Origin of the sequence: Achromobacter sp. Root565 (assembly GCF_001427425.1) — a bacterium.
GTDB classification, from domain to species: Bacteria; Pseudomonadota; Gammaproteobacteria; order Burkholderiales; family Burkholderiaceae_B; genus Achromobacter; species Achromobacter spanius_D.
On the sequence record NZ_LMGO01000001.1, the window covers coordinates 3,493,568 to 3,719,008 of the forward strand.

General features: G+C 64.9%; 210 protein-coding genes, 2 tRNA genes and 1 riboswitch. Of the genes, 126 read left to right on the top strand and 86 right to left on the bottom strand.

The genetic code is table 11. The annotated features are described in order from the left end of the window. Positions 1 to 16: 16 nt before the first annotated feature. The 25 genes from ASD71_RS15490 to ASD71_RS15610 all read left to right on the top strand — a co-directional run bounded on the left by ASD71_RS15490 (position 17) and on the right by ASD71_RS15610 (position 18,957). Positions 17 to 994 (top strand): tripartite tricarboxylate transporter substrate binding protein, encoded by a 978-nt coding sequence (locus tag ASD71_RS15490; RefSeq protein WP_056565577.1) that lies wholly within the window; start codon positions 17 to 19, stop codon positions 992 to 994. Between the two features lie 18 nt (positions 995 to 1,012). Continuing rightward, on the top strand, positions 1,013 to 2,074 hold the full coding sequence (locus ASD71_RS15495) for a nitronate monooxygenase family protein (protein ID WP_056565579.1): 1,062 nt from the start codon (positions 1,013 to 1,015) through the stop codon (positions 2,072 to 2,074). Positions 2,075 to 2,449: 375 nt separating this feature from the next. Continuing rightward, positions 2,450 to 3,286 (top strand): ABC transporter ATP-binding protein, encoded by an 837-nt coding sequence (locus tag ASD71_RS15500; RefSeq protein WP_056565582.1) that lies wholly within the window; start codon positions 2,450 to 2,452, stop codon positions 3,284 to 3,286. Continuing rightward, complete coding sequence (gene mlaE / locus ASD71_RS15505; RefSeq protein WP_056565585.1) at positions 3,283 to 4,071, top strand: lipid asymmetry maintenance ABC transporter permease subunit MlaE; 789 nt, start codon at positions 3,283 to 3,285, stop codon at positions 4,069 to 4,071. Before ASD71_RS15500 ends, mlaE begins: the two co-directional genes overlap by 4 nt. Before the next feature lie 12 nt (positions 4,072 to 4,083). After that, a complete protein-coding gene (mlaD, locus tag ASD71_RS15510) occupies positions 4,084 to 4,584 on the top strand; it encodes an outer membrane lipid asymmetry maintenance protein MlaD (protein WP_056565588.1) in 501 nt (166 codons plus the stop codon). An 82-nt stretch (positions 4,585 to 4,666) separates the two neighbouring features. Further along, the gene (locus tag ASD71_RS15515; RefSeq protein WP_056565590.1) at positions 4,667 to 5,473 is read left to right on the top strand and encodes a VacJ family lipoprotein; all 807 of its coding nucleotides are present in this window, start codon (positions 4,667 to 4,669) and stop codon (positions 5,471 to 5,473) included. A 37-nt stretch (positions 5,474 to 5,510) separates the two neighbouring features. After that, positions 5,511 to 6,149: a phospholipid-binding protein MlaC gene (locus ASD71_RS15520; RefSeq protein WP_056565593.1), complete on the top strand. Its 639-nt coding sequence runs from the start codon at positions 5,511 to 5,513 to the stop codon at positions 6,147 to 6,149. Positions 6,150 to 6,322: 173 nt separating this feature from the next. Beyond that, positions 6,323 to 7,135, top strand: coding sequence for an ABC transporter ATP-binding protein (locus tag ASD71_RS15525; protein WP_056565596.1), 813 nt, complete (start codon positions 6,323 to 6,325; stop codon positions 7,133 to 7,135). Then, positions 7,132 to 7,944 carry an ABC transporter permease gene (locus tag ASD71_RS15530; RefSeq protein ID WP_056565599.1) on the top strand — a complete coding sequence of 271 codons (813 nt, stop codon included), beginning with the start codon at positions 7,132 to 7,134 and terminating at the stop codon, positions 7,942 to 7,944. Before ASD71_RS15525 ends, ASD71_RS15530 begins: the two co-directional genes overlap by 4 nt. A gap of 5 nt (positions 7,945 to 7,949) precedes the next feature. Further along, entirely contained in the window at positions 7,950 to 8,195 is a 246-nt protein-coding gene (locus ASD71_RS15535) for a BolA family protein (protein WP_056320382.1), read from the top strand. Further along, the gene (gene murA, locus ASD71_RS15540) at positions 8,195 to 9,466 is read left to right on the top strand and encodes a UDP-N-acetylglucosamine 1-carboxyvinyltransferase (RefSeq protein WP_056566966.1); all 1,272 of its coding nucleotides are present in this window, start codon (positions 8,195 to 8,197) and stop codon (positions 9,464 to 9,466) included. Before ASD71_RS15535 ends, murA begins: the two co-directional genes overlap by 1 nt. Continuing rightward, positions 9,463 to 10,137, top strand: coding sequence for an ATP phosphoribosyltransferase (gene hisG / locus ASD71_RS15545; protein ID WP_056565602.1), 675 nt, complete (start codon positions 9,463 to 9,465; stop codon positions 10,135 to 10,137). Before murA ends, hisG begins: the two co-directional genes overlap by 4 nt. A 61-nt stretch (positions 10,138 to 10,198) precedes the next feature. Continuing rightward, positions 10,199 to 11,503 carry a histidinol dehydrogenase gene (gene hisD, locus ASD71_RS15550; protein ID WP_056565605.1) on the top strand — a complete coding sequence of 435 codons (1,305 nt, stop codon included), beginning with the start codon at positions 10,199 to 10,201 and terminating at the stop codon, positions 11,501 to 11,503. Next, on the top strand, positions 11,500 to 12,606 hold the full coding sequence (gene hisC / locus ASD71_RS15555; protein ID WP_056565608.1) for a histidinol-phosphate transaminase: 1,107 nt from the start codon (positions 11,500 to 11,502) through the stop codon (positions 12,604 to 12,606). Before hisD ends, hisC begins: the two co-directional genes overlap by 4 nt. Before the next feature lies 1 nt (position 12,607). Beyond that, positions 12,608 to 13,195: an imidazoleglycerol-phosphate dehydratase HisB gene (hisB, locus tag ASD71_RS15560; protein WP_056565612.1), complete on the top strand. Its 588-nt coding sequence runs from the start codon at positions 12,608 to 12,610 to the stop codon at positions 13,193 to 13,195. A gap of 53 nt (positions 13,196 to 13,248) precedes the next feature. Then, complete coding sequence (gene hisH / locus ASD71_RS15565; protein ID WP_056565616.1) at positions 13,249 to 13,947, top strand: imidazole glycerol phosphate synthase subunit HisH; 699 nt, start codon at positions 13,249 to 13,251, stop codon at positions 13,945 to 13,947. A 56-nt stretch (positions 13,948 to 14,003) separates the two neighbouring features. Next, entirely contained in the window at positions 14,004 to 14,744 is a 741-nt protein-coding gene (hisA, locus tag ASD71_RS15570; protein WP_006224535.1) for a 1-(5-phosphoribosyl)-5-[(5-phosphoribosylamino)methylideneamino]imidazole-4-carboxamide isomerase, read from the top strand. Beyond that, positions 14,741 to 15,562, top strand: a complete 822-nt coding sequence (gene hisF / locus ASD71_RS15575) for an imidazole glycerol phosphate synthase subunit HisF (protein ID WP_056565619.1) — start codon at positions 14,741 to 14,743, stop codon at positions 15,560 to 15,562. The genes hisA and hisF overlap by 4 nt, the downstream gene beginning before the upstream one ends. Positions 15,563 to 15,564: 2 nt before the next feature. Further along, the gene (hisI, locus tag ASD71_RS15580; RefSeq protein WP_056565623.1) at positions 15,565 to 15,969 is read left to right on the top strand and encodes a phosphoribosyl-AMP cyclohydrolase; all 405 of its coding nucleotides are present in this window, start codon (positions 15,565 to 15,567) and stop codon (positions 15,967 to 15,969) included. After that, positions 15,966 to 16,316 carry a phosphoribosyl-ATP diphosphatase gene (locus ASD71_RS15585; protein ID WP_056565627.1) on the top strand — a complete coding sequence of 117 codons (351 nt, stop codon included), beginning with the start codon at positions 15,966 to 15,968 and terminating at the stop codon, positions 16,314 to 16,316. Before hisI ends, ASD71_RS15585 begins: the two co-directional genes overlap by 4 nt. Before the next feature lie 17 nt (positions 16,317 to 16,333). After that, entirely contained in the window at positions 16,334 to 16,702 is a 369-nt protein-coding gene (locus tag ASD71_RS15590) for a histidine triad nucleotide-binding protein (RefSeq protein WP_056565630.1), read from the top strand. 14 nt (positions 16,703 to 16,716) lie between these two features. Continuing rightward, complete coding sequence (gene tatA, locus ASD71_RS15595; protein WP_056320404.1) at positions 16,717 to 16,944, top strand: Sec-independent protein translocase subunit TatA; 228 nt, start codon at positions 16,717 to 16,719, stop codon at positions 16,942 to 16,944. A 75-nt stretch (positions 16,945 to 17,019) separates the two neighbouring features. Then, the gene (tatB, locus tag ASD71_RS15600) at positions 17,020 to 17,577 is read left to right on the top strand and encodes a Sec-independent protein translocase protein TatB (RefSeq protein WP_056565632.1); all 558 of its coding nucleotides are present in this window, start codon (positions 17,020 to 17,022) and stop codon (positions 17,575 to 17,577) included. Beyond that, the gene (gene tatC, locus ASD71_RS15605; RefSeq protein WP_056565635.1) at positions 17,574 to 18,365 is read left to right on the top strand and encodes a twin-arginine translocase subunit TatC; all 792 of its coding nucleotides are present in this window, start codon (positions 17,574 to 17,576) and stop codon (positions 18,363 to 18,365) included. The genes tatB and tatC overlap by 4 nt, the downstream gene beginning before the upstream one ends. Positions 18,366 to 18,474: 109 nt before the next feature. Beyond that, entirely contained in the window at positions 18,475 to 18,957 is a 483-nt protein-coding gene (locus ASD71_RS15610) for a helix-turn-helix domain-containing protein (RefSeq protein ID WP_056565638.1), read from the top strand. Here the strand turns inward: ASD71_RS15610 and ASD71_RS15615 are convergent. Next, positions 18,954 to 20,111, bottom strand: a complete 1,158-nt coding sequence (locus tag ASD71_RS15615; protein WP_056565640.1) for a trypsin-like peptidase domain-containing protein — start codon at positions 20,109 to 20,111, stop codon at positions 18,954 to 18,956. The two genes, ASD71_RS15610 and ASD71_RS15615, sit on opposite strands and share 4 nt — an antisense overlap. Before the next feature lie 19 nt (positions 20,112 to 20,130). Here ASD71_RS15615 and ASD71_RS15620 point away from each other — a divergent pair, with 19 nt between their 5' ends. Then, entirely contained in the window at positions 20,131 to 20,907 is a 777-nt protein-coding gene (locus tag ASD71_RS15620) for a Nif3-like dinuclear metal center hexameric protein (RefSeq protein WP_056565643.1), read from the top strand. A gap of 47 nt (positions 20,908 to 20,954) precedes the next feature. On the opposite strand, the gene mscL is transcribed toward ASD71_RS15620, so the two are convergent. Continuing rightward, positions 20,955 to 21,401 (bottom strand): large conductance mechanosensitive channel protein MscL, encoded by a 447-nt coding sequence (gene mscL / locus ASD71_RS15625; RefSeq protein ID WP_056565647.1) that lies wholly within the window; start codon positions 21,399 to 21,401, stop codon positions 20,955 to 20,957. A 138-nt stretch (positions 21,402 to 21,539) separates the two neighbouring features. Between mscL and petA the strand changes: the two genes are divergently transcribed. From petA to ASD71_RS15655, 6 genes are all read left to right on the top strand, one after another. Next, positions 21,540 to 22,181: a ubiquinol-cytochrome c reductase iron-sulfur subunit gene (gene petA, locus ASD71_RS15630; RefSeq protein ID WP_056565650.1), complete on the top strand. Its 642-nt coding sequence runs from the start codon at positions 21,540 to 21,542 to the stop codon at positions 22,179 to 22,181. Between the two features lie 71 nt (positions 22,182 to 22,252). After that, on the top strand, positions 22,253 to 23,641 hold the full coding sequence (locus tag ASD71_RS15635) for a cytochrome bc complex cytochrome b subunit (RefSeq protein ID WP_056565653.1): 1,389 nt from the start codon (positions 22,253 to 22,255) through the stop codon (positions 23,639 to 23,641). Positions 23,642 to 23,665: 24 nt separating this feature from the next. Then, complete coding sequence (locus tag ASD71_RS15640) at positions 23,666 to 24,517, top strand: cytochrome c1 (protein WP_056565656.1); 852 nt, start codon at positions 23,666 to 23,668, stop codon at positions 24,515 to 24,517. Positions 24,518 to 24,667: 150 nt separating this feature from the next. Next, positions 24,668 to 25,279 carry a glutathione S-transferase N-terminal domain-containing protein gene (locus ASD71_RS15645; RefSeq protein WP_006388039.1) on the top strand — a complete coding sequence of 204 codons (612 nt, stop codon included), beginning with the start codon at positions 24,668 to 24,670 and terminating at the stop codon, positions 25,277 to 25,279. Positions 25,280 to 25,292: 13 nt separating this feature from the next. After that, positions 25,293 to 25,745: a ClpXP protease specificity-enhancing factor gene (locus ASD71_RS15650; RefSeq protein WP_056565659.1), complete on the top strand. Its 453-nt coding sequence runs from the start codon at positions 25,293 to 25,295 to the stop codon at positions 25,743 to 25,745. Between the two features lie 68 nt (positions 25,746 to 25,813). Further along, positions 25,814 to 25,889: transfer RNA gene (locus ASD71_RS15655), tRNA-Thr, on the top strand. Between the two features lie 96 nt (positions 25,890 to 25,985). On the opposite strand, the gene ASD71_RS15660 is transcribed toward ASD71_RS15655, so the two are convergent. Continuing rightward, entirely contained in the window at positions 25,986 to 27,374 is a 1,389-nt protein-coding gene (locus ASD71_RS15660; RefSeq protein WP_056565662.1) for a GntP family permease, read from the bottom strand. 172 nt (positions 27,375 to 27,546) lie between these two features. Here ASD71_RS15660 and ASD71_RS15665 point away from each other — a divergent pair. The 4 genes from ASD71_RS15665 (at position 27,547) to ASD71_RS15680 (ending at position 30,496) form a co-directional block, all read left to right on the top strand. Next, a tRNA-Asn gene (locus ASD71_RS15665) sits at positions 27,547 to 27,622 on the top strand. A 138-nt stretch (positions 27,623 to 27,760) separates the two neighbouring features. Further along, entirely contained in the window at positions 27,761 to 28,672 is a 912-nt protein-coding gene (gcvA, locus tag ASD71_RS15670) for a transcriptional regulator GcvA (RefSeq protein ID WP_056565664.1), read from the top strand. A gap of 119 nt (positions 28,673 to 28,791) precedes the next feature. Beyond that, the gene (locus tag ASD71_RS15675; protein ID WP_056565666.1) at positions 28,792 to 29,265 is read left to right on the top strand and encodes a RidA family protein; all 474 of its coding nucleotides are present in this window, start codon (positions 28,792 to 28,794) and stop codon (positions 29,263 to 29,265) included. Positions 29,266 to 29,299: 34 nt separating this feature from the next. Continuing rightward, a complete protein-coding gene (locus tag ASD71_RS15680; protein WP_056565669.1) occupies positions 29,300 to 30,496 on the top strand; it encodes an aminotransferase class V-fold PLP-dependent enzyme in 1,197 nt (398 codons plus the stop codon). 59 nt (positions 30,497 to 30,555) lie between these two features. On the opposite strand, the gene ASD71_RS15685 is transcribed toward ASD71_RS15680, so the two are convergent. Beyond that, on the bottom strand, positions 30,556 to 31,464 hold the full coding sequence (locus ASD71_RS15685; RefSeq protein WP_056566969.1) for a DMT family transporter: 909 nt from the start codon (positions 31,462 to 31,464) through the stop codon (positions 30,556 to 30,558). Positions 31,465 to 31,635: 171 nt separating this feature from the next. Here ASD71_RS15685 and ASD71_RS15690 point away from each other — a divergent pair, with 171 nt between their 5' ends. The 8 genes from ASD71_RS15690 to ASD71_RS15725 all read left to right on the top strand — a co-directional run bounded on the left by ASD71_RS15690 (position 31,636) and on the right by ASD71_RS15725 (position 42,428). Further along, positions 31,636 to 32,526, top strand: coding sequence for a helix-turn-helix domain-containing protein (locus tag ASD71_RS15690; RefSeq protein WP_056565672.1), 891 nt, complete (start codon positions 31,636 to 31,638; stop codon positions 32,524 to 32,526). A gap of 107 nt (positions 32,527 to 32,633) precedes the next feature. After that, entirely contained in the window at positions 32,634 to 34,091 is a 1,458-nt protein-coding gene (locus tag ASD71_RS15695) for a DUF2868 domain-containing protein (protein ID WP_056565675.1), read from the top strand. Beyond that, a complete protein-coding gene (locus ASD71_RS15700; RefSeq protein ID WP_056565677.1) occupies positions 34,084 to 35,472 on the top strand; it encodes a GTPase/DUF3482 domain-containing protein in 1,389 nt (462 codons plus the stop codon). The genes ASD71_RS15695 and ASD71_RS15700 overlap by 8 nt, the downstream gene beginning before the upstream one ends. Before the next feature lie 260 nt (positions 35,473 to 35,732). After that, on the top strand, positions 35,733 to 37,340 hold the full coding sequence (locus ASD71_RS15705) for an ABC transporter substrate-binding protein (protein WP_056565680.1): 1,608 nt from the start codon (positions 35,733 to 35,735) through the stop codon (positions 37,338 to 37,340). A gap of 119 nt (positions 37,341 to 37,459) precedes the next feature. Beyond that, positions 37,460 to 38,431 carry an ABC transporter permease gene (locus tag ASD71_RS15710; protein ID WP_056565682.1) on the top strand — a complete coding sequence of 324 codons (972 nt, stop codon included), beginning with the start codon at positions 37,460 to 37,462 and terminating at the stop codon, positions 38,429 to 38,431. A gap of 99 nt (positions 38,432 to 38,530) precedes the next feature. After that, positions 38,531 to 39,457 (top strand): ABC transporter permease, encoded by a 927-nt coding sequence (locus ASD71_RS15715; RefSeq protein WP_056565684.1) that lies wholly within the window; start codon positions 38,531 to 38,533, stop codon positions 39,455 to 39,457. A 7-nt stretch (positions 39,458 to 39,464) separates the two neighbouring features. After that, positions 39,465 to 41,192, top strand: coding sequence for an ABC transporter ATP-binding protein (locus ASD71_RS15720; RefSeq protein WP_056565686.1), 1,728 nt, complete (start codon positions 39,465 to 39,467; stop codon positions 41,190 to 41,192). A 27-nt stretch (positions 41,193 to 41,219) separates the two neighbouring features. Beyond that, complete coding sequence (locus ASD71_RS15725) at positions 41,220 to 42,428, top strand: amidohydrolase family protein (protein ID WP_056565688.1); 1,209 nt, start codon at positions 41,220 to 41,222, stop codon at positions 42,426 to 42,428. A 3-nt stretch (positions 42,429 to 42,431) separates the two neighbouring features. Here ASD71_RS15725 and ASD71_RS15730 read toward each other — a convergent pair whose 3' ends face one another. After that, the gene (locus tag ASD71_RS15730) at positions 42,432 to 43,883 is read right to left on the bottom strand and encodes a YdgA family protein (RefSeq protein WP_056565690.1); all 1,452 of its coding nucleotides are present in this window, start codon (positions 43,881 to 43,883) and stop codon (positions 42,432 to 42,434) included. Positions 43,884 to 44,016: 133 nt separating this feature from the next. After that, positions 44,017 to 45,489 (bottom strand): YdgA family protein, encoded by a 1,473-nt coding sequence (locus ASD71_RS15735; RefSeq protein ID WP_056565693.1) that lies wholly within the window; start codon positions 45,487 to 45,489, stop codon positions 44,017 to 44,019. 304 nt (positions 45,490 to 45,793) lie between these two features. Here ASD71_RS15735 and ASD71_RS15740 point away from each other — a divergent pair, with 304 nt between their 5' ends. From ASD71_RS15740 to ASD71_RS15755, 4 genes are all read left to right on the top strand, one after another. Beyond that, the gene (locus ASD71_RS15740) at positions 45,794 to 47,332 is read left to right on the top strand and encodes a DEAD/DEAH box helicase (protein WP_056565695.1); all 1,539 of its coding nucleotides are present in this window, start codon (positions 45,794 to 45,796) and stop codon (positions 47,330 to 47,332) included. Positions 47,333 to 47,377: 45 nt separating this feature from the next. Then, positions 47,378 to 48,007 carry a LysE family translocator gene (locus tag ASD71_RS15745; protein WP_056565698.1) on the top strand — a complete coding sequence of 210 codons (630 nt, stop codon included), beginning with the start codon at positions 47,378 to 47,380 and terminating at the stop codon, positions 48,005 to 48,007. 110 nt (positions 48,008 to 48,117) lie between these two features. After that, positions 48,118 to 49,725, top strand: coding sequence for a peptide chain release factor 3 (locus ASD71_RS15750; protein ID WP_056565700.1), 1,608 nt, complete (start codon positions 48,118 to 48,120; stop codon positions 49,723 to 49,725). A 37-nt stretch (positions 49,726 to 49,762) separates the two neighbouring features. After that, a complete protein-coding gene (locus ASD71_RS15755) occupies positions 49,763 to 50,437 on the top strand; it encodes a hypothetical protein (protein WP_056565702.1) in 675 nt (224 codons plus the stop codon). 101 nt (positions 50,438 to 50,538) lie between these two features. Here the strand turns inward: ASD71_RS15755 and bfr are convergent, their stop codons facing one another. Both bfr and ASD71_RS15765 read right to left on the bottom strand, forming a co-directional pair. Further along, on the bottom strand, positions 50,539 to 51,015 hold the full coding sequence (gene bfr / locus ASD71_RS15760) for a bacterioferritin (protein WP_056327755.1): 477 nt from the start codon (positions 51,013 to 51,015) through the stop codon (positions 50,539 to 50,541). A gap of 376 nt (positions 51,016 to 51,391) precedes the next feature. After that, positions 51,392 to 52,303 carry a DMT family transporter gene (locus ASD71_RS15765; protein WP_056565704.1) on the bottom strand — a complete coding sequence of 304 codons (912 nt, stop codon included), beginning with the start codon at positions 52,301 to 52,303 and terminating at the stop codon, positions 51,392 to 51,394. A gap of 134 nt (positions 52,304 to 52,437) precedes the next feature. Here ASD71_RS15765 and ASD71_RS15770 point away from each other — a divergent pair, with 134 nt between their 5' ends. Next, the gene (locus ASD71_RS15770; RefSeq protein WP_056566972.1) at positions 52,438 to 53,301 is read left to right on the top strand and encodes a LysR substrate-binding domain-containing protein; all 864 of its coding nucleotides are present in this window, start codon (positions 52,438 to 52,440) and stop codon (positions 53,299 to 53,301) included. A 29-nt stretch (positions 53,302 to 53,330) separates the two neighbouring features. Here the strand turns inward: ASD71_RS15770 and ASD71_RS15775 are convergent, their stop codons facing one another. Then, entirely contained in the window at positions 53,331 to 53,609 is a 279-nt protein-coding gene (locus tag ASD71_RS15775) for a bacterioferritin-associated ferredoxin (RefSeq protein WP_056565706.1), read from the bottom strand. 121 nt (positions 53,610 to 53,730) lie between these two features. Next, positions 53,731 to 55,182, bottom strand: a complete 1,452-nt coding sequence (gene rpoN / locus ASD71_RS15780; protein ID WP_056565708.1) for an RNA polymerase factor sigma-54 — start codon at positions 55,180 to 55,182, stop codon at positions 53,731 to 53,733. Between rpoN and ASD71_RS15785 the strand changes: the two genes are divergently transcribed. Then, the gene (locus ASD71_RS15785) at positions 55,181 to 55,819 is read left to right on the top strand and encodes a hypothetical protein (RefSeq protein WP_056565711.1); all 639 of its coding nucleotides are present in this window, start codon (positions 55,181 to 55,183) and stop codon (positions 55,817 to 55,819) included. The genes rpoN and ASD71_RS15785 overlap by 2 nt on opposite strands. 445 nt (positions 55,820 to 56,264) lie before the next feature. Then, entirely contained in the window at positions 56,265 to 57,974 is a 1,710-nt protein-coding gene (gene leuA, locus ASD71_RS15790; RefSeq protein ID WP_056565713.1) for a 2-isopropylmalate synthase, read from the top strand. A gap of 254 nt (positions 57,975 to 58,228) precedes the next feature. Here the strand turns inward: leuA and ASD71_RS15795 are convergent, their stop codons facing one another. Beyond that, entirely contained in the window at positions 58,229 to 59,557 is a 1,329-nt protein-coding gene (locus ASD71_RS15795) for an amidase (protein ID WP_056565716.1), read from the bottom strand. Between the two features lie 319 nt (positions 59,558 to 59,876). Here ASD71_RS15795 and ASD71_RS15800 point away from each other — a divergent pair, with 319 nt between their 5' ends. From ASD71_RS15800 to ASD71_RS15825, 6 genes are all read left to right on the top strand, one after another. Then, on the top strand, positions 59,877 to 60,890 hold the full coding sequence (locus ASD71_RS15800; protein WP_056565719.1) for a LacI family DNA-binding transcriptional regulator: 1,014 nt from the start codon (positions 59,877 to 59,879) through the stop codon (positions 60,888 to 60,890). Between the two features lie 37 nt (positions 60,891 to 60,927). Further along, on the top strand, positions 60,928 to 61,725 hold the full coding sequence (locus ASD71_RS15805) for a phosphodiesterase (protein WP_056565723.1): 798 nt from the start codon (positions 60,928 to 60,930) through the stop codon (positions 61,723 to 61,725). Between the two features lie 115 nt (positions 61,726 to 61,840). Further along, the gene (locus ASD71_RS15810) at positions 61,841 to 62,896 is read left to right on the top strand and encodes an ABC transporter ATP-binding protein (protein WP_056565726.1); all 1,056 of its coding nucleotides are present in this window, start codon (positions 61,841 to 61,843) and stop codon (positions 62,894 to 62,896) included. A gap of 109 nt (positions 62,897 to 63,005) precedes the next feature. Then, a complete protein-coding gene (locus ASD71_RS15815; protein WP_056565729.1) occupies positions 63,006 to 64,301 on the top strand; it encodes an ABC transporter substrate-binding protein in 1,296 nt (431 codons plus the stop codon). Between the two features lie 16 nt (positions 64,302 to 64,317). Further along, positions 64,318 to 65,193 (top strand): carbohydrate ABC transporter permease, encoded by an 876-nt coding sequence (locus ASD71_RS15820; RefSeq protein WP_056565734.1) that lies wholly within the window; start codon positions 64,318 to 64,320, stop codon positions 65,191 to 65,193. Continuing rightward, entirely contained in the window at positions 65,190 to 65,990 is an 801-nt protein-coding gene (locus tag ASD71_RS15825; protein ID WP_056565737.1) for a carbohydrate ABC transporter permease, read from the top strand. The genes ASD71_RS15820 and ASD71_RS15825 overlap by 4 nt, the downstream gene beginning before the upstream one ends. A gap of 79 nt (positions 65,991 to 66,069) precedes the next feature. Here the strand turns inward: ASD71_RS15825 and ASD71_RS15830 are convergent, their stop codons facing one another. Both ASD71_RS15830 and ASD71_RS15835 read right to left on the bottom strand, forming a co-directional pair. Then, a complete protein-coding gene (locus tag ASD71_RS15830; RefSeq protein WP_056565739.1) occupies positions 66,070 to 66,387 on the bottom strand; it encodes a hypothetical protein in 318 nt (105 codons plus the stop codon). An 83-nt stretch (positions 66,388 to 66,470) separates the two neighbouring features. Continuing rightward, positions 66,471 to 66,818 carry a DUF1840 domain-containing protein gene (locus tag ASD71_RS15835; RefSeq protein WP_056565742.1) on the bottom strand — a complete coding sequence of 116 codons (348 nt, stop codon included), beginning with the start codon at positions 66,816 to 66,818 and terminating at the stop codon, positions 66,471 to 66,473. Between the two features lie 278 nt (positions 66,819 to 67,096). On the opposite strand from ASD71_RS15835, the gene argS reads away from it, so the two are divergent. The 3 genes from argS to ASD71_RS15850 all read left to right on the top strand — a co-directional run bounded on the left by argS (position 67,097) and on the right by ASD71_RS15850 (position 70,220). Then, positions 67,097 to 68,782 carry an arginine--tRNA ligase gene (gene argS, locus ASD71_RS15840; protein WP_056565745.1) on the top strand — a complete coding sequence of 562 codons (1,686 nt, stop codon included), beginning with the start codon at positions 67,097 to 67,099 and terminating at the stop codon, positions 68,780 to 68,782. 9 nt (positions 68,783 to 68,791) lie between these two features. Next, the gene (locus ASD71_RS15845; RefSeq protein ID WP_056565747.1) at positions 68,792 to 69,508 is read left to right on the top strand and encodes an SPOR domain-containing protein; all 717 of its coding nucleotides are present in this window, start codon (positions 68,792 to 68,794) and stop codon (positions 69,506 to 69,508) included. Between the two features lie 79 nt (positions 69,509 to 69,587). Further along, complete coding sequence (locus tag ASD71_RS15850) at positions 69,588 to 70,220, top strand: thiol:disulfide interchange protein DsbA/DsbL (protein ID WP_056565750.1); 633 nt, start codon at positions 69,588 to 69,590, stop codon at positions 70,218 to 70,220. Positions 70,221 to 70,347: 127 nt separating this feature from the next. Here ASD71_RS15850 and metC read toward each other — a convergent pair whose 3' ends face one another. Both metC and ASD71_RS15860 read right to left on the bottom strand, forming a co-directional pair. After that, positions 70,348 to 71,538, bottom strand: coding sequence for a cystathionine beta-lyase (metC, locus tag ASD71_RS15855; protein ID WP_056566974.1), 1,191 nt, complete (start codon positions 71,536 to 71,538; stop codon positions 70,348 to 70,350). Between the two features lie 58 nt (positions 71,539 to 71,596). Further along, positions 71,597 to 72,307 carry a nitroreductase gene (locus tag ASD71_RS15860; RefSeq protein WP_056565752.1) on the bottom strand — a complete coding sequence of 237 codons (711 nt, stop codon included), beginning with the start codon at positions 72,305 to 72,307 and terminating at the stop codon, positions 71,597 to 71,599. Between the two features lie 72 nt (positions 72,308 to 72,379). Between ASD71_RS15860 and ASD71_RS15865 the strand changes: the two genes are divergently transcribed. Then, positions 72,380 to 73,006, top strand: a complete 627-nt coding sequence (locus ASD71_RS15865) for a LysE family translocator (protein ID WP_056565755.1) — start codon at positions 72,380 to 72,382, stop codon at positions 73,004 to 73,006. Here ASD71_RS15865 and ASD71_RS15870 read toward each other — a convergent pair. Next, a complete protein-coding gene (locus ASD71_RS15870) occupies positions 73,003 to 74,076 on the bottom strand; it encodes an MBL fold metallo-hydrolase (protein WP_056565758.1) in 1,074 nt (357 codons plus the stop codon). The genes ASD71_RS15865 and ASD71_RS15870 overlap by 4 nt on opposite strands. 73 nt (positions 74,077 to 74,149) lie before the next feature. On the opposite strand from ASD71_RS15870, the gene ASD71_RS15875 reads away from it, so the two are divergent. Together ASD71_RS15875 and ASD71_RS15880 are read left to right on the top strand one after the other, a co-directional pair. Then, complete coding sequence (locus ASD71_RS15875) at positions 74,150 to 74,530, top strand: MerR family DNA-binding transcriptional regulator (RefSeq protein WP_056565761.1); 381 nt, start codon at positions 74,150 to 74,152, stop codon at positions 74,528 to 74,530. Positions 74,531 to 74,535: 5 nt separating this feature from the next. Then, complete coding sequence (locus tag ASD71_RS15880) at positions 74,536 to 74,868, top strand: YnfA family protein (RefSeq protein WP_056565764.1); 333 nt, start codon at positions 74,536 to 74,538, stop codon at positions 74,866 to 74,868. 93 nt (positions 74,869 to 74,961) lie between these two features. Here ASD71_RS15880 and ASD71_RS15885 read toward each other — a convergent pair whose 3' ends face one another. Together ASD71_RS15885 and ASD71_RS15890 are read right to left on the bottom strand one after the other, a co-directional pair. Next, positions 74,962 to 75,933 (bottom strand): tripartite tricarboxylate transporter substrate binding protein, encoded by a 972-nt coding sequence (locus ASD71_RS15885; protein WP_056565767.1) that lies wholly within the window; start codon positions 75,931 to 75,933, stop codon positions 74,962 to 74,964. A 58-nt stretch (positions 75,934 to 75,991) separates the two neighbouring features. After that, positions 75,992 to 77,167 (bottom strand): M20 aminoacylase family protein, encoded by a 1,176-nt coding sequence (locus ASD71_RS15890; RefSeq protein WP_082578974.1) that lies wholly within the window; start codon positions 77,165 to 77,167, stop codon positions 75,992 to 75,994. 248 nt (positions 77,168 to 77,415) lie between these two features. Here ASD71_RS15890 and ASD71_RS15895 point away from each other — a divergent pair, with 248 nt between their 5' ends. The 6 genes from ASD71_RS15895 (at position 77,416) to ASD71_RS15920 (ending at position 87,121) form a co-directional block, all read left to right on the top strand. Further along, positions 77,416 to 78,594, top strand: coding sequence for an isovaleryl-CoA dehydrogenase (locus ASD71_RS15895; RefSeq protein ID WP_056565773.1), 1,179 nt, complete (start codon positions 77,416 to 77,418; stop codon positions 78,592 to 78,594). A 21-nt stretch (positions 78,595 to 78,615) separates the two neighbouring features. Beyond that, positions 78,616 to 80,508: a bifunctional isocitrate dehydrogenase kinase/phosphatase gene (aceK, locus tag ASD71_RS15900; protein WP_056565776.1), complete on the top strand. Its 1,893-nt coding sequence runs from the start codon at positions 78,616 to 78,618 to the stop codon at positions 80,506 to 80,508. Between the two features lie 35 nt (positions 80,509 to 80,543). Next, the gene (locus tag ASD71_RS15905) at positions 80,544 to 81,725 is read left to right on the top strand and encodes an acetyl-CoA C-acetyltransferase (protein WP_056565778.1); all 1,182 of its coding nucleotides are present in this window, start codon (positions 80,544 to 80,546) and stop codon (positions 81,723 to 81,725) included. Between the two features lie 229 nt (positions 81,726 to 81,954). Beyond that, positions 81,955 to 83,562, top strand: coding sequence for a carboxyl transferase domain-containing protein (locus ASD71_RS15910; RefSeq protein ID WP_056565781.1), 1,608 nt, complete (start codon positions 81,955 to 81,957; stop codon positions 83,560 to 83,562). Positions 83,563 to 83,635: 73 nt separating this feature from the next. Further along, the gene (locus tag ASD71_RS15915) at positions 83,636 to 85,660 is read left to right on the top strand and encodes an acetyl/propionyl/methylcrotonyl-CoA carboxylase subunit alpha (RefSeq protein ID WP_056565784.1); all 2,025 of its coding nucleotides are present in this window, start codon (positions 83,636 to 83,638) and stop codon (positions 85,658 to 85,660) included. Positions 85,661 to 85,885: 225 nt separating this feature from the next. Next, positions 85,886 to 87,121, top strand: a complete 1,236-nt coding sequence (locus ASD71_RS15920; RefSeq protein WP_056565786.1) for an MFS transporter — start codon at positions 85,886 to 85,888, stop codon at positions 87,119 to 87,121. 3 nt (positions 87,122 to 87,124) lie between these two features. On the opposite strand, the gene ASD71_RS15925 is transcribed toward ASD71_RS15920, so the two are convergent. Beyond that, complete coding sequence (locus tag ASD71_RS15925; RefSeq protein WP_056565789.1) at positions 87,125 to 88,201, bottom strand: hypothetical protein; 1,077 nt, start codon at positions 88,199 to 88,201, stop codon at positions 87,125 to 87,127. A gap of 233 nt (positions 88,202 to 88,434) precedes the next feature. Here ASD71_RS15925 and ASD71_RS15930 point away from each other — a divergent pair, with 233 nt between their 5' ends. Together ASD71_RS15930 and ASD71_RS15935 are read left to right on the top strand one after the other, a co-directional pair. Beyond that, a complete protein-coding gene (locus tag ASD71_RS15930; RefSeq protein WP_056565791.1) occupies positions 88,435 to 88,809 on the top strand; it encodes a glutathione S-transferase N-terminal domain-containing protein in 375 nt (124 codons plus the stop codon). Between the two features lie 15 nt (positions 88,810 to 88,824). Then, complete coding sequence (locus ASD71_RS15935) at positions 88,825 to 89,247, top strand: hypothetical protein (protein ID WP_056566977.1); 423 nt, start codon at positions 88,825 to 88,827, stop codon at positions 89,245 to 89,247. 68 nt (positions 89,248 to 89,315) lie between these two features. Here ASD71_RS15935 and ASD71_RS15940 read toward each other — a convergent pair whose 3' ends face one another. Together ASD71_RS15940 and ASD71_RS15945 are read right to left on the bottom strand one after the other, a co-directional pair. Continuing rightward, positions 89,316 to 89,885, bottom strand: coding sequence for a cytochrome b (locus ASD71_RS15940; RefSeq protein ID WP_056565794.1), 570 nt, complete (start codon positions 89,883 to 89,885; stop codon positions 89,316 to 89,318). After that, positions 89,882 to 90,916, bottom strand: coding sequence for a catalase family peroxidase (locus ASD71_RS15945; protein WP_200949435.1), 1,035 nt, complete (start codon positions 90,914 to 90,916; stop codon positions 89,882 to 89,884). The genes ASD71_RS15940 and ASD71_RS15945 overlap by 4 nt, the downstream gene beginning before the upstream one ends. A gap of 388 nt (positions 90,917 to 91,304) precedes the next feature. On the opposite strand from ASD71_RS15945, the gene ASD71_RS15950 reads away from it, so the two are divergent. Together ASD71_RS15950 and ASD71_RS15955 are read left to right on the top strand one after the other, a co-directional pair. Then, positions 91,305 to 91,820, top strand: a complete 516-nt coding sequence (locus ASD71_RS15950; protein ID WP_056566980.1) for a sigma-70 family RNA polymerase sigma factor — start codon at positions 91,305 to 91,307, stop codon at positions 91,818 to 91,820. Next, positions 91,817 to 92,554, top strand: a complete 738-nt coding sequence (locus ASD71_RS15955; RefSeq protein ID WP_056565799.1) for an anti-sigma factor — start codon at positions 91,817 to 91,819, stop codon at positions 92,552 to 92,554. The genes ASD71_RS15950 and ASD71_RS15955 overlap by 4 nt, the downstream gene beginning before the upstream one ends. A gap of 99 nt (positions 92,555 to 92,653) precedes the next feature. On the opposite strand, the gene ASD71_RS15960 is transcribed toward ASD71_RS15955, so the two are convergent. Then, the gene (locus ASD71_RS15960) at positions 92,654 to 92,986 is read right to left on the bottom strand and encodes a hypothetical protein (protein WP_056565802.1); all 333 of its coding nucleotides are present in this window, start codon (positions 92,984 to 92,986) and stop codon (positions 92,654 to 92,656) included. A gap of 875 nt (positions 92,987 to 93,861) precedes the next feature. Between ASD71_RS15960 and ASD71_RS15965 the strand changes: the two genes are divergently transcribed. From ASD71_RS15965 to ASD71_RS15975, 3 genes are all read left to right on the top strand, one after another. After that, positions 93,862 to 94,935, top strand: a complete 1,074-nt coding sequence (locus ASD71_RS15965) for a ParA family protein (RefSeq protein ID WP_056565805.1) — start codon at positions 93,862 to 93,864, stop codon at positions 94,933 to 94,935. Positions 94,936 to 95,280: 345 nt separating this feature from the next. Continuing rightward, entirely contained in the window at positions 95,281 to 97,080 is a 1,800-nt protein-coding gene (locus tag ASD71_RS15970) for an ATP-dependent endonuclease (protein ID WP_056565808.1), read from the top strand. Next, positions 97,055 to 98,854: an ATP-dependent helicase gene (locus ASD71_RS15975; protein WP_056565812.1), complete on the top strand. Its 1,800-nt coding sequence runs from the start codon at positions 97,055 to 97,057 to the stop codon at positions 98,852 to 98,854. Before ASD71_RS15970 ends, ASD71_RS15975 begins: the two co-directional genes overlap by 26 nt. A gap of 256 nt (positions 98,855 to 99,110) precedes the next feature. Here the strand turns inward: ASD71_RS15975 and ASD71_RS15980 are convergent, their stop codons facing one another. From ASD71_RS15980 to ASD71_RS15995, 4 genes are all read right to left on the bottom strand, one after another. Then, positions 99,111 to 101,123: an ATP-binding protein gene (locus tag ASD71_RS15980; protein WP_056565816.1), complete on the bottom strand. Its 2,013-nt coding sequence runs from the start codon at positions 101,121 to 101,123 to the stop codon at positions 99,111 to 99,113. Between the two features lie 720 nt (positions 101,124 to 101,843). Continuing rightward, a complete protein-coding gene (locus ASD71_RS15985) occupies positions 101,844 to 102,461 on the bottom strand; it encodes a trans-aconitate 2-methyltransferase (protein ID WP_056565819.1) in 618 nt (205 codons plus the stop codon). A 51-nt stretch (positions 102,462 to 102,512) separates the two neighbouring features. After that, positions 102,513 to 102,839 carry a hypothetical protein gene (locus ASD71_RS15990; protein ID WP_056565822.1) on the bottom strand — a complete coding sequence of 109 codons (327 nt, stop codon included), beginning with the start codon at positions 102,837 to 102,839 and terminating at the stop codon, positions 102,513 to 102,515. Between the two features lie 122 nt (positions 102,840 to 102,961). Continuing rightward, positions 102,962 to 104,155, bottom strand: a complete 1,194-nt coding sequence (locus ASD71_RS15995; protein WP_056327713.1) for an acetylornithine transaminase — start codon at positions 104,153 to 104,155, stop codon at positions 102,962 to 102,964. Between the two features lie 228 nt (positions 104,156 to 104,383). Here ASD71_RS15995 and ASD71_RS16000 point away from each other — a divergent pair, with 228 nt between their 5' ends. From ASD71_RS16000 to ASD71_RS16030, 7 genes are all read left to right on the top strand, one after another. After that, positions 104,384 to 105,349, top strand: a complete 966-nt coding sequence (locus tag ASD71_RS16000) for a tripartite tricarboxylate transporter substrate binding protein (RefSeq protein WP_056565825.1) — start codon at positions 104,384 to 104,386, stop codon at positions 105,347 to 105,349. Between the two features lie 523 nt (positions 105,350 to 105,872). Then, positions 105,873 to 106,655 carry a transporter substrate-binding domain-containing protein gene (locus tag ASD71_RS16005; RefSeq protein WP_056565828.1) on the top strand — a complete coding sequence of 261 codons (783 nt, stop codon included), beginning with the start codon at positions 105,873 to 105,875 and terminating at the stop codon, positions 106,653 to 106,655. Between the two features lie 16 nt (positions 106,656 to 106,671). Continuing rightward, entirely contained in the window at positions 106,672 to 107,340 is a 669-nt protein-coding gene (locus ASD71_RS16010) for an amino acid ABC transporter permease (protein WP_056565831.1), read from the top strand. Further along, positions 107,337 to 107,993, top strand: a complete 657-nt coding sequence (locus tag ASD71_RS16015; RefSeq protein ID WP_056565834.1) for an amino acid ABC transporter permease — start codon at positions 107,337 to 107,339, stop codon at positions 107,991 to 107,993. Before ASD71_RS16010 ends, ASD71_RS16015 begins: the two co-directional genes overlap by 4 nt. Further along, positions 107,974 to 108,717, top strand: a complete 744-nt coding sequence (locus ASD71_RS16020) for an amino acid ABC transporter ATP-binding protein (RefSeq protein ID WP_056565836.1) — start codon at positions 107,974 to 107,976, stop codon at positions 108,715 to 108,717. The genes ASD71_RS16015 and ASD71_RS16020 overlap by 20 nt, the downstream gene beginning before the upstream one ends. 135 nt (positions 108,718 to 108,852) lie before the next feature. Beyond that, complete coding sequence (locus ASD71_RS16025) at positions 108,853 to 109,035, top strand: CsbD family protein (RefSeq protein WP_056565837.1); 183 nt, start codon at positions 108,853 to 108,855, stop codon at positions 109,033 to 109,035. A 59-nt stretch (positions 109,036 to 109,094) separates the two neighbouring features. Further along, complete coding sequence (locus ASD71_RS16030) at positions 109,095 to 109,223, top strand: entericidin A/B family lipoprotein (RefSeq protein WP_056565839.1); 129 nt, start codon at positions 109,095 to 109,097, stop codon at positions 109,221 to 109,223. A gap of 57 nt (positions 109,224 to 109,280) precedes the next feature. Here the strand turns inward: ASD71_RS16030 and ASD71_RS16035 are convergent, their stop codons facing one another. Further along, on the bottom strand, positions 109,281 to 110,420 hold the full coding sequence (locus ASD71_RS16035) for a DSD1 family PLP-dependent enzyme (RefSeq protein ID WP_056565842.1): 1,140 nt from the start codon (positions 110,418 to 110,420) through the stop codon (positions 109,281 to 109,283). A gap of 265 nt (positions 110,421 to 110,685) precedes the next feature. Here ASD71_RS16035 and ASD71_RS16040 point away from each other — a divergent pair, with 265 nt between their 5' ends. From ASD71_RS16040 to gluQRS, 4 genes are all read left to right on the top strand, one after another. Continuing rightward, positions 110,686 to 111,645, top strand: a complete 960-nt coding sequence (locus ASD71_RS16040) for a TAXI family TRAP transporter solute-binding subunit (protein WP_056565843.1) — start codon at positions 110,686 to 110,688, stop codon at positions 111,643 to 111,645. A 101-nt stretch (positions 111,646 to 111,746) separates the two neighbouring features. After that, a complete protein-coding gene (locus ASD71_RS16045) occupies positions 111,747 to 113,771 on the top strand; it encodes a TRAP transporter permease (protein WP_056565846.1) in 2,025 nt (674 codons plus the stop codon). A 240-nt stretch (positions 113,772 to 114,011) separates the two neighbouring features. Continuing rightward, a complete protein-coding gene (locus tag ASD71_RS16050; RefSeq protein ID WP_056565848.1) occupies positions 114,012 to 114,470 on the top strand; it encodes a DUF494 family protein in 459 nt (152 codons plus the stop codon). A 78-nt stretch (positions 114,471 to 114,548) separates the two neighbouring features. Then, positions 114,549 to 115,427 carry a tRNA glutamyl-Q(34) synthetase GluQRS gene (gluQRS, locus tag ASD71_RS16055; RefSeq protein ID WP_056565851.1) on the top strand — a complete coding sequence of 293 codons (879 nt, stop codon included), beginning with the start codon at positions 114,549 to 114,551 and terminating at the stop codon, positions 115,425 to 115,427. Between the two features lie 60 nt (positions 115,428 to 115,487). Here the strand turns inward: gluQRS and ASD71_RS16060 are convergent, their stop codons facing one another. Beyond that, a complete protein-coding gene (locus ASD71_RS16060; RefSeq protein ID WP_056565854.1) occupies positions 115,488 to 118,112 on the bottom strand; it encodes a GDYXXLXY domain-containing protein in 2,625 nt (874 codons plus the stop codon). Positions 118,113 to 118,174: 62 nt separating this feature from the next. Between ASD71_RS16060 and ASD71_RS16065 the strand changes: the two genes are divergently transcribed. From ASD71_RS16065 to ASD71_RS16085, 5 genes are all read left to right on the top strand, one after another. Next, complete coding sequence (locus ASD71_RS16065) at positions 118,175 to 120,826, top strand: DNA topoisomerase III (protein ID WP_056565856.1); 2,652 nt, start codon at positions 118,175 to 118,177, stop codon at positions 120,824 to 120,826. A gap of 118 nt (positions 120,827 to 120,944) precedes the next feature. Continuing rightward, positions 120,945 to 122,003: an ABC transporter substrate-binding protein gene (locus tag ASD71_RS16070; RefSeq protein ID WP_056565859.1), complete on the top strand. Its 1,059-nt coding sequence runs from the start codon at positions 120,945 to 120,947 to the stop codon at positions 122,001 to 122,003. Continuing rightward, positions 122,003 to 122,773 carry an ABC transporter ATP-binding protein gene (locus tag ASD71_RS16075; protein WP_056565862.1) on the top strand — a complete coding sequence of 257 codons (771 nt, stop codon included), beginning with the start codon at positions 122,003 to 122,005 and terminating at the stop codon, positions 122,771 to 122,773. Before ASD71_RS16070 ends, ASD71_RS16075 begins: the two co-directional genes overlap by 1 nt. A 13-nt stretch (positions 122,774 to 122,786) precedes the next feature. Then, positions 122,787 to 123,641: an ABC transporter permease gene (locus ASD71_RS16080; protein ID WP_056565864.1), complete on the top strand. Its 855-nt coding sequence runs from the start codon at positions 122,787 to 122,789 to the stop codon at positions 123,639 to 123,641. A gap of 13 nt (positions 123,642 to 123,654) precedes the next feature. Then, complete coding sequence (locus ASD71_RS16085) at positions 123,655 to 124,434, top strand: SDR family oxidoreductase (protein ID WP_056565867.1); 780 nt, start codon at positions 123,655 to 123,657, stop codon at positions 124,432 to 124,434. Between the two features lie 562 nt (positions 124,435 to 124,996). On the opposite strand, the gene ilvB is transcribed toward ASD71_RS16085, so the two are convergent. Further along, entirely contained in the window at positions 124,997 to 126,817 is a 1,821-nt protein-coding gene (ilvB, locus tag ASD71_RS16090; protein ID WP_156395157.1) for a biosynthetic-type acetolactate synthase large subunit, read from the bottom strand. A gap of 93 nt (positions 126,818 to 126,910) precedes the next feature. On the opposite strand from ilvB, the gene ASD71_RS16095 reads away from it, so the two are divergent. Further along, entirely contained in the window at positions 126,911 to 127,387 is a 477-nt protein-coding gene (locus ASD71_RS16095; RefSeq protein WP_056565870.1) for an Lrp/AsnC family transcriptional regulator, read from the top strand. A gap of 36 nt (positions 127,388 to 127,423) precedes the next feature. Here the strand turns inward: ASD71_RS16095 and ASD71_RS16100 are convergent, their stop codons facing one another. Continuing rightward, a complete protein-coding gene (locus ASD71_RS16100; RefSeq protein ID WP_056565873.1) occupies positions 127,424 to 128,344 on the bottom strand; it encodes a bestrophin family protein in 921 nt (306 codons plus the stop codon). Positions 128,345 to 128,451: 107 nt separating this feature from the next. On the opposite strand from ASD71_RS16100, the gene ASD71_RS16105 reads away from it, so the two are divergent. From ASD71_RS16105 to ASD71_RS16115, 3 genes are all read left to right on the top strand, one after another. Further along, positions 128,452 to 128,994: an SET domain-containing protein gene (locus ASD71_RS16105; protein WP_056565876.1), complete on the top strand. Its 543-nt coding sequence runs from the start codon at positions 128,452 to 128,454 to the stop codon at positions 128,992 to 128,994. Between the two features lie 110 nt (positions 128,995 to 129,104). Then, a riboswitch (FMN riboswitch) is annotated at positions 129,105 to 129,255 on the top strand. Positions 129,256 to 129,368: 113 nt separating this feature from the next. Beyond that, positions 129,369 to 130,088 (top strand): 3,4-dihydroxy-2-butanone-4-phosphate synthase, encoded by a 720-nt coding sequence (gene ribB, locus ASD71_RS16110; RefSeq protein WP_056565879.1) that lies wholly within the window; start codon positions 129,369 to 129,371, stop codon positions 130,086 to 130,088. Positions 130,089 to 130,294: 206 nt separating this feature from the next. Continuing rightward, positions 130,295 to 130,990 (top strand): TetR/AcrR family transcriptional regulator, encoded by a 696-nt coding sequence (locus ASD71_RS16115; protein ID WP_056565881.1) that lies wholly within the window; start codon positions 130,295 to 130,297, stop codon positions 130,988 to 130,990. 10 nt (positions 130,991 to 131,000) lie between these two features. On the opposite strand, the gene ASD71_RS16120 is transcribed toward ASD71_RS16115, so the two are convergent. The 6 genes from ASD71_RS16120 to ASD71_RS16145 form a co-directional block, all read right to left on the bottom strand. After that, entirely contained in the window at positions 131,001 to 131,507 is a 507-nt protein-coding gene (locus tag ASD71_RS16120; protein WP_056565885.1) for a nucleoside 2-deoxyribosyltransferase, read from the bottom strand. 5 nt (positions 131,508 to 131,512) lie between these two features. After that, entirely contained in the window at positions 131,513 to 132,082 is a 570-nt protein-coding gene (locus ASD71_RS16125) for a flavin reductase family protein (RefSeq protein WP_082578917.1), read from the bottom strand. Then, positions 132,083 to 132,541, bottom strand: a complete 459-nt coding sequence (locus ASD71_RS16130; RefSeq protein ID WP_056565888.1) for a nuclear transport factor 2 family protein — start codon at positions 132,539 to 132,541, stop codon at positions 132,083 to 132,085. Positions 132,542 to 132,604: 63 nt separating this feature from the next. Continuing rightward, the gene (locus tag ASD71_RS16135) at positions 132,605 to 133,216 is read right to left on the bottom strand and encodes an NAD(P)-dependent oxidoreductase (protein WP_056565891.1); all 612 of its coding nucleotides are present in this window, start codon (positions 133,214 to 133,216) and stop codon (positions 132,605 to 132,607) included. 259 nt (positions 133,217 to 133,475) lie between these two features. Continuing rightward, complete coding sequence (gene panE / locus ASD71_RS16140; protein ID WP_056565894.1) at positions 133,476 to 134,402, bottom strand: 2-dehydropantoate 2-reductase; 927 nt, start codon at positions 134,400 to 134,402, stop codon at positions 133,476 to 133,478. A 110-nt stretch (positions 134,403 to 134,512) separates the two neighbouring features. After that, entirely contained in the window at positions 134,513 to 135,427 is a 915-nt protein-coding gene (locus ASD71_RS16145; RefSeq protein ID WP_056565897.1) for a DedA family protein/thiosulfate sulfurtransferase GlpE, read from the bottom strand. Positions 135,428 to 135,884: 457 nt separating this feature from the next. On the opposite strand from ASD71_RS16145, the gene ASD71_RS16150 reads away from it, so the two are divergent. From ASD71_RS16150 to ASD71_RS16170, 5 genes are read left to right on the top strand one after another with little or no spacing between them, the layout of a single operon-like run. After that, positions 135,885 to 136,916, top strand: coding sequence for a BMP family protein (locus ASD71_RS16150; protein ID WP_082578918.1), 1,032 nt, complete (start codon positions 135,885 to 135,887; stop codon positions 136,914 to 136,916). Then, positions 136,913 to 138,442 (top strand): ABC transporter ATP-binding protein, encoded by a 1,530-nt coding sequence (locus tag ASD71_RS16155; protein WP_056565901.1) that lies wholly within the window; start codon positions 136,913 to 136,915, stop codon positions 138,440 to 138,442. The genes ASD71_RS16150 and ASD71_RS16155 overlap by 4 nt, the downstream gene beginning before the upstream one ends. 45 nt (positions 138,443 to 138,487) lie before the next feature. Next, a complete protein-coding gene (locus ASD71_RS16160; RefSeq protein ID WP_056565904.1) occupies positions 138,488 to 139,561 on the top strand; it encodes an ABC transporter permease in 1,074 nt (357 codons plus the stop codon). 10 nt (positions 139,562 to 139,571) lie between these two features. Next, a complete protein-coding gene (locus ASD71_RS16165; protein WP_056565907.1) occupies positions 139,572 to 140,522 on the top strand; it encodes an ABC transporter permease in 951 nt (316 codons plus the stop codon). Positions 140,523 to 140,537: 15 nt separating this feature from the next. Then, on the top strand, positions 140,538 to 141,818 hold the full coding sequence (locus ASD71_RS16170; RefSeq protein WP_056565910.1) for an amidohydrolase family protein: 1,281 nt from the start codon (positions 140,538 to 140,540) through the stop codon (positions 141,816 to 141,818). Here ASD71_RS16170 and ASD71_RS16175 read toward each other — a convergent pair. The 9 genes from ASD71_RS16175 to ASD71_RS16215 are packed head-to-tail and all read right to left on the bottom strand — an operon-like array spanning position 141,793 to position 150,051. Continuing rightward, positions 141,793 to 142,179, bottom strand: coding sequence for a RidA family protein (locus tag ASD71_RS16175; RefSeq protein ID WP_056565915.1), 387 nt, complete (start codon positions 142,177 to 142,179; stop codon positions 141,793 to 141,795). The two genes, ASD71_RS16170 and ASD71_RS16175, sit on opposite strands and share 26 nt — an antisense overlap. Further along, positions 142,176 to 143,339: an FAD-binding oxidoreductase gene (locus tag ASD71_RS16180; protein WP_056566993.1), complete on the bottom strand. Its 1,164-nt coding sequence runs from the start codon at positions 143,337 to 143,339 to the stop codon at positions 142,176 to 142,178. Before ASD71_RS16180 ends, ASD71_RS16175 begins: the two co-directional genes overlap by 4 nt. A gap of 12 nt (positions 143,340 to 143,351) precedes the next feature. Further along, the gene (locus tag ASD71_RS16185; protein WP_056565920.1) at positions 143,352 to 144,794 is read right to left on the bottom strand and encodes an NAD(P)/FAD-dependent oxidoreductase; all 1,443 of its coding nucleotides are present in this window, start codon (positions 144,792 to 144,794) and stop codon (positions 143,352 to 143,354) included. Further along, positions 144,791 to 145,099 carry a (2Fe-2S)-binding protein gene (locus ASD71_RS16190; RefSeq protein ID WP_056327675.1) on the bottom strand — a complete coding sequence of 103 codons (309 nt, stop codon included), beginning with the start codon at positions 145,097 to 145,099 and terminating at the stop codon, positions 144,791 to 144,793. The genes ASD71_RS16185 and ASD71_RS16190 overlap by 4 nt, the downstream gene beginning before the upstream one ends. Beyond that, on the bottom strand, positions 145,083 to 146,240 hold the full coding sequence (locus ASD71_RS16195; RefSeq protein WP_056565922.1) for an FAD-binding oxidoreductase: 1,158 nt from the start codon (positions 146,238 to 146,240) through the stop codon (positions 145,083 to 145,085). Before ASD71_RS16195 ends, ASD71_RS16190 begins: the two co-directional genes overlap by 17 nt. Next, entirely contained in the window at positions 146,240 to 147,040 is an 801-nt protein-coding gene (locus tag ASD71_RS16200; RefSeq protein ID WP_056565926.1) for an ABC transporter permease, read from the bottom strand. The genes ASD71_RS16195 and ASD71_RS16200 overlap by 1 nt, the downstream gene beginning before the upstream one ends. A gap of 1 nt (position 147,041) precedes the next feature. Further along, entirely contained in the window at positions 147,042 to 147,908 is an 867-nt protein-coding gene (locus ASD71_RS16205; RefSeq protein WP_056565928.1) for an ABC transporter permease, read from the bottom strand. Then, a complete protein-coding gene (locus ASD71_RS16210) occupies positions 147,905 to 148,972 on the bottom strand; it encodes an ABC transporter ATP-binding protein (protein WP_056565930.1) in 1,068 nt (355 codons plus the stop codon). The genes ASD71_RS16205 and ASD71_RS16210 overlap by 4 nt, the downstream gene beginning before the upstream one ends. Before the next feature lie 47 nt (positions 148,973 to 149,019). Then, the gene (locus ASD71_RS16215) at positions 149,020 to 150,051 is read right to left on the bottom strand and encodes an ABC transporter substrate-binding protein (protein WP_056565933.1); all 1,032 of its coding nucleotides are present in this window, start codon (positions 150,049 to 150,051) and stop codon (positions 149,020 to 149,022) included. A gap of 185 nt (positions 150,052 to 150,236) precedes the next feature. Here ASD71_RS16215 and ASD71_RS16220 point away from each other — a divergent pair, with 185 nt between their 5' ends. Continuing rightward, positions 150,237 to 151,040, top strand: coding sequence for a GntR family transcriptional regulator (locus ASD71_RS16220; RefSeq protein WP_056565936.1), 804 nt, complete (start codon positions 150,237 to 150,239; stop codon positions 151,038 to 151,040). Between the two features lie 13 nt (positions 151,041 to 151,053). On the opposite strand, the gene ASD71_RS16225 is transcribed toward ASD71_RS16220, so the two are convergent. The 3 genes from ASD71_RS16225 to ASD71_RS16235 are packed head-to-tail and all read right to left on the bottom strand — an operon-like array spanning position 151,054 to position 155,833. Next, a complete protein-coding gene (locus tag ASD71_RS16225) occupies positions 151,054 to 152,778 on the bottom strand; it encodes a hydantoinase B/oxoprolinase family protein (protein ID WP_056565939.1) in 1,725 nt (574 codons plus the stop codon). Beyond that, a complete protein-coding gene (locus ASD71_RS16230) occupies positions 152,771 to 154,828 on the bottom strand; it encodes a hydantoinase/oxoprolinase family protein (RefSeq protein WP_056565942.1) in 2,058 nt (685 codons plus the stop codon). Before ASD71_RS16230 ends, ASD71_RS16225 begins: the two co-directional genes overlap by 8 nt. 24 nt (positions 154,829 to 154,852) lie before the next feature. After that, a complete protein-coding gene (locus ASD71_RS16235; protein ID WP_056565945.1) occupies positions 154,853 to 155,833 on the bottom strand; it encodes a tripartite tricarboxylate transporter substrate binding protein in 981 nt (326 codons plus the stop codon). Between the two features lie 159 nt (positions 155,834 to 155,992). Between ASD71_RS16235 and ASD71_RS16240 the strand changes: the two genes are divergently transcribed. After that, complete coding sequence (locus tag ASD71_RS16240) at positions 155,993 to 156,889, top strand: LysR family transcriptional regulator (protein ID WP_175125851.1); 897 nt, start codon at positions 155,993 to 155,995, stop codon at positions 156,887 to 156,889. 10 nt (positions 156,890 to 156,899) lie between these two features. On the opposite strand, the gene ASD71_RS16245 is transcribed toward ASD71_RS16240, so the two are convergent. The 9 genes from ASD71_RS16245 to ASD71_RS16285 form a co-directional block, all read right to left on the bottom strand. Further along, complete coding sequence (locus ASD71_RS16245; protein ID WP_056565948.1) at positions 156,900 to 157,733, bottom strand: GyrI-like domain-containing protein; 834 nt, start codon at positions 157,731 to 157,733, stop codon at positions 156,900 to 156,902. A gap of 460 nt (positions 157,734 to 158,193) precedes the next feature. Next, the gene (locus ASD71_RS16250; protein WP_056565951.1) at positions 158,194 to 159,129 is read right to left on the bottom strand and encodes a glyoxylate/hydroxypyruvate reductase A; all 936 of its coding nucleotides are present in this window, start codon (positions 159,127 to 159,129) and stop codon (positions 158,194 to 158,196) included. Positions 159,130 to 159,250: 121 nt separating this feature from the next. Continuing rightward, positions 159,251 to 160,321, bottom strand: a complete 1,071-nt coding sequence (locus ASD71_RS16255; protein ID WP_056565954.1) for an ABC transporter substrate-binding protein — start codon at positions 160,319 to 160,321, stop codon at positions 159,251 to 159,253. Next, positions 160,318 to 161,490 (bottom strand): FAD-binding oxidoreductase, encoded by a 1,173-nt coding sequence (locus tag ASD71_RS16260; RefSeq protein WP_056565956.1) that lies wholly within the window; start codon positions 161,488 to 161,490, stop codon positions 160,318 to 160,320. Before ASD71_RS16260 ends, ASD71_RS16255 begins: the two co-directional genes overlap by 4 nt. Next, a complete protein-coding gene (locus ASD71_RS16265; RefSeq protein WP_056565959.1) occupies positions 161,487 to 162,872 on the bottom strand; it encodes an NAD(P)/FAD-dependent oxidoreductase in 1,386 nt (461 codons plus the stop codon). The genes ASD71_RS16260 and ASD71_RS16265 overlap by 4 nt, the downstream gene beginning before the upstream one ends. Next, positions 162,869 to 163,210 carry a (2Fe-2S)-binding protein gene (locus ASD71_RS16270; RefSeq protein ID WP_056565962.1) on the bottom strand — a complete coding sequence of 114 codons (342 nt, stop codon included), beginning with the start codon at positions 163,208 to 163,210 and terminating at the stop codon, positions 162,869 to 162,871. The genes ASD71_RS16265 and ASD71_RS16270 overlap by 4 nt, the downstream gene beginning before the upstream one ends. A gap of 37 nt (positions 163,211 to 163,247) precedes the next feature. Next, a complete protein-coding gene (locus ASD71_RS16275) occupies positions 163,248 to 164,042 on the bottom strand; it encodes an ABC transporter permease (RefSeq protein ID WP_056565965.1) in 795 nt (264 codons plus the stop codon). Between the two features lie 19 nt (positions 164,043 to 164,061). Continuing rightward, on the bottom strand, positions 164,062 to 164,952 hold the full coding sequence (locus ASD71_RS16280; protein WP_056565967.1) for an ABC transporter permease: 891 nt from the start codon (positions 164,950 to 164,952) through the stop codon (positions 164,062 to 164,064). A gap of 1 nt (position 164,953) precedes the next feature. Beyond that, on the bottom strand, positions 164,954 to 166,024 hold the full coding sequence (locus tag ASD71_RS16285) for an ABC transporter ATP-binding protein (RefSeq protein WP_056565969.1): 1,071 nt from the start codon (positions 166,022 to 166,024) through the stop codon (positions 164,954 to 164,956). A 210-nt stretch (positions 166,025 to 166,234) separates the two neighbouring features. Between ASD71_RS16285 and ASD71_RS16290 the strand changes: the two genes are divergently transcribed. After that, the gene (locus ASD71_RS16290) at positions 166,235 to 167,077 is read left to right on the top strand and encodes an IclR family transcriptional regulator (RefSeq protein WP_056565972.1); all 843 of its coding nucleotides are present in this window, start codon (positions 166,235 to 166,237) and stop codon (positions 167,075 to 167,077) included. 81 nt (positions 167,078 to 167,158) lie between these two features. On the opposite strand, the gene ASD71_RS16295 is transcribed toward ASD71_RS16290, so the two are convergent. Then, a complete protein-coding gene (locus ASD71_RS16295) occupies positions 167,159 to 168,322 on the bottom strand; it encodes an alpha-hydroxy acid oxidase (protein ID WP_056565975.1) in 1,164 nt (387 codons plus the stop codon). A gap of 125 nt (positions 168,323 to 168,447) precedes the next feature. Further along, positions 168,448 to 169,344, bottom strand: coding sequence for a phytanoyl-CoA dioxygenase family protein (locus tag ASD71_RS16300; protein ID WP_056565979.1), 897 nt, complete (start codon positions 169,342 to 169,344; stop codon positions 168,448 to 168,450). 164 nt (positions 169,345 to 169,508) lie between these two features. Between ASD71_RS16300 and ASD71_RS16305 the strand changes: the two genes are divergently transcribed. Next, the gene (locus ASD71_RS16305; RefSeq protein ID WP_056565981.1) at positions 169,509 to 169,805 is read left to right on the top strand and encodes an acylphosphatase; all 297 of its coding nucleotides are present in this window, start codon (positions 169,509 to 169,511) and stop codon (positions 169,803 to 169,805) included. 72 nt (positions 169,806 to 169,877) lie between these two features. On the opposite strand, the gene ASD71_RS16310 is transcribed toward ASD71_RS16305, so the two are convergent. From ASD71_RS16310 to ASD71_RS16335, 6 genes are all read right to left on the bottom strand, one after another. Beyond that, on the bottom strand, positions 169,878 to 170,786 hold the full coding sequence (locus tag ASD71_RS16310; protein WP_056566999.1) for an EamA family transporter: 909 nt from the start codon (positions 170,784 to 170,786) through the stop codon (positions 169,878 to 169,880). Between the two features lie 40 nt (positions 170,787 to 170,826). Beyond that, positions 170,827 to 171,885 carry a low specificity L-threonine aldolase gene (locus ASD71_RS16315; protein WP_056565984.1) on the bottom strand — a complete coding sequence of 353 codons (1,059 nt, stop codon included), beginning with the start codon at positions 171,883 to 171,885 and terminating at the stop codon, positions 170,827 to 170,829. A gap of 5 nt (positions 171,886 to 171,890) precedes the next feature. Continuing rightward, on the bottom strand, positions 171,891 to 172,625 hold the full coding sequence (locus tag ASD71_RS16320; RefSeq protein WP_056565987.1) for an amino acid ABC transporter ATP-binding protein: 735 nt from the start codon (positions 172,623 to 172,625) through the stop codon (positions 171,891 to 171,893). A 64-nt stretch (positions 172,626 to 172,689) separates the two neighbouring features. After that, the gene (locus tag ASD71_RS16325; RefSeq protein ID WP_056565990.1) at positions 172,690 to 173,379 is read right to left on the bottom strand and encodes an amino acid ABC transporter permease; all 690 of its coding nucleotides are present in this window, start codon (positions 173,377 to 173,379) and stop codon (positions 172,690 to 172,692) included. A gap of 1 nt (position 173,380) precedes the next feature. Further along, positions 173,381 to 174,145, bottom strand: coding sequence for an amino acid ABC transporter permease (locus ASD71_RS16330; protein WP_056567002.1), 765 nt, complete (start codon positions 174,143 to 174,145; stop codon positions 173,381 to 173,383). Between the two features lie 87 nt (positions 174,146 to 174,232). Further along, positions 174,233 to 175,144 (bottom strand): amino acid ABC transporter substrate-binding protein, encoded by a 912-nt coding sequence (locus tag ASD71_RS16335; RefSeq protein WP_056565993.1) that lies wholly within the window; start codon positions 175,142 to 175,144, stop codon positions 174,233 to 174,235. A gap of 171 nt (positions 175,145 to 175,315) precedes the next feature. Here ASD71_RS16335 and ASD71_RS16340 point away from each other — a divergent pair, with 171 nt between their 5' ends. Continuing rightward, positions 175,316 to 176,248, top strand: a complete 933-nt coding sequence (locus ASD71_RS16340) for a LysR substrate-binding domain-containing protein (protein ID WP_082578919.1) — start codon at positions 175,316 to 175,318, stop codon at positions 176,246 to 176,248. A gap of 614 nt (positions 176,249 to 176,862) precedes the next feature. On the opposite strand, the gene ASD71_RS16345 is transcribed toward ASD71_RS16340, so the two are convergent. The 9 genes from ASD71_RS16345 to dnaA form a co-directional block, all read right to left on the bottom strand. After that, entirely contained in the window at positions 176,863 to 178,791 is a 1,929-nt protein-coding gene (locus ASD71_RS16345) for a WG repeat-containing protein (protein WP_056565998.1), read from the bottom strand. A 201-nt stretch (positions 178,792 to 178,992) separates the two neighbouring features. Continuing rightward, a complete protein-coding gene (locus ASD71_RS16350) occupies positions 178,993 to 179,382 on the bottom strand; it encodes a hypothetical protein (protein ID WP_156395158.1) in 390 nt (129 codons plus the stop codon). Positions 179,383 to 179,697: 315 nt separating this feature from the next. Continuing rightward, positions 179,698 to 180,654, bottom strand: a complete 957-nt coding sequence (locus tag ASD71_RS16355; RefSeq protein ID WP_056566004.1) for a helix-turn-helix domain-containing protein — start codon at positions 180,652 to 180,654, stop codon at positions 179,698 to 179,700. Between the two features lie 93 nt (positions 180,655 to 180,747). Next, a complete protein-coding gene (locus ASD71_RS16360) occupies positions 180,748 to 181,335 on the bottom strand; it encodes a VOC family protein (RefSeq protein WP_056566007.1) in 588 nt (195 codons plus the stop codon). A gap of 14 nt (positions 181,336 to 181,349) precedes the next feature. After that, positions 181,350 to 181,724 (bottom strand): nuclear transport factor 2 family protein, encoded by a 375-nt coding sequence (locus tag ASD71_RS16365; protein WP_200949402.1) that lies wholly within the window; start codon positions 181,722 to 181,724, stop codon positions 181,350 to 181,352. Positions 181,725 to 181,835: 111 nt separating this feature from the next. After that, positions 181,836 to 182,585, bottom strand: coding sequence for an SDR family NAD(P)-dependent oxidoreductase (locus ASD71_RS16370; protein WP_056566010.1), 750 nt, complete (start codon positions 182,583 to 182,585; stop codon positions 181,836 to 181,838). Between the two features lie 314 nt (positions 182,586 to 182,899). After that, positions 182,900 to 185,347 carry a DNA topoisomerase (ATP-hydrolyzing) subunit B gene (gyrB, locus tag ASD71_RS16375; protein ID WP_056566013.1) on the bottom strand — a complete coding sequence of 816 codons (2,448 nt, stop codon included), beginning with the start codon at positions 185,345 to 185,347 and terminating at the stop codon, positions 182,900 to 182,902. Positions 185,348 to 185,445: 98 nt separating this feature from the next. After that, positions 185,446 to 186,555 carry a DNA polymerase III subunit beta gene (dnaN, locus tag ASD71_RS16380; protein WP_056567008.1) on the bottom strand — a complete coding sequence of 370 codons (1,110 nt, stop codon included), beginning with the start codon at positions 186,553 to 186,555 and terminating at the stop codon, positions 185,446 to 185,448. A 2-nt stretch (positions 186,556 to 186,557) separates the two neighbouring features. Continuing rightward, entirely contained in the window at positions 186,558 to 188,018 is a 1,461-nt protein-coding gene (gene dnaA / locus ASD71_RS16385; RefSeq protein WP_056566018.1) for a chromosomal replication initiator protein DnaA, read from the bottom strand. A 391-nt stretch (positions 188,019 to 188,409) separates the two neighbouring features. On the opposite strand from dnaA, the gene rpmH reads away from it, so the two are divergent. From rpmH to ASD71_RS16410, 5 genes are all read left to right on the top strand, one after another. Then, the gene (rpmH, locus tag ASD71_RS16390) at positions 188,410 to 188,544 is read left to right on the top strand and encodes a 50S ribosomal protein L34 (protein WP_006228069.1); all 135 of its coding nucleotides are present in this window, start codon (positions 188,410 to 188,412) and stop codon (positions 188,542 to 188,544) included. 107 nt (positions 188,545 to 188,651) lie between these two features. Then, a complete protein-coding gene (locus ASD71_RS16395) occupies positions 188,652 to 189,023 on the top strand; it encodes a ribonuclease P protein component (RefSeq protein WP_056566021.1) in 372 nt (123 codons plus the stop codon). Further along, positions 189,020 to 189,292 (top strand): membrane protein insertion efficiency factor YidD, encoded by a 273-nt coding sequence (yidD, locus tag ASD71_RS16400; RefSeq protein WP_056566024.1) that lies wholly within the window; start codon positions 189,020 to 189,022, stop codon positions 189,290 to 189,292. The genes ASD71_RS16395 and yidD overlap by 4 nt, the downstream gene beginning before the upstream one ends. A gap of 48 nt (positions 189,293 to 189,340) precedes the next feature. Beyond that, positions 189,341 to 191,017 (top strand): membrane protein insertase YidC, encoded by a 1,677-nt coding sequence (gene yidC, locus ASD71_RS16405; RefSeq protein ID WP_056566026.1) that lies wholly within the window; start codon positions 189,341 to 189,343, stop codon positions 191,015 to 191,017. 283 nt (positions 191,018 to 191,300) lie between these two features. After that, positions 191,301 to 192,746, top strand: coding sequence for a catalase (locus ASD71_RS16410; protein ID WP_056566029.1), 1,446 nt, complete (start codon positions 191,301 to 191,303; stop codon positions 192,744 to 192,746). Positions 192,747 to 192,882: 136 nt separating this feature from the next. On the opposite strand, the gene ASD71_RS16415 is transcribed toward ASD71_RS16410, so the two are convergent. The 10 genes from ASD71_RS16415 to ASD71_RS16460 all read right to left on the bottom strand — a co-directional run bounded on the left by ASD71_RS16415 (position 192,883) and on the right by ASD71_RS16460 (position 203,634). Beyond that, a complete protein-coding gene (locus tag ASD71_RS16415) occupies positions 192,883 to 193,761 on the bottom strand; it encodes an ABC transporter permease (protein WP_056566032.1) in 879 nt (292 codons plus the stop codon). 11 nt (positions 193,762 to 193,772) lie between these two features. Continuing rightward, complete coding sequence (locus ASD71_RS16420; protein WP_056566037.1) at positions 193,773 to 194,603, bottom strand: ABC transporter ATP-binding protein; 831 nt, start codon at positions 194,601 to 194,603, stop codon at positions 193,773 to 193,775. A 1-nt stretch (position 194,604) separates the two neighbouring features. Continuing rightward, entirely contained in the window at positions 194,605 to 195,648 is a 1,044-nt protein-coding gene (locus tag ASD71_RS16425; protein ID WP_056566039.1) for an ABC transporter substrate-binding protein, read from the bottom strand. 43 nt (positions 195,649 to 195,691) lie between these two features. Next, complete coding sequence (locus tag ASD71_RS16430; protein ID WP_056566043.1) at positions 195,692 to 196,600, bottom strand: TauD/TfdA family dioxygenase; 909 nt, start codon at positions 196,598 to 196,600, stop codon at positions 195,692 to 195,694. A gap of 178 nt (positions 196,601 to 196,778) precedes the next feature. After that, the gene (locus tag ASD71_RS16435; protein ID WP_056566046.1) at positions 196,779 to 197,978 is read right to left on the bottom strand and encodes a M20 aminoacylase family protein; all 1,200 of its coding nucleotides are present in this window, start codon (positions 197,976 to 197,978) and stop codon (positions 196,779 to 196,781) included. Between the two features lie 111 nt (positions 197,979 to 198,089). Further along, on the bottom strand, positions 198,090 to 199,118 hold the full coding sequence (locus ASD71_RS16440) for an ABC transporter ATP-binding protein (RefSeq protein ID WP_056567011.1): 1,029 nt from the start codon (positions 199,116 to 199,118) through the stop codon (positions 198,090 to 198,092). Next, the gene (locus tag ASD71_RS16445) at positions 199,115 to 200,125 is read right to left on the bottom strand and encodes an ABC transporter ATP-binding protein (RefSeq protein WP_056566049.1); all 1,011 of its coding nucleotides are present in this window, start codon (positions 200,123 to 200,125) and stop codon (positions 199,115 to 199,117) included. The genes ASD71_RS16440 and ASD71_RS16445 overlap by 4 nt, the downstream gene beginning before the upstream one ends. An 11-nt stretch (positions 200,126 to 200,136) precedes the next feature. Next, a complete protein-coding gene (locus tag ASD71_RS16450) occupies positions 200,137 to 201,057 on the bottom strand; it encodes an ABC transporter permease (protein ID WP_056566051.1) in 921 nt (306 codons plus the stop codon). Continuing rightward, entirely contained in the window at positions 201,054 to 202,028 is a 975-nt protein-coding gene (locus ASD71_RS16455; protein WP_056566054.1) for an ABC transporter permease, read from the bottom strand. Before ASD71_RS16455 ends, ASD71_RS16450 begins: the two co-directional genes overlap by 4 nt. Positions 202,029 to 202,047: 19 nt before the next feature. Continuing rightward, positions 202,048 to 203,634, bottom strand: coding sequence for an ABC transporter substrate-binding protein (locus ASD71_RS16460; RefSeq protein ID WP_056566056.1), 1,587 nt, complete (start codon positions 203,632 to 203,634; stop codon positions 202,048 to 202,050). A 115-nt stretch (positions 203,635 to 203,749) separates the two neighbouring features. Between ASD71_RS16460 and mnmE the strand changes: the two genes are divergently transcribed. The 7 genes from mnmE (at position 203,750) to ASD71_RS16495 (ending at position 213,833) form a co-directional block, all read left to right on the top strand. Continuing rightward, positions 203,750 to 205,102, top strand: coding sequence for a tRNA uridine-5-carboxymethylaminomethyl(34) synthesis GTPase MnmE (gene mnmE / locus ASD71_RS16465; protein WP_056567013.1), 1,353 nt, complete (start codon positions 203,750 to 203,752; stop codon positions 205,100 to 205,102). Between the two features lie 155 nt (positions 205,103 to 205,257). Next, positions 205,258 to 207,330, top strand: a complete 2,073-nt coding sequence (locus tag ASD71_RS16470) for a type VI secretion system Vgr family protein (protein WP_056566060.1) — start codon at positions 205,258 to 205,260, stop codon at positions 207,328 to 207,330. After that, positions 207,327 to 208,274, top strand: a complete 948-nt coding sequence (locus ASD71_RS16475; protein WP_056566062.1) for a hypothetical protein — start codon at positions 207,327 to 207,329, stop codon at positions 208,272 to 208,274. The genes ASD71_RS16470 and ASD71_RS16475 overlap by 4 nt, the downstream gene beginning before the upstream one ends. Beyond that, positions 208,271 to 211,543, top strand: coding sequence for a T6SS effector BTH_I2691 family protein (locus tag ASD71_RS16480; RefSeq protein WP_156395159.1), 3,273 nt, complete (start codon positions 208,271 to 208,273; stop codon positions 211,541 to 211,543). The genes ASD71_RS16475 and ASD71_RS16480 overlap by 4 nt, the downstream gene beginning before the upstream one ends. Then, on the top strand, positions 211,543 to 212,346 hold the full coding sequence (locus ASD71_RS28405; protein WP_235512149.1) for a DUF6708 domain-containing protein: 804 nt from the start codon (positions 211,543 to 211,545) through the stop codon (positions 212,344 to 212,346). Before ASD71_RS16480 ends, ASD71_RS28405 begins: the two co-directional genes overlap by 1 nt. Then, entirely contained in the window at positions 212,324 to 213,346 is a 1,023-nt protein-coding gene (locus tag ASD71_RS28250; protein ID WP_200949404.1) for a DUF6708 domain-containing protein, read from the top strand. The genes ASD71_RS28405 and ASD71_RS28250 overlap by 23 nt, the downstream gene beginning before the upstream one ends. Positions 213,347 to 213,362: 16 nt before the next feature. Beyond that, entirely contained in the window at positions 213,363 to 213,833 is a 471-nt protein-coding gene (locus ASD71_RS16495; RefSeq protein ID WP_056566068.1) for a GNAT family N-acetyltransferase, read from the top strand. A 60-nt stretch (positions 213,834 to 213,893) separates the two neighbouring features. Here ASD71_RS16495 and ASD71_RS16500 read toward each other — a convergent pair whose 3' ends face one another. Further along, complete coding sequence (locus ASD71_RS16500) at positions 213,894 to 215,273, bottom strand: ClcB-like voltage-gated chloride channel protein (RefSeq protein WP_056566072.1); 1,380 nt, start codon at positions 215,271 to 215,273, stop codon at positions 213,894 to 213,896. A 489-nt stretch (positions 215,274 to 215,762) separates the two neighbouring features. Here ASD71_RS16500 and ASD71_RS16505 point away from each other — a divergent pair, with 489 nt between their 5' ends. The 5 genes from ASD71_RS16505 (at position 215,763) to ASD71_RS16525 (ending at position 221,105) form a co-directional block, all read left to right on the top strand. Continuing rightward, positions 215,763 to 216,440: a response regulator gene (locus ASD71_RS16505; RefSeq protein ID WP_056566075.1), complete on the top strand. Its 678-nt coding sequence runs from the start codon at positions 215,763 to 215,765 to the stop codon at positions 216,438 to 216,440. Further along, positions 216,430 to 217,914 carry a sensor histidine kinase gene (locus ASD71_RS16510; RefSeq protein WP_369818956.1) on the top strand — a complete coding sequence of 495 codons (1,485 nt, stop codon included), beginning with the start codon at positions 216,430 to 216,432 and terminating at the stop codon, positions 217,912 to 217,914. The genes ASD71_RS16505 and ASD71_RS16510 overlap by 11 nt, the downstream gene beginning before the upstream one ends. Before the next feature lie 118 nt (positions 217,915 to 218,032). Further along, positions 218,033 to 219,031: a tripartite tricarboxylate transporter substrate binding protein gene (locus ASD71_RS16515; RefSeq protein WP_056566077.1), complete on the top strand. Its 999-nt coding sequence runs from the start codon at positions 218,033 to 218,035 to the stop codon at positions 219,029 to 219,031. Between the two features lie 113 nt (positions 219,032 to 219,144). Continuing rightward, on the top strand, positions 219,145 to 219,582 hold the full coding sequence (locus ASD71_RS16520; protein WP_056566080.1) for a tripartite tricarboxylate transporter TctB family protein: 438 nt from the start codon (positions 219,145 to 219,147) through the stop codon (positions 219,580 to 219,582). Beyond that, positions 219,579 to 221,105 carry a tripartite tricarboxylate transporter permease gene (locus tag ASD71_RS16525; protein WP_056566083.1) on the top strand — a complete coding sequence of 509 codons (1,527 nt, stop codon included), beginning with the start codon at positions 219,579 to 219,581 and terminating at the stop codon, positions 221,103 to 221,105. Before ASD71_RS16520 ends, ASD71_RS16525 begins: the two co-directional genes overlap by 4 nt. A gap of 156 nt (positions 221,106 to 221,261) precedes the next feature. Here ASD71_RS16525 and ASD71_RS16530 read toward each other — a convergent pair whose 3' ends face one another. After that, positions 221,262 to 222,428, bottom strand: a complete 1,167-nt coding sequence (locus ASD71_RS16530; RefSeq protein ID WP_056566086.1) for a pyridoxal phosphate-dependent aminotransferase — start codon at positions 222,426 to 222,428, stop codon at positions 221,262 to 221,264. A gap of 111 nt (positions 222,429 to 222,539) precedes the next feature. On the opposite strand from ASD71_RS16530, the gene ASD71_RS16535 reads away from it, so the two are divergent. The 3 genes from ASD71_RS16535 to ASD71_RS28035 all read left to right on the top strand — a co-directional run bounded on the left by ASD71_RS16535 (position 222,540) and on the right by ASD71_RS28035 (position 224,473). Continuing rightward, complete coding sequence (locus ASD71_RS16535) at positions 222,540 to 223,574, top strand: AbrB family transcriptional regulator (protein ID WP_056566089.1); 1,035 nt, start codon at positions 222,540 to 222,542, stop codon at positions 223,572 to 223,574. Positions 223,575 to 223,797: 223 nt separating this feature from the next. After that, positions 223,798 to 224,004 carry a cold-shock protein gene (locus tag ASD71_RS16540; RefSeq protein ID WP_056566091.1) on the top strand — a complete coding sequence of 69 codons (207 nt, stop codon included), beginning with the start codon at positions 223,798 to 223,800 and terminating at the stop codon, positions 224,002 to 224,004. Positions 224,005 to 224,296: 292 nt separating this feature from the next. Then, positions 224,297 to 224,473, top strand: a complete 177-nt coding sequence (locus ASD71_RS28035) for a hypothetical protein (protein ID WP_156395160.1) — start codon at positions 224,297 to 224,299, stop codon at positions 224,471 to 224,473. The last annotated feature ends 968 nt before the right edge of the window (positions 224,474 to 225,441 follow it).

Consider the following 225,441-nt stretch of genomic DNA (forward strand, 5'->3'; position numbering starts at 1 on the left):
AAGAGGAGTCCCCAGCATGAAAGCACTACGCCCCCTGATCGCCGCCCTGGCCGCCACCGCCGCCCTTGGCGGCGCTGCCCAAGCCCAGACCGGCGAGTGGCCCGCCAAGCCCGTCACCATGATCGTGCCCTACGCGCCGGGCGGCTTTGCCGACACCCGCGTGCGCCTGTTGGCGCGCAAGCTGGGCGAATCGCTGGGCCAGCCGGTCGTCGTCGAGAACAAGGCGGGCGCAGGCGGCGTGGTCGGCACCAATCTCATCGCCAAGGCGGCGCCGGACGGCTACACGATCGGCACGGGCAACCTGGCCCCGATGGCGGTCAATCCGTCGCTGATGAAGGAAATGCCCTACAACCCGCAAAAGGACCTGGCGCCGATCATCCTGATCGAGAACAGCCCGCTGGTCCTGAGCGTGAACAATGAATTGCCCGTCAAGACGCTGGCCGACCTGATCGCGCTGGCCAAGAAAGAACCGGGCAAGCTGACCTTCGGCTCTTCCGGCGTGGGCGGCGCGCATCACCTGTCGGGCGAGATGTTCCGCGAGCAGGCCAACATCGACATCGTGCACGTGCCCTACAAGGGCGGCAGCCTGGCCGCGACCGACCTCATGGGCGGCCACATCGCGATGATGTTCGAAATGGGCTATTCGGCGCTGCCCGCCATCCAGGGCAAGAAGATCCACCCGATTGCCGTTACGTCCGCCAAGCGCCTGGCCGTGCTGCCCGACGTGCCCACCATGGCCGAATCCGGCCTGCCGGGCTTCGAGTCCTACAACTGGCAGGGCATCGTGGCGCCGGCCGGCACACCCGCGCCGATCATCGCCAAGCTCAACGCCGAGTTCAACCGCATCCTGAAGGACCCGGATGTGCAGAAGGCCATTGCCGACACCGGCAGCCAGGCCGGCGGCGGCACGCCCGAGGAATTCGCCGCATTCATCAAGACCGAAAGCGACAAGTGGGCGCACGTCATCAAGGCTGGAAACATCCAGCTTCAATAACCTCCCAGGAGTTTTCCCATGGCTACCCCTTTGATTGAATTGCTCAAGCTGACCCATCCCATCATCCAGGCGCCCATGGCGGGCGGCGCCACCACGGTGGACATGGTGGCCGAGGCATCGAAGGCGGGCGCCCTGGGATCGCTCGGGGGGGCCTACATGACGCCCGAACAGATCGAAGCGGCCGCCGAAGCGATCCGCGCCCGCACGGATCGCCCGTTTGCCATCAACCTGTTCGCCTCCGTGCCGCACGAGCCCATGCAGGGCGATGCGAGCAGGATGCTGGCCCTGATGGCGCGGTACCACGAGCAACTAGGCCTACCCGCGCCCGAGGCCCCCGGCCCGCAGGCCGACCCGCTGCCGGGCCAGCTCGAGGCGGTGCTGCGCATCCGGCCCGCCGTTCTCAGCTTCACCTTCGGCCGCCTGCCGGCCGCGGTTTTGGCCCGCTGCCGCGAGCTGGGCATCCTGACCGTGGGCACGGCCACCACCGTCCGTGAGGCCCAGGCGCTGGAGCAGGACGGAGTCGACGCCATCGTCGCGCAGGGCGCGGAGGCGGGCGGCCACCGCGGCACCTTCCTCGATGCATTCGAGGCGTCGTTGATCGGCACGATGGCCCTGGTCCCGCAGGTGGCGGACGCCGTCTCGGTGCCGGTCATCGCGTCGGGCGGCATCATGGACGGGCGCGGCATCGCGGCCGCCCTGGCGCTGGGCGCTGACTTCGCGCAAATGGGGACGGCCTTTCTCACCACGGACGAGTCCGGCGCCAGCGACGCCTACAAGGCCGTCGTGTCCGCCTCCCGCGCCGAACAATCCCGGATCACCCGTGCCTTCTCCGGCCGCCCGGCGCGCGGCATCGCCAACGCCTTCATGCGGGACGCGGACGCTCTGGGCAGCGACATCCTGCCGTACCCCCTCCAGAATGCGCTGACGCGCCCCATGCGCACCGCCGGAGGCAAGAGCGGCAACATCAATGTCCTGTCCCTGTGGGCCGGCCAAGGCGCGCCGTTGGCACGCAGGGAGTCCACGGCGGAACTGATCCAGCGGCTGGCCCGGGAAACGGCGGCGGCGCAGGCGCGTCGCTGAGCGCTCGCGGCGGCTCGGCCCGGGAGAGGGTGTCTGACACCCGGGTGAGGGGCATGTGAGCTGGGACCGCGCTTCAAGGGTGTCAGACACCCATGGAGCAATGCCAACGCCTGCCAGCGCCAACGCGGGCACCGCCAGATTGTTCCTGAAGCCGAAAACACTGTTCCACGCGCGGTGGCTTCAATTGTGATTGCACAGCGTCGGGCTACAATGGCGCCTCGCCGCCGGGAGCGAACGCTTACGCTTGTCCCCGGCTCTGAGTAACAGGGCGCTTCCCGACGCAGCCTGTCTTGTCCGCGCCGGCCAGGTTCTCGGTCCCGCGTGTCGACACGACAGCAGGGCAAGCTCCGCCGCCGAAACTCCCTTTCGTTGCCCATGCCCGCTCAAACCAGCAGCACCCCGGAATTCGCCCTGCGCCTGGAAGGTGTGGCGCTTGGCTACGGTGATTTCACCGTCTTGCGCGATATTTCCATGGACGTCCGGGCCGGCCAAGTGGTGGCGGTCATGGGTGGCTCCGGGTCCGGCAAGACCACGCTGCTGCGCGCGGCCACCGGCCAGATCACCGCCCAGCAGGGCCGAGTCCTGGCGTTTGGCCAGGATATCGGCACGGCATCCCGCGCCGACGTGCAATCCCTGCGCAAGCGCATGGGCGTGCTGTTCCAGCAGGGCGCGCTGTTCACCGACCTGAACGTCTTCGAAAACGTGGCCTTTCCGCTGCGCGAGCACACGCGCATCGGCGAGGCCGAACTCACCGACCGGGTGCTCGACAAGCTGGACGCCGTCGGCCTGCGCGCCGCCGCCCACCTGAAGGTCTCCGAAATCTCCGGCGGCATGGCACGGCGCGTGGCGCTGGCCCGCGCGGTGGTGCTGGAGCCCGAACTCATCCTGTACGACGAACCCTTCGCCGGGCTGGACCCTATCTCGCTGGGCATCACCGCCCGCCTGATCCGCAGCCTTGCCGACCGGCTGGGCTGCGCCTCGGTGCTGATCACCCACGACGTGCAGGAATCGTTTGCCATCGCGGACCAGGTTTACCTGGTGGGCCGTGGCCAGCTGGCCGCCGCCGGCACCCCGCAAATGCTTGCCGCGTCGCCGGACCCCTACGTGCAGCAATTCCTCAAGGGCCAGCCCGACGGTCCGGTCGCGTTCCAGTATCCCGAAACGCCCGCCTTCCAGAAGTGGCTGTCGCAACAGAAAGGGCGCAAAGCATGAGCGCTTCCAATAACGCCATCGCCGGGCTGGGCCACTGGGTGCGCGCCCGCGTCGCCGGCATCGGCTACTTCACCCGATTCTTCTGCGCCATGCTGGCGCGCAGCGGCATCGCACTGTCGCGGCCGCGCCTGGTGTCGCAGCAGGTCCACTTCATCGGCAATTATTCGCTGCTGATCATTGCCGTTTCCGGCATGTTCGTGGGCTTCGTGCTGGGCCTGCAGGGCTACTACACGCTGAACCGCTACGGCTCCGAGGAGGCCCTGGGCCTGCTGGTGGCCCTGTCGCTGGTGCGCGAGCTGGGTCCCGTGGTCACCGCGCTGCTCTTCGCGGGCCGTGCGGGCACCTCGCTCACGGCCGAGATCGGCCTGATGAAAGCGGGCGAACAGCTATCGGCCATGGAAGTCATGGCCGTCGACCCGATACGCCGGGTGCTGGTGCCGCGCCTGTGGGGCGGCATCATCGCCATGCCCATCCTGGCGGCGGTGTTCTCCATGGTGGGCATCCTGGGCGGCTGGGTCGTGGGCGTGCTGCTCATCGGCGTGGACGCGGGCGCCTTCTGGTCGCAGATGCAAAACGGCGTCGATGTATGGAAAGACGTCGCCAACGGCGCCATCAAGAGCGTCGTCTTCGGCGTCACGGTGACGCTGGTGGCGCTTTATGAAGGCTGGCAGGCCAAGCCCACTCCCGAAGGCGTTGCCCGCGCCACCACGCGTACCGTGGTCGTGGGCTCCCTGGCGGTACTCGGGCTGGACTTCCTGCTCACCGCCTTGATGTTTGGAAATTGATACGGATCGATCATGTCACGCGAAAAAACCGACTTCTGGGTAGGCCTGTTTGTATTGCTCGGCGCGATCGCGCTTGGATTCCTGGCGTTGCGCGCCGGCAACTTGAGCACGTTTTCCTTTGCCCCGACCTATACCGTGACCGCCAACTTCGATAACGTAGGCGGCCTCAAGGTGCGCGCGCCGGTCAAGAGCGCCGGCGTGGTGGTGGGCCGGGTCACGGGCATTTCCTTCGACGACAAGACGTTCCAGGCGATCGTCTCGGTCGATCTGGAAACGGCCTACCAGTTCCCCAAGGACTCGTCGGCGTCCATTTTGACCTCCGGCCTGTTGGGCGAGCAATACCTGGGCCTCACCGCCGGCAGCGAAGAAGATAACTTTACCGACGGCGGAAAAATCCGCTATACACAAAGCGCCGTGGTCCTGGAGCAGCTGATCAGCCAGTTCCTGTACGGGTCGGCGGAAAAGCAAGGCACGACCGCCGCGCCGGAATCGGCCCCGAAGGCGCAGGATTAAAGGCGCGGCACCATCAAGCCGTTACAACGCTGCGTCTCGCCGTCGCGATAACAAAAGAATTGTTGATAGGGATACCCGGATCATGAATAAGAAAGCTATTTCCCGAATTGCCACCGTCGCAGCGGCGGGCGCGCTGATGGCCGGTTGCGCCGCCCCGAAGAATCCGGACCCGCGCGACCCCTGGGAAGGCTTCAACCGCGGCGTCTACCAGTTCAACGACACGGTCGACCGCGCGGTGTTCAAGCCGGTCGCGCAGGCCTACACGTTCGTGACGCCGCAGCCCGTTCGCAGCTGCATCCACAACATCTTCAGCAACGTCGGCGACCTCTGGTCCGGCACCAACAGCTTCCTGCAGGGCCGCGGCCACGACTTCGTCAACACGCTTGGCCGCTTCCTGTTCAACACGACCATGGGCGTGGGCGGCTGCTTCGACGTCGCCTCGGCCAATGGCGCACGCAAGATCCCCAACGACTTCGGCACCACGCTGGGCGTCTGGGGCTTCAGCCAGGGCCCGTACCTGGTGCTGCCGTTCTTCGGCGCCTCCAGCGTGCGCGACGGCGTCGGCCTGGTCGGCGACCTGTATGGCACCACCTACGGCTACATGGGCGTGGACTCGATCGACAACGTCCGCCTGCGCAATTCGCTGTGGGGCCTGCGCATCGTCGACACGCGCGCCAACCTGCTCGACACCACCGACACCATCGACCGCGTGGCGCTCGACCCGTACAGCTTCGTGCGCGACGCCTTCCTGCAACGCCGTGCCGCCATGGTGCTGGGCCACCGCGTCGATGACGAAGGCTCGCTGCCCAACTACGAAGACGACGGCGACGACACCCCCGCCGCGCCTGCGCCGGCCCCCGTGCCTGCGCCGCAACCCGCGAACAAGTAAGCTGAGGCCTTGCGCTTTCGGTACTGAAGGAGATTTGATGCGATTTTCCGTTCCCTCCCTGTTGCAGCGGCTGATGTTCGCGGGCCTGCTCGGCCTGTCCGCCGCCACGGCCGCGTCGGCCGCACAAGCCAAGCCGGATCCCAACGGCCCGCCCGAACAATTCGTGCTGGCTGCCGCCAACGAGGCCCTGGATGTCCTGAAGGCTGACGGCGCGGTCCGGGCCGGCAACACCGCCCGCATCAACCAGGTCGTCGACCAGCACATCCTGCCGTACGTCAACTTCCAGAAGACCACGCGCCTGGCCGCCGGCCGCTACTGGCGCCAGGCCTCCGAGCAGCAGAAAACCGCGTTGGCCGAAGCCTTCCGCGGCACGCTGATCCGCACGTACAGCGGCGCGCTGACCCGCGTCACGTCCAGCACCACCATCACCGGCCTGCCGTTCCGCGGCGATCCCAAGGCCGACGACGTGGTCGTGCGCACGCTGATCAGCCAGTCCAACAGCCAGCCGGTGGGCGTGGATTACCGCCTGGAAAAGACGCCGCAGGGCTGGAAGATCTACGACATGAACGTCGAAGGCATCTGGCTGATCGAGAACTACCGCAACCAGTTCGCCCAGCAGATCAACCAGAACGGCATCGACGGCCTGATCCAGGCGCTGAACCAGCGCAACAAGTAAGAATCCGCTCAGGCTCAGCTCGGCCCGGCGCGCCCCCTCGGGGGTATGCCGGGCCGATTATTTTGGGGACGCAACACCCGCCGGCCCCATCGCCACCGGGGCCATCCCCGGCTCCCGCCACATCGCGCTTATATAATGGTCAATTCGCTCTTTTCGGGCCATATCCCCCCGTCATGTCCGCCGTCAGCCTAGAAAACGTCTCCAAGATCTACTCGCCGCGCCAGCGCGGCTGGCAGAAGCTGCTCGGGCGCACGCCCCGTCCGGGCTTTCAGGCACTGGACAACGTCAGCCTGAATATCGAGCACGGCGAATTCTTCGGCCTGCTCGGCCCCAACGGCGCGGGCAAGACCACGCTCATTTCCATTCTGGCGGGCCTCGCGCATGCCACTGCGGGCCGCGCCACCGTCTGTGGGTACGACGTCGTGGCCGACTACAAGTCGGCGCGGCGTGCGCTGGGCGTCGTGCCGCAGGAATTGGTCTATGACCCGTTCTTCACCGTGCGCGAAACGTTGCGCATTCAGTCCGGGTATTTCGGCCTGCGCAAGAACGACGACTGGATCGACGAGATCCTGTTCAACCTGGGCCTGGCCGACAAAGCCAATTCCAACATGCGCGCGCTGTCGGGCGGCATGAAGCGCCGCGTGCTGGTGGCGCAGGCGCTGGTGCACCGGCCGCCTGTCATCGTGCTGGACGAGCCGACCGCGGGCGTGGACGTGGACCTGCGCCGCACGCTGTGGGAGTTCATCTCGCGGCTGAACCGGGCCGGTCACACCATCATGCTGACCACGCACTACCTCGAAGAAGCCGAGGCGCTGTGCAATCGCATCGCCATGCTCAAGGGCGGGCGCGTCGTGGCGCTGGACACCACCCAGGCCCTCCTGGCCCGCGTGGGCGGCGTGGACCTGGAAGACGCCTTCGTGCGCATCATGCACCAGGACGACGAGCCCGGCTCGCGCGCCCTGCAACCCGAAGAGATCTCATCATGACCCAGCCCGCCACGTCTGCCGGCCAGCCGCTGGTGCAGCCCCGCCTGGACGCGGGTTCCGGCTTTCCGACCCTGCTGCGCAAGGAATTGCTGCGCTTCTGGAAGGTCAGCTTCCAGACCATCGCCGCGCCCGTCATCACGGCGCTGCTGTACCTGCTGGTCTTTGCCCACGTGCTGGAAGGGCGCGTCACGGTGTACGGCACCGTGCCCTACACGTCGTTCCTGATCCCGGGGCTCATGATGATGAGCATGCTTCAGAACGCGTTCGCGAATCCGTCCTCGTCGCTCATCCAAAGCCGCATCACCGGCAACCTGGTCTTCATGCTTCTGCCGCCGCTGTCGCACCGCGACATCTTCGGCGCGTACGTGCTGGCCGCCATCGCGCGCGGTCTCGCGGTCGGCCTGTGCGTGTGGGCCGTGGCGCTGTTCTTCGTGCCACTGACGCCCGCGCATCCGCTGTGGGTGCTGGTCTTTGCCGTGATGGCGTGCGGCATCATGGGCACACTGGGGCTGGTCGCGGGCCTGTGGTCCGAGAAATTCGACCAGCTCGCGGCCTTTCAGAACTTCCTGATCATGCCGGCGACCTTCCTGTCCGGCGTGTTCTATTCCATCCATACGCTGCCGCCGTTCTGGCAAAGCGTCTCGCACTGGAACCCCATCTTCTACACCATCGACGGATTCCGCCACGGATTCTTCTCGGTGTCGGACGTCTCGCCCTGGCACAGCCTGGCGGTGGTGACGGCGGTGTTCCTCGCGCTCTCCGCTTACGCGCTGCGGCTTCTGTCCAGCGGCTACAAACTCAGGAACTGACGTCCATGCTTCCCACTCCCGCGCAAGTCCGCCAATACATCGCTGACGGCCTGCCCTGTGAACATCTCGACGTGCAGGGCGACGGTTCGCACTTTGACGCCGTCATCGTCAGCACCGCCTTCGAAGGCAAGCGCCTGATCCAGCGTCACCAGCTCGTCTACGCTGCGCTGGGCGACCGCATGAAGGCCGAGATTCACGCCCTGTCGATGCGCACTCTGACCCCGGCCGAATACCAGAAAGCGGGCGAATGATGGACAAGCTACGCATCACCGGCGGCGCGCGGCTGCACGGCGAGATCACGATCTCCGGCGCCAAGAACTCGGCGCTGCCGATCCTGTGCGCGGGCCTGCTGACTGCCGACACGCTGGTTCTGTCCAACGTGCCGCGCCTGAACGACACCGGCACCATGCTGCGTCTCCTGGCCCAAATGGGCGTGCGCGCCGAGCGTGCGGACGACGGCGTGGTCACGCTGCAGGCCGGCAACGTCGACAGCCTGGAAGCGCCTTACGACCTGGTCAAGACGATGCGCGCGTCGATCCTGGTGCTGGGCCCGCTGGTCGCACGCTTTGGCGAGGCCCGCGTCAGCCTGCCCGGCGGCTGCACCATCGGCCAGCGGCCGGTGGACCAGCACATCAAGGGCCTGGCCGCGCTGGGCGCTGAAATCAGCATCGAGCACGGCTTCGTCGTGGCGCGCGCCAAGCGCCTGAAGGGCGCCTCCATCCGCACCGACATGGTCACGGTCACCGGCACGGAAAACCTGCTGATGGCCGCCGTGCTGGCCGAAGGCCGCACCGTGCTGGAAAACGCCGCGCGCGAACCCGAAGTCGTGGACCTGGCCGAACTGCTCATCAAGATGGGCGCCCGCATCCAGGGCCACGGCACCGACCGCATCGTCATCGACGGCGTCGACCGCCTGCACGGCGCCGAGCACCGCGTCATTTCCGACCGCATCGAAGCGGGCACCTTCCTGTGCGCGGTGGGCGCAGCCGGCGGCGATATCCTGCTCAAGAACGCGGATGCCGGCATCCTGGGCGCCACGCTGGACAAGCTGGCCGAAGCGGGCCTGACCATCGAGACCGGCCCGGACTGGATCCGAGGCGCCATGGACAAGCGTCCCAAGGCCGTGGGCTTTCGCACACACGAATACCCGGGCTTTGCCACCGACATGCAGGCTCAGCTGATGGCGCTGAACGCCGTGGCCGACGGCACGTCGGTCATCGTCGAGACCATCTTCGAAAACCGCTACATGCACGTGCAGGAACTGCGCCGCATGGGCGCCCAGATCGACATCGACGGCCACACCGCCATCGTGCGCGGCGTGCCGCGCCTGTCGGGCGCCACGGTCATGGCGACCGACCTGCGCGCCTCGGCCAGCCTCGTCATCGCCGGCCTGGCCGCCGACGGCGACACGCTGGTTGACCGCATCTACCACCTGGATCGCGGCTACGACCAGATGGAAGTGAAACTGCGCGCCCTGGGCGCGAACATCCAACGAGTTACCGGCAAGGAACAGGCTCAATGAGCAATGCCTCCGTCACCCCCCTGACCCTGGCGCTGTCCAAGGGCCGCATCTTCGAAGAAACCATGCCGTTGCTGGCGGAAGCCGGCATCGACGTTCCGGAGAATCCGGAAAGCTCGCGCAAGCTCATCCTGCCCACCAGCGATCCCGGCCTGCGCCTGATCATCGTGCGCGCCTCCGACGTGCCCACCTACGTGCAGTACGGCGCGGCGGACCTGGGCATCGCCGGCAAGGACGTGCTGATCGAACACGCCAAGGAACAGCCCGGCGGCCTGTACCAGCCCATCGACCTGAACATCGCCAAATGCCGCCTGGCCGTGGCCGTGCGCAACGGCTTCGACTACGAGGCCGCGGTCCACCAGGGCGCGCGCCTGCGCGTGGCCACCAAGTACGTGCAGTCAGCCCGTGAACACTTCGCGGCCAAGGGTGTGTACGTGGACATCATCAAGCTGTATGGTTCGATGGAACTCGCGCCGCTGGTCGGCCTGGCCGACTGCATCGTCGACCTGGTGTCCACCGGCGGCACGCTGCGCGCCAACGACCTGGTCGCCGTGGAAGACGTCATGCCGATCTCGTCGCGCCTGATCGTCAACCAGGCCGCCCTGAAAACCCGCGGCGACCGCCTGCAACCGCTGCTGGACGCTTTCGCAAGAGCCGCCTCCCGCAACGTCTGATTCCCGCCCGCCGCGCCCGGCGCGGCGGCCGATACCGTTACCCGCTTTGCTCCATGACGCCATGGCCCTGATCAATCGTCTCGACTCCCGCGATCCCGGTTTCAAAACCGCCCTGTCCACGCTGCTGGCCTTCGAGGCCACCGAGGACGAATCCATCGACCGCGCCGCCGCCAGCATCCTGGCCGACGTGCGCGCCCGCGGCGATGCCGCGCTGGTGGAATACACGCAGCGGTTCGACCGCATGCCGGACGCGGCCGTCCATACGCTGGAGATCCCCAAGGCCGATTGGCATGCGGCCCTGGCCGCGCTGCCGGCCGCCCAGCGCAATGCGCTGGAAGCCGCCGCCGACCGCGTGCGCGCCTACCACGAGCGCCAGCGCGCCGAGACCTGGACCTACACCGAAGCCGACGGCACGCTGCTCGGCCAGCAGGTCACCCCGCTGGACCGCGTGGGCCTGTACGTGCCGGGCGGCAAGGCTGCTTATCCGTCGTCCGTGCTGATGAACGCCATCCCGGCCAAGGTCGCGGGCGTGCAGGAACTGGTCATGGTCACGCCCACGCCGGATGGCGTGCGCAATCCCATCGTGCTGGCCGCGGCCGCCATCAGCGGCGTGGACCGCGTGTTCGCCATCGGCGGCGCGCAGGCCGTGGGTGCGCTGGCGTATGGCACCGATACCGTGCCGGCCGTGGACAAGATCGTCGGCCCGGGCAACGCCTATGTTGCCGCCGCCAAGCGCCGCGTGTTCGGCGTGGTCGGTATCGACATGATCGCCGGCCCCAGCGAAATCCTGGTCATCTGCGACGGCAAGACGCCGGCCGACTGGATCGCCATGGACCTGTTCTCGCAGGCCGAGCACGACGAACTGGCGCAGTCCATCCTGCTCTGTCCCGACGCCGCCTTCATCGAGGAAGTCGAAGCGTCCATCGCCCGCCTGCTGCCCACGATGCCGCGCGCCGACATCCTGCGCGTCAGCCTGGCCAACCGCGGCGCGCTGATTCTGGTCCGCGACCTGGAAGAAGCCTGCCAGATCGCCAACGACATCGCCCCCGAGCATCTCGAGATCTCCACCGAGCAGCCCGAGGTCTGGACCGCCCGCATCCGTCACGCCGGCGCCATCTTCATGGGCCGCTTCAGCTCTGAAGCCCTGGGCGACTACTGCGCCGGCCCGAATCACGTGCTGCCCACCTCGCGCACGGCGCGCTTCTCGTCGCCGCTTGGCGTCTATGACTTCCAGAAGCGCTCCAGCCTGATCCAGGTTTCGCACGCCGGCGCCCAGACGCTGGGCCGCATCGCCGCCGAACTGGCGCTGGGCGAGGGCTTGCAGGCGCACGCCGCCAGCGCCCAGTACCGGATCGACAAGCCATGAGCGCAGCTCCGGCGGATGGCGTCGCCGGCCGCGTCAAAGGCACCGTCCGGGCGGACATTCGCGAGCTGGCGGCGTACCCCGTCGCCCATGCCGAAGGCTGCATCAAGCTGGACGCCATGGAATGCCCGTACGAGCTGCCCGAAGCCGTACGCGACGACATCGCGCGCGCCGTCCGCGACACGCCGCTGAACCGTTATCCGTCCGCCGACCTGTCCAAGCTTGAGGCCGCCGTCAAGACGGCCTTCGGCGTGCCGGACGCCGCGGACGTGCTGTTCGGCAACGGCTCGGACGAACTCATCCACCTGATGGTGCAGGCGTGCTGCAACTCGGGCGACGCGGTGCTGTCGCCGTGGCCGTCGTTCGTGTACTTCGACATGGCGGCCCGTTTCGATCACGCGCATTTCGTGGGCGTGCCGCTGACCGCGGACCTGAGCCTGGATCTGCCGGCCATGCTCGCCGCCATCCGCGAGCACCAGCCCAAGCTCGTGTTCCTGGCCACCCCCAACAATCCCACCGGCGGCCTGTGGTCGCCGGAAGACGTGAACGCCATCATCCAGGCCGCGCCCGGCCTGGTGGTGATCGACGAGGCCTACCAGCCGTTCGCGGACTACACCTGGATGCCCCAGGTGCTGGATGCGCCTAACGTCGTCGTCATGCGCACGGTGTCCAAGATTGGCCTGGCCGGCCTGCGCTTCGGCTACCTGGCCGGGCATCCCGCGTGGATCGCCGAGCTGAACAAGGTGCGCCCGCCCTACAACCTGAACGTGCTGACCCAGGCGACGCTGCTGGCCGTGCTGCGCCACAAGGCCGTGCTGGACGAACAGGCCGCCCGGCTGCGCGCGGACCGCGAACCGCTGGCCGCCGCGCTGGCGCAATTGCCCGGCGTCAGGGTATTCCCTTCCGCCGCAAATTTCATTCTCGCCCGCTTTTCCGGCAAGCTCGACGGCAACGCCGTGCATCTTGCCCTGAAAGCGCGCAAAATATTGATTCGCAACTTCTCCAATGCCCACCCGCTGCTGGCCGACTGCCTGCGCATTTCGGTGGGCACCCCGGCCGAGAACGCCGCCTTGCTATCCGCCCTGCAAGAGATCTTGAGTGCTTAATATGCGTACCGCAGAAATCACCCGCAACACCAACGAAACCCGCATCCGCGTGGCCATCAACCTCGATGGCACCGGCAAGCAGACGATCGACACGGGCGTGCCCTTCCTGGACCACATGCTGGACCAGATCGCGCGCCACGGCCTGATCGACCTGGACATCAAGGCCGAGGGCGACCTGCACATCGACGCGCATCACACGGTGGAAGACGTGGGCATCACGCTGGGCATGGCCATCGCCCAGGCGGCGGGCACCAAGGCGGGTCTGCGCCGCTACGGGCATGCCTACGTGCCGCTGGACGAAGCGCTGTCGCGCGTCGTGATCGACTTTTCCGGCCGTCCTGGCCTGGAATACCACATCCCGTTCACGCGCTCGCACATCGGCAGCTTCGACGTGGACCTCACGCGCGAATTCTTCCAGGGCCTGGTCAATCACGCGCTGATCACGATGCACATCGACAACCTGCGCGGATTCAACTCGCATCACCAGGCGGAAACCGTGTTCAAGGCCTGTGGCCGCGCGCTGCGCATGGCCCTCGAAGTCGACCCCCGCATGGGCGACGTCGTGCCTTCCACCAAGGGCGTGCTGTAACGCACTGCTGTAACGTACGCAATCCACTTTCGCACCGCACCAGGCAGACAGAAGTGACCACTATCGCCATCGTCGACTATGGAATGGGCAATTTCCATTCCGTCGCCCGCGCCCTGAAATACGCCGCGCCTGACGCCGACATCCGCATCTGCAACCAGCCCCAGGAAATCGCCGCAGCCGACCGCGTGGTCTTCCCGGGTCAAGGCGCCATGGCGGACTGCATGCGCACCCTGAACGAATCCGGCCTGCGCGACGCCGTCGTGCGCGCCGCTCGCGAGAAGCCCCTGCTGGGCGTCTGCGTGGGCGAACAGATGCTGTTCGACTCCAGCGAAGAAGGCGGCACCGCCTGCCTGGGCCTGTTCCCCGGCGTCGTGCGCCGCTTTTCCGGCCCCGGCTTTGCCGACCTGATTCCCGCCGACGACGAGGCCTGCCTCGCCGACGCGGGCGGCGCGGGCCTGGTCGACACCCGTCCTGAGCGCCTGAAGGTGCCGCACATGGGCTGGAACAAAGTCCGCCACACCCGCTCTCACCCGATCTGGGACGGCATTCCGGACGACTCGCACTTCTATTTCGTCCATAGTTATTACGCCGACCCGGCCGATCCGGGCCTGACGGTTGGTGAAACCGATTATGGCGTCGCCTTTACCTGCGCGGTGGCGGCAGCTAACATTTTCGCGGTGCAGTTCCACCCCGAAAAAAGTGCCGAGCACGGTTTGCGCCTGTATCGCAATTTTGTAGACTGGCAGCCCTAGGCCTCGAGCCGCGTGCGCCAGCCCTTTCAACCCCATCTTTTTACTCGCTGCCAACCATGCTGCTGATCCCCGCCATCGACCTCAAAGACGGGCGTTGCGTTCGCCTGCGCCAGGGTGACCTGGACGATGCAACGGTGTTCTCCGAAGACCCCGCCGCCATGGCCACCCGCTGGCTGGACCAGGGCGCCCGCCGCCTGCATCTGGTCGACCTGAACGGCGCCGTCGCCGGCAAGCCCAAGAATGAGGCGCCCATCAAGGCGATCCTGGACGCCGTCGGCGACGACATTCCCGTCCAGATCGGCGGAGGCATCCGCGACCTGGACACCATCGAACGCTACCTCGACGCCGGCATCTCGTACGTCATCATCGGCACCGCCGCGGTCAAGAACCCGGGCTTCCTGCAGGACGCCTGCGGCGCCTTCCCAGGCCAGATCATCGTCGGCCTGGACGCCCGCGACGGCAAGATCGCCACCGACGGCTGGAGCAAACTGACCCGCCACGACGTGCTGGATCTGGCCAAGAAGTTCGAAGACTACGGCTGCGAAGCCATCATCTACACCGACATCGGCCGCGACGGCATGCTGTCGGGCGTCAACGTCGAAGCCACGGTCCGCCTGGCCCAGCACGTGCGCATTCCCGTGTACGCGTCGGGCGGCATCGCCGGCATCCAGGACATCGAGGCGCTGTGCGCCGTCGAAGAAGAGGGTGTCGAAGGCGCCATCCTGGGCCGCAGCATCTACGAAGGCACGCTCGACTTCCAGGCCGCGCAGGCGCGCGCCGACGAATTGGCAAAATGACCACATCCAGCAGCACCCCCGGGGCCGGCGCGTCCGCGCAGAACGCGCTGACCCGCCGCATCATTCCCTGCCTTGACGTCACGGCCGGCCGCGTCGTCAAGGGCGTGAACTTCGTCAACCTGCTCGACGCGGGCGACCCCGTCGAGATCGCCCGCCGCTACAACGAGCAGGGCGCCGACGAACTCACCTTTCTGGACATCACCGCCACCAGCGATGGCCGCGACCTGATCCTGCCCATCATCGAGCAGGTGGCGTCGCAGGTCTTCATTCCGCTGACCGTGGGCGGCGGCGTGCGCCAGGTGTCCGACATCCAGCGCCTGCTCAATGCCGGCGCCGACAAGATCAGCATCAACAGCGCCGCGGTGGCCAATCCCGACCTGGTTCGCGCCGCGTCCGACTACCACGGCTCGCAATGCGTGGTCGTGGCTATCGACGCCCGTCGCGTGTCCGCGCCCGGCGAACCGGCCCGCTGGGAAGTCTTCACGCATGGCGGCCGCAAGGCCACCGGCCTGGACGCCGTGGCGTGGGCGCGCCGCATGGCCGCCTACGGCGCCGGCGAAATCCTGCTGACCAGCATGGACCGCGACGGCACCAAATCCGGCTTTGACCTGGAACTGACCCGCACCGTCTCGGACGCCGTGCCGGTGCCCGTCATTGCCTCGGGCGGCGTGGGCAACCTGCAGCATCTGGCCGACGGCGTCACCACCGGCCGCGCCAGCGCGGTGCTGGCCGCCAGCATCTTCCATTTTGGCCAGCATACCGTCGGCGAGTGCAAGCACTTCATGGCCGAACAGGGCATCGCCGTACGATTGGACTGATTATGAGCAACGAACCCACCTGGATGGCCGACGTCGTCTTCGACGAAAACGGCCTCATTCCCGCCATCGCCCAAGACGCCGAGAACGGCCAGATCATGATGGTGGCCTGGATGAACCGCGAATCGCTGGCCGAAACGGCCGCCACCGGCCGCGCCGTCTACTGGTCGCGCTCGCGCCAGCGTCTGTGGCGCAAGGGCGAAGAATCCGGCCACGTCCAGGAAGTGCACGAACTGCGCCTGGATTGCGACGGCGACGTGGTGCTCTTGAAAGTCCACCAGGAAGGTGGCATCGCCTGCCACACGGGCCGCGCAAGCTGCTTCTTCCGCCGCCTGGAAGGCCAGACCGATCAGGCGTCCTGGGTCACGGTGGATCCGGTGCTCAAAGACCCGGAACTCATCTACAAATGACCGATCAGACCCTGACCGCGGCCGACATCCTGGCCCGCATTGCAGACACCCTGGAAACCCGCCGTCCGCAGAACGGCGGCGATCCTTCCGCCTCCTACACGGCCAAGCTGCTGGCCAAGGGGCCGGACGCCTTCCTGAAGAAGATCGGGGAAGAAGCCACGGAACTGGTGATGGCCGCCAAGGATGGCGTCCCCGACCGCATCGTCAGCGAGACCGCCGATCTGTGGTTCCACTGCCTGGTGGCGCTGACGCATTTCAACCTGCGGCCCGAAGACGTGCTGGCCGAGCTGGCCCGCCGCGAAGGCCTCTCGGGCCTGGTGGAAAAGGCAAGCCGCCCGAAAGACTGACCACGGAAACCACACCCATGAGCGACAACTGCCTTTTCTGCAAGATCGCCGCTGGCGAAATCCCGTCCAAGAAGGTCTTCGAGGACCAGGACTTTGTTGCATTCCACGATATCAATCCCGCCGCGCCGGTACATTTACTGCTGATCCCCCGACGTCATGTCACATCCATGCAGGATATTACGGGCGAGGACGCAGATTGGTTGGGTAGAATGATGTCGTTGGCGCCGCGGCTTGCCGCCGAGAACGGTTGCCGTCCGGGCCCTGATGGCGGATTTCGCATCATGATCAATTCTGGCGTCGAAGGCGGCCAGGAAGTCCCGCACCTGCATTTCCACATCATCGGCGGCTCGCGTCCCTGGAAAGGGCGCGTGGCCCCCACTGCGTAATTCGGAGAATCATCATGGGTAGTTTCAGCATTTGGCATTGGTTGGTCGTCCTGGTCATCGTTGCGCTGATTTTCGGCACCAAGAAACTTCGCAACATCGGCGGCGATCTGGGCGGCGCGGTCAAGGGCTTCAAGGACGGCATGAAAGAAGCCAACAGCGACAAGCCCGCTGAACCGGTCACGCAGCAGCGCGTCGCCGGCGACACCATCGACGTGCAGGCCAAGGAAAAGTCCAACTCCTGAGCGCCAGCCAGTCTCCCTCCGGGCCAGCCCTGAACGGGCCGGCCCTTATTGCTTCAATTCCCAAGCGGCCGTCGAATGTTTGATGTCAGCCTCACTGAACTGATGGTGATCGGCGTCGTCGCCCTGATCGTCATCGGCCCCGAACGCCTGCCCAAGGTTGCCCGCACCGTCGGCCACCTGCTCGGGCGCGCGCAGCGTTACGTCAATGACGTCAAGTCCGATATCCAGCGCGAAATCGAACTCGACGAACTCCGCAAGTTCAAGACCGAAATGGAAGACGCGGCCCAGGGCGTGCAGCAATCGCTGAACGAGACCGGTGCCTCGCTGCAGGAACCCGTGCAGCAATTCCGCGCCGAACTCGACGAAGTGGCCCGCGAAGCCAGCGGCAAGGCCACGTCGGCCGTTGCGCAGGCGCCGGTGACTGCCCAGGTTGCTGACGCGTCCGACGAGCCCGCGCGCACGATCGCCCCCCCCAGCCAGAACCACAATCTGGATCTGGACCTGCCCGCCGCCGAGCCCGCACCGCGTCCGGCCGCCGCCCCTCAACAACCCGCCCCGGCGCCCAGCGCGCCCGCGGCTGACGTCGCCGCGCCCGCCGCCAAGCCCGTCTCGCCCTCTGGAACTCCGTCGTGACCCAGGACGCAACCCAAGAAGAAGGCCAGCAAGAGACCTTCATCTCCCACCTGGTCGAGCTGCGCACCCGCCTGCTGCGTGCCGTTGGCGCCGTGGTGGCCGTATTCATCGTGCTCTTCATTTATCCCGGCGCGTCGGCCATCTATGACGTGCTGGCCGCCCCCATGCTGGCCTCGCTGCCCGAAGGCACCCGCATGATCGCCACCGGCGTCATCACGCCCTTCATGGTGCCGGTCAAGGTCACGATGATGGCCGCGTTCATCGTGGCGCTGCCCGTGGTGCTGTACCAGGCATGGGCCTTCGTGGCCCCGGGGCTGTACCGGCACGAAAAGCGCCTGGCGCTGCCGCTCATCGTATCCAGCACGTTCCTCTTCATCGCGGGGATGGCGTTCTGCTATTTCGTGGTGTTCCGCACGGTGTTCCACTTCATCGCCACGTTCGCGCCGCAGTCCATCACCCCGGCGCCGGACATCGAGGCCTACCTGAGCTTCGTCATGACGATGTTCATGGCGTTCGGCATCACCTTCGAGGTGCCCGTGGCCGTGGTGCTGCTGGTGAAGATGGGCGTGGTCGAACTCTCCAAGCTGAAAGCCGCGCGCGGCTACGTGGTGGTGGGCGCGTTCATCATCGCGGCCGTGGTCACCCCGCCCGATGTCGTCAGCCAGTTCATGCTCGCGGTGCCGCTGTGCCTGCTCTATGAGGTCGGGCTCATCTGCGCCCGGATGGTCACACCGAAAGAGGGTGCGCCGGCAGACGACGCCGCCGACTCCCTGACCGAACGCCACTGAAGCCGGTTGGCCGCAACGCAACGGCAAGGCAGATAGCAACCCAGACGGTCCGCATAAAAGCGGACCGTTTTACCTTGTCGGCCCATGACTGCAGTCCTACATTGCAGTCATGTCGCTCTCCCAAAGACTGCGCGCCCTCATGCGGTGGCGCGGCATCCATAGCCAGAACCAGCTTGCGCGCCTGTCGGGCGTGCCGCAGTCCTGCATCCACCGCATCCTTACGCGCGAAGACCGCTACTCGCCGGCCCGCAACACGCTCGTGCGGCTGGCGCGCGCCCTCGGCACCAGCGTGCCGTGGCTGACGGACGGCGTGGTGCACGCCTCCTCGCCGAAGGCTGGGGCTGGCTCTGGAACTGGGTCTGAATCTGGTTCCGCGGCGGGCTTTGGCGCTGGGTCCGGCCCTGGGTCGGGAACCTCACCCGGCCTGCAGAACGCCGCGGCCGACGGCATGGATGGCTATTGCGCCGAAATCTGCGCGCGGCTGGCGCCGCAACCCGACAGCACCAAGCGCCTGATCCTGGCGTTGGTTCGCGAGCTCTCCAGCAAACCCGACACCGCCGCTGCCCGCGCGGCGGCGCGCAAATGCGCTTAGCGCGGCTTGCCCGGCCGCGTCCCCATCACAACGCCCAGTTCCGCCGGCTTGCCGCTGCGCAAGATGCCCAGCGTGGCCCGCTGGCCCGGCGGCACCTGCGCAATCTCCGACAGCAGGCCGGTCGTGTCCGCCACCCGCTTGCCATTGACCGACTGAACGATATCGCCCACCCGCAGGCCGCCGCGCGCGGCCGGACCGTCGCGCATCACCCCGGCAATGATCACGCCCGCCGCATCGCGCGGCAGCTCGAAGGCCCGCGCCAGTTCCGGCGTCATGTCCTGCGGCTCCACGCCCAGCCAGCCACGCTTGACCGCCCCGGTCTTGACGATGTCGTCCATGACCTTGCGGGCAATTTCAATCGGCGTCGCAAAGCCGATGCCCATCGATCCGCCGGATTCCGAATAGATGGCGGTGTTGATGCCCACCAGGTTGCCGTAGGCATCGACCAGCGCGCCGCCCGAATTGCCCGGATTGATCGCCGCGTCGGTCTGAATGAAGTTCTCGTAGGTGTTCAGGCCCAGGCCATTTCGGCCCAGCGCCGACACGATGCCCTGCGTGGTGGTCTGGCCCACCCCAAACGGATTGCCGATCGCCAGCACCACGTCGCCCACGCGCAAGCCCTTGTCGGACGCCAGCGTTGCGGCGGGCAAGTCGCGCAGCTTGGACAGCTTAAGCACCGCCAGATCGGTGTCCGGATCCGCCCCCACCACCTTGGCGGTATCGCGCCGCCCGTCGCGCAGCGCCACCTCGATCGCGTCCGCGGCCTGCACCACGTGGTAGTTGGTCAGCACGTAGCCGTCCGCATTCACGATCACGCCCGAGCCCAGGCTGGTCGACGCCTCGCGCCGGCTCACGCCCGGCACCTGCCCGAAAAGCTGGCGCAGCACCGGATCGTCGGGCAGCGGAATCAACGGCACGTTCACGTGCTTGGTCGTAAATACGTTCACCACCGAGGGCGCCGCCTTGGCCACGCCATCCGCGTACGACACCGCGCCCACGTCGCCGTTGGGCGCGCGTCCGGCCGCGGCGGTGGCCGGCGGGACCGTGCCGGGTCCGTTCACGCGCAGCAGGTCGGGCCGCAACGTCGTCACCACGAATAGAATAGCCAGGCAGACCGTGACGGCCTGAGCAAAGATCAGCCAATATCGGCGCATGTTTCTGATAGGACTAGCGATGAATAAAGTGGACTCCCGCGTCCTGGCCAACTGGCTGGACGACACCCTGCAGGCGGCCCGTTTCAAGGACTACTGTCCCAACGGGATGCAGGTGGAAGGCCGATCCGAGGTCGGACACATTATCACCGGTGTGACGGCCAGCGAAGCATTGCTGCGCGCTGCGGTCGACCGCGGCGCGGATGCCGTGCTGGTGCATCACGGCTGGATGTGGCGCAACGAAGACCGCCGCGTCATCGGCACCCGCCGCACACGCATGGCCCTGACGCTGAAGAACGACCTGAACCTCTTTGCCTACCACCTGCCGCTGGACGCGCACCCGACGCTGGGCAACAACGCGCAACTGGCGCGCGTGCTGGGACTGACGCCGGCGCGGCGCGACGACGGCGCGCCGCTGACCTGCGGGCAGGACGGGCTGATCTGGCTGGGCGAGGCCAGCGGTGTGCAGACGCTGGGCCAACTGGGCGACCGCGTAGCGCAGCGCCTGGGCCGCCAGCCGCTCGTCGTGGGCGACCCGGACCAACCGCTGGCGACAATCGCCTGGTGCACGGGCGGCGCGCAAGGCATGATGAGCGACGCCGTGGAGGCGGGCGCCGGCGTCTACATCACCGGCGAAGTGTCCGAATCCACCGTACACCTGGCGCGCGAAACCGGCGTGGGCTTCATCGCGGCCGGCCACCATGCCACCGAACGCTATGGCGTGCAGGCGCTGGGGCAGGCCGTGGCCGAGCAATTCGGCATCACGGTCGAATTCGTGGATATCGACAATCCGGCCTGAACCCGGCCTGGATAAAAGCAAAAGCGCCCCGAGGGGCGCTTTGTGGTTTACGGCCGCTTGAGCAGATCGCGGATTTCACGCAACAGGGCCACGTCTTCCGGCGTCTTGGCCGGCGCCGGCGCTTCCTCCTGCTTGTTGCGTGCCTTGTAGATGGCCTTGACCATCCAGAAGATCACAAGCGCCAGCAGGACGAAATTGATGATGATCGTGACGAAGTTGCCCCAGGCAAAGACGTTGGCGCCGGCCTTGGTCAGATCCGCATAGGTCATCGGGCCAGCATAGCCCTCGGGCATCGAGAGCACGAGGAACTTGTTCGAAAAATCGACCGATCCGCCAAGAATGAAATTGACGAGCGGCATGATGATGTCCCGAACCAGCGAGTCGACAATCCTGCCGAACGCCGCACCGATGATCACACCAACGGCCAAGTCGACCGCGTTGCCCTTGACCGCGAAATCTCGAAACTCTTTGACGAAACCAGTCGTTTTGCTCATAAATCCGCTCCATTCGTGATACGCCTGGGGTAGGCTGGCCTATAATACGCGGTTGCTATGTTGTTACATATTCCCGCGAACCCGATGCCGCAGAAGTGATGCTACTCGTAGAGCGGGCGCATCAACAAGGATAGGAAGATGAGTCAGGATACGCTGGTGCATGACGATGACGGTGCGGTTGATCCCAACCTGCCACCTGATCCTTCGCGACGTTTCTGGGTTACCACCGCCTGTGCTGTGGGCGGCGTAGCAGGTGTCGCAACGGCAGTGCCGCTTGTGAGCACGTTTTCCCCCTCCGAAAAAGCCCGCGCGGCAGGGGCGCCCGTTGAAGTGGATATCGGCGACATTCCCGTCGGTTCCATGAAAACGGTCGAATGGCGCGGCAAACCGGTCTGGATCATGCACCGCTCGCCCGAGCAGCTGGCCGGCCTGAAGGCACTGGATCCCCAGCTCGCCGACCCGCAATCCAAGCGCCCCGGCTTCACGCCTCCCTATGCCGAAAACGAAGCTCGCTCGCGCAAGCCCGAGATCTTCGTCTGCGTCGGCATCTGCACCCACCTGGGCTGCTCGCCCACCGCGCACTTCGAAACGGGTGGCGGCGGCGGTCTGGGCGCGGATTGGCAAGGCGGCTTCCTCTGTCCCTGCCACGGCTCCACGTTCGACCTGGCTGGCCGGGTCTTCAAGAACAAGCCCGCCCCCGATAATCTCGAAGTTCCGCCGTACCAGTACCTCACCGATACCCGCATCATCGTGGGCGTCGATGAAGACAACAAGGCCTGACGCTCGCGTCGCGCTTTTTTCCCGATCTACGTAAGTAAGAACAATACGCCACGTATAGAAGGAGCCGTTACATGGCTGGCGAGAAAACCGTCGAGACGACAGGCCTGTTGGGCTGGCTGGACCGGCGCTTTCCGGTGACATCCACCTGGAAAGCCCATCTGTCCGAGTATTACGCACCCAAGAATTTCAACTTCTGGTACTTCTTTGGCTCGCTGGCGCTACTGGTGCTGGTGTTGCAGATCGTGACCGGCATCTTCCTGGTCATGCACTACAAGCCGGACGCCGAGCGCGCGTTCCAATCCGTCGAATACATCATGCGCGAGGTCCCGTGGGGCTGGCTGGTGCGCTACATGCACTCGACCGGCGCGTCGATGTTCTTCGTCGTCGTCTACCTGCACATGCTGCGCGGCCTGCTTTACGGTTCCTACCGCAAGCCCCGCGAACTGGTGTGGATCTTCGGCGTCGCGATCTTCCTCTGTCTGATGGCCGAAGCATTCTTCGGCTACCTGCTGCCCTGGGGCCAGATGTCGTACTGGGGCGCCCAGGTGATCGTGAACCTGTTCGCGGCCATTCCGTTCATTGGTCCTGAACTGTCCATCTGGATCCGCGGCGACTACGTCGTGTCCGATGCCACGCTGAACCGCTTCTTCGCCTTCCACGTCATCGCCATTCCGCTGGTTCTGATCGGCCTGGTGGCGGCTCACCTGGTGGCTCTGCACGAAGTCGGCTCGAACAACCCGGACGGCATCGAAATCAAGCAAGGCCCGAAAGACAAGTACGGCCGCCCGAAAGACGGCATCCCATTCCATCCGTTCTACTCGGTGCATGACCTGGTGGGCGTGGCGGGCTTCCTGCTGGTGTTCGCGGCCATCGTGTTCTTCGCCCCGGAAATGGGCGGGTACTTCCTCGAGTTCAACAACTTCATTCCTGCTGACTCGCTGAAGACGCCTCCGCACATCGCGCCGGTCTGGTACTTCACGCCGTTCTACTCGATGCTGCGCGCCACCACGGATGAATTCACGTGGGTGCTGGCGGGCGCGTCGGTGCTGGGCGCCATCGTGCTGTTCGCCAAGAGCAACCTGAAGGGCTTCATGCGCATCGCCGTCCCCGGCATCCTGATCGTCGTCGCCGTGCTGCTGCGCGCCATCGACGCCAAGTTCTGGGGCGTGGTGGCCATGGGCGGCACGGTCGTCATCCTGTTCTTCCTGCCCTGGCTCGATCATTCGCCGGTCAAGTCGATCCGCTACCGCCCCACGTGGCACAAGTGGATCTACGGCATCTTCATGGTCAACTTCCTGGTGCTCGGCTACATCGGTACGCAGCCGCCCAGTCCGCCGTTGAACCTGACGTCGCAGATCGGCACGCTGCTGTACCTGGCCTTCTTCTTCCTGATGCCGGTATGGAGCCGCCTGGGCACGTTCAAGCAAGTGCCCGACCGCGTCACGTTCCACGCCCACTGAGCCAACGAGAATAACGGACTAACCATGATCAAGAAGCTGATTGGTGCCGTGGCCTTGATGCTCACGTGTACCGCAACCTTTGCCGCCGGAGGCGGGTTCCCGCTGGACAAGGCGCCTTACCGCGTCAACGACATGGCGTCGCTGCAAAACGGCGCCAAGCTGTTCGTCAACTACTGCCTGAACTGTCATAGCGCATCCTCGATGCGTTACAACAAGCTCCGGGATATCGGCCTGACCGACGAACAGATCAAGGAAAGCCTGCTTTTCTCCGGCGAAAAGATTGGCGACATGATGCACGTCGCCATGACGCCGAAGGACGCCAAGGCCTGGTTTGGCACGACGCCCCCGGACTTGTCCGTGATCGCCCGCGCCAAGTCCGTGAACGCCGGCCCCTCGGGCTCCGACTATCTGTACACCTACCTGCGCACGTTCTACCGCGACACGTCGCGCGCCACGGGCTGGAACAACCTGGTCTTCCCGTCGGTCGGCATGCCGCATGCCCTCTGGCAGGAACAGGGCCCGCGCGAGCTCACCACCGTTGCCGTTCACGAAGTCGAAGGCAAGGAAGGCGCGCCCAAAACGTGGGAACGCGTCACAACGGTGTACGATGCACAGGGTTTTGCCACGGTGAAGACCGAGCCGTTAGCCAATCACCATGGCCATGCCACCTTTGATGCCAAATTCAAGGCCGCCAACCCGGCCCAAATCGCAACATACGACAACGACGTCGCTGATCTGACCGCATTCATGTCCTGGATGGCCGAGCCCGTCCAGACACTGCGCGTCCGCATCGGCGTCGGCGTCATGTTGTTCCTGCTCCTGTTCTTCTTTGTTACGTGGCGCCTGAATGCCTCGTACTGGAAACACGTGCGCTAACCGTAACGCCCCGCCAGGTTCCCCAGCCACCCCGTCTATTGGGGACGGAAGAGGCGGATAGGGCTGTAAGCCTATCCTGCCTGGCAATTGGGGCCAGCGCCTGCTAGATTTAGGCGCTGGCCTTTCGTTTTTCATAAAGGACTTACCGCCATGATGGTGCTCTATTCCGGAACCACGTGTCCGTTTTCGCAACGCTGCCGTTTCGTGTTGTTCGAAAAGGGTATGGATTTCGAGATCCGCGACATCGACCTGTACAACAAGCCCGAAGACATCTCGGTGATGAACCCGTACGGTCAAGTGCCCATTCTGGTCGAACGCGACCTGGTTCTGTACGAGTCGAACATCATTAACGAGTACATCGACGAGCGCTTCCCGCACCCGCAGCTCATGCCCGCCGACCCGGTCATGCGCGCTCGCACGCGTCTGTTCCTGTACAACTTCGAGAAGGAACTGTTCGTTCACGTCTCGACGCTGGAAGACCGCAGCGCCAAGCCCGACGAAAAGAAGCTCGCCAACGCTCGCCAGAACATCCGCGACCGCCTGGCCCAGCTGGCCCCGATGCTGCTCAAGAACAAGTACATGCTGGGCGAGGAATTCTCCATGCTCGACGTGGCCGTCGCTCCGCTGCTCTGGCGCCTGGACCACTACGGCATCGAACTGCCCAAGAATGCGGCTCCGCTGCAAAAGTACGCCGAACGCATCTTCTCGCGCCCGGCCTACATCGAAGCGCTGACGCCTTCGGAAAAAGTGATGCGTCGTTAAGGCTGGCTGTGTAATGGGTGAAACTTCGACCAAACCGTATCTGATCCGCGCGTTGCACGAATGGTGCACCGATAACGGCTACACGCCGTACATCACCGTGCAGGTCGACGAGCACACCATGGTGCCCGTCGCCCACGTGCGCGACGGCCAGATCACGCTGAACGTGGGCACGCTGGCCACCAACCGTCTGGTGCTGGGCAATGAATTCATCGAATTCCAGGCCCGCTTCAGCGGCGTGACCGAAAACGTCTACGTCCCCGTCGGCGCCGTCAGCGCCATCTATGCGCGCGAAACCGGCGCCGGCATGGGCTTCGAGGTACAGCCCTACGAGCCGCCCGAGGCAGGCGCCCAAAGCGCCACGCCGAACCCCGCCGCCCCCGAGGGCTCGGATGCCAATCCCGCCCCCGGAGGCGACGATGGCGACGACGACGAACCCAAGCGCCCGCGCCTGACCATCGTCAAATAACGACCCCACGAGAGGGGCTGCATTTTTTTCATTACAATGCAGTCCCTGCGCGTGCCCCGGCACGCTTCGCCGGTGTAGCTCAGTTGGTAGAGCAGCTCACTTGTAATGAGAAGGTCGAGGGTTCGATTCCTTTCACCGGCACCAGAGAAATACCCAGCAAAAAGGCCGATTCCATGTGGATCGGCCTTTTTGTTTGTGGGGCGGCTCGTGCATGGCGCGCATCCGCTCCCGCTGTCTTTGTTACCCCAACGCCGGCAACAGATTAAACAGCAGCACCATCACCAGCCCCACCACCGACACGATCGACTGCACGACCGAAATCGTCTTCGTGGCTTCGCCCATCGTCATGCCGAACGATTCCTTCACCATCCAGAATCCGGCGTGGTTCGCGTAGTTGAAGAACAGCGAACCGCAACCGATGGAAAGGGCAAGCAGCGGCAAATTCAGGTTGGGGTCGGCACCCGCCAGCGGCGCCAGCAGCCCCGCAGCGCCCACGATGCCGACCGTGGCCGAGCCGGTGGAGACCGACAGCAGCATGGCGATCAGCCAGCCCAGGATCAGCGGCGGGAAGGCGAACTGGTGGGTCAGGTGCACGATGGCGTCTCCGACCTTGGCGTTCGTCAGGACCTGCTGGAAGGCGCCACCGCCGGCGATGATGAGCATGATGCCGGCGATCGGCTTCAAACTCTGGCCCAGCGCGCCGCGCAGCTTTTCCGGGTCGCCGCCGCGCATGAAAACCAGCGTCACGGCCGCGAACAGCACGCCCAGCAGCATGGCGACGACAGGGTTGCCCAGGAAGGCGGCCACGTGCGTCACGCTGGAGTCCTTGGGCAGCAGCATTTCGGCCACGGCATGAACCAGCATCAGCAGGGCGGGCAGCAGCGCCGCCAGCACGCCGAGCCCGACGCTGGGCGCATGCTGGCCAGCGGGGCTGTCGGTGGAGGCGGTGAACTGTTCAAGCAGAGCCTCGTCCGGCCGGGTCGTCATGCGCGGGGCGATGAAGGCGCCATACAGCGGGCCGCCAAAGATCATGGCCGGCAGGGCCGCGATGAAGCCGTAGATCATGGTCGGGCCGACCGTGGTCTTGAGCGTGGCGATGGCGGTCAGCGGGCCGGGATGCGGGGGCACCATGCCGTGCATGGCGGCCAGCGCCGAAATCACCGGCACGCCCACGTAGACATAGGCCGAGCCCTTGAACCGCGCCTGGCTTTCCAGCTTGCGCGCCACGCTGAAGATCAGCGGCAGCATCACCACCAGGCCCACTTCAAAGAACATGGGGATGCCGATGACGAACGCCACCAGCGTCATGGCCCAGGGAATCAGGCGCGGAGAGGTGTGGCGCAGGATTGCATTGGCCAGGCGCTCGGTGGTGCCGGAGTCCGCGAGGATCTTGCCCAGCATCGCGCCCAGTGCGATTACCACGCCCACGGCGCCCAGTGTCTTGCCGGCGCCGTCGGTCAGGCTTTTGACGATGGCGCCCGGGGCCATGCCCGTTGCAAAGCCGACGCCGATCGACACTATCAAGAGCGCCAGCAGCGGATGCATGCGTATCCGCGAGACGATCAGTGCGACCAGGACCAGAACGCTCACCAGGGCGGTGAGCAGCAATTGAATGTCGAACGAAGACATATGAGAACCCAGAAAAATCGAGAGAGGTCGCGAGCCCTCTGTGCGCCATGATACGGGATCGGGTTGACGGCAAGCTTGAAAAAAAGGGCCGGTTTCGGCTGCCGAAAGCCGCTTTTTCAGGCCGCTTTGCATTCTTCCGATTTTTTGTGCATAATTCGCCCCCTCTACCTGTTCCCCGATAGCTCAGTCGGTAGAGCGACGGACTGTTAATCCGCAGGTCGCTGGTTCGAGCCCAGCTCGGGGAGCCAAGAATTTGCAGTACCGCAGTACCCCTAAAAAAGCCCGCAACCTGTTTGCGGGCTTTTTGCATTGGGGCGCAAGTTGCCAACCTCCGCGCATCGCGTAGCATCACCCGCATCTTCCGCACCTTCCGTCCCTGCACACCGATGCGTTCCTCGCGATCCCTGCCGCCTCTGGTATCCCTGCGCGCCTTCGAGGCCGCCGCGCGGCGGCTGAGCTTTTCGCAGGCCGGAGAAGAGCTGTTCGTCACGCAGAGCGCGATCAGCCATCACATCCAGCGGCTGGAAAAGGAATTGGGCGTGGCGCTTTTTGAACGGCGCACGCGCGCCGTCGCGCTGACCGAGGCCGGCCAGGCCTACTACGCCCGCGTGCACGCGGCGTTCGAGCTGCTGCGCCAGGGCACCGAGGAACTGCGCGCGCCCGAGCCCGCGCGCCATACGCTGCGGATCGGATTGCTGGCCTCGTTCGCCACGCGCTGGCTTGCGACGCGCCTGCCCGCCTTTGCCGCCGCGCATCCCCATATCGATCTGCAATTGCAGCCCGACATCGCGCTGGCGGATGTTGCGGGCGGCGAGGTCGACGCCGCGATCCGCTATGGCCGCGGCGGCTGGCCCGGCGTGCGCAGCACATTGCTGATGACGGAACGCTTATCCGTCGTGTGCGCGCCCGCGCTCGTGGCGGGCCGAAAGCGGCCGAAGACGTCCGCCGACCTGCTGCGCCACCCGCTGCTGGTCTCCCACGCGCAGCAGCAGTTCGAGTGGGACGCGTGGGCGCACCGGTACGGACTGGATCTGGGCGCCGCCCGCACGGTACGGCTGCATGACTACAACATCGTCGTCGAGGCCGCCCTCGCGGGGCAGGGCCTGGCGATGGGCCGCGAAAAGCTGATCGCAGCGCACCTGGCGAGCGGGGCACTGGTTGAGGCGCTGCCCGGCGCGGTGCTGGAAGATCCGCGCATCGGCTGGTGGTTCGTCACGCCCCGCGGCGCATTCAGCGAGCCCGTTCAGGCGTTGCACCACTGGCTGGCACAGACCGCAGCCCAAAACACGGATGTCTGACACGTATTAGTTTTACTCATACGTACCGAGCAAGAATTGATTGGTCATGTCACGCCGCGCCCGATAGCATCAGGGCAGCGTCAAGACGCGCCTTCCCTTTCTTTCATAGGTGATTCGATATGACCCGCAGCATTTCCGCCCGCGTTGCCGAGCTTGGCCTGGTTCTGGAGGCCGCCGCCGCCCCGGCCGCGAACTACGTGCCCTTCGTTCAGGAGGGCAACCTGCTCTACATCTCCGGCCAGATCTCCCGCAAGGACGGCAAGGCGGCCTACCTGGGCCAATTGGGCCATCAGGTGTCGGACGCCGACGGCGTCGAGGCTGCGCGCGCCAGCGCGCTGGGCATCCTGTCGCAGATCGCCGCCGCCACCGGCGACCGCCTGGACCGCGTGGCGCGCGTCGTCAAGCTGGGCGTGTTCGTTGCCAGCGCGCCGGACTTCAATCGCCAGAGCGCCATCGCCAATGGCGCTTCGGACCTGATGGTCGAGGTGTTCGGCGACGCGGGACGCCATGCCCGCAGCGCCGTCGGCGTCGCCGCTTTGCCGCAAGGCGTGTCGGTGGAAGTCGAGGCCGTGATCGCGCTGACCCCGGCCTGATGACCGCCGCCTGATCGCAACAACAGGATTTGCCATGACCGCCCCCCTGACCCCGAGCGCCGTTCAGGCGTTGCGCGCCCTCACGCCCGGCGCGCAAAGCACGATGCACTTCAATCACGCCGGCGCGTCGCTGCCTTCAGAAGCCACGCTCCAGGCCATTCATGCGCATCTGAAGCGTGAAGCGGCGCAGGGGCCGATGGAGGCAGGCGTGACGGCGCGCGACCTGACCGAAGCGGCCCGTTCGCTGGCGGGGCAGTTACTGCACGCGCACGTGGACGAAATCGCCTTGACCGGCGGCAACTCGCCCGGTTGGGGCGCCGCGTTTGCGGCGCTGCCGCCATGGCAGCCCGGGGACCGCATTCTGGTCGGCCGCCACGAATGGGGCGGCAACCTGGCCGCCATGCGTCTGATTGCGCAGCGCGCGGGCGCGACGCTGGAGACCATTCCCTCGGACCACAGCGGCTGCGTGGACGCGCAAGCGCTGGAAGCCATGCTGGACGACCGGGTACGGCTGATCGCGCTGACCTGGCTGCCGGCCAACGGCGGCCTCATCAACCCGGCCGCAGCCATCGGACGGGTCGCGCGCAAGCACGGCATTCCGTATTTCGTGGACGGCGCGCAGGCGGTGGGACAGTTTCCGATCGACGTGCGCGAGATCGGCTGCGACGTGTTGAGCGGCGCCGGCCGCAAGGCGTTGCGCGGACCGCGCGGCACGGGGCTGCTGTACGTGCGGCGCGACTTCCTGGATCGGCTCACGCCCGCCTTCGTGGACACGCATTCCGCGCCGCTGGGCGCGGACGGCGAGCCCGTGTTGCGCGCCGACGCCGCGCGTCTGGAATCCGCGGAGAACTCGCTGGCGCTACGCTGCGGCCTTGCCAATGCCCTGCGCGAAGCGCTGGATGTGGGCCTGGACACTATCCGCGCCACCATCGACGCCAACGCCCAGACGCTGCGCGCCGAACTGTCGGCCATTCCCGGCGTGTCGGTGCTGGACCAGGGCCGCGACAAATCCGGGCTGGTCGCCTTCAACGTCGCCGGGCACGACGCGGCCGACGTGCAGCGTGCGCTGGCCGCGCAGGGCATCACCATCGGCAGCAACGGCGTGCCCTACACCCCGCTGGACATGCAGGCCCGTGGTCTGGACCGTGTCGCGCGCGCGTCGGTGAGCTATCTGACCAGCGCGAACGAAATCGATCGGCTGCTGGACGCCTTGCGCAAGCTGGCCGCATAGCGCGCGCGTAAACGCGGCGTCCACGTGCGACAGCCGCGCGGCGGCGAACAGGACCCGTGTTACGCGGTCTTGCCCGCCACGCCCGCACGCTTCGTAAAGGGCGACCATTTCGTGAACACGAGCAGGTTGCCCAGCATCACCAGCGCCAGGCCGGCGAACGCGTAGGGCGTCCAGCGGTAGCCTTCTACGATGGTCGAAATGCTGAGCGCAACGACCGGAAACAGCACCGTGCAATAAGCGGCCCGCGCCGGGCCCATGCGGCCGACCAGCGTCAGGTAGGCGGTAAAGCCCACGACCGATCCCAGCACGGCCAGATAGAGCAACGCGCCCACATAGACCGGCGAGGAATCGAAGCCGAACGGCAAGCCCGCCGCCACGCAGCCCGCCAGCAGGATCCCCGCGCCATACAGCATGCTGTACGCATTGCCCGTCAGCGGCCGGATGCCGGCGCGCTGCTGCAGGGACGACAACATGTTGCCCGTGGAAAAGCAGAGCGTGCCCAACAGCGCAAAGCCCAGCCCAAGCAGCGTCTCGTGGCTGGCCTCCTGGCCCGCCAGTTCCGGCCAGAACAGCAGCACCAGGCCGCAGAATCCCAGCGCGCCCGCCGCCATGACGCGTGGCGAGATGCGGGTGCCGAACCAGATCCGCGCATTGAGCGCGTTCCACAGCGTGGCGGCCGAAAACACCACCGACACCAAACCGCTGGGAATCCATTGCGTGGCCGAATAGAAGCACAGGAAATTCAAGCAGAACAGGCACAGGCCCTGTCCCACGCACAGCCAATGGCCGCGCCGGTCCAGCTTCTGCAGTTTGCGCGTGGCCAGCAGCGCCACAAACAGCAGCAGCCCCGCCAGCGCGAAGCGGTAGAAGATCGACACGGGGATGGCTACCACGCCAAGCTGCAGCTTGATGGCGATCCAGGTCGTGCCCCAGATCAGGACAGTGAGCAGATAAAGAAAGAGATTCATGATGCGATGAGCGCGGGCCATCCACGCGAAGATCAGATACGGACACCGGCAGCCACCTGACGCACCGGGCAGCCAGTGTGCGCCCCGATGCCACACCGCAATTGCCGGTTCTTGCGCTTTTGTCCGGATCGGGCGCGTCACGCGCGCGCGAACGCAGTAGCATTCCTTCCCATGGGCAACACCGCTACGGCCCCGGCCGATTTCTCCGTATTCCGCACGCTGTCGCGCTCGACCGCGACGCTGCAGCGCGCCGCGTCGCTGGGCGAGGGCATGGCGATCTCGCAATGGTCACGCACCGCCCGCGAAACCCTGGGCTACGAAACGCCCGGCCACCACACGCTGTCGCTGTACCTGCACGGCGGCGATCGGTCGTTTCGCGTAGGTCAGGACTCACTGCATGGCGGCGCGGGCAAGTTCTGCGTGCTGCCCGCCGAGCACCATTCTCGCTGGAGCATGAACGACAACGTACGGTTTCTGCACCTGTACATCGCGCCGCAGCGGCTGGCACGCGAAGCCGTCATGCGGCTGGACTGCGAACCGCGCACGCTTGAACTGCGCGACCGCACCTACATCCAGGACGACTCGCTGATCGACGTCTGCCGCCGGCTGCTGGGCGCCGACTGGAACGCACCCGCCGACCGCCTGGCCGCCAGCAGCGCCGCCGAAACCGTGCTCCACCATCTGCTGATGCAGGGCGTCGCGCGCAAGACTCCGCAACCCGCGCGTGGCGGCCTGGCGCCCGGCGTGCGCCGGCGCGTGATGGATTACGTGGACGCGCACCTTGCCGATCCGCTGACGCTCGACGAATTGGCCGGGGTTTCCGCGTTGTCCACGTATCACTTCGCCCGCATGTTCCACGTTTCGTTCGGCGAACCGCCGCACAGCTGGGTGCGGGGCCGGCGTCTTGCCCGCGCCCGTAGCCTGCTGGCGGCCGGCAAGGGCGACCTGGCCAGCGTTGCGCAGGCCTGCGGGTTTGGCAGCGCCAGCCATCTTGCCCGCGTCTTTCGCGACGCCATCGGCGTCACGCCGGGCCAATACCGCAGCGCACACGCCTGGCACTGACACCTCTGATCCGGCATCACGCCGGCCGCGGCGCGCGGTCTACAATGGCGCATCGCCCTAGCGGCTCACTCGGCCTCACCCGGCCACCTCCCGCCTGCCCCGACGCGATGCCGCTTCCGACCTCTCGCGATATTTCCCCCTTCATCGACAGCGCCGGCCAGCGCCCCTTGCGCGCGCACTGGCTGGCCGAGCTGATCCGGCTGCGCGAAACGCACTGGGGGCCGCTTGAAGACGCGCAAGCGGTGCGCCAGGTACGCCAGCTCGATGCCGACCTGCCGTCGCGCATCCTTGCCCGCGCCGCGCTGCTGGCGCAACGCGAAAACCTCAATCCCCTCGTCGACGCCTGGCGCCGCAGCGCCACGGTCATGCTGGCCGTGCTGTTCGTGCTGGCGCTGGTTTCCGGCGCGGCCGCCGCGGCGGGTGCGTTGGGCGATGGCACGCGGCCCGTCAACGTGCTGTGGGCCGTGGGCGCCCTGCTGGGGCTGCATGCGCTGACCTTCCTGTTGTGGCTGGCAAGCTTTCTGCTGCGGCCCGCGGCCGTGACGGGCTTTGGGCGGCTGTGGCTCTGGGCCACGCGCAAGCTGGCGCGCGGGCCCGATGGCGCGCTGGTGCCGCAGGCCTTCCTGAATCTGCTGTCGCGCGCAGGCGCCTTGCGCGGCCTGTTCGGCAGCATCAGCCATCTGCTGTGGCTGACCGCGCTGTGCGCCGCACTCGCAACGCTGCTGGCGGTGCTGTCCACCGCCAGCTACCGCTTCATCTGGGCCACCACGCTGCTCGCACCGGACACCTTCGTGTGGCTCACGCAGGCCATCGGCTGGCTGCCCGCGCATCTGGGCTTTCCCATGCCCGACGCCGCGACGATCCGCGCCAGCGACGGCACGCAGGTCCTGCCGGCCAGCGCGCAGGCGCAATGGTCGCTCTGGCTGATCGGCGTGCTGGTGGTCTATGGCATCGTGCCGCGTCTGATCGCGGGCGCGCTGTGCATCGCCGCCACGCTGCGCGCGTTGCGCCGCGTGCGCATCGATCCCGCGCTGGCGGGCTTCTCGCCCCTGCGCGACCGGCTTGAACCGCCCGCGCTGTCCACCGGCATCGACCGCCCCGTGGACCCCCTGCACGAACCGCGCGTGCGTGCCCCCGCGCTGGACGGCCTGGGCGGGCAGCCCGTGCTGCTGGCGCTGGAGCTGCCGGCCGATCTGACGTGGCCGCCCGCGGATCTGCCCGACACCATCCGCCAGGCCGGCAACCTGGATACGCGCGAAGAACGCAACCGCGTGCTCGATGCGCTGGCCCAGTCGGCGGCCTCGCGCTTGCTGATCGCCTGCGACGCGCGCCAGACGCCCGACCGGGGCACGCTGTCGCTGGTGGCGGACCTGTCGGCCCACGCGGGACAGACGCGGGTCTGGCTGATCACGCCGCGCGCAGGCGACGGCACTCCTACCGAACCCCGCGCCGAAACCCGTGCCGGCCTCTGGCGCGATCGCCTGCTGTCGCTAGGCCTGACCGCTGACGCCATCCTGCAGGCGCCCGTCGCGCCGCTCACCTGGCTGGAGTCCGGTCATGGCTGACCCGCTCATCAAGATCGCGCTCGTCGGCCACACCAACACCGGCAAGACCTCGCTGCTGCGCACGCTGACCCGCGACACCACGTTCGGCGAAGTCGCCGACCGCCCCGGCACCACGCGCCACGTCGAAGGCGCGCGCCTGCGCCTGGACGGGCGGCCCGTGCTGGAATGGTTCGACACGCCCGGCATGGAAGACAGCATCGCCTTGCTGGAATACCTGGAACGCCTGGATCGCCCCGGCGAAAGACTGGACGGCCCGGCGCGCATCCGCCGCTTTCTGGACACCCCCGAAGCGCATGGCCGCTACGAACAAGAGGCGCGCGTCCTGACCAAGATGCTCGACTGCGATGCCGCGCTCTACGTCATCGACGCCCGCGATCCGGTCCTGGGCAAGCATCGCGATGAACTCGCCATCCTGGCCGCTTGCGGCCGGCCGCTGCTGCCGGTGCTCAACTTCGTCAACGCACCCGCACACCGCGCCGACGCCTGGCGTGACGCCATGGCCCGGCTGGGCCTGCACGCGGTGGTCGAGTTCGACACCATCGCGCCACCCCTCGATGGCGAGCAGCAACTGTATGCCAAGCTTGGCGTGCTGCTGGACCGCCATGCCGGGGCGCTGGCGCGCTTGTCCGACAGCCTTGCCGCGCAACGCCGCGAACGCCACGCTGCCGCCTACGAACTGGTCGCCGATCTGCTCATCGACGTGGCCGCGCTGCATGTATCCAGCGCGAGCGACGAAGCCGCGCTGGCCGCCGCGTCCAGCCAGCTGCGCGATCAGGTGCGCCAGCGCGAACAAACCTGCGTTAACGCGCTGCTCGCCCTTTACAACTTCCGCGCCACCGATTTCGCCGACGACGCCTTGCCCTTGCAGGGCGAACGCTGGGGCATGGATCTTTTTCATCCGCAAGCGCTCAAGGACATGGGCGTGCAGGTCGGCATGGGTGCGGCCGCAGGCGCCATGGCCGGCGCCGCCGTCGACCTGATGAGCGCGGGCCTCAGCCTGGGCACCGGCATGCTGATCGGCGCGGCCGCTGGCGGCTTGTGGCAAGGCGTCGAAAAGCTGGGCAAGCGCGTCGCGGGCAAGCTGCGCGGCTATCGCGAGATCAGCGTCGACGATGCGGTGCTGCGCTTGCTCGCATTGCGCCAGCGGCAGTTGATCGAGGCGCTGGAGCGCCGTGGTCACGCGGCCCGCGAACCGTTGCGCCTGGACCTGCCGGCCGATGACGCATGGCGCAAGGGCCCCTTGCCGGATGCGCTGAAGGAAGCGCGCAGCCGGCCCGAATGGTCGGCCCTGGGTAAACACTATGAAGACAGCGACCGCCGCAAGCGCATGCTTCTCGAATTGGCGAAAACCCTAGCCTCCGCGCCGCTCCCGGCCGAATGACCGGCGGCCCGCGCGCCCCGCAGAACGCACCATTCACGGCATCCGGCAAGCGCGTGATTACCCCAATCCAAAGCAATTGACGCTTAAACGAATGCGTCGATAAGATTCGATCTGCATCGACGCAGGTCCGTCCCCGTCATGCCAATCACAAGGGGTCGGTCTATCGGTTCCAGCAGCAACGCCATGCCCCGGATCCCTTTGGGGCCGGGGCCCTGTCACTTCTGTCGCGCGATCTGCGCACCACACGGAGCATGAGGGCTATGCGTACTTTTCCCCACTTCAAGCAGGCGGCGCTCGCCGCTGCCGTGGCCGCCTCGCTGGCCTTCAGCGCCGGCGCGGCCGCCAAAACGCTGCACTGGTCGTATCAGGGCGACGCCACGTCGATGGATCCGATGGCGTTGAACGAGACCTTCACGCTGGGCTTTCAAGGCAACATCTACGAAACGCTGGCCGGCTACGACGGCAACCTGAAACTCACGCCGCTGCTCGCGGAAAGCTGGGAGAACCCCGAGCCCACCAAATGGGTCTTCAAGCTGCGTCGCGACGTGAAGTTCCATGACGGCTCGCCGTTCACCGCCGACGACGTGATCTTCTCTTGGAAGCGCAGCCTGACGCCGGGCTCGGACATGAAGGGCTACGGCGCCAAGGCCAGCGACATCAAGAAGGTGGACGACTACACCATCGAAGTCACCACGCCCACGCCCAACCCCATCCTGCCGCGCGAATGGGTGTTCCTGTACATCATGAGCAAGAACTGGGCGGAAAAGAACAAGACCACCGAGGCCACCAACGTCAAGGGCGACAACCAGGGCAACTACGCCAATCTGCACGCCAACGGCACCGGCCCGTTCATGCTGACCGAACGCCAGCCCGACGTGAAGACGGTGCTCAAGCGCTACGGCGGCTACTGGAACAAGAACATCAAGACCAACATCGACGAGGTCATCTTCCAGCCGATCACGCAGGAAGCCACGCGCGTGGCCGCGCTGATCTCGGGTGAGATGGACGTCGTGCAGCCCGTCCCGGTGCAGGACTGGAAGCGCCTGGAAGACGCCAAGGGCGTCAAGCCGCTGACCGCGCCCGAAGCCCGCGCCATCTTCATCGGCATGGACCAGGACCGCGACGAGCTGCTGTTCTCCGACGTGAAGGGCAAGAACCCGTTCAAGGACGTGCGCGTGCGCGAGGCCGTCGTGCTGGCCGTGGACACCAAGGCCATCAACGAGAAGATCATGCGCGGCGCGGCCAAGCCGCTGGGCTCGCTGATCGCCACGTCGATCAACGGCTATGACGAATCCTTTGGCGCGCCGTACAAGCCCGATCCTGAACGCGCCAAGAAGCTGTTGGCAGAAGCCGGCTACCCCAAGGGCTTCACCGTGACGATGGACTGCCCGAACGATCGCTACGTCAACGACGAAAAGGTCTGCCAGGCCGTGGCCGGCATGCTGGCGCGCGTGGGCATCAAGATCAACCTGCTGGCGCAGACCAAGTCCAAGTACTTCGGCAAGATCCTGCTGCAGGCCGGCAACCAGACCAGCATGTACATGCTGGGTTGGACGCCCAGCTCCACCGACGCGCACAACACGCTGCTCAACCTGACCTCGTGCCGCGACGCCAAGACGGCCGCGGGCCAGTTCAACCTGGGCGGCTACTGCAACAAGAAGGTGGACGAACTGACCAACAAGATCGGCGTTGAAACCGATCAGGCCAAGCGCAACGCGATGATCAAGGAAGCCTTCGGCATCGTGCGCAGCGACTTCGGCTACCTGCCCCTGCACCAGCAGCCCATGTCGTGGGGCGTGAAGGAAAACGTCACCGTCACCCAGCGCGCCGACGACGTGCTGGACCTGCGCGACGTCGTGCTGCCGTAAGCGGCGCGTGATGCAACCCCGGGCGGCGCACGCCGCCCGGACGCGCCCGGCCCAGCCCCCAATTCCGCGCGGCGCGCGGAACGCGGCCCGGCGCCGTCCGAACCAGAGGGCTTCCTGACATGCTTTCCTTTATTGCGCAGCGGCTGTTTCAGTCGGTGCTCGTGATGTTGACGGTGGCGCTGATTGCGTTCTCCATGTTCCGCTACGTGGGCGACCCGGTCGCCAGCATGGTCGGGCAGGACACGACGCCCGAACAGCGCGCCCAGTTGCGCGAACAGCTCGGCCTGGATGATCCCTTCGTCGTTCAGTACGCGCATTTCGTCATCAATGCGGTGCAGGGCGACTTCGGCATGTCGTACCGGCATCGCCGTCCAGTCAGCGACCTGCTCGAAGAGCGCATGCCGGCCACGCTGGAACTGTCGTTTGTGTCCGCCGTCATGGCGCTGGCGCTCGGCATCCCCATGGGCATCTACACCGCGCTCAAGCGTCACGGCGTGCTGTCCAAGGCGTTCATGGCGATTTCGCTGGCGGGCATCTCGCTGCCCACGTTCCTGATCGGCATCCTGCTCATCCTGTTTTTCGGCGTGCAGCTGCGATGGCTGCCCAGTTTCGGGCGCGGCGACGTCGTCAGCCTGGGATGGTGGACAACGGGCTTTCTCACCAAATCCGGATGGCTGGCGCTCATCATGCCCGCCATCACGCTGGCGCTCTTTCAGATGACTCTCATCATGCGCCTGGTGCGTGCCGAGATGCTGGAAGTGCTGCGTGCCGACTTCATCAAGTTTGCACGGGCGCGCGGACTGCCGGAACGGCTGATCAATTTCCGCCATGCGTTGAAGAACACGATGGTGCCCGTCATCACCATCACCGGGCTACAGCTCGGTTCCATCATCGCCTTCGCCATCATCACCGAGACGGTGTTCCAGTGGCCGGGCATGGGTCTCCTGTTCATTCAAGCCATCAGCATGGTGGACATCCCCGTCATGGCCGCGTATCTCGTTCTGATCGCCTTCATGTTTGTGGTGATCAACCTGGTGGTCGACCTCCTGTATTTCGCCGTGGACCCGCGTCTACGCGTGCAGAGCAAATAAAGGAAAAGGAATGGCCCCCACGCCGCGCCTCCGGCTTGCTGCCCCCCAAGGGGGTGCTTTTTCACCTTGGGACGGCCCGGCGGTAAAAAAGGAACTCGCATGATTGCTCGCATCGCTCCCTTCTTCACACGCGCCGCCGACAGCGACCTGTGGCACAGCTTCAAGCGTTCGCCCGGCGCCATCATCGCCGCGATCGTCACGCTGGTCATCGTGCTGGGCGCGCTGTTCGCGCCGGTCGTCGCGCCGCACAATCCGTTCGATCTCGCTTCCTTGAGCATCATGGACGCCAACACGCCGCCGGCCTGGGAAGAGGGCGGCAGTCCAGATTTCCTTTTGGGCACGGACGACCAGGGGCGCGACATCCTGTCGGCCGTGATGTATGGCTCGCGCGTATCGCTGCTGGTCGGCTTTGCGTCCGTGCTGTTCTCGATGGTGCTGGGCGTGACGCTCGGGCTCATCAGCGGCTACGCGGGCGGGCGCGTCGACAGCTTCATCATGCGTATCGCCGACGTGCAGCTCTCGTTTCCGGCGATCCTGGTCGCGCTGCTGATCGACGGCGTGGCGCGCGGATTGTTGCCGCGCGACATGCACGATCAGCTCGCGCTCTACGTGCTGATCTTCGCCATCGGCATTTCCGGCTGGGTGCAATACGCGCGTACGGTGCGTGGCTCGACGCTGGTCGAACGCAACAAGGAATACGTGCAGGCGGCCAAGCTGATCGGCATCGGCCCCATCACCATCCTGCGCCGCCACATCCTGCCCAACGTCATGGGGCCGGTGCTGGTCATCGCCACCATCCACCTGGCGGTCGCCATCATCACCGAGGCCACGCTGTCGTTTCTGGGCGTGGGCGTGCCGCCCACCGCGCCGTCGCTCGGCACGCTGATCCGCATCGGCAACAGCTATCTGTTCTCAGGCATGTGGTGGATCTCGATCTTCCCAGGCATCGCGCTGGTGGCGCTGGTGCTGTCGGTCAACCTGCTGGGCGACTGGCTGCGCGACGCGCTCAACCCCAAGCTGCGCTGAGGACGTCATGGCCCTGCTGAACATTGAAGACATCCGCATCGAATTTCCCAGCCGCCGCGGCACGCTCGTGGCGGTGGACGGCGTTTCCTTGTCGCTGGAAAAAGGCGAGATTCTGGGCGTGGTGGGCGAATCCGGCGCCGGCAAATCCACCATCGGCAACGCCGTCATCGGCCTGTTGGAAGCGCCCGGACGGCTCGCCGGCGGATCGGTGCTGCTCAACGGCGAACGCATCGACACGCTGACGCCGGCGCAAAAGCGCAAGGTGCGCGGCCGCCGCATCGGCATGATCTTCCAGGATCCGCTGACGTCGCTAGACCCGCTACAGACCGTCGAAAGTCAGCTGGTGGAAACGATGCTGGTGCATCTGGATCTGACGCACGACGCGGCAAAAAAGCGCGCCGTGCAGCTGCTGGCGCAGGTCGGCATCGACCAGCCCGAGCTGCGCGTCCAGCAATATCCCCACCAGTTCTCGGGCGGCATGCGGCAGCGCGTCGTGATCGCGCTGGCGCTGTGCTGCGAACCCGAGATCATCATCGCCGACGAGCCCACCACCGCGCTGGACGTGTCGATCCAGGCGCAGATCCTGGACCTGCTTAGAAAGCTGTGCCGCGAAGAGCAGGTGGGCATGATCATCATCACGCACGACATGGGCGTGATTGCGGACGTAACGGACCGCGTCGCAGTGTTGTATCGCGGCAAGCTGGTAGAGCAAGGCCCCACCGCCAAGATCCTGGGCGATCCCGACCACGCCTACACGCGCAGCCTGATCTCGGCCGTGCCGCGTCCGGACATCAAGCTCAAGCGTTTTCCGCTGGTGACTTACATCGAATCCGTGCGCACGCCCGCGCAACCGCTGGACCTGGCCACGCACTGGCTGGGGCAGCGCCGCGACTTCGGCAAGCGCACGGACGGTCCGCTGGTCCAGGCGCGCGACCTGTCCATGCGGTTCGTGCTCAAGAGCGCGTTCTTCAAGCGCAACCAGCGCACGCTGGACGCGGTCAAGCGCGTGAATCTGTCCATCGGCGAAGGCGAGGTCTTTGGGCTGGTCGGTGAATCCGGCTCGGGCAAGTCGACCGTGGCGCGGCTGATATCAGGGCTGTACACGCCCAGCGAAGGCTCCGTCACGTTCGGCGGCACCGACCTCACGGCGCTCAAAGGCGAGAAGGAACTCAATCCGTTCCGCCGGCAGATCCAGATGATCTTTCAGGACCCGTTTTCGTCGCTGAATCCGCGCATGCGCGTGCTGGACATCGTGGCCGAACCCATCCGCTTCCACAAACTGGCCACGAGCGAAGCCGAGACGCGCCGCATCGTGGCCGACCTGCTGGACGTGGTGGGCCTCGCCGACCGCGCCGCCGAACGCTTTCCGCACGAGTTTTCCGGCGGCCAACGCCAGCGCATCTGCATCGCGCGGGCGCTGGCCACGCGGCCGCGCTTCCTGATCTGCGACGAGCCCACGTCGGCGCTGGACGTGTCCATCCAGGCGCAGATCCTGAACCTGCTCAAGGACCTGCAGGAAGAGCTTGGCCTGACCATGCTCTTCATCAGCCACGACCTGCCGGTGATCCGCCAGATGTGCGACCGCGTGGGCGTGATGCGCCACGGCGAGCTGCTGGAAGTCGCCGACACCGAGACCCTGTTCGAACACCCGCAGCATCCCTACAGCCAACATCTGCTCGGCCTGATGCCTCGCCTGCAATCCATGTCCCGCGAAGGGCTGGACGTGGTGGGCTGAAACCGCGCGCCAACGGAGACCACTGACATGAGCGAGTCACGGCAAACCCTCTTCATCGGCGGCAAGGTATTCGACGGCGAGGGGCGAACGTTGCCCAACCACGGCGTGCTGGTCGAGGGCGCGCGCGTGGCCCGCGTGGCGCCTGCGGACGAATTCTCGGGTTATGCGGGCGCACGGGTCGACACCACCGGCATGACGCTCATGCCCAGCCTGGCGGATTGCCACGTGCATCTGGTCTACACGGGCGGCGCGGATCCCAACGCGCAACTGAGCAAGCAAGGCCCGGCGCAGATCACGCTGACGGCGCTGGAAAACGCACAGGCCAGCCTGCGCGGCGGCGTCACGGCGCTGCGCGACTGCGGCGGCAAGGACTATCTGGAGTTCGGCGTGCGCGACGCCATCGCGCGCGGCGTGTTTCCCGGCCCCACCATCAAGGCCTCGGGCCGCATCATCTGCATGACGGGCGGCCACGGCAACCGCATCGGCCGCGTGGCCGACGGTTGCGAGGAAGTGGTCAAGGCCGTGCGCGAACAGGTTCACGCCGGCTGCGACCTGGTCAAGATCATGGCCACGGGCGGCGTCATGACCCCGGGCGTCAGCCCCATGGATGCGCACTACAGCTTTGATGAAATGAAGGCGGGCGTGCACGAGGCCAAGCGCTTTCGCAAAAGCACCGCCAGCCACGCGCAGGGCACGCAGGGCATCCTGAACGCGGTGCGCGCCGGCATCGATTCGATCGAGCACGGCATCTTCATGGACGACGACTGCCTGCGCGAAATGCTGGAAGCCGAGACGTATCTGGTGCCGACCATCGCCGCCGTGCGCAACATCATCGCCAACGCCGACAACGGCATACCCGCCTACGCGGTAGAGAAGGCCCGCGCGGTGGAACAGCGCCATCGCGAGTCGTTCCAGATGTACTACAAGGCCGGCGGCCGAATCGCGCTGGGCACCGACGCAGGCACGCCGTTCAACCTGCACGGCGAGAACGCCATGGAACTGGCGTACATGGTGGAGTTCGGCATGACGCCGGTGGACGCGCTGATCGCCGGCACGTCACGCGGCCATGACCTGATGGGCATGACCGACCACGGCGTGATTGCAGCGGGCAAGGTGGCCGACCTGCTGCTGGTGCAGGGCGACCCGGCTGAAGACATCATGAAGGCCGCCGACAAGCGATTTCACGTGGCCGTGCTGCGCAACGGCGAACTTGCGGCGGGGGCCTTGCCGTTCTGAATGTCAGGGCGCCGGCGCGGCGCCCGGCGAATTGCGCATGAACATCTGGCTCAGGAAGATCTCGACGGGGATGCGCTTGCCGTTGATGCCGACTTGGCCCTCCTGGTAGTCCGCCTCGAACTGAATCACGCCGTCCTCGATACGGGCCCAGGTCGATGCGGCGACAAGGCCACGCAGCCCCGCGGCTTCCCGCTCGGCCGCAGACCGGGCTGCCTCACGCGTGGCGCCCTTCAGTTCCGCCCGCGCCGCAATCACATCGGCCATGTTTTCCGGCGACAGCTTCAGCCGCACGCTCAGGTTGCGCACGACCTCCTTGGCGATGGCGATGGGGTCGTGTTTCCAGAATGACGGTGAATCCAGGCCGATATCCAGGCTGAGCGACGACGTGCCACGAGCCGTGTCGACCTGCAGCGTCGACAGCGTGAAGCTGGGACGGGCCAGAAGGAACTTCAACATATGAGACGCGGCAAGCATCCCCTCGCCCGAAAGGGGATCGGCCTTTTTCGCGCTCAACGGCGTGCTTGTGGTGGCGTCCTGAAACGCCTTGAGCGCCGCCACGTCCATGTCCTTGCCGCCCGCCGCCAACCGCAGCTTGGCCACATGCAGACCGCGCACGCTGATGCTGCCGACATCGAGCGTCATCTTGCCGGCCATGCGCTCGCGTGTCCCTTCCGAACCCAGCGTCAGCGCAATGTTCTTCAGGCCCAGCGGCAGCTTGTCCATATTGGACGTCCATTGCTTGACCGTCAGCGTCGAGCTGCTCGTGGAGGACTCCGCGGCGCCGGACAGTTCATGCGACACCGCCAGATCATCGAGGGTCAGCGTGTTGGGATTGCCCCTGATCACTTCGGTCAGCGAGGCCTTGTTGACGGCAAGTGACATTGTGTCGTGCGAGCCGTCGCCGGCATGTTTGACCTGCATCTGCAAGCCCGAGAAGTCGAACGTGATCGGAGCGTCGGCATACTTCACCGGCGCCAGCGCCAGATCGCCCGAGAAGTCGCGGTCATACGCGATCAGGAAGTTCGCCGTCAGCGGCGCCGACCCACCCGCGGCCGCAAACCAGGGGGCTGCGTCGGGCGTCTCCGTCATGTGCAACCGGCCCGCCGCCATCACGGGCGCGACAGCGCCAGACGCAAGCCGAGAGGCAGGAAACGGACCGTGTTCGATGTGGCTCGTGAACGCGAATGTCTTCTCGGCCGGCTTGCGTCCAGACTGCACATTGAGCTTCACCCCGAACCGCGCATCGGAAGAAAACACGCCGCGTTCGAAAGATTGCAGTTCGAGCGTCACGAGCACGCCCAGCTTTGCACTCAGGTGCTGCGCCTCAGCATTCAACGCCTGCACGTCTTGCGCAAGCCGGGCTTCGATCTGCTTGCCGGTGTACCACGCGGTGCCGAGCCACGCCGCCGCCACCACCGCCATCAACACGCCACCCGCCACGATCCGCTTGTTCATGATGCCTCTGTCTGTTTGAGATACGCCGAGATTGCCGCAAGGGCCGATCATAAAGAAAAACGGGCTGTCGCAAGGACAGCCCGTCGCAGGCGACGCCGAGAAGATCGCGGCGTGCCAATCGTGATGCGGCAGCTTAGCGCATGCCGCCCAACACGCCGCCCATCGCCATCATCAGGAACTGCTGCAGCGGCATCTTCTTGCCGTTGAAGTCGACCTGGCCGTCGGCGTAGTTCAGGTAGGAGACGATGTTGTTGTTTTCGATCTTGCCCAGGCCCATTGCCGTGGCCATGGTGCCGACCATTTCAACCTGACCCTTGGCAGTCTGCACGGCTTGTTCAGCCGCCACACCGCGCATTTGCGGTTCGATGGCCATCAGGTCCGTCAGGTTGCCCTTGGACAGCACGAGCTTGGCATCCAGCTTCTTCAGGGCCTGCAACGCCATGTCGGAAGCGTCGCCTTCCAGCGCGGCCGGCTTGACCAGCGCCATGTTCAGGTTGAACGTCGACGTGCCATTGGCGGTGCGCACTTCCAGCGGCGACACGGCCAGCGTCGGATTGCCGGCCAGCAGTTGCTCGAAGTTCGTCTTGAGCAAAGCCTTTTCTTCGTCCGTGAATTGCGGCGTCTGTTCTTCGCCCTTGCTTTGCAGCATGCGGCGCGAGCCGGCCTCATAGACGTCGTTCAGCGACTTCAGCGCCTTGGAGTCCAGATTCTGCGCGTCGATGACCAGCTTCATGCCGGCCATGTCCTTGGCCTGCACGTTGATCATGCCGAAGTCCACGGCCATCTTGGCGCCCATGGCCGAACCGTTCTCGGTCATGTCCACGGCGATCGACGTGTCCTTGAGCTGGACGGGCGGCTTTTCGCGGGACGTGATCGTCCAATCCTTGAACGTCACCTTCTGGCTGCCCACGTACATGTCGTTGGCGGCCGGCTTCAGGTCGCTGACCAGGGTGATGCCCTTGACCGCCATGGCGGTGATGTCGCTGTTGTCGGACGGGCCCGACAACTCAAGGCTGTCGACGGCCACGTCGAAGATGCCGCGCTTGGTGGAAGTGGCGTAATCAAAGTCGCCCTTCATGCCCGAGAACACGAACTTGGTGGTGTCCTTGGCGACTTCGACCGGGGCCAGGTTGAACTTGCCGCTGATGTCCTTGCCGTAGCTGACGCTGTAGTGGCCCGACAGCGGCACGGCGCCCTTGGCGGCGGCAAACCACTCCTTGACCGTGTCGGTCTCTTCCAGCGCGAAATCGCTGGCCACCATGGCCGGCAGGAACTTGCCCACCTTCAGGTTGGAGAACGGCAGGGGACCGTGGCTCAGGTGTTCAACGAAAACCACGTCGCGCTCCTGCGCGGGCTTGCCTTGCGCCGCAGGCGTGGTGAACTTGATGCGGTAGCGCGAGACGGACGAGAACACGCCGCGCTCGAACGACATCAGTTCGGCAACCCCGTTGATGCCCCACTTGTCGCCGGCCTTCTTGAGTTCGACGTTGGCGTCGACGATGGCCTGCTTGACGAATTCCTCGGCCTTTTGGCCCGTGTACCAGGCCGTGCCGGTCCAGACCGCGCCCAGCGCGACGACGATGCCAACTAATGCCGATTTCTTCATTGCATCCCTTTTATTTTGAATAGATGAAAGCCGACGGATTATAGGGAGGGCCGACTAGGGAAAACACTTATTTTGTTCGAATATAATACAAAATATTGCTGAATGATTCTATAGAGACCTTTCGGGCGCTTGCTGCGCCGCCACATCAGCTACAATTCGTTCCGTGCGCCAAGCCAATCTGCGCACGTCCGCTCGGCCCTTCGCCGCCAAGCTTCGCCCTGATGGGCGCTTCCCCTTTTCTCCTTATTCGACCGCCTGGATTGGAGTCTCTCAAATAGAGCGACAGGCTGCCGCTGGAGCTGTTTTGACTACCAATTCCCCTTTCGCCGACCTCGGGCTGGCTGATTCGCTGTTGCGCGCCATTGCCGACACCGGCTACACCGCGCCCACGCCCATTCAAGCCCAGGCCATTCCGCAAGTGCTGAAAGGCGGCGACCTGCTCGCTGCCGCTCAGACCGGCACCGGCAAGACCGCCGGCTTCACGCTGCCGATCCTGCACCTGTTGTCGCAGAAAAAGCCCGAGGCCCGCAAGCCCGGCCGCCCCCGTTGCCTGATCCTGACCCCGACGCGTGAACTGACCGCGCAGGTGGCCGAATCGGTGCAGACCTATGGCAAGTACTCCTCGCTGACGTCCATGGTGATGTTCGGCGGCGTCAATATCAACCCCCAGATCTCCGCGCTGCGCAAGCCGCTGGACATCCTGGTCGCCACCCCCGGCCGCCTGCTGGACCATTGCGGCCAGAAGACGGTGGACCTGTCGGGCGTCGAAATCCTGGTGCTGGACGAAGCCGACCGCATGCTGGACATGGGCTTCATCCGCGACATCCGCAAGATCCTCGCGCTGCTGCCCAAGCAACGCCAGAACCTGCTGTTCTCGGCCACGTTCTCCGACGAGATCCGCACGCTGGCGCGCGGCGTGCTGAACAATCCGGGCGAAGTCTCGGTCACCCCGCGCAACACCGCCACCGAGCTGGTCACGCAGACGGTTCACATCGTCGAGCAGCATCACAAGCGCGACCTGATCAGCCACATCATCCGTGAAAGCGGCTGGCACCAGGTGCTGGTCTTCACGCGCACCAAGCACGGCGCCAACCGCCTTGCCGAGAAGCTCGTCAAGGACGGCCTGACCGCCGCGGCCATCCACGGCAACAAGAGCCAATCGGCCCGCACGCGCGCGCTGGCCGGCTTCAAGGACAGCACCGTGACCGTCCTGGTCGCCACCGACATCGCCGCCCGTGGCCTGGACATCGACCAGTTGCCGCAGGTCGTGAACTTCGAGCTGCCCAACGTGCCGGAAGACTACGTCCACCGCATCGGCCGCACGGGCCGCGCGGGCGCCACGGGCGCCGCGGTCTCGCTGGTCGACAACAGCGAAATCAAGCTGCTCAAGGACATCGAGCGCCTCATCAAGAAGACGATCGAACGCAAGCCGGTGGAAGGCTGGACGCCTCCCGCCACCAGCGCAGCTGCGTTCGAACGCCAGGAACGCGACGAAGACTCGCGCAGCATGCGCGGCGGTCCCCGCAATGGCGGCCGCGGCGGCAACGGCGGCTCGGGCCGCTCCTCGCGTCCCGCCCAAGGCCAGCCGCGCGCAGCGGCAGGCGGCCGTGCCCCCGCACCGGCCCGCGCCGGCGAAGGCCGTGGCAACGGCGGTTCGCGCGATGGCAAGCCCGCCGACCGTCCGGCACACGCCGGCCGCAACGAGGGCCGTCCGCAGCAGAATCGCCGTCCCGAAGGGTCGTCGCGTCCGGCCGGCAATGCCGGTTCCGGGCGTCCGGCCGAGGGACGCGCCGGCCAGGGTCGTCCGGCCGGCGCGCCGCGCGCCGCGTTGCTGAGCAAGTAATATCTCCCGCAACCCCGACACTGCGATCCACGGACCCGCGCCATCATGCCCTTATCCACCTGGTTGACGTTCTTCCTGGCCTCCTGGGCCATTTCGTTCTCACCGGGCGCCGGCGCCATCTCGGCCATGTCGTCCGGCCTGAAATACGGCTTTGCGCGCGGCTACTGGAACACGGCAGGCCTGATCATGGGCATCCTGTTCCAGTTCGTCGTGGTCGCCGTGGGGTTGGGCGCTGTGCTGGCGACGTCGGAAATGGCGTTCAACGTGGTCAAGTACCTGGGTGTGGCCTACCTGATCTACCTGGGCGTGCGCCAGATCCGCACGGACGCCGCGCCGGTCGCGGTGGACGCCGGCGATCCACGTCAGGCGTCCATCCGGGACCTGGTCCTGCGCGGTTTCCTGATCAACACCATGAACCCCAAGGGCACCGTGTTCCTTCTGGCCGTGGTGCCGCAGTTCGTGGATCCGGCGCTGTCGCTGACGCCGCAGTACGCGGCATTGGCGGCCACGCTGGCGTTCACCGACCTGGTGGCGATGGGCGTGTACACGCTGCTGGCGGCGCGCGTATTGCGCCTCTTGCGCGACGCCAAGCACATCCGCTGGATGAACCGCACCTTCGGGTCGCTCTTCATCCTGGCCGGCGTGTTCCTGGCGACCTTCCGCCGCCACAACTGAATCAAAAAGCGTGGGGCACGGGCCGGCAACGGCGCGTGCCCCACATGTTTTCGTGCATGACACCGGACCGCACCGGCCTGAAAAGCGGCGTTAAGTAGAATCCTCCGATCATGAGCATTTCCAACGAAGTCGCACGGCGCCGTACGTTCGCCATCATTTCCCACCCTGACGCGGGCAAGACCACGCTGACGGAAAAGCTGCTGCTGTTCGCAGGCGCCATTCAGATCGCCGGCAGCGTGAAGGCGCGCAAGGCGTCGCGCCATGCCTCGTCCGACTGGATGGAAATCGAAAAGCAGCGCGGCATCTCGGTGGCGTCCTCGGTGATGCAGATGGAGTACCGCGACTGCGTCATCAACCTGCTCGACACCCCGGGCCACCAGGACTTCTCCGAAGACACGTACCGGGTGCTGACGGCGGTCGACGCCGCGCTGATGGTGATCGACGCGGCCAACGGCGTCGAGCCGCAGACCATCCGCCTCCTGCAGGTTTGCCGCGCGCGCAACACGCCCATCATCACGTTCATCAACAAGATGGACCGCGAAGTGCGCGAGCCCCTGGAACTCCTGTCCGAAATCGAAGGGCACCTGGGCATGGATGCCGTGCCGTTCTCGTGGCCGGTGGGCATGGGCAAGTCGTTCGGCGGCGTGTTCGACATCCGCCGCGACCGCATGCGCGTCTTCCGCCCGGGCCAGGAACGCCGTTCCGACAACGACGACTTCATCGAAGGCCTGACCAACCCCGAGATCGCCAAGCGCTTCGGCGGGGCATTCGACCAGGCCAGCGGCGAGATCGAGCTCATCAACGAAGCGGCGCCCGCGTTCGACCGCGACCAGTTCCTGGCCGGCAAGCAGACGCCCGTGTTCTTCGGCTCGGCCATCAACAACTTCGGCGTGCAGGAAGTGCTGGACGCGCTGGTCGATCAGGCGCCGCCCCCGGGCGCGCGCATGGCCCTGCAACGCGAAGTGAAGCCCGAAGAACCCAAGTTCACCGGCGTGGTGTTCAAGGTGCAGGCCAACATGGACCCCGCCCACCGCGACCGCGTTGCATTCGTACGCGTGAGCTCCGGCCGTTTCGAGCGCGGCATGCGCCTGAAGGTGGCGCGCACCAACAAGGAAATGCGCCCCAACAACGTGGTGTCCTTCCTGTCGCAACGCCGGGAATTGCTGGACGAAGCCTATGCCGGCGACGTCATCGGCATCCCGAACCACGGCGTGCTGCAACTGGGCGACGTGCTGACCGAAGGCGAAACCCTGCAGTTCACCGGCCTGCCGTTCTTCGCGCCGGAACTGTTCCAGGCGGTCGAAGTGAAAGACCCCCTGCGCACGAAGCAATTGCGCACCGGCCTCACCCAATTGGGCGAGGAAGGGGCCATCCAGGTGTTCCGTCCCGAGGTCGCCGGCGGCTCGCTGCTGCTGGGCGCGGTCGGCCAGCTGCAGTTTGAAGTGGTCGCGCACCGCCTGAAGACGGAGTACGGCGTGGATGCCCGGATGCTGCCTTCGCGCTACACAATGGCACGTTGGATTACGTCTGAAAACCCCAAGGCGCTGCGCAAGTTCATGGATGCCAATGCCGCCCATATCGCCTATGATGTCGTCGATGCTGCGGCGTTTTTGATCGGTTCTCCCGCGCAGTTGCGCGTCGCCGAGGAACTGTATCCCGATGTGAAATTCCACGCCATGCGGGAGCACGGCGGCAAGGTTTTCGGAGACAAGGCGTAGACCCGTTCGGGTTCCGCACGGCAGATTGAGGGTAGCAATGTCTTGGCGTTTTTTATTCGCAACGCTCCTAATCGCGCTCGGCGCGTCGGCATGGGGCGGCATTCAACTGGGTGACTGGCTGGTGGCGCATGCGCCGGCGGCCGCGCCCGCTCCTGGGCAGGACGCAGCCGCGTCCCAGCAGCCCGTACTGGACGCCAATGGCCGTCCGTATGTGGCGCAGCCGCCGCAGCCGCGCATCGACGGCACGTTGGGCGTGCCCGACAAACCGTCCGATCGTGAATGGCAGGTCAATACGGTGTCGCTGTTCGACACCGTCAGCGATCCCGCCGTCCAGATCTCGCGTGAACGCATCAGCCCCGAACAGGCGCGCGAAATCGCCGCCTCGTCTCAGGTGCCGCTGCCGTCGGGCAATTCCGATGTCAGCACGATGGACCTGCTGGTGCCCGGCACCTCCACTGCCATCAACGGTGGCGTAGCCGCCGGCGGCAGCTACGGCACGCCGCAGATGGTGCAGGCGCCCCCGCCGCCCCCCAACACCGCGCCAGCGGCCGGCGCGCAGGGCTGGCAGGATGCGCTGCGGCGCGAACTGGCCCAATGCGCCACGCAAGGCTTCTTCGAACGCCCCTCGTGTTCCTGGAATGCGCGCAACAAGTACTGCGCGCCTAACCGCGCCTGGGGCACGATGGCCGAATGCCCGGCCCGTCCGCAGTAAGACGTCTGTAATAAAGACGTCGCATCGCCGGCTGCACACGCAGAATCATGGCAAGAAAAATGGCGCCCCGCGGGGCGCCATTTCTTTTGCAGCCAACAGCCTTATTCAGGCACGGACATCTGGCTTTGCAGGTAGTTCTGGATGCCGACCTTGTCGATCAGGTCGATCTGCGTTTCCAGGTAGTCGATGTGCTCTTCGGTGTCGTCCAGGATGTCCTGGAACAGATCGCGCGACACGTAGTCCCGCACCGATTCGCAATAAGCAATGGCTTCCTTGACGGTCGCTTGAGCAGCCGTTTCGAGCTTCAGGTCACAGGCCAGCAGTTCGGGCACGTCTTCGCCGATCAGCAGCTTGTGCAGGTCTTGCAGGTTGGGCAGGCCGTCCAGCATGAAGATGCGGGCGATCAGACGATCGGCGTGCTTCATTTCGCCGATGGATTCTTCGTACTCGTGCTTGCCCAGCTTGTCGAAGCCCCAATGGTTCAGCATGCGGGCATGCAGGAAATATTGGTTGATGGCCGTCAGCTCGTTGGTCAGTTGCTTGTTGAGAAACTGGATGACGGTTTTATCGCCTTTCATGATGGACTCCTTGCAGTCAGGCGCGACGCGAGCGCATCGCGACAAAGGAGCGCACGATGCCGCGCGTACGCAACCCATGCAGACTACCATTCGGCGCGGGGCCGCGACTACCCTTGCGCTGCATTTGGTAAACGGCTTTAGGAGCGCAACAAGAAAGCGACAAGCTAATGAGAATGAGTATGTGTGTCTGATGCCTTGCATGCTTGGCAACGCAACGGCGCGGGCTGCGGACGCGAGTCGCGCTGAATCGGCTTCGCGATTGCCACCATTTGTATTCCGCTGCGACCCTTGCGCCGCGCCGTTCTGCATGGCAAACGCATCATGCCCGCTCGTTGCATATCAGCAACCGCATCAGTGCGTGTTGAGCATCCTCAACTCAAGCCGTGCGCCGCGTCGCAAGCCAGATGCCGAATGCAATGGGCACGATGCCCAACAGGTCCAGCCACGAAACGGGTTCGCTCAGCACCAGCCAGCCGAACAACAGGCCAAGCGGCGGCATCAGAAAATGCAGCGCGCTGGCCGACGTGGCGCTGGCGCGGCCCAGGATCATGAACCACAGGTAATAGCCGCCCATCGACACCGCAACGATCATGTAGGCCATGCTCCAGATCAGGCTGGACGTCAGGCGCGCATCGCCGAGATTTTCGGTGGCCAGCGCGAATGGCAACAATGCCGCGGCACCTGCCAGCGACTGGATGCCGGTCGAGGTCCAGAGACCGGAGGTGGGCTTGAGCATCTTGTAGAGCAGGGTGCCGGCCACCAGCGCCACCAGGCCGCCGGTCACGAGCAGCGTGCCATGCAGGTCCTCCTGCATGCCGGACAGGCGCGATCGCAGCACCAGCGCGACGCCTGCCAATCCAAGGCATAACCCCAGCAGCTTGCGCCAGCTCAGCCGCTCGCCCAGCAGCGGGCCGGCCAGCACGCCGATGAGCAGCGGATTGGTGCTGATGAGCACGGCGGTGAACGCGGACGACACCGTGGTCATGCCCGACCAGCTCAAGCCCAGGTACAGCGCGTTGTTGAGCACGCCCAGCAGCACCAGCGCGGCGAGGTCGCGGCCGGAAGGCAGCTTCCAGCGGCCGCTGGCCGCCGCCAGGCCCAGCATCAGCGCGCCCGCGATGAGGAATCGGATCGTCAGCAGCGTCAGCGGCGGACAGTCGCGCACCGCGATCTTGGCCGCGGCAAAGGCGGAACTCCACAGAAAGCAGAACGAGGCGATCGGCGCCAGGCTGATGCCGGGGCGGTCGGTCGCGGGCAAGGCAGAGGCAGGGGTTGAAAGCGCCTTCATGGATGGTCCGGCAACGTGGATCTGCAACCGCATTCGCGGCGGGATGGGAGGCATTCTGCGCGCCAGGCCATCCATTGACAAACTCTTTATTCGGATCGAAAGTATTTGAAATTCAAATGGATGAGTGCGTCGTCATGCTCGATCTCGATCTCTTGCACAGCTTTGTCTCGGTGGTGGACGCCGGCGGCTTCACCGCCGCCGGCGAACGCGTGCATCGAAGCCAGTCCACCGTCAGCCAGCAGATCCGCAAGCTTGAAGACACGCTGGAGTGCCCGCTGTTCTTGCGCGAAGGCCGGCAGGTCCAGCTAACCGAGGAAGGCGAGCGCCTTCTGGGCTATGCACGCCGGATGCTGGCGTTGTCCACCGAGGTCCGGGAGGCCGTCAGCGGCCGCAAGCGCGTGGACGTTATCCGCCTGGGCATCCCGGACGACTTTGCGGTCGACGCGCTGACTGCCGTCGTCGCCGCCTTCGCCCGGACGAGGCCAGCCGTGCAGCTGTCGGTACGTTGCGACCTGACGGCGGTCCTGACGCGCAGCCTGGAGCGTGGGGACCTAGATGTGGCCCTGCTCAAGCGCGAGCCGGGCGCGGGCACGGCGCTGGCCGCGTGGCCCGAACGGCTGCACTGGATCGGCAGCGCCTCGGTGGAGGCACCGCTGACGCCGGATGCACCCGTGCCGCTGGTGGCGTTTCCGCAGGGCTGCATCTACCGCAATCGCGCCATCCATGCGCTGGAGTCCGCCGGACGCCGTTGGCGTATTGCCTACGAAAGCCCGAACCTGTCGGGCGTGCAGGCCGCGCTCGCGGGCGGGCTGGGCATCGCGCTGCTGGAACGCCGCTGCATTGCAGACGGGCACCGGATCCTGGACGTTGGATTGCCCGCGGTGCCGCCGTCGGAACTGGCGCTATGCGTGGCCGGCAACGCGCGCGAGCCGGCACGTCAGTTGGCGATGGATATCAGGGAATTTTGCGAGAAGGAAATGACGCGGCTCGCCGCATGAAGGCAGCGAGCCGGAAGTGACACCAATGCTCAGGCGCTGGCGACCAGCGGAATCGGGAAGCTGCTGTTGGCAGCGGGCGAAGCCGATTCAACGAGGGCGGGAGCATTGACCGGAACTGCGATGGAGCGCACGTCGCACACGCTGGAGCAGCGGCCGCCCGGCAGATATTCGGCGGCGGTTGCCGCGCAGCAGCCGCAGCACGTGGCCACGCCCAGCTCGAACTGCAGGTCGGAAAGCGTCGTCGCGCCCGCGTCCACGCTGGCGCGGACTTGGCGTTCGGTGATGGCATTACATACGCAAATGTACATGCGAATGATTATCGAAAATTATTCAAGCCCTGGCAAGTCCCGTGCGCAAATAATTTTGCAACCGATATGTCACGCAAGCCGTTGAAAACAGGGACAAATTTGCCGAAGCATGTCCCTTATTTCAGCGTGCAGCGGCTTGCGCCTTGCGCAAAGCGGCCGGGGCAATCCGCAGCGCTTCGCGGTACTTTGCCACCGTCCGGCGGGCGATCACTATCCCCTGATCGGCCAGTTTTTGCATGATCTGGCTGTCCGACAACGGCTTGGCGCGGTTCTCGTCGGCCACCATCTGGCGGATGTAGGTCTGCACTGCCGTTGCCGACGTGGCGTCGCCGCCTTCGGTCGAAACACCCGTGCCGAAGAAGCGCTTGAGCTCCAGCGTACCAAACGGAGTGAGCATGTACTTCTGCGTTGTGGCGCGTGAAATGGTCGACTCGTGCAAACCCAGCTCACCGGCAATGTCTTTCAGGATGAGCGGTCGCATGGCCGCTGGGCCCTGGCTGAAGAATGCGGTCTGGCGTTCGACGATGGCCTGCGACACGCGCAGGATGGTGTCGAAACGCTGCTCCACGTTCCGGATCATCCATTTGGCCTGCTGCAACTGGGCCTGCAGCCCGGCGTGCGCGGACTCCTTCTGATTGCTGAGCATCTGCGCGTACAGGCCGTTGACTTGCAGCCGCGGCACAGCGGCACTGTTGAGCGTGGCCTGCCAGCCGCGCCGGGTCTTGCGCACGATGACGTCCGGCACGGCGTATTCGGCCGCCGGCACCGTCCATGCCCGCCCGGGCCGGGGCTCCAGACGCAGGATCAGCGAATGCGCCGCGCGAAACGTGGACTCATCGCAGCCGAGCGCTGCACACAGGCGCGCGGCGTTGCCGGTCGCGAGCAGGGGCAGGTGTTCGGCGCAGATCCGCCGCGCACAAGCCAGCACAACGGGGTCAGCGGCCTCGGGCAGGCGGGCGAGGTCGGGATTGCGCAACTGAAGGTGCAAGCAGTCGGCCATGTCGCGCGCGCCGATGCCAACGGGATCAAACGACTGCAGCAGCGACAACGCGGCCCGCAACTCGTCCATGTCGGGCTCCATCTCGGCAGGGAGCCAGCCCAGGATTTCATCCAACGGCGATCCGAGGTAGCCGTTTTCGTCCAGTTCGTCGATCAACAGGGACGCCAGCGCGACATCGCGCGGGGCCGCCCGGGTCAGGGCGAGCTGGCCCAGCAGGTGCTCGCGCAAGGTGTCCGGACGCGCCGCCTCGGGCAGGCTGGCGTCGTCATCGGGGTAGACGCCGCCCGAACCCGGCATTTCGTCGATGGGCGTCTCGCGCTCGGCCGCCGGCTCGTCGTCCTGCACGGAGGATTCGCGCTCGGACTCGGAACGCGACTCCGCCTCGGCGGACGACGGCTCGTCCTCCCGATCCAGCAGGGGATTCTCGGCCAGCACTTGCGAGATTTCCGCTTCAAGGTCGAGCGTCGACAGCTGCAGCAACCGGATCGATTGCTGAAGTTGTGGGGTCAGCGTCAGGTGCTGGCCAGGCCGCAGTTCTAAAATTGGACGGGTCATAGGTACAATATTTTGCATGATGAATCTGACTTCGCCCGCAAGCGTTCGCCAGGACTGCCGATTGATCGGTCAGACCCTGCTCAAACTGGCGCTCCCCCGACTCGTTTTGCGCGCGATCGTTATCGCTGTCGCGATCGTTGTCTGGTATCTGGTTGCCTCCTGGATACTCGATTTCGGCAAGCGCATGAACTACGACTTCCTGCACACGCTGGGCCAGCCCACCCAGGACATGGCGCAGCGCATCAACCCCTACCTCTGGTGGGTGGTTGCCGGCATCTGGACCCTGATCGTCTTCTTCTCGGTGCGCGCCTGGTTCTACGCCAGCCTGGCCTCGGGCGCCGCGACGCCGGTCGGCACGGATACGCTAGCCGAACTGGCGCCAAATCTGTCCGAAGAATCGCTGGGCGTGCTGCGCTGGACCTGGGGCGACCGGCAGGAACCCTTCACCGTCGGTGACCTGCGCCGCTCGTTGTCCGAATTGCGCCACAACCGTATCGGCAAGATCGACATGGTGGCAGAGCAGGCCAGGATCCTGGAAGCGGGCGCCAACCGCCCCACCCGCGATCCGCGCGACGACGGCCGTCGTGACGACCGCCGCGCCGACACCCCGCGCGAACCGCGCTACGTCGAACCTCGCATCGGCCCGGCCCGCTAGGCCGCGCACAGCACTGCTTCAAGGCCGCCGCAAGGCGGCCTTGCTGTTTCAAAAGGCCTGCCGGGCGGCAATCGGAAAAGGCCACAGTCTGATCCGTCCCTTGCTCTTTCCGTTTGCGCTTCCCGAAAAAGTGTGTTTGACTAGCACCCCATGGTCGCTTACCGCACCCCCCTCGCGATTGCCACCGGACGCTCCGCCGCTCCGGTCGCCGGCCTGCGCGCTCAAACCGCCTTCATCGCGCTATCGCTATTGCTACCGATCGGTTGCCGGGCCTAGTGTCCCCGTGGTAGCTCGGCAGCCACGTTTGCCACACGCGATTTCCCCTTTTTATCTCTGAATCCTGCCGGCCATCCCGGCAAACCCTGGCACAAGACCGTCATCCGGTTGCGATGCCGACGAGCGCAAGACGCGCCGGGATTCAAAAGAAACCGATCGAGGTGTAGTGATGATGCTTGCCAACCCCGCCACCAAATACGTCCCCTTCGCGCCCTTTACCCGCGATTTCTCCGAACGCACCTGGCCCAGCCGCCGCATCACGAAGGCGCCGATCTGGATGAGCACGGACCTGCGCGACGGCAACCAGGCGCTGATCGAGCCGATGAGCGTGGAACGCAAGGTCCGCTTCTTTGAACAGCTCGTGAAGATCGGCTTCAAGGAAATCGAAGTCGGTTTCCCGTCCGCGTCGCAGACCGACTTCGACTTTGTGCGCAAGCTCATCGACGAGAAGCGCATTCCCGATGACGTGACGATCATCGTGCTGACCCAGTCGCGCGAAGACCTGATCAGCCGCACCGTGGAAGCCGCCGCGGGCGCCAAGCAAGCCATCGTCCACATGTACAACGCTTGCGCACCGGCCTTCCGCAAGGTCGTGTTCAACATGTCCAAGGACGAGATCAAGAACATCGCCACCACCGGCACGCGCCTCATCAAGCAGTACACGTCGCAGCGTCCCGAAACCAAGTGGGGCTACGAATACTCGCCCGAAGTCTTCAGCACGACCGAACCCGAATTCGCGCTGGAAGTCTCGGACGCCGTTGCCGAGGTGTGGCAGCCCACGCCCGACAACAAGATGGTGCTGAACCTGCCCGCCACCATCGAGGCGACCACGCCCAATCTGTACGCCGACCAGATCGAGTGGATGCACAAGAATCTGGCCCGCCGCGACAGCATCGTGCTCAGCGTCCATCCGCACAATGATCGCGGCACCGCCGTGGCCGCCGCCGAGTTTGCGGTGATGGCCGGCGCCGACCGTATCGAAGGCTGCCTGTTTGGCAGCGGCGAGCGCACCGGCAACGTGGACCTCGTCACGCTGGCCTTGAACCTCTATACGCAAGGCGTGCACCCCGGTCTGGATTTCTCGGACATCGACGAAGTGCGCCGCTGCGCCGAGTACTGCAACCAGTTGCCGGTCCATCCGCGCCATCCGTACGCGGGCGACCTCGTCTTTACCGCGTTCTCGGGCTCGCACCAGGATGCGATCAAGAAGGGTTTTGCGTTGCAGAAGGCGGACGCCGTCTGGGAAGTGCCGTACTTGCCGATCGACCCGGCCGACCTCGGCCGCAGCTACGACGCCGTGATCCGCGTGAACAGCCAATCGGGCAAGGGCGGCGTGTCGTACCTGCTCGAGCAGGAACACGGCCTGGTGTTGCCGCGCCGCCTGCAGATCGAATTCAGCCGCGCCATTCAGCGCGTCACGGACGAGACCGGCCGCGAAGTCACCGCCGACGACGTGCACACGATCTTCAACCGCGAATACCTCGAGCAGAAGGCGCCGTGGAAGCTGATCCGTCATCGCATCGACGGCGATCCGTCGGCCGGCGAAGGCCAGCACTTCAGCATCGAAGCCGAACTTGAATACAACGGCGAACGCCGCATCGTGCGCGGCAAGGGCGACGGCGCAATTTCCGCGTTCGTGGCCGCGCTGGACGTGCCCGTGCGCATCATGGATTACCACGAGCACGCCATCGGCACCGGCACCGGCACGCGCGCCGCATCCTATGTCGAACTGCGCGTCGGCGAATCCGCCACGGGCTTTGGCGTGGGCATCGACCGCGACATCGTGACGGCCTCGTTCCAGGCCGTGCTGAGCGCCGTGAACCGCCACATCAATTCCGGCGCCGTCACCGCCGAACAGGAAGCCGCCGAAGCCGTGTGATCCACGACCAGGCCTGAAGCCCCCGACAACGGGGCACAAAACGAAGCCCGCCTTATCCGGCGGGCTTTTTCATTGCGGGTGAATTGTCTTTGCGTGGCAAGGTGTCAGACACCCATGCCGCGCCTTGTCAGCTTGGCGGTTTTTTCTGTTGGGTGTCAGACACCTTGATGCGGAGGCCGGCCTTGGTGTCTGACACCCCCTGAATAGCTGTCGGCCTAGGTGTCTGACACCGTCCCACACCGAAGGCCGAGAAGTCAGCCGCGCGGCCACATGTCGGACGCGCCGATATCCGGCGCATTCGCGGCCAAAAGGCGCGCGTGGATCCATGCACCGATGGCGAGCAGGCGATGGTCTTCATGGCGCGCGCCGACCAGCTGCAAGCCCACCGGCAAGCCCTGCGGCCCCGTGGCGAATGGCAGGTTCAGGCAAGGCAGTCCGAACAGCGTCCACGCCCGCGAGAACTGCGGATCGCCCGTGCCCAGGTCGGCGAAGGGCGCCTCGCCGCTGGCGCTGGGGGCAATCAGCACGTCGTACTGCTGGAACCATGTGTCGACCCGCGCGCGCGATTCGGCGGCGCGTTCCAGGTTCTTGATGTGCTGTTCCGCGCTGATCTGCGCGCCGGATTCCAGGATTGCCTGAAGCTTGGGACTGAGCTGCACGGCGTGTTCCAGCCGTTCATACGCAAGCGCCTGCGAAGCCTCGAACGCCATGATGTCCGAATGCAGCTGCACCAGCACGCAATGCTCCGGCGGCAGCGGCACTTCTTCGACCTTGGCGCCCGCCCGCGACAGGATCGCCGCGGCCTGCGCGAAGGCCTCTTTGGTTTCGGGCTGCGCATGGCGCCATTGCAGGCTGCGGTACATGCCCACGCGCGGCGCGTCGTGATAGGACAGGTCCAGCATGCGCGGATCGCGCATCAGGACCGACGAGAACAGCGCCACGTCTTCGACGGACCGCGCAAATCCGCCGACCGTGTCCAGCGATTCGGCCAGATTTTTTACACCCGCGCGGGAGATCGCGCCGAAGGTGGGCTTGAAGCCGACCACGCCGCAATAGGACGCCGGCCGGATGATGGAGCCCGCGGTCTGCGACCCCAGCGCAAAGGGCACCATGTCGTCGGCGACCGCGGCGGCCGAGCCGCTGGACGAGCCGCCCGGCGTGTAGGCCTCGTTGCGCGGATTGCGCGTGGGGCCGGCCTGGTAGGTGGCGAATTCGGTGGTGACCGTCTTGCCGATGACGATGGCGCCCGCGCCACGACACAGCGCCACCGACGCGGCATCCAGGCCGGGACGGTGGCGGTCGTAGATGGGAGACCCGTAGCGGGTGGGCAGGTCGGCGGTATCGAACAGGTCTTTCACGCCAATGGGCAGGCCGTGCAGCGGACCGCGCAACGCACCGCGGTCGAGGGTTTCGGCCTGATCCAGCGCGGCCTGCTTCTGCAGGGCCGTCCAGGCATGGACGGTGTTCTCGCGCTGCTCGATGCGCGCGAAGCAGGCGCGCACCAATTGCACTGCGGTCAATTCGCGCCGTTGCAGCTTGCGCGCGGCTTCAACCGCGCCCAGTCTGTTCAAGGCAGTAGACATGATTCTTTCCTCTTTGCCGGTGCCGCGACGAGCGCGGAAAAACATACTGCGCACCCGGTCCCCTTGACCGAGGGTATGCCCGGCGTGGCTGCCTGCCCAAGAAAGCAAGCGTCATGCCCGGCAAACCGACCTTGCCATTGTGCGCGTTGCGTCAATTGGGAAAAACACCGAAAGAACGGGTTTTCCGCGGAATAACGCGCCGCGCCATGGCTTTGTGTTGTTGCGTTCGCACCAGCATAGCGCAAACCCGTGCAATACAAAGTTCATATTCCTCAAGTAAAGTGAAATCGTTTTCAGCAAACTTGCAGTGATTCCATCAATGGCTACGCGCCCGTCGCCCCGCTTTTCCATCATCGAAGTGGCTCGCAAGGCGGGGGTGTCGCCGGCGACGGTGTCGCGCGCGTTCAACCAGCCGGAGATCGTGCATCCCGACACGCTGGCGCACATCCGCAACATCGCCAAGCGCGCGGGCTTTCGGCCCAACCGCGTGGGCCGCAGCCTGCGTTCGGGCAGCACGCGCACCATTGGGCTGATCCTGCCCACGCTATCCAATCCCGTGTTCGCCGAGTGTTTCGAAGGCGCCGAACGCCGCGCCCGTGAATCGGGCTACAGCGTCATGCTGACCGCCACCGGCTACGACCCCGCCGTTGAATCGGCCGCTGTGCAAGGCCTGATCGACCATCAGGTCGATGGCCTGATCCTGACCGTGGCCGACGTCAGCAAGAGCGCCACGCTTGACGACCTGGACGGCAGCGGCATCCCTTACGTGCTGGTCTACAACGAGTCCAACGATCACCCCTTCGCGTCGGTCGACAATCGCGCCGCGGCAAGCGACATGGTGGCGCACCTGGCCGCGATGGGTCACAAGCGCATCGCGCTGGTGACCGGCCCGCTGACCGCATCCGACCGCGCGCGCCGTCGCCTGATGGGCGCCCGCGCCAGCGCCAAGAAGCTGGGCCTGGACGCGATCCAGCACATCGCCATGAGCTCGCACACCGGCAGCGACGTGGATGCGCTAAGGGCCGCCTTGCGCGGCAAGCAGGCGCCCACGGCACTCTTCTGTTCCAACGACCTGCTGGCCACCGCCGTCATCGCCGACCTGGTGGGACTGGGGCTGTCCGTGCCGACCGACATTTCCGTGTGCGGTTTTGACGGCATGCGCTTTGGCGCGTTGCTGACCCCGCCGCTGACCACCGTCGCGCAACCCAGCGACGGCATCGGCCAAACGGCGTGCTCGAACCTGCTGGCGCAGATTCATGGCCAGCCGCCGCAATCGAACCGCCTGCCCCATTGCATCGTCGTCGGCGGCACCGCGGCGTCCGTGCGCCGCTAAGCCCGCTACCCACCATTCCGACAACTTCCAGATCGCCATGCTCATCGCACAAATCACCGACCTCCACATGCGCACCCCGGGAGACAAGGCCTACGGCATCATCGACCCGGCGGCGTTTCTGGCCCCCGCGGTGCGCGCCTTGAATGCGCTGACGCCGCGCCCTGACTGCGTGCTGATCACCGGCGATCTGACGGACTTGGGCAAGCCCATCGAATACCAGACGCTGCGCGACCATCTGCAGGCGCTGGAGATTCCGTATTTCCTGCTGCCCGGCAACCACGATGACCGCGCCCAGTTGCGCGCCGCGTTCCCCGACCACGCGTACCTGCAGGACGGCGGACAATTCGTGCAGTACGCCATCGAGACCTATCCGCTGCGCATGCTGGCGCTGGACACCGTGGTGCCGATGAAGAGCCACGGCGAACTCTGCCAGACGCGCCTGGATTGGCTGGCCGAACGCCTGGCCGAACAGCCCGGCCGGCCCACGCTGGTGCTGATGCACCATCCGCCGTTCCTGACCGGCATCGAACACATGGACGACATCGGCCTCTTGGCCGGCGCACCGGAACTGGAACGCATCGTCGCCCGCTATCCCAATGTCGAGCGCGTGTTGTGCGGCCATCTGCATCGCACGATCTTCCAACGCTTTGGCGGCACCATCGCGTCGACCTGTCCCGGCACGGCCCACCAGCTTGCGCTGGAACTCGGTCCGCGCCCGACGCTGCAATACATCATGGAACCGCCCGGCTATCAGCTGCATTGGTGGCAGGGCGGCAATCTGGTCACGCATCAAGCCGTCATCGGGGATTACCCCGGCCCGTATCCCTTTGGTTGAAACCGGCGCGGGGAACCCACGCATTGCCACATATCCGTCATGTTTGCGCTGCACAATGAAAAGGTTTTCATAACAGGCAACAATGCGGATCTAACAATTAGATCTTCGAGACAGCATGTCATCCATCGTTCTGGATAACCTCACCAAACAGTACGCCGGCGCGGCGGCGATCCAAGGCGTTAGCTTTACGGTTCCGGCCGGCAGCTTCACCGTCCTCCTGGGTCCGTCCGGTTGCGGCAAGTCGACGACGCTGCGCATGATCGCCGGCCTGGATACGCCCACGTCGGGCACCATCCGCATCGGCGACCGCGACGTCACGCAATTGCCGCCGGCCAAGCGCCGCATCTCGATGGTGTTCCAGTCGTATGCGTTGTTTCCGCACCTGTCGGTGCGCGAGAACATCCTGTTCGGCCTGAAGGTGCGCAAAGAGCCCGCCAAGGACTTCGACCGGCGCTTGAAGCGCGTGGCCGACCTGCTGGGCCTGTCGCACCTGCTGGACCGCAAGCCGTCGCAACTGTCCGGCGGCCAGCAGCAGCGCGTGGCGCTGGGCCGCGCCGTGATTTCCGAAGCGCCGGTCTGCCTGATGGACGAGCCCCTTTCCAATCTGGACGCACAGCTGCGCCACGAGATGCGCCGCGAGATCCGCGCATTGCAGCAAAGCCTGGGCATCACCATGGTCTACGTCACGCACGATCAGACTGAAGCCATGAGCATGGCCGATCAGGTGGTGCTGCTGCGCGGCGGCCAGATCGAACAGCACGACACGCCCGATGGCCTTTATGCGCGTCCCGCCAGCGAGTTTGCGGCGCGCTTCATCGGCACGCCGCCCATGAACCTGATCAGCCTGACGCAGCAAGCGGGCGCCACGGTGATCGCCGGCACGCAAGGTCCCGCCATCGCGAATGCGCCCGCGGGCGCCGTGAAGCTGGGCGTGCGGCCTGAACATATACGCATCGACGGCGACGGCATCGCGGCCACCGTCGAGAGCGTGGAGTACTTCGGCGCGGACTCCATCGTGGTGTGCCGCATCGGCGACACGGGCGGCGTGGCCGTCCGGGTAGGCGGCCATCTGCGCGCAAGCGCCGGCGAGTCGCTGCGCCTGTCCTGGCCGGACGGGCAACAGCATTTCTTTGCCGCCGATTCGGCGGTCATCAACACCGACGGGCGCTAGGGAATGGCCCCCACGCTGCGCCTTCGGCTTGCTGCCCCCCGAGGGGGCGCTTTTTACCTTGGGACGGCCCGGCGGTAAAACGCCCCACCCTCAGAAAAGGAAACACAACATGCGACGCATCGTACTGAAGACCCTGGCCGCCAGCCTGGCCGCCGCCTGCCTTTCTCTGCCTGTGCAGGCGCAGAACAAGCCCGTCGAGGTCGAGTTCTATTACCCGGTCGCCGTCGGCGGCCCGATTACCAAAATCGTCGACGACATGGTGACGGATTTCCAGAAGGAAAATCCCAACATCAAGATCAAGCCGATCTACGCCGGTTCGTACCAGGACTCCATCGCCAAGGCGCTGACCGCGCTCAAGGGCGGCACCCCGCCGCAGCTGGCCGTGCTGCTGTCCACCGACATGTTCACGCTGATCGACGAGGACGCCATCGTCCCGATCGACGGCCTGGCCAAGACCGACGCCGACAAGAAGTGGCTGGGCGGCTTCTATGATGCCTTCATGCAGAACAGCCGCAGCGGCGGCCACACCTGGGGCGTGCCGTTCCAGCGTTCGACGATCGTCATGTACTACAACAAGGATCTCTTCAAAGCCGCCGGCCTGGATCCCGAAAAGCCGCCCAAGACCTGGGCCGAGCTGGTGGAATACGGCAAGAAGCTGACCAAGCAGGACGCCTCGGGCAACACGACGCAGTGGGGCATCGAGATCCCGTCGGGCGGCGCGTTCGCGTACTGGCTGTTCCAGGCGCTGACCACGCCCAACGGCGCGATCCTGATGAACGAAGCCGGCAACGAGGTCTACCTGGACAAGCCGGCGGTGGTCGAAGCCGCGCAGTTCTGGCGTGACCTGTCGGCCAAGCACAGGATCATGCCGACCGGCACGATCGACTGGGGCACCACGCCCAAGGACTTCCTGGAAAAGAAGGCGGCCATGGTCTGGACCACCACCGGCAACCTGACCAACATCCGCAAGAACGCCGACTTCCCGTTCGGCGTGGCGATGATGCCGCAGCAAAAGCGCGGCGGCAGCCCCACGGGCGGCGGCAACTTCTACATCTTCAAGAGCGGCACGCCGGAGCAGCAGGCGGCGGCGCTGAAGTTCGCGCAGTGGGCCACCACGCCCGAGCGCGCGGCCGACTGGAGCATCGCCACGGGTTACGTGGCCGTGACGCCGGCCGCCTGGCAGACCGAGAAGATGAAGAAGTACGCGCAGGAAGTGCCGGCCGCCACGGTCGCGCGCGACCAGCTGGAAGTCAGCGTGGCGGAATTCTCCACGCATGAGAACCAGCGCGTCACCAAGACCCTGAACGACGCCCTGCAGGCAGCGCTGACGGGCTCGAAGACGCCGCAGCAGGCCCTGACCGACGCGCAGCGCGAGTCCGATCGCATACTGCGTTCCTACAAGTAAACCGACCGCACGCACGATGAGCCGCTCTTTGAATGCGCTATATGGCTGGCTGCTTCTGCTGCCAGCCATCGTGCTGCTCGCCGCCTTCACGCATTACCCGGCGGTGGCGACGCTTTGGCACAGCTTTTTCTCCACCCCAAAGGGCGCGCGCCCAGCCCGCTTCGTCGGGCTGGACAACTACGCGGTCATGCGCGACGACCCTGTGTTCTGGCAGTCGTTGTGGAACAACCTGTGGTTTGCGCTGGGCACCATTCCTACCTCGATCGGCATCGCGCTGATCATGGCGCTGTGGGTCAACCGCAACCTCGCCGGGCGTGGGTTCCTGCGCATGGCGTACTTCACGCCGACCGTGCTGCCGATGGTGGCAGTCGCCAACATCTGGCTGTTCTTCTACACGCCGCAATACGGGCTGATCGCGCAGGTAATGGGCTGGTTCGGCGCGCCGGGTCCCAACTGGCTGGGCAACCGCGAGACCGCGCTGCCCGCGCTGATGCTGGTGACCGTGTGGAAAGAGGCCGGCTTTTTCATGATCTTCTATCTGGCGGCGCTGCAGACGGTGTCGCCGTCGCTGCGTGAAGCGGCCATGCTGGAAGGCGCCTCGCGCTGGCAGTATTTCCGCCGCATCCTGTGGCCGCTGCTCATGCCCACCACGCTCTTCGTGCTGATCAATGCGCTGATCAACGCGTTCCGGCTGGTCGACCATGTGGTCGTGATGACGCGAGGCGGACCGGACAACGCCAGCACCTTGCTGCTCTATTACATCTACCAGGTGGGATTCAGCTTCTGGGACACGGCTTACGCCGCGACCCTGACCGTCGTGTTGCTGGTGGTGCTGGCGCTGACCGCGCTGATCAAGTTCCGCTGGCTGGACCGCAGGACGCACTACCAATGAAAGACAAGCTCGATACCCTGGGCGCGTGGGCGCTGGGCCTGTTGTGGATCCTGCCGCTGGCGTACGCGATGTGGGCGGCCTTCCATCCGCCCGCCTACGCAACGCGTTTTGACCTCTTTGCGCCGCTGACGCTGGATAACTTCGTGCGCGCCTGGAACGCGGCGCCGTTTCCGCGCTACTTCCTGAACACGTTCGTGCTGGTCACGATGGTGCTGGCCGCGCAACTCGTGCTGTCGACGCTGGCCGGCTACGCGTTTGCGCGCTTCGAGTTCCGCGGCCGCGATTTTGTCTTCATGCTGGTGCTGTTGCAGCTGATGATCATGCCCGACGTGCTGCTGGTGGAGAACTACCGGTCGATGAGCCTCTTGGGCGTGCGCGACACGGTGTTCGCGATCGGCCTGCCGTACTTTGCCTCGGCCTTCGGCATCTTCCTGTTGCGCCAGACCTTCAAGACGGTCCCGCGCGAGCTGGAAGAGGCGGCCCGCATGGAAGGCGCGAATGCGCTGCAGATCCTCTGGAAGGTCTACGTGCCGCTGGCCAAGCCCATCTACGTCGCCTACGGACTGGTGTCGGTCAGCCACCACTGGAACAACTTCCTGTGGCCGCTGATCATCACCAATTCGGTCGAATCCCGGCCGCTGACGGTGGGACTGCAGGTGTTCTCGTCGACGGACCAGGGCATCGACTGGTCCGTGATCACCGCCGCGACCCTGATGTCGGCCGCGCCGCTGCTGATCGCGTTCCTGCTGTTCCAGCGCCAGTTCGTGCAGTCGTTCATGCGGGCGGGGATCCGCTAGGACCCTGACGACCTGCCGCGCCGCAACAAAAAACCCCGCCTCGGCGGGGTTTGTTGCGCATGGGGACACGCGGCGGGGATCAATACCCGACGGTCAGGCCCGGCAGGTCCACCGTGATGCGCGGACGCTCCAGCGCCAGCGCCAGGTGCTCGGCGAACTCCCGGGCTTCTTTTTCGTCGGTGGACAGCGTGTCGTAGCCCAACGCGTCGGCCACGCCCAGCACCTTGTCCAGCAACAGGACCTTGCCGCTGGGGCGCAGCGGCTCGCAGCCCAGGGTTTCCCAGGCGCTGTCAAACCAATCGCGCGCATCGGCCTGGCGTTGCGGAGAGGTGTCGACGTTCGCGGAAAGGTCCAGCGAACGCCGGGGGTCGAAAACGATGGTGATGTCGCTGCGCATGGGAATGGGGCTCCGTCAGGGGGCGTCAGGCCAGTAGAGTAGGCAAAAAACGCCGGACAGATTGTCCGCCCGGCGACATATTCCTACCAGCCCCGCGACACTTCCCAGGTGACCTCGACGCCGGCGGCCTGCGACTGGCGCATCATGTCCAGCAGGGGGAAGGCACGTTCCTTCAGGCCTACCGCGCGCGCCATCGGGGCGGCGGGCGCTTTGTCCTCGTCGTCCTCGTCCGGGATTTCGTGGGCATGCTGGTATTCGTCGATCGCGCGTTCGATGCCGCTGATGGCCGGACCAAGCTGCTCCACGGTGAAGACGCCGCGCTCGGGGATCTTGTCGCCGACCGGCTTGCCAGCCGCCTGCAACAGGGCGCCGGCGTGGTCGGTCAGCATCAGGACTTCGGCCACGACCTTGGAGTGAAAAGTGATCAGCATATTCCGGTCTCCTACATTGTTTACCTTAGCTCCGTACACTACCCCAACGCCCCCATGATGCCAACTGGCGCCCCCAAATCAACTATGATTCAGGGGTTTCCCGTGACAGCAGGCGCCGCGCCGGCCCTGACTCCGGCACGCGCGCTCCGGCTTGCCGGCCGCCGCCGGACAGCACCGTGGGCTCGCCTGCGGGCGTAGCGCGAATTGCCGGCAAGCCGCAAGTCGGCTCCAAGCGCCGTGCCGCCATCGTCACTCACACAGAACCTCGCCAGACGCCCATGCTCCTCGAGCAACAAAAACAGCTTATCTCCCTGATCCAGGCCGCCGTCGCGCAAAGCCTGCCCGACGCCCAGCCCAACGTGCTGCTGGAGCGCCCCAAGGTTGCCGCCCACGGCGACGTCGCCACCAACGTGGCCATGCAGCTCGCCAAACCCGCGCGCCGCAATCCCCGCGAACTGGCCCAGGGCATCGTCGACGCCGTGATGGCCAATCCCGACGCCGCCGCGCTGGTCGAGAGCGCCGAAGTGGCCGGCCCCGGCTTCATCAACCTGCGCATCACCCCGGCGGCCCGCCAGGCAGTGATCGCCGCGGTGGCCGAGCAGGGCGACACGTACGGACGCGCCGCGCGCCTGGGCGAAAAGATCCTGGTCGAGTTCGTGTCGGCCAACCCCACCGGCCCGCTGCACGTGGGCCATGCCCGCCAGGCCGCGCTGGGCGACGCGCTGTGCCGCCTGTACGACGCCGTCGGCTGGGACGTCACCCGCGAGTTCTACTACAACGACGCCGGCAACCAGATCCATAACCTGGCGATCAGCGTGCAGGCCCGCGCCCGCGGCCTGACCACGGAATCCCCGGATTGGCCCGAAGACGGCTACAAGGGCGACTACATCGCCGACATCGCCCGCGACTTCCAGGAAGGCAAGACCATCCAGGCGTCCGACGGCGAGCCCGTCACCGCCACGGGCAACATCGACAACCTGGACGACATCCGCGTCTTTGCCGTGGCCTACCTGCGCCGCGAGCAGGACCTGGACCTGCAGGCTTTCGGCCTGGCGTTCGACAATTACTACCTGGAAAGCTCGCTCTACACGTCCGGCCGCGTCGAAGCGACGGTCAAGGCGCTGGTCGCCGGCGGCCATACCTACGAAGAGGGCGGCGCGCTGTGGCTGCGCACCACCGAACTGGGCACGGGCGACGACAAAGACCGCGTCATGCGCAAGAGCGAGGGCGGCTACACCTATTTCGTCCCTGACGTCGCCTACCACAAGGCCAAATGGGAACGCGGCTTTCACCGCGCCGTGAACATCCAGGGCAGCGACCACCACGGCACCGTGGCCCGCGTGCGCGCCGGCCTGCAGGCGCTGGAAGAGGGCATCCCGAAGGACTACCCGTCCTACGTGCTGCACAAGATGGTCAAGGTGATGCGCGGCGGCGAAGAGGTCAAGATCTCCAAGCGCGCCGGCAGCTACGTCACCATGCGCGACCTGATCGACTGGGTGGGCCGTGACGCGGTGCGCTACTTCCTTATCCAGCGCCGCGCCGACACGGAATTCGTATTCGACGTGGACCTGGCCCTGTCCAAGAGCGACGAGAACCCCGTCTATTACATCCAGTACGCCCACGCGCGCATCTGCTCGGTCATCAACAACGCGGGCATGCCCGCCGCAGACGTGGCCCAGGCCGACGCCTCGCTCCTGACCGCGCCGACCGAATTCGCGCTGATGCAGCGCCTGGCCGAGTTCCCCCAGGTGGTGGCGCTGGCCGCCCAGGATCTGTCGCCGCACCACATCGCGTTCTGGCTGCGCGACTGCGCGTCTGACTTCCACGCCTGGTACAACGCCGAGCGCGTGCTGGTCGACGACACTGCCGTGAAGCTGGCCCGCCTGCGCCTGGCCGCCACCACCCGCCAGGTGCTGGCCAATGGCCTCGCGCTCTTGGGCGTTTCCGCGCCCGAGCGGATGTAACATCGGTTCATGGCAACCAAGCGCAAATCCACCCGCCGTTCCTCCGGCGAAAGCGGCAGCACCCTGTACGGGGCGCTGGCCGGTCTGCTGATCGGGCTGATCGTCGCCGCCGTCGTCGCGTTCTATGTCACCAAAGCGCCCGTTCCCTTCGTGGACCGGGCCAGCCGCCAGGGCGATACGGGCAAGCTGCCCGATCCGCGCTCGGCGCCGGACCCCAACGCCGGCCTGTACGGCCGCGACGGGGCGGCGGGCGCGCCGCCCACCGGTCCCACCGCCACCGCGCCGGCCCCGCTGCCGGGTGCAGGCGCACCGGCCAAGGGCGACGAAACCCCCTCCAAGCTGGACGACCTGGGCGCGCTGATCGCCACGCTGCCGACCTCCCGGGCGCCGGCTGCTGCGCCGTCGGCCCCGCCCGCCACGGCATCCGCGCCCACGCCCATCTCCAAGGCCGCCCCCACGGCGACGGCAGCCGCCAAGCCGTCTGCGCCCGCCGCCACCGGCACGTACTACCTGCAAGCCGGCGCCTTCCGCGGCGAGAACGACGCCGAATCGCTCAAGGCACGCATCATCCTGCTGGGCCTGCCCGTCGCGGTGCAGAAGGCCGAACTCAACGGCAAGCCCATCAACCGCGTCCGGGTCGGTCCGTTTGCCCGCCTGGACGACATGAACCGGGCGCGCGGCCGCCTGGGCGAGAACAAGATCGAAACCGCCGTAGTGCGCCAATAGCGCCGCGCGGCGGATCGTTTTGCATTGAACTAATCCGGCCCCGGGCCTGTCTGTAGCCTTTTATTCAGGAACCTCACCCATGCTGTCCCCCAAGCTCATCCGCATCCTGGCAGCCGCCGCGCTGACCGCCACGGCGTTCTTCAGCCCGGCCAGCCACGCGCAAGGCGCCCAGCAGTACGTGCCGATCAACCCGCCGCTGCCGTCGGACACCCCGGGCAAGGTCGAGGTCCTGGAATTCTTTGCCTACACCTGCCCGCACTGCGCCGCCATGGAACCCATGGTCGAAGACTGGGCCAAGACCGCGCCGTCCGACGTCGTGCTCAAGCAGGTTCCCATCGCCTTCAACGCCGGCATGAAGCCGCTGCAGCAGCTGTACTACACGCTGCTGGCCCTGGACCGTCCCGACCTGCACCCGAAGGTCTTCACGGCCATCCACGGCGAGCACAAGCGCCTGTTCGACAAGAAGGCCATGGGTGAGTGGATTGCGACCCAGGGCGTGGACCGCGCCAAGTTCGACTCGGTGTTCGATTCGTTCAGCGTGCAGACCCAGGTGCAGCGCGCCAACCAGCTGGCCGAGGCCTATCGCATCGAAGGCACGCCGTCCTTCGCCGTGGGCGGCAAGTTCATGACCTCGCCGGTCATGGCGGGCAACAGCTACGAAGGCGCGCTGAAGGAAGTCAACGCGCTGATTCCGATGGCGCGCGCGAAGTAATCTGCGCAAGGTTCCGCATGGCAAACGCCCCGTGCCTTTTCAGGCCGGGGCGTTTTTGTTTCGGGTTCCGTTCAGCCGGCCAAGCCGCATGCGAACGCGGCGGCTGCCAGGGTACCGAGCGCGGCTATTACTTGACCGCCGCAGCCTGCTCGAAAGCCTGCTTCAGGTCCGCAATGATGTCCTCGGGCGATTCCAGCCCGATGTGCAGGCGCACGACCGGGTTCTCGCCTTCGCCCCAATAGCCGTGCTTGGACAGATCCTTCGGCGATACGAGCTGCACCAGGCTTTCATAGCCGCCCCACGAGAAACCGATGCCAAAGAGCGTCAGCGCATCGACAAAGCGGCGCGCGGCGGCCGGGGACAGGGCCAGTTCGGCCGACAGCATGCCGTTCGAACCCGTGCAATCGCGTTGCCACAATTCGTGGCCGGGATCCTTGGGCCAGGCCGGATGGAACAGGCGCACGGTCTCGGGACGGGAATCCAGGAACTCGCACACCTGCATCGCGTGACGCGCGTGCTGCGCCATGCGGATGGGCATGGTGCGCACGCCGCGCAGCGCCAGCCACGCGTCGTCGGCGCTGATCGAATACCCCATCGCGTACTGCGTGCGGTTCAGCTTGCGGGCGATGCCCTCGTCGTTGGTGACCACCGCGCCCAGCATCAGGTCGGAGTGCCCGCCCACGTACTTGGTGCCGGCAATGACCGAGACCTGCGCGCCCAGCGTCAGCGGCCGGTAGATGTAGCCGGAACCCCAGGTATTGTCGGTGGCCAGCACCAGCCCGTGGCGCTGCGCGATGGCGGCCATGGCGCCCATGTCCAGCATCTCGAACAGCAGCGAACCGGGCGATTCCACGTACAGCAGCCTGGTGTTGGGCCGCACCAGTGCATCGATGTCTTCGCCAGCGGCAAAATACGTGATCTCGATGTTCATGCGCTTGAGCACCGCATCGTCCAGCTCGCGCATCGGGCCATACACGCTGTCGGAGATCAACGCGTGATCGCCCGCCGAGCACAGCGCCATCATCACCATCGTCATGGCCGACAGGCCCGAGGACGCCAGATAGCAGTGCGTGCCGCCTTCCAGCTGCGTGAAGACCTCTTCCAGCGCGGCATGGGTGTCCATGCCCATGCGCCCGTACGTGGACGCGCGGCCGCCGGCCGCCTTGCTGCGCTGCGCGTTTTCCAGCGCGGCGATGTTGGCAAAGCGCACCGTGCTGGCCCGCATGGGCGGCAACGGCACCGGCGCCGTGCCGGTCTCGGGATTGAACGGGGCGGTGCCCGCGTGCTGGAGAACCGTATCGATGTGTTTGGTAGGCATCTTGTAGAGGTGCGTCAAAACCGGGAAAGCCAAACCATATCAGGACGCGGCGGGAATTTCAGCCGATCCACTGAATCGTCTCGGACAAATCCGCACGCCGGGTGCGGTAGCGGTTGGCCGGATGCGCCGTGTCCTCGAAGCCGAACGAGATGCCGCAGACTACGCGCCGGCCGGGTGCGATGCCCAGTACTTCGCGCAATACCTCGGGATACATGGCCAGCGATGCCTGCGCCACGGTCGCGACGCCGTTGGCCTGGGCCGCCAGCAGAAAATTGGCGACGTACCCGCCGCAATCCATCGCGCCGTACTCGCCCAGTGCCTCGTCGGTCGTGATGATGGCGACGTGCGGCGCGTCAAAGAGGGCGAAGTTGCGCATCTCCTGGCGCCGGTAGGCTTCGCGGTCGCCGCGCGGCACGCCCACTGCGCCGTACAGCTGAAAGCCCGATTCGCGGCGGCGGGCCAGGTACTCGTCGCGGTATTCGCGCGGAAACGGGAAATCAGGCGTGAAGCCCGCGACCTGCGCGCGGCGCTCCAGCGCGTCGCGCAGCCGCCGGGTCCCTTCGCCCTCGGTGATCGCCACCTGCCACGGCTGGCAGTTGCACCAGGACGCCGTGCGCTGCGCCAGCGTCAAAATGCGCTCGACGGTCGCGCGAGGCACAGGCTTCGGCAGAAAGGCTCGGCAGCTGTGGCGGGCAAGCAGCCAGTCCTCGAGCGCGGCATCGGGCAGGGCGTCGGTGGCGTTAATGGCGTTCTGAGCGGCAACGGTCATGATCGGTCTGTCTCCTGTCGTGGTCGGCTTTGGCCTTATCATGCCACTTGCTATCCGCCACCGTCCCGCCCCATGCTGCCCCTCGACACCCTCATCGCATTCTTTGGCATTGCCGTACTGCTGGCGCTGACGCCGGGGCCGGACAATCTATTCGTGTTGATGCAGTCCGCCATCTGGGGACGCAAGGCGGGCATGTTCGTGGTGCTGGGGCTGTGCACCGGACTGCTCGGACACACGGCGGCGGTTGCGGTCGGGTTGGCTGCCGTCTTCGCCGCGTCGCCCATCGCGTTCACGGTGCTCAAGCTGGCGGGCGCGGCCTATCTGGCGTACCTGGCCTGGCAGATCCTGCGCGCCCCGGTCGAATCCGAAGACGGCAAACGTCCTGAACCCATGCGCCCCGGCGCGCTGTACCGCCGCGGCATCGTCATGAACCTCACCAATCCCAAGGTGCTGCTGTTCTTCTTTGCCTTCCTGCCGCAATTCACGTCGCCGCGGCTGGGATCGGTGGGCGTGCAGACGATGCAACTGGGCGCGGTGTTCATCGTGTCCACGCTGCTGGTGTTCGGCGCGATCGCGTTCTTCTCGGGCGCATTTGGTGAACTGCTGCAGCGCTCGGTGACGGCCAAGCGCTGGCTGAATCGCATTGCGGCACTGGTGTTCGTGGGGCTGGCGGTCAGGCTGGCGACGGCGTCGCGCTAGTTCGCGCGCGCCTTGAACCGCACGATGCCATCGGCATCCTGCGCCCGAGTCAGCTTGCCTTCAAAATACAGCGCATGCAGATGCGCCAGCGCCTCGCCCATCGCGAACGTCAACTGGTGCAAATCCAGCTTGCGCTTGAACAGCACCGGCACGATATCCGACGTCGATTGCGGCGTCACGGCACAGGCTTCCAGCACTTCCGCCAGCCGATCCCGATGATGCTCGTGCTGCTGCGCGATGCGCTCATGCAGACCCTTGAACGGGCGGCCATGCGACGGCAGCACCAGCGTGTCGTCCGGCAGGCCGTCGTACCCGTCCAGTGAACGCAAATACAGGGGCAGGGGATTGGCGTCGGGTTCGTAATCGAACACGCTGACGTTGGTCGAAATGCGCGGCAGGACCATGTCGCCGGAGATGAGCACGCCCAGGTCGGGCGAGAACAGCGACGCGTGTTCCGGCGCATGGCCGTAGCCCACGATGACGCGCCAATCGCGCCCGCCGATGCGCACCTGATCGCCGTCCATGATGCGCGTATAGCGCGACGGCACGGCGGGCACCAGGTTAGGGAAATAGTTGGCGCGCTGGCGGATCTGTTCCTGCGCATCCGGGTCCGTCAGGCCGTGGCGGGCAAAGTGCTCGACCGCCGATTGGCCGCCCGGCCCCGCGCCGGCATCGGTGCGGCGCGACGACCACAGCGACGCCACCATGAAGTCCGTCATCGTCATCCACAGCCGCGCGTTCCAGCGCTCGCACAGCCAGTAGGCCAGGCCGATGTGGTCCGGATGCATGTGGGTGACCAGCACGCGCAGCACGGGCAGGCCGTCCAGCTCGTTCTTGAACACGTCTTCCCACAGCGTCTTCACTTCGTCGCGCGAAATGCCGCAGTCGACGATGGTCCAGCCGTCCTGGCCGTCGATGTTGTCGCGCAGCAGCCAGAGGTTGATATGATCCAGCGCGAACGGCAGCGGCATCCGGATCCATTTGACGCCCTCCGCCACCGCATGCGCGCGGCCGGCCTCGGGCTGAAAATCGGCCCAGGGATACTGAAGCTTCTGTTCGTTGGGGTTCATTGCCTCTCGCTCCACGCTTGACGATCACGTCAAGTCATCATAATTTACGTTTACGTAAACTGCCACACGTCGCATGCCCTCGTCAACCTGGACCATCTCCGAGCTCGCCCGCGAGTTCGACGTCACGCCCCGCACGATCCGCTTCTACGAAGACCAGGGGATCGTCAGCCCGGCGCGCGAGGGCCGCAACCGCATCTTCGGACCGCGCGACCGCACGCGCCTGAAGCTGGCCTTGCGCGGCAAGCGGCTGGGCCTGCAACTGTCCGAGATCCTGACGCTCATCGACATGTACGACGGGCCCGGCGACACCGACGTGCAGTTGCGCCAGTACCTGGCCGTGCTGGAACAGCATCGCGTCACGCTCGAGCAGCAGCGCCGCGACATCGACGACACCCTGCAGGAAATCAGCGAGCAGGAACGCCAGTGCCGCGTCCTCTTGGCGCAGAAGCCGTAGTTCGCATGGCCGTTTTTCAAACCATAGGGCTCTTCGTCCTGACCGCGCTCGCGGAAATCATCGGCTGCTATCTTCCCTATCTGTGGCTGCGCAAGGGCCATTCCATCTGGCTGCTGGCGCCCGCCGCGGTGAGCCTGGCGCTGTTCGCCTGGCTGCTGACCCTGCACCCCACGGCGTCGGGCCGGGTCTATGCCGCGTACGGCGGCGTCTACATCGGCATGGCGCTGCTATGGCTGTGGGCGGTGGACGGCGTGCGGCCCAGCGCGAGCGACTGGATCGGCGTGGGCCTGTGCATCGCCGGCATGCTGGTGATCATGTTCGGGCCGCGCGGGACGTGATCCGGGCCGTCTGACCGGCACAAACGAAAAGCGCGCGTACCCTTGAAGGGCCGCGCGCTTTTTGTTGCGGGGCGCTCATTACGGCCCCGCCGATCACTCCGCCTTGATATTGCCGTCCTTGATAAGACGGGCGTTGTTCGTGAACTCGGCCTGCACCTGCTTGGCAAAGGCCTCGCCCGACGCCGTGCCCGGCTGCAGGAACGACTTGGCCAGCAGCTCCTGAAACTCGGCGCTGGCCACCGCCTTGGTCAACGCCGCCTGCAACGGCTGCGACACCGTGGGCGGCAGGTTGGCCGGCGCGAAGATGCCGAAGTTCGAGTAGTACTGCGCCTGCGGCAGCTTCAGCTCGGCCATCGTCGGCACATCCGGCCACGCGGCCAGACGCTGCGGCGCCATCACCGCCAGCGGCTTGAGCGCGCCATTGGCCACGTGCGGCAACACCACGTCGCTGTTGACCACCAGCAGCTCCACCACGCCGCCCAGGCCGTCGGTCAGCGCCTGGCTGTTGCCGCGATACGGCACGTGCAGCATCTTGGTGCCGGTCTGCGCGGTGACCGCCGCCATGCCGATATGCGCGACCGTGCCCTGGCCCGGCGTGCCGTAGCGCACGCCTTCGGGATGCGACTTGGCGTACTCGACGAGGCCGGCAAAATCCTTCACGGGCAGCGCCTTGGTCGCCACGATGGCCACCGGCGCCACGGCCACGCTGGCCACCGGCGTCAGGTCCTTCATCGGGTCGTAATTGGTCTTGGCCAGATGCGGAAAGATCGTCAGCGGGCTGGTCGAGGCCAGCAGCAGCGTGGTGCCGTCCGGCTGCGCGCGCGCCACGTAGTCGGTGCCCACCGACGCGCCCGCGCCCGGCTTGTTCTCGACGATGACCGTGATGTTCGCTTCCTTGCGCAGCGCGTCGCCCAACCGGCGCGCGATCGCATCGGCGCTGCCGCCGGCGGTGTAGGGCACGACTACGGTGACGGGCTTGGCCGGCCAGCTCTGCGCCATCGCGCCGCTCGCCATGATTGCCAGGGCCGCCCCCGCGGCCTTGGTCAGCAATGTCTTCTTTTTCATATCGTCCTGGTGATGTTGCGTAGCACTGCGTTGGTGAAACGGATTGCGGTAAAGCCCATCAAGCGAGGTAGCGTTGCGCCAAGCGAACCCAGTACGACGCCCCCGCCGGAATCAAGGAATCATTGAAGTCATAGCTGGCGTTGTGCAGCATGCACGGGCCCAGACCGTGGCCCGCCATGCGGTGTTCGCCATCGCCGTTGCCCAGGAACACGTAGCACCCCGGCTTTTCCTGCAGCAGGAAGGCAAAGTCTTCCGATGCCATGGCCGGTTCGATGGTGAGTGCGCGATCCTCGCCCACGACCTCGCGCATCACGCCCATGCAGAATTCGGTCTCGGCCACGGTATTGACCAGCGCCGGGTAGCGACGCTCGAAGTACACCTCGGCTTCGCAGCCGTGCGCCGCGGCAATGCTGGGTGCGATCTCCTGCATGCGCCGTTCGATCAAATCCACCACATCGGTGCTGTAAGCGCGCACCGACCCGCCCAGCCACGCGGTATTGGGAATCACGTTGATGACGCTGCCGCCCGCCTGCACCTGCGTGATCGACAGCACCGCCGCATCCAGCGGACGCTTGCTGCGCGTCAGGATCGTCTGCAGCGACTGGCCGATGGCAAAGAGCGCTGGCACCGGGTCGTTGCAGTCCTGCGGCGCGGCGGCGTGGCCGCCCTTGCCCTTGACCGTGATCTTGAAGCCGTTGGCCGCCGCCATCATGGGACCGGCACAGACGCCGAACGCGCCAGCCGGCAATCCCGGCCAGTTATGCATGCCAAACACGGCCTCGCACGGAAAGCGCGTGAACAGGCCATCCTGGATCATCGCCCGGCCGCCCGCACCGCCTTCCTCGGCCGGCTGAAAGCACAGGTAGACCGTGCCGTCGAAGCCGCCCGCGGTCTGCAAATGCTGCGCCGCAGCCAACAGCATCGCGGTGTGGCCGTCGTGGCCGCAGCCGTGCATCTTGCCGTCGTGGCGCGAGCGGTGCTCGAACTGGTTTTCTTCCTGCATGGGCAGCGCATCCATGTCGGCGCGCAGCATGATGGCCCGGTCCGACGTGCCCCGCTTGATCACGCCCACCACGCCCGTCTTGGCAATGCCCGTGTGCGTTTCGATGCCCCAGCCGCGCAGCGTATCGGCCACCACCTTGGCCGTGCGGTGCTCTTCGTAGCAAAGCTCCGGGTGCATGTGGATGTCGCGGCGCAACGCCACGATGTCGTCCAGGTTGGATAGTTCGAGCACAGCAGACTCCATCGGATATTTCAGGATTAAAGGGTCATATCAAGTATTGCCCATCGTCACCGCCGCAACGGCGCGCAGGACGCTAGGGATAACCCTCATCCAATTTACGTTTACGTAAACGTAATATTTGCACTGCATCATTGCGCAGCGCCGGACGATCGGCGCATCATGGATCACCCCCGCGACGGCGGCCAAGACACGCCCGCGCAGATCCATGAATGTAAGCACCTACTATCACGGAGACACTGATGAATCTTCCCGGCCTGAACTTCGACCTGGGCGAAGACCTGGACATGCTGCGCGACGCCGTACGCAACTTCGCGCAGGCCGAGATCGCGCCGCGCGCCGCGGAAGTCGATCGCAGCGACCAGTTCCCGATGGACCTGTGGCGCAAATTCGGAGACCTCGGCGTGCTGGGCATGACCGCCGACGAGGAATACGGCGGCGCCAACATGGGTTACCTGGCCCACATGGTCGTCATGGAAGAAATCTCCCGCGCCAGCGCCTCCATCGGCCTGTCGTACGGCGCGCACTCCAACCTGTGCGTGAACCAGATCAACCGCAACGGCACGGCAGCCCAGAAGGCCAAGTACCTGCCCAAGCTGATCTCCGGCGAACATGTCGGCGCGCTAGCCATGAGCGAGCCGGGCGCCGGGTCCGACGTCGTCAGCATGAAGCTGCGCGCGGAAAAGAAGGGCGACCGCTACGTGCTGAACGGCACCAAGATGTGGATCACCAATGGCCCGGACGCCGACACCCTTGTCGTCTACGCCAAGACCGACCCCGAAGCCCACCAGCGCGGCATCACCGCCTTCCTGGTCGAAAAGGGCTTCAAGGGTTTTTCCGTCGCGCAGAAGCTGGACAAGCTGGGCATGCGCGGCAGCCACACCGGCGAGTTGGTTTTCCAGGACTGCGAGATCCCCGAGGAAAACGTGCTGGGCCAGGTCAACGGCGGCGTGAAGGTGCTGATGAGCGGCCTGGACTATGAACGCGCGGTGCTGTCCGGCGGCCCGCTGGGCATCATGCAGGCTGTGATGGACGTGGTGGTGCCTTACATCCACGACCGCAAGCAGTTCGGCCAGGCCATCGGCGAATTCCAGCTCATCCAGGGCAAGGTCGCCGACCTGTACACCACGCTGCAAGCCAGCCGCGCCTTCTGCTATCAGGTGGGCAAGAACCTGGACAAACTGGGGTCCGACCACGTGCGCCAGGTGCGCAAGGACTGCGCCGCGCTCATTCTGTACACCGCCGAAAAGGCCACCTGGATGGCGGGCGAGGGCGTGCAGATCCTGGGCGGCAACGGCTACATCAACGAATACCCGGTCGGCCGCCTGTGGCGCGACGCCAAGCTGTACGAAATTGGCGCCGGCACCAGCGAAATCCGGCGCATGCTGATCGGCCGCGAACTCTTCAACGAAACCGCCTGACGCCTTATCCACAGCCGCGCCATGATCCGCACGTCCGACATCCAGCACATCGAGCAGGCTCCCGCGCCGGGACCCTCGCCGCTGGAGGTCGCGCGCCTGATCCTGGCCGGCTTTGACCGGCACTACGCGCTGTTCCGCTACAGCGCGCAGCGTGCCAAGGCGCTGTTTGAATCCGGCGACTGGCACGGCATCCAGCACCTGTCGCGCGAACGCATCGAGTACTACGACATGCGCGTGCGCGAATGCGCCACGCAACTGGAAGGCGTGCTGCGCGGCCGGCCAGAGGGTGCGGTCGGCGGCACGGGCAACGGCGCCGAGCACGCCGCCAAGAACGGCAACGGCGCCGCCGCCCCGTCCCTGACCGACGCGCAGACGGCGTACTGGCAGCAGATCAAGCAGGAGTTCGTCGGCCTCTTGGGCGAACACCGCCAGCCCGAATGCGCCGAGACCTTCTTCAACTCGGTGTCGTGCCGGCTGCTGCACCGCGACTACTTCCACAACGATTTCCTGTTCGTCAGGCCGGCGGTCGCCACCGACTACCTGGACAGCAGCGTGCCGTCCTACCGCGTGTACTACCCGGTGACCGACGGCCTGGAAAAAAGCCTGATCCGCATGGTGGCCGACTTCGGTCTGGCGCTGCCTTTTGAAGACCTGCCGCGCGACACCCGCCTGCTGGCGCGCGCCGCCGTCTCCAAGCTGCGCGCGGTGCTGCCGCGCCACGTCGGCCGGCGCATCGCCACCGACTGCCAGATCCACGCGCTGGGATCGCTGTTCTTTCGCAACAAGGGCGCCTACATCGTCGGCCGCCTGATCAACCAGACTACCGTCTATCCCTTTGCCATCGCGCTGACGCGCAATCCGGCGGGGCAGGTGACGCTGGACGCGCTGCTGCTGGGCGCGGACGACCTGAGCACGCTGTTCAGCTTTACCCGCGCGTATTTCCTGGTGGACATGGAAACGCCCGCGGCCGTGGTGAATTTTCTGTCGAGCCTGTTGCCGCGCAAGCCCAAGGCCGAGCTCTACACCATGATCGGCCTGCAAAAGCAGGGCAAGACGCTGTTCTACCGCGACTTCCTGCACCACCTGGCCCACTCGCGCGACGCCTTCGACATCGCGCCCGGCATCAAGGGCATGGTGATGTGCGTGTTCACGCTGCCGTCCTATCCGTACGTGTTCAAGCTCATCAAGGACCGCATCGACAAGGACGGCATGGACCACGCCACCGTGCGGCGCAAGTATCAGATGGTCAAGCTGCACGACCGCGTGGGCCGCATGGCCGACACCTGGGAATATTCACAGGTCGCCCTGCCGCGCGCCCGCTTTGCGCCCGCGCTGCTGGACGAACTGCGGCGCCTGGTGCCCAGCCTCATCGAGGAAACCGGCGACACCGTCGTCATCCGCCACGTCTACATCGAACGCCGGATGACGCCGCTGAACCTGTATCTGCAGCAGGCGCCGGACGCGCTGCTGGACCACGCCGTGCGCGAATACGGGGACGCCATCCGGCAACTGGCCGCGGCCAACATCTTCCCCGGCGACATGCTTTACAAGAATTTCGGCGTCACGCGCCTGGGCCGCGTCGTCTTTTATGACTACGACGAAATCCAGCGCATGACCGAGATGAACTTCCGGCGCATCCCGCCGGCCCCGAACGAAGAAGCGGAGATGGCTTCCGAACCCTGGTACGCCATCGGCCCGAACGACGTCTTCCCCGAGGAATTCGGCCGCTTCCTGCTGGGCGACGCGCGCGTGCGCGGCGCCTTCATGCGTCACCATGCCGACCTGCTGGAACCGGACTGGTGGCAGGCCTGCCGCGCCCACGTGGCGCAAGGCCGGATCGAAGAATTTTTCCCTTACGATAAGGACAGACGCCTGCGTGCAGACCGCCCTTCAAACGGCAACGCGGTGTTGTAACCCAATCGCTGTCCCGACCCTCACAGGAGCAAGTCATGTCAGATCCCATCGTCATCGTTTCCGTCGCCCGCACGCCCATGGGCGGCATGCTGGGCAACCTGTCCGGCCTGGCCGCGCACGAGCTGGGCTCGGTCGCCATCAAGGCCGCCGTCGAACGCGCCGGCATCAAGCCCGAGCAGGTCGACGAAGTCATCATGGGCAACGTGCTGCAAGCCGGCCAGGGCCAGGCGCCCGCCCGTCAGGCCGCGCTGGGCGCCGGCCTGCCGCTGGGCGTGGCGTGCACCACCATCCACAAGGTTTGCGGCTCGGGCCTGAAGGCCGCGATGTTCGGCCATGACCTGCTGGCCTCGGGCAGCGCCGAAATCGTCGTCGCCGGCGGCCAGGAAAGCATGAGCAACGCGCCTTACCTGCTGCTCAAGGGCCGCCAGGGCTACCGCTACGGCCACAACACCGTGTACGACCACATGGCGCTGGACGGTCTGGAAGACGCCTACGACAAGGGCAAGGCCATGGGCGTGTTCGCCGAGGACTGCGCCTCCAAGTACTCGTTCACGCGCGAACAGCAGGACGCGTTCTCGCTGGAATCGCTGCGCCGCGCGCGCGCCGCTTCGGAAGACGGCAGCTTCAAGTGGGAAATCGCCCCCGTCACCGTGGCTGGCCGCAAGGGCGACACCGTGATCGACACCGACGAAGCGCCCACCAAGGCCATGCCGGAAAAGATCCCGACGCTCAAGCCCGCGTTCAAGAAGGACGGCACCGTCACCGCCGCGAACTCGTCGTCGATCTCCGACGGCGCCGCCGCCATGGTGCTGATGCGCGCGTCCACCGCCGAAAAGCTCGGCGTCAAGCCGCTGGCCCGCATCGTCGCGCACTCGCAGCACTCGCAGGAACCCAACTGGTTCACCACCGCCCCCGTCGGCGCGCTGAAGAACCTGTTCAACAAGACCGGCTGGAAGGCCGAGGACGTGGACCTGTACGAGATCAACGAAGCCTTCGCAGTGGTCACCATGGCCGCCATGACCGACTTCAAGCTCTCGCCTGAAAAGGTCAACATCCACGGCGGCGCCACCGCGCTGGGCCACCCGATCGGCGCCTCCGGCGCACGCCTGATGGCCACTCTGATCGGCGCCCTGCGCAAGACCGGCGGCAAGCGCGGCGTGGCCACGCTGTGCATCGGCGGCGGCGAAGCCGTCGCGATGGCTATCGAAATGGTCTAAGCAGCTGCCTGCTTGAGGTGCGGGCTTCGGCCCGTTCCTTGAGCAGGATTCCGCTGCGCCTTTCTGGCATGGCAACCACCGCGACGGGTCGGTCGCGGGCCAAGCAGGAAAGGCGCAACGAAATCCCGATTTCTCTAATCGACAAGAATGCCCGGCCCACCGGGCAGCGAGACAGCCCGCTCACACCGAGCGCCTTCAAATTCCAATCAAGCAGGACGGGTGGTACCCCATGCCCATCATCGAATCCCGCATCAATCCGCGGTCGCAGGACTACATCGACAACGCCAGCGCCATGCAGGCGCAACTGGACGATCTGAACCAGCAACTGGCGCAGACGGCCTTGGGCGGCAGCGAATCCGCTCGCGCCAAGCACACGGCGCGCGGCAAGCTCCTGCCGCGCGACCGCGTGGAGAACCTGATCGATCCGGGCACCCCGTTCCTGGAACTGTCGCCGATGGCGGCGCACGGCATGTATGACGGCGACGCGCCCGGCGCGGGCGTCATCACCGGCATCGGCCGCGTGTCCGGCACCGAGTGCGTGATCGTCTGCAACGACGCCACGGTCAAGGGCGGCACCTACTATCCGATGACGGTCAAAAAGCACTTGCGCGCGCAAGAGATCGCCGCGCAGAACAACCTGCCGTGCGTGTATCTGGTGGACTCGGGCGGCGCCAACCTGCCGCAGCAGGACGAGGTCTTTCCCGACCGCGACCACTTCGGCCGCATCTTCTACAACCAGGCGCAGATGTCGGCGCAAGGCATCGCGCAGATCGCCGTGGTGATGGGTTCGTGCACCGCCGGCGGCGCCTATGTGCCCGCCATGAGCGACGAGTCCATCATCGTGCGCAACCAGGGCACCATCTTTCTGGGCGGCCCGCCGCTGGTCAAGGCCGCCACCGGCGAAGAAGTCAGCGCCGAAGACCTGGGCGGCGGCGACGTGCACACGCGCCTGTCCGGCGTGGTCGACCACCTGGCCGCCAACGACATGCACGCGCTGCAACTGGCTCGCAATGCGGTAGCGCGCCTGAACCGCAAAAAGCCGCAGCCGCTGGCCACGATTCCCGTGCGCGAGCCGCGCTTCGATCCCAGCGAACTGAACGGCATCATTCCCGCCGACACCCGCAAGCCCTACGACGTGCGCGAAGTCATCGCGCGCATCGTCGACGGCTCCGAGTTCGACGAGTTCAAGGCGCGCTTCGGCCCCACGCTGGTCACCGGCTTTGCGCACATCCACGGCATGCCCGTCGGCATCGTCGCCAACAACGGCATCCTGTTCTCCGAGTCCGCGCAGAAGGGCGCGCACTTCATCGAACTGTGCGCGCAACGCAAGATCCCGCTGGTCTTCCTGCAGAACATCACCGGCTTCATGGTCGGCCGCAAGTACGAAAACGAAGGCATCGCGCGCCACGGCGCCAAGATGGTGACGGCCGTGGCCACCGCCAACGTGCCCAAGTTCACCGTCCTGATCGGCGGCTCGTTCGGCGCCGGCAACTACGGCATGTGCGGCCGCGCCTATTCGCCGCGCATGCTCTTCATGTGGCCCAACGCCCGCATCTCGGTCATGGGCGGCGAGCAGGCCGCCAGCGTGCTGGCGACTGTGAAGCGCGACGGTATCGAGGCGCGCGGCGGGCAATGGTCGGCGGACGAAGAGAACGCCTTCAAGGCCCCGATCCGCGAACAGTACGAACGCGAAGGCCATCCGTATTACGCCACTGCGCGGTTGTGGGATGACGGCATCATCGCCCCCGCCGACACGCGCCGCGTGCTGGGACTGGCGTTGTCCGCCGCGCTGAACGCGCCCATTGAAGACACGAAGTTCGGTGTCTTCCGGATGTAGGTCGCACGCATAGGCCGCACCCCACTTCTACGCGCTTCGCGCCCTTTCCGAACACTCCAGCTTGGATAACGCAATGTTCGATACTGTGCTGATTGCCAACCGCGGCGAAATCGCCTGCCGCGTCGCCGCCACCGCTCGCCGCATGGGCCTGCGCACCGTCGCCGTCTATTCCGATGCGGACGCCAACTCGCGCCACGTCGCCGCCTGCGACCAGGCCGTCTACATCGGCGGCTCCGAGCCGCGCGCCAGCTACCTGCGCGCCGACGCCATCCTGCAAGCTGCGCGCGACACCGGCGCCGGCGCCATCCATCCCGGCTACGGCTTCCTGTCCGAGAACGAAGCCTTCGCCCAGGCCGCGCAAGATGCCGGCATCGCCTTCGTCGGCCCGCCGGCATCGGCCATCGCCGCCATGGGCAGCAAGTCCGCCGCCAAGACCCTCATGGAAAAAGCCGGCGTGCCGCTCGTGCCCGGCTACCACGGCGACAACCAGGACCCGCAGTTCCTCAAGTCGCAGGCCGACGGCATCGGCTATCCCGTGCTCATCAAGGCCAGCGCGGGCGGCGGCGGCAAAGGCATGCGCATCGTCGAATCCTCCGGCGCGTTCCTGGACGCGTTGGCCTCGTGCCAGCGCGAAGCCGCCTCCAGCTTCGGCGACGACCGCGTCCTGATCGAACGCTATCTGCAAAAGCCGCGCCACATCGAAATCCAGGTGTTCGCCGACACGCACGGCAACTGCGTGTACCTCTTCGAGCGCGACTGCTCCGTGCAGCGCCGCCACCAGAAGGTCATCGAAGAAGCCCCCGCCCCCGGCATGACCGAAGAACGCCGCCGCGCCATGGGCGAAGCCGCCGTCTCCGCCGCGCGCGCCGTCGGCTACGTGGGCGCGGGCACGGTGGAATTCATCGCCGAGCCCGACGGCCGCTTCTACTTCATGGAAATGAACACGCGCCTGCAGGTCGAGCACCCGGTCACCGAAATGATCACCGGCCACGACCTCGTCGAATGGCAACTGCGCGTCGCCGCCGGCCAGCCGCTGCCCGCGCGCCAGGAAGACCTGCGCATCAACGGCCACGCCATCGAGGCCCGCATCTACGCCGAGAACCCCGAGAAGGGCTTTTTGCCGTCCATCGGCACGCTCGCCTACCTGGGCCTGCCGCCGCACACCGCGTTTGCCATCGGCGACATCCGCGTCGACGGCGGCGTGCGCATGGGCGACACGATCACCCCGTTCTACGACCCGATGATCGCCAAGCTCATCGTGCACGGCGCCGACCGCGACCAGGCCCGCGCCCGCATGCTGCAAGCGCTGGCGCAGACGCAGGCTGTCGGTGTGCAGACCAACGTCGCCTTCCTGGCGCGGCTGATGAAGGACAGCGCCTTTGCGGCTGCCGATCTGGATACCGGCCTCATCGAGCGCCAACGCGCCACGCTGCTGCCCGACCCGCAACCTGCCGACGCCGACGCGCTGGCCCTGGCCACCGCAGCCGTGCTGGTGCGGCAAGGCCTGGCCCAGCCGGGCGCACAGGGCGCAGGCAAAGGCCCCACCGACCCGTGGGACGCGCGCGACGGCTGGCGTCTGGGCGGCCAATATCGGCGCCAACTGCAATGGACCGACAACGGCGAAGCTCGTCACGTCACCGTCGCCCGTCAGGGCGGCGCGTGGACGCTGGACACCGGCGACGGCGCACGCCCCTTCCTGTGGCGTTCACACGCCAGCGCCAACCCCAACCTGGCCTATGGCCTGCGCATCACGCTGCAAGGCCATGAAAGCGCCGGCACCGTCGTCCTGCACGGCGACCGCGCCTACGTCTTCCGCGAAGACGGCTCGCACGTCCTGGAGCTGTATGACGCGCTGACGCACTCGCAGGACACGCAGGGCGAGCACGGCGCGGGTCTGGCCGCGCCCATGCCGGGCAAGATCATCTCGATCTCGGTCAAGGCGGGCGACAAGGTGGAGAAGGGCCAGCCGCTGCTCGTGATGGAAGCGATGAAGATGGAACACACCATTTCCGCCACCGCGGATGGGACGGTTGGGGAAGTGTTCTATGGGGTGGGCGATCAGGTGACAGAAGGCGCCGAACTGGTGTCGATCGAGTAACGGCCGGTTGAGAACGTACCCGACGGCTTCCGGCGGTATCGCCGGGAGCCGTTTTGTTTTGTGGCGGGCCGTGATCCAGCTCTCGCTGTTGCGCCTCAATGAGCGCCACGTGGCCGGCGCCTCAAAAGGCCCGTCCGGCCGCGCGCTGGCGCTTCTGGTCCCGGTTTAGCTGTCCGTCAGCGCCCCTCGCCTAGAATCGGCGCTTCCCCCCGCGCCACGCCCACCATGTCCGCCGCCGACACGCCCAGTCCACTTTCCCGTCCGCCGTTCCTGCATTTCCTCTGCGGCCGCGTCGCCGCATCGCTGGCATTCCAGATCGTCTCCGTCGCCGTGGGCTGGCAGATCTACGCGCTGTCCGGCAGCGCGCTCGACCTCGGCCTCATCGGCCTTGCCCAGTTCCTCCCGATGGCCGCACTCACGCTCGTCGTCGGCCACGTCGCCGACCGCTACGACCGCCGCAAGATCGTCGCCATCTGCATGGCGCTCGAAGCCCTGGCCACGCTGGTCCTCGCCATCGCCGCGCTGCACGGCGTCGGCGGCAAGACGCTCATCTACGCCACCATCATCATCATGAGCTCGGCGCGCGCCTTCGAAGCGCCGACCCTCTCCACGCTCATCCCCGCCGTCGTCCCCCGCGAATGGCTGCCGCGCGCCACCGCGCTGTCCTCCTCCGGCGGTCAGATCGCCCAGATCGCCGGCCCCGCGCTGGGCGGCGTCGGCTACAGCCTCGGGGCAGGGTGGATCTACTGCGTCGCCGCCGCGTTGTATCTGACGGCCTTCATCGCCATTGCCACCCTCGTCATCGAACGCGCGCCGCCGCGCAAAGAGCCCACGACGTGGCACACGCTGTTTGGCGGCATCACCTTCATATTCCAGCGCCGGTTGCTGCTGGGCACGCTGTCGCTGGATCTCTTTGCGGTGCTGCTGGGCGGGGCGACGGCGTTGCTGCCGATCTTTGCCAAGGACATTCTCAATGCGGGGCCGTGGGCGCTTGGCGCTTTGCGTGCGGCGCCCGCGTGCGGTGCGGCGCTGATGTCGTTGACGCTGGCGCGTTTGAGCCTCGGTGAGAACGTTGGCCGGCTGCTGTTCGGCTCGCTGATCGTGTTCGGTCTGGCAACCACGGTGTTTGGGCTGTCGACGTCGATCCCGCTATCGATCGCCGCGCTGGTGGTGCTTGGCGCGGCCGATGCGGTCAGCGTTGTCGTGCGGTCATCGCTGGTGCAGTTGAATACGCCCGATCACATGCTGGGCCGGGTCAGCGCGGTGAACACCTTGTTCGTCGGCGCGTCGAATCAGCTTGGAGAATTTGAGTCGGGGCTGACTGCGCAATTGTTCGGCGCGGTGCCCGCCGTGTTGATTGGCGGGGTGGGGACGATTGCGGTCGCAGCGCTTTGGATGCGGTGGTTTCCAGAGTTGAGGCGGCTTCGGACGTTGAATGGGAATGAGGTGGCGCAGACCTAGGCGCTATTTCCAGCTTTCCTTACTCATCTCAAACCGATTAGGTACCCCAGCCGCCAGTTCGAAATAGTACTTAGGTTCCCGATAAACCAGCTCCTTCAACGCGGCATCCAGCTTCGGCAGCTGGAAACTGGCAGCACTACGCGCCTTCCGAAAATCCTCGATGCTGGCGGGCAGACGTTCGAGCGTCATCGACTCCAGCAAACACACCCATTCCCGGGCCAACACCCCGCACGAATCCTTGACCATGACCGGCTGGTCGTCCGGCAGCTTGAATCCATCCATCAGCACCACGTCGCCCGCCTTCAGCGTGATCGTGGCCAACGGCGTGAAGAGCAGCTCGGTGTCAACGCCAGCAACCGGCACCATCTCCGCCGTGCGTTCGTGGAATGCGCGTTTGGCGTCCTCGACCCAGCGATACTCCCGCGCGGCCTCATTGCAGCCTTCCCCGAAGCGCAACATGACCTGGCAACCTTCGCCCAGCCCATCCTCGCCGGGTGCAAGCGGCGTCCAGGGTCCTGTCTTCTTGAAGTCGACATCCGCCGTCTCCGTCAGCGTTGCCATGCCCAGATCTTTCTGAAAGTCCATCGACTTGGCGCGCGCGTCCGTGTCCGGCACAGCCGTCCGCGGCTGGTGATAGGTAATGCGGTTGAGCCGGTATTCGCCGGGCCAGACCGGAATCACCTGATACGTCAATCCGCCGCGCGTCGTCTGAAACATCGGCCCGAGGTCGGCGGCATCGAACTTGTGCTTGCCTTGCCCCACCGTCATCGCGTATCCCTTCTCGGTCACATGCTGCCAATGCAAAAGCGTGCTGCTCTGGCGTGTGAATTGGTCCCGCGTGGCGGCATCGTCAAAATCGCGCTGCGGCTGCGCATCGAAATTGACGGTCGGCATCACCACCAGCGCCATGTCCTCGCGGGCTTGATCCAGCAGCTTGTCGGTGTTCGCGCGATGTCGCTCTCTCAGGGCTGCGGCCTCGGCGTCCAGCGCGCGATCCGTTGGCGACTGTGCCAACGCAGCAAGCGGGGCGAACAGGACAGACATGCATACAAGGGCAACCACGCGGCGAAACAGGGTCATCGGTCTTCGTTCCTCTGTGAGTTCGGGTGTTGAGCAAACAGGCGCCTGCCACCATCGGGCTGAATCCTGCCAGCGCGAAATCGGGCGAGACGGCCAGGGCATCATATCGCGGCAAGTGTCGGCGGAATGCGCCAAGCCGCATCGCGCTATTGGCCACGCCGCACACACGCCCGTGCCCGTGCCGCCGCACAGAGTAGACTGGCAGCCTCTCTCAACATTCCGAGTCCCCCTTCATGCTCGTTAAAGCTCTACGTGTCGGCCTGGGTCAAATCATTGTCCTGGGCGACGCACTGACCCGTCCGCGTCCGCAGAAGCGCTCGCCGCAAGGCCAGGCCGCCGTCAATGCCGACGCGGCCGCGCTCTCGCTGTATCAATTCCAGGCCTGCCCCTTCTGCGTGAAGACACGCCGCGCCATGCATCGGCTCAACGTGCCGGTTGCATTGAAGGATGCCAAGCATGATCCCGAAGCACGCGCCGCGTTGCTGGCGGGCGGCGGCAAGGTGAAGGTGCCTTGCTTGCGCATCGAAGACGCCGAGGGCACGCGCTGGATGTACGAGTCAAACGACATCATCGCGTACCTGGAAAAGCGGTTTGCCAACGTCGCCTGATTGAGCCGCACGATCATGATGCCTGCCGTGATTCGGATGACCATTGCGCTATGCGCCACCAGCCTGCTCGCCGCATGCGAACCGTCGCTGCCGCCACCGCCGGCCGGATCCAAGCTCACCGCCGAAACCATCGCAACGCGCGAGGCGCCGGCTAAACATCAGTTCAAGGGCGTGCTCGCTGGAAAACCCATTCATCTGCTTGCGCATAACTGCAAGGTGTATCGGGTCGATCCTGCCGAAGGGGAGAACGTGAGTTGGACGCTGGTGCTGGAAGGCGATTTCTATCCCTTGCCGACGTCGTGCTTGAGTCAATCGCTTACGGAAGAAAAGGGCGGCGTCACGGCGTTTATTGGTCGGCAGGCGCTTGGGGCGGGGGGATGCTGCACGGGCACGCCGGAGTATCGGACGAAGGATGGGGTGACTTGGAAGCCGAATTGAATCCGTGTCACCCCGGCGCTCGGGTCAGGTGGGGCATGAAGATTGCCTCGCATGGCCCCTTTCCCGATTCAGCGCGATGAAACGGAGCGGCCTCGCGTCATCGATTCCAACACGCCATCCCGCCGCACCCAGCCATGAAACAACGCCGCAGCCAGATGCAGCAGCACCGTCGCGAACAGCAGGAAGGCCAGATAGCGATGCGCACCGCGTAGCCAACTGAACAACCCCGCATCCGCAGGCGCAATCGGCGGCAACTGCCAACCGCCCGCCACGATGGGATAACCACCCGCCGACAGCATCGCCCAGCCGATCAGCGGCATCGCCAACATCAGCGCATACAGCAGGACGTGCGAGGCCAGCGCCGCATGACGTTGCCAGGCCGGCAGATCAGCGGGCATCGCGGGCGCGCCCTTGACCACACGCCTGGCCAGCCGTATGCACACCAGCGCCAGCAGCGCCAGGCCCAACGGCTTATGAATCTGCACCAGCCACTGATGCCGTTCGGATACCGACGCCACCATGCCCACGCCGATGAACAGCATCGCGAGTATGCCGGCCGCCATCGACCAATGCAGCGCGCGTGCGAACAGGCTGAACGTGGCGGGGGGCCGGCGGGTTTGATTGGGCGACGAGATCATTGGGCGCGCTCCGGTTGGGTCGAATGGGATGACGCAGCAGCGGCTTGAGGCGGCCCTTCGCCCGTGCGGCGTTCATAAGAAGCCGCATAGGCCGCGGATCGCGCCGCCAGCAGCGGATCGTCGGAAACAGCGATGCCTTGCGGCAACACGGTCGGGTCGTAGTTCACGTCGCGGCACGGGCCGTCGCTTTGCGGCGCGCTGCTGGTTATCACCAAGGTGCCCGCATCAATGGTCGGCCGGTCCGCCGGCCACTGGCGCGTTGCGTCGTTGGTGGGATCGCCGGGCTGGCCCAACGTGAGCAGCAGACGCCAGCGCAACGGCCCTTGCGTCAGGCGCTGTTGCAGATCGGTCTGCAAATAGTCCGCATCGTGTCCCGGCCGCGCCACAGGCGCCGCCGCCGCGTCCAACGGCGCCAACTGCCAACGCACCGGCTGCCGCTTTCCGTTCCCATCGACCAGGTAGAACGCGTTCAGGCCGTAATAATCTTCGGTCGCGTAGCTGGCCGACGGCTTGGCGGTCTTGGCCCACGCGCGGAATGCGCCTGTTTCCGGATGCGCCGCGAAAAACGCCTGCATGCGCTGCGGATCGGGCTTGCCCGTCTTGGGGTCGGGCCGACCGGCTAGCTGCTGATCGTAGAACGCCTGCGGGGTCGACAGCGGAAACACCGGCATGCTGTTCATGCCGGTTCGCCATTGCTCGCCGTTGGCGGACGTGAACATCAAGGCGAAGCTGCGGATCGGGACGCTGGAGTCCGACGCGTAAGGATTCCCTCCGGGCAGGGCCAGCCGTCCCACCACGGGCGTGCTGCCAGGCGCGAACACCGAGGCAGTGGATAAGTCGTGTGCAGCGCCGCTGCTTTCAAAGCGGCCGATCACACAGACGCCTTTGGCGTGGTTGCGGCGGAAGCCCTCGTGGACGCCGCTGTTGGCTTCCAGGGCGTTTACCACGCGGTCTGGGGTCAGGCGTTGAGGGTCGAGCCAGCCACCGACGTAGGCGAATGCGGCGCCGGAGGCGAACACAATGGCGCCGATTGCCGTGAGACGAAGGAGGGTTTGGGGGGTAGTGAGCGGCCGGGGCTTCTGCGACCGGTCTTCCGAGGGCTGGCCACGTGGTTGCCGTGCACCCGAAGGTTGGCGATTCGGCGGCAGACGGCCCGGCGGCTGGCTTCCCGGTGGCGTTTGACCCGGCGGCGGGCCGTTGCGGTCAGATCCTTGTTGCATAAGGCTCCTTGCCCATGGGGCGATGAATACCCCTGTAGGACGCCACCCCAAAAAAGTTATTCCCCGATGGAATAAACCCGCCGGAGCAGCGTCTTACTGTATTGGCCTGTAAGCTGGCTACGCAGGCCTGTCCCAGGAACCCGCCATGATTCAACCGGTCCGCGTGCCGCCCGACGCGCCGGCATCCCCCGATGACGAGATGCCAGCGGAAGAACTCTCCGACGCCGTGCTGCGCCAACTACTGCCGCGCCTGCGGCGTTTTGCGCTGCGCCTCACGCGCGATGCGGTCGCGGCCGACGACCTGGTGCAATCCACCTTGGAAAGAGCGCTCACCCGCTGGCGCGGCCGCCGTCCCCAAGGCAACGTGCGCGCGTGGCTCTTCACCATCCTGTACCGCCAGTTTCTGGACGCCCAACGCCGCTCGCGCCGCTATGCGCGGCTGCTGTCATGGTTTGCCGGCTCCGACGCCGCCGCGCCGTCGGCCGAGCGCGAGGTCATCGCGCGATCTTCCCTGGATGTCTTCGAACGCCTGCCCGAGGCGCAGCGCACGCTGCTGTGGCTCGTCAGCGTGGAAGGCATGAGCTACAAGGCCGTCGCCGATGTTTTAGACGTGCCGCTCGGCACCGTCATGTCGCGCCTGTCCCGTGCGCGGAGTGCCTTGCGTGAATTGCATGAGGGGCAGGCCGGCGAGGCTCGTCTGAGGATATTGAAATGAAAGAACGCGCTATCGATGATCTGACGCGTAATGCGTATGTCGACGGACAGTTGGATCCGTCGCAATTGCAGGAGCTGCAGGCGTATTTGCGGGCGCATCCTGATGAGGCGCAGGAGCTGGAGGCGTGGCGACGGGATGCGCAGCGGCTGCGGGAAGGGGCTGGCAAGGATAGTTTGCCGGGTAATCCTGCGTTGGATCCTGCTGCGGTCCGCGCGGAGCTAAGAGTTCGCGCCCGGCGGCGGATGGTGATGGCGGCTAGTCTCGCTGTGGCGGTGGCGATTGGCGGCGTCACGGGATGGAGTGTTCGGGATACGGCCTTGGCGAATCGGGTGTTGCCGATGCAGGACGCGATGCAGGCTTATCGGTTGTTTGCGTCCGCGGATGCGCCGCAGCCGGATGTGCGTGCTGATGCTGGGGATTTGCAGGGGTGGTTGGATGCGTATTTTGCGAATGCGGAGCGGTTGCCTAATTTGAGCGATAGCGGGTTTAGGCCTGTTGGTGCGCGATTGTTGGCTACCGATCAGGGGCCGGCGGCGCTTGTCATTTATGAGAACGCGGGGCAGCGCGCTACGTTTTATATCCGGCCGCCTGGGCCGGGTGGGCAGTTTCTGGCGCTAGGGAGTCGCAGGGATGGGGAGCTGCTGGCGCGGTACTGGTCGGGGCAGGGGTACAACTATGCGTTGGTGACGGCGGGGGACGGGCACGGTCAGACAGCGCCGTTGAGTGAGTCGTGACGCCTGGGTAATCAGATCCCGGGCTCGGTGTACGTGATCGCCGAAATCGAAAGGCTCGGGCCTGTCGCACACTGCGGCAGGCCCGAGCTTTTTTTGACCTTATTGAATCGACGCAGGCGCGTCGTGCGTGGGATCGGCGTAGTCGGCGTCTTGTGCGCACGCTCGTGCCGTTTCCAGCATGGCCTCTGTCATGACGCCCATGTGCTCACACAATCCTTCCACGCCGCCTAACAATGCGGTCACGGTCCACGCATCCAGCGGCTGCGCGCCGGTGGCGTCGGGTTCGGAGGCGCTGTTGCCGACGAGGCGAGCGATCGACGCGATGGCATAGCGGGCGCGGTCGATGTTGTAGAGGTGGGAGAGCGGAACCAGGCCAAGTTCGGGATTGGTGTCGACGAACCAGGGATCTTGGGTAAGGGAGTGCTGCGTCATGGACAATCTCCTATAGCGGCGAACAAACCCGCACCCCACTTCCAAATGGGGAGGACGGGCACGAGTCGAGGTTGGAAGACCGGAGCTATAGGACCCGGCGTGCGCAAGCGCACCCCCGCCAAGGCCCGTCCATAGGGACGTACAGAGACGCGCGGACGCAAATAAGCCGCCTTAGCGGCGGCTGCCCGCCTATAGCTAACCGGCTTCCAAACCGGACTACCGTTGTTGCGGTAGTGGGGGGAGTATACGGCAGGGAGCTAAGAGGAAAACAACGAGAATGACGGATTTAGCTCTGCAGGATGACTTACCCCAAATGCTGGCTCTCGAACCACACCAGCAGAGAATCATCCCGTGGTACGAGGGCAAGGCAGAGCGACAGCCAATCATAATAGAGGCGACCGACCACCAAGACTTGCTGTTGTTCAACGAGATATTTGACGAGATTGGTTAATCGCTGCAAGTCTGAAACGAATACCCCGACTTTGGAACGTAAAAAGCTCGTCTATCGCGAGGTTATACGTGAGAGGGATTCCAATCCCTCTCAAGGAGAGCAGAACACTTCCGCAGCTTCGTTTAAGAATTGCATCGGTGTCTAAAAGTAGTGGACTGGAGCTTACCTTTGGCCAAAAGCAGCCCCGCGCGGATGCCAACCTCCCCACCCATTCGCGTCACTTAAATAAGATTTGCGCCGATTTGCTCGCGCTCAGATACGGGACGTTCGCATGCAGCACCACGTTGAGCGCATACCGTTTGGTGTCGTGCAGTGCAATATCGTCTCTAGCCAAGAAATTTACGATTGGAAATTCTGGTCACGAGCGCGTAGAATTCTTTAGTAACTCTTACTCAACAATAGAAGTCCATTTTTCGGGGGAACCGTGAGCGTCGACATCTATGCCTTCTATAACAATAAAGGCGGCGTTGGAAAAACCACGCTCGCACAGAATGCCGCCTGCCTGTACGCCGAAAAAAATCCAGAAAAACTCGTTCTCGTTGTCGACTTGTGCCCGCAAGCAAATATCTCGCAGTTTCTTTTGGGCGGTGGTCACAAGGGATACAGTGCAAATCAGAAGTTGCAATCCCTCGCGACGCGGCGCAACATCGTCGGCTTTATGGATTGGGTCCTAGCCGGCAACTCCGGCTTCACCAGCTTGACCGGTAGCTACCTCACTCAAGTTGCGCCCCACAACCCGCATGTTACGAACAATCTCTACCTGATTGCCGGAGATTCGTTTCTTGAATCCCTCACACTGGCGCTCAACTTCGCCACCATGAATCCGGCGAATATTTATGCATGGCGCGAGTATGTTACGGCTATCCGGCGCCTCTGCGACTTGGAGCTTCAGAACTCTGAATATGGCGAGATGACGGTCTTCATCGACTGCAATCCGAGTTTCTCTATCTATACACAGATGGCACTCGTATCTTCAGACTCGCTCGTCATACCCATGATGGCCGATTTCAGTTCGCTGGAGGGCATCAAGGGAATCTTGATGCTGCTTTATGGGAAGTACCCCTCCGCAGCGGTTCGCACATACGCAAACAAGGTGGTCACCTTCACGCGACAGATTCAAAATTCCCAACTCAGTCTGCCGAAAATATTCGAGCTCCCTTTCAATAACTTCACCGTTAATGCGGGCGTGGCAACAGCGTTCGACGCGATGCGAGAGGAACTGATCGAGTTCGCATATCAGCAGTACGTGGCTGACCCGTCGATCTTCTGCCCTCCCGGTAGCGCAGTAGGCAGCAAGGCGCAATTCGAAAGCCTGTACGTCTCCAACGTCAAAGATTTTCATACCGCAGGAAAAGTTTCGGCGAGCCTCGGAATCCCGATCCATCGGCTCCCAAATCAGACAAACTACCTGATGCCCAACGGTGAGAATGTGAATATCCCCAGCAAGAACTATGCTGCCTCGCTGAACCACGTGCATCAGTTCGTTGCAAAGCTCTGATCCGCACGGATACTTAAGTAACAGTCGTGCTTGCCTAGAATTTCGAGCCTGACATTAGCAGATCGTCAGGTACAACATCCAGGATATCCGCACAGGCCAGTAGCCGATGACGAATGTTTGAATATTGGAAACACGTCGACTCAGTCACTGGTCGACGTTGAGCCTACGTCGCATCATGGCCGCGAGCCGCCGCTGGTGACGGGCGGCTTCCGTCCCGTTGCGCCGTCGAGAGGTCACAGCCTCTTTGAAAGCGGGCGCTCAACGGTTGAGTCAGCTGCCGCCGAAGGGGGTACCTCGGAGCGGCGATACTGTTAGTGCACACAATTTAAGCAGGCGAGGGGGAAAATGCGAATTAGTCGAATCTCGGTCGAGAATTACGCCAACTTCGAGAACGTCAACTTTGCCACTGACGACAGCCTGGTGATTGTCGGAGAGAACAAGGCAGGCAAGAGCAACTTGCTCAGGGCTTTGCGCTTAGTGCTCGACCCCATGCTGCCTGACCGTGACCGGCAATTGGGCCTCGAGCACTTTTGGGACGGCTTAGGCGACGCGAAGCTTGGCGCTACCGTCAAAGTTGTCGTGGAGATCACCGACTTCGAGGACAACGACAACCTGCTCACTGTCCTGGGCGGCAGCCTAGTCGGCACTGAAAGCCCAGTCGTCGCTCGGCTGACCTACATGTATCGCCCCAAGGCTGCGCTTGAGGGCGCGGCGCCGAAAACCTTGGCAGATTACGAGTTTCTGGTGTTCGGCGGCACCAACGAGGACAACGCTTTTACGGCTGCCCGCAGGCGCGAGCTACCAATGGATTACCTGTTTGCTTTGCGTGATGCAGAAGGTGACCTGCTGAATTGGAGGCGTTCGCCTCTTCGGCCCATCATTGAGGAGCTGACTGCTAGTCTGGATGAGAAAACCCGCGAAGAGCTACAGCAGCTTGTAAGCAATGCCCAGAGCGCCCTCGCGCAGCGTCCTGAGGTCTCTGCGGCCGCAGGCAAGGTGTACGACCGGCTTGTGGAGATGGTCGGCAACGAACACGCGGTATTTTTGACGCTGGGCGCGACCCCGACCAATGTGGACGTACTGCTGCGGGGTTTGCGGCTTCTAATCGACGGGGGCGCTCGTGGCATTGGCGACGCAAGCCTAGGAACGGCGAACCTGCTCTTCTTGACCCTGAAGGGGCTGGAGCTTGAGCGAGCAGTCGAGGCTGGGGAACGCAGTCACACGTTCCTTGCTATCGAGGAGCCCGAGGCGCACCTGCATCCACATGTTCAGCGGTTGGTGTACAGGCACTACCTTGGTGAGGAGGACGATGCGCCGCAGAACGTCACCACCATCTTGACGACACATTCGCCGCATATCGCGAGCGTCGCGCCTCTGCGCTCCATCATCCTGCTACGTGAGGACTCTGAAGGTGGGTCGACGTCGATTACCTCCGCGGCTGAGGTGGAGCTACTGCCCGACGAAGAGGACGACCTGCAGCGGTACATCGACGTCACCCGGGGCGAGCTCTTCTTCGCACGCGGCATTATTTTCGTCGAAGGCGACGCAGAGCGGTTCCTAATCCCCGAGTTTGCCGCTGCGCTCGGCGTCGACCTCGACACACTTGGGGTGACGGTGTGCTCCGTGGCCAGCGCGAACTTTCTGCCCTACGTGAAGCTAGTGGGGCCTGATGCCTTGGGAGTCCCCTTTCTAATCTTGACGGACCTTGACCCGCCGGAGGACGGGGGCGAGCCGCTTGCCTTTGCCAGAGTCCGCGACATCTTGGGCCTGTGGATGGAGCAAGAGGACATCGACCAATACAAGGAGTTCGACGACATCTGGGAAGACGGCGAGTTGAATGGCATTTTCGTCAACGACAAGACGCTGGAAGTCGAGCTGTTCCAGGCTGGGATGGGGCCTGCAATGGCGCCCATCTTACAGAAGCACGCGAACTCTTGGGGTGACCAGCGAAGGGCAACGATGAATAGCTGGATAGCCGACCCGACCAAGCTGGATGAAGGCAAGCTTCTGGGTTGGATCGGCGAAGTCGGCAAAGGCCGTTTCGCGCAGGCACTGGCCGGCTCCGCCGCCGAGGCGGTTTGCCCTGAGTACATCAAGAAGGCGCTGACCTACGTGAAAAATGGCTTCTCCCCAGTCGAGTCCTAAATACCTGCAAGCTGCGCTGCAGCTGCGGGACAATCCCGGACAGTGGGCGGCTTACGAGTCCACCGGAAACTGCTGCGTGCTGGCAGGTCCGGGCAGCGGGAAGACGAAGACGCTCGTCACGAAGCTGGCGCGTGTTATGGCAGAAGACGTCCGGTCGCCTCGAGGGGTGGCCTGCATTACCTTTAGCAATGAAGCAGCGCGTGAGCTCATCCGCCGCCTTCGGCAACTTGGTCTCGAGCAGTCCCCGAGACTCTTCGTGGGCACCGTTCACTCATTCTGCCTGCTGCATCTGATGCTGCCATTTGCGCAACTCGCTGGCCTGGATCTGCCTTACCCACTGAAGGTCGCCACGGAGTCCGAGGCCGCGAGCATATATCGGGCGGTGGCAGACAAGCTTCGCGGCGTCGGGCAGCCGTTGCGCAAAGAGGATGCAGACCGCCACCGCCGAGTGAACCTAGACCGCAGCGGCCAGGAATGGACTGAGAACGAGGAGATAACGGTCCTGGCAGAGGCGTACGAGCAGGAGTTGCGCAAGCAGGGACTCATCGACTTTGAGGATATCGTCCACTACGGTCAGCGCCTCGTGAACGAGCATGACTGGGTGCTAAAGGTCATCCGAGCCAAGTTCCCGGTACTGGCAGTAGACGAATACCAGGATTTGGGAGCTGCGCTGGACCGCATCGTGCGCCGGTTGACCTTTGACGCCGGCGTGCGACTCATCGCCGTCGGCGATGTGGACCAGTCCGTCTATGGCTTCACGGGAGCAAACAGCGAGCTGCTGGAGGATCTGTCCAAAGAAAACGACGTCGAGACCATCCGGCTGAAAATCAATTACAGAAGCGGCACCGGCATCATCGAGGTCGCGCAGCGGGCCTTGGGAAAAGACAGGGGCTACGAGTCTTCAGAACCTGAGAGGCAAGCCTCCGTCCAGGCGCACAAGTGCGACAAAGGTCTGCAGCACCAGGCTGAGTACGCCATGCAGACGCTGGTCCCCGCAGCATTGGCTGCCAAGCAGGGGCGGCAGCTTGGTGATATCGCAGTGCTATACCGAAACCGGAATGTGGGCGACGCAGCGGCAATTGAAGCCGTGAAGGCCAAGTATCCGTTCGTCCGCATCGACAACGCCGCCCCGTACCGCAAGGTGCCTCTCACGAGCTGGGTGGAGGATTGCGCCATCTGGTGCGCTGGAGGCTGGAAGGTTTCGTCACCACCGCTGCACGATCTGCAAGGCCGATGGATTTCCTTCCATGGTGGCTTGTCGGACAAGGAGGCGCGGGACGGGGCCGCGCGACTTACGCGCTTTCTGTGGAACCACCGCGGCGATGGTGCGGCGCTCGACTTTGTCGCGGCGCTACGCGCCGAACTGCTCAACGTGTTAACTGCCGCCCGACAAGAGCTTGCCGACCAGACTGCGCACTTGGAAGGCATGCATCAGGCACTCGAGAAAGGCGGAGTTCTTGTCGGCACAACAAAGGCGCAGCTTGGTCGCCGTGATGGGGCGCCCAAGCTGCTCAATCTGCTCACGCTCCACTCCGCGAAGGGCACGGAGTACGACGTCGTCATCATCCTGGGCCTGGACCAAGGCGAGTTCCCCTCGCCAAAATGGGCTGACAACACTCCCGAGAGGATGGAGGAAGCGCGTCGCTTATTCTACGTAGGTATCACGAGAGCGCGCGACAAAGTTCATCTGATGTACAGCGGATTCAGGCAGGACCGGTTCGGCAGGACATGGCGCGAAGGGCCGTCACAGTTCTTGGATGGCCTGCTGACGTAGCTCTACACCGAGGGAGGCGCGCAAAGCGATGCCAGCGCATTGAATGCCCGGTAGGCGCGGCTGGGCATCTGCTTGCAAGTAGATATGTACGTACCCAGTGTTGAGTGCGTGTGTTCGTGATGGAGATGTCGACGTCCGTTGAATTGCCCGCTCTCAGCTGTTCCGCCCCGCACCTACATCGAGCAACTGAGAGAGTTTCAACCGACTATTGATACGTTGTCCGAGGGTGGCAGCCCTGAACGGAGGTGGCAGGCGCTCAGGCCGATGCTGCATCGGTTTCCGGCGCTGCGTCCACCTCCAACTCCGCGTCCGAATCTTCATTTTCGAACACTCCTTCAAGGTAGTCGGCGTAACGCTGCTGCAAGTATTTGAGCGACGCGTCACGATCAACCTGAACGTCTAGATGGTCCTGGAAAAATTTTAACCGCGCGCGGTTTTCGTCCAGCACCTGAGCCCATGTTTTCGCATAGATGTTGACGTTTGGCTTTTCCAAAATCAGCCCGGTTTCGTCCTTCACCAAGTGCTCAGCATAGGGTTTTAGTTCGTCGCTGATCACCCAAAATGCCCACGTCACCCCGACTTTGGTAAAACGCGGGTCCTCCATCACAGAAAACGCATAGCCCTGAATCTGCGTCACCTCATCAGAACCGATGGGTACCTTCGGCGCTTTCAGTTCGACGACTAGGTGCGACAAACGGTTCGCCCTGTGCTGCTTCGTCGCCCTCGAAAGCATGAGATCTACGATGCCCCGCGTCTGTGAAATGTGCTTCACTGGCTCGTCAATCACAATCTTCGGATCCAGCAACCTCTTATGTTCAACCAGAACCTGAGTCAGCGACTGGTCATCCACCGACAAGCCGAACTCTTCGCCAAAGAGCCAGCAGTTCTGAGCGATGATGCGATGTAGCTGCGATCGTTCTTTTACGCGCTTCTTGGGCTCCGGGTCGAAGAGCACGGCCTCCAAACCGTTGAGGAACTTCAAGCGGTCCGAGACCACCTTCGCAGCTCCGATGATCGAAGAGAGCGTCGTGTCGCGCAGAAGTTGCGCGAGTTCTTGCTGTTGCCGTTTCGGCAGTCGAAGCACCTCGTCCAGGATGACCTGCAAGTCCTCAGGGCTGCGCTCGATCGCCTGGCGCAGCATTCGAAGTTGAAACGCCTTATTTTTGCTTTGCGTCGAACTGAAGTCTGGCAGGTGCCGTGCCACGTTAACAGCCACGATGTCGAACACCTGTCGTTCGACCTTTTCGACTGCTGTCACCGGGTCGCCCGCGAACGGGTAGACCTCTTCGCTCTTCCACTCTTCCACGACCGTTCTAGCCTGCTCCGCCGCTCGGGTGCGGAAGTGATCCTTGATCGTTTGTTGCGCCTGCGCAATAGCATCAACAACTGCGGTCTGCATTTCCGCAAGATCGACCGTCCCCTCCTTCTGTGCGCGGTCGAAATACGGCGAATACAGGTATCCAGAGAACGTGAAATTACCAATGTGGAAGCGACGATCTACCTGCAACAGCGGGAAACGTTGTTGGTTGCAAAGGTACAGCGTGCGGTTGCCTGCGGCTTTCCATTCGACAACGTGCAGACGCACCCAGTGATCCTTACCGTCAATTTCAATGTCGTCTAGGTTGAAGCTCTTGCGACCGGCAACGGCCGATGCAGGGTTGATGGATCGCCCGTCCAGCACGATCTCCGTGTTCTCCTCATAGTCTGCCAGATACAGCGCGAAGATCTCGGTTAACTCCTGACGACCTTCGTCCGACGTAAACGTCCGGAAATCTTTGGTGGGTTCACGGATCGTAAGCGTCACCCCCGATTGCACATCGCAAGTAACCTGCACCTCGTCGCTCACGTTGACATGACGGATGTCGAACTCAGTCATGCGGATAGTGTAGGACCAGCACTTGCCATCCCGACGGTAGACCACCGCCCATTCGGCGACGCTGCCAAGAGCGAATGCCTTAAAACGCCCACGACCTTCCTGCCCATGAAGGAACCGGCCGGAAACGGTTTGTGATTTGGATTTTTTCCAGGAGCCACCGAGGAAGCGGAAAAAGCCGGGTGCATCCGTACGGGCGATACCCGCTCCATTGTCTTTGACGACAATGGCATCCAATAACCCTAGCTCGTTGTATTCGAACGAGACGTCCACAATTGTCGCGTCGGCGTCGAACGCGTTCCAGATCAGTTCAGCCAGCGCCGGAATGGGGCGAGCACGCGTGATCTTCTCGAGATAGTCCGATTGCACCTCAACTGGATACTGTTCTGCCGCCATGCCTTCTCCTATCTTATTTTCCAGGGCTGCCTACGGCGCGCTTTGTATCGCAGCATTCTACTGTTGCAGCGCAGCCAACTCTATACCAGTGACTCTGAATAACACTAGGTATGTGGAGGCGACCTTGAGACGACGGTTCTCTCCCAAAAAGTCACCAAGGCAACGGTAGTCAGCGCCTTACGCCGGCCTAAACTGGCCGTTCCAGAACAGCCACATTTGCCTACTCTCGCCCGAAAGCAGACCATGACAATCTGCATTAAACAGGAATTAACATTCTAGAAAATGACGGCCAGCGATCTCTACGTTTGCCGACGCATCAGAATCGTCAACTAAATCCTCGGCTTCCCGTGCTTTCGTCAACGCTTCTGCGAGACCGGCACTGGGGACCGGAGCATTGCACGAGATAGTTTTGCCCTTTCGCAAACGCGAGAGCGCAACAAAGCCCTCCGCGATCTCGGCATACAAATCCCGCTTCTTCATCTTCCGCTCTTCCTTTTTTATAAGCCGATAAACCTCTAATCGCCGTCCCCCTCTATCCGAGAAGCCGTTCATCTCGCTGGGCAGCCGAATCTGTCATTGTGGCGAACCACTCTTAATTGGTGAACTCCATAGTCGCCAATATCGGACTTCGGGACGGTCCTCCGGCTCACTTCATTCGCATCCGATGGGGTGAACCGACTTGATTCGGACCTCGCGTCAGCGCTCCCGGCGAATCATTTCTTAAGCGCCAAGCCTATTCGCCAACCACACCGTCGCTCCCCCACACCCGGCATCCTCCACCACATGCCGCACCACCTCAAACCCATTCACCCCCAACAACTCCCGATACTCCACCCCCTCCAAACTCCCGTGATACAGCGGTCTCTCCTCAAACTCCCCAATCGCCTCACCCAACCCCGGCCCGCTCGTAAACATCAACACCGCCCCCCGCGCAGCCAACCGCCCAAACTCCCCGAACATCCACCGCTGATCCTCTGGCGACAAATGAAAAAAGCTATGCCAAGCGATCAACCCATCAAACGGCCCCGCGACCGCCATCCGCCGCATATCCGCAGCAATCCACTGATGCTCAGGAAACGCCGCCTTCGCCCGCTTCAATAACGGCACCGACGTATCCACACCCGTAACCCGGCAGCCTCGCTCAATCAGATACTCAGCAATCGGCACCCCAAACCCACACCCAATATCCAGCACCTGCGGACTGGCCCCCGGCAGCAGCGCCAGAAACGCATCCAGCCACGCGCGTTCGATCAACCCCGTCCCACGCTGCCGCACAAACGCGTCGGCATGATCCCGATAGATCGACACCACTTCATCAGCAGGCGACTTGGACATCATCAAACTCCCGTAACGGCGACCACAAAAAACGAGCCTTTTGAATCGAGCGAATCAACCGCAAACGCCCGCGTCCCCATGGAAGCACTCCCAAGCCTCCGCCTCAATATCCTCAATCACCACCCCATCCTCACCCGCAATGGTGAACTGCTCCTGGCTATCGCCAATACTCCCCGCCCCATCCAACCCCAGCAGCAGCGAATACATCGTGTCCCGCAGCGCCAGATCCAAAACGCCACGCACACCCTCCAGCTGCTCCGCAGACAACCCCAGCCCGCGCACCCTGGCCGCGACGGCACTCCCGCCATCCGCCGCCATGAACGACTCCAACAGCTCACCCCGCAGCGCATTCCAGTTGCCGACAAATTCCTTCGCGTCCATTCGATTCCCTTAACGTGTCCCAACCCGCGGCCGCACACCCAAACCCAACCGCGATCCATTCAACCCAAAAAAACAAGGGCCGCATAATCGCGGCCCCTGCATTCACTAACTTCTAACCCTCATCAAGCCTTACGCACCTGCGCAATCAGCGCATCCAGTTGCTTCAGCATCGAATCCACTTCCTCAGCCGTCACATTCAGCGCGGGCATGAAGCGCAGCAAATTCGGACGCGGCGCGTTCAGCAGCAGACCTTCCGGCGCCTGATTACGCGCAGCCTCGACAATCGCCGGGCCATCATCACGATCCATCACCAGCGCACGCAGCAGGCCCATGCCGCGTTCGCCCTTCATGCCGTACTTGGCCGAGATGGCCAGCAGGCCTTCGGAGAGTTGCTTGGCGCGGGCGTTGACCGCGTCCATGAAGCCCGGCGCGACCAGCGCGTCGAAGACGGCGACGCCGACGGCGGTGGTCAGGGGGTTGCCGTTGTAGGTGCCGCCTTGGTCGCCGTGCTGGAACACGCTGACTTCCTGACGGGCCAGCAGGGCGGCCAGCGGCACGCCGCCGCCGATGCCCTTGGCCAGCGTCATGATGTCGGGGACGACGTCAAAGTGCTGGTAGGCGAACATCTTGCCGGTGCGGCCCATGCCGGTCTGGACTTCGTCGACGATCAGCAGCAGTTGGTTCTCGTCGGCCAGCTTGCGCAGGCCCTGCATGAATTCCTTGGTGGCGGGCAGCACGCCGCCTTCGCCTTGGACGGGTTCCAGCATGATGGCGACGGTCTTGTCGTCAATCAGCTTGCGCACGGATTCCAGGTCGTTCAGTTCGGCCTTGGGGAAGCCTTCGACCTGCGGGGCGAACATCTTGTCCCAGCCCGGCTTGCCCGACGCGGACATGGTGGCCAGGGTGCGGCCGTGGAAGCCGTGGTTCATGGTGATGATCTTGTAGGCGCCGTTCTTCTTGACCTGGCCCCACTTGCGCGCAAGCTTGATGGCGCCTTCGTTGGCTTCGCCGCCGCTGTTGGCGAAGAAGACGCGGTCAAAGTCGGATGCGCCGGTCAGGCGCTGGGCCAGCTCGATCGAGGGGATGTTGTAGAACGCCGGCGACGGGTTCATCAGCTTTTGCGACTGTTCGACCAGCGCGCGCTGCATTTCGGGCGCGGAGTGGCCCAGGGTGTTCACCGCCCAGCCCTGCACGAAGTCCAGATATCGCTTGCCCGCGTGATCCTCCAGCCAGGATCCCTTGCCGCTGACGAACACGAGGTCCGGGCGGGAGGTGATCTCCATGAGGGTGTTGACGTTGAACTGGCTGAATTCCATGGCGGTTCCTGCGGGATGTAAGGACAGGGGATGAAGGGAATTTCGGGGAACTTCCCCGGGGGAAGCGCGAAAAGGCAAATGTAGCACCGACGGGGGGATGCTATCGTGACGCTACCCCTCCGATCTGCCCCGGGCCGGCCTCACAAGGGCTGCCAGCGCGGGCGCTCTATTTTATGCAGGCGATGCGCCCCTCGCGCGCCGTCCGCCGTCGCTTTTTACTGACCAATCATGAAACGTATTCTTTCCAGTCTTGCCGCCGGCCTGGCGTTGGCCGCCGCCATGACGCCCGCCCACGCGGAATTTCCCGACCGTCCCATCCGCCTGATCGTGCCGTTCCCGCCGGGGCAGGCGACCGACATCTTTGCGCGCGCGCTGGCCGAGAAGCTGGGCGCGGCGGTCAAGCAGCCGATTGTGGTGGAGAACCGCGCGGGCGCGGGCAGCAATATCGGGATGGAGCAGGCCACGCGCGCGGCGCCGGACGGCTACACGCTGGTGATCGCGGGTAGCGCGGCAGCGGTGAATCAGACGCTGTACAAGACCATCAATTACAGCCTGACGAAGGACTTTGCGCCGGTGTCGGGTGTGTTCTCGGTGCCGCTGATGTTCCTGGCAACGCCGGCGTCGGGGATTACGTCGCTGCAGCAGCTGGTGACGCAGGCGCGTGCGAATCCGGGCGAGCTGGCGTATGCCAGCGCGGGGATTGGCGGCACGCAGCATTTGTCGGCCGAGATGTTCAAGGCGGCGGCGGATATTGATATTCGCCATATCCCGTACAAGGGCAGCGGTCCGGCGCAGGCGGATTTTCTGGGGCATCAGGTGCCGCTGATGGTGGACTCGGTAACGGCGGGTTTGCCGCACGTGCAGAGCAAGAAGGCCGTGGCGCTGGCGGTGACGACGGCCAAGCGGCTGCCGCAGTTGCCTAACGTGCCGACGGTGGCCGAGTCGGGTTATCCGGGGTTTGAGGCGATCGGCTGGGCGGCGGTGTTGGCGCCGAAGGGGACGCCTGCGGAGATAACCAATGCGCTTAGCAAGCAGATCGGGCAGGTGTTGAATACGCCGGAGATGCAGAAGTTCTTCCGGGATCGTGGTGCGGAACCGATGCCGCTGACGCCTGAGGCGACTGGGACGTTTATCGCCTCGGAAGTGGATAAGTGGGGCAAGGCGGTCAAGCAGTCGGGTGCACAGGTGGATTGAGCGCAGGTTGCGATTGATGTTGTTGGAAGCCGTCCCTGGATAGGGGCGGCTTTTTTTGTTGGGGGGTACTGGGACGCTTGGCGGGGGTTGGACACCGCGGTTCTTGTGTGGGTGGGCGGCATCTTGCCAGGTGTCAGACACCCGTGTGGGGGCAGCTTGAGCCTGCCGAGTTGCTTATGGGGTGTCAGACACCTTCCTGCTAAGCAGACACCTTCCTGCTGAGACACTCCGCTTGGCAGGTGTCTGACACGCAGTGAGACGGCCTTGAGTCTGCCGCCGCGCTTGCCGGGTGTCAGACACCTGGTTTTCGAATAGCCCCCGGTGGCCGACGCGATCCAAACCAGTGCCGCCGCGCCCGCCGACGGCGCATCAGGCGCACCAGAACGGGGCAAAACACGCACCACCCCCGTCGCTTCCCCGCGCAGCCTACATGGCACAGAACTTGCATCTCCTCGCTTTGTATACCGACTTGGTGTGCAACGCATTGACCCGGCCGGGCAGTGCGGGCCCTGGAGAGTTCCTCATGAAACGCAGATCCCTGTTGCTGTCCCTTTGCGCCGCCGCCACCCTGCTGGCCGCCCCTGTGTCGCACGCCGACGCGCTGGACGATATCGTCAAGGCGGGCGTCATCAAGATCGCCGTGCCGCAGGACTTTCCGCCGTTCGGATCGGTGGGCTCGGACATGAAGCCGCTGGGCTATGACATCGACACGGCCCAGCTCATCGCCAAACAGTTGGGCGTGAAGCTGGAACTGGTGCCGGTCACCAGCGCCAACCGCGTTCCCTACCTGCAGAGCAAGAAGGTGGATCTGGTGATCTCCAGCATGGGCAAGAATGCCGAGCGCGAGAAGGCTATCGACTTCTCGGACGCCTACGCGCCGTTCTTCAACGGCGTGTTCGGCCCGGCGGACCTGAAGGTGTCGTCCGCCGCGGATTTGGCCGGCAAGACCATCGGCGTGACGCGCGGCGCGGTGGAGGACATCGAGCTGACCAAAATTGCGCCCGAGTCCGCCACGGTCAAGCGGTATGAGGACAACAACGGCACGATCACCGCCTTTCTGTCGGGACAGGTGCCGATGATTGCGACGGGCAACGTGGTGGCCGCGGCGATCCTGGCGCGCAATCCGCCCAAGAAGCCCGAGACGAAATTCCTGATCAAGAACTCGCCGTGCTACATCGGCCTGAACAAGGACGAACCGAAGCTGCGCGCCCGCGTGAACGACATTCTGGCGGCCGCCAAGCAGGACGGCTCGCTGTCGGCGATTTCGCAGAAATGGCTGGGCGCCGCGCTGCCCAAGGATCTGTAGCCTGAGCGCGGCCGTCATGGCTTACCAGTACGACTTCGCCTCGGTGTTCGAGTACACGCCGGTGCTGCTCAAAGGCATCGGCGTGACGATCGAACTGATTGCGTTCGGCGCGGTGGCGGGCGTGGCGATCGGCATCGCGTGCGCGTGGGTGCGCACGCAGGGCCCGACGTGGCTGCGCGCGCCGGTCAGCGCGTATGTCGAGCTGATCCGGAACACGCCGTTTCTGATCCAGCTCTTTTTCGTGTTCTTCGGCCTGCCGTCGCTGGGCATCCAGCTTGGCGAAATGCAGGCGGCGTGCCTGGCGATGGCATTGAACCTGGGCGCCTACAGCACCGAGATCATCCGCGCCGGCATCGACGCCACGCCGCGCGGGCAGTACGAGGCGGGCGCGAGCCTGGCGCTGTCGCGGCTGCAGGTGTTCCGGCACATCGTGCTGATGCCCGCGCTGATGCGGATCTGGCCGGCGCTGTCGTCGCAGATCGTGATCGTGATGCTGGGATCGGCGGTGTGCTCGCAGATCGCGGCCGAGGACCTGACGTTTGCCGCGAACTTCATCCAGTCGCGCAATTTCCGGGCGTTCGAGGTGTATCTCGTGACGACCGGCATCTATCTGGCGCTGGCGGTGCTGCTGCGGCAGATCCTGCGCATGACCGGGCGGCGGCTGTTCCGCAAGGCGGCACGATGATTGAATTTTCCACCTGGGACATCGTGCGCAACCTGCTGCTGGCTGCGCGCTGGACGATCGTGCTGTCGCTGGCGGCCTTTGCGGGCGGGGCGTTGATGGGCGTGCTGGCGCTCATGATGCGCACGTCGCGCGTGGCCGCGATGCGGCGCATCAGTTGGGCGTACATCGAACTTTTTCAGGGAACGCCGCTGTTGATGCAGCTGTTCCTGGCGTTTTTTGGGCTGTCGCTGATCGGCGTGGAGGTGCCGCCGTGGCTGGCCGCGGGCGCGGCGCTGACGTTGTGGTCGGGCGCGTTTCTGGCCGAGATCTGGCGTGGCTGCGTGGAGGCCATACCGAAGGGACAGTGGGAAGCGTCGGCCAGCCTGGCGCTGGGCTACGTGCAGCAGATGCGCTATGTCGTGCTGCCGCAGGCGCTACGCATTGCGGTGGCGCCGACCGTGGGCTTTGCGGTGCAGATCGTCAAGAGCACGGCGCTGACGTCCATCATCGGCTTCACGGAACTGTCGAAGGCGGCCACGGTGATCACCAACGCCACCTTCAGCCCCTTCACCGTCTATGCCTGCGCGGCGCTGATCTACTTCGCGCTGTGCTGGCCCCTGTCGCGCCTCAGCCTCCGGCTGGAAAGGAAGTTGCATGCCCCTCATCGCCCTTGAAGACGTCCGCAAGCGGTTCGGCGACAACGAAGTGCTGAAAGGCGTGACGCTGCGCGTCGATCCTGGCGAGGTGATTGCCATCATCGGCAAGAGCGGTTCGGGCAAGAGCACGCTGCTGCGATGCATCAACGGGCTGGAGCAGATTGACGGCGGCGCGATCATGGTGGCCGACGCGCAGCTGGGCGATGACGAGCTGCGGCTGCGGGCGCTGCGGCTGAAGGTGGGCATGATCTTTCAGCAGTTCAACCTGTTTCCGCACCTGACCGTGGGGCGCAACGTGATGCTATCGCCCATGGTGGCCAAGCGTGTGCGCGAGCGCGACGCCGAGGACATGGCGCGCGCCATGCTGACCCGGGTGGGACTGGCGCACAAGTTCGACGCGTGGCCCGACGAATTATCGGGCGGACAGCAGCAGCGGGTGGCGATTGCGCGCGCGCTGGCGATGCAGCCGCTGGCGCTCCTGTGCGACGAGATCACGTCGGCGCTGGATCCGGAGCTAGTCAACGAAGTGCTGGCGGTGGTGCGGGAATTGGCCGCCGACGGGATGACGCTGTTGATGGTGACGCATGAGATGCGTTTTGCGCGGGAGGTCTGCGACCGGGTGGTGTTCATGCACCAGGGCCGGGTCCACGAGATCGGACCGCCGGACGAGCTCTTTACCGCGCCGGCCACGCCAGAGCTGCGGCAATTTTTAGGGATGACAGATCTGGCGGCCGACCGGTAAAAATGCACCACCTGACCCGGTGCATGCGCCTCTATCGCGGGTTGGGCGCGGTTCCTATATTGGGGTTGTCCGCAGCCGATTTGTAGTTTTTCTCCGGCGCGGTTTCACGCAACCTGAGCGATAAGGAGCGATGACATGGATAAGGACCGCATCAAGGGCGCCGTCAAGGAAGTGAAGGGCGCCGTGAAGGAAACGGCCGGCAAGGTGACCGGCAGCACCAAGACCGAGGCAGAAGGGAAAATCGAGAAAACCGAGGGCAAAGTGCAGCGCAATGTGGGCGAGGCCAAGGATCAGGCACGGGACTTGCTGGACAAGTAATCGCGGCTGCCAATTGGCATGACCCGCAACGTCCAACGAAACGCCCGAAGGAGAAGAAAATGACCCACCGTATTTGGCTTGCGATGCTGCTTGCGATCTCCGCCGTGACCGCCGGCTGCAACACGATGGAAGGTGCCGGTAAGGACATCGAACGTGGCGGGGAGAAGATCCAGAACCAGGCCAAGTAGGGGCTGGCTGCCTGCATCGAAGGGTCGGCGCGTTGACGGCGCGCCGGCCTTTTTTCGTTAGCGCGAAAACCCGCGCGCCGCGATTTCCCAGATATCTTCCACCACGCCATCGCGCACGACCACCAGCCCGTCATGCAGGTTGAACGTGGGATCGACATGCGACGGCACCAGTCGCAGCACCGCACCCAGATCAGGCGCCTGCGCCCCCGGCTCCACGCGGACCACGCCGTGTTCGTCGTTGATGGCGGTGTAGGTCAACCCCGGTTCGCCGAAGATGGCGGGCGGGCCGCATTCGGCGGTGGTGGACTTCAGACCCGCATCGAGGATCACCCGGTCGGGCGCCGGCTTGCTCATGACGGTGGCCAGCACGAACAGGCTGTTTTCAAACGCTAGCGGGCCGTCCCATTCGTTCGCGCCGTAATCCCCATCCATGAAGGCATAGGAACCGGCCTGCAATTCGGTGTAGACGCCGCTGGCCGCATCGAATTCGGCGCTGCCCGTGCCGCCACCGGTAATCGTGTCGCAGGCGATGCCGCTTTCGCGCAGCAACTGCGCGTAAGACGCCGCAATGCGCGCCGCCTGGCGGCAGACCTCGGCGCGCTCTTCGCGTGTGCGGTAGTGCTGCACTGACCCGTGATAAGCCTGCAAACCGGCGAAGTTCACGCCGGGCAGGTCGCGCGCCTGCTGCGCCAGCGCCAGCACGAGGGCGTCGTCCGACACGCCGCACCGGCCCTGGCCGACGTCCACTTCCACCAGCACGTCGATCTGCGCGCCCGCCTGCACCATGGCCTGCGACACCTGCGCCAGGTTGTGTGCGTTGTCCACGCACACGCTGACCTTCGCCACGCGTGCCAACTGCCCCAGCAACGCCAGCTTGGCGGGGCCGACGACTTCGTTGCTGATGTGGATGTCCTGGATGCCGGCAGCCACAAAGGGCAGGGCTTCGCTGACCTTCTGGCAGCAGATGCCGCGCGCGCCCAGTTCAAGCTGTCGCAACGCGATCTGCGGACACTTGTGCGCCTTGGCGTGCGGCCGCAGCGCGACGTCGTGGCGGTCGGCCCAGGCCTGCATCGCGCGCAGGTTGGCCTCGAAGGGCGTCAGGTCCAGCACCAGGCTGGGCGTATCGACGCGGGCCAAGGGATCGCCCGGCTGCGCGGGCGGGGGCAGCGCAATGCCGCGTATGACTTCCTGGGACATCCTGATGACTCCGTAGTCTGACTGCTTGAGAGGTAACACGCGCATAACCAAAGCGGGACCACCCATAACCAAACGGGCGATGCACCCCCAGGTAAACGATAGCCCCGTAACCATTGGCTACCAGTGGGCGGCATGACAGAATTTCATCATGAAAACGGCCCCCAAGGGGAGGCCCATTTCCGGCGTGGCAATGCTGCCGCGCCGGCGATGACAAGACGACCCACGTCACCCGACAGACCTGTCAACAAGTACCGGAGAAGCTCGCATGAAACTCAAGCACTGGATCACCGCCCTGACCGTCGCGGTCGCCGCCGTCGGCGCCACCAGTTCGGCACAAGCCCAGCAGTTTTTCCGCATCGGCACGGGCGGCACGGCGGGCACGTACTACCCGATCGGCGGCATCATCGGCAACGCCGTGTCGCAACCCGGCAAGCTGATCGCCACCGCGGTCGCCTCCAACGGGTCGGTCGCCAACATCAACGGCATCATGGGCGGCTCGTTTGAAGCCGGCTTCACGCAGTCGGACGTGGCGTTCTGGGCCTACAGCGGCACCGGCACGTTCGAAGGCAAGCCCAAGGCGCAAGACCTGCGCCTGATCTCCACGCTGTATCCGGAAAGCATCCATCTGGTGACGCGCAAGGGTTCCGGCATCAAGGGCGTGGCCGACCTGAAGGGCAAGCGCGTGTCGATGGACGAGCCGGGTTCCGGCACGCTGGTCGACGTGCGCCTGATCCTGGGCGCGTACGGCATGACCGACAAGGACGTGAAGGCCGAATACCTGAAACCCAACCAGGCGGGCGACAAACTGAAGGACGGCGGCCTGGACGCGTTCTTCTTCGTGGGCGGCGCGCCTGCCGGCGCCATCGCTGAACTGGCCTCCACGGGCAACATCGAGCTCGTGTCGCTGGTGGGTCCGGAAATCGACGCGCTGCGCGCCAAGCAAGAGTTCTTTACGCCGGATGTCATCACCGCGAACACGTACCAGAACATCCCCGAGGTCAAGACCATCTCGGTGAATGCGCAGATGGTGACGTCCGCCAAGATTCCCGAGCAGACGGTGTACGACGTGACCAAGGCGCTGTACAGCGACGCCACGCGCAAGACGCTGGACGCCGGCCACGCCAAGGGCAAGCTGATCACGCGTGAAAACGCGACGAAGGGCGCGGGCATTCCGTTCCATCCCGGCGCCGAGAAGTTCTACAAAGAAATCGGTTTGATCAAGTAACTCGACCCCGACGCGTCTGCGGCGCCTACTGTTGGCGCCGCATCTGAGCAGGGCCGCCGTCGCGCGGCCCTGCTTGTTGAATCATCTTGAGAATCACCGCGATGGAAATCGATCACGAGAAAACCCAGAAGCTGGCGGAAAAGTACGATTCGGAAATCCGCTTCCGGCCGCTGGACAAGACTGCCACGTGGATCGTCTCGGGCCTGCTTGTCAGCCTCTCGATCTTTCATTACTACACCGCCGGCTTCGGCCTGCTGCGCGAGGCGACGCACCGCGGCGTGCACCTGGCCTTTGTGCTGAGCCTGATCTTCCTGGTGTTCGGCTTTTCCAAGTCGCATTACCAGCGCGAACCCAAGTCGACCTGGTATGCGCCGGGCGGCATTCCGCTGTACGACTGGATCATCGCGATCGCGCTGGCGCTGTCGGTGCTGTACATCCCGTACATCTTCGAGGACCTGGCGTTCCGCGTGGGCAATCCGCTGCCGCAGGACGTGCTGATGGGTTCGATCCTGCTGATCGGCCTCCTGGAAGCCACGCGGCGCGCCATGGGATGGCCGCTGCCGATCATCGCGCTGGTGTTCATGGCGTACGCGATGTTCGGGCCGTACTTCCCCGGACTGCTCAAGCACGCGGGCAATACGTGGTCGCAGGTCGTCAACCATATGTATCTGACCAGCCAGGGCGTGTACGGCGTGGCGGTGGGCGTCGTGGCGACCTACGTGTTCCACTTCGTGCTGTTTGGCGTGCTGGCCACCCGCATCGGGCTGGGCCAGTTGTTCCTGGACGTGGCCTCGACCGTGGCGGGGCGTTACGCGGGCGGGCCGGCCAAGGTGTCGGTGTTCGGCTCGGCGATGTTCGGCATGATTTCGGGGTCTTCGGTGGCCAACGCCGTGACGGTGGGGTCGCTAACCATCCCGGCGATGATCCGCGTGGGCTATCCGCGCCATTTCGCGGCAGGCGTGGAAGCCGCCAGCAGCACGGGCGGGCAGATCACGCCGCCCATCATGGGCGCGGCCGCGTTCCTGATGATCGAGTTTCTGGGCATTCCGTACCAGCAGATCGCCATCGCGGGCATTTTTCCGGCGTTCCTGTACTTCTTCGGCATGTTCATGCAGGTGCACTTCGAGGCCAAGCGCGAAGGCCTTCGCGGGCTGACCGCCGAGGAAATGCCCAAGCTCAAGCAGTCGTTCAAGATGCGCTGGCCGACGCTGATTCCGCTGGCGATGCTGATCGGCATGCTGGCCAGCGGCCGCACGCCGTATCTGGCGGCCTTCGCGGGCATCACGGGCTGCATCGTGGTGGGCATCCTCAATCCGTACACGCGGCTGCGGTTGCGCGACCTGTACGAAGCCTTTGAGACCGGCGCGAAGTATGCGCTGGCGGTCGGCGCGGCCGCCGGCACGGTGGGCATCGTAATCGGCGTGGTGACGCTGACGGGCGTGGGCTTCAAGATCTCGTACATCGTGATCGCCGCCTCGCAGGCGCTGGCAGCAGGCGCGGCATTCTTCCTGCCCGAGGCGTTGACGGACATGCAGTCGCTGACGCTGATCGCGGCCTTGGTGATGACCGGCATCGTCTGCATCCTGATGGGCTGCGGCGTGCCCACAACCGCCAACTACCTCATCATGGTGGCCGTCGCGGCCCCGACGCTGGTGCAGCTGGGCGTGCAGCCCATCGCGGCGCACTTCTTCGTGTTCTATTTCGGCATCCTGGCGGACATCACGCCCCCGGTGGCGCTGGCCGCGTACGCGGCGGCGGGCATGGCGGGCAGCGATCCCTTCAAGACCGGGAACACGGCGTTCCGGCTGGGCATCACCAAGCTGATCGTGCCGTTCGTCTTTGTGTTCTCGCCGTCGCTGCTGATTTCGGTGCAGGGGTTCACCTGGTACGAGTTCTTCGTGACCCTGCTCGGCTGCATGGTCGGCCTGGTGCTGCTGTCGGCGGCCCTGTCGCGTTTCATGCTGGTCGGCATGAAGAGCTGGGAGCGGTGGCTGTGCACGATTGGCGCGCTGCTGACGATCATTCCGGGTCTGGCCAGCGGCATCATCGGGTTGGTGATCTGCATCCCGGTCTTCATCCGCCAGCTGGCGGGCCTGAAACTGGAGAACGCGCCCAAGGTGGCGTAACGCAGGACGCCTGGAACAAAAAAAAGGGGCGGACCCACGCGGGAACGCCCCTTTTTGCTGAATCAGCCATTTTGCCCGCATTTGGGTGCAAAATAGGCGTCCTTGCGCGCAAGGTGACGTAGTACAACACCCGCCTTTTAGTCGGTTGCCCGGCAAATTAAATCGGCGTAAAGTAAAATTCATGTTTGCTGGTCTGCCGATATGCGGGCCGACTGTGCAAACAGGCACAAACTGCGCCATATGTTCGATATCCTGGTCTATCTGTTCGAGAATTACTACACGCCTCAGGCCTGTCCTGCTGCCGATGTGCTCGCCAAGCGGCTCGCCGCTGCAGGTTTCGAGCACGAGGACATCGACGACGCGCTCGGTTGGCTGTATGGCCTTGCCGAGACCACCGAACGGTGCGTCGACCTGGCCCAGGCTCCCACGTCCGGAACCCGGATCTACACCGATAACGAATACCAACAGCTCGGCACCGAGTCCATCGGCTTCATCGCCTTTTTGGAATCGGCCGGCGTGCTGCCCGCGCCCCTGCGCGAGATCGTTATCGACCGAGGCCTGGCCTCGCCGGAAACGCCCGTGCCGCTCTCCAAGATCAAGATCATTGCCCTCATGGTTCTCTGGAGCCAGGAAGCCGAGATCGACAATCTGGTCCTCGAAGAGCTGCTCGACGAAGAAGGCGGGCGCCTGCTGCATTGAGCACGCGTTCCCGCGCCACGCTTTTCCACCCCTCAGCCCGCGCCTGATCGTGCGGGCTGAAGTCTTGTCTACGTCCCCTTGAATTACGTTGGCCGCTTCGCTCCCAGTCCCAGCGGACCGCTGCATGCGGGCTCGCTGGCGACCGCGCTGGCAAGCTGGCTGGACGCGCGCGCGCAGCGCGGGCGCTGGCTGCTGCGCATTGAAGACGTGGACACGCCCCGCACGGTGGCGGGCGCGGCGGACGTCATCATGGGGCAGTTGCAGGCGCTAGGGCTTGTCTGGGACGGTGAGATCGTCTGGCAGTCTCAACGAAACGAGGCCTACCAGGCCGCGTTCGACGCGCTTGCCGCGCAGGGCCTGATCTATGGCTGCGGCTGCACGCGGCGCGAAATTGCGGATTCTGCGCTGCGCGGCCAGACCGCACCGGGCGCCGATGGCGAAAGACCTTATCCCGGCACCTGCCGCCACGGTCTGCCGCCCGGGCGTGAGGCGCGGGCGTGGAGGTTGCGCGTGCCCGAAGGCGTGGAACACTTTGACGACCGCTGGCTCGGGCCGCAGGAGCAGGATGTGGCGCAGGCCGTCGGGGATTTTGCCCTGCGGCGGGCCGATGGGTTGTGGGCGTATCAGTTGGCTGTCGTGGTGGACGATGCCGTGCAGGGCGTGACGGATGTGGTGCGCGGGGCCGACCTGCTCAGTTCCACGGCGCGTCAGCGCGTGCTGGGGCGCCTCTTGGGATTGCCGCCGTTGCGCTACCTGCACGTGCCGTTGATACTTGATCCCGCCAGCGGTTTGAAGCTGTCCAAGCAGAATGGGGCGCCGGCGATCGATACCCGCGCGCCCCTGCCGACCCTGCAAGCCGCGTGGGCGGCATTGGGATTTGCGCCGCTGCCCGCTGCGGATGTCGCGTCATTCCTGCAGGACGCCACCGCGCGCTGGGCTGCGCGGTTTCCGGGCTGATTCCGGCGTCCGCACGATTCGCGGACTGCATGCCCCGCCGGCCTGAGCCGGCCGGGCCGTTTACAAGGGCTGCAGATCCGCCCCCAGCATTCGCACCAGCAACGCTTCCCCGTCGTCGGCCACGCGCAGTTCGCCGAAACGCGCAACCTCATAACGCGCCGCTTCGCCTTCCGGGAAGAACCACGCATTGGTCACGATGCGCACGCCATTGCCGCGGACGCGATAGCGCAGCGGCACTTCGGTTTCAGCGTGCGGATGCACGTCGGATTGGATGCGCACGGCTTGCGCGACGCCGCGCGCGTCCTGGGTCAGCATCACGTAGCCGTCGGGCTCGTACCCCATGACGCCGTCCACGTCGGGGCGGTCGCCGCCCAGCCGCAGGCGGGTCACCTCGCGTCCGGCCGCGAAATTCAGCGCCATGTAGTCGCCCTGCATGAGCGAACGCGGATCGACCGGGGCCAGCTCAAGAATGACCACCTTGCCCGAGGCCAACAGCTTCTCGCGCTCCCAGATGCCAAAGTTGGCCGCCGCAAGCACCAGCGCCAGACCGCCCAGGATGGCCGCCGTGCGCCAGCGCAGGGCGGGGGACACCGGCGGCATCGGGCGCAGCTGCGCGGGCGTCTGCGTGCGCATCAGGCGCGGCACCAGCCACACTGCGGCCCGCAGCACGAACAGCAGGACCGCCGCGCCGCTAAGCCACAGCGCCTTTTGCAGCAGCGGCAGCTCCAACTGGTAGTAATAGACGCCCAGGTAAGCCAGCAAGCTGGCCGCGCCAAAGATCATGACGCGCGACTGGTTCAGGCCGAAGCCCAGCAGCAGCCACGTCAGGGCGAATCCGACGCCCGGACTGGGCAGCCAGAACAGCGCCAGCAGCAGCAGACCGATCGGCACGCCCCATGTGACGCCCCCCGTCAGCAGGCGGCGGCGCGGCCACAGGACGGCCAGCGCGGCGGCCACGGGCAGCAGCGCGCCCGCGACGATCAGCACAGCGGTTCGCGGCGCCAACTGCCAGATGGCGGGCAATTCAATGACGGAGATGCCGCTCGCCAGCCAGACCATGCCTTGCACAGACAGCAGGAAGGCCCACGCCAGCGGCTGCAGCGCATGGCCGCGCCGCGCGCCCACGCGGTGGCTGACGGTAAGGATGACGGCGGTGGCCCACGCGCCGATCACGCCGATGGGCAGCCACAGGAAGGTGGCCCGGGTCGCGTCGAAGCGGATCCAGGCGTCCATCAGGTCTTCCTGCATGAGGTCGGGCGACAGGCCGCGCCAGATCAGCGCCGCGCTGGCCAGGGCGATCAAGAGGCCGCTGAGGAACCGCAGGATCACGTCGGGCCCCAGCGCATAGACCGCGGCCGCCATCAGCAGCACGAAGAAGCTGGCGCTGGCGAACGAGGTCGAATCGGACAGCCCGAAAATGATGAGGATCTGCCCCGTGAAGGCCATGGCCGTGCCGCATTGCCGCCAGAATGGACCGGCGTCGCTGCGCAGCACCGCCACGCCCGCGGCGCACAGCACCAGCCCGGCGACCAGCGCGCCGCCTTCGGTGGTGATCAGATTGGAAAACGCGACGAACAGCAGCAGGAGCAGAGTGGCCAGCCAGGCGGACAGGCCCAGCAGGCACTGCACGTACCAGGGGGGCTCGGCGCGCGGCACGGCGGCGGGGGCAAGCTGCGCGACGGGCGCGCTGGAGTCGGCGGGATCCACGGCATTGCCTGCCGACGCGCCGGCAGGTTCGGCGTCAGCGGCGGGTATGGGGACCGGCGCTTCGTTGCTGAGGCCACGCAGCCAGCGGGCGGCCACGACGGCCTCGGCCATGAGCAGTGCGGCCAGCGGCAGCGCCGCCCACACGCCGGGCTCCAGCCGCCACAGCCATTCGCCCACCACACGCAGCGACACGCAGATGACGCCGGCAGCCAGCATGGCCAGGATGACGAGATCGCGCCGTCCGCGCTGATAGTAAAGACCCAGGCCCAGCGTGGCGGCGACCCACGCAATGCCGTTGTAGGTGCCCAGGCCGCCGACGATGGAATCGCCGAACATCAGGGCCAGGACCAGCACGCTGATCGCGATGGCGGCCAGGATGCGCGGTCCGAAGACCGTGCTGGCGCGCCAGCGGCGCGCGGCCATTTCCCAGCCAAACAGCATCAGCAGGTTCAGGGCGGCCATGACGAGGCTGGGCAGGCCCGGGCCGCCGAAGATCATCAGCCAGGTGAAGACGCGTTCGCCCAGCCACAGCGCGGCCGCAAGATTGAGCACCAGCGCCCACAGCAGCCACACCGCCTGGCTGCCCGCGGCAAGCGCCCACGGCAGCAGCAGCACTGCCCACCAGGCGAACAATTCCCAGGTATCGGCACCCGTCTGATATGTTTGACCCAATAGCGCGAGCAGGGCGCCGAGCAGAATGCCGGCCAGCGCCAGCAGCGCGCCAGGTATGCTGCGTCGCACCCCGGGCCGGGCGCGCAAGCGCAATCCGGACCACGCGGCCGCCAGCGCGCACACGGCCAGAAGACCCTGCACACCGGCAAAGCGCTGCATTTTTGTCATGTCCTGCCAATTGGCGGCAACCCAGCAGACGGCGGCGCTGCCTAGCAGCAAAACCCCTAGCCACAAGGTGCTTCGCGACAAAAATTGACGCCAAGCGTGCAGTTCGGATCCCGCTTGTCTTTCAGTGCCGACTTGCATCTGGCGAATCTCCGATCTTATTATCCGCGCTGATACGGCGGGACTACCGCCACTGGATACACATGAATAAAACGCTGATTATTGCCGAGAAGCCCTCGGTGGCCCTTGATATATCACGCGCCTTGGGAGGCTTTGCGCGCGAGGGCGACTATTTTGAAAGCGAACGTTACGTTCTCGCTTCCAGCATCGGCCATTTGCTCAGCTTGGTCGCGCCCAACGATCCGGTCAAGGGAAAGTGGAGCTTCACGCACCTGCCCGTGATTCCGCCCGCGTTCGAATTGGGCCCGACCGACAAGAAGTCCGCCGAACGTCTGAAGCTGCTTGTCCGCCTGGCCAAGCGCAAGGACGTGGACGCCATCATCAACGCCTGTGACGCGGGACGTGAAGGCGAACTGATCTTCCGCTACATCGTTCAATACGCGGGCGTGAAGAAGCCGATTCAGCGCCTGTGGCTGCAGTCGATGACCCAGGCCGCCATCCGCGAGGCCTTCGCCAACCTGCGCGACGATACGCAGATGAAGCCGCTGGAAGCCGCGGCGCGCTCGCGCGCCGAAGCCGACTGGCTGGTCGGCATCAACGGCACGCGCGCCATGACCGCCTTCAACAGCAAGGACGGCGGCTTCTTCAAGACACCGGTCGGCCGGGTGCAGACGCCCACGCTGGCCATCGTGGCCGAACGCGAAGAGCGCATCCGCCGCTTCGTGCCGCGCGATTACTGGGAAGTGCGCGCCACCTTCGTCGCGGCCGCCGGCCTGTACGAAGGCCGCTGGATCGACCCGCAATTCAAGAAAGACGACAAAGATCCCGAAAAGCGCGAATCGCGCCTGTGGTCGGCCGCCGCCGCGCAAAGCGTGGTGGCCGCCTGCCGCGAGCAGCCCGGCAGCGTGACCGAAGAATCCAAGCCGTCGAGCCAGATGTCGCCGGCCCTGTACGACCTGACGTCGCTGCAGCGCGAGGCCAACGGCCGCTTCGGCTTCTCGGCCAAGACCACGCTGTCGCTCGCGCAGACGCTGTACGAACGCCACAAGGCGCTGACCTATCCGCGTACCGATTCGCGCTACCTGCCCGAGGATTACATCAGCACGGTGCAGGAAACCATGCGCGCGCTGGCCAAGGGCGGTTCCAACGCCGTGGGCGGCCTGTCGCGCCATGCCGACACCGTCGTCAGCCAACAGTGGGTCAAACCGAACCGCCGCATCTTCGACAACAAGAAGGTGTCGGATCACTTTGCGATCATCCCCACGCTGCAGATCCCGCACGACCTGAGCGAAGCCGAAGCCAAGCTCTACGACCTGGTGCTCAAGCGCTTCCTGGCGGTGTTCTTCCCCGCTGCGGAATACCGCGTCACGACGCGCCTGACCGAAGTGCAGGGGCATCGGTTCCGCACGGACGGCAAGGTGCTGGTCAATCCGGGCTGGCTGGCCGTGTACGGCAAGGAAGCCCAGGGCGAAGACGCCAACCTGGTGCCGGTGGCGGACGGCGAGACCGTGCGCACGGAAGACATCGAAGCCGTCGGCCTATCGACCAAGCCGCCGGCGCGCTTTAACGAAGGCACGCTGCTGTCGGCCATGGAAGGCGCCGGCAAGCTGGTGGACGACGAGGAACTGCGCGAGGCCATGTCCGAGCGCGGCCTGGGCACGCCGGCCACGCGCGCGGCCATCATCGAAGGCCTGCTCAACGAAAGCTACCTGCGGCGCGAAGGCCGCGATCTGGTGCCCACCGCCAAGGCGCGCCAGCTGATGACGCTGCTGTCGGGCCTGGATGTGGCCGAACTGACCTCGCCCGAACTCACCGGCGAATGGGAGCACAAGCTCAAGCAGATCGAGCAGGGCGGACTGGGCCGCGAGGCCTTCATGCGCGAGATCGCGCAGATGACGCAGGTCATCGTCAAGCGCGCCAAGGAATACGAGCGCGACACGGTGCCGGGCGACTACGCCACGCTGACCACGCCGTGCCCCAAGTGCGGCGCGGTGGTCAAGGAAAACTACCGCCGCTTTGCCTGCACGGCCTGCGACTTCTCGATCGGCAAGCATCCGGGCGGCCGCACGTTCGAGCTGCCGGAAGTCGAAGAACTGCTGGCCAAGCGCGAGATCGGTCCGCTGCAAGGCTTCATCAGCAAGATGGGCCGGCCGTTTGCCGCCATCCTGCGCATCAGCGATGAGTACAAGCTGGAATTCGACTTCGGCCAGAACGACGAAGACGACAACGAAGCGGTGGACTTCTCCGGCCACACGTCGGTGGGTCCATGCCCGAAATGCCAGTCGCGCGTGTTCGAGCACGGCATGAGCTACGTCTGCGAAAAGTCCGTCGGTCCCGAGAAGTCGTGCGATTTCCGGTCGGGCAAGGTCATCCTGCAGCAGGAGATCTCGCGCGAGCAGATGGAAAAGCTGCTGACCAACGGCCGCACCGATCTGCTGGACGGCTTCGTCTCCAGCCGCACGAATCGCAAGTTCAAGGCGTTCCTGGTGCGTCAGCCCGACGGCAAGGTGGGATTCGAGTTCGAGCCCCGTCCCGAGAAGCCGGGCCGCGCGCGTGCGCCGGCCAAGACGGCAACGAAGACCGCCACGAAGACGGCGGCCAAGACGGCTGCGAAGAAGGCGCCGGCCAAGAAGGCGGCCACTAAGACGGCTACCAAAACGGCCACTAAGACGGCAACCAAGACCGCCGCCAAGAAGGCCGTGAAAAAGGCTGCGCCGAAGAAGACCGCCGCGTAATCCGCGCTGCGCCGTACGACCGAACGCCCGGGAAACCGGGCGTTTTCCATTGTTGGGCAGCAATCGCTGGGGTATTGTTGACGCCAAACAGCTGCAACCCAGACACTTCGAGGACGACATGACCCGTAGCTCCGACTTCACCACCCGCCGCCGCGTGCTGGCTGCCGCGTCCGCCTTTGCCGGCATCAGCCTGCTCAACGGGCGCGTCGTTTTCGCACAGCCCAAGCTGGGCAAGGTCGTGTACGGCCAGGGCAGCATCGACCCCTTTTTCGCGGCCGGCTACGTGGCGCTGAAGAAGGGCTTCTTCGGAGAAGGCGGGCTGGAGGTCGAGTACCTGAATTCGCAGAGCGGCCCGCGCACCAACCAGCTGCTGGCCGCCGGCCAGATCGTGTTCGGCGCCACGGCGGCCACCGCCGCGCCCGCGCTGACCATCGCGGGCAAGCCCGCCGCGCTGGTGTTCGGCTTTGACCGCAAGCTGACGTATGCCAATGTCATCGTGCGCCGCGAAGACTTTGAAAGCGGCAAGATCAAGTCGATGAAGGACCTGGCGGGCAAGCGCGTCGGCGCGACGCAGCCGCAGTCCAGCACGTGGCTGATGGCGCTGTACCTGATGCAGAAGGCCGGTGTGGCCGACAAGGTCGACATCCGCCCCCTGGGCGATCTGGCAACGATGCTGGGCGCGCTCAAGACCGGCTCGGTCGCCGCCAGCATGGCCACCATGTCGATGATGGAGCAGGCGCGCCAGGAAGGCTGGGGCGTGCCGATCTTCGATGCCACCACGGAAGCGTCGTGGAACGAGTTCATGGGCGGCGACGTGCCGGGCATCGCGGCGCTGACGCTGCAGGACACCATTCAGAAGCGCCCCGAGGTCGTGCAGGCCTTTGTGACTGCGATGGTCAAGGCGCAGGACTTCATCACGGCCAACAGCGCAGCCGCCATCACGGACGTGATCTACGACGATTACCTGAGCGCCTTCCCGCGCGCCGCCATCGAGAAGACGCTGGGCGTCTACAAGGAGACGGTGTTCCTGAAGGACAACATCATCACCGAGGACGCGTACAACCGCATGACGGCCATCATGGGCGACGGCCGCCAATTCTCGAATGAAGAAATCAAGACCGTGCCCTACGCCAAGTGCGTGAACATGAGCTTCGTGCGAAAAGCCCGGGGCCTTTGATGATCACGCTGGACAAGGTAGGCAAGGCGTACCAGTCGCGCCAAGGCACGACACACGCCGTCGGCGAGGTCAGCCTGACCATCAACGAGGGCGAATTCGTGTCCATCGTCGGGCCGTCAGGCTGCGGCAAGAGCACGCTGCTGAACATGATGGCGGGTTTTCTGCGTCCCACCACGGGCACCATCAAGGTGGATGGGCGTGTGGTGGATGGGCAGGTGCCGCCGGCGCTGGGCTACATCTTCCAGAAGGACACGCTGCTGCCGTGGTTCAGCGTCAGGAAGAACGTGGCGCTGGGTTTGAAGTTTCAGGGCGTGCCGGCCGATCGCATCGCAAAGCGTGTCGCCGAACTGCTGGAACTCGGCCACCTGAGCGCCTTCGCCGACGCCTTTCCGCATCAGTTGTCCGGCGGCATGCGGCGGCGCGTGGCGCTGCTGATGAGCCTGGCGGTCGAGCCGCGCATCCTGCTGCTGGACGAGCCCTTCGGCGCGCTGGACACGCATACCAAAACGCACCTGCATCGCGAGCTGATGGAGATCTGGCGCAAGCTGGGCCAGACCATCGTGATGGTCACCCACGATCTGGACGAAGCCATCCTGCTGTCCGATCGCGTGGTGGTGCTGTCTGGCCCGCCCAGCCGCGTGCTGCTGGACGAGCGCATTCAGATCCCGCATCCGCGCGACGTCTTCACGCTGCGCGAAACGCCGCAGTTCGTCTCCCATGTGCAAAGCCTCTGGAGCGTGCTGGGCCAGCAGTTCCGCGCCGCCGCCTGAACCGATACGCGTCATGACCTCGATTGATACCGCCGACTCCCTGCAGGACCAGCTACGCCTGGACCGCCGCGCCGCCGTCGCGCGCCGTGTGCGCATCACCTTGTGGCAGGTCCTGATCCTTGCCGTCATCCTGGGCTCGTGGGAAACGCTGACGCGCATCCCGTGGTTCACCCAGAACACGCTCTTCGATCCCTTTTTCATCAGCCAGCCCTCGCGCGTGGCCGTGCGCCTGTGGGAATGGCTGCAGCCCGGGCCGCGCTCGGTCTGGCCGCATCTGTGGCTGACGCTGCAGGCCACTCTTGTTGGTCTGGTCGTGGGCGTGGGCAGCGGCTTCGTGGTGGGCATGACGCTCAGCCGCAGCCGCTTTCTGGCCGACGTGTTCAACCCGTTCATCGTGGCGTTCAACTCCATGCCGCGGATCGCGTTCGTGCCGCTCATCACGATGTTCTTCGGGCTTGGGCTGGCGTCCAAGGTGGTCACGTCGTGGTTCGTCGTGTTCTTTCTGGTGTTCTTCAACACCTACAAGGGCGGGCGCAGCGTGGAACGGGAACTGGTCGACTTCTGCCGCACGCTGGGCGGCTCGCCGCGCCAGATCCTGTGGCGCGTGCGTATTCCGACGGCGGCGGCGTGGACGTTCGCCGCGCTGCCCAATGCCATCAGCTTCGCGCTGATCGGCGTGGTGCTGGCCGAGTTCGTGGGATCGACCACGGGCATGGGCTACCTGATGATCACCGCGCTGGCGACACTGAACGCCACCGACATGTTCGCGGCGGTGACGCTGCTGTCGATCGTCGGCATCGCGCTGGTTTATTGTGTGACGTGGATTGAACGGCGGCTCTTGCACTGGGCGCCGGAGTTCCGGGAATGAGCGAGGCCCATTAATGAAGACACTTCCATATCTGCGCAATTTCGACCTGACGGGACAGGTGGCGCTGGTGACCGGCTCGGCCCGCGGGCTGGGCTTTTGCATCGCACGGGCGCTGGCCGGCTGCGGCGCGCGCGTGCTGATCAACGGCCGCAATACCGACGCGGTCAACGCGGCGGTGGCTGAACTCACCGGCGCGGGACTGGACGCGCATCCGCTGCCGTTCGATGTGAGCAACGACGCGGCGACGGCAGAGGCCTTCGAACGCATCGACAGCGAGCACGAGCGCCTGGACATCCTGGTGAACAACGTGGGCGCGCGCAATCGCAAGACGCTGCGCGACACTACCCCGGCTGAAATCCGCGAGCTGATCGATACGGATCTGGTGGCCGGCATGCTGCTGGCCAAGTTCGCGGCCGAGCGCATGATGCGCCAGGGCGGCGGGCGGCTGATCGCGATTACCTCAGTGGTGGGCGAACTGGCGCGCGCGGGCGATGCGGTGTATCCCGCAGCCAAACAGGGCCTGACCGGCATGGTGCGGGCGCTGGCGGCGGAGTTCGGCGGGCATCACATCACCAGCAACGCCATCGCGCCGGGGACGTTTGCCACGGAGACCAATGCGGAGATGGTCGCGGACCCGCAGTTCGGGCCGCGCGTGGCTGCACGCAATCCGACGGGTCGCTGGGGAGAGCCGGAGGAAATCGCGGGCGCGGCGGTGTTCCCGGCTTCGCCTGCGGCGTCGTATGTGAATGGCCACGTGCTGGTGGTGGACGGCGGGCTGTCGATTCAGTTTTGAAGACGGTGCGGGTGTCTGAAATCGTCATGAACCGCGCTGGCGCCGGTGTCTGACACCCTGGGGGGATAATCGTCAGCCTGCAGCACCGTCGCAGCGGGTGTCAGACACCTAAGGAAGCGCAACGCCTCCACGGGGGTCAGATACCTCTAGGCAAGGAGGATCGCGTGGAGCCGCCGCCAGGTGTCTGACACCCGCATGAGCAGCTCTGCATATGGCGCGGCCGTCTCATGGGTGTCTGACACCGACTTGTTCAGCGGTGTCTGACACCCTGGGGGGATAATCGTCAGCCTGCAGCACCGTCTCAGCGGGTGTCAGACACCTAAGGAAGCGCAACGCCTCCACGGTGGTCAGATACCTCTAGGCAAGGAGGATCGCGTGGAGCCGCCGCCAGGTGTCTGACACCCGCATGAGCAGTTCTGCATATGACGCGGCCGTGTCATGGGTGTCTGACACCGACTTGTTCAGCGGTGTCTGACACCCTGGGAAGATGATCTCCAGCCTGCAGCAGCGTCGCAGCGGGTGTCAGACACCTACGTTGGCAGACACCCGCTCCGGCAAGTTCTCAGGTCGTCTCGTCCTGATACCAGACGCCTTCGGCCAGCATCATCTTCTGGTGACCATGCCCCGCAGGCATCATCGGGAAGCAGTTTTCCTGCGCCGTGACCGCCACGTCCAGGAAATACGGGCCGTCATGCGCCAGGCATTCGGCCAGCGCCGCATCCAGCTTGGCGGGGTCATCCACACGTGCCGCCCCCCAGCCGAAAGCGCGTGCCAACGCCACGAAATCCGGCAAGGACGCGTTGTAGCTGTGGCTGTAGCGGCCGCCGTGGATCAGTTCCTGCCATTGACGCACCATGCCCATGTAGCCGTTATTGCACAGCACGACCTTCACGGGCGTCTCGTGCTGCATCGCGGTGGACAGTTCCTGGATGTTCATCAGCACCGACGCGTCGCCGCTGACGCAGACCACGGTCTTGTCCGGGTGCGCGACCTGCGCGCCGATGGCGGCGGGCACGCCGTAACCCATGGTGCCTGCACCGCCCGACGTCAGCCAGCGGTTCGGCCGGTCAAAGCGCAGGTATTGCGCGGCCCACATCTGATGCTGGCCCACGTCCGTCGACACGATGGCATCGCGATCCGCCAGCGCGGCGTTCAGGCGCGACATCAGGTGTTGCGGCAGGATGGCGTCGGGCGCGGGCGTATAGCCCAGGCAGTCCTGCGCGCGCCAGGCGTCGATGCGCTTGAACCAGGGCGCCAGGCGCGCGGCCTCCAGCGGCGTGTCGCCCAGCTCGGCGCGCAGCGCGCGCACCAGCGGCAGGCAGTCGCCAACCAGCGCCACATCCACGCGCACGACCTTGTTGATCGAGGCGGGGTCGATGTCGATATGGATCTTGCGGGCGTGCGGGCAGAACTCCGACAGCTTGCCGGTGATGCGGTCGTCAAAGCGCGCGCCGATGCAGACGACGAGATCCGAGTTGTGCATGGCGAGATTGGCCTCGACCGTGCCGTGCATGCCCAGCATGCCCACGAATTGCGGGTCGGACGCGGGGAAGGCGCCCAGGCCCATCAGCGTCAGCGTGCAGGGCGCGCCGGTGTGGCGCACCAGATCCGTGAACGCCTCGCAGGCCTCGGGGCCAGCGTTCACCAGGCCGCCGCCGCCGTAGAAGATGGGCCGCTTGGCCTGCGCGATCAGCGCGGCGGCGCGGCGCACGGCCGACTGCGGCAGTTTGGCCGCCAGTTTGCCGGACTGGCGGCGCGCGCGCAGCGCGGCCAGCTTGTGCTGCGACGGCGCGTCCAGGCCATCGCTCTCGCGCGGCACGGCAAGCTGCACGTCCTTGGGAAAGTCCACCAGCACCGGGCCGGGGCGGCCCTGGCGCGTCAGTTCAAACGCACGGGCCGTCACGCTGGCCACGTCGTCCACCGCACGGATCTGGGTGTTCCACTTGGTGACGGAACGCGAGATGCCGATGGCGTCGCATTCCTGGAAGGCGTCGGTGCCGATGGCCGCCGTGGCCACCTGACCGCTGATGCACAGCACCGGGATCGAATCGCACATGGCGTCCAGGAGGCCCGAGGTCGTGTTCGCCATGCCGGGGCCGGAAGTCACGAACACCACGCCCGTGCGGCCGGTGGTGCGGGCATAGCCTTCGGCGGCATGCACGGCGGCCTGCTCGTGGCGCACCAGCACGTGGCGCAGCCGCGGCTCGGCGTACAGGGCGTCGTACAGGGGCAGGACCGCCCCGCCCGGATACCCGAAGACCGTGTCGACACCGTGCGCAATCAGCGTGTCGAGCAAAATCTTCGCCCCGTTTTCAGGGGCGGTTTCGGTGGCGGCAAGCGCGGCGGCGGCGGTGGGGTGCAGGCGATCGTTCATGCTATCCATCTTATTGGTAGATCCGAAGAATTTTTATCTTCTTTTCCACGGATAACAGGCGAACGGAGTAAATTCATCTTTGATTTGGAGGAATCAAAGAAAATGAACCTCGACAAGTTCGACTTGGCCATTTTGAAGGTACTGCAGGACAACGCGCGCGCCAGCCTGAACGACATCGGCGCGGCGGTCGGTTTGTCGTCCACGCCGTGCTGGAACCGCATCAAGCGCATGGAAAGCGCCGGGGTCATCCGCGGTTACACGGTGGACATCGATCCGGCCAGCCTGGGCTTCATGGATACGGTCATTGTCCACGTGACGCTGGAAAGCCACAGCGAAGAGACGCTGTACGAATTCGGGCGCGCGCTGGCGCAAATCCCGGAGGTGCTGGAGGCGTTTCTGGTGTCGGGCGACTACGACTATTACATCCGCATCGCCGTGCGCGACACCCGCGACTACGAGCGATTGCTGCGCGAACAGCTCTACCGCATCCCCGGCATCCGGCACAGCAAGTCCTGCTTCGTGCTGCGCCGGCTGAAGGAGACCAAGCTGCCGCTGACGGGGCCCGGGCTGGCGGCGTAGGCCGGCGCAGGCGCCACGGCCAGCATGCCAACGTCCTTAGCGCAGCACGTAGTCCACCGGCTCCGCCGGTTCCGGCAGGGGCCGCACGCCCAAGCCTTCGAGCAGGTCGATCTCGATCACGCGGGCCAGCGCCGACAGCGGCAGGTCGTTTTCGTCGGCACCAAAGGGATCCTCCAGCTCGTCGCCCAGCGCGTCCAGGCCGAAGAAGGTGTAGGCGACGATGGTCACCGCGAGCGGCGTCAGAAACTCCAGCGTGCCCACCAGGCCGAAGGGCAGCAGCAGGCAGAAGAGCCACGCCGTGCGGTGCAGCAACAGGGAATACGCGAACGGACAGGGCGTGAACTTGATGCGCTCGCAGGCCGCCTGGATCGCGGCGCACTGCGCCACGCGCTGGGTCAGGCCCTGGTACAGGATGTCAGTCAGTTCACCACGCCGCAGGCACACCGCCAGGTCACGGTTGATGGACATGAGCAGCGCATCGGGCACGTTGCGGCAGCCGGCCAGCGTGTCGAGCTCGTCCTGCTGCACCCACGGGCGCACCGCCTCGACCATGTCCTGCCCGCGCAGCCGCGCCGCCAGGCCGTAGGCAAAACCGATGCAGCGCCGCACCAGCCGTTCCTGCACGGGATTGGCGGTGCTGGCCGCCAGCAGCACCGCGCTTTCGCGCGCCAGGCTGCGCGCCTGCACAACGAGGTCGCCCCACTGCTTGCGGGCTTCCCACCAGCGGTCATAGCAGACGTTGTTGCGAAAGCCCATGAAGACGGACAGGGCCAGGCCGAACAGCGAGAACGGTACCGCGGTCAGGTGCGCGGGCGAGAAGAACTGGCGGTGGTACATCCACACCACCACGCAGGAGAGCACCGTGATGACGATGATCCTGCTGAGGATGCGCGGGATGATGGAACCGCGCAGTACAAAGAACAAAGCCAGCGCGGAGGGCCGCGGACGGACGATCATGATGAATATCAAGCAAGGGACAAGGCGGCGCTCACTATACGCCTGTCATCGCGCAATAAAGCCGCCGATATAATTCTGTTTCGTCTCACCGCCACACTCGATTCTCAATGACCAACGAAGACACCCCGATCAAGCCCTGGCATGTCGTCCGCCGCTCCAAGCTGCACGGCAACGGCGTCTTCGCCGCCCGCAAGATTCCGGCAGGCACGCGCATCATCGAGTACGGCGGCACGCGCATCAGTGCCAAGGAAGCCGACCGCCGCCACCCGACCAATCCGGACGATCCCTTCCACACGTTCTTCTTTGCGCTCAGCACCGGCCGCGTCATCGACGGCGGCGACGAAGGCAACGACGCGCGCTGGATCAACCATTCCTGCCAGCCCAACTGCGAGGCGCAGGAAGGCAAGCACGGCAAGCGCGTCTACATCGTGGCGCTGCAGGACATTCCGCGCGGCACGGAACTGTCGTACGACTACGGCCTGGTCCTGGACGACCGCATCACGAAGGCGCTGAAAGAGGGCTACAAGTGCCTCTGCGGCACGCCGCCTTGCCGCGGCACGATGCTGGCGCTGCCCGCGAAGAAGGCCAAGAAGGACGCCACGCCCAATGCCAAGAAGGCCGATGCGTCGAAGGCCGCCAAGGCCGCCTGACGGAAAACGGGGCCCGTCGCCCCATTTCCCAAGACCACAACCGCAATAAGCATATTCAGCCCCGCTCTGCGGACAGGCGTACAATCGACCGGTCGTTAACACGACATGCAGTACGTCTTCAGGGCGGGGTGCAATTCCCCACCGGCGGTATGCCATGCAATGTGGCGAGCCCGCGAGCGCCCGGCCATGCTTTGGCCGGGGTCAGCAGACCTGGTGAGATGCCAGGGCCGACGGTCATAGTCCGGATGAGAGAAGATGTGCCGGCACATACTCGGCTGCGCCGGGCGCGTTTGCGCCTTGCCTGGCCGCGTTGCGTTCGGCTGTCGATTAGCCCTGAAACGTTTTTCGCCCCATCCTTTTGCGAGAGCGTTTCAATGTCCAACGTTGCCTTCACCCAGCAGTCCCCCATCCCCAGCCTGGCTTCGCAGCCCTTTGCCGTGCGCCTGTCGCGCGCGCTGCATCACCTGCGCCTGGGCCGTCCCGTGATCCTCATGGACGACTTCGACCGCGAGAACGAAGCGGACCTGATCGTCGCGGCCGACAAGCTGACCGTGCCCGTCATGGCGCAACTCATCCGCGACGGCAGCGGCATCGTCTGCCTATGCCTGCCCGGCGACACGCTGGATCGCCTGGAATTGCCGCCGATGGTCCAACGCAACCAGAGCCGCTTTGCCACGGCCTTCACCGTGTCGATCGAGGCGCGCGAAGGCGTGAGCACCGGCGTGTCCGCCGTCGACCGCGTCACCACGATCCGCGCCGCCATCTCGCCGTCGGCGCAGCCCGATGACATCGTCAGCCCCGGCCACGTGTTTCCGCTGCGCGCCCAACCGGGCGGCGTGCTGACGCGCCGTGGCCACACCGAAGGCTCGGTGGATCTGGCCGTGCTTGCCGGCATGCGCCCGGCGGGCGTGCTGTGCGAACTGATGAATGCCGACGGCACGATGATGCGCGGCGCGGCGTTGGATCGCTACGCCGCCGAGCATGGGCTGGTGGCGCTGACCATCGCGGAACTGGCCGACCATCTGCAAAAGTTGAAGGATGGTCAGGCCGAAGCGATCGACGACGAGGTGCTGGAGATGGCAGCTACTGTCTGAGCGCTGGCAAGGTTGCGCCCGCGGCAGTCGCGGGCGCGGCCATCGCGTGCATGAGCGAATGGCATAATTCGCGCGAAGCGATGCAGCGCGTTGCGGTGGGCCGCCTGGCTGCGGCGCCGCCGGACCACGGCCCGTTGGCCCGCAATCGCCTGCCGCACATTCCATGAGCCATTGCTCACGTTTGATACTCGCCTTTTGCCAGACTCATGACCGCCATTCCCCAGCCCCGGAAATCGCCGCGCCAGCTCAGATCCCAGCACACCGTCGACACCATTCTTCAGGCCACGGCTCGCGTTTTGGCCACGCACGGGTATGCCGGCACCAACACCAATCTGATCGCGGAAACGGCGGGCGTGAGCGTGGGCTCGCTCTACCAGTACTTTCCGAACAAGAACGCGCTGATCGCCGCGCTGCACGACCGGCACGACAACCAGATGCTGGACGTGATCGACGACGTGCTGAACGGCAACCCGGCGGCCACGCTGCGCGAGCGCGTGGCCGCGATCGTGCAGGCCATGTTGCACGCGCATCTGTTGGAGCCCGCGCTGCACCGCGTGCTGGAAAGAGAGTTTCCGCTGTTCGACCAACCGCACGAGCACAGCCGCGCGGACCAGGACATCCACCGCCGCATGCGGCATCTGCTTGAACTGCACCGCGCCGAGATCGCGCAGGCGGACCGGGATCTGGCGACCTATGTGGTGCTGCGGATCATGGAGTCGCTGGTGCATGCAGCCGCACTGGAGCCGCCCGCGGGCTTCACGCCCAAGCAATTGGAGGGCGCGGTGGTCGATGCGGTGATGGGATACCTGGGCGCGTCCGGAAGCGCCGCGCCGGGCAAGGTGAGCAAGGCGGTCAAGGCGGCAGTAAAAACGGCCAAGACGGCCAAGCCAGCGCGCGCCTAGCGGCCGGTGTTCAGGCGCGCTCGCGCGCCATCCTGGCCAGGCAGTCCGCCGGGCCGCCCGTCACGATGCGCGCGCTGCATGCCAGCATCAGGTTCAGGTTCAACCCGAAATCCTCGACGGTGTGGCCCTGCGCGTCGACCATGCGCGACACACCGTCGTCAGCCGCCGCCCCCACCGCCACTTGATCGATCAGCGAGCCGGCCTGGCCGGTGTAGCCCCACACGGGCTTGCCGCAGGCGATGGCGTAGCCCACTTCAAAGGCCGTGCCCGAATCGGGCTCGGCGCCGCGAAACGGATTTAGGTTCGCCATCACCATGTCGGCGCGGCGGATCAGCGCGACGTTCGCGCGATAGATCCATTCCGCAAGCGCCTGCCCGGCGAGTTCCGGCGGCGCGGCGTTGTCCAGCGGAAACACGCCCTCGAAACCATAGGTGGCGCACAGGGTCTTGAGCCGTTCGCCGTGCGCCACGGCATCAGGCAGAAAGACATCGAAACCCGCCAGGTACACACTGCGCATGGCCCTTACTCCGGATCGGCGACGTTGAAGGCTTCGCCGGTGGCGAAGAAGGAGCCGCCGGCCAGGTAGTGCACCGACCGGCGCTCGTCGTCTGGAAAGTGCCAGCGGTTGCCGGAAAACACGTCTGGCGCCGCCCATGCGGCCACGACCTCGCCGATGAAGAGATCGTAGGCCTGCTGGTTGTGCGGCTCGGCAATGACCTTGCATTCCAGCCAGCCCAGGCACCCTTCGATGAGCGGTGCGCCGATCTTGCTGGCGGGAAATGTCGTCAGGCCGCTGGCCTGGAACTTGTCGTCGTCGCGCCCGGACTGCGATCCCACCACCATCGTGGCGCGCGCCTGCGCGCGTGACGGGATGCACAGCGCGAACTCGCCCGACGCTTCGATGAGTTCACGCGTCCAGGTGTTCTTGTCGACCACGACCAGCATCTTGGGCGGACTGAAGTCCAGCGGCATGGCCCAGGCCGCGGCCATCACGTTGCGGGCGTCGCCGTGCGCGCTGGTGACCAGCACGGTCGGGCCGTGGTTCAGAAGGAGATAGGCGCGGGGCAGGTCAACGGGTTCGATCATGGACACCTAGAACATGCCGTTCTTGTTGGCGGGATTCTCGGGGATTTCCTGGCTGACGTCCCAGTGTTCGACGACCTTGCCGTCCTGGACGCGAAAGATATCGACCACGGCCTGGCCGCGGTCTTCCGGCGAATCGCGCCACAGGTTGTGGATCATGACGAGGTCGCCCTCGGCGATGACGCGCTTGATCTCGACGATGGCCTGCGGATGCTGCTCGAAGTAGCGCGGAAAAAAGTCGACCATCGGCCCAACGCCGTCCTGCATGTACGGATTGTGCTGGGTGTAGTTGGGGCCGACATACCGGCGCACCGCCTCGTCGACATCGCGGTCCTGGAACATCATGCGGAAGAACGCAACGGCGATTTCCTTGTTCGACTGCGGCGCGGCCGCAAGCGCCGGCGCAGCCGCCACACAACTGGAGGCAACCAGCAGACAGACGGCCAAGGATTTCCACTTCATACGCATACAGGACTACTCAGATGACGCCGGCTGGCGGCCTGCCAGTTTACAAACAAACGCGGCCGAGGATCAGTATCCGACGGTATAACGGCGACGCGAATGCTGCGGCGTCTCGACCTCGTCGGCCAGGGCGATCGCGTAGTCTTCCATCGAAATCCAGCTCTTGCCGTCGTCGTCGGCCAAGAGGTGGTCGTCGCCCACGCGGAACGTCGCGGTGCGCTCGCCCGGTTCGAAGATGGCGGACGGCGACAGGAAGGTCCAGTTCAGCACCTTTTCCTGGCGCAGCGTGTCCAGGAACACGACGCCCGCACGGGCCTCGGGCTTGTAGGCATCGGGAAATTCGGGGGTGTCGATGAGCATCTTGCCGGGTGCGACCAGCAGGCTGCCGGCGCCGCCCACCACCAGCAGTCGCGGCACGCCGGCGTTCTTCACGGCGGTCAGAAGCGGCTTGGCATCGGTGGACACGAAACGCGTGGCGCTGATGACGGCGTCATGGCCAGCCAGGATCGGGGTCAGCCCTTCGGGATCGGTGGCGTCGCCCTGGCGGACGGTCAGGCCGGGCTGCTCGTTGACTTCGGCCGGGTTGCGGGCGATGCCCGTCACCTGATGGCCGCGCTTGAGCAATTCGTCTGCCACGCGCGAACCCACGCGTCCGGTAATGCCGATCAATGCGATTTTCATGGTCTTGCTCCTGGGAGGAATGGGCCGGGAACAGCCGCCGCACGATTGCGGCGGAACACGCTCCGGCTCAAGGCAAAGCCATACTATTCGGTCAAATCCGAACGAAAAACCCGTCAATGAGGAAGAGTTTTTTGCAATCCATGCACCAATCCGGCGTAAGCGGGGGGCGCGAGGTTTGACCCGGACGTGCACGCAGCGGCGGCACGCCCCAATCAGTGTGCGCCCGGCGGCCCCGCTTGAACAGGGGCCGCCCCCGCGATCAGCGGGCGGCGCGTTGCGCCTGATAGACCTGCAGGTGCGAATACGCGACGCGCAGATACGTGGCATCCACGCCCAGCGTGCGGGCGCGGCGGACCATGTCGCCGACGATGTGGTCCGCCTCGACGGGCAAGCCCTGGCGCAGGTCGCGGAACATGGAGGCGGTCATGGGCTGGGTGCGGTCCGCCAGCAGCTTGCGCACGGTGGCATCGGCCTCCGGCCGCACGGTGTGGCCCGAAGCCGCGGCCACCGCCTGCGATTCCTGCAGCAGACCGAGCAGGAAGTCCACGCCATCGTCGGTGGACGCGATCTCGCCCACCGAGCCGCGCATCAGACACGTGGCGGCGGCGAGCGTCGTCAGCATGACGTATTTTTCCCAGATGTCCTGGTAGATGTTTTCGCTGAGGCGGCTGACGTATTCGCCGCCCGCCAGCGCCTGCTCCAGCGCCACGCAACGCTCGCTGCGGGCGGGACCGGCGCGTTCGCCGAACACCAGGTTGGCATGCTTGCCCAGGTGGACGACTTCGCCTTCGGGGCCGAGCGTGGCGTTGATCTGGCACAGGCCGCCCAGCACGCGATGCGGCTCGAACTCGCGGTCCAGCACGTCGTACTGCAGCACGCCGTTCATGATGGGCAGCACCGCGGTGTCCGGTCCCACGGCGGGGCGGATGGCCTCGATGGCGCTGGCCAGGTCATAGGCCTTGCAGGACAGCACGACGACGTCATAGCTCTCTTGCAACGTCTGCTGCGTGACCAGCTTGGGGTGCAGCGTGGCGTCACCCAGCGGGCTCTGGATGCGCAGCCCGTGTTCGCGGATGCGCGCGGCACGCGGCTCGCGCACCAGGAACGTCACGTCCGCGCCGGCTTGCGCCGCGCGTCCGCCAAAGTATCCGCCGGTGCCGCCGGCGCCCAAGAACAACAACCGCATGCCTGTCTCCTGTTGGCTGCCCGCGTCAGGCGCGGGCCGATGCGGGCATTATGCGCCCGGGCCACGGCGCCGCGCACCCGCTGCGGCCAAAGGATCATGCGCTGGACGCTTCAGGCCTGCTGTTCGCGCTCCACCCAGGCTTCGTAGCCGCCGCGCAACGCCCAGATCTTGCGGTAGCCGGCCGCGCGCAGCCGCGAGGCGAGCAGGGCGGCCGACACTTCGTTCGGGCACGCGCAATAGACCACGATGTCGGAATCGATCGCGCCGGGATCCAGCGCGGGCAGTGGCTGTTTCAAGTCCACGGCCACGGCGCCCGGAATGCGTGCGGCATCGCGCTGCGCCTCGGGCCGCACGTCGAAGACCAGCGCCTCGCGGCCGTTCTGGCGCCATTGCATGAGCTCGTCGACCGACAGCCGCGGAATGACGCGCAGGCTGCGCAGCAGGATCTTGCGCCGCAGAAAGCGCGCCACGATGTAGAGCGCCAGCACGGCCGCCAGCACCGCCAGCCCCATCGGGCCGTAGGTGCCCAGGATGTCCAGCACGTCATTGATGACGCTGTGGAACAGGCCGCCCAGCAGCAGGGCCGATCCCACCCAGATCAACGCGCCGGCCAGGTCATAGAGGAAGAAGCGGCGGTAAGGCGTGTTGGTCAGCCCGGCCATGACGGTGGACAGCGCGCCCGCGCCCGGCAGGAACTTGCACACCAGCAGCGCGCGCACGCCGATGCGCAGGTACAGGCGCTGCGTCTGGCGGATGCACGAGTCCTGCGACAGCGACAGCTTGCAGACCACGCCCAGCAGGCGCGACCCGTAACGCCGCCCCGCCCAGTACCAGAGGCTGTCGGCAATGATGCACGCGGCGGTGGCGGCCAGCAGCGGCACAAGCCAGCCGGCGGCGCCGGCCAGCGCGCCGGCGGCGATCATCATGGGATAGGCGGGCACCGGCAGGCCGGCCTGCTCGATGAGGACGTTGGCGAACACGAGCCACCCGCCGTACTGTTCGAGCAGCAATTGAATATCTTGCATTGGGATTTCCAGCTTGCCGCGCGCGGGCGCGGCTCATCGGCGCAATTTTAGGTGCGCAGCCTCGCGCTTGGGGCATAGACCCTGCCGGCCGCGCGGCAACGGTGCGTTCCATTGCCGCGCGTCGCGCGGCTTGCCCGCGTCCATCTATCGTGACACCACGCACCAAACTGGTGCCACGCTTCCCCGCGAGGGTGCCTATAATCCTGCCCGGCCATCAGGTTTCCCCGCCTTGTCGCGGGAACGCCCCGTGGCATACATATTGCTTCGCCAGGACAGGCTGAGAACTCGACCATTTGGCCGGGTGCGCCGCCTGGCGCTCCCATCCGATGACCGATCCCACGCCCCCGTTCACGCACGATCTGCCCGGCACGCCTGCCTGCGGCAGCGGCCTCCGTGCGGCGGGCGGCATCCCCCCATCCCTCCATTTCCTGTCCTCCCCCGCGTAGGAGTCACCCGCATGAAATCCCTATCCCTTTCGTCCGCCGGCGGCATCGCCCGCCGCGGCCTGCTCAAGCTGGCCCTGGCTGCCGCAGGCGCGCTGCTGTTCTCGGGCGCGGCCCTGGCGCAGGCGCCCGCCAAGATCAAGGTCGCCGCCGTCTACACGGTGCCGGTCGAACAGCAATGGGTGTCGCGCATCCACATCGCGCTGTCCGCCGCGCGCGACCGCGGCGAGATCGAATACACGTTCTCGGAAAACGTCACCAACGCCGACTACGAGCGCGTGCTGCGCCAGTACGCCGAGCAGGGCAACAAGCTGATCGTGGGCGAAGCCTTCGCGGTCGAAGCCGCGGCCCGCAAGGTCGCCAAGGACTATCCGCAGACCGCCTTCCTGATGGGTTCGTCGGGCAAGCCGCAGCAGCCCAACTTCTCGGTGTTCGACAACTACATCCAGGAACCGGCCTACCTGACCGGCATGATCGCCGGCGGCATGAGCAAGACCGGCAAGATCGGCCTGGTGGGCGGCTACCCCATACCCGAAGTGAACCGCCTGATGAACGCCTTCATGGAAGGCGTCAAGGAAGTGAACCCGAAGGCCGAGTTCACCGTGACCTTCATCGGCTCGTGGTTCGATCCCCCGAAGGCCAAGGAAGCCGCCTTCGCCATGATCGACAAGGGCGCGGACGTGCTGTACGCCGAGCGCTTTGGCGTGTCGGACGCCGCCAAGGAACGCGGCAAGCTGGCCATCGGCAACGTGATCGACACGCAGCCGCAGTACCCGGAGACGGTGGTGGCCTCGGCGCTGTGGAGCATGATCCCGACCATCGAAGAAGCCCTCAAGCAAGTGAAGGCCGGCGCGTTCAAGGCCGATGACTTCGGCCAGTACTCGCTGATGAAGCACAAGGGCTCGTCGCTCGCGCCGCTGGGCACGTTCGAACAGAAGATTCCCGCCGACCTGATCGCCAAGGTCCAGGCCAAGGAAAAAGCCATCCTGGACGGCAGCTTCACCGTGAAGGTCAACGACAAAGAACCCAAGTCCTCGGCACGATGAACCAAGCGCCTCTCGCCCTGCAACTGACGGGGATCACCAAACGCTTCGGCAGCCTCACGGCCAACGACGATGTCTCGCTTACGCTCCGCCAGGGCGAAGTGTTGGCCTTGCTGGGCGAGAACGGCGCCGGCAAATCGACCCTGGTGTCGATCATGTTCGGCCACTATGTGGCCGACGCCGGCAGTATCGAAGTCTTCGGCAAACCGCTGCCCGCCGGCCGGCCCGATGCCGCGCTGGCGGCGGGCGTCGGCATGGTGCATCAACACTTCACGCTGGCCGACAACCTCACCGTGCTGGACAACATCATGGTGGGCACCGAATCGCTCTGGAAGCTGGCCTCGGGCCGCGGCCAGGCCCGCAAGCGCCTCGTGGAACTCGGCCAGCGCTTCGGACTGGGCGTGGACCCCGACGCGCGCGTCGGCACGCTTTCTGTAGGTGAAAAGCAGCGCGTCGAGATCCTGAAGGCGCTGTACCGCGGCGCCCGCGTGCTGATTCTGGACGAACCCACCGCAGTCCTCACGCCGCAGGAAGTGCAGGATCTGTTCGCGACGCTGCGCGGCTTCGTCGACGAAGGCCTGGCGGTCATCTTCATCTCGCACAAGCTGGACGAAGTGATGGCCGTGTCCCGCCGCGTGGCGGTGTTGCGGCAAGGCAAGCTGGTCGCGGAACGCGACACGGCGGGCACCAACCCCGCGGAACTGGCCGAACTGATGGTGGGCCGCAAAGTGGTCATGCCGCGCGCCGAGGCCGCAACGGCCGCCGAGCAGGCCGCCCCCGTGGTGACGCTGTCCCAGGTCACCGTGCGCGACAACCGCGACGGCGCGCCGCGCCTGGACAGCCTTGACCTCGTGGTCCACACGCATGAAATCGTGGCCATCGCCGGCGTGGCCGGCAACGGCCAGCAGGCGCTGGTGTCGGTGCTGACCGGCCTGCGCCAGCCCTCGGACGGCACGATCCGGCTGGGACCGGAGCACGCCGCCGCGCCCACCACGCCCGCCGGCTGGACCGCCGCGCGCGTGGGCCGCATTCCGGAAGACCGCCACGGCGAAGGCATGATCGGCGACAGCCCCTTGTGGGAAAACGCCATCGTCGAAGACCTGAAGGACAAGCGCTTTGCGCGTCACGGCCTGATCCGCGCCCGCGCGGGCAAGGCGTACGCGGCCTCGCTGGCCAAGCAGTTCGACGTGCGCGCCGCCTCGCTCGATGTACGCACGCGCAGCCTGTCGGGCGGCAACATGCAGAAGCTGATCCTGGGCCGCACACTGGCGCGCGAGCCGCGCTTCATCGTGGCCGACCAGCCGACATGGGGCCTGGACATCGGCGCCGTGGCCTACGTGCGCGAGCAGCTTCTGGCCGCCCGCGCGCGCGGCGCCGGCGTGCTGCTGGTGTCCGAGGACCTGGAAGAGATCTTCGCGCTGGCCGACCGCATCGCCGTGCTGTGCGGCGGCAAGCTGGTCGCGATCAAGCCGGTGGCCGAGTGGACGCCCGCCACCGTCGGCCTGGCCATGACGGGAACCCGGGCATGACGGTTTGCACCGTTCCGCCCGGCTTTCTTCACTATTGAGCATCCCATGAAACTGATCCTGGAACGCCGCCCCGAGCCCAGCCGCCTTGCGCTGGCGCTGGCGCCCATTGCGGCCATCCTCTTCACGCTGGCGGTCTGCACACTGCTGGTGGCCTGGGCCGGCGCCCCCGTCGGCCGCACCTACGCGCTGCTGTTCGAAGGCGCGTTCGGCACGCGCTTCGCGCTGTCCGAAACCCTGACCCGCGCCACGCCGCTGATGCTGACCGGTCTGGCCTGTGCCGTGGCGTTCCGCGCGCGCTTCTACAACATCGGCGCCGAGGGCCAGCTGTATCTGGGCGCCCTGGCGGCCGTGGCCGTGGGCGGCCTGCACGGCGGCACGGGTTTCGATCTGCCGATGCCGGTGCTGTTTGGCGGCATGATGCTGGCGGCCGCCCTGGCCGGCGCCTTGCTCCTGCTGATTCCGGCCATCCTGAAAACCCGCCTGGGCGTCGACGAAGTCGTGACCACGCTGCTGGGCAACTTCATCGTGCTGCTGTTCGTGTCCATGATGCTGGACGGCCCGATGAAGGACCCGATGGCGATGGGCTGGCCGCAATCGGTGGCGCTGAACGGCGACCTGGAACTGGGCAAGCTCATCGAGCGCACGCGCGCCCACACCGGCCTGTTGTGGGCCGCGGGCCTGGCACTCGGCCTGTGGCTGCTGAACCGCTACACCGTCTTCGGTTTCCAGATGCGCGCGGTGGGCGCCAACGCCCACGCGTCGCGCTTTCTGGGCCTGCCGGTCAACCGCGTGATGCTCGGCACCGCCATGCTGTCCGGCGCGCTGGCCGGCCTGGCCGGCGCCATCGAAGTGGCGGGCCGCACCAGCTACGTCACGCTGGATATGTCCCCGGGCTACGGCTACACGGGTGTCGTCGTCGCCATGCTGGCCGGCCTGCATCCGCTGGGCGTGATCCTGGCCAGCATCTTCGTGGCCGGCATGCTGGTGGGCGCCGACAGCATGAGCCGCGCCATTGCCGTGCCGAACTACATCGCCGACGTCATCGTCGCCACCTCGTTGCTCGCCATGCTGGTCGCGACGCTATTCGCGCAGTACCGCCTGCGCCGCAACAAGGCTTGAGGAGCACGCCATGGAATGGATGGATCTGATGAGTTCCTCGGCCTTCTGGGTGGCCGTGCTGCGCCTGGCCACGCCGCTGATACTGGGCACGCTGGGCGTGCTGCTCTGCGAGCGCGCCGGGGTGCTGAACCTGGGCATCGAAGGCATCATGGTGGCCGGCGCCTTTACCGGCTGGCTGGTTGTGTACCTGGGCGCGCCGCTGTACGTGGGCGTGCTGGCCGCCGCGCTGGCCGGCGCCGTGTTCGGCCTGCTGCACGCCGTGCTGACGGTGCCGCTGGGCCTGTCGCAGCACGTGTCGGGCCTCGGCGTGACACTGCTCGCCACCAGCGTCAGCTATTTCGCGTACCGGGTCACGTTCCCCAGCGTGTCCACGCCGCCGACGATCACGCCGTTTGCCGAGATGAAGTTCCTGGACGGGATTCCGCTGATCGGCCCCGTGCTGGCCGGGCAGACGCCCATGACGCTGATTGCGCTGGCCGCGGTGCCGATTCTTGCGTGGGTGCTGAACCGCACACCCGTGGGACTGGCCGTGCGCATGGTGGGCGAGAACCCCGCCGCCGCCGAAGGCCAGGGCCTGTCCGTGACGCGCCTGCGTATCGGCGCTATCGTGGCCGGATCGGCGCTGATGGGCGTGGCCGGCAGCTTCCTGACGCTGGCCGCGTTCAATGCGTTCTTCTTCAACATGGTCAACGGCCGCGGCTGGGTTTGCGTGGCGCTGGTGGTGTTTGCGTCGTGGCGGCCGGGCAAGGCGCTGCTGGGCGCACTGATCTTCGCCTTCTTCGACGCGCTGCAGTTGCGTCTGCAGCAGGGCGGCGCGGCGCTGCCGGGGCTGCCTGAACTGCCGTATCAGGTGTACCTGATGCTGCCCTATATCCTGTCCATCCTGGCCCTGGTGTTCATGGCGCGCCGCGCCGCCTACCCGCAAGCCTTGATGAAACCGTATCGCAAAGGCGAACGCTAAACCGCTGAGAACAACATGCTCGATCTGATCATCAAGAACTGCACGCTGCCCGACGGCCGCAAGAACATCGACATCGGCGTGGCCGACGGCCGCATCACCGCGCTGGAGCCGGCGCTGAAGGCCGAAGCCGCGCAGACCGTGGACGCCGCCGGCCAGCTGGTGACCTCGCCCTTTGTCGACGCGCACTTCCACATGGATTCCACGCTGTCCTTCGGGCTGCCGCGCGTAAACCAGTCGGGCACGCTGCTCGAAGGAATCGCGCTGTGGGGCGAATTGAAGCCGTTGCTGACACAGGAGGCGCTGGTGGAACGCGCACTGGCCTATTGCGATTGGGCCGTGGCGCGCGGGCTGCTGGCGATCCGCTCGCACGTCGACGTCTGTGATCCGCGCCTCCTGGCGACGGAAGCGCTGCTGCACGTGCGCGAGAAGGTCAAACCCTACCTGGACCTGCAACTCGTTGCCTTCCCGCAGGACGGCGTGCTGCGCGCCCCCGGCGCGCTGGACAACCTGAAGCGCGCGCTGGACATGGGCGTGGACGTGGTGGGCGGCATTCCGCACTTCGAACGCACCATGCAGGACGGCGCCGAATCCGTGCGCATCCTGTGCGAACTGGCGGCCGAGCGCGGCCTGCGCGTGGACATGCACTGCGACGAAAGCGACGATCCGCTGTCGCGCCACATCGAGACGCTGGCGTATCACACGCAGCGGCTTGGCCTGCACGGCCGCGTGACGGGTTCGCACCTGACGTCCATGCACTCGATGGACAACTACTACGTGTCCAAGCTGATCCCGCTGATCCGCGAGGCGGGCGTGTCCGCGATTGCGAATCCGCTCATCAACATCACGCTGCAGGGCCGCCACGACACGTACCCCAAGCGCCGCGGCATGACGCGCGTGCCGGAGCTGATGGCGGCGGGCGTGCCGGTCGCCTTCGGCCACGACTGCGTGATGGACCCGTGGTACAGCCTGGGTTCCGGCGACATGCTGGAAGTCGCGCACATGGGCCTGCATGTCGGCCAGATGACGGGCCAGGACGCCATGCGCGCCTGTTTCGAAGCGGTCACCACCACGCCAGCCAAGATTCTTGGCCTGGACGAAACGGGCCTGGCGGTCGGCAAGCGCGCCGACCTGGTGCTGCTGCAGGCGCGCGACGCGGTCGAGGCCTTGCGCCTGCGCGCCACGCGCCTGATGGTGCTGCGCGCCGGCAAGGTGGTGGCAACCACGCCGCCAGCCACCGCCACCCTGAACCTGCCGGGCCGCCCCGGCGCCGTCAGCTTTCAGATACCGGCCCGCTGACGTATGCCGGCTGCGCGGCGGCCGTCACGATGATCTCCACCAGCAGATCAGGCGAGGCCAGCTTGGCCTCGCACGTGGCGCGGGTGGGCATCGCTCTGGGCAGCGCCCACTCGGCCCACACCGCGTTCATGCCGGCAAAGTCGCGCTCGATGTCCTTGAGCCAGATCTGCACGGTCAACAGGCGCGACTTGTCGGTGTTCGCCTGCTTCAGATAGCCGTCGATCTTGGCCAGCACGTCGCGCGTCTGCGCGGCGATCCCGCCTTCCGCATTCGAGGTCACGCCCGCCACGTACACAGTGTCGCCGTGAATCACGATGCGCGACAGGCGCTCGTTCGTTTCCTTGCGCACGATATCGTTCATTGGTCTTGCTCCTTGGTGGATGAGCCGGATGCCTGGCCGGCATCCGAGAATCGTTCGATCCGGAATGGGGCGATCGGCATGTCTGTCGCGCCGGTCGTGATCAGGTCGGCCATGATGCGGCCGACGATGGGCCCGAGCTCAAAGCCGTGCGCCGAAAACCCGAAGGCGTGAAAGGCCGTCTCGTGCCGGCTGCTGCGCCCGATCACGGGAATCTCGTCGGGCATGGCCGCTTCGATGCCCGCCCAGCCGCGGTTCACGATCGCACCGCGCATGTGCGGAAACAGGTCGACCACCGTACGCGCGCCCTCGGCCAGCGAGCGGAAATCCAGTTCGGTCCACTCGGCGTCGCGGTCCACCCAGGCGCGCCGGCCGCCGCCGATCAGCACGGTGCCGTTGGTGCGCTGCTTGAACGACAGCGCCCGGCCGGTGCCTAGCACCACGGGATCCAGGAAGTGGTCCATGCGCAGCGTGACGAGCATCATGGGACTGATGGGCAACAGCGGCACCGGCTCGCCCCATTGCTCGGCGATCCGGTCGGCCCACGCGCCCGCGCAGTTCAGCACCTGCGGCGCGGTGTACACGCCGGCGTCCGTCTCCACGCGCCATTGCCCGTCGTGCCGCGCCACGCTGTGCACGCGCACGCCTTCGAGAAACTGCGCGCCCAGGCTCGCGGCCTTCATGCGAAAGGCGAGGGTGGTGCGGTAGGGATCGGCCGCCGCGTCCTCGCGCGCGATCAGGCCGCCCTGCACCGTGGGCGCAATCGCGGGAATCAGGTCCAGCAGGTCTTCACGGCTTATCCACTGCTCGTGTGTATAGCCGTGATCCGTCATGGTCTTGAGCCGCGCGCGCAGTGTCTCGGCGTCAGCCGCATTTTCGGCAACCCGCACCTGCCCGTGCTGCTCGAAGCCGCAGTCGTCGTCCACCAGCTCGCCGATGCGATACCAGAGCTCGCGCGAGGCCAGCGCCAGCGGCACTTCGGCCAGATGGCGCGACAGCGTGCGCACGCCGCCCGCATTGACGCCCGAGGCGTGCCGCCCCACGTAGTTCTTTTCGATGACCAGCGCGCGCACGCCGGCGCGCGCCAGATGCAGCGCGGCCGAGCTGCCGTGCAGCCCGCCGCCGATGATGATGACTTCAGCCGCCCGCGTCTGAACGGTCATGGCGTCCACCCGTCATTTCTTCAGGCGGACGACGGCCTGACGCGAATCGTCGGTCTGGGGCAACGACGCCAGTTCGCCCAGCGTGAGCGGCTTGGTCGGGAAACGCAGCCGGTAGTAGCCCACCTCCTCGGTCGGCACGCCGCGCTCCTCGGCAATGATCTCGGCCACCGTCAGGCCGCAGAAACGGCCCTGGCACGGTCCCATGCCGCAGCGCAGGAACGCCTTCATCTGATTCGGACCGCTGCAACCCAGCTTGACGGTTTCGCGCACCTGCGCGGCGGTGACTTCCTCGCAGCGGCACACGATCGTGTCGCCGGTGGGACGCCGGAACGCTTCAGGGGCCTTGTAGAGCGTGTCGAAGAACTCGCGGCCCCGCACGGCACGGGCCAGCGCCTCGCGCGGCGCGGCGGCCTGGTTGTCGCGTTTGCCCGCATCGATGCGGCCCAGCAGATGCGCCGCCTGCAACGCGGCCAGCCGGCCCCGGTGTTCGGCCGCCACCGCGCCCGCGATGCCCGCGCCGTCCCCGGCCATGCCGATGCCGTCCACCGCCGTCGTGCCCCACTCGTCGACCTCCGGCTCCCAACAGTCCAGCGCGTCGTTCCACCGATGCGCCACGCCCACGGCGCGCGACAAGTTCACGTTGGGCACCACGCCTTGGTGCAGCATGAGCTGATCGGCGGGCAGAATCTTGGTGACGCCGCCGGCGGTGTAGCGCACGTTTTGCAGCTTGCCGTCGCCCAGCGCTTCCAGCGCCGTTACGCCCTTGACGATAGGCACGGCGGCCTTGACCGCGCGCAGCAGCTTCAGCCCCTTGCCCAGATACGGCGAGCGCAGAAAACCCCAGACCTTGGGCAGCGCCTGGCCCATGCGGCCGGGCGGCGTGGTTTCCAGCAGCGCGTCCACCTTCACGCCCGCATTCAGGTACTGCCAGGCCACCAGATACAGCAGCGGGCCGCAACCGGCCAGCACCGTGCGATCGGATGGCACGACACCCGAGGATTTCAAGAGAATCTGCGCCGCGCCCGCGGTGATGACGCCCGGCAGCGTCCAGCCCGGAATCGGAAAGGGACGTTCCTGCGCACCGGTGGCCAGCAGCAGCCGGCGCGCGTGCACGATGCGCGCCTCGCCCGCCACCGAATACGCCACCTCGAAGCCTTCCGCTGATTCGGGCGCCGTGCGCTGGGCCACGGCCCACACCGTCGCTCCCGGCACATAACGCGCGCCGGACTGCTGAAACGGCGGTACCAGCGTCGCGCCGTGCCAATAGTCTTCGCCCAGAATGCCGCGGTCGGTAACCGGCGTGGTGGTGATCGCGCGGTAGATCTGGCCGCCCGGCGCGGGCTGCTCATCCAGCAGCACGGTGTCCACGCCCAGGTTCGCCGCCAGCGTTGCGGCCGCCAGACCCGCCGGGCCTGCGCCCACCACCAGCAAATCGCATTGCGTCGTGTCGATCATGCCTGCACCTTGCGCGCACCCAACTGGCGCTCGATCTTCATTCCTTCCCGCACGGGCGTCATGCAGCCCTGCTGGTTCGCTTGTCCGTCAATGGTGACCAGGCAGTCGTAGCAGACGCCCATCATGCAGTACGGCCCGCGCGGCACCTCGTTGACCGCGGTATCGCGACAGGCCTGCACGCCACCCGCAAACAGCGCGGCCGCCACGCTGTCGCCCTGACGGCACAGCATCTCGGCCCCATTGACCGTTACCCGCACCGGCGCGCCCTGCGCCTGCCGCTGCGCCTCGTCAAGCCGCTTGAACATGAAACCTCCGGGTCGAGAAGGGCGCCATGTCGTCGGCCAGCCTGCCGGCGGCGATCATGGGCGCCAGATTGAGCGCATGCGCGGCGGCAAGCGTCACGCCGCTGTGACAGGTGGCGACGAACGCCCCCGGACACGTTTCGGATTGCTGATAAATGGGAAAGCCGTCCTTGGACATGACGCGCAGCGCCGCCCAGCTGCGGACCACGCGCACATCGCGCAGCGCGGGCAACGTGCGCACCGCGCGGTCGGCCAGCGTGCCGAGGATGGGCAGGCCCACCAGGTTGTCCACATAGCCGGCCTCTTCCTGCGAGTCGCCGATCAGCCAGGTGCCTTCATCGGTCTGACGCAGCGTGGACAGCGGGATTTCCAGCATGCGGCGCGTGCGCTCCAGCACGATGATCTGCCCGCGCTGCGGGCGCACCGGCACGTCCAGTCCCACCTGCTCGCCAAGCTGCTTGTTGGACAGGCCAGAGGCCAGCACCACCTTGTGCGCGCGCACCGTCCCGCTTGGCGTGGCGATATCGAACACGCCGTCGCGCAGGCGGATGCTCTGCGCCGGCCGCTGCGGCAGGTAATCCACAACCCGCTGTGCAAAACTCATGTGCAGCGCGCGCAGCAGCTTAAGCGGATTGGCGATGCCGTCCACCGGCGTCCACGTCGCGCCGCGCACGTCCGGCCCGATGCCCGGGACCAGGTCGGCGACTTCGGCGCGGTCCAGCATCTTCCAGTCGTACTGGGCCATGCCGGGCTGCGCGAGCAGCGTGCTCATGAAGCGGGTGCGCGCCTCGACTTCTTCGTCGCTCAGGAGCGCGTGCAGCCCGCCGCGCTGTTCCAGATGCACGTCGACCCCGGTCTCTTCCTGCAGCAAAGCCGCAAGCCGGGGCCAGCCGTTTGCCGATGTCATGGTCCACACGCCGTAGCGTGGCAGGCCCATGCCCTTGCTCTGCACCCACACCAGCCCGAAGTTTCCGCGCGAGGCCCGGTAGGCCACGTCGCCCTCGTCCAGCACGGCCACGTGGTCCAGCTCGCGCCGCAGCCCGTAGGCCACGGCCGATCCGACCAGCCCGCCCCCGATCACCGCCGCATCGTAGATGCCGCGGTGCGTGGGCGCGCGCGGCGCCAGTTGTTTCTCGTCCGTCATCAGCGTCCCTTTCCTACAAACAGCTTTTCCAGGCCGACGGCGCGGTCCAGGATGAATATGGCAATGATGGTCACGTAGATCAGCACCGCCGACACGGCTGTGACCAGCGGGTCGATGGTGTCCTCGATATGCAGGAAGATGCGCACCGGCAATGTTGTGGTGGACGGCGAGGCGATGAAGATCGACATCGTCAGTTCATCAAAGCTGGTGATGAACGCGATCACCCAGCCGCTCACCACGCCCGGCAAGAGCAGCGGCAGCACCACGCGCCGGAAGGCCGTCCAGTTGGACGCGCCCAGCGATTGCGCCGCGCGTTCCAGCGCCGGGTCGATGCCCGCCGCCGACGCCAGCACCAGCCGCAACGCGTAGGGCATGACCAGGATTACGTGCGCCACCACCAGGCCGAAGTAGGTGCCGGCCAGATTGACGGTCGTGAAGAACTTCAGGAACGCCAAGCCCAACACCACGTGCGGAATCATCAGCGGCGACAGGAAGAACGCCACCAGCGCCTCGCGGCCGGGAAAGCGGTTGCGCGCGATTGCCAGCGCGCTGGGCACTGCCAGTGCGATGGCGAGCGTGGCCGACAGCGTGCCCAGCCCCAAGCTGAACCAGAACGCGTCGACAAAGCGCGGGTTGTCCAGAATGGCGCGGAACCAGCGCAGCGACAGCCCGCCCGACGGCAGCGAGATGAAGCCTTCGGACGTGAACGCGACCGCGCACACCATGACGATGGGCGCCAGGATGAAGAGGATGAACAGCGTGTGGAAGACGAGGCCGATGGGGCCGTTGCGAAATTGCATGTCAGCCTCCGGCCTGGTTGAACACCGCGCCGTAGCGGCGCTCGATGATGCGGTTGGCGGACAGCAGGACCACCACGGTCGCCACCAGCAGCACCACGGCAAGCGCCGCGCCCAGCGGCCAGTTCAGCGTGTTCAGGAATTCGTCGTACGCGGCCGTGGCCACGTTCTTCAGGCGGCGTCCGCCGATGATGGCCGGCGTGGCGAATGAGCTTGCCGCCATTGCGAACACCATGATGGCGCCGGACAGGATGCCGGGCATCACCTGCGGCACGATTACGCGCCGGATCACGGTGAACTGGCTGGCGCCCAGCGACAGCGCGGCGGCCTCGGTGGCGGGATTGATCCGCTGCAAGGATGCCCACACCGAGATCACCATGAAGGGCACCAGCACGTGCGTGAGCGCAATGCCCACGCCCAGGTTGCTGTACATGAGGTCAATGGGCGTTGATATCAGCCCGATGCCCATCAGCGCCTTGTTGATGAGGCCGGTCGATCCGAACAGCAGCGCCCAGCCCAGCGTGCGGACCACCACGGATATCAGCAACGGCCCCAGCACCACCATCAGGAAGAGACCCTTCCACGGATTGGCCATGCGAGACAGCACGTAGGCTTCGGCCGTGCCAAGAATCAGGCATGCGACCGTCACGGCCGCGGCCACGCCAAAGGTGCGCGCGTAGATCTCGTAGTAGTAGCCGTCCGAGAAGATCTCGATGTAGTTCTTCCAGGTAAAGGTGGCCTGCATGCCGCCATAAAACTGGAAGTCGAAGAAGCTGATCAGGAACACCAGCGCCATCGGCACGACGAGGAACGTGGCGTACACCACCAGCGCCGGCGCGCTCAGCACCCACGGATTGGTGCGCGCGGTCATGAGGCTTTGCCTTGCGGCGCAGCGGCCGGATCGACGGTGCACATGTCCTGCGCGCGCCAGCGCAGATGCACAGGTTCGCCTTCGGCGGGCACCGGCACGCCGTCGTTCTGGCGAATCACCATGACCTCGCCAACTGACGTTTCCACCTGGCACAGCCAGTGATTGCCCTGGAAGACGCGCGTCTTCATGCGGCCGGGCAACGCACAGGCCGCGGGTTCGGAGAACAGGATCTTTTCGGGGCGGACGATCACGGCGCCCTGCGGCACCGGCGCGCCTTCCAGACCGATATGCGCCTCGCCGATGCGGGCGCGCATTTCGCCTTCGTATTGCTCGGCCTGCGGGGTGAAGACGTTGGCCTTGCCCAGAAAGCCGCCGACAAAATGGCTGGCGGGTCCCTCGTACGCGGCAAAAGGTTCAGCCACCTGTTCGACGCGCCCCTGGTTCATGACCACGATGCGATCGGACAGCGCCAGCGCCTCGGACTGGTCGTGCGTGACGAGAATGGTGGTGGTGCCGACGGTGCGCTGAATGCTGCGCAGTTCAAGCTGCATTTCTTCGCGCAGCTTGGCGTCCAGGTTGGAGAGCGGTTCGTCCAGCAGCAGCACGCTGGGCCGGATGACGAGCGCGCGCGCCAGCGCGACGCGCTGCTGCTGGCCGCCCGACATTTGCGCCGGATGGCGGTCGGCCAGATGCGACAGGCCCACGAGCTTGAGCGCGTCCGCCACGCGGGCCAGCCGCTCGTCTTTCTTGACGCGTTGCATCTCCAGGCCGAAGGAGACGTTCTCCGCGGCGGTCATGTGCGGAAAGAGCGCGTAGTTCTGGAACACCATGCCCAGCCCGCGTTTGTTGGCGGGCACCTTGCTGACGTCCTTGCCGTTCAGCACGATGCTGCCGCCGGACGGCTCGACGAAGCCCGCGATCATCTGCAGCGTGGTGGTCTTGCCGCAGCCGGACGGGCCCAGCAGCGAGATGAACTCGCCTTGGTTTACCGACAGGCTCAGGTTTTCAACGGCAGTGGTGTCGCCATAGCGCTTGCTCAGGCGGTCAAGCACGAGATAGGTCATGAATGCTCCCGGTGGGCGGCGCTGGCGCCGCCCTTATGCATACGCAGTCAGCGCTCGATTTCCCGCGTCCAGCGCTTGTTCCAGTCGTCCCGGTTCTGGTTGACGGTGTCCCAGTCGATCACGATGAGGTCGGCGGCACGCTTGCCGATAGGCAGCGGCACGCGAGGATCGTCAGCCACCTTGGCTTTCTTGTTGACCGGGCCATAGCCGTAAGCGGAGGCGAGCTTCTCCTGAACCTCGGGCGACACCAGGTATTCCACGAAGGCCTGCGCCTTCGGATTGGCATTGGACTTGGCGATCGGACACACGGACGACAGGAGCGCATACGCGCCTTCCTGCGGATAGACGAAGCCCACCGGGAAGCCCGTATCGGCAAAGGCCTTGACGCGGCCGCTGCCCCACACCGCGATGGTGGCCTGGCCGCTGGAGAAGAGTTCGGTCATCTTGCCGGGCGAGGGCTCATAGACCAGGACGTTGGGACCAACCTCGTTCTTGAACGTGGTGAAACCCGGGTCGATCTTCTTTTCGCCGCCGCCACCTTCGCGGGCATATTCGACCAGCGTGTGCAGGCCGTAGGTGTTGTTGAGCGGCGGGATGACGAGCTGCTTTTTGTACTTGGGGTCCTTCAGGTCTTTCCACGAGGTGGGCGGGGCCCATTTCTTTTCGTCGAAGACCTTCTTGTTGTACATGATGCCGGTGGCGACGATGCCGATGGCGACGGCCTTGTCGTCCTTGTAGCGGGCGGTGGTGTAGATGTCGTCGGCGGGCAGGTTCTTGATGGGCTCGCAAAAGCCCAGCGCAATGGCCTGGTACATGGGACCGTCGTCGATGATGGCGACGTCGATCTGCTGGTTGCTTTTTTGCGCCTGCAGGCGCGCGACGGTGTTGGTGGAGTTGCCGGCGACGTAGTCCAGTTCGACACCGTGCTGTTTGGCGAAGGGCGGGAAGATGTCCTTGCGCATGATGTCTTCGAACGACCCGCCGTAGCCGGCGACCACCAGTTTCTGCTGCGCCTGTGCGTTTGCGCCCAGCCCGGCCGCGACCGCCGCGGCCGCGAGCACTGCAAGTACCTTGCTCATGAGAACCCCCGAATTTTGGAAGAGAACTGCAAGAACCGACTGATTTGTTGCCCGGCGACTTCATGTCCGCCGTACAATTTGTCCGTACATGAATGTCCGGACAAATAATGGATCCGGCAAGACTGCCTTGTCAATCGGTTATTGTCCGGACAAACCCTATAAAACCAATCAAGGAGGCTTCCCTCATGACCCGATCTTCCGAGCGCGCTGCCAGCCCAGGCGGGGAGCGGGAAGCGCGCGGCCGGCCTGGCGCGGCGCTCCCGGCTGACGTGGCGGGCGGACCGCGCTACAAGAGCATCTATCAATCGCTGTCGCAGGACATCAGTTCGGGGCGCTATCCGGTGATGACGCTGCTTCCGACTGAACATGAACTGTGCGAACAGTTCGGCGCCAGCCGTCACACGATCCGCGAAGCCATCCGCATGCTGACCGTTGCCGGCGTGGTGTCGCGCCGTCCGGGCGTGGGCACGCGCGTGGAAACGGCGCGCGCCAGCACGCGCTTCACGCAGCGCATCTCGCAGTTCCCCGACCTCCTGCAGTACGCACGCAATGCGGCGCTGCTGGTGCACGACGTGCGCACGGTAAAGCTCACCAAGCGTCTTGCGGAAACGCTGGGCTGCGAGCCCGGCCAGCAGTGGCTGCACATCAACTCCATCAAGACGCTCGACGACCCGGACGTCGCCGCGGCCTGCACCCTCATCTACGCCGATCCGGCGCATTCCGACGTGCGGGTCGACGTGAAGTCGCGGATCTCGCTGCTGCGCCTGATCGAAGACCACTTCGGCGACCGCATCACCGAGGTCAACCAGGAGTTCTCCGCCACGCCCATCAGCGCGGCGATCGCAAAGCAGCTCCAGGTCGACATCGGTACGCCGGGCTTCGTCATCACGCGCCGCTACTACGGTGATGGCGGCGTGCTGCTGCTTGCCACCATCACCACGTTCCCGCACGACAAGATGAAGTACTCGATGACGCTCAACGTCGGTTGATGCGCAGCGCGGCTCACGCGGACAAGCCATAGTCCGCGCGTGCCGCTTCGGCGCTGATCTTGCCATCCGCCACGTCCTGCGCCACACGCGGCTGCGGCCGCGCCGATGGCGCCCCGTAGCCGCCGCCGCCAGGCGTTTCAATGCGCACGCTTTCGCCGGCCGCCAGGGCAATGTTCGCGGTCTTGGAGAACAGCTCCTCTTGTTGCGGCGTGCCGAAGTTGCGGATCAGCCGCGCACGGCGCCCGTCGCGCCCGCCATCCACGCCTGCGGCCACGCCGACCGTGTGGCTGTCCGAGCGGGCCGAAAACACGATGCCCGGCCCGACCGCGCGGATCTGCTTGGCGATCCCCATCCCGCCGCGCGTGCGGCCCGCGCCGCCGGAGTCCTGGATCATTGCGTACTCGTCCATCCGCAGCGGGTACTCGTTCTCCAGCGCTTCCACAGGCAGGTTCGACGTGTTGGTCATGTGTACATGCACTGCGTCCATGCCGTCCGAATCGAAGCGCGCGCCCGCGCCGCCGCCCAGCGTCTCCAGATACACGAAATGGCCCGCGCGCTCGCGCCAGCGGCCCGAGAACACGATGGCGGGGCAGCAGTCGTTGCTGGACGCCATGGTCTTTTCCGGCGGCAACAGGCCGCGAAAAGCACCGAAGATCGCGCCGGCGACCTTCTGCGCGGTGATCGAGCGAGCGCCAACCGCGGCAGGGTGTTCGGGATTGGTGATGGTGCCCATCGGCGCCGACAGCGTGATGGGGTCGAACAACCCCGCGTTGGGCGCCAGGTCCGGATCCAGCAGCGCCTTCACCGCGTAGTACACGCAAGCGCGCAACGCGTTGAACGGCAGGTTCATCGCGCCGCGCGCCTGTTTGCCGGATCCTTCGAAATCAAAGTGCAGATTGTCGGCGCTGACGGTCAGCGTCACCTGGATCGGCACCGGGTCGCCCCCCATGCCGTCGTCGTCCAGATCGCTGCGGAACGTGTAGCTGCCGGCGCGCAGCTCGGCGATGCGGTTCAAGAGGCGTTTGCGCGTGTAAGTGATCACGTCGTCCACCGACCGCAACACCGCTTCCAATCCCATCTGGCGGATCAGGCCCTGCACCGCGGCGGCGCCACGGCGGTTGGTTGCCATCTGCACGCGCAGGTCGAGCACCCGCTCTTCCGGGTCGCGCGTATTGGCGCAGATCAGGCGCAGCAGATCCTCGTCGGTCTCGCCCGCGCGGGCGATGCGGCAGGCGGGGATGCGGATGCCTTCCTCGAAGATCGATTTCAGCCCCCCGGCGATCGAACCGGGCACCGCGCCGCCCACGTCGGAATGGTGCGCGATGTTGGCCGCGAAGAAGCGCAACACGCCGTCCCAGAACACCGGCGTGATGATGTTGATGTCAGGCAGGTGGCTGCCGTCGGCCAGGTACGGGTCATTGCAGATATACACATCGCCGTCGCGGATCTGGTCAGCCGGAAACGTGCGCAGGATGGCGCGCATGGCGCCGTCCAGCGATCCCAGGTGCAGCGGAATCTGCGTGCCCTGGGCGACGAGCCGCCCGGCGGCGTCGAACAGCGCCACCGAGCAGTCCTTGCGCTCCTTGATGTTGGTTGAGAACGACGCGCGCACCAGCGTGTTGTTCATGTCCTCGGTGATCGACAGCAGGCGGTTGCAGAAGACCTCCATGCCGATGGGGTCCGCCAGCGTGGGCGTGGCGTCCGCGGCGCGGGATTGAACAGAATCAGGCTTACTCATGCGAGCCTCCTTGCAGGCGGATGATCAGATTGCCGTACTCGTCGGCGCAGGCCTCATGACCCACGCCCACGACGGTGGTCGAGCTCATTTCCTCGAGCAACGCGGGGCCCGTGAACGTTGCGCCGGTGGGCACGCGGTCCCGGTCATAGACGGGAGTTTCCAGCCAGCCATGCGCCGGGCCGAAGTACGCCTTGCGCTGACCCAGCGCCGCGTCCTGCAGCGCGCCGCCCACGTGCCTTGGCGCAAGCGGCGCCTTCACGACCTGCCCGACGGCCTGCATGCGGCAGTTGATGATCTGCACCTTGCGGTCGTCCACGGTGTAGCCGTATTCGCGCTCATGCGCCTCTGCGAAGCGGCGCGCGAATTCCGCGTGGCCGCCCGCGCCGGTGTCGTCCAGGCTGACCTGCACCTCGAAGTTCTGACCCTCGTAGCGCGCGTCGATGGCGCTGTGGCATACGCGCAGCGCCGGGTCGACGCGTTCCGATTCCAGCCAATTTTGGGCCTGCGTGCGCAGGCCATCGAAGATCGCGGAGATCGCGGGCCAGCTATCCGCATCGGCCAGCGAAATTTCACTTTGCACGAAGTCGAAAGAGATATCCGTGAGCAGGATGCCGCGCGCGCACATCGTGCCCGGCTCCTGCGGCACGATGACGACGGGAATACCGCATTCCTCGGCCACTTCCACCGCATGCAGCGGGCCTGCGCCGCCGTACGCATACAACGCAAAGCGCGAGAGGTCGTAGCCGCGCTCGGTGGAGACCGCGCGGATCGCACGGCTCATGTTGGCCGCGGCAATACGCAGAATGCCTTCGGCGGCCGCCTCCATGTCCAGCCCCAGCGGTTCGGCGACACGGCTGCGGATGACCTCGCGGGCGGCGTCCGCATACACCGGCATGCGGCCGTTCAAGAGCGCCACCGGGTTGAGCCGCTGCAGCGCAATCTCGGCGTCCGTGATGGTGGGTTCCTGGCCGCCGCGGCCGTAGCCCACGGGGCCGGGCACCGCGCCCGCGCTGTGCGGCCCGACCTTCAGCGCACCGGCGTCGTCCAGCCAGGCGATGCTGCCGCCGCCCGCGCCGATGACGTGGATGTCGACCATGGGTGTCTTGACCGGGTACCCGGCGACGTGGCGGTGCGACGTGAACAGCGGACGGCCTTCGCATACCAGCGAGACGTCCGTGCTGGTGCCGCCCACATCGAACGTCACCAGGTTCAGGGTGCCGATGGCGCGTCCCACCGCGGCCGCACCGACCACGCCCGCGGCCGGCCCCGACAGGCAGGTACGGACCGGGTACTGGCGCACGGTGGCGATCGACATCAGGCCGCCGTTGGAGTGGATGGTGTGCGGCTCATGGCCGATGTCCAATTCACGCACGCGGTTCAGGAAGCGCTCCAGATAGCGCGCCATCTTCGGCCCGACCGCGGCGTTGAGCACGGTGGTGGACAGGCGTTCGTATTCGCGGAATTCGGGCAGCACGTCGGACGACTGGCTGATGTAGGCATCGGGCATCTCCTCCGCGACAATCTGCGCCGCGCGGCGCTCATGCGCGGGGTTGCGGTAGGCGTGCAGGAAGCAGATCGTCACGGCCTCGATGCCAGCTATTGCAAAGCGGCGCGCGGCATCGCGCACCTGCGCTTCGTCCAGCGCCGTCAGCACGTCGCCCGCCGCACTCACGCGCTCGTCGACTTCGGCGCGGAATTCACGCGGTACCGCCACCGGCGGCTTCCCGACGCTGTAGTCGTACAGGTGCGGACGCGTCTGGCGGCCGATTTCCAGCACATCGCGAAAGCCCCGCGTGGTGATGAGGCCGACGCGCGCCCCCTTGCGTTCGATGATGAGGTTGGTCGCCACCGTGGTGCCGTGGCCCACGTGCGAGACCTGTGATGGCGCGACACCGTGATCCGCGAGCATCTGGCCGATGCCCGTGGCGATGGCTTCGGAGGGATCGTGCGGCGTGGAGGGCACCTTGTGAAAGTGCACCACGCCGGCGTCCTCGTCGATCATCGTGAAATCGGTAAACGTGCCTCCGACGTCTATCCCTATGCGATACATATCGTTCGTTCCAAAAAATGAAGATCAGTCCAGCCGAATGCCGGCCTTTTTCACGACCTGGCACCACTTGTTGATTTCGTCCTTGATCATTGCGCCGAACGCGGGTCCCGCGACGTCCGATACTTGCGCGCCTTGTTGCTCCAGGTAGGTCTTCATGGCGGGCGCGTGCAGGGTCTGCACGAGGCCGTCGGTGAGCTTGGTGCGCAGCGGTTCGGGCATGTTGGCGGGCGCCAGCATGCCGAACCACACCATGGCCTCGTAGCCGGGGTAACCGGCTTCGGCCACCGTGGGCACGTCGGGCAACATGGACGAGCGCTGCGGTGACGTGACGGCCAGCGCCTTGATCTTGCCGTCCTTGATGTAGGGGTACGAGGTCATGACCACGTCCATCATCATGTTGACCTGTCCGCCGACCAGATCGATGAGCGCGGGGCCGGAGCCGCGGTAGGGCACGTGCACCATCGACACGCCGGCGGTGGACTTGAACAGTTCGGCGGCCAGGTGGTTGGAGGTGCCTTGGCCGTTGGAGGCGAAGGAGTACTTCTCGGGCTCATTCTTCAGCAGGGTTACGAACTCCTGAAGGGTGTTCGCGGGGACCGACTGGTTCACGGACAAGACGTTGGGAATGGTGGCGACCACCGTCAGCGGCGTGAAGTCCTTGACGGCGTCGTACGGCAGCTTGGAGTAGATGCAGGGCGCACTGCCGTGCGTGCTGACCGATCCCATCAGGATGGTGTAGCCGTCGGCGGGCTGGCGCGCGACGAATTCGGTGCCGACGGTGCCCCCTGCACCGGGGCGGTTTTCAACGATGACGTTGGCATTCAGGCGCTGACCGAGGCCTTCCGCGATCTTGCGCGCCACCAGGTCGGTGGAGCCGCCGGCCGCGAAGGGCACGACGATGCGGATGACCTTGTCCGGCCAGGCGGCGCTGGCGGCCCCGGCGGCCGCAAAGAGCGTGATGCCCGCGGCAATGCGACAGCAACTGCGTAGTAGCCCTGTTTTCATGGCTTGGTTTCCCCTTGTTGATAGAACTTCGTGATGGCCGGATCATGCGTGTCCAACCTTGGTTCGCTGCAACAACGAGGTCATGCTAGGCCTCACGCGGAAATGACAGCAGTCCTACAGGTTTATATTTGTATAGATGCCATTTATGGACGCGCGGTGATGAAGAACCCGGACCTGAATCTGCTTCTGCATTTCGATGCGTTGATGGCATGCCGCAATGTGTCGCGCGCGGCCGAGGCGATGAATATCAGTCAGCCGGCGATGAGCGCGGCGATGAACCGGCTGCGCCAGTTGTTCGGCGATCCGCTGCTGGTGCGCGAGGGCGGGGCGTGGCAGCCGACGTTGCGGGCGCTGGAGCTGCACCAGAATTTCAAGCCGCTGCTGGAGGGCTGGCATCGCGCGACGCGTACGCGCGAGGCGTTCGATCCGGCGCATTCGTCGCGCACGCTGTCGCTGTATGCCACCGACTATGTGCAGTACACGTTGCTGCCCAAGCTGATCCCGCGGTTGGCGGTGGACGCGCCGCATTTCCAGTTGCAGATCGTGCCGGCGCGGCCGCAGCATGGGCTGAGCATGCTGGATACGAATCACGTGGAGCTGATCGCGGGTTACTTCCCGGATCCGGCGCCGGATCTGCGCACGCGCTTTCTGTACCAGGAGCCGGCGGTGTGCATCGTGCGCGAAGGGCATCCGTGTTTGCGCAAGCGCTGGAATCTGGACGCCTACCTGAGCTATGGACATCTGGATCTTGCGGCGCATACGCGCTACTTCAGCACGGCGATCGATCGCATCCTGATGGGACAGAACCGGAGCCGCAAGATCGTGGCGACGCTGTCGAGTTATCTGGTGTGTCCGTTCATCGTGGAGGGGTCGGATCTGATTGCGACGATGCCGGTGAGCATTGCGAAGGCGATGGCGGGGAGTGCGCGGATCGTGTCGCAGAAGGTGCCGTTGACGTTGCCGCCGATTGCGGTGTCGCTTTACTGGCACGAGCGCTATCAGGATGATCCGGCGCACGCCTGGCTGCGGCAGTATCTGGCCGGCGTGCTCGGGTAAGCGGCGTGCGCTATTTGAGCGGCAGGCAGATCAGGGTCTGCAATTCGGCGGGGGGCGTGTTGACGGGGTCGTTCAGGTATTGCTCGAACATGGGAAAGTCGGCGGGCGACATGCCGCTGGCGGGCAGCCATTCGGAGAAGAGCCAGTCGTACGGCTTGCGCATTTCGTTGTAGGGGCCGGTGTACTTGAGGACGGCACAGCGGCCGGCGGGGATTTCAAATCGCTCAAGCTCTTGTCCGATATCGGCATCGGGCGCGACGGCCATCCCGGCCAGCGATCGCAACTGGCTCTCCGGCACCTGTTCGGGGTCGTCGAAGTAGACGCCGAATCCTATGGCGTCGGGGGTTGCGATGCCCCGACTGACGGCGAGCATGAAGGCGCGGGAGAAGACGGGGCCGATTTCCTGTTCATTGCCGCGATGGGGCAGGACGGCTAGGGTGACGCCGGGGAAGTCTTCGATGGCGATGGGGTACATGGCTAGCTCCTGAGGGGTGATGGGTTGGGAGCGGGCGGCGCGATACCGGCCCGGCGGGATGCCGAAGAGAGCGCCGAAGGCGCGGTTGAAGGCGGCTTCGGATTCATAGCCGGCGCGTTGGGCGATGTCTTTCAATGGCGTATCGGTGCTGGAGAGGTCGGCGGCTGCGCGTTGCATGCGGATGCGCTGGACGGTGGCGGTGACGGTTTCTCCGAGCATGGCGCGGTAGACGCGGTGGAAGTGATAAGGAGACAGGCAGGCCAGGTCTGCGAGCTGGTGCAGATCTGGCGTGGCGTCTGGGTTGGCGGCTAGCCAGCGTAGGACGGGGTCCAGGCGTTGGGCGTAGAGGGATCGCGTTGTGGGCTTCAATGCTTGCTCCTTGGTAGGGGCAATTTAGCTTTTGGATGTTTGCAGATTTTGCGGTTTTTTAGAGGTGTGGGGTGGGGCGTGTTGCTGGCGGGGGAGCGTTCTTTTGACGCCCGGCGTGAGGGCGGCGTCGGGGCGCGGGGCTACGATTGCGGTCCGGAGCCTTCGCTCCGGACTGCCCCGTCGTCATCTTCGTCCAGGCCTTCGGCCTTCCCTTCAGATTCCCTCGGGCGCATCTACACGCCCCGCGCCCCAACGCCGCCCCCACACCGAGCTCTGGTGGTTCGGGTATCGACATCGCTGGGGCGAGCCGCGTGCTTGGCGTTCTCGTTCGCAGTGGTGAAGCGAAGAAGAACTTGCGGAGCCCGCTCCACGGCGGCCGCGCGGGCGGCCTGGTGGAGCTTACGCGGTGTCTTGCGGCGCGCGTTTGGCGCTGCGCGCTTCGCTGTGTGATTTGCCGCTATCAATAGCCGCGCTTTGGATCGTAGATGTTTGGCAGAGCTTCACCGCGTTCATTCGCGGCGATCAGCAGCGCGGTGTGTCGTGCCCGCTCCTTGCGGTCGGGGATCGCTGCGCAGTGGGGCGTGATCGTGATTCTTGGGTGCGTCCACAGCGGCGAGTCTTCTGGCAGGGGTTCCTGTTCGAAGACGTCAAGGATCGCCTGGTCCAGATGGCCGCTGTTCAGCGCATCCAGGATGTCCTGCGTGACCATGTGAGTGCCGCGCCCCGCGTTGATGAGGCTGGCGCCTTTGGGTAGTTGCGACAGCGTGTTGCGGTTGAGGATGCCGCGAGTGGCGTCGGTTGCGGGAAGCAGGCAGACCAGGAGGTCGGTGTTTGCCAGGAATTGGGTGAACTGTTCCTGCCCTGCGTAGGAGGGCAGGCCGGGCAGTGTGGTCGCGCCGCGGGACCAGCCGCTGACGGGGAAGCCCGCGCGGGACAGGAGTTGCGCGGCGGCAACGCCGAGGTGACCCAGGCCCATGATGCCGACGCGTACGTCAGCGGCGACCCGTAAGGAGTCAAAGATTTCCCAGTGCCGCCGCGACTGGTTGTCGGTGATGCGTTTGACGTTGCGCGTGATCATCAGGGCGCTGGTGAGCACGTATTCTGCCATCTCGGTCTGCGTGCGGGCGGTGACCATGCGGGCGATGGGCAGGTGGCGCGGCAGGGCGGGGTCGGCGAGGATGTGGTCGACGCCGGCGCCGGCGCTGATGATGAGTTTGAGGTTTGGGAAGGTGGCTAGGCGGCCGGCGTCGGGGGCCCAGACGAGGGCGTAGTCGATGGTGGCGGGGTCGGGGTCTTCATGCCAGCCGACGACGTCCAGGTCAGGCGCGAAGGTGCGGAACTGCGTGCGCCATGCGTCGATCGCCTGAGGGCCGCCGGAGTTGATGATGAGGCGCATGCGTGTCCTTGCTGGTGTTGCGGGCGTGTGTGCCAGGCGCGTGTTTCAAGCGCATAGTCCGGCGGCAAATGCCCGGCGCGGCGCGCCTGCGGGTTGCCCACAGGAGCGCCGCGCGGTGTCGTCAACGTTCGACCGTGCGGTTCCAGCGGGCGTTGAAGGCGGGCCGGGCCGCGTTGATCTGGTCCCAGTCCAGGATCTTAGCGTTGGCCATGTAGCCTTGGAAGCGTTTGAGGGACTCGGCGTTGTCCGCGGGGGCCTGGACGTTCTTGTTGGACGGGAAGTGGCCGCCCATTTCCAGGGCCTTGGCCTGGGCCTTGGCGGACAAGAGGTAGAGCGCGAGCTTCTGTGCGAGTTCGGGTTCGCTGTTCTTGGCGATGACGCATTCGCCAACCATGAGGATGACGGAGCCTTCCTTGGGCTGGGCGTATTCCACTTGGATGTCGCGCTTCTTCAAGCGGGCGATGGCGGTGGGCGTCAGCGGGAAGATGGCGGCCTCGTCGGACTGGATCATCTCGGCGAGCTTGGCGGAGTTGGGGATGTACTCGAGGACGTTGGGGCCGATGGTGGAGGGCCACTTCTTGAAGCCGGGCTCGTAGTTCTGGTCGTTGCCGCCTTCGATGCGGTTGAACATCAGGAAGCCGTGCAGGCCGAAGGTGCTGCCGGACGCGGATTGGAAGACGACCTTGCCTTTGTACTTGGGGTCGGCCAAATCCAGCCACGAGGTGGGCGGGGTCCAGCCGTTTTTCTGGAAGAGGCGGGTGTTGTAGCCGATGCCGGTCATGCCGATGTCGATGCCGGCGGCCATGCGGTCTTTCATCAGGGCGGTGGGATACAGCTCTTTCAGGACGGGGTCGTCGTTGAGCTGTTCGCACAGGCCCATGGAAATCGCGCGGGCCATGATGCCGTCGTCCAGGAACATGACGTGCATCTGGGGCTTGTCCTTGTAGGCTTGCGCCTTGGCGAGGACGTCGGTCGAGGTGCCTGGCACGACGACGATCTTGACGTTGTTGGCCTTCTCAAAATCGGGGAAGACGTGCTGGGTGAAGGCGCGTTCCATGTCGCCGCCGTTCATGCCGACGTACAACGTTTTCTGCTGCGCCATGGCGCCGGCGGACAGCAATGCCAGCATCGCCGCGCCCAGCAACCGTTTCCCCTTGGTCAGGCGCTGCGCGCCCTGTTTCTTGTGCATCATGGTGACTCCAGCGTTTGCTCACGAAGACGGTCAGGACGGGTCGCGGCGCCGTGAGCGGCGGGCGCGTACCGTTCAATGCGGAAGGCATCGATAGGAATGGAGGATCGGCCGTGCACGACCAGGTCGGCCAGCACCTCGCCGACGGCGGGGCCGATCTGGAAGCCCGCGCCGGACAGGCCGAAGGCGTGAAAGAGGCCGGGCACGGTGGCGCTGGGGCCCAGCACGGGATTGTGGTCGGGCATGTTGCCTTCGACGCCGGTCCAGAAGCGGATGATCTGCGCGCCGCGCAGCACGGGCAGCAGGTGGACGGCGTTGGCCATGAGCGCGCCGAGGTTGGCGCGGCCGGGGCGGGCGTAGTCGGGGTCGGCGGACACGCCGCGTCCGCCGCCGATGACGCAGTTGCCGCGCGCGACCTGCCGTGCATAGATGCCGCCGCCCTGCATGCCGAGGCTGACGTTCATGAACAGCGGCAGGGGCTCGGTCACCATCATCAAGGGGTGGATGGAGGTCTCGGGGACCGGTTCGCCGAAGCCTTCGGCAAAGCGTCCGGCCCACGCGCCCGCGCAGTTCAAGAGGAAGCGCGCGCGCACTTCGAGCGTGTCGCCGGCGCGCACGATGAAGCGCGTGCCGTCGTGCGTGGCCGAGGTGACGCGCGCGCCTTCGCGCACGTCGGCGCCCAGCGCGGCCGCGGCACGTCCGAAGGCCGGGGACACGAGCCGCGGGTTGGCGTGGCCGTCCTGCGGGCAGAACGAGCCGCCGACCACGCCTTCGCCCAGCCAGCCGAAGCGCTGGGCGAGCGCGCGGCGGTCCAGGATTTCGAGGTCCAGGCCAAAGCCGCGGGTGTTGTCGCGATAGGTTTGCAGCAGCGCCAGATCGGCGTCGGAGGTGGCGAGTTTGAGGTGGCCGGAACGCACGTATTCGCCGTCGATGCCGATCAGCTCGGGCAGCTTGCCCCACAGTTCGTGTGCGCGCCGCGCGAGCGGCAGCTGTTCGATGCCGCGTCCCTGCCGGCGCACGCCGCCGTAGTTGACGCCACTGGCCTTGGCGCCGCACAGCGCGGCTTCCAGCAGCACGACGGGCACGCCTTGGCGGCGCAGGAAGAGCGCGGCGCTGCCGCCGACGATGCCGCCGCCGATGATCGCAACTTCGGTGTCGATGCGTTCCATCACGCGGCCTTTTTCGCGGGCCGTTCCAGGCAGACGACGCTGACCGGAATGGGCTTGACCGGCGGCTGGTTGCGCAGCCGCCCTACCGCCTGCGGCGTGCAACCGACGGCATGCGCCAGCACTTCCGCGCCGGCCACGCCGCACATGCGGCCCTGGCAGCGTCCCATGCCGACGCGGGTCAGCGCCTTCAGGCGATTCATCTCTTGCACGCCGTTGTCGCGCACGGCCTGGCGGATGGTGCCGGCGGTGACTTCCTCGCAGCGGCAGACGACGGTGTCGTCGGCGATGCCGGCGGCCCAGTCCGCCGGAAACGGAAACGCGCGTTCCAGCGCGTCGCGCACACGGCCGTTTGCCGCGAGTTGCGATTCCAGTATCCGCGCGCGGCGCGCGTCGTGCGGATGCCCGGCATCTTCAAGCAGCGCCAGCGCAGCGCGTTCGCCCGCGAGTTCCGCGGCATCGGCCCCGGCAATGCCCGCGCCGTCGCCGGCCACGTAGACGCCCGCCACGCTGCTGCGACCGGCGGCGTCGCGCCGCGGGATCCAGTTGCGGTCGCGTTCGTTGAACTCGAAGTCGCAGCCGACGATGCTGGCAAGCTGGGTTTCGGATCGCAGCGACAAGCCGAAGCCGACAGCGTCACAGTCCAGCGTATGCGTCTGGCCGTTCTGGGTGTACGACAGGCCCGTGACGCGATCTTTGCCCTGCACCGCAACGGGGCGCACGCCGCTGCGCAGCGGCACGCCGTGCGCGCGCAGCCACGCCATGTAATACAGGCCTTTGGCCAGCAGCACAGGCGCACGCAACATGCCGGGTAGCGCCGCGACGCGGTCGGCAAAGCGCGACGTGTCGAGCACGGCGGCGACCTGGGCGCCTGCCTTGGCGTACTGGTATGCCACCAGATACAGCAAAGGACCCGTTCCCAGGAACGCGACGCGCGATCCGATGGCGCAGCCCTGGTGCTTCAGCGCGACCTGCGATCCGCCCAGCGTGTAGACGCCGGGCGTCAGCCAGCCGGGAAACGGCAGCACGCGGTCGGTGGCGCCGGTGGCAAGGATCAGGTGGGTGTAGGACAGGGTGGTGCTGACGCCGTCGCGCAGCACGTCCAGCGTCTTGCCCTCGGCGTTCCAGACCAGGCACCCGGGCCGATATTCGACGCTGCCCTGCAGATCCTGCATGGCGCGATGCACGGCGTCTGCCTTGCGGTGTTCAAACCCGTACAAGGCGGATTTTGGACGCGAGAAACCGGGTGGCGGCTGGCGGTAGATCTGACCGCCGGGCCGCAGCCCTTCGTCCAGGATCACGGGCCGCAAACCCTGCGCGGCCAGCGTCTGCGCCGCGCGAATGCCGGCTGGACCGGCGCCGACGATCACAGGCATGACGATGCTCATGACGCAACGTCCTCGGGCCAGGCGGCGGCCGCCAGCGTACCGGGCGCGGATGCGGGCGCCAGCGCGGCGCTCTGCAGCCGCATGCCGGGCTCGATGTACGTGGAACAGGCGCGCACGCGGTCGCCGTTTTCAAGCTGCACCCAGCAGTCCTGGCAGGCGCCCATCATGCAGAAGCCGGCGCGCGGACCGCCGCCGAATTCCGAGGTGCGCAGGCGCTCGGCCTGCGTCAGCACGGCGGTCAGGACCGTGTCGCCGGCCAGCGCCGTGCAGGGTTGGCCGTCGAACGTAAAGGTCAATGCGGGCCGGCCGGTTTCGGCCAGGCGTTTCAGGATTGCCATGGCGCGCGCGGCTCCTTTGCGGCTGTCGGCAGTGAATTCATTTCTGGCCCACCAGGACGCGGTCCAGGCCATACACGCGGTCCAGCAGCAGCATCGTCACGGCCGTCAGCGCGATCACCAGCGCGGACACGGCCGCCATCATGGGGTCGATGGATTCGGTGGCGTACATGTACATGCGCACCGGCAGCGTGATGGTCGACGGCGCGGTGATGAACACCGACATCGTCAGTTCGTCGAAGCTGTTGATGAACGCCAGCAGCCAGCCGCCCGACACGCCGGGAATGATGAGCGGCAAGGTGACCGTAAAGAACACCGTGGCGCGGCTGGCGCCGAGCGACAGCGCCGCGTGCTCGATGGAGCGGTCAAAGCCCACCAGCGCGCCGATCACCAGGCGCATCACGTACGGCGTGATGACGACGACGTGGCTGGCCACCAGCCACGGAAAACTGCCGGCCATGCCCATCAGCGCAAAGAAGCGAAGCAGCGCCACGCCCAGCACCAGGTGGGGAATCATCAGCGGCGACAGGAACAGGCCGTTGAGCACGTCGCGCCCTGGAAAGCGGTAGCGCGTGATGGCGATGGCGGCGGGCACCGCCAGGCACACGGCGATGCTGGCCGACAGGAACGCCAGCCACAGGCTGTTCTTGAACGCCTGCATGAAGTTGGGGTGGTCGAAGACCGCGTGGAACCACCGCAGCGAGAAGCTTGTGGTGGGCACGGTCAGCGTCGAGTCCGGCGTGAACGCCACCAGGCACACGATGACCAGCGGCGCCAGCACGAAGGCCACCACCAGAAAGTTGAACGCCAGCGCGAAAGGACCGTTCTTCTGCATGTTCGATTCCTTGCGCGGGTCAGCCCAGGCTGCGGCGGTAAGAGCGTTCGACGACGCGGTTGTACGCCATCATGACGATCACGTTCACGATCAGCAGCACGATCGCGATCGCCGCGCCCAGCGGCCAGTTCAGCTCGGTCAGGAACTCGTCGTACACGACGGTGGCCACCATCTTCAGCCGCCGTCCGCCCAACAGGGCGGGGATGGCAAAGGAGCTGGCCGACAGGCCAAACACGATGAGGCTGCCGGACAGAATGCCCGGCATGGCCTGCGGCAGGACGATGCGCGTCAGCGTCTGAAAGCGCGAGGCGTTGAGCGACAGCGCGGCGTGCTCGACCGTGGGGTCCAGCTTCTGCAGCGACGTCCAGACCGGAATCACCATGAAGGGCAGCATGACGTGCACGAGGCCGATGATGACCGCGGTGGGCGTGTACAGCAGCGTTCCCAGCCCCAGTGCGGCGGCCGCCTTGCCCAGCGGCCCGCCCGGCCCCAGCAGCATGCTCCAGCCGAACGCGCGCACCACCAGCGAGATCAGCAGCGGCGACAGCACCACCAAGAGGAAGATCGAGCGCCAAGGCTTGCGCATGCGCGACAGGATGTAGGCCTCGGGCGCGCCGATCAGCACGCAGATCAGCGTGGTGACGCCGGCGATCCAGAACGTGCGCCAGAAGATCTCGATGAAATAGCCGTCCGTCACCACGGCCAGGTAGTGTTCGAACGTGTGGCCGGGCTGGATGCCGGTGGCGTAGTCGAACGGCCGGAACGACAGGGCAAAGGTCAACGCCAGCGGCGTGAGCACCAGCGTGAGAAACACGAGCGCCAGCGGGATGGACCCCAGGATGGCCAGCATCCCGTCGTTGCGCGGCTTGGGCTGGTTGGCGGCGGCGCCGCGTTGCGTAAGCGTCGCCATGTCAGTCCGCCGCCGCGGCAGCAGGTGCGCGCAGCACGCGCAGCACGCCGTCCGCCCAGTCCAGCCCGATCTGTTCGCCGTCGTCATGCGGGCGGCGGCCGTCGTTGGGGGTCAGGATGGTCAACGCGCCCACGGGCGAATCCAGGTCATACATCCACTGGCTGCCCAGGAAATAGCGCGTGTTGACGACACAGGCCAGCTTGCCCTGGCCGGACGGCACGGGCACCAGCTTCTCCGGCCGCAGCGATAGCTGCACGCTGTCGCCGTGGCGCAGGCCTTCGCCATCGACGACAAGGCTCAACGCGCCGGTCTGCACTTCGGCCTGCGCGCCGCAGCGCGTCACGCGGCCGGGCAGCAGATTGGTCTTGCCGACAAAGCGCGAGATGAACTCGCTTTGCGGGTGTTCGTACATGCGGTAGGGCGCGTCCACTTGCGTCGCGCGGCCGTCCTGCATGACCACGACGCGATCGCTGATGGACAGGGCCTCGGCCTGGTCGTGCGTGACCATGACGGTGGTGGTGCCGATCTTGCGCTGGATGCTGCGCAGCTCGAACTGCATGTCTTCGCGCAGCTTGGCGTCCAGGTTGGACAGGGGCTCGTCCAAGAGCAGCACCGGCGGACGGATCACCAGCGCGCGGGCCAGCGCCACGCGTTGCCGCTGGCCGCCCGACAGTTCGCGCGGGAAACGGTCGGCGTGCTTGTCCAGTTTGACCAGGGCCAACGCCTCGCGCACGCGGTCCTGGCGCTCGGCGCGTTCGACCTTGCGCATCTTCAGGCCAAAGGCCACGTTGTCCGCCACGGTCAGGTGCGGAAACAACGCGTAGCTCTGGAACACGATGCCCAGACCGCGCGTGTTGGGCTTGGCGTGCGTGATGTCGCGGCCGTCCAGCGTGATGGTGCCGCAGGTCACGTCGGCAAAGCCGGCAATCATCTGCAGCGTAGTGGTCTTGCCGCAGCCGGAGGGGCCGAGCAGCGAGACGAACTCGCCCTTGTCGACCGACAGGCAGAAGTCCGAGACGACACGCAGATCGCCGTAGTTCTTGGAGACGTTGTCCAGCCGCAGAAATGCCATGTTCCAAACCCCGTGGCCCGTCCGGGCCCTGCACCGCCGGGTGGAAAAAGTGCCGCCCAGGCTGCCTAAGTGATGGCGCAGTCTAGGAGCCGCCAAAACAGAGGGTCAATTAGGGTTTTCCGAAGAATCGAATTTTTTATTTGTTATTTCCGTTGGACTGAATTTCTTGATAAAAATACGTCAGACTATTTTGATTATCGGAACCCGAGAATGAAGAAATCAGAAACGCCGGAGGATTCCGCGGGCCAGGGCGTGTTGCAGCGGGCGTTCGCCGTGTTGCGCGTGCTGGCCGACGCCAAGGGAGACAAGCTGCGGCTGACCGATATCGCCGCCCGCACGGGTCAGGCGCAGGCCACGGTGCACCGGGTGCTGCAGGGGCTGATGCAGGAGGGTGTGGTGGAGCAGCCGGCCCAAAGCAAGGGGTATCAGCTCAGCGTCGCCTTCTTTTCGCTGGCGGCCGCCGCGGGCAACCATCAGTCCAGCCTGCGCACCCTCTACCGGCCCGCCATGCTGCGCCTGTCGGGCATGCTCAACGACACCATTTTTTTGCTGGTGCGCAGCGGTTTTGACGCAGTCTGTGTCGACCGCGTGGACGGCGCCTTTCCGGTGCGTTCGCACACCGGCGACATCGGCGGCCGCGTGCCGCTCGGCATGGGACAAGGCGGCCTGGTGCTGCTGGCCAGCCTGCCCGAAGCCGAGCGCGAAGAGGTCATGCGCTTCAACATTCCGCGCCTGCATCATTTGGGCTTCGTGGACGAGATCTCGATGCGCGTGCGCATCAAGGAATGCCTGGAACTGCGCTACGCGCGCAGCCAGGGGCAGGGCGTGTTTCCCAACATCGCGGGGCTGGCAGTGCCGGTCTACGATCCCAACGGCGTCACGGTCGCGGCGCTGAGTGTGGCGGCGCCCATCGAACGCATCAGCGACGAACGCCTGCCGCTGATCGTGGAAATGCTGCGCCGCGAGGCCGACGCGGTGGGCGCGCAGATCAACCCCTTCGATCCGGCGCTGCGCCGCCCCAGCCAGTTTCTGGGCACGGGCAACGGGGCGTAAGCAAGGCGCCGGTGCGCGGCGTCCGCGCATAAAAAAACCCGGACACGTGAAGGTCCGGGTTTTCTCGACAAGCGTCGGCGATCAGGTCGGATATGTGCCCGGCAGCAGGATGCTGCGGTCGCCCGGCTCGATCGTGCGGCGGCCGCACAGCGCCATCGTCGTGTCCATTTCCTTGTACAGGATCTCCAGCACGCGGGTGACGCCGGCCTGGCCATACGCGCCCAGCCCGTACAGGAAGGCGCGGCCGATCATCGTGCCGCGCGCGCCCAGCGCCACGGCCTTCAGGATGTCCTGGCCGGAGCGGATGCCGCCGTCCATCCACACCTCGATTTTCGAACCCACGGCGTCGGCGATTCCCGGCAGGGCCGCGATGGACGACATGGCGCCGTCGAGCTGGCGCCCGCCGTGGTTGCTGACGATGAGCGCGTCGGCGCCGCTGTTGGCGGCGAGCTGCGCGTCTTCGACATCAAGAATGCCCTTGATGATGAGCTTGCCGCCCCAGCGCTGCTTGATCCATTCCACGTCGTCCCAGCTCAGGCGGGGATCGAACTGCTCGGCCGTCCACGACGACAGCGACGACAGGTCGCTCACGCCCTTGGCGTGGCCGACGATGTTGCCGAAGGTGCGGCGCTTGGTGCCCAGCATGCCCATGCACCAGCGCGGCTTGGTCGCCAGGTTGATGAGGTTGCGCAGCGTGGGCTTGGGCGGCGTCGACAGGCCGTTCTTGATGTCCTTGTGGCGCTGGCCCAGGATCTGCAGGTCCAGCGTCAGCACCAGCGCCGAGCAGCCGGCGGCCTTGGCGCGGTCGATCAGGTTGCCCACGAACTCGCGGTCGCGCATCACGTAGAGCTGGAACCAGAAGGGCTTGCCGGTGGCCTGCGCCACGTCTTCCAGCGAGCAGATGCTCATCGTGGACAGCGTGAACGGCACGCCGAAATCGGCGGCAGCCTTGGCGGCCAGGATCTCACCGTCGGCATGCTGCATGCCGGTCAGGCCCGTGGGCGAAATCGCCAGCGGCATGACGACGTCCTGACCCACCATGGTGGTGCGCAGCGACCGGCCTTCCATGTTGACCGCCACGCGCTGGCGCAGCTTGATCCGATGAAAGTCGCTTTCGTTCGCGCGATAGGTGCCTTCGGTCCAGGCGCCGGAATCGGCGTAGTCGTAGAACATGCGCGGCACGCGCTTCTGCGCGACAACGCGCAAATCTTCGATGCAGGTGATCGTAGAAAGGTTAGCGGTCATGGTGTCTGTGGAGTGATAGGGGGGCGCCAGCGCCGCCCAGTATACGCGCCGAGGCCGGCAAGCGTCGCTTGCCGGCCCCGTTCGCCCCCCTGCGCAAAGGCTCTATGGCCCCTGCACGCCCAGCCCTAGCGCGGCCACACCTTGCTGACCGCGCGGATCGTCGCCCACGCCACCCAGCGCGGGCTGGTCAGCCGCGCGCCCGGCAGCCGGCGCATCACGTCCACCGCCAGCCCGCCGCGCTTGTGCCATTGCTTCTTGCGGGTCTGGCTGTCGGTCCAGCGGCCTTCCAGCCACGGGAATTCCCGGCGTCCCGGCTTGTACACAGGCGGCGTGTTGTAGATCAGGATGTACGCCAGCCGCGGCGTCTGCGACGTGTTCGGTCCGGTGAAGTGCAGCGTGCGCGCATCGTGCACGGTGATGCCCCCCGGATCGAGCGGCTCGGCCACCGCCTGATCGCGCGGGAAATCGCCGCAGCATTCCAGCGGATGCAGCGTCTTGTCGCCGCCCGGGGAACGATGCTCCAGCACGTCCCACTTGTTCGATCCCGGCAGGAACTGCATGCAGCCGTTCTCGACGGTGGCCGGCTGTAGCGCCAGCCAGATGCTCAGTTCGTTGTAGACAAAGTCCGGCGACCGGAACGCTTCGTCCTGGTGCCACGGCGTTTCCGGTCCGTGCGGGCCGGGCTTGAGCAACGCGTGCTCGCCATACAGCGCCGCCTGCGGGCCCAGCAGCTGCCGCGCCAGTTCCAGCGTGCGTTCGTGGTAAACCGTCTTCAGCAGTCCCGGGGCATAATGTCGCGGATCGTGCAGACTTGGAAACTTGGCGGGCTTGGTCGGATCGTCACGGCTCACAAAGTCATACTGCGCGCCCTCGTTGTAACCCGTCTTGTTCGAGAACAAGTCCAGCAGCGTCCTGCGGATGTAGCCGACCTCGTCCTGAGGGCACATGTCCTTCAAGGCCAGGTACCCCTGATCCCTGTAGCGCGCTGTCTCGGCATCCGACAACAAACTGGTCTCTTCCATAATGGCTTCTCCAAGCTCTGGTAATGGGTATTTCTAAGCTGGCACGTTTTGACATGGGCTCTAACGTATCGCTTCGAAGCCCGCCGGGCCTATAGACCATCCGCTGTAGCCGGTTCCGCCTACGCCAGTCGTGCGTGGCGGCGCATCATCCGAAGGAAAAACCCATGCAAGACCCTAAGGCCGATACCCAGATCGAAACCGTCCACGTCACCGTCAGCGGCACGGTGCAAGGCGTGGGATACCGGCACGCCACGGTGCGGCGCGCTCACATGCTTGGCGCGAAGGGCTGGGTGCAGAACATGCTGGACGGCACGGTCGAGGCGCTGGTGCAGGGCACGCCCGACCAGGTCGATCACATGCTGGAATGGCTGCGCCGCGGACCGCCGGGCGCATCGGTGCAGGAAATCATCACGCGCCGGGAGTACACCGATAAGCGTTACATCCGCTTCGAGCAACTTTGAGGGCCGCGGGCCCTCGCCGGCACGCTGTAGGCCGGGCGGACGAGGCCCCGGTACCGTAAAGGCTGACTGGCGTTAGCGCGTACGCAACCAGCGCGCGCCAACCTGGTTGATGACCAGCCCGGCCAGCACGCATCCGGCGCCCGCCCATTGCAGCGGCTGCAGCCGCTCGCCGAACGCCATGGACGCCGCCCACAGCCCCACCACCGGCACCAGCAGCGAGAACGGCGCGACCTTGGCCGCGGGGTGGCGCGACAGCAGCTGCGTCCACAGCGTGTAGGCGACCAGGGTGGCCAGCACCGCCAGATACAGCACCGACAGCGCTTCGCCCCAGCCCATGCCGGTGACCATGCCCACCACCGGTTCCCAGCCGTCGATCAGCACGGCCAGCGCCAGGAAGGGCAGCACCGGCGCGGCACTGCTCCAGGCAATGAAGGCGAAGGGGTCGTAGCCGGGCGCCTTGCGGCTGGCCAGCCGCACGATCATGTTGGACACCGCCCACATGAACGCGCCCCCCAGCGTCAGGACAAAACCCAGCATCGTCATCTGCCCCGGCCCGTCGCCGCGCGCCCCGGCAATGACCGCGAGGCCCATTGCGGCCACGCCCAGGCCGATCCAGTGATGCCGCCGGGCGCGCTCATGCAGCACCGGCGCGGCCAGCAGCAACGTGAAGAAAGCCTGGGTCTGGATGACAAGCGACGCCATGCCGGCCGGCATGCCGAACTTGAGCGCGGTAAAGAGCAGGCCGAACTGGCCCAGCCCCTGGACCAGCCCGTAGGCCGCGACCCAGTGCCACGGCAGACGCGGCATGCGCACGAAGAGAATGAGCGGGAAGGCCGCCAGCGCGAATCGCAACGCGCCCAGCATCATGGGAGACAAGCCCCGCATGCCGACCTTCATGACGACAAAATTCAGACCCCAGATGACCACCACCGCGAGGGCGCAGAAATAGTCTTTCCGGGAAAGATGAGTGGGGGTGGACATGGCGGGCATTATCGCATCGCCCACCCCAAAAAAGGCTGAATCAGCGCGCGTTCAGCACCGCGGAAAACGCCTTGACGGCCACATCGATATCGTCATCGCCGATGTGCCGGTGCGTGACGCAACGCAGCCGCGTGCGGCCCCAGGGACGCGTCAGCACGCCTTGCGCCTGCAGGGCAGCGACCCATTCGGCATTGGTCATGCCGGTGTCGGCGGTCTCGACCTGCACGATGTTGGTTTGCGGCACGGTCGCGGTCAGCGCGGGCGCCAGCGTGTTGACGCCGTCGCTCAGCCGGCGCGCGCGCACGTGGTCTTCGGCCAGACGCGCGCTCATGTGCTGCACGCCTTCCAGGCCGGCTGCGGCCATGATGCCGGATTGGCGCTGCGTGCCGCCCAGCATGCGGCGCAGCGAGCGCGACTTGGCGATCACGTCCTGGCTGCCCGCCAGCACCGCACCCACCGGCGCGCTCAGGCCCTTGGACAGGCACAGCGACACCGTATCCGTATGACGCGTGATGTCCGCGGCCGGCACGCCCAGCGCCACCGCCGCGTTGAACAGCCGCGCACCATCCAGGTGCACCGGCACGCCAGCGGCGCGGGCCATGCCATGCACGGCCTGCATGTGGTCCAGCGGCAGCACCGCGCCGCCCGCGTTGTTGTGCGACGTCTCCATCGCCACCAACGCGGTCTTGAGGCGGTGGCCGCCGGTCATCAGCGCGTCTTCGAGCCGGTTCAGGTCCATCGCGCCTTCGGCGCCGGGCAAGCCTTGGTAGAACAGGCCCGTGAACGTGGCCGCGCCCCGTTCGGACGTGTACATGTGGGCAGTCGCTTCCAGCGCCACCTGCTCGCTGCGTTGCGTTTGCGCCAGCACGGCCAGCAGGTTGGCCATCGTGCAGCTCGGCACGAACAGACCCGCCTCCTTGCCCAGGCTGGCCGCCACGTAGGCCTCCAGCTCGCGCACGGTGGGATCGCCGTCCAGGCCGTCATCGCCGATCGGCGCGGTGCGCATGCGCTCGTACATGGCGGCGGTCGGGTGCGTGACCGTATCGCTGCGCAGGTCGACGCGGAGTTGGGGGGGTTCGGCGGGGGTCCGCTGGGTCATGGCGTTCAATGCTGCAAAATTTTGGAAAGAAATTGGCGCGTGCGCGGGGCACGCTCCTCGACATTGCCGAAGAACTGCTCCTTCTGGCAGTCCTCGACAATCTTGCCGCCGTCCATGAAGATCACACGGTCGGCGACGCGGCGCGCGAATCCCATCTCGTGGGTCACCACCATCATGGTCATGCCTTCGCCCGCGAGGTCGGTCATCACGTCCAGCACCTCGTTGACCATCTCCGGGTCCAGCGCCGACGTGGGCTCATCGAACAGCATCACGACCGGGTCCATCGACAGCGCCCGGGCGATCGCCACGCGCTGCTGCTGGCCGCCCGACAGTTCGCCGGGATGCTTGTCCTTGTGCGCCGACAGGCCCACGCGTTCGAGCAGGGCAAGCGCGCGCTGACGCGCTTCGTCCTTGCCGCGTTTCAGCACCTTGATCTGCCCCAGGCACAGGTTCTCGGTCACCGACAGGTGCGGGAACAGCTCGAAGTGCTGGAACACCATGCCCGCCACCGCGCGCAGCTTGGGCAGGTTGGTGCGCGGATCGCCCACCGACACGCCGTTGACCACGATCTCGCCCTTCTGAAAGGGCTCGAGCGCGTTGACCGTCTTGATCAGCGTGGACTTTCCCGACCCCGACGGGCCGCACACCACGACGACTTCACCGCGGCGCACGGTGGTGGAGCAGTCGTCCAGCACCTGAAAGTCGCCGTACCATTTGCTGACCTGCCGGATCTCGATCATCGGGGGATTGGAAGAGGATTGCATCGTTGAACCTGTGGATAACGTGGGCGCCGCGGCAAGCGGCTCAGCGCAGCACCCGCGTGCGCTTTTCAAGCTGCTTGACCAGACGCGATGCCGTGAAGCAAATCACGAAATACACCACCGCCACGAAGAGATAGAGTTCGACCAGCCGGCCGTCGCGCTGGCCGATCTTGGACGCGGCGCCCAGGAAGTCGGTGAGCGACAGCACATACACCAGCGACGTGTCCTGGAACAGGATGATGACGCGCGTCAGCAGCGCCGGCACCATGTTGCGCAGCGCCTGCGGCAGCACGACGTAGCGCATGCCCTGCCAATGGTTCAGGCCCAGCGCCATGCTGGCCGACACCTGGCCGCGCGCGATGGACTGGATGCCGGCGCGCATGATTTCGCAGAAGTACGCGGCCTCGAACAGCGTGAACGTGATTACCGCCGAGTTGAACGCCCCCACGCGCAGCGGCGTGGGCGAGCCCACCACCCACGCGGCGATGTACGGCATCAAGAAGTAGAACCAGAAGATCACCAGCAGGAGCGGGATCGAGCGCATCACGTTCACGTAGATGCCCGCCGGCACCGACAGGATCTTGTAGCGCGACAGGCGCATCATCGCCAGGATCGTGCCCAGCGCCAGCCCCATCACCGCCGCCAGCACCGTCAGCGTCAGCGTGAAGGTCATGCCGGTCTGGAACAGGTACGGCAGCGAGCCCCAGATCACATCGAAATCGAATTTGCCCATCTCAGCGCCCCAATCCCGCAGGCGACTTCGCGGCCGCGCCGATCAGGCCAGGCACCGCGACACGGCGCTCGAGCGTGCGCATCCCCAGCACGACGATGCCGTTCAAAATCAGGTAGATCACCGTCGCGGCCGAGAACGCCTCGAAAATGTGAAAGCTGAACTCCGCCATGGAGCGCGCCTGGCCCGTCAATTCCAACAGGCCGATGGTCAGCGCCACCGACGAATACTTGATCGTGCCCATGAACTCCGAGGTCAGCGGCGGCAGCACGATGCGATAGGCCTCGGGCAGGATGATGTAGCGGTAGACCTGCGCCTCGGTCAGGCCCAGCGCGGTCCCCGCCTGAAACTGGCCGCGCGGCAGCGACTGGATGCCTGCGCGCAACTGCTCGGCCACGCGCGCCGATCCGTAAAAGCCCAGGCACAGCACCGCAGGCACGAACTGCCCCCACGGCTGCGGCATCTGCTTCATCGCCAGGCCCCAGGCATGCGGCAGCAGTTCGGGCAGCACGAAGTACCACAGGAACATCTGCACCAGCAGCGGCACATTGCGAAAGAGCTCCACATAGGTCGCGCCGATGGCGTTCATCAGACGGGACTGCGCCGTGCGCATCACGCCAAGCCAGGACCCCAGCAACAGCGAGAACACCCACGCCGTCAGTGCCAGCGCGAGCGTCCAGCCCACGCCGATCAGGATCGTTTCCAGGAAGGTATGCACGCCGTCCGGCGACATCTCCAGGAAGACGCTCCAATTCCAGTTGTAATTCATGCCCTCGCCCTTGATTGCAACGCCGGTCATGGCCGGCGTCCTTGCTTCATGCGCCGCGGAAACGCGCTGCGCCCCGCGGCATGCGGCTTACTCGTAGGCCTTGGGATCACCCGAGTCGGTGGGCTTGGCGAGGGCGCGCTTCAGCGCGTCGCTCATCGGATACTTCAGGTTGATCTGCTTGGGCGGGATCGGCGCGTTGAAGTACTTGTCGTACAGCGCGGCAACCTTGCCGGTCTTCATCAGGTCCAGCACCGCATCGTCGACCACCTTCTTGAACTTGGGATCGTCCTTGGGCTGCATGATGCCGTAGGGCGCCAGTTCCAGACCCTTCTTGCCGATCACGAAGGCGTCCGGGTTCTTGGACGAGGCCACGGCGCCATAGGCGATGCCGTCGTCATTGGCCGAACCCGCGGCGCGGCCCGATTCCACCATCAGGATGGTCTCGGCGGTGTCCTTGGTGGGCGCCATGGAAATGCCCAGGTTGCCCTGCGCATTCAGTTGCGAGATCAGCTTGAACGTCTGGCCGCCGGCCTGCGCCGCGATGGTCTTGCCGCGGAACGAGGACAGGTCATTGGGGTCCACGCCGCCGTCCTTGCGCGCCACCAGCACCACCTGCGCCACGAAGGTCGTGGGCGCGAAGGACACCAGCTTGTGGCGGGCTTCGTTGTTGGTGGTGTTGCCGCACTCCAGGTCGATCGTGCCGTTGGCCAGCAGCGGAATGCGCGTGGCCGACGTCGTCGGGTTGTAGCGGACTTCCAGCTTGGGCAGCTTCAGCGCTTCCTGCACGTACTTGGCGACTTCCTGGCAGATCTCGACCGTATAGCCGATCGGCTTCTGGTTGCCGTCCAGATAGGCAAACGGCACCGAGGTCTCGGGGTGGCCGATCGTGAGGACGCCGGTTTCCCGGATCTTGTCCAGGCGGCTGGGACCTTCGGCATGGGCCGTCGCGGTGGTGCCCAGCAGGGCGGCGGCGACGGAGATCGCGGCAAGTGCTTTCATCTGATTCCCTTGGCGCCGTACGTGCGGCGCGTGTTTATGTACACGATCGGCGGATCCAGTCTGGCTGGCGACCGCCGCGTCCCGCGATGAGCCCCGCGGCTGGCAAAAAGTATCAACTAGCAGTATGGTTTTATCCAGTTCCAATCAGGTATTCCTCTATACGGATTTGACATGGCCATTACTCGCATGGGCTTGCGACACATTGAGGCGTTCCGCGCCGTCATGATGACCGGATCCATGACCGCTGCGGCCCGCCGAGTGCATACCTCGCAGCCGCACGTTAGCCGCTTAATCGCGCAATTGGAAGCCATCACCCAGTTTCCATTGTTTGACCGCAATGGCAGCCGGCTGAGCCCGACTCAGGACGGGTCGCGCTTCTTTCAGGAGGTCGAAAAGACCTTCATCGGCCTCGCCGGCCTCGAGTCGGCGGCGGCCAGCATCCGCTCGTTCAGCGCCAGCCGCCTGAGTGTGGCGGCCATGCCACGCCTGGCGGGCGGGCTCCTGGCGCGCATCGTGGCCGCCTTCAAGACCGAGTACCCGGACGTCATGGTGTCCATCCACTCGGGCAACGCCAGCGCGGTTCACAACTGGATCAGCTCGGGGTTCTGCGACACGGGGCTGGCGATGCTGTCCGGCGAGGCGCCCGGCATCCAGGTCGAGCCGGTGCTCACGATGAGCTGCGTGGCGGTGCTGCCGCGCGGACACCGCCTGACCAAACTGAAAAAGCTCAAGCCCGCCGACTTCGCGGGCGAGCCCTTCGTCGCGTTTCCCAGCGGCACCCCGCTGCGCGAAAAAATCGACGCCGTCTTCAAGTCCGCCAAGGTCGAGCGCCATACAGTGGCCGAAGCCGGACTGGGCTCGTCGGTGTGCGCGCTGGTGGGCGCGGGGCTGGGCGTGGCGCTGATCAACCCGCTGGCGGCGCGCGAGGAATACGAAGCGAACGGCGTCGAGGTCCGGCCGTTCAGCCCGGCGGTCCCGGTCACGGTGGCGCTGCTGTATCCCCCGTATCACACGCGCACGCGCCTGGTCACGGTGTTCTCGCGCTATGCGCACCAGCTGATGCAGGAAGAGATGGGGGATTTGAAGGCGCGGCCACCGCGGTAGCCGTTCGCTGCAGCGATGAACGTGGAGACGGTGTCTGCCTAGGCCCGCACGATCAGGTGTCTGACACCCGCTGAGACACCGCCACAAACCGACAACCATCTCCCCAGGGTGTCAGACACCTTTGCCGCACTTGCCGAGGCTCGCACGATCAGGTGTCTGACACCCGCTGAGACATCGCCACAAACCGGCGACCATCTCCCCAGGGTGTCAGACACCTTTGCCGCTCTTGCCTAGGCTCGCACGATCAGGTGTCTGACACCCGCTGAGACATCGCCACAAACCGACGACCATCTCCCCAGGGTGTCAGACACCTTTGCCGCACTTGCCTACGCTCGCACGATCAGGTGTCTGACACCCGCTGAGACACCGCCACAAACCGACGACCATCTCCCCAGGGTGTCAGACACCTTTGCCGCAACTGCCTAGGCTCGCACGATCAGGTGTCTGACACCCGCTGAGACACCGCCCCAAGCCGGCGACCATCTCCCCAGGGTGTCAGACACCTTTGCCGCAACTGCCTAGGCTCGCACGATCAGGTGTCTGACACCCGCTGAGACACCGCCGCAAACCGGCGACCATCTCCCCAGGGTGTCAGACACCGTTGCGGCAACGGCCTACGTCGGCGTCACCCGCCCGTCACGGTGCAGCATCACCAGCCCACCCGTATCGCCCCGCATGGCCCGCACCGGCTCGCCCTCGGTCCACTGCGCGACAATCGCCGGCGGGCCGTTGTAGACGCCCGCCGCCGTCTGCAAGGACTCCGGCGATCCGATCCAGGCGTAGACAGGTTCATGCAGCCAGTCGCCACCGGCCCGCGCCACGCCCACGTAAAGGCCGTCCACGTTGTGAGGGCAGGGCGCATGGCCCGCTTGCAGCGCCAGCCACCCATACCCGCCGTCCCACGCCAGCCCGAACGTCAGCACATGCCGGCAGGCCAGGACTTCGCGGCCTTCGGCCATGTCGTAGACGCCTTCGGCCCACTTCTCGTCGCCATCGTCATCGCGACCCACATTCGCCAGGATCCGCGCATAGCGCCCCGCCTGGCCTTCAGGCGCGGGCTCCGGGACGCCAGGCAGTTCCGACGGCAGCCAGCTCACCTCGCCGAGATCGCTGTAAACGAGGGGCACCCGCACCGCCCCCTCGCCATCCACCACGCCGCGCCGCGCATCGGGCGTCAGCACGCTGATGCGCATCAAGCCGCTTGTCCACAGCTCGGCGGCTTCCGCCGAGGTATCCAGCGGCGCCAGCGCGGCAAAGCTCGCATCCAGCACCGGGCGACCCGACGCGTCGATCAGCCCCTGCATCCCATCGCGCTCGGTGATGAACGCGTGCAGGTCCTCGTCCCAATAAACGTCCTCCCACTCGGGCGCCACCACCCATGCGCCGCGCCGGTCGACGAGCCCCCACGCCTGCGCCTCGAGCGCGGGCGCCAGGCCCCCGGGGCAGAACGACCCCGCGTCCTCGAAGCGCGGCGTGATCGCCCAGCCACCCGACTTGTCCACAAAGCCCAGCCGATCTCCCACGCGCGCCACCACCAGGCCTTGCGCGCAGTTCCAGGCCTCATCCAGTGACGGCGGCAGGATTTCACGGCCGTCCGCGGCGATCAAACCGACCCTGTCGCCCACCTGGACGCTTGCCACGTCCTCTTCAAAATCCCACACCGCGTCAAAGCGCGGCGCCACCAGCACGCGCACGACGTTCTCCGCCACCTGCAGCAGCCCGGTGCGTCCTTCGCGGCTTATCCACAGCACGCCTTCATCGGACGCGCCGCTGGGCCAGATCGCATCCCACTGCGGCGCCATCACCGGCAGCCAGCAATCGTCGTCGGATTCGGCTTCCGGATCGACGGCGCGCAGCCCCCACAACTTGTCCACACGGTAGCGGTACAACCCGCCGCCAAGCCAGGCGCCGTCATCATCGCCGCCCTCAGCCACGTAGTCCTCGAAACTGACCGTGCGGGCCGGCTCCTGTTCGTGAAAGTAGGAATGCGACAACCCCCCAAAGCCGAACCCCCACGCCCAGCCGGACGCGTCGCCGGCATCCTGCACGTCCAGCAACTGGCAGACGGCGGCCAGGTCGCCGACCTGCATGCCTTGCTGCAGCGCCCGCCAGCGTTCGTCGCACAACGTGCGCGTCTGGTGAACGTAAGCCGCCGCGCCGCCCGCGTACAGCCACGCCAGTTCATTCAGATTTGCGCTTATCCACAGGTCGCCTTTGCCGTCGTGTTCGTCGATCAGCTCGTCCAGATACTGCGTGGCGGCGTCAAACTGCAGCATGTGCGGCGCATCATCCCGATCCGCATGCGACCGCATGAACGCCGCCAATTCCCTCAGACGCGCGCGGGCGGCACACACATCGGCGGCAATGCCCGCCCCATCGCCATCACCAAGGAGGTCCTGTTCATCCGGCGCCGCAACGGACTCGCCACTCGCCAGCAGCACCTGCCACAACGTCGGCAGGTTGCCGTTCGCGCTGGCGATCTCCGCGGGCGGTTCGCTTTCATCCTCGTCCGAGCACAGATACAGCCAGGCCCGATTTCCCATCTTCACTTCCTTTGATTGCAGAGGCGCCCTGGGGCGCTTGATTGGTGACGCCTGATCGCCGGATCCGGAAAGCCAAAAGGCCAGCCCGGATCGGGCTGGCCTTCGATGTGCAATCACGTTCAATCCGCACGGCCTTTCGTCAGGTCTTCCAGATCGAAGTGTATTCGCGAATCCACCGCGGGCAGATCCGCTGGCGCCCATTCAACCCGCGCTGCCGCCACCACCTTGAGACGCCGCCAGCGCAACCGCACTCTCAAAGTTCTTGCCGTTCTCATTGGCAATGGCTTCTGCCAGCTTCATCATCATGGACATCAAGGACGAATTCAACACGGCCACTTTCACCTGAAGGGCGGCCGTCAGCGCGGCCTTCTGCTTTTCATCCATGGTGGCCGACTGAACATCGCGCAACTCCTCCAGCGCTTGCGCAAGCTGCTTCTCCAATTGCGCAATCTGCTCCCTGAGCGACTCAAGCGATTCGCCTCCATTCTTGGCGGGATCCGAGTCCTTGCTCTGTTGCGCCGCCGACGTGTCGGCCGACGACGCGTCAGCATTTGTCTGCGACTCCGGCTCCATGGTGCTGACTTCATTCACTTGAGAAGCGCGAGGGGGGGACGGTGGTTCGTACCGCGAAGCGACTGGCGTCGAACTGGCACTGCCGATCTCTACTATCATTTTTGGTGTCTCTGAAAAAGCGGCTCGGAAAGCGGTTGTGGCGAACGCGCCCACACTCGTCTGAACCACAGTCAAGGCAAAGGCGTCCAGCAACCCGCCAAAAATTCTAGTAGCGGGTCTGAAGCACCAATGGCCGTTCTGCGCCACGGTGATTGCCTGGTTGTGCCATGTCCGGCTTCAGACCCGACCGTGAAATACGTAGCGGCAGCTCTCCAGGACATGCCGAAGGCGAACCTAGGTCTGCCGGCGAAACTCGCCGGGCGTCAGCCCGCAGAACAGACGAAACTGCCTGACAAAATGCGATGCATCGCTGTAGCCGCACCTGCGGCCAATCTCCGCGACACTCAAGGCGCGAAAGACACGACTCGCGAGCATTCGCTTCGCCGTCTCCAGGCGTATCTCGGCAATCGCCCGCGGAATTGATATCCGTAATCCGGACGTGTGCCGATACAAGGTACGCACCGACATGCCCAGATCTGCCGCCACATCCGCAGCCGTGAGGCTGGACTCAACATGGCGGTCGAGCAGCACCTTTCGTACTCGTTCATACACACTTCTGGCGGCGCTGCGCGTCGTATCGGGAGCATCCTCCACGGCAAGACCGATGAGGGCGCCAAGTTGATCGACGAGCGTGCTCTGCATATCAACCGTGGCGTCCGCAAACTCCGAACATAGCTGCCGGACAAACGCGCACAACACGCGAGACCAGCCTGTCGAGGCATCCAGGCGAACGCCGACGTGATCTTCAGGATTGGCTATCCATACGCTGATCCAGCTGCTTGGAAAACTTATCGAAAAGACCTCCGACGCTTCCGGCAGGCGCAGCGTGTACTCCCGGCGCGAACTCAACAAGACAAGGTCTTCAGGTTGCAAGCGTTCGGCACGTCCACGGGTGCCCAATGACCACATGGCGCGGTATGACCCAACGAGAAAATAGCGCTCATGGCTATCTGTGGCGATGTTGGCCGCGGTACGCCGGACCGTCACGCCGACGCTGGCCTCGGTCTTGCTGATGCGCAACACGCCCATCTCACGCGACCGAAGTTCTGCCCGAAAGTGCGCATCGTCCGGGATGGTGATTTCCACCTTGGCGATGGATTGGCCCACCGCATCTATCCAGTACTTCCTTCTTTGCGTCACGGGAACCGTATCGGTAGACCAGAACTGAACCAAGGTATCCGGATCATTCATAGGAATACTCGTGCTGCAAACATCGGCATGCGCATCGCGCGGGCGGTCCCGCGCACCGCATGGCCCGCTGCGCGCCTCAGGCCGGGTCGGGGTTCACTGGCCGGGGTGCTTGGGATTCCACAGCCTGAGGCTGCTGCGGCGCTCATATCCCTTGCCATTCGGGTAGCTGACGAGTTCCATGTCTGAACCCCAAGGCGAGCGAAAGTGGACCCACGTCTCACCTTCGGTATCGCCCGATGTCATCGTGACGGGTTTACCCAGAACGGTGATGCCTTGAGCCTTCAGATATGACACCGCGCCCTCGATATCGTCGGTGTAGAACGCGATATGCGAGGCGCCAATATCCTCGGCACGAGGCATGGTCTTGCTGCCGCGCGAATTCCTGTACTCGAACAACTCGATGTTCGAACCCTCCGCGCAACGCAGCATGGCAATCGTGACGCTATCGGCGCGGGGCGCGAAACCCGCAGCATCGGGCGACGCCGTCGGATCCAGCTGAAATGGCCCGATTCGTGTCACCGGTTCGCATCCGAAGGCACTAACGAAGAACGTCTCCGCCTGTTTCAGATCGGGCACGTTGATACCCACGTGATCCACACCCGCCACGCGGATGCCGGCCGCGTGCGATGCCCCGCCTGCCAGAACGCCAATCGCCATGAAGCAAGAAGCCAGTAGATTCATGATGCGTATCTCACTTACGGACGATCGAGAAAGACGTGGGCGCTCGCAAGCTTGCCGTCTTTGATGGTGAAGATATCCTCTCCGTGCACCTGATCCGGATTGCCGCGCGGACCATAGCTCCAGACCACACGGCCGACACCATGATTCCAAGTAATCGGAGCGGGCGTGAACCGGAATCCCGCATGGGTTCCTTGCAACTGCTCGATCAGGCGGTTTACTTCCGCGTAACCTGCAGCGACGCCGCTTTGATCGGCCACGAAGAAATCTTGCGTGTACACCTGGTCAAACTTCAATTCGCGGGAGTGTGAATCGGCGTCGTTCCATATCGAAAAATGGACGTCGATCAAGCGTTGCGCCACATCGGCGGCGTCGTGCATGTCGGGTTTCATGGGTGATGTTTCCTGTGCGTGCGTATAAGGCGCGCTGCACATCGCAGCCAGCGCCAGTACGCAATGAGTCACGAATTTCATGTTGAAGTCGCGATCGGAAGTGCAATGCGCTCAGACCTGCGCCATCCCGCCGTCGACAAACAGCTCGATGCCATTGACGAAGCTCGCCGCGTCGGAAGCCAGAAACGCCACGGCCTTGCCGATCTCTTGCGGTTCGCCCAGGCGGCCCAGCGGCACCTGCGCGGCCAGATGATCGAACAGACCCTGGCGGGCTTCGTCGGGAACCAGACCGCCCAGGCCCGGCGTGCGGATCGGACCGGGGCTCACAACATTCACGCGGATGCCGCGCGGCTTCAGATCCAGCGCCCATGAGCGCGCGAAGTTGCGCACCGCGGCCTTGCTGGCGCTATACACGCTGAAGTTTTCCGTGCCCTGGATCGATACGGTCGACGCGGTGAGAATTACCGAGGCGCCATCGACCAGCAACGGCAAGGCCTTTTGCACGGTGAACAAGGTGCCGCGCACATTGGTGCCGAAGATGCGATCAAAGTGCTCTTCCGTGATCGCGCCCAGCGGCATCATGTCGCCGCCGCCCGCGTTGGCGAACAGGATGTCGAGCTTGCCGGCGCTCTTGGCGATCTGGGCGTAGACGTTGTCCAGGTCGCTCAGCACCGACGCGTCGGCGCGGATGCCCGTTGCCGCGCCGCCGATGCTGGCCACGGCGGCGTCAAGCTCGGCCTGACGGCGGCCGGTGATGAAAACGCGCGCCCCCTGCGCGGCCAATTCCTGGGCGGTCGCCAGGCCGATGCCCGTGGTGCCGCCGGTGACGAGTGCAATCTTGCCGTTGAGTTGCTGATTCATGATGAGCTCCATTTACTTGATGAGGAAGTTGTCAGTCAGCCGGCTAGGGAGGGAAGTCTCCTGAATCGCCGTGTTGACTGCGCATGGAGGTACTGTAGGCGTGCCGGGATAATGGATAAACCCTGCAAGATTGAAATAACTATCCATATTTATGGATAATCGCCACGCATCGGGGCAATACGCTGCGCATCGACGCCGCGTCAGAGTTGATTTGAAACGCCGGGCACCAATGAAAAAGGGGCTGCAAAAGCAGCCCCTTGTACGAACACCGGATATCCCGGGAGGAATCTAGGTATTCGCGGGATCCATCACGATCAGGCGTCGATATTGCCCGCCGACAGCGCGTGCGTTTCGATGAAGTTGCGGCGCGGTTCGACGTCGTCGCCCATCAGCGTGGTGAAGACCTCGTCGGCCGCGATGGCGTCCTCGATCTGCACGCGCAAGAGGCGGCGCACCTTCGGGTCCATCGTGGTCTCCCACAGCTGCTCGGGGTTCATTTCACCCAGACCCTTGTAGCGCTGCTTGGAGATGCTGCGGTCGGCTTCGCTGCGCAGCCACTGCATGGCTTCGCGGAAGTCGGACACGGGCTGCTCCTTGCGCTTGTCGCCTTCGCCGCGCGCGGCCATCGAACGCGCGCCGACCTTGCCCAGGAAGCTCTTGGCAGCCTTGGACAGGATGGCGTAATCGGAGCCATTGATGAAGTCGGCGTCGATGATGCTGACGCGCACGTTGCCGTGGTGCATGCGCTGCACGGACAGGCGATGGCGTTCGGTGGCTTCGTCGAATTGCGGAACGACTTCAACGCCATTGCCGTTGATGGGATCGCGCATGGCATCGGCCAGCCGCTTGGCGGAGTCCGCGGTGGACTCGGCGGTTTCCAGGTTGATCTCGACGCCTTCGGCCATGGCCGACAGCGCGCCCACGTCGAACACGCGCGACAGACGGGCGATGACGCCGTCGGCCGCCACGTACTGGCGGGCCAGGTCGTTCAGCTCTTCGCCGCGGATGATGTTGCCGCCCGAGATGATCTCGGCGTCCTTCAGGGCGAGCGTCAGCATGAACTGCGCTTCTTCCTGGTCATCCTTCAGATAGCGCTCTTCGCGGCCAACCTTGACCTTGTAGAGCGGCGGCTGCGCGATGTACACGTAGCCGCGCTGCACCAGCTCGGGCATCTGACGGTACAGCAGCGTGAGCAGCAGGGTGCGGATGTGCGCACCGTCGACGTCCGCGTCGGTCATGATGATGAGGCGGTGGTAGCGCAGCTTGTCCACGTTGAAATCGGGACCGATGCTGGTGCCCAGCGCCGTGATCAGCGTGGCGATCTGCTCGCTGGCGATCAGGCGGTCAAAGCGCGCCTTCTCGACGTTCAGCACCTTGCCGCGCAGCGGCAGGATGGCTTGGAACTTGCGGTCGCGGCCCTGCTTGGCCGAGCCGCCTGCGGAGTCACCCTCGACGATGTACAGCTCGCACAGCGCGGGATCCTTTTCCTGGCAGTCAGCCAGCTTGCCGGGCAGGCCGGCGCCTTCCAGCACGCTCTTGCGGCGCGTCATCTCGCGCGCCTTGCGCGCGGCTTCGCGGGCACGCGCGGCTTCGACGATCTTGTTGCACAGGGCCTTGGCGTCGTTCGGGTGCTCGAGCAGCCAGGTTTCCAGCGTGCGGGCCACGGCTTCTTCAACGGCCGGACGCACTTCGCTGGACACCAGCTTGTCCTTGGTCTGGCTGCTGAACTTGGGCTCGGGCACCTTCACGGACAGCACGCAGGCCAGGCCTTCGCGCATGTCGTCGCCGGACGTCTCGACCTTGGCCTTCTTGGCCAGCTCGTTGTCCGTGATGTACTTGTTGATGATGCGCGTCATCGCGGCGCGCAGGCCGGTCAGGTGCGAACCGCCGTCGCGCTGCGGGATGTTGTTGGTGAAGCACAGCACGCTTTCGCTGTAGCTGTCGTTCCACTGCATCGCCACTTCAACGCCCACGGACACGCCGCCGGCGGCGGACTCGGTGCTGACCGAGAACACGTTCGGGTGCAGCACGGTCTTGGCGCGGTTGATGTACTCAACAAAGCCCTTCACACCGCCCGAGAACGCGAAGTTCTCTTCCTTGCCCTGACGCTGGTCGACCAGACGGATCTTGACGCCGTTGTTCAGGAACGAAAGCTCGCGCAAGCGCTTGGAGAGGATCTCGTAGTGGTATTCGATGTTGTTGAAGATGATCGGGTCGGCCAGGAAGCGCACTTCGGTGCCGCGCTTGTCGGTCGTGCCGGTCACGGCCAGGGGCGCCACGCGCTCGCCCTGGCGGAATTCCATCTGGTGCACTTCGCCGTTGCGGCGGATGGTCAGCCGCAGCCATTCGGACAGTGCGTTCACGCACGACACGCCCACGCCGTGCAGGCCGCCGGACACCTTGTACGAGTTCTGGTCGAACTTGCCGCCGGCGTGCAGTTCCGTCATGACGATTTCGGCCGCGCTGCGGTGGAATTCGTCGTCCTTGTGGATGTCGGTCGGGATGCCGCGGCCGTTGTCCGTGACGGAGATGGAGTTGTCGGTGTGGATCGTGACGACGATGTCGTCGCAATAGCCGGCCAGGGCTTCGTCGATGGCGTTATCGACGACCTCAAACACCATGTGGTGCAGGCCGGTGCCGTCGGACGTGTCGCCGATGTACATGCCGGGGCGCTTGCGCACGGCCTCCAGCCCCTTGAGCATCTTGATCGAGTCAGCGCCGTAGCCGCTGGTCTCGGGAGTGGTGTTCTGCTGATCTGACATGTCTGTATCGATAACGCTTTAAAGAACGGCCTGGCGGCCGGACCGCCCGCGAACCATCCGGTCCGCAAGCGGCACAAACCCACGGGGGGGAATGCGGATCAGATCCGCATCGGCATGACGACGTACTTGAACTGGTCGTCTTCGGGCAGGGTGATGAGCGCCGACGCGTTGGCATCGGGCATGACCGACCACTGGATGTTGTCGACCTTCACGTTGGCCAGCACGTCGAGCAGATAGCCCACGTTGAAGCCCACGTCCAGCGCTTCATGGCTGTAGTCGATGTCGATTTCTTCCTGCGCCTCTTCCTGCTCGGCGTTCGAAGACGAGATCTTCATCTGGTTCTGCGCCAACTGCAGGCGTACGCCCTTGAACTTGTCCGTGGTCAGGATGGCTGCGCGCTGCAGGCTGCCCTGAAGCGCTTCGCGGCCGACCAGGAAGTGGCGCGAGTAGTTCGTGGGAATCACGCGCGTGAAATCGGGGAACTTGCCTTCGACCAGCTTGGAGACCAGCTCGACGTCGCCAAAGCGGAAACGGATCTGGCCCGGCGCCACGTCGATGGAGACGGTCTCGTCGGAGTCTTCCAGCAGGCGCTGCATTTCCAGCACGGTCTTGCGCGGCACAATGACTTCGTGGCGCTCGGCGATGCCGTCGGCTTCGGTCGAGCAGTGCGCCAGGCGATGGCCATCGGTAGCGACGGCGCGCACGCGGCCCGGTTCAAACACCAGCAGCATGCCGTTCAGGTAGTAGCGGATGTCCTGCTGGGCCATGGCAAAGTGCACCATGTTGAACAGGTGGCGCAAGGTGCGCTGCGGCATGGTCAGCGATACGTCCCACTGCTCGGGCTGAGCGACGGTGGGGAACTCGCTGGCGGCCAGCGTCTGCAACGCAAAGCGGCTCTTGGCGGACTGCACCGACAGCTTGTTGCTGGCCAGGGCCAGGCGCACGTCGCCGGTATCGGGCAGGGCTTTCAGGATGTCCAGCAGCTTACGCGCGGCCACCGTGGTGGACTCGTTGTCCTGGCCGACACCAAAGTCGGCGTGCGTTGTGATCTGCACTTCCAGGTCGGTCGCAATAAAGGCAACCTTGTTGCCTTCCTTGCGCATCAGGATGTTCGCAAGAATGGGCAGGGTATGGCGTCTTTCGACGATGCCCGCCACAGTCGACAGCGGTTTCAGCAATGCATCGCGTGTGGTTTGTACGAGTTGCATGTTCATCCTTTTAGAGTTTGTTCCAACACGTGCAGGGTATGGTTGAGCTCCGCTTGCTTGGCGCGGGCATCGGAAATCTTGCGAACGGCGTGCAGCACCGTGGTGTGATCACGGCCGCCGAATAAATCGCCGATTTCCGGCAGGCTTTTCTGGGTCAGCTCCTTGGCCAGGTACATCGCAACCTGGCGCGGCAACGCGATATTGGCCGGCCGGCGTTTCGAGTACATGTCGGCGACCTTGATCTTGTAGAAGTCCGCCACCGTCTTCTGGATGTTTTCCACGGTGATCTGGCCGTTGGACACCGACAGGAGGTCCTTCAGCGCTTCCTTGCAGACATCCACCGTCAGCACGTCGCGGCCGTGGAAGCGCGCGTAGGCCAGGACCTTGCGCAGCGCGCCTTCCAGTTCGCGCACGTTGCTGCGCAGGTGCTTGGCGATGAAGAACGCCACTTCCTCGGGCATGGGCACGCCTTCGGACTCGGCCTTGCGCAGCAGAATCGCCACGCGCATCTCCAGCTCAGGCGGCTCGATGGCGACCGTGAGGCCCGAATCAAAGCGCGAGATCAGTCGGCTGTCGATGCCCGACAGTTCCTTGGGGTACGTATCGCTGGTGATGATGATCTGCTTGCGCTGCGCGACCATCGCCTCGAACGCATAGAAGAATTCTTCCTGCGTGCGGTTCTTGCCGGAGAAGAACTGGATGTCGTCGATCAGCAGCAGGTCGAGCGAATGGTAGTAGCGCTTGAAATCGTCGAACGCCTTGCGCTGGTACGCCTTGACCACGTCGGACACGTATTGGTCGGCATGCACATAGCGCACGCGCACCCCGGTGCCCGCCGCAACCATGGCGTTGCCGATGGCGTGGATCAGGTGGGTCTTGCCCAGGCCGACGCCGCCATACAGGAACAACGGGTTGTACGAAGTGCCGGGATTTTCCGCGACCTGCAGTGCCGCAGCGCGCGCGAGCTGGTTGGCCTTACCGGTCACGAAGTTCTCGAACGTGAGGTCGGTATTCAGGCGCGAACGCTCGTACACGATGTTGGCGGCGTCCGCGTTCACGGCCTGCGCCGCGACGGTCGTCGCGGGAGCGGACGGGGCGGTCGTCACGGTGACCGTCACGGGCGGCGCGGCGCCGGAGGGGGGCGCAGCGGACGGGTGCGGTTGTTGGGCTGGCTGCTGCGCACGCACGGGCGCGACCGGCATGCGCGGCGCGGTCCCTTGCGAAGGCAGCTCGAACAGCACCTGCACCGGACGCTTGAACCACTCCGCGGCCAACGCTTCGATCTGGTGGGAAAAGTTTTTGCGCACCCAATCCAGCTTGAAGCGGTTGGGCGCGGCAACGCGCAGCACCGCCTGCGTTTCGTCGTACGCAAGCGGGACCAGCGGTCGTATCCACGCGCTGATTTGTTGGGGGGGGAGTTCCTGCTCAAGACGACTGACGCAGGTCTGCCAGAATTCTTTCATGTCGCTCTTATTCAAACCTCGATTCTACCTTGCCCGGGCGGGGGTTATCCACAGGGAAGGGCATGAGTGTCTATATGATCCCTCCTTAACTGTTTGACAAGACAGGGAAAACTTGCTGAAATGGTGGGCTTTTCCGAATTCTGTCTGTCAGAAGGTTTCGCAGAAAGCTGGCCGGACACGCTCCTACAAGAGCAATTTGTCCGGTTTTTAGCTTTGCTGAATAGGTCGCCCGAGATGAAATTCTCGGTACAGAGCCCCGTCTCAGAGTTGTTTTTTGCACCGGTTGCAAAAGCCGTTGCAAGAATGCTCTCTAGATACCCGCTTCTGCTTAGCGCGACGTGGAACCCTCCGGGCAGGTCCCTTCTGACTTTGTTCTTTTTGTGGATCGTCCATGAAACGCACCTACCAACCTTCCGTTACCCGTCGCAAGCGCACCCATGGCTTTCGCGTGCGCATGAAAACCCGCGCTGGCCGCGCCATCCTGAGCGCCCGCCGCGCCAAGGGCCGCAAGCGTCTGGCCGTCTAAGTCCAGTTTTCCGGTTTTCCGGAAACTGACTTTCGCACGGACCGACCATATTGCAAGACCTCTCGCAATCCTGTTCCGGTTCCGCGCAACCGCCTGATCCGCAGTCCATGCCGCGCTCCACGCTTCCCCCGGAGGCGCGGCTGCATCGCCCCTCCGAGTTTGCCGCCGCCCTTAAAGGCCGGCGTCTTGCCCGAGGGGCATTCTTCATTGTGAGCGCCGCTCCCAATGATCTGCCTCCCGGTCAGGACCCCTGTGCTCGCCTGGGGCTCATCATCGCCAAGCGGTTCGCCGCCCACGCCTCCACGCGCAACGCCTTGAAGCGGGTCATCCGCGAAGCGTTCCGCCATCGGCGCCTGGCGCTGCCGGCAAAAGATTACGTCGTGCGCCTGCATAGCAAGGTCGCGCCCGCCACGCTCACTGCGCTGAAACGCGCAGCCAGAGCCGAAGTGGACGCTCACTTTGAGCGGATCGCGCGATGATCAAGGCGCTACTCATTGCCCCGATCCGGTTCTACAGGTTCTTCCTGAGTCCCTGGATCGGCCGGCAATGCCGTTTTACTCCGACCTGCTCGGCGTACGCGATCGAAGCGATCGAGCGCCACGGTGCATGGCGCGGCTTCTGGATGGGAGTCCGGCGCATCGGCCGTTGCCACCCCTGGTCGCCCGGGGGCCTGGATCCGGTTCCGCCGGCCAAGGGAACCAACGACGCCCGTTGCTGCTCCCACAGCCACCGCATCGAGCACGATTGACGCTAAACTGGCGGGCTTTGCTGGCCCGTATTCACTTCAGTAGGCACCATGGATATCCGACGAACCGTCCTCTGGATGATTTTTTCCTTTTCGCTGTTGCTCCTTTGGAACAACTGGCAAATCCATAACGGCAAGCCGTCGCTGTTCGGGGCCCCGCCCGCGGCCAGCACGAGCGAATCGCCGGCTGCAGCCAACAACGCGACGCCGTCCGTGCCCAGCGCCCCGACAGCCACCGCTGCCCCGGCCTCCACGGTGCCTGGCGCCGCCACGCCCATTCCCACGCGCTCCGAAGAAGTTGTCATCACCACTGACGTTCTGCGCCTGACCTTCGACACGATGGGCGCCCAACTGGTGCGCGCCGAACTGCTGAAGTACCCGGCCACCGGCCAGCCCGACAAGCCCACGGTTCTGCTGGACCGCTCTGCGGGCCTGAACTACGTGGTGCAGACCGGCGTGGTCGGCGCCCCCAGCGGCCAAAGCTTCCCCACGCACCAGACGCCTTTCCGCCTGGTCTCCCAGGAACGCGAACTGACCGGCGACAACCTGGTCGTCACGTTCGAAGGCGAATCCGGCGGCGTGAAGGTCACCAAGACGTTCACCCTGCACCGTGGCCGCTACGACATCGACGTGCGCCATGACCTGGCCAACGTCGGCGCCGCCCCCGTCACGCCCTCGCTGTACCTGCAGATCGAGCGCGACGGCAACGACCCGGCCGACACGTCCAGCTTCTATCACACGTTCACGGGCTTTGCCGTCTACTCGGACCAGGACAAGTTCCAGAAGAGCACGTTCAGCGACATCCAGAAGAAGAAGGCCAGCTACATCAAGCAGGCGGACAACGGCTGGATCGCCGTCGTCCAGCACTACTTCGCCACGGCCTGGGTGCCCCCGCAAGGCAAGCCGCGCACCAACGAACTGCTCGAAGTCCAGCCGAACCTGTACGCCGGCCGCAGCATCGAAGCCGTCGGCGACATCGCCCCGGGCGCCGCCGCTCGCGTCGATTCGCACCTGTGGGTCGGTCCGCAAGACCAGAAGGCCATGGCCGCGCTCGCGCCGGGCCTGGAACTGGTGGTCGACTACGGCTGGCTGACCATCATCGCCAAGCCGCTGTTCACCCTGATGACCTGGCTGCATTCCATCCTGGGCAACTGGGGCTGGACGATCGTCGCGCTGACCGTGCTGATCAAGGCCGTGTTCTACCCCCTGGCCGCCGCCAGCTACCGCTCGATGGCCCGCATGAAGCAGGTGGCTCCCCGCCTGCAGGCCCTGAAGGAAAAGTACGGCGACGACAAGCAGAAGCTCAATGCGGCCATGATGGAGATGTACCGCACCGAGAAGATCAACCCGCTGGGCGGCTGCCTGCCGATGCTGGTTCAGATTCCGGTGTTCATCTCGCTGTACTGGGTGCTGCTGGCCAGCGTGGAAATGCGCGGCGCGCCGTGGATCCTGTGGGTTCACGACCTGTCGGTCCGCGATCCGTTCTTCATTCTGCCTGCCATCATGATGGCCACCATGTTCCTGCAAATCAAACTGAACCCGACGCCCCCGGATCCCATCCAGGCCAAGGTCATGATGATCATGCCGCTGGTGTTCGGCGGGATGATGTTCTTCTTCCCCGCCGGCCTGGTGCTGTACTGGTGCGTCAACAACATCCTGTCGATTGCGCAGCAGTGGTCCATCACCCGCGCCATCCAGAAGAAGTCGGAAGCGGCGGCCAATCGCTGATCGCCCTCCCGAAACAAGAAACCGGCCTTTCGAGGCCGGTTTTTTTACGCCCATTGCCAATGAAAAGCGAAAGGCACACTCAGCATTTTCTATGCCCATGAGGCATATACATAGGTATTACTTATCGCCGAAGCAAGATCAATCAACTTCACATAGCCCACCATCACACCTATGATGGCTCTGATTTTTCCCTCCGGCGGCCTGTCTGCCGGAGTTTTGCTGCAACGCCGCGCCGCCCGGCAACCTGGGCCGCGCCATTCAGAAACGACATAGGGAGTGTGCCATGACCGACAAGAAGCCTCTGACCACCGCCTCGGGCGCCCCAGTACCGGACAACAACAACACCCTGACTGCCGGCCCGCGCGGTCCCGCCCTGCTGGAAGATTTCTGGCTTATTGAAAAACTTGCCCACTTCGACCGCGAACGCATCCCCGAGCGCGTCGTCCACGCCAAGGGCTCCGGCGCCTACGGCACGTTTACCGTCACCCACGACATCAGCCGCTACACCCGCGCCAACATCTTTTCCAAAGTCGGCAAGCAGACGCCGCTGTTCCTGCGCTTTTCGACTGTCGCTGGCGAACGCGGCGCGGCCGACGCCGAACGCGATGTGCGCGGCTTTGCCATCAAGTTCTACACCGACGAAGGCAACTGGGATCTGGTCGGCAACAACACGCCCGTCTTCTTCATCCGCGACCCGCTGAAGTTCCCCGACTTTATCCACACCCAGAAGCGCGATCCCAAGACCAACCTGCGCAACGCCACCGCGGCGTGGGATTTCTGGTCGCTCAATCCCGAATCGCTGCACCAGGTCACCACGCTGATGAGCGATCGCGGCATCCCCGCCAACCTGCGCCAGCAGCACGGCTTTGGCTCGCACACGTTCAGCTTCATCAACGCCAATAACGAGCGCTTCTATGTGAAGTTCCACTTCAAGTCGCAGCAGGGCATCGCCTGTCTGACCGACGAAGAGGCCGCGCAGGTCGTCGCCCACGACCGCGAAAGCTCGCAGCGTGACCTGTTCCAGAACATTGAAGAGCGCAATTTCCCGAAGTGGACGCTGAAGGTGCAGATCATGCCCGAGGCCGAAGCCGCGACGTATCACATCAACCCGTTCGACCTGACCAAGGTCTGGCCGCATGGCGACTATCCGCTGATCGAGGTCGGCGTGCTGGAGCTGAACCGCAACCCCGAGAACTACTTCGCCGAAGTCGAGCAGGCCGCCTTCACGCCGGCGAACGTGGTGCCGGGCATCGGTTTCTCGCCGGACAAGATGCTGCAGGGCCGCCTGTTCTCGTATGGCGACACGCACCGCTATCGCCTGGGCATCAATCATCACCAGATCCCGGTGAATGCGCCCAAGTGCCCGTTCCACAGCTTCCATCGCGACGGGGCTGGGCGGGTGGACGGCAACGCTGGCGCCACGATCAACTACGAGCCCAACAGCGCGGGCGAGTGGAAGGAAACGCCCTCGGCGGCCGAACCGCCGCTGGCGCTGGACGGGCAGGCCGCGGCACGCTGGAACCATCGCGTCGATGACGACTACTACTCGCAGCCGGGCGCCTTGTTCCGCCTGATGACGCCGGCGCAGCAGGAATTGCTCTTTGGCAACATCGGCCGTCACATGGCGAGCGTGCCGGAAGTCATCCAGCGCCGCCAACTGGATCACTTCAGGAAGGCCGACCCGGCCTACGCCGAGGGCGTGGCCAAGGCGCTGGGGCTGAAGCTGTAAGCGTTACGCACCATCCATGAAAAGGGGGCGGCATCATGGCCGCCCCCTTTTTCATGCCGATCGCTCGATCGCCGCAACAATCGCCGCAACAATCGCCGGAATCATCCCGCAGCAACCGCCGCGAACTGCACGCCAATCACCGTTGCATCCCCCAACGCCGCACCGTCAGCCGCTCCAGCGTATCGAACGCCAGGTTTTCCACAAGCAGACCGATGATGACCACCGCGGCCAGGCCGGCGAACACCCGGTCTGTGTATAACTCGTTGCGGTTCTGAAAGATGTACCAGCCCAGCCCGCCCTTGCCGCTGGACGCGCCGAACACCAGTTCGGCTGCGATCAGCGTGCGCCAGGCAAATGCCCAGCCGATCTTCAGGCCGGCCAGGATGGCGGGCAGGGCGGCCGGCACCAGAATCTGCAGCACGTAGCGCAACCCGGTCAGCCCGTAATTGCGCCCCGCCATCCGCAGGGTGTCAGACACCCCGAGAAAGCCCGCATACATGTTCAGCGCCAGCGCCCACAGCACGGAGTGGATCAGCACGAATATCAGGCTGCCTTCGCCCAGGCCGAACCACAGCAGCGCCAGCGGCAGCAGGGCAATCGCCGGCAGCGGATTGAACATCGCCGTCAGGGTGGACAACAGATCGCGACCGAACCGCGTGGACACCGCCAGCGTCGTCAGCACAAAGGCAAGTACGACGCCCGCCAGATAGCCCTGCACCAGCACGCGCATCGATTGACCGGCGCGCGCCAGCAGTTCACCGCTGGTCACGCCGTCGACGAAGGCCTGGCCGGTCTGCCAGGCGCCGGGCAACAGCAGATCATTGTCGGTATAGCGCGCCGCCAGTTCCCACACCGCCGCCAACAGGGCAAGGATCACGCCCTTGCGCAGGGCGGCGTGCTGCCACAGCCGCTCGTGCCACGGCAGCGGCGTCTCCGCAGCCTGAGGGGGCAGGGGCGGCAGATCGTATTCCACCTCGGGGCGAATGAACGCCGATCCGGCATGGCTGATGCTCATGCGCGCTCCTCTCAAGCCGCCGCGCGCTCGGCCTGAGCCAGCGGCGGAGCGTCGAACAACAAATCGTGAATGCGGCGCGACGCCGCCTGAAACGCTGCCGATCCCTGACTGTGCAGGTCAAAGCCGTGCGCATTCAATTCCGCGCGCACACGGCCCGGATGCGGGGACAGCAACAGGATGCGGCTGCCCAGCACCAGCGCCTCTTCGATCGAGTGCGTGACAAACAACAGCGTGAACCGCACGTCGTCCCACAGCGCCATCAATTCTTCCTGCATGCGCCGGCGCGTCAGCGCATCCAGCGCCGCGAACGGCTCGTCCATCAGCAGCACGCGCGGCTGCATGGCCAACGCGCGCGCAATGGCCACGCGCTGCTTCATGCCGCCCGACAGCGTATGCGGATAGGCATCGGCAAAGCCCGCCAGCCCGACCTTGTCCAGGTAGTGCATCGCCCGTTCGTCGGCCTCGCGCCGGTTGAGCTTGCGCGACGCCAGCAGCGGAAACGCCACGTTCTGGCGCAGCGTCTTCCAGGGCGGCAGCTGGTCGAATTCCTGGAACACCACGATGCGGTCCGGACCCGGCCCTTGCACGGTCTTTCCGTCGATCGCGATCCGTCCCTCGGTGGGCTCGATGAAGCCCGCAACCGCCTTGAGCAGCGTCGATTTCCCGCAGCCGGAGGGCCCGAGCAGGATGAAACGCTCGGCGCCGTGTACGTCAAAACTGACCTGATGCGTCGCCCGCACGCGCCGTTCGCGCGTCTTATATTCGATCGACACCTTATCCACAGCCAGCAAAGGCGTGGGCCGTTGAACGTTATCCACAGGGGCGGCGGGACTCACGGCCATGTCAGCTGCCCTGCGCCGTGACGGGATCGTCGAAGAAATAGTCGCGCCAGCTGGCCGGTGCGTTCTTGATCGCGCCCACCTTGTGCATGAACTGCGCCAGCGCGAACGTGTTCTGCGGCTGCAGCTTGAACTGCACATCGGGATTCTTGATGACCTTGATGAGAAAGTCGCGGTCCTGCTTGGCGCCGGTGACGCGCAGGTAGATGTCCGCGGCCTTCTCCGGATTGGCGGCGGCAAAGCTGGCGGCTTCCTTCAACGCTTCCTGGAAGGCCTTGTAGGTCTTGGGATTGTCGCGGCGGAATTTCTCGGTGGCGAACAGCACCGTCGACGAACTGGGGCCGCCCAGCACGTCATACGAATTGAGCACGATGCGCGCCTTGGGGTTCTCGGCCAGCTCCTGCTCCTGGAACGGCGGGTTGCCGAAATGTCCGGTGATTTCCGTGCCGCCGGCAATGATGGCCGCCGCCGCGTCCGGGTGCGGCAGCGCCACCGAGATCTTGTCCAGCTTGTTGTACTGCGCATCGCCCCACAGCTTGGCCGACGCCAGCTGCAGCACGCGCGATTGCACCGACACGCCCACCGCCGGCACGGCGATGCGGTCCTTGTCCGTGAAGTCGGCAATGGTCTTCACGTTGGGATTGTTGGTGACCAGGTAATAGGGAAAGTTGCCCAGCGACGCCACGCCCTTCACATTCTGCTTGCCGTGCGTGCGATCCCAGATCGTCAAGAGCGGTCCCACGCCCGCCCCCGCGATATCCACAGCCCCGGACAGCAGCGCGTCGTTCACCGCCGAGCCGCCGGACAGCTTGGCCCACTCGACCGAGATATCCACACCTTCGGCCTTGCCGTGCTTTTCGATGAGCTGCTGGTCGCGCGCCACGTTCAGCAGCAGATAGACGATGCCGTACTGTTCGGCGATGCGGATTCGCCCTTCGGCCATGGCCGGCGTGGGCGAAGCCAGCGCCAGCACGGCAAGTATCAGCGCGAGGCCCGCGCCCGTGGCGGTCTGGACCAGTCGATCCCGTAGCGTGGAGGTCAAACGCATGGCGTTCCTTGTGGATAAGTAATGGGGGGCGGATTGGGCCGCGTCAGAACGGCGTATCGCCTTCGATCGTCGTGCGATAGAGCTTGCGGCGCAGGTGATCCGGCGTGCCGCCCGCCAGGTGGATCAGCGAACGGTTGTCCCAGAACACCAGGTCGTGCGGCTGCCATTTGTGGCGGTAGATATGTTCCGGCCGCACGCTATGGACAAACAGTTCGGCCAGCAGCGCGCGGCTCTCGTCGTCCGGCAGTCCCTCGATGCGCGTCGTGAAGCCTTCGCTCACGAACAGCGCGCGGCGGCCGTTCTCCGGGTGCATGCGCACCACCGGATGCACCACCTCCTGCACCTGCGCAATCTGCTGCGCGCTCAGGTTCGGACGCCAGTTGCCTTCCTTCTGCAGTTGCCCGTACTGGGCCAGATAGGAATGCACCCCGCGCTTGCCGTCGATCGCGTCCTTCAACGCCTGCGGCAGGGTGTCGTAGGCCAGGTGCATGTTCGCGAACAAGGTGTCGCCCCCTTCGGCCGGCAATTCCTGCGCATGCAGCAGCGACCCCAGGCTGGGCAGTTCCTTGTACGAGATGTCCGAGTGCCAGTATTTGCCCGCGTCGCCCAGCCCGATGGGCTTGCCGTCTTCCAGAATGTTCGAGACGGTCAGGATCTCGGGATGGCCCGGCAGGTGGAATTGGTGCAGCACGTGGATCATCAGGCGGCCGAACCGGCGGCTGAAGTCGATGTGCTGTTGGGGCGTAATGCGCTGGTCACGGAACACCAGCAGATGATGGTCCAGATGCGCCTTGTGCACACGCGCAAAATCCGCGGGCGTCAGTTCGCGCGACAGGTCCAGGCCAATGATTTCCGCGCCCACGGGACCGGGCAGGGGGCGCACGTCAAAGGACTGCGCCTGGGGCTGGGTGGCGGCGGGCGCTTCGCGCCGCAAGGCATTGCTCTGGGACATCGATCGCTCCGAAATCGCCTTGCGGCATGGCTGGAACGACCGATTATGGAAACCGCGCCATGTATCTCAAACGAAGATATCGGCGTTTGATCAAAGCTTTACGTCATATAGAAAAAAGCCGCGGGGCGCGCCCGCGGCTTCATCGCCATCTGCATATAAGCAAATAGCGTATCGGTCCTTACTTGGCCGGCATGAACGCCTCGACCAGCTTCACCCAGTACGTCGCACCCACCGGCAGCAGCGCGTCGTTGAAGTCGTAGTTGGGGTTGTGGAGCTGGCACGGACCCATGCCGTGATAGGACTCCATCCGATGATCGCCGTCGCCGTTACCCAGAAACAGGTACGAGCCCGGCACGGATTCCAGGAAGAACGAAAAGTCCTCCGCCCCCATGAACGGCGGCATGTCGCGCAGCACGTTTTCCGCGCCGAAGGTGTCTTCCGCAACCTTGGCCGCAAACGCGGTTTCGTTTTCCCAGTTCACCAGCGGCGGATACGCGCGCACGAAATCCAGCTCGCCCGTGCCGCCATACACCTGCGGCAGCGTGGTGGCGATGCGCCGCATGTCTGCCTCGATCTTGTCCAGCGTCTCCACCGAATAGGTGCGCACCGTGCCGCGCAGCACGGCTTCGCCGGGAATCACGTTATAGGCATCGCCCGCGTGAATCTGCGTGATCGACAGCACGGCCTGATCCAGCGGATTCTTGCTGCGCGAGATGACCGTCTGCAGCGCATGCACCATGTCGGCGGCCACGATGATGGGGTCCACGGACGAATGCGGCTGGGCGGCATGGCCCCCCACACCCTTGATCACGATGTCCCAGCGATTGCTCGACGCCATCGTCGGCCCGGCCCGGAAACCGAACTGGTTGACCGGCATGCCCGGCATGTTGTGGATGCCGAACACCGCATCGCAGGGAAACTTGTCGAACAACCCGTCCTGCATCATGGCGCGCGCGCCGGCGTTGCCGCCTTCCTCGGCCGGCTGGAAGATGAATACGACCGTGCCGTCAAAATTGCGATGCGTGGACAGATACTGCGCGGCGCCCAGCAGCATCGTCGTATGCCCGTCGTGGCCGCATCCGTGCATGCGCCCGCTGATCGTGGACTTGTGGGCAAACCGGTTGTGCTCCGGCATCGGCAGCGCGTCCATGTCGGCGCGTAGGCCGATGGTCTTGCCGCCGCTGCCGGCGCGCAAAATGCCCACCACACCAGTTTTCCCCAGCCCCGTGTGGACTTCCAGTCCCCAGCCGCGCAGGCGTTCGGCCACCAGGTTGGACGTGCGCGTTTCCTGGAACGCCAGTTCGGGATGCGCATGGATGTCGCGCCGCAGGGCGGTCAAATCCCCGTGTACGCGTTCGATTTCGGCAATGGTTTTCATGGGTGTGGATAAGCTGTCTGGATTGAAGGAAGGCGCACGCGCAAATGGCCTGCTGTTGCGGGAATTCTCGCGCCGCCCCGCGTGCCGCGTCCAGCCCTTTTTCGGCGCAGGTCAGGCGGCATCGTTCAAATGGCAGGCGCTGAACTGCCCCGGCGCGATCTCCCGCAGGAGGGGGCGCTCGGCCTTGCAGCGCGGCATGGCATGGGGACACCGCGGGTGAAATGCACACCCCGTGGGCGGATCCAGCGGCGAGGGCAGCTCGCCGCGGATGGGCTGATAGCTTCGCCGACCCGGCGTCAGCGTCGGCAGCTCCTTGAGCAACGCCTGCGTGTACGGGTGGTTGGCGCGCGCGAAAACCGTATCGGTATCGGCCAGCTCGACAATGCGTCCCAGATACATGATCGCCACGCGATCCGAGATATGGCTGACCACGCTGAGGTTGTGGCTGATGAACAGATACGTCAGGTCCAGCTCATCGCGCAACCGTTCGAACAGGTTCAGCACCTGCGCCTGGATCGACACATCCAGCGCGGCGACGGCCTCGTCGCAGACGATCACCGAAGGCTTCAGCGCCAATGCCCGCGCAATGCCGATGCGCTGGCGCTGGCCGCCCGAAAACTGATGGGGATAACGCTGTGCAAAGCTCGGGTCCAAGCCCACTTGGCGCATCAGCCCGGCCACATATTCCTGTTTGTCCCGCGAACGGATCAGGCCGTGCGCCGCGGGCGCTTCCCCAATGATGTCGCGCACGCGCATGCGCGGGTTCAGCGACGCGTACGGATCCTGGAAGATCATCTGCACGCCCAGCTCGTACGCGCGCCGCTCCGGGCCCTTCATGGCTTGCACGGGCTTGCCCTGGTAGTCCACCTGGCCGGCCGTCGGCGGCAGAATGCCGGACACGATGCGGCCCAGCGTGGATTTTCCACAGCCCGACTCACCGACGATGCCGATCACCTCGCCTGGCCTGATCGCCAGGTCGACGCCGGCCACGGCATGCACCACCTGCGTCTTCAGGCCCGCGCCCAGCAGGTTGGCGATGCGGCCAGCCAGATCCACCGGCTGCACGAAGCGCAGTTCGACGCCGCGCAGGGCGAGGATCGGCGTGGGATCGGGCGTGAGATTGTGTTGGGGGACGTTCATGTCGCGTCCGGCGCTCCAGCATGCCAGCAGCGCACCCATTGCGCCGGGCGAACCTCGACGGGCGGCGGCTCGGCCAGACAGGCGTCCGTCGCACGCGGACAGCGCCCGCGAAACGCACAGCCCTGCGGCAGATTCAACAGCGACGGCGTCATGCCGGGAATCGGCACCAGCGGCTTGCCGCGCGACGCCGGCGTCGGAATGGAAGCGATCAGCCCATGCGTATAAGGATGCATCGGGTGGCTGATGACCGCCTCGGTGCTGCCCGTTTCCACGACGCGCCCCGCATACATCACCGACACGCGGTCGGCCAGACCCGCCACCACGGCCAGATCATGCGTGATCCAGATCAGGCCTGTTCCCGTTTCGCGGCAGAGCTTCTGCACCTCGAACAGGATCTGGCCTTGTATCGTGACGTCCAGCGCCGTCGTGGGCTCGTCCGCAATGATCAGGCGCGGTGAATTCAACAGCGCAATGGCGATGGCCACACGCTGGCGCATGCCGCCCGACAGCTGATGCGGATACGTCCGCAGCCGCTCCTCCGGCGACGGAATGCCGACCATCGCCAGCGTCTGCAACGCGCGCCGGCGCGCCTCGTCGCGCGACACCTTGGCATGCGCCTGCACCGCTTCGATCATCTGCGTATCCACGCGCAGCACCGGATTGAGCGTCATCATCGGATCCTGGAAGATCATCGCGATCTCCTGACCCCGCAACTGGCGCCACCGTGCAGGCGTCGCCGCGCGCAGGTCCTCGCCGTTGAGCAGCACCTCACCATCGACAATGCGTCCGGGTTCATCCAGCAGGCCCATCAAGGAAAATCCCGTGATGCTCTTGCCCGATCCGGACTCGCCGACGAGGCCCAGGATCTCGCCTTCGGCCAGCGTCAGATCCACACCGTCCACGGCCTTCACCACGCCGTTGCGCGTGAAGAAATGCGTCTTCAGGCCATGCACCTCAAGTACAGGGGCCGGGCCAGGCAGGGGGCGTTGCGCCGCAAGTGTCTGCATCGCTCCCGTCCTCAATTCGCGTGCCGCGGGTTGAGCACATCGCGCAGGTGGTCGCCCACCAGGTTGATGGCGATGATGGCCAGCGCCAGCGCAATGCCGGGAAAGAACGAAATCCAATACTGGCCGGACAGCAGGTATTCAAAGCCGTTGTAGATCAGCATGCCCAGCGACGGCTCGGTCACCGGCACGCCGACTCCCAGGAACGACAGCGTCGCTTCCAGCGCGATCGCGTGCGCCAGGTCGATCGTGGCGATCACGATGAGCGGGGGCATGCAGTTCGGCAGCACGTGCCGGAACAGCACGCGCGACCACGACAACGACATGCAGCGCGCCGCCTCCACATATTCCTTGCCGCGCTCGACCAGCGCGGCCCCGCGTGCGGCGCGCGCAAAATACGCCCACTGCACGACGATGAGCGCGATGATCACCTTATCCACACCCTTGCCCAGAATCGCCAGCAACATCAGCGCCACCAGGATCGCCGGAAACGACAACTGGATATCCACAACGCGCATCAGCAGGGCATCGATGCGTCCGCCGAAATAGGCGGCAATCAGCCCAACCGTGGCCCCAATGCCAAAGGCCGCCAGCACCGACACGGTGGCGACCATCAGACTGGTGCGCATGCCGTAGAGGATGGCGGAAAACAGATCGCGCGCCTGGCCGTCCGTGCCCAGCCAGTGCCGCATCGAACCATCCCCGCTTTCGCTGCCCGGCTTGAGCTTCGAATCCATGATGTCCAGGCTGGCCAGATCGTACGGATTCTGCGGCGCGATCCACGGCGCCAGCAGCGCCGCCCCCACGATCACGATCAGCATCACCAGCCCCAACGTGGCGAGCTTGCTGGCAAAGAAATCCGACACGAAGCGGCGCCAGGGCGATTGCTCTTTCGTCGGGGCCGGGGGCGAGGCAACGGTGGCGGGCGTGTTCATCGGCGGCTATCCAGGCGTACGCGGGGGTCCAGCACCGTGTAGATGATGTCCACCACCAGATTCAACATGACCAGGAAGAAAACAATCAGCAGCAGATACGCCACCACCACGGGACGATCCAGGTTGATGATGGAATCGATCAGCAGCTTGCCCATGCCTGGCCACGAAAACACGGTTTCCGTCACGACGGCAAACGCCATCACCTGGCCAAACTCCAGGCCCGCGACCGTCACCACCGGAATCAGGATGTTCTTGAGCAGATGCACGCCCAACACGCGCTTTTCCGACAGGCCCTTGGCGCGCGCGAACTTGATGTAGTCCATGGGCAGCGCCTCTCGCGTGGCGGCCCGCGTCACGCGAATGATCATCGCGCACTTGGCTAAGGCAATGGTCGCGGCGGGCAATGCCAGGCTCCGCCAGCCATCGAACGTCAACACGCTCAACTGCAGCGAACCGATGCTGATCGTGTCGCCGCGGCCACCGGCCGGCACCCAGCCCAGCATCACCGCGAACACCATGATGAGCATCAGGCCCACCCAGAAATTCGGCAATGAAAACCCCAGCACCGAGCCCGTCATGATCGCGCGCGAACCCACCGCTGCGGGCTTCAAGCCCGCCAGAATGCCGAGCGGCACGCCGATCAGCACCGACAGCAGCATCGCCACACAGGCCAGTTCCACGGTGGCCGGCATGCGCTCCAGAATCAGGTGCATGGCCGGCTCGCCGGTCAGGAAGCTGTTGCCGAAGTCGCCGCGCACCGCTTGGCTCATGAAGATCAGGTACTGCCGCCACAACGGCTGGTCCAGCCCCAGCGACGCGCTGATCGCGGCGCGCTGCGCCTCGGTCGCTTCGGGACTGGCCAGCATCGAGACGGGATCGCCGACCATGTAAATGCCGGCAAAGACCAACGCCGACATGACGAGCATGACGACGATGGTCTGCAGCAGCCTTCTGACGATGGTTGCAAGCACGAGAGATGGCCCGGCGCGCTTACTTCTTCAGCGTAGCGTTCTGCGCCAGCGTGACCTGGTCCGGACGGCCCTCGTAGCGGATGTCGTTCTTCATAGCCCAGACCGACAATTCGAAATGCACGGGCAGCATCGCAAAGTCATCCATCGCGATATTGCTTGCCGTCGACAGCAACTCCGCGCGCTTGGCGTCGTCCATCGTGGACGACGCCTGTTTCACCAGGTCATCCATCTTGGGATTGGAATAACGGCTGCGGTTCGTCGTGCCCTGGCCCGCTTCCGGATTGCGCGTCATCAGCAGCGACGTCAGCGCGTTGGACATTTCACCGCTGGTCACCGACCAGCCCGCCAGATACGCCGAGAACGAATAGCTGTCGCGGTTCTTGAAGAACACCGGAGGCGCCATCGCGTCCACGCTGGTCTTCACACCGATGCGCGTCCACATCGACGCGATGGCCTGCGCCACCTTCGAATCGTTGACGTAGCGGCCGGACGGAGAACCGAGCGTGATCGAAAATCCGTTCGGATAGCCCGCTTCCTTGAGCAGCGCCTTGGCCTTTTCGACATCGGCCTTGGGCGCCTTCGAATGTTCCTTGCTGGCGCCGAACATGGGGTAGGGCAGCAGGTTGCCCGCAGGCAGGGCGACGCCGCCCATCACGCGCTCAACGAGCGCATCGCGGTTGATCGCCAGCGACAAGGCTTCGCGCACTCGCTTGTCCTTCATCGGGTTCTTTTCGGTGCCTTGCACGCCGGGCGACGGCTCCGCGTATTGGTCCAGCGCCACGTACACCACGCGCACCGACGGCGTTTCCTCGACAAAGAGCTTTTTGTCCGACTTGAGCTTGGGCAGGTCGTCGGTGGGAGGATCCTCGATCATGTCCACGTCGCCGGCCAGCAGGGCAGCCACGCGCGCGGCCGCATTGCTGATGGGCCGATAGACCACGCGATCCCATTCGGGCTTCTTGCCCCAGTAGTTCTCGTTGCGCGCCAGCACAAACTCAGCGCCGCGCTTCCACGACACGAACTTGTACGGGCCCGTTCCGATCAGGCCGTCGCCGCTATTCAATTCTGTCGTCGTCTTGCCTTCGGCCGCTGGACCCGAAGCGGCCTTCTTCGACAGGATGGGCAACTGCGCCAGATTCACCAGCAGGTTCGGCGCAACATCCTTGGTGGTGATACGGATCGTCATCGGATCCACGGCTTCGGTCTTGGCCACCGAACCCAGATAGAGCGTGAACGGCGACGGGCTGTTCGGCACCTTCGGGACGCGGTCATACGTAAATACGACGTCCTCGGCGGTAAACGGCGTGCCGTCGGAGAACTTCACGTTCGGCCGCAGCTTGAAGGTCCAGACCTTGCCATCGACAGTCCACGATTCCGCCAGCGAAGGCTGCGGCTTGAGCTGCGCGTCCGTGGCGACCAGCGTATCGAAGATGGTTTGGGAGATCTGCGTGTTCGGCGTCAACGCGTGGTACTGCGGATCCATCGAAGACGGCTCGGTCTTCAGGCCGATCACCAGATCGCGGGCCATGGCCGAACTGTATGTGCCACAGGCCATCACCACCGCGGCAGCGCCGCAGGCCAAGACACGCGAAAACCGAGATGCCATCGTGATCTCCCAGAGTTGTTTCGGGTTTTGAACCTCGGGGCCACAGTAACCAGCAAACAACGCGCCGCGCAACAGTTATATTCCCCTATTGTTTCGCCTTGTCATCTACCTCGATATGTCCGCTTACGCCCCCATTGCCGCCATTGCCACCGCTCCCGGAAGAGGCGGCATCGGCGTCGTGCGCATTTCTGGTGCGGACCTGTCCGAATTGGTGCGGCGCCTGTTTCAGCGCAATCTCACGCCCCGCCATGCGCACTATCTTCCGTTCAAGACGGTGGACGGCGAACTGCTGGACGAAGGCATCGCCATCTACTTTCGCGCGCCGCATTCCTACACCGGCGAAGACGTGCTGGAACTGCAGGGACACGGCGGTCCGGCCGTGTTGCGGCGCGTGCTCGATAGCTGTCTGACCGCCGGCCGCGACCTGGGTGTGCGACTGGCCGAACCCGGCGAATTCACGCGCCGCGCGTTTCTGAACGACCGCATGGATCTGGCGCAGGCCGAGGCGGTTGCCGACCTGATCGAAGCCTCATCGGTCGCGGCCGCGCGCGGCGCCATGGCGTCGCTATCGGGCGAATTCTCGGCACGCGTCAACGACCTGTCCGACCGCATCATTCACCTGCGCATGCTGGTCGAAGCGACGCTGGATTTTCCCGAAGAGGAAATCGACTTCCTGGAAAAGTATCAGGCGCGTCCCACCCTGGACGCATTAGCCGGCGACCTATCCGCGCTGATCGCGCAGGCGCGCCAGGGCGTCATCCTGCGCGAAGGCCTGCATGTCGTTCTGGCGGGCCAGCCCAACGTCGGCAAATCCAGCCTGCTCAATGCGCTAGCGGGCGACGACATCGCCATCGTCACACCCATTGCGGGCACCACGCGCGACAAAGTGGTGCAGGAAATCCATATTGATGGCGTTCCGCTGCATATCGTCGACACGGCCGGCCTGCGCGAAACCGAAGACACGGTGGAAAGCATCGGCATCGCGCGCACCTGGCAAGAGATCGAGCGCGCCGACGTCATCCTCCATTTGCAGGATGCCACCCAGCCGGGCGACGAACTCGACGCACAGATCACCGCGCGCCTGCCCGCCCGCACGCCGGTGCTGAAGGTATTCAACAAGGTTGACCTGCTGGCCGAGCCTTTCGTCCCCGGTCCCGGCGAACTGGGCATCTCGGCCAAGCGCGGCGCCGGCCTGGACGCGCTTCGCGCCGAACTGCTGCAGATCGCCGGCTGGAACCCCGGCGCCGAGTCGCCGTGGCTCGCGCGCGAACGGCATTTGCATGCATTGCAGGAAGCGGCCGAACATCTGGAACTGGCCGCCGCGCATGCCAGCCAGGATGACCGGGTGCTGGACCTGTTTGCCGAGGAACTGCGGCTGGCGCACGATAGTTTGTCCAGCATTACCGGCAAGTTCACCAGCGATGATTTGCTGGGGGAGATTTTTTCCAGTTTTTGCATCGGGAAGTAGTCAGGGTCTGCACCCCGCAACATGCTTGCGCACATCGATTTTCTTAATTAATAAGACTCTTCTGATTTACACGAAATATCGGCGGCTTTTACAACCGGTGGTGCCCTTTGGCACCAAGGACGACCCGAGTGGTCTGTCCCCACCGGAAGCACGCCATGCCTACCCAATCCGATCTGCGCTTCACGTTCGCCATTGGCGAAGAGCCCTTCGACGTCGTCGAGTTCTCGCTCCAGGAAGGCCTGTCCGAGCCTTTCGTGCTGCAAGCGGAACTGGCCAGCGCCAATCCCGCCATCGACTTCGGTGCGGTGCTGGACCGCGCTGCGCTGCTCACGATCTGGCATGGCGACACACCTGTCCGGTACGTGCACGGCGCGGTGTCTTCATTCGTCCAGGGCGAAACCGGCTTTCGGCGCACGCGCTATTCGGCTGTCGTCGAGCCCCGTCTGGCACGCCTCGCGCTCAGTTCTGACTGGCGGATCTTCCAGGCGCTGACCGTTCCACAGATCGCCGAGGCCGTGCTCAAGGCGCATGGCCTCAACCAGGACTACGAGCAGCGCAGCACCACCGAGAACCAGTCCCGCGAGTACTGCGTGCAAGCCGGCGATACGGACTACCACTTCGTCGAACGCATCATGCGTGAGGAAGGCTTCTTCTATTCCTTCCGTCATGGCGCCGAAGGACATCAACTTGTCCACAGCGATCGCCTCTTCATTCACGGCCGCGTCGGCGACGCGCCGGTGCAGTACAACCCCATGCCCGGCGGCGATCAGCCGCAGCCTGCGCTGCGTCGCTTCACCTATACCGAGAACGTGCGCACCGCGCGCCAGACGCAGCGCGACTACACTTTTCACCATCCGCGCTATACCCACCAGCACAGCCGCGATGGGCGGGATCTAGACCACCAGGGACACCGCTACGAGCGCTACGACTACCCGGCCCGCGCCAAGTTCGACGAGGCCGGCAAGCCCTTCGCCGAGAATCGCCTGCGCGGGCATCGGCGCGATGCGCGCATCGCCTTGGTTGAAGGCGATGACCCGCGCTTGCAGCCTGGCATCTCCTTCACGCTGGCCGGGCACCCACGCGAGGACATGAATCGCGGCTGGCGCCCGGTCCGCATCGTCCACCGCGGCATCCAATACACGAGCCAGGCCGAAGAATGCGCCGATTCCGCGTCAGGGACTCGGTACCACTACGAGGCTGAATTGGTACCGGACGACGCCGAATGGCGCGCAGAGCCATTGCCCCGGCCCCGCATCGACGGACCGCAGAACGCCGTAGTGGTCGGCCCACCCAATGAAGAGATCTACACCGACGAATACGGCCGCGTGAAGGTCCAGTTCCCCTGGGACCGTCTCGGCAAGGAAGACGAACACAGCTCCTGCTGGATACGCGTATCCCAGAACATCGCTGGCGCCACGTGGGGCCACATGGCCATTCCCCGCATCGGACAAGAGGTCATCGTCTCGTATTTCGACGGCGATCCCGACCAGCCCGTGATCACCGGCCGCGTCTACAACCGCCTGCAATTGCCGCCTTACGACCTGCCGCGCCACAAGACGCGGATGACCATCAAGACCAAGACCCACAAAGGCGAGGGATACAACGAACTGCGCTTTGAGGACGAGAAGGATCAGGAAGAAATCTACGTCCACGCGCAGAAGGACCAGAACATCCACGTCAACCACGACGAGTCGACGTTCGTGGGTCACGACCGCAGCGAGCAGGTCGAGAACGACGAAACCATCACCATTGGCCACGACCGCAGGGAGACCGTGGGCAATGACGAACAGGTGAACATCGGCCAGGATCGGCGGCACGACAATGGGCGGGACGACTTCCTGACGGTGGGACGTAATCACACCATCTACACCGGCAAGGACCGCACCGAGGAAGTGGGCAACAACCGCCGCGACAAGACTGCGGCCAATCACTGGGTGAGTATTGGCGGGCACCAGGAGCAGAGCGTGGAGGGGCGAGCGGAACTGCGGGCGGGCCAGGCCATCCGCCGTCGGACAAGGGACTACTCTCTGCATGCTGGAGAAGAGCTCATCATTAAAGGGCCGGGTGGCACCATTCGAATAGATAGCACCGGCATAACCCTTGACGCTATCTCCATCCAGGTTAAAGGTCCGCTCAAGATGCAGGGGGGCGGCGGCGGAAATGAACTGGCTCTGGGCTGCGAGGCTCTGGAAGACGCACTTTCTGATTGTCTGGAGCGCGCCAGATGATGCAGAGCGTCGTACAAGAGTTTGCCCGTCTCGAACGCGCCCACAGCGACTATCTTTACCTCTTGCTGGACCCGCTCGCGCCATGCGCCCCACAAGATCCCCTAAGCATTCAGTCGCTAACCCAAGCGTTGGGCGAACAGGCGATCGCACGCGTCATCCGGCCAGACCTTGCCCATACGCCCGACGCGTGCCCGGCGCTTATACAGCTGGCCGCGCCAGAAGGTGCCGCAGACATTTCTCTGCTCGCCGCCGCCGAACGTTCTGCGTGTGATGATGCCAGCTATAAAAAGCGCTATGTGTGCGGATGGCTGACCAGTGATCAATCCCTCGCTGCGCTCGCCGATCACTTGGCTGCGCGCTGCCTGGATGTCATCGCGCCTATAGCTGGAAAACGCATGACGCCGTGGTTCGAGCCGTTGCGGCTTGAACTGCTCGCGGCATCAATGGAACACGCCTTTCCTGCTCTGTTATGGCCCGTCAAGCGTTGGCTTTGCCCGACCAGTTGGGGTACCTGGACCTTACTTCGCGGTTCCCCCACCGAAGCTGGCTCGGATGCCCCTCCACTCGCTCGGCAGGCTCAACAGCTTGCGCCGCTCGTCAGCGACTTCCTGGATGTCTGGCGCGTCGGGCTCGGAATCCCCATGACGTATGCCCCCATGCGCTGGCGTGGCCCCACGATTCTTCCGCCGCAGGCAGCCGTGCATGCTTTCCGGATGATCCGCGACGCACAGAACTCGCGCTTGCGCCTGAGCGCCGACATCATCGACCTGTGCATGCATAGCGTGTTCATTCATCCCAATCTGCCACGGCATCCAGAAATACAGGGCGACATCAAAGCCGCCGTCGCAGGGCAGTCCACATTGCAAGCGCGTTTTGAAAACTACGACGATTTTGCGTGGAAGCGCGTCGTTGCGTCATTACCTCCCGCCGCGAACTACACATGAGCACCAGCAAAACCCTGATCCAGGCAAGGCGCCAGGCGGCGCCCAATCCCACCGGCACTTGCAGCGCGTGTGAACGTACCGGCTTACCGATCCTGCCGCTACGGCTTGCAATCATGCCAGTCACCGACGGACTCAAGCAACATGGCGCACTGAGTCACAAGTCAGTTCAGACCGCATTGCGTGTACTGCGTCAGGGGTATGTCTATGTACTGCTGGACAAAGAAATCTGGCATGCCTATCAGGTCACCCCGGAAGGCTATCTGCGCCAGTTCAATCCATTCTCCATGCCACGGGCGGAACCCGAGCCCCTAGCCAAAGCTTGCCTGGACGCCGGACACGATCTGCGCTCGGCATTCATCAACATCGACACCGCAGCGCACAAGCAGGCCTGGATCGCGTTTTCACAGGACCCTTGGCCGAAGGCGACACTCGATGCCTACCGCACCGGCAAGCACGCTGATGGAAAGGCACTGCCCGCTGATTATCGGCAGCGGTTCAGGGTGATCAATCTGATCACGCTCAAGCAGGATCCGACAGGTGGCGACCAGGCGCTTGCCCTTGAGCACGGTGACGATCTCCACCAGCATGTCGCCGAGTACGCCATCGGCACGCGCGACTTCGGTAGCGTTCATGACTGGCATCCCCGTCATGAACGCCTTGAAGCCATGCAGGCGCGATTGCGCATGCTTGAAAAGCAGCATGGGCTTGCGAAGGGGGTTGCAGGACTCATCCTGCCCGATCCGGTGGGCATGGCCGCAGAGCTCAACAGCCTGCGTCTTTCTGTCAACACGATGCGCCAGCGGTGGCGTGAAGAGCCAACAAGGCGGTATGTCTACCTCACCTCGCAGTGCCTGCTCGGAATCAAAGCTTACATCGCCCAGCAGGTAGAGGCTGCACACCCGCCGCCGCCGCCACCCAGCGACTATTGGACGTCCAGCGAATCCGGCGTTCCGCCCGTATTCCACGACCCAGCACAACAACGTGCTGGCGTGGTCAATCGCGAGACCGGGCGTCGCATGGCCCGGCTAGAAGATCGTTATTGGGAAACTGGCCCTGCAGGGCGAAAGACTTTTCAGGATGCGTATGACAAGGAAGACGACAGCTTTCAAAAGCAGATCGACGCTTATGCAACCGACTGGGCCGACCTGGTGGCTAGCGCCAGTTGGCGCCGGATCATGGCTTTGGACTATGCGGACACCGATGCGCGTTCGCAGCAATGCCGCCTGAGCACCACCGCGGCTTGTCTCGCGGGCGGCATCACGGATGCCCCGCCACAGCAGACAACGCCGGCGGACGAGAGCCAACCCGGCGAAAAGCCCACGCCGCAAGCGTTGGGGCCTAGCAGCAAGGCATGGAAAGACCTGCTGTCCGACGCAGGTAGTCCGGCCTACATCGCGCTCAATGGGCAATACACCGACTTGCAGCAGGCGTTCGAACCCTTGTTCTCCAACGCGATGCCCTCGGAGGCAGGCAAGAAATACTATGACGCGATAAAGATGGTCGCCACCAGCAAGGAGGGAAGCGACTGGCGCAGGGCGCTCGTTGTTGAAGCTGCGGATCAGTTGTTGGCAGCCATCCACGATGCGAGTAATCGCCTCGAAAACACCCTGAGCATCGGCGCCAAGGCGGCCTTGGACAACCTCCAGTCCGGCGCCGCCTGGCTGTACGGTAAAGCCAAGTTCACCCAGATCACCATCCAGCTCACAGTGGGGGAGTGCTTCGAGCTGCTGTCGAGCGAGATCCGCGAGCATGCCAACTCGGCCCAGAAGGCAACTGGCAAGCGCGCACGCGCCATATTGCTCGGTAGTCTGATCACCATCCCCAATGCCAACGTCCGCAATGTGCTCATCGACGTCACGCTATGGGCGCACGGAACTGCCGAAGAGGTCAAGAAGCGCATCCTGGATTTCAGCCAAGAAGCCAAGGAGGGCGCGCAGGACATCAAGCAGGCAGCGGGCGCACTTGGACAGGAGGTCAAAAGGGAAGCCCAACATGCCCTTCGTCAAGTCAACGCCGGCCTGAAGAATCTGGAGCCCGCTGCCGCCGCGGTGCTGAATGGAATGAAAGTGGGCGCAGCGGGAGCTCGTCGTGTCGCCGGCAGCACCTTTGCAAGCCTGAAGAGCTTGGCCGTCGGCAGCATCGACGGCGGCTTGTCCTTTATCGGGCTGTACTTTCTACGGGACAGTTTGTTAAGCGCGATTGCCGACCTGGATACAAAGGTGGGAGCGCAGCATCCGGAGGCCGTCGCGGCGTTTTATAGCGTGGCTCTGGGCTTCATGGGAGCGAGTGTGGAAGCGGCCGGTCTGGCGATCAAGATACCGGCGGACGCTGCCAAGGATTTCTTGCTGCGCTGGGGCGCGGAGAAAACTCCTGTGCTCACTCGCGTCGTGGGGCTGGGTTCGAAAATGGTGATGATTGGTGGAGCGATATCGGCTTTGGCGGGGATTGCGGATGCTAGCGGCAGTTTTCGGGCCGCGGCTCGCGTTTCAAAAGCCGGCGCAGCAGAGGCCGCGAAAGCTTACAGAATTGCCGGTGGTCTATCAATTTTGGGGGCTATTCTAATTTTTTTTGGAGCCGTGGGATCTCTTTCGCTGTTGGGAGGATTGGGTGCCGGTATCGCCGTCGGGCTCCTTTCCTACGCAATATCACACATCGCAAGAAGCCTAGAATCCGACGCATTGGAAAATTGGGCTCGACGTTGCTACTTCGGCCAAGCTGATAGCAATGAGCGCTGGCGCGATCCTGAAGATATGGACGTCGCCATTGCCGCGCTCAATGCAGCAGCGCTCGGCATGGATGTTGACCTCCGTTTCACTGTTGAAAAACAAGTGAGGCCGATAGAGGACCTCTACGTCGAAGACATAGAGGTCCTCAAAAACGGAGGCTCTGTAGAAAACGCACAAGCGCTTGTTTACAGCGCAACTTTGCCTGGATTTGATGCCGAACAATCCCGTTACCGCTTTACGCTTACCACTGAGCGATTTGGTCTAGCACAAGGCGCCAAACGTACCCCCCATCTGTCTTCCCATGTCATGGCATCGGGACAACTCAACGATACAGTCCCCTCCGCGCTTTACTCCACCTTGAATAGGCCGGATTACACGCTAGACAGTGAGACTAAACCAACTTCTTCTCGGCCAATCCTAAGCGGTCGGTACCGGCTTGATTCCCTCAACAATATCAAATCGGCAACTTTGGTTGTGGCGTACTGGCCAGATAAAAACGATATCTCAAGCTTCGCCGCCATCGAGATCACGGAGCAACTCTGATGGCAAAACCTCAACTGAATCCCCCCTGCGTCGGCTGGCAACGGGATCTTCCCGGCCCCAACGACCCGCTCGACGAGCCCCCAATGCTGCTATGGCAGGCACCGACGCACATGGATGGAACGTATGTCCAGTTCGCTCGGGACACGTCGAGCCTTCGCGGTGGGATCTTTTACTTCTCACTGGTTATGGCATGGGTGGGTCTCAAGTATGTAATTTTTTCCGCAGCGCATTCTTATGCGACGGCGGCGGCTTTCAGCTCCACCGGTGAGATTGTTGGAATTGTCTTTCTAGACATAATGACACTTGCCCTGTGCGCTTACGCAGCATGCATTTTTTATCGTGCCGACGTTTCCCCACCCCGCGATCTTCCGCTCCGCTTCAATCGCCTACGTCGCAAGGTATACGTCTACGACTTCCAATCAGTTTGGTGGAATCCCTTCGATCGCGGATGCGTCACCACGACGTGTTACCACTGGGACGACTTGCGAGCAGAAAAGTGGAAAGTTCGTGGCGCGACGCCTGGCGGCGGGCTCATCATCAAAGAAGGCGTCTCCATCGCGGTGGTGAAACCCGGCACGAGCAACGTCGTGGCGCGCTTCCACTTAAACACCGACGCTGCGAACACCTCCAATTTCTGGGCATACGTGTGCGCCTACATGCAGAACGGCATTAAAGGGCTCGAGCCTGATCGTGCCGAACCTCGTGATGCCAACGACGTCGCTCCCTACAACATCGCCTTGCGCCTGGCCCCGAAGGTCCAGTGGCCCGCGGATATGGATCTTGAATCACGAACCGCACCATGAAGGCGGTCGAGGCCGAAGTCTTGATTCGCTATCCGGAAGGAATCTTTCGCTTGCCAGCTGCCGCAGCTTCTCAGCCGCGATGCGTCCGGTCAATGCACTCAGGCTTCGCCGCCGCGCAGATTACGAAGAAGCGCTGATGGCCAGACCTCAACTGAATCCCCCCTGCAGCGGCTGGCAACGCGATCTGCCCGGCCCTAATGACCCGCTCGACGAACCCCCAATGCTGCTATGGCAAGCACCGACGCATATGGATGAGACGTATGTCGAGTTCGCTCGGAACATGTCGAGTTTGCGCGGTGTTTGCTTTTTCTTTTTACCGGTGGTCGCATGGGTTCTTTTAGATCTCTTAGTAATGGCCGCAAAGGATATATATTCATTCGCCACTACAGGTGTTAGCGCACTTATGGCCGGAATTTTTCTGATGCTTGCTGGTTCAATTTCCATCGGCTTTTGGACGGCGTTTGTAATCTACCGTGCCGAGGTCTCTCCACCCCGCGATCTTCCGCTCCGCTTCAATCGCCTACGTCGCAAGGTCTACGTCTATGGCTTCCATTCAGTCTGGTGGAATCCCTTCGAGCGCGGGTACGTGACGACGGCGAGTTATGACTGGGACGATCTGCGAGCAGAGAAGTGGAAAGTCCGTGGCGCGACGCCTGGCGGCGGGCTCATCATCAAGGAAGGCGTCTCCATCGCGGTGGTGGAACCGGGCACCAACAACGTCGTGACGCGTTTCCACTTAAACACCGACGCTGCCAACACCTCCAATTTCTGGGCATACGTGTGCGCCTACATGCAAAACGGCATTAATGGCCTCGACCCCGATCGTGCCGAACCGCGTGACGCCAACGACGTCGCTCCCTACAACATCGCCTTGCGCCTGGCCCCCAAGGTTCAATGGCCGGCGGATATGGATCTTGAATCACGAACGGCGCCGGACACGGACTCCGTGCTAGATTCGACCGGTCAGATTGCATCTATCGCTTTTGCATCGGCAAGATAACCGGAGGCGCGTCGTCATGAATACGAATCCCACCCCCTTTCGTATCCGCGCCGCGAAGCCTGCTGATGTCGCCCGCATCGAGCACATCGTCCATGAGGCTTACACCCCCTACGTCGCACGCAACGGCGCCACGCCCGGACCCTTGCTGGACGACTATCAGATGCGCGTCGCCCAAGGTGTGGTTCATGTGCTGGAGTCGGACGCTGGCATCGAAGCCCTCATCGTGCTGATACCAGAACCCGACGGCAGCTGCATGCTGCTGGACAACATCGCCGTGTCGCCAACCGCGCAAGGCAAAGGGCACGGCCGGACGCTGCTGCAATGGGCGGAAGACGCCGCGCGCCGCGCCGGCTTTTCACGCATTCGGCTTTACACGCAGGAAGCAATGACCGAGAACATCGCCATCTACACGCGGCGCGGTTATGTGGAGACGCATCGAGCAACGGAGATTGGGCTGAATCGTGTTTTTATGCAAAAGCCGCTTTAATTGAGCGTCTTTTGCAAAGATCTAACTCGCCAAAAACGAGCCGTCTAAATATATAAGCTTTTACTCGTAATTTGTCGTCGTACCTTTTTTCGCTATCAGATGAGCGGAAATCCTGTTGTTCGCCAGCGATTTCGCATAGACGGACTCCGGCCGGATGCGCTGCGCAACGACGTACCCCATCATGCACGCCAGCATCAGCGGCAACATGACTTCATAGCTCAGCGTCATCTCGAAGATCATCAAGATCGACATCAGCGGCGCATGCGTGGTGGCCGCCAGTAGCGCGCCCATTCCCACGACGGCATAACTGGACACCGCCGACAGGCTGCCGGCCGGAAACACGCCTTGTAGTGCAGTCCCGTACAAGCCGCCCAGCGCCGCCCCGACGAACAAGGTCGGCGTGAAAACGCCGCCCAAGGCGCCGGACCCGACGCTGGCCGCCGTGGCTAATATCTTGAGCAAGAGCAGGACAGCCACCGCCTGCCACGCCCAATCCGTATGCAACATGCTGTTGACCACGCTGTAGCCGTTACCCCACACCGCTGGGTCGATCACGGACAGCGCTCCCACGACAAGCCCGCCTGCCGCCATCCTGGCCCATATCGGAAATGGCAACCGGCGAAACGCCGCGCGGGACAAGTCCAGGAATCGCAAGAATTGGGGCGCGGCCAGGCCCGCGATCAGGCCAAGTCCCAGGTAATTGATCACTTCCCACCCCGACACGAACTCGAAATGCGGCATCTGGAAGACCGCGTCATAGTGCAGCACCTGCCGCGTCACAATGTTGGCGACCACGGAGGCGACAGCCAGCGGCACCAGCGTCGCCGTTGAAATCACGCCGTACACAATCTCCGAGATGAACACCGCGCCGGCAATCGGCGCGTTGTACGCCGCGGTGATGCCCGCCGTGGCGCCGCAGGCCACCAACAGCCGGAGATGGCGGGGCGGCAGGACTAGATAGCGGCCCGTCAATGATGCACACATTGCCGCCAGTTGCACCATCGGCCCCTCGCGGCCGATCGATGCGCCGGATCCGATCGAAAAAATCGAGGACAGGCTGCGCGCGACCGTCTGGCGGAAGCCGATGACGCCCCGTCCGATCGAGATGGCTTCCATATAGTCGGCTGCCCCGCGCCGGGGCAGCCATCGGGTCGCGGCCTGCAGTATCAGGCCGGCGATCGCGCCCCCGCCCGCTGGCATCAGAAACCGCTGCCAGGGATCCAGCCCACGGGCCAGCGACACCATGCCGTGGGGAACCTCGCCGCCCCCCACCAAGAATTGCATCCAGCCAAGCAGTTCGCGAAACACCACCGTTGCCAGCGCACCCAGGGCGCCAATCAACGCGGCCGCACACAACGTCAAAGCTAAATTTTCCGCCAAAAGTCCGCGTTTCAGCCGCCTGGCCCAGGGCGGCCGCCGCAGTTTCAGGTCGCTATCCATGGCCGGATTCTACGGCGGAATCTGCTCACTTTTTGTTCAGCGCACCGTCAACAAGCCGTTCGGGTCTCCCCTCGAATGCCTGATTCCGATCGCCGCGTAGCGGCCCGTTTTGGGGCGCAGCAACGGCAAAAATCAGGGTAGGCGAAGGGCGGTTTTCCAGGGTAAAAGGGCGCTTCCTGGAACCCAGTTGCCAGAAACGCCCTGTGGATAACTCCTAAGTAGCGCGCTTGTGCACATGTTGTGGAGGCAAGTTGAACAAGCAGGGGTTTCGTACGTGGTCCAAAATCTTGTCCAACTTCAGCTTTTTTCCCACACAGAGTTCTTGCACAGGCAAAAACGGCCGTAAGACGATGAAAAGAAAGAGGTTTTCAAGGTTAAGGTAGTTATCCACAGCCCTTATTAATCATTAGTCTTTATATAAATAGAAAAAAAGGAAAAGCCAAACATGCTTTCCTATCCTGCCCATCCACCGCCCCCCGGACTGCGTCCATGCGTATCCTCCTGATCGAAGATGAAGCTGAACTTGCCCGCTGGCTGTCCAGAAGCCTGGCCAGACATGCGGGCTTTGTCGTGGAGTGGGCAGACGACGGTCTGGTTGCCGAAAGAAGGTTGGCCGTCGAAGATTTCGATGCGGTCATCCTGGATCTGGGACTTCCCGGCATGGATGGCCATACTTTGCTGGCGAAGATTCGCGCGCGGGACGACCGTACGCCGGTGCTGGTCTTGACCGCGCGCGATTCACTGGCCGAGAGAATCGGAACACTTCACGAAGGAGCGGACGATTTCCTGCCGAAACCCTTTGTTGTGGAAGAGTTGGAAGCGCGATTGATTGCGCTGATTCGCCGCAGCCGCGGGCGCGAACATCCGCGCCTGGCGCTGGGAAACCTGGTTTTTGAAACTTCCGCGCAGAAATTCACGGTCAATGGACAGCCCTTGCAGTTATCCCCACGTGAACATGCGGTACTTCGGGTGCTGATCCAGAAAAGCGGCGAACCCATCAACAAGCAGCAGATCCTGGACCGCATCCTCACGGACGATGCCGACATCAACCTGGAAGCCATCGAGGTCCTTGTTCACCGATTGCGCAAAAAATTGGCGGAAACCGGTGTGCAAATCGTGACCATGCGGGGCATGGGGTACTGCCTGGAGAACCTTGTTGACAACTAGAAGTCCGCAAAACAGCGTTGATTTTTCGGCGAAAAAACGCGCCCGGACGCTGAAAACGCAGTTGCTCTGGTGGCTGATTCCCACGTTGGTCTTCGTGATGATGGGTGCGCTCTGGCTGTCCAACCACCAGTTGCGCAACCAGGTCGACAATGCCTACGACCGGTCTCTCGCCGGAGCGCTTCGCGCGATCGACCACAACATATCCACAGCCAGCGGTGGATTAGCCATGGAGCAGCCATACCTGATGCTTGAATTTTTCGAGCTGACGGCCAATGGCAGCGTGTTCTACCGGGTGGCGACCGAAGACGGGCTGGCCGAAATCGGCCATCCGGGTCTGCCCCTGCCGGAGCAGCCTCTGCTGTCCGGCGAACCGCGGTTTTTCTACGCAACCTACCAGGGGCAGCCCGTCCGGGTCGCGGCGCTGGCCCGGCCCATGAACCCCCCTTTGTACGCAAATCAGGGCGGCCGGGTCATCGTGCAGGTCGCGGAGGGCCTGGAAAGCCGTCAGGCGTTCCTCCACAAGGTTTTGGTGCGTTCAGTGGAGCGGGACCTTGCGGTGATCCTCATCAGCGTCCTGGTGATCATCCTGGGCGTTTTCATGGCCCTGCGCCCCCTCGAGCGGTTGCGGCAGGAAGTCAAAGGCCGGTCTGCAGACGATTTAAGCCCCGTCAGCGCGTCCGACATGCCAGGGGAGGTCCTGCCCTTGGTAGCCGCCGTAAACCTTCACATGGCCCGTTTTGCGGCCTTGGGGAGGGTGCAGGCGCAGTTCCTGGACGACGCATCGCACCAATTGCGCACACCTTTATCGGTTTTGCGGACCCAGACGGCCTATGCCCTGCGCGAAACAGACCCCCAGGAGGTCCGTACAGCCCTTCTGGCGATGCAAGAGGGGTTGGACAGGGCCGTACGCACCACCAACCAGATGCTCGCCCTGGCGCGCGCTAAAGACGCCTCGCTGGCCGAAGGCGGTTTGGCGCCCGAATCGGTGGACCTGGTCGATCTGGCAGACGGAGTGATCCGTACCCAATTACCCAATGCCCGCGCCCGGCAGTTGGACATCGGCCTGGAGGCCGAACGCAGGCCGGTTCTCGTCAGCGGGGCGGAGTGGCTGCTGCGGGAGGCGGTCAGCAACATGGTCGACAATGCCATCCGGTATGCGTCCGCCGGCGGCGTGGTCACCGTCCGGATCGAAGCAGACGCTGGCCAGGCTCGGCTGTTTGTCGAAGACGACGGCCCCGGCATGTCGGATGAGGACATCGCCCGGGCGTGCGTGCGCTTTCGGCGGGGCGCCGCCGGCAAGAACACCTCCGGCGCCGGGCTGGGCCTGGCGATCGTGGGCACCATTGCCGAAATCCTGGGCGCCCGGCTCGTGCTCGAAAACCGGATCGGGCAACCGGGATTGCGCGCGGCATTGGTGTTTACCCTGGAAACCGGACCGCATGCTGCGCCGCGTCACGAAATCGGCCGAAATTGAAAGGTTATGGAAAGCTTCGGTTTTGTACGGTTGCGTCCACTGGAGCCGCTGGACGCGATCATTCGCCGCAGCGCCGCTGCCAGCGATACCTAGACCTATAAATCCTGGAGACGCAAGAATGCAGACGATCCTGAAGCTGCGCATCGCAGCTATGGCGGCGCTTGGCGCCATCACCCTGTCCCTCGGCACGGCCCATGCCGCCGACGAACCCCGCCGCCCGGAATGCATTGCGCCCGCGCAGCCCGGCGGCGGATTCGACCTGACGTGCCGCCTGGCCACCGAAGGTCTGAAGCAGAGTGGGGCGCTCAAGAGCGCCATGCGCATCGTCTACATGCCCGGCGGCATCGGCGCGGTGGCGTACAACAACATCGTGGCCCAGCACCCGAACGAGCCGGGCACCATCGTCGCGTTCTCCGGCGGCTCGCTGCTGAACCTGGCGCAGGGCAAGTTCGGCAAGTACAACGTCAACGACGTGCGCTGGCTGGCCGCGATCGGCACCGACTACGGTGTGGCCGTGGTGCGCAACGACTCGCCGTACACCGACCTGAAGAGCCTGATGGACGCCTTCAAGCAGGATCCGACCAAGATCGTGCTGGGCGCGGGCGGCACCGTGGGCAGCCAGGACTGGATGAAGGCAGCGCTGACCGCCAAGGCGGCAGGCGTGGACTTCAAGAAGATGCGCTTTGTCGCCTTCGAAGGCGGCGGCGAGGCCGTGACGGCGCTGCGCGGCGGCCATATCCAGGCCTACATGGGCGATGCGGCCGAAGCATTCACGATGCTCGAAGGCGGCGCCCCGATCCGCGTGCTGGCGGTCTTCAACAACCAGCGCCTGCCGGGCAAGCTGGGTTCGGTGCCCACCGCCAAGGAACAGGGCTACGACATCGTCTGGCCGATCATCCGCGGCTTCTACGTCGGTCCCAAGGTCTCCGACGCCGACTACCAGTTCTGGGTGGACGCGTTCAACAAGACGACGGCCGCACCCGAGTTCGAGAAGCTGCGCCAGCAGCAGGGCCTCTTCCCCTTCAACAAGACCGGCCCGGAACTGGACGCCTACGTGAAGAACCAGGTCAAGCAGTACGGCGAACTTGCCGACACCTTCGGCCTGATCAAAAAGTAAGCCAGCCGCAAGGACTGACCCCGATCGCGCCCGCTAGGGCACACCTGCCGCCCGCTCAGCCGGCGGCAGGTCCCGCTGCGCCGCGCGATCCGACTTGAACGGAAACCTGGACCATGAATGATCGAATCCTGGGCATTGCTGCCCTGGCGCTGGCCGTCTTCATGACGGCCGCCGGCTGGAGCATCGAGGCGCCCTTCGCCTACGAGCCCGTCGGCCCGCGCGCCTTCCCGCTGTTGTTGGCGCTGATCATCGGCCTGTGCGGGCTGTGGCTCGTCTACAAGGGCGGGCACGCCGTCGAGCGCAACCCGGCCGGCGCCAACGGGCGCATTGCGCTGATGGTGGTGTTCGTGACCGTCTACGCGTTTCTCTTCCAGTGGCTGGGCTTCATTGTCGCCACGTCGCTCATGACGATCTTCGTGGGCCGCCTGTTCGGCGGCAGCTGGGTGAAGTGCGCGATCGGCGGCGTCGTCATGAGCCTTTTCTTTTTCGTGCTGTTCGACAAGGTGCTGGACGTTGTCCTGCCCGGTGGACTGCTGGAGAACCTGATATGAGCGGCATTCTCGATCATCTCTCGATAGGCTTTGGCGTCGCGTTTTCGCTGACGAACCTGCTGGTGGCGGCCATCGGCTCCTTCATCGGAACCATGGTGGGTGTGCTGCCGGGGCTGGGGCCGGTCAACGGCGTGGCGATGCTGATCCCGATCGCCTTTGCCATGAACCTTCCGCCCGAAACGGCGCTGATCCTGCTGGCGGCGGTGTATGTGGGCGCCGAGTACGGCGGCCGCATCACTGCGATTCTGCTGAACGTGCCGGGCGAGGCCAGCGCCATCATGACGACGCTGGATGGCTATCCGCTGGCGCGGCAGGGTCTGGCCAACGTGGCGTTGTCGTTGTCCGCGTGGTCGGCGTTCTTTGGCGCCATCGTGTCGGTGGTGGGCATCATTTTGCTCGCGCCGCTGCTGGCGAAATGGGCGCTCGCATTCGGCCCCGCCGAATACTTCGTGCTCATGATTTTCGCGTTTTGCTGCCTGACCAGTTTGCTGGGCAAGCAGCCGGTCAAGGGCGTGCTGGCGGCGATGATCGGCCTGTCCATTTCGGTGGTGGGCGTGGACGCGAACTCGGGCGTCTACCGCTACACGTTCGAGTCCGTGCATCTGGCCGATGGCATCGATTTTGTCGTGGTCGTCATCGCGTTGTTCGCGGTCAGCGAGATGCTGGAAATGCTTGAGAAGGTGATGGCCGGCCACAGCGTCGAGGTCAAGCCCAGCGGCCGCAAGCTCTTCAATCTGAAGGAGATGGCGTTCACCTGGTGGAGCGTGGTGCGCAGCGCGCTCGTGGGCTTCGGCGTGGGGGTGCTGCCCGGCGCAGGCGCCAGCGTGGCCGCGGCGGTCGCGTATTCGCAGGAAAAGCGCATCATCGAAGCGAAGGATCCCGAAGCCAAGTTCGGCAAGGGCGACATGCGCGGTCTCGTCGCGCCGGAAGCCGCCGCCACCGCGTCGGCGATCGGTTCCTTCGTTCCGATGCTGACGCTGGGCGTGCCCGGTTCCGGCACCACCGCGGTGATGATGGGGGCTTTGACGCTCTACAACATCACGCCGGGTCCGGTCCTGTTCGACACCAAGCCCGAGTTGGTATGGGGCCTGATCGCGTCGCTGTTCGTAGCGAACGTGCTGCTCTTCGTGATGAACGTGCCGCTGGTGCGGTTCTTCTCCAAGGTGCTTTCGGTGCCGGGCTGGCTGATGGTGCCGGGCATCCTGTGCATCAGCTATATCGGCGTCTACGCGATCAACGCGGGCACCTTCGATCTGCTGCTGGTTGCCGGAGTCGGCACGCTGGGCTATTTCCTGCGCAAGTTCGGTGTGCCGATGGCGCCGCTGGTGCTGGGCGTCGTGCTGGGCAACATGATGGAACAGAACCTGCGCCGTGCGCTGTCGATGACGGATGGCGACGTCGGCGTGTTGTTCGCCAGTCCCGTGTCGATTGCGCTGTGGGCGGGCGCGGCGGCGGTCGTCATCGTGCCGCAGATCCTGCGCCGCGTGCGCGCCGCAAGAAAGGTTGCCGCTGGGCCGGTCTGATGGAAGCGGGTTTGCGCACCGGCCGGTGCGCAGGCTGACGCAAAGCCAGGCCGGCAAATGTTCAGGGGCGCCATTCGGCGCCCCCTTTTTTTCAGGCCTGTCGCGGATGCTGCATCCGCGTTTTAATATATGAGCTTTTACTCAGATATTGAACGATCAAACCTGCTGCAGGCGTTCCAGCGCGGCGTCCAGCGTTGCATCCTTCTTCGCGAAGCAGAAGCGCACGATACGATGATTGGATTCCGGCGCGTCGGGGTGGCGATAGAACGCGGACACCGGAATCACGGTCACGCCATGGTTGACGGTCAGGTCGCGCGCGAAGTCGGCTTCGTTCTGCTTGGAGATCTGGCTGTAGTCAGCCAGCAGGAAGAACGTGCCGGGGCTGGGAAGCGGGCGGAATCGCGTCTGCGCCAGGCCTTGCGACAAGCGGTCCCGCTTGGCCTGATAGAACGCGGGCAGGTCCAGGTACGGCTTGGGATCCCGCATGAATTCGGCCAGCGCGAACTGCATCGGCGACGGCACGGTGAACACCATGAACTGGTGCACCTTGCGCAGCTCGGCGCTCAGTTGGCGCGGCGCGCAGCAATAGCCGATCTTCCATCCGGTGGTGTGGTAGGTCTTGCCGAACGACGAGATCACGAACGCATGTTCGGCGAGCAGGGGGCGGCGCGCGACGCTGGCATGCGGCTTGCCGTCGAAAACGATGTGTTCGTAGACCTCGTCCGACAGCAGCAGCACGCCCGTGTCGCGAACGATGGCTTCAAGCGCGTCCAGGTCGCTGTCGTCAAGCACGGCGCCCGTGGGATTGTGCGGGAAGTTCAGCATCAACAGGCGGGTCTTGGACGTGATGGCGTCGCGCACACGCTGCCAGTCGATGCGGTAATACGGATCGGCTTCGGTGGGCGCGCGCAGCGGCACGGGCACCGCGGTGCCGCCAGCCAGTCGAATCGCCGGCAGATACGAGTCATAGCACGGCTCGATCACCACCACTTCGTCGCCGCTGCCCACCGCAGCCAGCACCGTGGCCATCAACGCCTCGGTGGCGCCGCTGGTGACCGTGATCTCGGTTTCGGGATCGTAGGCATGGCCATAGAGCTCACGCGTCTTGGCCGCGATGGCTTCGCGTAGCGGCGCGACGCCGGGCATGTACGGATACTGGTTGTGGCCGTCGGCCATCGCCTTGGTGACCAGGCCGCACAGCGCGGGGTCCGGATCGAAGTCAGGAAAGCCCTGGCCCAGGTTGATGGCCTTGTGCTCGATGGCCAGGCGGCTCATCACGGTGAATATGGTGGTGCCGACGTCGGGGAGTTTGGAGCGGATCATGTTGGACGCGAAGTGAACACGGGTAGCCGAGGAAAGTTTTCGTAAGTATCCCACTAACTCATAATTCATTTTTCATGAGCTTCTAACGCGGATGGGATTGTGGTTCAGAACATGTTGGTGCGAGTGCTGGGGGGCTTCGGTATTGCGCTGGCCGGCGCGTTGCTCGCAGTGTGGGCCCACCTGCCGCTGCCGTGGATGTTGGGCGCGCTGCTGCTGACCGCGAGCACCCGGATCGCCGGCGTGCGGACCGCGTGCCCGCGGCCGGCACGCAATGCGGGCCAATGGGTCATCGGCGCATCGTTGGGGCTGTATTTCACGCCGCAAGTCATTGGGCACATTGGCAGCAACGCCGGACCCATTGTCGTGGGAATGCTATTCGCGCTGGCGCTCGCGTTTCTGGGGACCGCCATTTTGCGGCGTTTCACGGACGTGGATTTCAAGACCGCGTGGTTTTCGTCGGCCATTGGCGGTGCGAGCGAAATGGCCAATCTGGCCGAACGCCATGGCGCGCGGATCGATCGCGTGGCGACCGCGCACAGCGTGCGGGTGTTGCTGGTGGTGGTGACGGTCCCGTTCATATTCCAGTGGTGGGGCGTGGCGGGTCTGGATCCCACGGTCCCGGGACCGCGCGAGGTGCACGTACTTGGCCTGGCAGCGCTGGTGGCCCTGACCATTCTGGGCGGCGCCGCGTTTACGAAGTTGCGGCTACCCAATCCATGGGTGCTTGGGCCGATGCTTGTCGCGATGGTGTTGACCGCGTCGAGCATCGAACTTTCCGCATTGCCGGATTATGTTCCCAAGGCGGGACAGCTCCTTATCGGCTGGTCGCTTGGTGACCGATACCGGCCCGATTTTTTCCGCGCCGCGCCGCGTTTCATGGCGGCGGTGGCGGGCTTTACGGTGTTGGCATTAGCGCTGGCCTTCGGCGTGGGCGCGTTGCTGTCGTTGTGGTCTGCGGCGCCCACTCCCACTTTGATTCTAGGTACGACCCCAGGCGGCATTGCCGAGATGGCGATCACCGCGAAAGTGCTGCAGCTGGGCGTTCCGGTGGTGACGGCGTTTCACGTCACGCGTATGGTTTTCGTCGTGATCGTGACGGGTCCCCTTTATGCAATTCTGGCGCGCCGGCGCGGTAATTCCGCCTAGCGGTATTGCCGTTCCAGTGAAAAAAAAGCGACATTGGGGTAAACAACTATATGACTCGGTAATGCCGGATGAGTATGCTGATTCCGCAGTTGATTCAAGCGCGCGCAGACTCGTTTCTGCCGCTCTGGCGACAAGCGGGAACACTGGTTTTGCACCGATCGTTCAGTTCGCACGGCGTCCTTGATTCAATGCATTTCGATTTAATTACAGGACGCTAGAAAAAATGGCTCAGAAGGGCAAAGTCAAGTGGTTCAACGCTGACAAGGGTTTCGGTTTCATCACGCCGGACGTGGGCGGCACCGATGTGTTCGCACACTTTTCCGCCATCCAGGGTCGCGGCTATCGCAGCCTGAACGAAGGCCAGGAAGTCGAATACGAAGTTAAGGATGGTCCGAAAGGACCTCAAGCGGCCGAAATTCGCCCGCTCTAAATCGGGAAATCCCAATTTCCCGTCGGCCAGGCTAGGCCTGGCTACAACGCCCCAAGACCTCCCGGTCTGGGGCGTTGTTTCATTTGCGGCCGCACTTGCCGCCATTCGATGCGCCACCGTTGGGCCATTGCGCCCGCGCGCCGTCGCGCTTAAATCGCCGTGCGCTGCGGACCGTCATGCGTCATGTGTTGGCGCTCATCTGCCAGTTTGTTAGTGTTCACTAACATATCCTCGAGCATTGGATAACTCTGTGGATAATTATTTCCGGACATGAGCATCTAGCTGCTCAGTAATGAAGCAATTGGGCTTTGGCAAACCGGGTTTTGCACAGATTTCTGCATTAATGCAGGCTGCGGCGTGCTGTTTCCCGTGGATAGTCCAGCGCGTCATCCTGGAGTGGCGCGAAGGCGGTTTAATCAGCGTTTTCATAGGGAAACGCGTCGATTACCAGGGTGTTCAAGCGCGGTGAATTTCAGTATCCAAGAGTGCATTCATGTGCATTTTCGGTCGAGCAGGGCGTGTGGAATGCCGATCTGGGGACTGTTGTTCACAAAGATATCCCCATGTAGGTTATGCACAGAATTACGCCTCCCGTTATCCAAATTGAGGGTCCCCGCCTGTGGATAGAAATGGGGATATCGCTCAAATGGTGAGGGTGCGGGAACGGAAATTGCCGTCTGGGAGGGTTGCTCTTTGACGACCCCCCAAGCGGCATCGCCGCTGCGGCAGACGAATTTTTTGTGGTCGGAGATCTTCCGGCGACTTGTCCACAGCATTTCACATGAAGCCGCGAGCGCCTCGGCCATATGGATGATGGCGCGGCGTCGGGAGTACGAGGAAGATTATTGTCGGGTCAATGAACAGGTGCGCCGGTCTGGCACTGCCCACTGGATATCCGGGGTGGGGATAATTTTGTGAATAAAGCGCCTCGGGGTTTTGGCCGCGCGATTTGACCGTGAGCTTGTGCAAGAGTTCAGCAAGTTGTTGAAGTTGCTTTTCGTCTTTCCGCACTCCCATAACCGACTTCACTTGCGCGTGTTTTCTCCTGCACTTACCGCAGTTTCAGTTTCTGTGGTCTTGCTTCGAATGCGTGGGGATTGCGGTGGATAAATCGTCTCGCATTAAGTCGAGTACCTGCCGGAGGGGCACGGCTCGACTGTGCATATGTCGATGAGCTGTCAGGCGTTACGTGACCGCGTTGCGGGGCCGCGGTTTGATCGCGGCATCCTAGGTCTGCTCACAGGATTGCCTGTTGATAAGAGTGTGCGTAACCCAGGTTCTCCGCGTGGGATTTCGATTCTTTTCATAGTGCGTTGTCGTTAGCTAGTGTCTGTGGATAAGCCGCATGCCTGGGCAGCTCCGCGCGTTACGACCAGGTCTGTTCGATTCGCCGCATTCTGTCCGCATGCTCTGATGTGCTCTCGCCAGACGGCCCGG

Excerpts from the sequence above, each read along its gene's own strand:
- ASD71_RS15490 (WP_056565577.1), top strand. The coding sequence starts at position 17 with ATGAAAGCACTACGCCCCCTGATCGCCGCCCTGGCCGCCACCGCCGCC.
- ASD71_RS15495 (WP_056565579.1), top strand. The coding sequence starts at position 1,013 with ATGGCTACCCCTTTGATTGAATTGCTCAAGCTGACCCATCCCATCATC.
- ASD71_RS15500 (WP_056565582.1), top strand. The coding sequence starts at position 2,450 with ATGCCCGCTCAAACCAGCAGCACCCCGGAATTCGCCCTGCGCCTGGAA.
- mlaE (WP_056565585.1), top strand. The coding sequence starts at position 3,283 with ATGAGCGCTTCCAATAACGCCATCGCCGGGCTGGGCCACTGGGTGCGC.
- mlaD (WP_056565588.1), top strand. The coding sequence starts at position 4,084 with ATGTCACGCGAAAAAACCGACTTCTGGGTAGGCCTGTTTGTATTGCTC.
- ASD71_RS15515 (WP_056565590.1), top strand. The coding sequence starts at position 4,667 with ATGAATAAGAAAGCTATTTCCCGAATTGCCACCGTCGCAGCGGCGGGC.
- ASD71_RS15520 (WP_056565593.1), top strand. The coding sequence starts at position 5,511 with ATGCGATTTTCCGTTCCCTCCCTGTTGCAGCGGCTGATGTTCGCGGGC.
- ASD71_RS15525 (WP_056565596.1), top strand. The coding sequence starts at position 6,323 with ATGTCCGCCGTCAGCCTAGAAAACGTCTCCAAGATCTACTCGCCGCGC.
- ASD71_RS15530 (WP_056565599.1), top strand. The coding sequence starts at position 7,132 with ATGACCCAGCCCGCCACGTCTGCCGGCCAGCCGCTGGTGCAGCCCCGC.
- ASD71_RS15535 (WP_056320382.1), top strand. The coding sequence starts at position 7,950 with ATGCTTCCCACTCCCGCGCAAGTCCGCCAATACATCGCTGACGGCCTG.
- murA (WP_056566966.1), top strand. The coding sequence starts at position 8,195 with ATGGACAAGCTACGCATCACCGGCGGCGCGCGGCTGCACGGCGAGATC.
- hisG (WP_056565602.1), top strand. The coding sequence starts at position 9,463 with ATGAGCAATGCCTCCGTCACCCCCCTGACCCTGGCGCTGTCCAAGGGC.
- hisD (WP_056565605.1), top strand. The coding sequence starts at position 10,199 with ATGGCCCTGATCAATCGTCTCGACTCCCGCGATCCCGGTTTCAAAACC.
- hisC (WP_056565608.1), top strand. The coding sequence starts at position 11,500 with ATGAGCGCAGCTCCGGCGGATGGCGTCGCCGGCCGCGTCAAAGGCACC.
- hisB (WP_056565612.1), top strand. The coding sequence starts at position 12,608 with ATGCGTACCGCAGAAATCACCCGCAACACCAACGAAACCCGCATCCGC.
- hisA (WP_006224535.1), top strand. The coding sequence starts at position 14,004 with ATGCTGCTGATCCCCGCCATCGACCTCAAAGACGGGCGTTGCGTTCGC.
- hisF (WP_056565619.1), top strand. The coding sequence starts at position 14,741 with ATGACCACATCCAGCAGCACCCCCGGGGCCGGCGCGTCCGCGCAGAAC.
- hisI (WP_056565623.1), top strand. The coding sequence starts at position 15,565 with ATGAGCAACGAACCCACCTGGATGGCCGACGTCGTCTTCGACGAAAAC.
- ASD71_RS15585 (WP_056565627.1), top strand. The coding sequence starts at position 15,966 with ATGACCGATCAGACCCTGACCGCGGCCGACATCCTGGCCCGCATTGCA.
- ASD71_RS15590 (WP_056565630.1), top strand. The coding sequence starts at position 16,334 with ATGAGCGACAACTGCCTTTTCTGCAAGATCGCCGCTGGCGAAATCCCG.
- tatA (WP_056320404.1), top strand. The coding sequence starts at position 16,717 with ATGGGTAGTTTCAGCATTTGGCATTGGTTGGTCGTCCTGGTCATCGTT.
- tatB (WP_056565632.1), top strand. The coding sequence starts at position 17,020 with ATGTTTGATGTCAGCCTCACTGAACTGATGGTGATCGGCGTCGTCGCC.
- ASD71_RS15610 (WP_056565638.1), top strand. The coding sequence starts at position 18,475 with ATGTCGCTCTCCCAAAGACTGCGCGCCCTCATGCGGTGGCGCGGCATC.
- ASD71_RS15615 (WP_056565640.1), bottom strand. The coding sequence starts at position 20,111 with ATGCGCCGATATTGGCTGATCTTTGCTCAGGCCGTCACGGTCTGCCTG.
- ASD71_RS15620 (WP_056565643.1), top strand. The coding sequence starts at position 20,131 with ATGAATAAAGTGGACTCCCGCGTCCTGGCCAACTGGCTGGACGACACC.
- mscL (WP_056565647.1), bottom strand. The coding sequence starts at position 21,401 with ATGAGCAAAACGACTGGTTTCGTCAAAGAGTTTCGAGATTTCGCGGTC.
- petA (WP_056565650.1), top strand. The coding sequence starts at position 21,540 with ATGAGTCAGGATACGCTGGTGCATGACGATGACGGTGCGGTTGATCCC.
- ASD71_RS15635 (WP_056565653.1), top strand. The coding sequence starts at position 22,253 with ATGGCTGGCGAGAAAACCGTCGAGACGACAGGCCTGTTGGGCTGGCTG.
- ASD71_RS15640 (WP_056565656.1), top strand. The coding sequence starts at position 23,666 with ATGATCAAGAAGCTGATTGGTGCCGTGGCCTTGATGCTCACGTGTACC.
- ASD71_RS15645 (WP_006388039.1), top strand. The coding sequence starts at position 24,668 with ATGATGGTGCTCTATTCCGGAACCACGTGTCCGTTTTCGCAACGCTGC.
- ASD71_RS15650 (WP_056565659.1), top strand. The coding sequence starts at position 25,293 with ATGGGTGAAACTTCGACCAAACCGTATCTGATCCGCGCGTTGCACGAA.
- ASD71_RS15660 (WP_056565662.1), bottom strand. The coding sequence starts at position 27,374 with ATGTCTTCGTTCGACATTCAATTGCTGCTCACCGCCCTGGTGAGCGTT.
- gcvA (WP_056565664.1), top strand. The coding sequence starts at position 27,761 with ATGCGTTCCTCGCGATCCCTGCCGCCTCTGGTATCCCTGCGCGCCTTC.
- ASD71_RS15675 (WP_056565666.1), top strand. The coding sequence starts at position 28,792 with ATGACCCGCAGCATTTCCGCCCGCGTTGCCGAGCTTGGCCTGGTTCTG.
- ASD71_RS15680 (WP_056565669.1), top strand. The coding sequence starts at position 29,300 with ATGACCGCCCCCCTGACCCCGAGCGCCGTTCAGGCGTTGCGCGCCCTC.
- ASD71_RS15685 (WP_056566969.1), bottom strand. The coding sequence starts at position 31,464 with ATGAATCTCTTTCTTTATCTGCTCACTGTCCTGATCTGGGGCACGACC.
- ASD71_RS15690 (WP_056565672.1), top strand. The coding sequence starts at position 31,636 with ATGGGCAACACCGCTACGGCCCCGGCCGATTTCTCCGTATTCCGCACG.
- ASD71_RS15695 (WP_056565675.1), top strand. The coding sequence starts at position 32,634 with ATGCCGCTTCCGACCTCTCGCGATATTTCCCCCTTCATCGACAGCGCC.
- ASD71_RS15700 (WP_056565677.1), top strand. The coding sequence starts at position 34,084 with ATGGCTGACCCGCTCATCAAGATCGCGCTCGTCGGCCACACCAACACC.
- ASD71_RS15705 (WP_056565680.1), top strand. The coding sequence starts at position 35,733 with ATGCGTACTTTTCCCCACTTCAAGCAGGCGGCGCTCGCCGCTGCCGTG.
- ASD71_RS15710 (WP_056565682.1), top strand. The coding sequence starts at position 37,460 with ATGCTTTCCTTTATTGCGCAGCGGCTGTTTCAGTCGGTGCTCGTGATG.
- ASD71_RS15715 (WP_056565684.1), top strand. The coding sequence starts at position 38,531 with ATGATTGCTCGCATCGCTCCCTTCTTCACACGCGCCGCCGACAGCGAC.
- ASD71_RS15720 (WP_056565686.1), top strand. The coding sequence starts at position 39,465 with ATGGCCCTGCTGAACATTGAAGACATCCGCATCGAATTTCCCAGCCGC.
- ASD71_RS15725 (WP_056565688.1), top strand. The coding sequence starts at position 41,220 with ATGAGCGAGTCACGGCAAACCCTCTTCATCGGCGGCAAGGTATTCGAC.
- ASD71_RS15730 (WP_056565690.1), bottom strand. The coding sequence starts at position 43,883 with ATGAACAAGCGGATCGTGGCGGGTGGCGTGTTGATGGCGGTGGTGGCG.
- ASD71_RS15735 (WP_056565693.1), bottom strand. The coding sequence starts at position 45,489 with ATGAAGAAATCGGCATTAGTTGGCATCGTCGTCGCGCTGGGCGCGGTC.
- ASD71_RS15745 (WP_056565698.1), top strand. The coding sequence starts at position 47,378 with ATGCCCTTATCCACCTGGTTGACGTTCTTCCTGGCCTCCTGGGCCATT.
- ASD71_RS15750 (WP_056565700.1), top strand. The coding sequence starts at position 48,118 with ATGAGCATTTCCAACGAAGTCGCACGGCGCCGTACGTTCGCCATCATT.
- ASD71_RS15755 (WP_056565702.1), top strand. The coding sequence starts at position 49,763 with ATGTCTTGGCGTTTTTTATTCGCAACGCTCCTAATCGCGCTCGGCGCG.
- bfr (WP_056327755.1), bottom strand. The coding sequence starts at position 51,015 with ATGAAAGGCGATAAAACCGTCATCCAGTTTCTCAACAAGCAACTGACC.
- ASD71_RS15765 (WP_056565704.1), bottom strand. The coding sequence starts at position 52,303 with ATGAAGGCGCTTTCAACCCCTGCCTCTGCCTTGCCCGCGACCGACCGC.
- ASD71_RS15770 (WP_056566972.1), top strand. The coding sequence starts at position 52,438 with ATGCTCGATCTCGATCTCTTGCACAGCTTTGTCTCGGTGGTGGACGCC.
- ASD71_RS15775 (WP_056565706.1), bottom strand. The coding sequence starts at position 53,609 with ATGTACATTTGCGTATGTAATGCCATCACCGAACGCCAAGTCCGCGCC.
- ASD71_RS15785 (WP_056565711.1), top strand. The coding sequence starts at position 55,181 with ATGATGAATCTGACTTCGCCCGCAAGCGTTCGCCAGGACTGCCGATTG.
- rpoN (WP_056565708.1), bottom strand. The coding sequence starts at position 55,182 with ATGCAAAATATTGTACCTATGACCCGTCCAATTTTAGAACTGCGGCCT.
- leuA (WP_056565713.1), top strand. The coding sequence starts at position 56,265 with ATGATGCTTGCCAACCCCGCCACCAAATACGTCCCCTTCGCGCCCTTT.
- ASD71_RS15795 (WP_056565716.1), bottom strand. The coding sequence starts at position 59,557 with ATGTCTACTGCCTTGAACAGACTGGGCGCGGTTGAAGCCGCGCGCAAG.
- ASD71_RS15800 (WP_056565719.1), top strand. The coding sequence starts at position 59,877 with ATGGCTACGCGCCCGTCGCCCCGCTTTTCCATCATCGAAGTGGCTCGC.
- ASD71_RS15805 (WP_056565723.1), top strand. The coding sequence starts at position 60,928 with ATGCTCATCGCACAAATCACCGACCTCCACATGCGCACCCCGGGAGAC.
- ASD71_RS15810 (WP_056565726.1), top strand. The coding sequence starts at position 61,841 with ATGTCATCCATCGTTCTGGATAACCTCACCAAACAGTACGCCGGCGCG.
- ASD71_RS15815 (WP_056565729.1), top strand. The coding sequence starts at position 63,006 with ATGCGACGCATCGTACTGAAGACCCTGGCCGCCAGCCTGGCCGCCGCC.
- ASD71_RS15820 (WP_056565734.1), top strand. The coding sequence starts at position 64,318 with ATGAGCCGCTCTTTGAATGCGCTATATGGCTGGCTGCTTCTGCTGCCA.
- ASD71_RS15825 (WP_056565737.1), top strand. The coding sequence starts at position 65,190 with ATGAAAGACAAGCTCGATACCCTGGGCGCGTGGGCGCTGGGCCTGTTG.
- ASD71_RS15830 (WP_056565739.1), bottom strand. The coding sequence starts at position 66,387 with ATGCGCAGCGACATCACCATCGTTTTCGACCCCCGGCGTTCGCTGGAC.
- ASD71_RS15835 (WP_056565742.1), bottom strand. The coding sequence starts at position 66,818 with ATGCTGATCACTTTTCACTCCAAGGTCGTGGCCGAAGTCCTGATGCTG.
- argS (WP_056565745.1), top strand. The coding sequence starts at position 67,097 with ATGCTCCTCGAGCAACAAAAACAGCTTATCTCCCTGATCCAGGCCGCC.
- ASD71_RS15845 (WP_056565747.1), top strand. The coding sequence starts at position 68,792 with ATGGCAACCAAGCGCAAATCCACCCGCCGTTCCTCCGGCGAAAGCGGC.
- ASD71_RS15850 (WP_056565750.1), top strand. The coding sequence starts at position 69,588 with ATGCTGTCCCCCAAGCTCATCCGCATCCTGGCAGCCGCCGCGCTGACC.
- metC (WP_056566974.1), bottom strand. The coding sequence starts at position 71,538 with ATGCCTACCAAACACATCGATACGGTTCTCCAGCACGCGGGCACCGCC.
- ASD71_RS15860 (WP_056565752.1), bottom strand. The coding sequence starts at position 72,307 with ATGACCGTTGCCGCTCAGAACGCCATTAACGCCACCGACGCCCTGCCC.
- ASD71_RS15865 (WP_056565755.1), top strand. The coding sequence starts at position 72,380 with ATGCTGCCCCTCGACACCCTCATCGCATTCTTTGGCATTGCCGTACTG.
- ASD71_RS15870 (WP_056565758.1), bottom strand. The coding sequence starts at position 74,076 with ATGAACCCCAACGAACAGAAGCTTCAGTATCCCTGGGCCGATTTTCAG.
- ASD71_RS15875 (WP_056565761.1), top strand. The coding sequence starts at position 74,150 with ATGCCCTCGTCAACCTGGACCATCTCCGAGCTCGCCCGCGAGTTCGAC.
- ASD71_RS15880 (WP_056565764.1), top strand. The coding sequence starts at position 74,536 with ATGGCCGTTTTTCAAACCATAGGGCTCTTCGTCCTGACCGCGCTCGCG.
- ASD71_RS15885 (WP_056565767.1), bottom strand. The coding sequence starts at position 75,933 with ATGAAAAAGAAGACATTGCTGACCAAGGCCGCGGGGGCGGCCCTGGCA.
- ASD71_RS15895 (WP_056565773.1), top strand. The coding sequence starts at position 77,416 with ATGAATCTTCCCGGCCTGAACTTCGACCTGGGCGAAGACCTGGACATG.
- aceK (WP_056565776.1), top strand. The coding sequence starts at position 78,616 with ATGATCCGCACGTCCGACATCCAGCACATCGAGCAGGCTCCCGCGCCG.
- ASD71_RS15905 (WP_056565778.1), top strand. The coding sequence starts at position 80,544 with ATGTCAGATCCCATCGTCATCGTTTCCGTCGCCCGCACGCCCATGGGC.
- ASD71_RS15910 (WP_056565781.1), top strand. The coding sequence starts at position 81,955 with ATGCCCATCATCGAATCCCGCATCAATCCGCGGTCGCAGGACTACATC.
- ASD71_RS15915 (WP_056565784.1), top strand. The coding sequence starts at position 83,636 with ATGTTCGATACTGTGCTGATTGCCAACCGCGGCGAAATCGCCTGCCGC.
- ASD71_RS15920 (WP_056565786.1), top strand. The coding sequence starts at position 85,886 with ATGTCCGCCGCCGACACGCCCAGTCCACTTTCCCGTCCGCCGTTCCTG.
- ASD71_RS15925 (WP_056565789.1), bottom strand. The coding sequence starts at position 88,201 with ATGACCCTGTTTCGCCGCGTGGTTGCCCTTGTATGCATGTCTGTCCTG.
- ASD71_RS15930 (WP_056565791.1), top strand. The coding sequence starts at position 88,435 with ATGCTCGTTAAAGCTCTACGTGTCGGCCTGGGTCAAATCATTGTCCTG.
- ASD71_RS15935 (WP_056566977.1), top strand. The coding sequence starts at position 88,825 with ATGATGCCTGCCGTGATTCGGATGACCATTGCGCTATGCGCCACCAGC.
- ASD71_RS15940 (WP_056565794.1), bottom strand. The coding sequence starts at position 89,885 with ATGATCTCGTCGCCCAATCAAACCCGCCGGCCCCCCGCCACGTTCAGC.
- ASD71_RS15950 (WP_056566980.1), top strand. The coding sequence starts at position 91,305 with ATGCCAGCGGAAGAACTCTCCGACGCCGTGCTGCGCCAACTACTGCCG.
- ASD71_RS15955 (WP_056565799.1), top strand. The coding sequence starts at position 91,817 with ATGAAAGAACGCGCTATCGATGATCTGACGCGTAATGCGTATGTCGAC.
- ASD71_RS15960 (WP_056565802.1), bottom strand. The coding sequence starts at position 92,986 with ATGACGCAGCACTCCCTTACCCAAGATCCCTGGTTCGTCGACACCAAT.
- ASD71_RS15970 (WP_056565808.1), top strand. The coding sequence starts at position 95,281 with ATGCGAATTAGTCGAATCTCGGTCGAGAATTACGCCAACTTCGAGAAC.
- ASD71_RS15975 (WP_056565812.1), top strand. The coding sequence starts at position 97,055 with ATGGCTTCTCCCCAGTCGAGTCCTAAATACCTGCAAGCTGCGCTGCAG.
- ASD71_RS15980 (WP_056565816.1), bottom strand. The coding sequence starts at position 101,123 with ATGGCGGCAGAACAGTATCCAGTTGAGGTGCAATCGGACTATCTCGAG.
- ASD71_RS15985 (WP_056565819.1), bottom strand. The coding sequence starts at position 102,461 with ATGATGTCCAAGTCGCCTGCTGATGAAGTGGTGTCGATCTATCGGGAT.
- ASD71_RS15990 (WP_056565822.1), bottom strand. The coding sequence starts at position 102,839 with ATGGACGCGAAGGAATTTGTCGGCAACTGGAATGCGCTGCGGGGTGAG.
- ASD71_RS15995 (WP_056327713.1), bottom strand. The coding sequence starts at position 104,155 with ATGGAATTCAGCCAGTTCAACGTCAACACCCTCATGGAGATCACCTCC.
- ASD71_RS16000 (WP_056565825.1), top strand. The coding sequence starts at position 104,384 with ATGAAACGTATTCTTTCCAGTCTTGCCGCCGGCCTGGCGTTGGCCGCC.
- ASD71_RS16005 (WP_056565828.1), top strand. The coding sequence starts at position 105,873 with ATGAAACGCAGATCCCTGTTGCTGTCCCTTTGCGCCGCCGCCACCCTG.
- ASD71_RS16010 (WP_056565831.1), top strand. The coding sequence starts at position 106,672 with ATGGCTTACCAGTACGACTTCGCCTCGGTGTTCGAGTACACGCCGGTG.
- ASD71_RS16015 (WP_056565834.1), top strand. The coding sequence starts at position 107,337 with ATGATTGAATTTTCCACCTGGGACATCGTGCGCAACCTGCTGCTGGCT.
- ASD71_RS16020 (WP_056565836.1), top strand. The coding sequence starts at position 107,974 with ATGCCCCTCATCGCCCTTGAAGACGTCCGCAAGCGGTTCGGCGACAAC.
- ASD71_RS16025 (WP_056565837.1), top strand. The coding sequence starts at position 108,853 with ATGGATAAGGACCGCATCAAGGGCGCCGTCAAGGAAGTGAAGGGCGCC.
- ASD71_RS16030 (WP_056565839.1), top strand. The coding sequence starts at position 109,095 with ATGACCCACCGTATTTGGCTTGCGATGCTGCTTGCGATCTCCGCCGTG.
- ASD71_RS16035 (WP_056565842.1), bottom strand. The coding sequence starts at position 110,420 with ATGTCCCAGGAAGTCATACGCGGCATTGCGCTGCCCCCGCCCGCGCAG.
- ASD71_RS16040 (WP_056565843.1), top strand. The coding sequence starts at position 110,686 with ATGAAACTCAAGCACTGGATCACCGCCCTGACCGTCGCGGTCGCCGCC.
- ASD71_RS16045 (WP_056565846.1), top strand. The coding sequence starts at position 111,747 with ATGGAAATCGATCACGAGAAAACCCAGAAGCTGGCGGAAAAGTACGAT.
- ASD71_RS16050 (WP_056565848.1), top strand. The coding sequence starts at position 114,012 with ATGTTCGATATCCTGGTCTATCTGTTCGAGAATTACTACACGCCTCAG.
- ASD71_RS16060 (WP_056565854.1), bottom strand. The coding sequence starts at position 118,112 with ATGCAAGTCGGCACTGAAAGACAAGCGGGATCCGAACTGCACGCTTGG.
- ASD71_RS16065 (WP_056565856.1), top strand. The coding sequence starts at position 118,175 with ATGAATAAAACGCTGATTATTGCCGAGAAGCCCTCGGTGGCCCTTGAT.
- ASD71_RS16070 (WP_056565859.1), top strand. The coding sequence starts at position 120,945 with ATGACCCGTAGCTCCGACTTCACCACCCGCCGCCGCGTGCTGGCTGCC.
- ASD71_RS16075 (WP_056565862.1), top strand. The coding sequence starts at position 122,003 with ATGATCACGCTGGACAAGGTAGGCAAGGCGTACCAGTCGCGCCAAGGC.
- ASD71_RS16080 (WP_056565864.1), top strand. The coding sequence starts at position 122,787 with ATGACCTCGATTGATACCGCCGACTCCCTGCAGGACCAGCTACGCCTG.
- ASD71_RS16085 (WP_056565867.1), top strand. The coding sequence starts at position 123,655 with ATGAAGACACTTCCATATCTGCGCAATTTCGACCTGACGGGACAGGTG.
- ilvB (WP_156395157.1), bottom strand. The coding sequence starts at position 126,817 with ATGGATAGCATGAACGATCGCCTGCACCCCACCGCCGCCGCCGCGCTT.
- ASD71_RS16095 (WP_056565870.1), top strand. The coding sequence starts at position 126,911 with ATGAACCTCGACAAGTTCGACTTGGCCATTTTGAAGGTACTGCAGGAC.
- ASD71_RS16100 (WP_056565873.1), bottom strand. The coding sequence starts at position 128,344 with ATGATCGTCCGTCCGCGGCCCTCCGCGCTGGCTTTGTTCTTTGTACTG.
- ASD71_RS16105 (WP_056565876.1), top strand. The coding sequence starts at position 128,452 with ATGACCAACGAAGACACCCCGATCAAGCCCTGGCATGTCGTCCGCCGC.
- ribB (WP_056565879.1), top strand. The coding sequence starts at position 129,369 with ATGTCCAACGTTGCCTTCACCCAGCAGTCCCCCATCCCCAGCCTGGCT.
- ASD71_RS16115 (WP_056565881.1), top strand. The coding sequence starts at position 130,295 with ATGACCGCCATTCCCCAGCCCCGGAAATCGCCGCGCCAGCTCAGATCC.
- ASD71_RS16120 (WP_056565885.1), bottom strand. The coding sequence starts at position 131,507 with ATGCGCAGTGTGTACCTGGCGGGTTTCGATGTCTTTCTGCCTGATGCC.
- ASD71_RS16130 (WP_056565888.1), bottom strand. The coding sequence starts at position 132,541 with ATGCGTATGAAGTGGAAATCCTTGGCCGTCTGTCTGCTGGTTGCCTCC.
- ASD71_RS16135 (WP_056565891.1), bottom strand. The coding sequence starts at position 133,216 with ATGAAAATCGCATTGATCGGCATTACCGGACGCGTGGGTTCGCGCGTG.
- panE (WP_056565894.1), bottom strand. The coding sequence starts at position 134,402 with ATGCGGTTGTTGTTCTTGGGCGCCGGCGGCACCGGCGGATACTTTGGC.
- ASD71_RS16145 (WP_056565897.1), bottom strand. The coding sequence starts at position 135,427 with ATGCAAGATATTCAATTGCTGCTCGAACAGTACGGCGGGTGGCTCGTG.
- ASD71_RS16150 (WP_082578918.1), top strand. The coding sequence starts at position 135,885 with ATGAAATCCCTATCCCTTTCGTCCGCCGGCGGCATCGCCCGCCGCGGC.
- ASD71_RS16155 (WP_056565901.1), top strand. The coding sequence starts at position 136,913 with ATGAACCAAGCGCCTCTCGCCCTGCAACTGACGGGGATCACCAAACGC.
- ASD71_RS16160 (WP_056565904.1), top strand. The coding sequence starts at position 138,488 with ATGAAACTGATCCTGGAACGCCGCCCCGAGCCCAGCCGCCTTGCGCTG.
- ASD71_RS16165 (WP_056565907.1), top strand. The coding sequence starts at position 139,572 with ATGGAATGGATGGATCTGATGAGTTCCTCGGCCTTCTGGGTGGCCGTG.
- ASD71_RS16170 (WP_056565910.1), top strand. The coding sequence starts at position 140,538 with ATGCTCGATCTGATCATCAAGAACTGCACGCTGCCCGACGGCCGCAAG.
- ASD71_RS16175 (WP_056565915.1), bottom strand. The coding sequence starts at position 142,179 with ATGAACGATATCGTGCGCAAGGAAACGAACGAGCGCCTGTCGCGCATC.
- ASD71_RS16180 (WP_056566993.1), bottom strand. The coding sequence starts at position 143,339 with ATGACCGTTCAGACGCGGGCGGCTGAAGTCATCATCATCGGCGGCGGG.
- ASD71_RS16185 (WP_056565920.1), bottom strand. The coding sequence starts at position 144,794 with ATGATCGACACGACGCAATGCGATTTGCTGGTGGTGGGCGCAGGCCCG.
- ASD71_RS16190 (WP_056327675.1), bottom strand. The coding sequence starts at position 145,099 with ATGTTCAAGCGGCTTGACGAGGCGCAGCGGCAGGCGCAGGGCGCGCCG.
- ASD71_RS16195 (WP_056565922.1), bottom strand. The coding sequence starts at position 146,240 with ATGACGGACGAGAAACAACTGGCGCCGCGCGCGCCCACGCACCGCGGC.
- ASD71_RS16200 (WP_056565926.1), bottom strand. The coding sequence starts at position 147,040 with ATGCAATTTCGCAACGGCCCCATCGGCCTCGTCTTCCACACGCTGTTC.
- ASD71_RS16205 (WP_056565928.1), bottom strand. The coding sequence starts at position 147,908 with ATGACCGCGCGCACCAATCCGTGGGTGCTGAGCGCGCCGGCGCTGGTG.
- ASD71_RS16210 (WP_056565930.1), bottom strand. The coding sequence starts at position 148,972 with ATGACCTATCTCGTGCTTGACCGCCTGAGCAAGCGCTATGGCGACACC.
- ASD71_RS16215 (WP_056565933.1), bottom strand. The coding sequence starts at position 150,051 with ATGAGCAAGGTACTTGCAGTGCTCGCGGCCGCGGCGGTCGCGGCCGGG.
- ASD71_RS16220 (WP_056565936.1), top strand. The coding sequence starts at position 150,237 with ATGACCCGATCTTCCGAGCGCGCTGCCAGCCCAGGCGGGGAGCGGGAA.
- ASD71_RS16225 (WP_056565939.1), bottom strand. The coding sequence starts at position 152,778 with ATGAGTAAGCCTGATTCTGTTCAATCCCGCGCCGCGGACGCCACGCCC.
- ASD71_RS16230 (WP_056565942.1), bottom strand. The coding sequence starts at position 154,828 with ATGTATCGCATAGGGATAGACGTCGGAGGCACGTTTACCGATTTCACG.
- ASD71_RS16235 (WP_056565945.1), bottom strand. The coding sequence starts at position 155,833 with ATGAAAACAGGGCTACTACGCAGTTGCTGTCGCATTGCCGCGGGCATC.
- ASD71_RS16240 (WP_175125851.1), top strand. The coding sequence starts at position 155,993 with ATGAAGAACCCGGACCTGAATCTGCTTCTGCATTTCGATGCGTTGATG.
- ASD71_RS16250 (WP_056565951.1), bottom strand. The coding sequence starts at position 159,129 with ATGCGCCTCATCATCAACTCCGGCGGCCCTCAGGCGATCGACGCATGG.
- ASD71_RS16255 (WP_056565954.1), bottom strand. The coding sequence starts at position 160,321 with ATGATGCACAAGAAACAGGGCGCGCAGCGCCTGACCAAGGGGAAACGG.
- ASD71_RS16265 (WP_056565959.1), bottom strand. The coding sequence starts at position 162,872 with ATGAGCATCGTCATGCCTGTGATCGTCGGCGCCGGTCCAGCCGGCATT.
- ASD71_RS16270 (WP_056565962.1), bottom strand. The coding sequence starts at position 163,210 with ATGGCAATCCTGAAACGCCTGGCCGAAACCGGCCGGCCCGCATTGACC.
- ASD71_RS16275 (WP_056565965.1), bottom strand. The coding sequence starts at position 164,042 with ATGCAGAAGAACGGTCCTTTCGCGCTGGCGTTCAACTTTCTGGTGGTG.
- ASD71_RS16280 (WP_056565967.1), bottom strand. The coding sequence starts at position 164,952 with ATGGCGACGCTTACGCAACGCGGCGCCGCCGCCAACCAGCCCAAGCCG.
- ASD71_RS16285 (WP_056565969.1), bottom strand. The coding sequence starts at position 166,024 with ATGGCATTTCTGCGGCTGGACAACGTCTCCAAGAACTACGGCGATCTG.
- ASD71_RS16290 (WP_056565972.1), top strand. The coding sequence starts at position 166,235 with ATGAAGAAATCAGAAACGCCGGAGGATTCCGCGGGCCAGGGCGTGTTG.
- ASD71_RS16295 (WP_056565975.1), bottom strand. The coding sequence starts at position 168,322 with ATGACCGCTAACCTTTCTACGATCACCTGCATCGAAGATTTGCGCGTT.
- ASD71_RS16300 (WP_056565979.1), bottom strand. The coding sequence starts at position 169,344 with ATGGAAGAGACCAGTTTGTTGTCGGATGCCGAGACAGCGCGCTACAGG.
- ASD71_RS16305 (WP_056565981.1), top strand. The coding sequence starts at position 169,509 with ATGCAAGACCCTAAGGCCGATACCCAGATCGAAACCGTCCACGTCACC.
- ASD71_RS16310 (WP_056566999.1), bottom strand. The coding sequence starts at position 170,786 with ATGTCCACCCCCACTCATCTTTCCCGGAAAGACTATTTCTGCGCCCTC.
- ASD71_RS16315 (WP_056565984.1), bottom strand. The coding sequence starts at position 171,885 with ATGACCCAGCGGACCCCCGCCGAACCCCCCCAACTCCGCGTCGACCTG.
- ASD71_RS16320 (WP_056565987.1), bottom strand. The coding sequence starts at position 172,625 with ATGATCGAGATCCGGCAGGTCAGCAAATGGTACGGCGACTTTCAGGTG.
- ASD71_RS16325 (WP_056565990.1), bottom strand. The coding sequence starts at position 173,379 with ATGGGCAAATTCGATTTCGATGTGATCTGGGGCTCGCTGCCGTACCTG.
- ASD71_RS16330 (WP_056567002.1), bottom strand. The coding sequence starts at position 174,145 with ATGAATTACAACTGGAATTGGAGCGTCTTCCTGGAGATGTCGCCGGAC.
- ASD71_RS16335 (WP_056565993.1), bottom strand. The coding sequence starts at position 175,144 with ATGAAAGCACTTGCCGCGATCTCCGTCGCCGCCGCCCTGCTGGGCACC.
- ASD71_RS16340 (WP_082578919.1), top strand. The coding sequence starts at position 175,316 with ATGGCCATTACTCGCATGGGCTTGCGACACATTGAGGCGTTCCGCGCC.
- ASD71_RS16345 (WP_056565998.1), bottom strand. The coding sequence starts at position 178,791 with ATGGGAAATCGGGCCTGGCTGTATCTGTGCTCGGACGAGGATGAAAGC.
- ASD71_RS16355 (WP_056566004.1), bottom strand. The coding sequence starts at position 180,654 with ATGAATGATCCGGATACCTTGGTTCAGTTCTGGTCTACCGATACGGTT.
- ASD71_RS16360 (WP_056566007.1), bottom strand. The coding sequence starts at position 181,335 with ATGAATCTACTGGCTTCTTGCTTCATGGCGATTGGCGTTCTGGCAGGC.
- ASD71_RS16365 (WP_200949402.1), bottom strand. The coding sequence starts at position 181,724 with ATGAAACCCGACATGCACGACGCCGCCGATGTGGCGCAACGCTTGATC.
- ASD71_RS16370 (WP_056566010.1), bottom strand. The coding sequence starts at position 182,585 with ATGAATCAGCAACTCAACGGCAAGATTGCACTCGTCACCGGCGGCACC.
- gyrB (WP_056566013.1), bottom strand. The coding sequence starts at position 185,347 with ATGTCAGATCAGCAGAACACCACTCCCGAGACCAGCGGCTACGGCGCT.
- dnaN (WP_056567008.1), bottom strand. The coding sequence starts at position 186,555 with ATGCAACTCGTACAAACCACACGCGATGCATTGCTGAAACCGCTGTCG.
- dnaA (WP_056566018.1), bottom strand. The coding sequence starts at position 188,018 with ATGAAAGAATTCTGGCAGACCTGCGTCAGTCGTCTTGAGCAGGAACTC.
- rpmH (WP_006228069.1), top strand. The coding sequence starts at position 188,410 with ATGAAACGCACCTACCAACCTTCCGTTACCCGTCGCAAGCGCACCCAT.
- ASD71_RS16395 (WP_056566021.1), top strand. The coding sequence starts at position 188,652 with ATGCCGCGCTCCACGCTTCCCCCGGAGGCGCGGCTGCATCGCCCCTCC.
- yidD (WP_056566024.1), top strand. The coding sequence starts at position 189,020 with ATGATCAAGGCGCTACTCATTGCCCCGATCCGGTTCTACAGGTTCTTC.
- yidC (WP_056566026.1), top strand. The coding sequence starts at position 189,341 with ATGGATATCCGACGAACCGTCCTCTGGATGATTTTTTCCTTTTCGCTG.
- ASD71_RS16410 (WP_056566029.1), top strand. The coding sequence starts at position 191,301 with ATGACCGACAAGAAGCCTCTGACCACCGCCTCGGGCGCCCCAGTACCG.
- ASD71_RS16415 (WP_056566032.1), bottom strand. The coding sequence starts at position 193,761 with ATGAGCATCAGCCATGCCGGATCGGCGTTCATTCGCCCCGAGGTGGAA.
- ASD71_RS16420 (WP_056566037.1), bottom strand. The coding sequence starts at position 194,603 with ATGGCCGTGAGTCCCGCCGCCCCTGTGGATAACGTTCAACGGCCCACG.
- ASD71_RS16425 (WP_056566039.1), bottom strand. The coding sequence starts at position 195,648 with ATGCGTTTGACCTCCACGCTACGGGATCGACTGGTCCAGACCGCCACG.
- ASD71_RS16430 (WP_056566043.1), bottom strand. The coding sequence starts at position 196,600 with ATGTCCCAGAGCAATGCCTTGCGGCGCGAAGCGCCCGCCGCCACCCAG.
- ASD71_RS16435 (WP_056566046.1), bottom strand. The coding sequence starts at position 197,978 with ATGAAAACCATTGCCGAAATCGAACGCGTACACGGGGATTTGACCGCC.
- ASD71_RS16440 (WP_056567011.1), bottom strand. The coding sequence starts at position 199,118 with ATGAACGTCCCCCAACACAATCTCACGCCCGATCCCACGCCGATCCTC.
- ASD71_RS16445 (WP_056566049.1), bottom strand. The coding sequence starts at position 200,125 with ATGCAGACACTTGCGGCGCAACGCCCCCTGCCTGGCCCGGCCCCTGTA.
- ASD71_RS16450 (WP_056566051.1), bottom strand. The coding sequence starts at position 201,057 with ATGAACACGCCCGCCACCGTTGCCTCGCCCCCGGCCCCGACGAAAGAG.
- ASD71_RS16460 (WP_056566056.1), bottom strand. The coding sequence starts at position 203,634 with ATGGCATCTCGGTTTTCGCGTGTCTTGGCCTGCGGCGCTGCCGCGGTG.
- mnmE (WP_056567013.1), top strand. The coding sequence starts at position 203,750 with ATGTCCGCTTACGCCCCCATTGCCGCCATTGCCACCGCTCCCGGAAGA.
- ASD71_RS16470 (WP_056566060.1), top strand. The coding sequence starts at position 205,258 with ATGCCTACCCAATCCGATCTGCGCTTCACGTTCGCCATTGGCGAAGAG.
- ASD71_RS16475 (WP_056566062.1), top strand. The coding sequence starts at position 207,327 with ATGATGCAGAGCGTCGTACAAGAGTTTGCCCGTCTCGAACGCGCCCAC.
- ASD71_RS16480 (WP_156395159.1), top strand. The coding sequence starts at position 208,271 with ATGAGCACCAGCAAAACCCTGATCCAGGCAAGGCGCCAGGCGGCGCCC.
- ASD71_RS28405 (WP_235512149.1), top strand. The coding sequence starts at position 211,543 with ATGGCAAAACCTCAACTGAATCCCCCCTGCGTCGGCTGGCAACGGGAT.
- ASD71_RS16495 (WP_056566068.1), top strand. The coding sequence starts at position 213,363 with ATGAATACGAATCCCACCCCCTTTCGTATCCGCGCCGCGAAGCCTGCT.
- ASD71_RS16500 (WP_056566072.1), bottom strand. The coding sequence starts at position 215,273 with ATGGATAGCGACCTGAAACTGCGGCGGCCGCCCTGGGCCAGGCGGCTG.
- ASD71_RS16505 (WP_056566075.1), top strand. The coding sequence starts at position 215,763 with ATGCGTATCCTCCTGATCGAAGATGAAGCTGAACTTGCCCGCTGGCTG.
- ASD71_RS16515 (WP_056566077.1), top strand. The coding sequence starts at position 218,033 with ATGCAGACGATCCTGAAGCTGCGCATCGCAGCTATGGCGGCGCTTGGC.
- ASD71_RS16520 (WP_056566080.1), top strand. The coding sequence starts at position 219,145 with ATGAATGATCGAATCCTGGGCATTGCTGCCCTGGCGCTGGCCGTCTTC.
- ASD71_RS16525 (WP_056566083.1), top strand. The coding sequence starts at position 219,579 with ATGAGCGGCATTCTCGATCATCTCTCGATAGGCTTTGGCGTCGCGTTT.
- ASD71_RS16530 (WP_056566086.1), bottom strand. The coding sequence starts at position 222,428 with ATGATCCGCTCCAAACTCCCCGACGTCGGCACCACCATATTCACCGTG.
- ASD71_RS16535 (WP_056566089.1), top strand. The coding sequence starts at position 222,540 with ATGTTGGTGCGAGTGCTGGGGGGCTTCGGTATTGCGCTGGCCGGCGCG.
- ASD71_RS16540 (WP_056566091.1), top strand. The coding sequence starts at position 223,798 with ATGGCTCAGAAGGGCAAAGTCAAGTGGTTCAACGCTGACAAGGGTTTC.
- ASD71_RS28035 (WP_156395160.1), top strand. The coding sequence starts at position 224,297 with ATGAAGCAATTGGGCTTTGGCAAACCGGGTTTTGCACAGATTTCTGCA.